At 63.9% G+C, this 224,026-nt stretch carries 227 protein-coding genes, 3 tRNA genes, 1 pseudogene and 1 riboswitch (1 of these 232 running past the window's edge); of the genes and pseudogenes, 84 read left to right on the top strand and 147 right to left on the bottom strand.

Features of this window, described 5'->3' with window-relative positions; genetic code table 11:
- Positions 1–73 precede the first annotated feature (73 nt).
- The 3 genes from rpsF to rplI are packed head-to-tail and all read left to right on the top strand — an operon-like array spanning position 74 to position 1,323.
- Positions 74–427 carry a 30S ribosomal protein S6 gene (rpsF, locus tag AC04PH_RS07770; protein WP_483066171.1) on the top strand — a complete coding sequence of 118 codons (354 nt, stop codon included), beginning with the start codon at positions 74–76 and terminating at the stop codon, positions 425–427.
- A 26-nt stretch (positions 428–453) separates the two neighbouring features.
- Entirely contained in the window at positions 454–681 is a 228-nt protein-coding gene (rpsR, locus tag AC04PH_RS07765) for a 30S ribosomal protein S18 (protein ID WP_483065169.1), read from the top strand.
- 12 nt (positions 682–693) lie between these two features.
- Complete coding sequence (rplI, locus tag AC04PH_RS07760; RefSeq protein ID WP_483065168.1) at positions 694–1,323, top strand: 50S ribosomal protein L9; 630 nt, start codon at positions 694–696, stop codon at positions 1,321–1,323.
- 146 nt (positions 1,324–1,469) lie between these two features.
- Here the strand turns inward: rplI and AC04PH_RS07755 are convergent, their stop codons facing one another.
- From AC04PH_RS07755 to AC04PH_RS07745, 3 genes are all read right to left on the bottom strand, one after another.
- The gene (locus tag AC04PH_RS07755; RefSeq protein WP_483065167.1) at positions 1,470–1,946 is read right to left on the bottom strand and encodes a hypothetical protein; all 477 of its coding nucleotides are present in this window, start codon (positions 1,944–1,946) and stop codon (positions 1,470–1,472) included.
- Between the two features lie 169 nt (positions 1,947–2,115).
- Positions 2,116–3,447 carry a trigger factor gene (gene tig, locus AC04PH_RS07750; protein ID WP_483065166.1) on the bottom strand — a complete coding sequence of 444 codons (1,332 nt, stop codon included), beginning with the start codon at positions 3,445–3,447 and terminating at the stop codon, positions 2,116–2,118.
- 24 nt (positions 3,448–3,471) lie between these two features.
- Positions 3,472–3,556, bottom strand: a tRNA-Leu gene (locus AC04PH_RS07745).
- 176 nt (positions 3,557–3,732) lie between these two features.
- On the opposite strand from AC04PH_RS07745, the gene AC04PH_RS07740 reads away from it, so the two are divergent.
- The 6 genes from AC04PH_RS07740 (at position 3,733) to AC04PH_RS07715 (ending at position 9,728) form a co-directional block, all read left to right on the top strand.
- On the top strand, positions 3,733–4,200 hold the full coding sequence (locus tag AC04PH_RS07740; RefSeq protein ID WP_483065165.1) for a Hint domain-containing protein: 468 nt from the start codon (positions 3,733–3,735) through the stop codon (positions 4,198–4,200).
- 259 nt (positions 4,201–4,459) lie between these two features.
- Positions 4,460–4,798: a P-II family nitrogen regulator gene (locus AC04PH_RS07735; protein ID WP_339930145.1), complete on the top strand. Its 339-nt coding sequence runs from the start codon at positions 4,460–4,462 to the stop codon at positions 4,796–4,798.
- A 50-nt stretch (positions 4,799–4,848) separates the two neighbouring features.
- A complete protein-coding gene (gene glnA / locus AC04PH_RS07730; RefSeq protein WP_483065164.1) occupies positions 4,849–6,255 on the top strand; it encodes a type I glutamate--ammonia ligase in 1,407 nt (468 codons plus the stop codon).
- 126 nt (positions 6,256–6,381) lie between these two features.
- Positions 6,382–6,951, top strand: coding sequence for a hypothetical protein (locus tag AC04PH_RS07725; RefSeq protein WP_483065163.1), 570 nt, complete (start codon positions 6,382–6,384; stop codon positions 6,949–6,951).
- 123 nt (positions 6,952–7,074) lie between these two features.
- On the top strand, positions 7,075–8,418 hold the full coding sequence (dddP, locus tag AC04PH_RS07720) for a dimethylsulfonioproprionate lyase DddP (protein ID WP_483066170.1): 1,344 nt from the start codon (positions 7,075–7,077) through the stop codon (positions 8,416–8,418).
- Positions 8,419–8,519: 101 nt separating this feature from the next.
- Entirely contained in the window at positions 8,520–9,728 is a 1,209-nt protein-coding gene (locus tag AC04PH_RS07715) for a bifunctional alpha/beta hydrolase/OsmC family protein (protein WP_483065162.1), read from the top strand.
- A 55-nt stretch (positions 9,729–9,783) separates the two neighbouring features.
- Here AC04PH_RS07715 and AC04PH_RS07710 read toward each other — a convergent pair whose 3' ends face one another.
- The 3 genes from AC04PH_RS07710 to AC04PH_RS07700 form a co-directional block, all read right to left on the bottom strand.
- Positions 9,784–10,389, bottom strand: coding sequence for a biotin transporter BioY (locus tag AC04PH_RS07710; RefSeq protein WP_483065161.1), 606 nt, complete (start codon positions 10,387–10,389; stop codon positions 9,784–9,786).
- Between the two features lie 73 nt (positions 10,390–10,462).
- Positions 10,463–10,873, bottom strand: coding sequence for a DUF6314 family protein (locus AC04PH_RS07705; RefSeq protein WP_483065160.1), 411 nt, complete (start codon positions 10,871–10,873; stop codon positions 10,463–10,465).
- Positions 10,874–10,875: 2 nt separating this feature from the next.
- Positions 10,876–11,208 carry a hypothetical protein gene (locus tag AC04PH_RS07700; RefSeq protein WP_483065159.1) on the bottom strand — a complete coding sequence of 111 codons (333 nt, stop codon included), beginning with the start codon at positions 11,206–11,208 and terminating at the stop codon, positions 10,876–10,878.
- Between the two features lie 87 nt (positions 11,209–11,295).
- On the opposite strand from AC04PH_RS07700, the gene purB reads away from it, so the two are divergent.
- Entirely contained in the window at positions 11,296–12,615 is a 1,320-nt protein-coding gene (purB, locus tag AC04PH_RS07695) for an adenylosuccinate lyase (RefSeq protein ID WP_483065158.1), read from the top strand.
- Between the two features lie 109 nt (positions 12,616–12,724).
- Here the strand turns inward: purB and AC04PH_RS07690 are convergent, their stop codons facing one another.
- Positions 12,725–13,381, bottom strand: a complete 657-nt coding sequence (locus tag AC04PH_RS07690; protein ID WP_483065157.1) for an acyl-homoserine-lactone synthase — start codon at positions 13,379–13,381, stop codon at positions 12,725–12,727.
- A 124-nt stretch (positions 13,382–13,505) separates the two neighbouring features.
- Positions 13,506–14,114, bottom strand: a complete 609-nt coding sequence (locus AC04PH_RS07685) for a helix-turn-helix transcriptional regulator (protein ID WP_483065156.1) — start codon at positions 14,112–14,114, stop codon at positions 13,506–13,508.
- Between the two features lie 140 nt (positions 14,115–14,254).
- On the opposite strand from AC04PH_RS07685, the gene AC04PH_RS07680 reads away from it, so the two are divergent.
- The 6 genes from AC04PH_RS07680 to AC04PH_RS07655 all read left to right on the top strand — a co-directional run bounded on the left by AC04PH_RS07680 (position 14,255) and on the right by AC04PH_RS07655 (position 18,053).
- Complete coding sequence (locus AC04PH_RS07680; protein ID WP_483065155.1) at positions 14,255–14,746, top strand: autoinducer binding domain-containing protein; 492 nt, start codon at positions 14,255–14,257, stop codon at positions 14,744–14,746.
- A 74-nt stretch (positions 14,747–14,820) separates the two neighbouring features.
- On the top strand, positions 14,821–15,852 hold the full coding sequence (locus AC04PH_RS07675) for a FliG C-terminal domain-containing protein (protein WP_483065154.1): 1,032 nt from the start codon (positions 14,821–14,823) through the stop codon (positions 15,850–15,852).
- A 48-nt stretch (positions 15,853–15,900) separates the two neighbouring features.
- Complete coding sequence (locus tag AC04PH_RS07670) at positions 15,901–16,248, top strand: ScnB-like protein (protein ID WP_483065153.1); 348 nt, start codon at positions 15,901–15,903, stop codon at positions 16,246–16,248.
- 13 nt (positions 16,249–16,261) lie between these two features.
- A complete protein-coding gene (locus tag AC04PH_RS07665) occupies positions 16,262–16,525 on the top strand; it encodes an SH3-like domain-containing protein (protein WP_483066169.1) in 264 nt (87 codons plus the stop codon).
- A complete protein-coding gene (nthA, locus tag AC04PH_RS07660) occupies positions 16,525–17,175 on the top strand; it encodes a nitrile hydratase subunit alpha (RefSeq protein WP_483065152.1) in 651 nt (216 codons plus the stop codon). The genes AC04PH_RS07665 and nthA overlap by 1 nt, the downstream gene beginning before the upstream one ends.
- Before the next feature lie 2 nt (positions 17,176–17,177).
- Positions 17,178–18,053, top strand: a complete 876-nt coding sequence (locus AC04PH_RS07655) for a lysophospholipid acyltransferase family protein (RefSeq protein WP_483065151.1) — start codon at positions 17,178–17,180, stop codon at positions 18,051–18,053.
- 10 nt (positions 18,054–18,063) lie between these two features.
- Here AC04PH_RS07655 and AC04PH_RS07650 read toward each other — a convergent pair whose 3' ends face one another.
- Positions 18,064–18,774, bottom strand: coding sequence for a DUF1223 domain-containing protein (locus AC04PH_RS07650; RefSeq protein WP_483065150.1), 711 nt, complete (start codon positions 18,772–18,774; stop codon positions 18,064–18,066).
- Positions 18,775–18,998: 224 nt separating this feature from the next.
- Here AC04PH_RS07650 and acnA point away from each other — a divergent pair, with 224 nt between their 5' ends.
- Positions 18,999–21,776: an aconitate hydratase AcnA gene (acnA, locus tag AC04PH_RS07645; RefSeq protein WP_483065149.1), complete on the top strand. Its 2,778-nt coding sequence runs from the start codon at positions 18,999–19,001 to the stop codon at positions 21,774–21,776.
- Between the two features lie 144 nt (positions 21,777–21,920).
- Here the strand turns inward: acnA and AC04PH_RS07640 are convergent, their stop codons facing one another.
- The 8 genes from AC04PH_RS07640 to yajC form a co-directional block, all read right to left on the bottom strand.
- Positions 21,921–22,463, bottom strand: coding sequence for a DsbE family thiol:disulfide interchange protein (locus AC04PH_RS07640; RefSeq protein WP_483065148.1), 543 nt, complete (start codon positions 22,461–22,463; stop codon positions 21,921–21,923).
- Positions 22,456–22,605, bottom strand: coding sequence for a heme exporter protein CcmD (gene ccmD / locus AC04PH_RS07635; protein ID WP_483065147.1), 150 nt, complete (start codon positions 22,603–22,605; stop codon positions 22,456–22,458). Before ccmD ends, AC04PH_RS07640 begins: the two co-directional genes overlap by 8 nt.
- Positions 22,602–23,330, bottom strand: a complete 729-nt coding sequence (locus tag AC04PH_RS07630) for a heme ABC transporter permease (protein WP_483065146.1) — start codon at positions 23,328–23,330, stop codon at positions 22,602–22,604. The genes ccmD and AC04PH_RS07630 overlap by 4 nt, the downstream gene beginning before the upstream one ends.
- Positions 23,331–23,371: 41 nt before the next feature.
- Positions 23,372–24,028, bottom strand: a complete 657-nt coding sequence (gene ccmB / locus AC04PH_RS07625) for a heme exporter protein CcmB (RefSeq protein ID WP_483065145.1) — start codon at positions 24,026–24,028, stop codon at positions 23,372–23,374.
- Positions 24,025–24,636: a heme ABC exporter ATP-binding protein CcmA gene (gene ccmA / locus AC04PH_RS07620; protein WP_483066168.1), complete on the bottom strand. Its 612-nt coding sequence runs from the start codon at positions 24,634–24,636 to the stop codon at positions 24,025–24,027. Before ccmA ends, ccmB begins: the two co-directional genes overlap by 4 nt.
- A 5-nt stretch (positions 24,637–24,641) precedes the next feature.
- On the bottom strand, positions 24,642–24,995 hold the full coding sequence (locus AC04PH_RS07615) for an Mth938-like domain-containing protein (RefSeq protein WP_483065144.1): 354 nt from the start codon (positions 24,993–24,995) through the stop codon (positions 24,642–24,644).
- Between the two features lie 12 nt (positions 24,996–25,007).
- Positions 25,008–27,638, bottom strand: a complete 2,631-nt coding sequence (gene secD, locus AC04PH_RS07610; protein WP_483065143.1) for a protein translocase subunit SecD — start codon at positions 27,636–27,638, stop codon at positions 25,008–25,010.
- 64 nt (positions 27,639–27,702) lie between these two features.
- Entirely contained in the window at positions 27,703–27,984 is a 282-nt protein-coding gene (yajC, locus tag AC04PH_RS07605; RefSeq protein ID WP_483065142.1) for a preprotein translocase subunit YajC, read from the bottom strand.
- Positions 27,985–28,174: 190 nt separating this feature from the next.
- On the opposite strand from yajC, the gene serS reads away from it, so the two are divergent.
- Complete coding sequence (gene serS, locus AC04PH_RS07600) at positions 28,175–29,596, top strand: serine--tRNA ligase (protein WP_483065141.1); 1,422 nt, start codon at positions 28,175–28,177, stop codon at positions 29,594–29,596.
- A gap of 37 nt (positions 29,597–29,633) precedes the next feature.
- Positions 29,634–30,347 (top strand): TspO/MBR family protein, encoded by a 714-nt coding sequence (locus AC04PH_RS07595; protein ID WP_483065140.1) that lies wholly within the window; start codon positions 29,634–29,636, stop codon positions 30,345–30,347.
- Here the strand turns inward: AC04PH_RS07595 and AC04PH_RS07590 are convergent, their stop codons facing one another.
- From AC04PH_RS07590 to AC04PH_RS07575, 4 genes are read right to left on the bottom strand one after another with little or no spacing between them, the layout of a single operon-like run.
- Positions 30,348–30,701, bottom strand: coding sequence for a hypothetical protein (locus AC04PH_RS07590; RefSeq protein WP_483065139.1), 354 nt, complete (start codon positions 30,699–30,701; stop codon positions 30,348–30,350). It abuts the gene before it with no gap.
- Positions 30,701–32,170 carry a ribosome biogenesis GTPase Der gene (gene der, locus AC04PH_RS07585; RefSeq protein WP_483065138.1) on the bottom strand — a complete coding sequence of 490 codons (1,470 nt, stop codon included), beginning with the start codon at positions 32,168–32,170 and terminating at the stop codon, positions 30,701–30,703. Before der ends, AC04PH_RS07590 begins: the two co-directional genes overlap by 1 nt.
- A 48-nt stretch (positions 32,171–32,218) precedes the next feature.
- Positions 32,219–33,514, bottom strand: coding sequence for a PQQ-like beta-propeller repeat protein (locus AC04PH_RS07580; protein WP_483065137.1), 1,296 nt, complete (start codon positions 33,512–33,514; stop codon positions 32,219–32,221).
- A 21-nt stretch (positions 33,515–33,535) separates the two neighbouring features.
- Positions 33,536–34,225, bottom strand: a complete 690-nt coding sequence (locus AC04PH_RS07575) for a hypothetical protein (protein WP_483065136.1) — start codon at positions 34,223–34,225, stop codon at positions 33,536–33,538.
- A gap of 265 nt (positions 34,226–34,490) precedes the next feature.
- Here AC04PH_RS07575 and AC04PH_RS07570 point away from each other — a divergent pair, with 265 nt between their 5' ends.
- The 3 genes from AC04PH_RS07570 to AC04PH_RS07560 are packed head-to-tail and all read left to right on the top strand — an operon-like array spanning position 34,491 to position 39,921.
- Positions 34,491–35,774 (top strand): efflux RND transporter periplasmic adaptor subunit, encoded by a 1,284-nt coding sequence (locus tag AC04PH_RS07570; RefSeq protein WP_483065135.1) that lies wholly within the window; start codon positions 34,491–34,493, stop codon positions 35,772–35,774.
- Positions 35,771–39,553, top strand: a complete 3,783-nt coding sequence (locus tag AC04PH_RS07565) for an efflux RND transporter permease subunit (protein ID WP_483065134.1) — start codon at positions 35,771–35,773, stop codon at positions 39,551–39,553. The genes AC04PH_RS07570 and AC04PH_RS07565 overlap by 4 nt, the downstream gene beginning before the upstream one ends.
- Complete coding sequence (locus tag AC04PH_RS07560; RefSeq protein ID WP_483065133.1) at positions 39,550–39,921, top strand: hypothetical protein; 372 nt, start codon at positions 39,550–39,552, stop codon at positions 39,919–39,921. The genes AC04PH_RS07565 and AC04PH_RS07560 overlap by 4 nt, the downstream gene beginning before the upstream one ends.
- Here AC04PH_RS07560 and AC04PH_RS07555 read toward each other — a convergent pair whose 3' ends face one another.
- From AC04PH_RS07555 to AC04PH_RS07545, 3 genes are all read right to left on the bottom strand, one after another.
- On the bottom strand, positions 39,922–41,112 hold the full coding sequence (locus AC04PH_RS07555) for a multidrug effflux MFS transporter (protein ID WP_483066167.1): 1,191 nt from the start codon (positions 41,110–41,112) through the stop codon (positions 39,922–39,924).
- A gap of 52 nt (positions 41,113–41,164) precedes the next feature.
- Positions 41,165–42,988: an ABCB family ABC transporter ATP-binding protein/permease gene (locus AC04PH_RS07550; protein ID WP_483065132.1), complete on the bottom strand. Its 1,824-nt coding sequence runs from the start codon at positions 42,986–42,988 to the stop codon at positions 41,165–41,167.
- A 69-nt stretch (positions 42,989–43,057) separates the two neighbouring features.
- Positions 43,058–45,064 carry a LysM peptidoglycan-binding domain-containing protein gene (locus AC04PH_RS07545; protein ID WP_483065131.1) on the bottom strand — a complete coding sequence of 669 codons (2,007 nt, stop codon included), beginning with the start codon at positions 45,062–45,064 and terminating at the stop codon, positions 43,058–43,060.
- 85 nt (positions 45,065–45,149) lie between these two features.
- Between AC04PH_RS07545 and AC04PH_RS07540 the strand changes: the two genes are divergently transcribed.
- A complete protein-coding gene (locus AC04PH_RS07540; RefSeq protein ID WP_483065130.1) occupies positions 45,150–45,707 on the top strand; it encodes an LOG family protein in 558 nt (185 codons plus the stop codon).
- Positions 45,708–45,806: 99 nt separating this feature from the next.
- On the opposite strand, the gene AC04PH_RS07535 is transcribed toward AC04PH_RS07540, so the two are convergent.
- The 8 genes from AC04PH_RS07535 to AC04PH_RS07500 all read right to left on the bottom strand — a co-directional run bounded on the left by AC04PH_RS07535 (position 45,807) and on the right by AC04PH_RS07500 (position 52,803).
- The gene (locus AC04PH_RS07535) at positions 45,807–46,259 is read right to left on the bottom strand and encodes a host attachment family protein (RefSeq protein WP_483065129.1); all 453 of its coding nucleotides are present in this window, start codon (positions 46,257–46,259) and stop codon (positions 45,807–45,809) included.
- A complete protein-coding gene (locus AC04PH_RS07530) occupies positions 46,243–46,434 on the bottom strand; it encodes a hypothetical protein (RefSeq protein WP_483065128.1) in 192 nt (63 codons plus the stop codon). Before AC04PH_RS07530 ends, AC04PH_RS07535 begins: the two co-directional genes overlap by 17 nt.
- Before the next feature lie 117 nt (positions 46,435–46,551).
- A complete protein-coding gene (locus AC04PH_RS07525; RefSeq protein WP_483065127.1) occupies positions 46,552–47,151 on the bottom strand; it encodes a superoxide dismutase in 600 nt (199 codons plus the stop codon).
- Between the two features lie 101 nt (positions 47,152–47,252).
- Positions 47,253–47,816, bottom strand: a complete 564-nt coding sequence (locus AC04PH_RS07520) for a sarcosine oxidase subunit gamma (RefSeq protein ID WP_483065126.1) — start codon at positions 47,814–47,816, stop codon at positions 47,253–47,255.
- Positions 47,809–50,820, bottom strand: a complete 3,012-nt coding sequence (locus AC04PH_RS07515) for a sarcosine oxidase subunit alpha family protein (protein WP_483065125.1) — start codon at positions 50,818–50,820, stop codon at positions 47,809–47,811. Before AC04PH_RS07515 ends, AC04PH_RS07520 begins: the two co-directional genes overlap by 8 nt.
- Positions 50,817–51,146, bottom strand: a complete 330-nt coding sequence (locus AC04PH_RS07510; protein ID WP_483065124.1) for a sarcosine oxidase subunit delta — start codon at positions 51,144–51,146, stop codon at positions 50,817–50,819. The genes AC04PH_RS07515 and AC04PH_RS07510 overlap by 4 nt, the downstream gene beginning before the upstream one ends.
- A gap of 102 nt (positions 51,147–51,248) precedes the next feature.
- Positions 51,249–51,467 carry a hypothetical protein gene (locus AC04PH_RS07505; protein WP_483065123.1) on the bottom strand — a complete coding sequence of 73 codons (219 nt, stop codon included), beginning with the start codon at positions 51,465–51,467 and terminating at the stop codon, positions 51,249–51,251.
- Between the two features lie 85 nt (positions 51,468–51,552).
- Positions 51,553–52,803 carry a sarcosine oxidase subunit beta family protein gene (locus tag AC04PH_RS07500; RefSeq protein ID WP_483065122.1) on the bottom strand — a complete coding sequence of 417 codons (1,251 nt, stop codon included), beginning with the start codon at positions 52,801–52,803 and terminating at the stop codon, positions 51,553–51,555.
- Between the two features lie 182 nt (positions 52,804–52,985).
- Between AC04PH_RS07500 and ccmI the strand changes: the two genes are divergently transcribed.
- The 3 genes from ccmI to AC04PH_RS07485 are packed head-to-tail and all read left to right on the top strand — an operon-like array spanning position 52,986 to position 54,900.
- Entirely contained in the window at positions 52,986–54,182 is a 1,197-nt protein-coding gene (gene ccmI, locus AC04PH_RS07495; protein WP_483065121.1) for a c-type cytochrome biogenesis protein CcmI, read from the top strand.
- The gene (gene ruvX, locus AC04PH_RS07490) at positions 54,179–54,655 is read left to right on the top strand and encodes a Holliday junction resolvase RuvX (protein ID WP_483065120.1); all 477 of its coding nucleotides are present in this window, start codon (positions 54,179–54,181) and stop codon (positions 54,653–54,655) included. Before ccmI ends, ruvX begins: the two co-directional genes overlap by 4 nt.
- Positions 54,652–54,900, top strand: a complete 249-nt coding sequence (locus tag AC04PH_RS07485; protein ID WP_483065119.1) for a DUF1289 domain-containing protein — start codon at positions 54,652–54,654, stop codon at positions 54,898–54,900. Before ruvX ends, AC04PH_RS07485 begins: the two co-directional genes overlap by 4 nt.
- On the opposite strand, the gene AC04PH_RS07480 is transcribed toward AC04PH_RS07485, so the two are convergent.
- The 3 genes from AC04PH_RS07480 to AC04PH_RS07470 all read right to left on the bottom strand — a co-directional run bounded on the left by AC04PH_RS07480 (position 54,897) and on the right by AC04PH_RS07470 (position 57,963).
- Positions 54,897–55,979, bottom strand: coding sequence for an ABC transporter ATP-binding protein (locus AC04PH_RS07480; protein ID WP_483065118.1), 1,083 nt, complete (start codon positions 55,977–55,979; stop codon positions 54,897–54,899). The two genes, AC04PH_RS07485 and AC04PH_RS07480, sit on opposite strands and share 4 nt — an antisense overlap.
- 86 nt (positions 55,980–56,065) lie before the next feature.
- Positions 56,066–57,184, bottom strand: coding sequence for a DNA alkylation repair protein (locus AC04PH_RS07475; RefSeq protein WP_483065117.1), 1,119 nt, complete (start codon positions 57,182–57,184; stop codon positions 56,066–56,068).
- Positions 57,184–57,963 (bottom strand): SDR family oxidoreductase, encoded by a 780-nt coding sequence (locus tag AC04PH_RS07470; RefSeq protein ID WP_483065116.1) that lies wholly within the window; start codon positions 57,961–57,963, stop codon positions 57,184–57,186. The genes AC04PH_RS07475 and AC04PH_RS07470 overlap by 1 nt, the downstream gene beginning before the upstream one ends.
- A gap of 162 nt (positions 57,964–58,125) precedes the next feature.
- Between AC04PH_RS07470 and AC04PH_RS07465 the strand changes: the two genes are divergently transcribed.
- On the top strand, positions 58,126–59,133 hold the full coding sequence (locus AC04PH_RS07465) for a Hint domain-containing protein (protein ID WP_483065115.1): 1,008 nt from the start codon (positions 58,126–58,128) through the stop codon (positions 59,131–59,133).
- Here AC04PH_RS07465 and AC04PH_RS07460 read toward each other — a convergent pair.
- Both AC04PH_RS07460 and AC04PH_RS07455 read right to left on the bottom strand, forming a co-directional pair.
- A complete protein-coding gene (locus tag AC04PH_RS07460; RefSeq protein WP_483065114.1) occupies positions 59,130–59,702 on the bottom strand; it encodes a hypothetical protein in 573 nt (190 codons plus the stop codon). The genes AC04PH_RS07465 and AC04PH_RS07460 overlap by 4 nt on opposite strands.
- A 91-nt stretch (positions 59,703–59,793) precedes the next feature.
- The gene (locus AC04PH_RS07455) at positions 59,794–60,447 is read right to left on the bottom strand and encodes a hypothetical protein (RefSeq protein ID WP_483065113.1); all 654 of its coding nucleotides are present in this window, start codon (positions 60,445–60,447) and stop codon (positions 59,794–59,796) included.
- A gap of 156 nt (positions 60,448–60,603) precedes the next feature.
- On the opposite strand from AC04PH_RS07455, the gene AC04PH_RS07450 reads away from it, so the two are divergent.
- The 5 genes from AC04PH_RS07450 (at position 60,604) to AC04PH_RS07430 (ending at position 65,965) form a co-directional block, all read left to right on the top strand.
- Positions 60,604–62,199, top strand: coding sequence for a peptide chain release factor 3 (locus AC04PH_RS07450; RefSeq protein WP_483066166.1), 1,596 nt, complete (start codon positions 60,604–60,606; stop codon positions 62,197–62,199).
- A gap of 1 nt (position 62,200) precedes the next feature.
- Complete coding sequence (locus tag AC04PH_RS07445; protein ID WP_483065112.1) at positions 62,201–62,656, top strand: DUF6869 domain-containing protein; 456 nt, start codon at positions 62,201–62,203, stop codon at positions 62,654–62,656.
- A 377-nt stretch (positions 62,657–63,033) separates the two neighbouring features.
- Complete coding sequence (locus tag AC04PH_RS07440; protein WP_483065110.1) at positions 63,034–63,624, top strand: HupA family protein; 591 nt, start codon at positions 63,034–63,036, stop codon at positions 63,622–63,624.
- A 4-nt stretch (positions 63,625–63,628) separates the two neighbouring features.
- Positions 63,629–64,252: a hypothetical protein gene (locus AC04PH_RS07435; protein ID WP_483065109.1), complete on the top strand. Its 624-nt coding sequence runs from the start codon at positions 63,629–63,631 to the stop codon at positions 64,250–64,252.
- Positions 64,253–64,372: 120 nt separating this feature from the next.
- Positions 64,373–65,965, top strand: coding sequence for a DEAD/DEAH box helicase (locus tag AC04PH_RS07430; protein WP_483065108.1), 1,593 nt, complete (start codon positions 64,373–64,375; stop codon positions 65,963–65,965).
- Positions 65,966–66,265: 300 nt separating this feature from the next.
- On the opposite strand, the gene AC04PH_RS07425 is transcribed toward AC04PH_RS07430, so the two are convergent.
- From AC04PH_RS07425 to AC04PH_RS07265, 33 genes are all read right to left on the bottom strand, one after another.
- Positions 66,266–67,945 (bottom strand): ribonuclease J, encoded by a 1,680-nt coding sequence (locus AC04PH_RS07425; RefSeq protein ID WP_483065107.1) that lies wholly within the window; start codon positions 67,943–67,945, stop codon positions 66,266–66,268.
- Complete coding sequence (locus AC04PH_RS07420) at positions 67,942–68,715, bottom strand: type III pantothenate kinase (RefSeq protein WP_483065106.1); 774 nt, start codon at positions 68,713–68,715, stop codon at positions 67,942–67,944. Before AC04PH_RS07420 ends, AC04PH_RS07425 begins: the two co-directional genes overlap by 4 nt.
- A 20-nt stretch (positions 68,716–68,735) precedes the next feature.
- Positions 68,736–69,494 carry a biotin--[acetyl-CoA-carboxylase] ligase gene (locus AC04PH_RS07415; protein WP_483065105.1) on the bottom strand — a complete coding sequence of 253 codons (759 nt, stop codon included), beginning with the start codon at positions 69,492–69,494 and terminating at the stop codon, positions 68,736–68,738.
- Positions 69,484–70,926, bottom strand: a complete 1,443-nt coding sequence (nuoN, locus tag AC04PH_RS07410) for an NADH-quinone oxidoreductase subunit NuoN (RefSeq protein ID WP_483065104.1) — start codon at positions 70,924–70,926, stop codon at positions 69,484–69,486. Before nuoN ends, AC04PH_RS07415 begins: the two co-directional genes overlap by 11 nt.
- A gap of 12 nt (positions 70,927–70,938) precedes the next feature.
- A complete protein-coding gene (locus AC04PH_RS07405) occupies positions 70,939–72,480 on the bottom strand; it encodes an NADH-quinone oxidoreductase subunit M (protein WP_483065103.1) in 1,542 nt (513 codons plus the stop codon).
- A complete protein-coding gene (gene nuoL / locus AC04PH_RS07400) occupies positions 72,480–74,723 on the bottom strand; it encodes an NADH-quinone oxidoreductase subunit L (RefSeq protein WP_483065102.1) in 2,244 nt (747 codons plus the stop codon). The genes AC04PH_RS07405 and nuoL overlap by 1 nt, the downstream gene beginning before the upstream one ends.
- Before the next feature lie 4 nt (positions 74,724–74,727).
- Positions 74,728–75,126, bottom strand: coding sequence for a hypothetical protein (locus AC04PH_RS07395; protein ID WP_483065101.1), 399 nt, complete (start codon positions 75,124–75,126; stop codon positions 74,728–74,730).
- Between the two features lie 6 nt (positions 75,127–75,132).
- Positions 75,133–75,438 (bottom strand): NADH-quinone oxidoreductase subunit NuoK, encoded by a 306-nt coding sequence (nuoK, locus tag AC04PH_RS07390; protein ID WP_483065100.1) that lies wholly within the window; start codon positions 75,436–75,438, stop codon positions 75,133–75,135.
- 170 nt (positions 75,439–75,608) lie between these two features.
- Positions 75,609–76,007 (bottom strand): hypothetical protein, encoded by a 399-nt coding sequence (locus AC04PH_RS07385; RefSeq protein ID WP_483065098.1) that lies wholly within the window; start codon positions 76,005–76,007, stop codon positions 75,609–75,611.
- 32 nt (positions 76,008–76,039) lie between these two features.
- Positions 76,040–76,645, bottom strand: a complete 606-nt coding sequence (locus AC04PH_RS07380) for an NADH-quinone oxidoreductase subunit J (RefSeq protein ID WP_483065097.1) — start codon at positions 76,643–76,645, stop codon at positions 76,040–76,042.
- Entirely contained in the window at positions 76,642–76,854 is a 213-nt protein-coding gene (locus tag AC04PH_RS07375) for a hypothetical protein (protein WP_483065096.1), read from the bottom strand. The genes AC04PH_RS07380 and AC04PH_RS07375 overlap by 4 nt, the downstream gene beginning before the upstream one ends.
- Positions 76,851–77,252, bottom strand: a complete 402-nt coding sequence (locus AC04PH_RS07370) for a carboxymuconolactone decarboxylase family protein (protein ID WP_483065095.1) — start codon at positions 77,250–77,252, stop codon at positions 76,851–76,853. The genes AC04PH_RS07375 and AC04PH_RS07370 overlap by 4 nt, the downstream gene beginning before the upstream one ends.
- Entirely contained in the window at positions 77,249–77,743 is a 495-nt protein-coding gene (nuoI, locus tag AC04PH_RS07365; protein WP_483065094.1) for an NADH-quinone oxidoreductase subunit NuoI, read from the bottom strand. The genes AC04PH_RS07370 and nuoI overlap by 4 nt, the downstream gene beginning before the upstream one ends.
- Positions 77,740–78,183, bottom strand: a complete 444-nt coding sequence (locus AC04PH_RS07360) for a hypothetical protein (protein WP_483065093.1) — start codon at positions 78,181–78,183, stop codon at positions 77,740–77,742. Before AC04PH_RS07360 ends, nuoI begins: the two co-directional genes overlap by 4 nt.
- Positions 78,183–79,223 carry an NADH-quinone oxidoreductase subunit NuoH gene (gene nuoH, locus AC04PH_RS07355; protein ID WP_483065092.1) on the bottom strand — a complete coding sequence of 347 codons (1,041 nt, stop codon included), beginning with the start codon at positions 79,221–79,223 and terminating at the stop codon, positions 78,183–78,185. Before nuoH ends, AC04PH_RS07360 begins: the two co-directional genes overlap by 1 nt.
- A 9-nt stretch (positions 79,224–79,232) precedes the next feature.
- Positions 79,233–79,622: a hypothetical protein gene (locus AC04PH_RS07350; protein WP_483065091.1), complete on the bottom strand. Its 390-nt coding sequence runs from the start codon at positions 79,620–79,622 to the stop codon at positions 79,233–79,235.
- A complete protein-coding gene (gene nuoG / locus AC04PH_RS07345; protein ID WP_483065090.1) occupies positions 79,623–81,641 on the bottom strand; it encodes an NADH-quinone oxidoreductase subunit NuoG in 2,019 nt (672 codons plus the stop codon).
- A 160-nt stretch (positions 81,642–81,801) separates the two neighbouring features.
- A complete protein-coding gene (locus AC04PH_RS07340) occupies positions 81,802–82,206 on the bottom strand; it encodes a DUF5333 domain-containing protein (RefSeq protein WP_483065089.1) in 405 nt (134 codons plus the stop codon).
- Between the two features lie 121 nt (positions 82,207–82,327).
- The gene (locus tag AC04PH_RS07335) at positions 82,328–82,672 is read right to left on the bottom strand and encodes a hypothetical protein (protein ID WP_483065088.1); all 345 of its coding nucleotides are present in this window, start codon (positions 82,670–82,672) and stop codon (positions 82,328–82,330) included.
- 90 nt (positions 82,673–82,762) lie between these two features.
- Positions 82,763–82,993, bottom strand: coding sequence for a hypothetical protein (locus tag AC04PH_RS07330; protein ID WP_483065087.1), 231 nt, complete (start codon positions 82,991–82,993; stop codon positions 82,763–82,765).
- Positions 82,990–83,472: a DUF3291 domain-containing protein gene (locus AC04PH_RS07325; RefSeq protein ID WP_483065086.1), complete on the bottom strand. Its 483-nt coding sequence runs from the start codon at positions 83,470–83,472 to the stop codon at positions 82,990–82,992. Before AC04PH_RS07325 ends, AC04PH_RS07330 begins: the two co-directional genes overlap by 4 nt.
- Positions 83,473–83,484: 12 nt before the next feature.
- Positions 83,485–83,790 carry a hypothetical protein gene (locus AC04PH_RS07320; protein WP_483065085.1) on the bottom strand — a complete coding sequence of 102 codons (306 nt, stop codon included), beginning with the start codon at positions 83,788–83,790 and terminating at the stop codon, positions 83,485–83,487.
- 4 nt (positions 83,791–83,794) lie between these two features.
- A complete protein-coding gene (locus tag AC04PH_RS07315; protein ID WP_483065084.1) occupies positions 83,795–84,109 on the bottom strand; it encodes a hypothetical protein in 315 nt (104 codons plus the stop codon).
- Positions 84,110–84,114: 5 nt separating this feature from the next.
- Complete coding sequence (gene nuoF / locus AC04PH_RS07310; RefSeq protein WP_483065083.1) at positions 84,115–85,401, bottom strand: NADH-quinone oxidoreductase subunit NuoF; 1,287 nt, start codon at positions 85,399–85,401, stop codon at positions 84,115–84,117.
- Positions 85,402–85,404: 3 nt separating this feature from the next.
- Entirely contained in the window at positions 85,405–85,635 is a 231-nt protein-coding gene (locus tag AC04PH_RS07305) for a DUF5337 domain-containing protein (RefSeq protein WP_483065082.1), read from the bottom strand.
- Positions 85,636–85,648: 13 nt separating this feature from the next.
- Positions 85,649–86,521 carry an NADH:quinone oxidoreductase gene (locus AC04PH_RS07300; RefSeq protein ID WP_483065081.1) on the bottom strand — a complete coding sequence of 291 codons (873 nt, stop codon included), beginning with the start codon at positions 86,519–86,521 and terminating at the stop codon, positions 85,649–85,651.
- A 174-nt stretch (positions 86,522–86,695) separates the two neighbouring features.
- Positions 86,696–87,973 (bottom strand): NADH-quinone oxidoreductase subunit NuoE, encoded by a 1,278-nt coding sequence (nuoE, locus tag AC04PH_RS07295; protein ID WP_483065080.1) that lies wholly within the window; start codon positions 87,971–87,973, stop codon positions 86,696–86,698.
- A gap of 121 nt (positions 87,974–88,094) precedes the next feature.
- Positions 88,095–88,394, bottom strand: a complete 300-nt coding sequence (locus tag AC04PH_RS07290) for a hypothetical protein (RefSeq protein WP_483065079.1) — start codon at positions 88,392–88,394, stop codon at positions 88,095–88,097.
- 94 nt (positions 88,395–88,488) lie between these two features.
- Positions 88,489–89,727 carry an NADH-quinone oxidoreductase subunit D gene (locus tag AC04PH_RS07285; protein WP_483065078.1) on the bottom strand — a complete coding sequence of 413 codons (1,239 nt, stop codon included), beginning with the start codon at positions 89,725–89,727 and terminating at the stop codon, positions 88,489–88,491.
- Entirely contained in the window at positions 89,724–90,113 is a 390-nt protein-coding gene (locus AC04PH_RS07280) for a hypothetical protein (RefSeq protein WP_483065077.1), read from the bottom strand. Before AC04PH_RS07280 ends, AC04PH_RS07285 begins: the two co-directional genes overlap by 4 nt.
- On the bottom strand, positions 90,113–90,724 hold the full coding sequence (locus AC04PH_RS07275) for an NADH-quinone oxidoreductase subunit C (RefSeq protein WP_483065076.1): 612 nt from the start codon (positions 90,722–90,724) through the stop codon (positions 90,113–90,115). Before AC04PH_RS07275 ends, AC04PH_RS07280 begins: the two co-directional genes overlap by 1 nt.
- A gap of 11 nt (positions 90,725–90,735) precedes the next feature.
- On the bottom strand, positions 90,736–91,266 hold the full coding sequence (locus AC04PH_RS07270) for a NuoB/complex I 20 kDa subunit family protein (protein WP_483065075.1): 531 nt from the start codon (positions 91,264–91,266) through the stop codon (positions 90,736–90,738).
- Positions 91,257–91,622, bottom strand: a complete 366-nt coding sequence (locus tag AC04PH_RS07265) for an NADH-quinone oxidoreductase subunit A (protein WP_483065074.1) — start codon at positions 91,620–91,622, stop codon at positions 91,257–91,259. Before AC04PH_RS07265 ends, AC04PH_RS07270 begins: the two co-directional genes overlap by 10 nt.
- Positions 91,623–91,852: 230 nt before the next feature.
- Here AC04PH_RS07265 and AC04PH_RS07260 point away from each other — a divergent pair, with 230 nt between their 5' ends.
- Positions 91,853–92,479: a class I SAM-dependent methyltransferase gene (locus AC04PH_RS07260; protein ID WP_483065073.1), complete on the top strand. Its 627-nt coding sequence runs from the start codon at positions 91,853–91,855 to the stop codon at positions 92,477–92,479.
- 13 nt (positions 92,480–92,492) lie between these two features.
- Here the strand turns inward: AC04PH_RS07260 and AC04PH_RS07255 are convergent, their stop codons facing one another.
- The 12 genes from AC04PH_RS07255 to AC04PH_RS07200 form a co-directional block, all read right to left on the bottom strand.
- Complete coding sequence (locus tag AC04PH_RS07255) at positions 92,493–93,389, bottom strand: hypothetical protein (RefSeq protein ID WP_483065072.1); 897 nt, start codon at positions 93,387–93,389, stop codon at positions 92,493–92,495.
- Positions 93,390–93,472: 83 nt separating this feature from the next.
- Positions 93,473–94,261: a crotonase/enoyl-CoA hydratase family protein gene (locus AC04PH_RS07250; protein ID WP_483065071.1), complete on the bottom strand. Its 789-nt coding sequence runs from the start codon at positions 94,259–94,261 to the stop codon at positions 93,473–93,475.
- Positions 94,258–95,124 (bottom strand): hydroxymethylglutaryl-CoA lyase, encoded by an 867-nt coding sequence (locus AC04PH_RS07245; protein ID WP_483065070.1) that lies wholly within the window; start codon positions 95,122–95,124, stop codon positions 94,258–94,260. Before AC04PH_RS07245 ends, AC04PH_RS07250 begins: the two co-directional genes overlap by 4 nt.
- A gap of 102 nt (positions 95,125–95,226) precedes the next feature.
- A complete protein-coding gene (locus AC04PH_RS07240) occupies positions 95,227–95,883 on the bottom strand; it encodes a glutathione S-transferase family protein (protein ID WP_483065069.1) in 657 nt (218 codons plus the stop codon).
- Positions 95,880–97,814 (bottom strand): acetyl/propionyl/methylcrotonyl-CoA carboxylase subunit alpha, encoded by a 1,935-nt coding sequence (locus AC04PH_RS07235; protein WP_483065068.1) that lies wholly within the window; start codon positions 97,812–97,814, stop codon positions 95,880–95,882. Before AC04PH_RS07235 ends, AC04PH_RS07240 begins: the two co-directional genes overlap by 4 nt.
- A 201-nt stretch (positions 97,815–98,015) precedes the next feature.
- The gene (locus tag AC04PH_RS07230) at positions 98,016–99,587 is read right to left on the bottom strand and encodes a carboxyl transferase domain-containing protein (protein ID WP_483065067.1); all 1,572 of its coding nucleotides are present in this window, start codon (positions 99,585–99,587) and stop codon (positions 98,016–98,018) included.
- 14 nt (positions 99,588–99,601) lie between these two features.
- Positions 99,602–100,105: a lysozyme inhibitor LprI family protein gene (locus tag AC04PH_RS07225; RefSeq protein ID WP_483065066.1), complete on the bottom strand. Its 504-nt coding sequence runs from the start codon at positions 100,103–100,105 to the stop codon at positions 99,602–99,604.
- Positions 100,105–100,563 carry a hypothetical protein gene (locus AC04PH_RS07220; RefSeq protein WP_483065065.1) on the bottom strand — a complete coding sequence of 153 codons (459 nt, stop codon included), beginning with the start codon at positions 100,561–100,563 and terminating at the stop codon, positions 100,105–100,107. Before AC04PH_RS07220 ends, AC04PH_RS07225 begins: the two co-directional genes overlap by 1 nt.
- Before the next feature lie 14 nt (positions 100,564–100,577).
- The gene (locus AC04PH_RS07215; RefSeq protein ID WP_483065064.1) at positions 100,578–101,291 is read right to left on the bottom strand and encodes a flavodoxin family protein; all 714 of its coding nucleotides are present in this window, start codon (positions 101,289–101,291) and stop codon (positions 100,578–100,580) included.
- Complete coding sequence (locus tag AC04PH_RS07210) at positions 101,288–101,578, bottom strand: hypothetical protein (RefSeq protein WP_483065063.1); 291 nt, start codon at positions 101,576–101,578, stop codon at positions 101,288–101,290. The genes AC04PH_RS07215 and AC04PH_RS07210 overlap by 4 nt, the downstream gene beginning before the upstream one ends.
- A 5-nt stretch (positions 101,579–101,583) precedes the next feature.
- Positions 101,584–101,943 (bottom strand): hypothetical protein, encoded by a 360-nt coding sequence (locus AC04PH_RS07205; protein ID WP_483065062.1) that lies wholly within the window; start codon positions 101,941–101,943, stop codon positions 101,584–101,586.
- On the bottom strand, positions 101,940–103,103 hold the full coding sequence (locus tag AC04PH_RS07200; protein ID WP_483065061.1) for an isovaleryl-CoA dehydrogenase: 1,164 nt from the start codon (positions 103,101–103,103) through the stop codon (positions 101,940–101,942). Before AC04PH_RS07200 ends, AC04PH_RS07205 begins: the two co-directional genes overlap by 4 nt.
- Before the next feature lie 140 nt (positions 103,104–103,243).
- Here AC04PH_RS07200 and AC04PH_RS07195 point away from each other — a divergent pair, with 140 nt between their 5' ends.
- The gene (locus AC04PH_RS07195) at positions 103,244–103,702 is read left to right on the top strand and encodes a CreA family protein (RefSeq protein ID WP_483065060.1); all 459 of its coding nucleotides are present in this window, start codon (positions 103,244–103,246) and stop codon (positions 103,700–103,702) included.
- A 170-nt stretch (positions 103,703–103,872) separates the two neighbouring features.
- On the opposite strand, the gene AC04PH_RS07190 is transcribed toward AC04PH_RS07195, so the two are convergent.
- Together AC04PH_RS07190 and AC04PH_RS07185 are read right to left on the bottom strand one after the other, a co-directional pair.
- Positions 103,873–105,066: a DegT/DnrJ/EryC1/StrS family aminotransferase gene (locus tag AC04PH_RS07190; protein WP_483065059.1), complete on the bottom strand. Its 1,194-nt coding sequence runs from the start codon at positions 105,064–105,066 to the stop codon at positions 103,873–103,875.
- Positions 105,067–105,110: 44 nt separating this feature from the next.
- The gene (locus AC04PH_RS07185; RefSeq protein ID WP_483065058.1) at positions 105,111–105,770 is read right to left on the bottom strand and encodes an HAD-IA family hydrolase; all 660 of its coding nucleotides are present in this window, start codon (positions 105,768–105,770) and stop codon (positions 105,111–105,113) included.
- Positions 105,771–105,932: 162 nt separating this feature from the next.
- On the opposite strand from AC04PH_RS07185, the gene glmU reads away from it, so the two are divergent.
- From glmU to AC04PH_RS07170, 3 genes are read left to right on the top strand one after another with little or no spacing between them, the layout of a single operon-like run.
- Entirely contained in the window at positions 105,933–107,285 is a 1,353-nt protein-coding gene (gene glmU / locus AC04PH_RS07180) for a bifunctional UDP-N-acetylglucosamine diphosphorylase/glucosamine-1-phosphate N-acetyltransferase GlmU (protein WP_483065057.1), read from the top strand.
- Positions 107,286–107,288: 3 nt separating this feature from the next.
- Positions 107,289–109,112 carry a glutamine--fructose-6-phosphate transaminase (isomerizing) gene (gene glmS, locus AC04PH_RS07175; RefSeq protein WP_483065056.1) on the top strand — a complete coding sequence of 608 codons (1,824 nt, stop codon included), beginning with the start codon at positions 107,289–107,291 and terminating at the stop codon, positions 109,110–109,112.
- A gap of 10 nt (positions 109,113–109,122) precedes the next feature.
- The gene (locus AC04PH_RS07170; RefSeq protein ID WP_483066165.1) at positions 109,123–109,800 is read left to right on the top strand and encodes a DNA alkylation repair protein; all 678 of its coding nucleotides are present in this window, start codon (positions 109,123–109,125) and stop codon (positions 109,798–109,800) included.
- Position 109,801: 1 nt separating this feature from the next.
- On the opposite strand, the gene AC04PH_RS07165 is transcribed toward AC04PH_RS07170, so the two are convergent.
- Positions 109,802–110,314 (bottom strand): D-galactarate dehydratase, encoded by a 513-nt coding sequence (locus AC04PH_RS07165; RefSeq protein WP_483065055.1) that lies wholly within the window; start codon positions 110,312–110,314, stop codon positions 109,802–109,804.
- Positions 110,315–110,417: 103 nt separating this feature from the next.
- Here AC04PH_RS07165 and moaA point away from each other — a divergent pair, with 103 nt between their 5' ends.
- Both moaA and AC04PH_RS07155 read left to right on the top strand, forming a co-directional pair.
- Positions 110,418–111,419, top strand: a complete 1,002-nt coding sequence (moaA, locus tag AC04PH_RS07160; RefSeq protein WP_483065054.1) for a GTP 3',8-cyclase MoaA — start codon at positions 110,418–110,420, stop codon at positions 111,417–111,419.
- A complete protein-coding gene (locus AC04PH_RS07155; protein ID WP_483065053.1) occupies positions 111,416–111,856 on the top strand; it encodes a hypothetical protein in 441 nt (146 codons plus the stop codon). Before moaA ends, AC04PH_RS07155 begins: the two co-directional genes overlap by 4 nt.
- 63 nt (positions 111,857–111,919) lie before the next feature.
- Here AC04PH_RS07155 and AC04PH_RS07150 read toward each other — a convergent pair whose 3' ends face one another.
- Positions 111,920–113,083, bottom strand: coding sequence for a M20 aminoacylase family protein (locus AC04PH_RS07150; protein ID WP_483065052.1), 1,164 nt, complete (start codon positions 113,081–113,083; stop codon positions 111,920–111,922).
- A gap of 67 nt (positions 113,084–113,150) precedes the next feature.
- On the bottom strand, positions 113,151–114,311 hold the full coding sequence (gene argE, locus AC04PH_RS07145; RefSeq protein WP_483065051.1) for an acetylornithine deacetylase: 1,161 nt from the start codon (positions 114,309–114,311) through the stop codon (positions 113,151–113,153).
- Between the two features lie 194 nt (positions 114,312–114,505).
- Between argE and AC04PH_RS07140 the strand changes: the two genes are divergently transcribed.
- The 7 genes from AC04PH_RS07140 (at position 114,506) to AC04PH_RS07110 (ending at position 122,373) form a co-directional block, all read left to right on the top strand.
- Entirely contained in the window at positions 114,506–115,492 is a 987-nt protein-coding gene (locus tag AC04PH_RS07140) for an ABC transporter ATP-binding protein (protein WP_483065050.1), read from the top strand.
- Positions 115,493–116,479, top strand: a complete 987-nt coding sequence (locus AC04PH_RS07135; RefSeq protein ID WP_483065049.1) for an ABC transporter ATP-binding protein — start codon at positions 115,493–115,495, stop codon at positions 116,477–116,479.
- Between the two features lie 62 nt (positions 116,480–116,541).
- Positions 116,542–118,260 carry a peptide ABC transporter substrate-binding protein gene (locus AC04PH_RS07130; RefSeq protein WP_483065048.1) on the top strand — a complete coding sequence of 573 codons (1,719 nt, stop codon included), beginning with the start codon at positions 116,542–116,544 and terminating at the stop codon, positions 118,258–118,260.
- 73 nt (positions 118,261–118,333) lie between these two features.
- Positions 118,334–118,954, top strand: a complete 621-nt coding sequence (locus tag AC04PH_RS07125) for a LysE family translocator (RefSeq protein WP_483065047.1) — start codon at positions 118,334–118,336, stop codon at positions 118,952–118,954.
- A gap of 19 nt (positions 118,955–118,973) precedes the next feature.
- Entirely contained in the window at positions 118,974–119,981 is a 1,008-nt protein-coding gene (locus AC04PH_RS07120; protein WP_483065046.1) for an ABC transporter permease, read from the top strand.
- A gap of 40 nt (positions 119,982–120,021) precedes the next feature.
- Positions 120,022–120,957, top strand: a complete 936-nt coding sequence (locus AC04PH_RS07115) for an ABC transporter permease (protein WP_483066164.1) — start codon at positions 120,022–120,024, stop codon at positions 120,955–120,957.
- A gap of 51 nt (positions 120,958–121,008) precedes the next feature.
- Positions 121,009–122,373: an MATE family efflux transporter gene (locus AC04PH_RS07110; RefSeq protein ID WP_483065045.1), complete on the top strand. Its 1,365-nt coding sequence runs from the start codon at positions 121,009–121,011 to the stop codon at positions 122,371–122,373.
- Between the two features lie 19 nt (positions 122,374–122,392).
- Here the strand turns inward: AC04PH_RS07110 and AC04PH_RS07105 are convergent, their stop codons facing one another.
- Positions 122,393–123,565, bottom strand: a complete 1,173-nt coding sequence (locus AC04PH_RS07105) for a type III PLP-dependent enzyme (protein WP_483065044.1) — start codon at positions 123,563–123,565, stop codon at positions 122,393–122,395.
- A 253-nt stretch (positions 123,566–123,818) separates the two neighbouring features.
- Between AC04PH_RS07105 and AC04PH_RS07100 the strand changes: the two genes are divergently transcribed.
- Positions 123,819–124,361 carry a pseudouridine synthase gene (locus AC04PH_RS07100; RefSeq protein ID WP_483065043.1) on the top strand — a complete coding sequence of 181 codons (543 nt, stop codon included), beginning with the start codon at positions 123,819–123,821 and terminating at the stop codon, positions 124,359–124,361.
- A gap of 77 nt (positions 124,362–124,438) precedes the next feature.
- Here AC04PH_RS07100 and AC04PH_RS07095 read toward each other — a convergent pair whose 3' ends face one another.
- From AC04PH_RS07095 to AC04PH_RS07075, 5 genes are all read right to left on the bottom strand, one after another.
- Positions 124,439–125,272: a hypothetical protein gene (locus AC04PH_RS07095; protein ID WP_483065042.1), complete on the bottom strand. Its 834-nt coding sequence runs from the start codon at positions 125,270–125,272 to the stop codon at positions 124,439–124,441.
- Positions 125,273–125,504: 232 nt separating this feature from the next.
- Positions 125,505–126,203 (bottom strand): hypothetical protein, encoded by a 699-nt coding sequence (locus AC04PH_RS07090; protein WP_483065041.1) that lies wholly within the window; start codon positions 126,201–126,203, stop codon positions 125,505–125,507.
- Positions 126,204–126,562: 359 nt separating this feature from the next.
- Entirely contained in the window at positions 126,563–127,240 is a 678-nt protein-coding gene (locus tag AC04PH_RS07085; protein WP_483065040.1) for a hypothetical protein, read from the bottom strand.
- Between the two features lie 119 nt (positions 127,241–127,359).
- On the bottom strand, positions 127,360–128,793 hold the full coding sequence (locus AC04PH_RS07080) for an NAD(P)(+) transhydrogenase (Re/Si-specific) subunit beta (protein ID WP_483065039.1): 1,434 nt from the start codon (positions 128,791–128,793) through the stop codon (positions 127,360–127,362).
- Between the two features lie 12 nt (positions 128,794–128,805).
- Positions 128,806–130,380, bottom strand: a complete 1,575-nt coding sequence (locus tag AC04PH_RS07075; RefSeq protein WP_483065038.1) for a Re/Si-specific NAD(P)(+) transhydrogenase subunit alpha — start codon at positions 130,378–130,380, stop codon at positions 128,806–128,808.
- Positions 130,381–130,539: 159 nt separating this feature from the next.
- On the opposite strand from AC04PH_RS07075, the gene AC04PH_RS07070 reads away from it, so the two are divergent.
- Positions 130,540–131,298, top strand: a complete 759-nt coding sequence (locus tag AC04PH_RS07070; protein WP_483065037.1) for an SDR family NAD(P)-dependent oxidoreductase — start codon at positions 130,540–130,542, stop codon at positions 131,296–131,298.
- Between the two features lie 79 nt (positions 131,299–131,377).
- On the opposite strand, the gene AC04PH_RS07065 is transcribed toward AC04PH_RS07070, so the two are convergent.
- From AC04PH_RS07065 to AC04PH_RS07040, 6 genes are all read right to left on the bottom strand, one after another.
- Positions 131,378–132,220 (bottom strand): abortive infection family protein, encoded by an 843-nt coding sequence (locus AC04PH_RS07065; protein WP_483065036.1) that lies wholly within the window; start codon positions 132,218–132,220, stop codon positions 131,378–131,380.
- Between the two features lie 214 nt (positions 132,221–132,434).
- Positions 132,435–133,604, bottom strand: a complete 1,170-nt coding sequence (locus AC04PH_RS07060) for a beta-barrel domain-containing protein (RefSeq protein ID WP_483065035.1) — start codon at positions 133,602–133,604, stop codon at positions 132,435–132,437.
- Positions 133,604–135,910: an ATP-binding cassette domain-containing protein gene (locus tag AC04PH_RS07055; protein ID WP_483065034.1), complete on the bottom strand. Its 2,307-nt coding sequence runs from the start codon at positions 135,908–135,910 to the stop codon at positions 133,604–133,606. Before AC04PH_RS07055 ends, AC04PH_RS07060 begins: the two co-directional genes overlap by 1 nt.
- Positions 135,907–137,211 (bottom strand): TolC family protein, encoded by a 1,305-nt coding sequence (locus AC04PH_RS07050; RefSeq protein WP_483065033.1) that lies wholly within the window; start codon positions 137,209–137,211, stop codon positions 135,907–135,909. Before AC04PH_RS07050 ends, AC04PH_RS07055 begins: the two co-directional genes overlap by 4 nt.
- 106 nt (positions 137,212–137,317) lie before the next feature.
- Complete coding sequence (locus AC04PH_RS07045) at positions 137,318–140,296, bottom strand: Ig-like domain-containing protein (protein WP_483065032.1); 2,979 nt, start codon at positions 140,294–140,296, stop codon at positions 137,318–137,320.
- Positions 140,297–140,441: 145 nt separating this feature from the next.
- Entirely contained in the window at positions 140,442–141,320 is an 879-nt protein-coding gene (locus AC04PH_RS07040; RefSeq protein ID WP_483065031.1) for a YihY/virulence factor BrkB family protein, read from the bottom strand.
- Positions 141,321–141,592: 272 nt separating this feature from the next.
- Here AC04PH_RS07040 and AC04PH_RS07035 point away from each other — a divergent pair, with 272 nt between their 5' ends.
- From AC04PH_RS07035 to AC04PH_RS07015, 5 genes are all read left to right on the top strand, one after another.
- Positions 141,593–142,237 carry a nucleoside/nucleotide kinase family protein gene (locus AC04PH_RS07035; RefSeq protein WP_483065030.1) on the top strand — a complete coding sequence of 215 codons (645 nt, stop codon included), beginning with the start codon at positions 141,593–141,595 and terminating at the stop codon, positions 142,235–142,237.
- 87 nt (positions 142,238–142,324) lie between these two features.
- Positions 142,325–143,017, top strand: a complete 693-nt coding sequence (locus AC04PH_RS07030) for a paraquat-inducible protein A (protein ID WP_483065029.1) — start codon at positions 142,325–142,327, stop codon at positions 143,015–143,017.
- Positions 142,984–143,619: a paraquat-inducible protein A gene (locus tag AC04PH_RS07025; RefSeq protein ID WP_483065028.1), complete on the top strand. Its 636-nt coding sequence runs from the start codon at positions 142,984–142,986 to the stop codon at positions 143,617–143,619. The genes AC04PH_RS07030 and AC04PH_RS07025 overlap by 34 nt, the downstream gene beginning before the upstream one ends.
- The gene (locus AC04PH_RS07020) at positions 143,616–146,447 is read left to right on the top strand and encodes an MlaD family protein (RefSeq protein WP_483065027.1); all 2,832 of its coding nucleotides are present in this window, start codon (positions 143,616–143,618) and stop codon (positions 146,445–146,447) included. The genes AC04PH_RS07025 and AC04PH_RS07020 overlap by 4 nt, the downstream gene beginning before the upstream one ends.
- Before the next feature lie 3 nt (positions 146,448–146,450).
- The gene (locus AC04PH_RS07015; RefSeq protein ID WP_483065026.1) at positions 146,451–147,011 is read left to right on the top strand and encodes a PqiC family protein; all 561 of its coding nucleotides are present in this window, start codon (positions 146,451–146,453) and stop codon (positions 147,009–147,011) included.
- Positions 147,012–147,137: 126 nt separating this feature from the next.
- Here AC04PH_RS07015 and AC04PH_RS07010 read toward each other — a convergent pair.
- Together AC04PH_RS07010 and AC04PH_RS07005 are read right to left on the bottom strand one after the other, a co-directional pair.
- Positions 147,138–147,224: transfer RNA gene (locus AC04PH_RS07010), tRNA-Leu, on the bottom strand.
- A gap of 68 nt (positions 147,225–147,292) precedes the next feature.
- Complete coding sequence (locus AC04PH_RS07005) at positions 147,293–147,787, bottom strand: DUF2306 domain-containing protein (protein WP_483065025.1); 495 nt, start codon at positions 147,785–147,787, stop codon at positions 147,293–147,295.
- 102 nt (positions 147,788–147,889) lie between these two features.
- Here AC04PH_RS07005 and AC04PH_RS07000 point away from each other — a divergent pair, with 102 nt between their 5' ends.
- On the top strand, positions 147,890–148,651 hold the full coding sequence (locus AC04PH_RS07000) for a LytTR family DNA-binding domain-containing protein (RefSeq protein ID WP_483065024.1): 762 nt from the start codon (positions 147,890–147,892) through the stop codon (positions 148,649–148,651).
- Between the two features lie 2 nt (positions 148,652–148,653).
- The gene (gene lipB, locus AC04PH_RS06995; protein ID WP_483066163.1) at positions 148,654–149,301 is read left to right on the top strand and encodes a lipoyl(octanoyl) transferase LipB; all 648 of its coding nucleotides are present in this window, start codon (positions 148,654–148,656) and stop codon (positions 149,299–149,301) included.
- Between the two features lie 165 nt (positions 149,302–149,466).
- On the opposite strand, the gene AC04PH_RS06990 is transcribed toward lipB, so the two are convergent.
- A complete protein-coding gene (locus AC04PH_RS06990) occupies positions 149,467–150,678 on the bottom strand; it encodes an aminotransferase-like domain-containing protein (RefSeq protein WP_483065023.1) in 1,212 nt (403 codons plus the stop codon).
- 251 nt (positions 150,679–150,929) lie between these two features.
- On the opposite strand from AC04PH_RS06990, the gene ctaD reads away from it, so the two are divergent.
- The 4 genes from ctaD (at position 150,930) to AC04PH_RS06970 (ending at position 154,922) form a co-directional block, all read left to right on the top strand.
- Entirely contained in the window at positions 150,930–152,606 is a 1,677-nt protein-coding gene (gene ctaD / locus AC04PH_RS06985; RefSeq protein WP_483065022.1) for a cytochrome c oxidase subunit I, read from the top strand.
- 129 nt (positions 152,607–152,735) lie between these two features.
- A complete protein-coding gene (locus AC04PH_RS06980; protein ID WP_483065021.1) occupies positions 152,736–153,929 on the top strand; it encodes a class I SAM-dependent methyltransferase in 1,194 nt (397 codons plus the stop codon).
- 12 nt (positions 153,930–153,941) lie between these two features.
- Positions 153,942–154,379 (top strand): hypothetical protein, encoded by a 438-nt coding sequence (locus tag AC04PH_RS06975; RefSeq protein ID WP_483065020.1) that lies wholly within the window; start codon positions 153,942–153,944, stop codon positions 154,377–154,379.
- Positions 154,380–154,433: 54 nt separating this feature from the next.
- Entirely contained in the window at positions 154,434–154,922 is a 489-nt protein-coding gene (locus AC04PH_RS06970; RefSeq protein WP_483065019.1) for a DUF2244 domain-containing protein, read from the top strand.
- Here AC04PH_RS06970 and AC04PH_RS06965 read toward each other — a convergent pair.
- Positions 154,919–155,107 (bottom strand): DUF3008 family protein, encoded by a 189-nt coding sequence (locus AC04PH_RS06965; RefSeq protein ID WP_483065018.1) that lies wholly within the window; start codon positions 155,105–155,107, stop codon positions 154,919–154,921. The two genes, AC04PH_RS06970 and AC04PH_RS06965, sit on opposite strands and share 4 nt — an antisense overlap.
- Positions 155,108–155,272: 165 nt before the next feature.
- A complete protein-coding gene (locus AC04PH_RS06960; protein WP_483065017.1) occupies positions 155,273–155,734 on the bottom strand; it encodes a GatB/YqeY domain-containing protein in 462 nt (153 codons plus the stop codon).
- 202 nt (positions 155,735–155,936) lie between these two features.
- On the opposite strand from AC04PH_RS06960, the gene carA reads away from it, so the two are divergent.
- Both carA and AC04PH_RS06950 read left to right on the top strand, forming a co-directional pair.
- Positions 155,937–157,088 (top strand): glutamine-hydrolyzing carbamoyl-phosphate synthase small subunit, encoded by a 1,152-nt coding sequence (gene carA / locus AC04PH_RS06955; protein ID WP_483065016.1) that lies wholly within the window; start codon positions 155,937–155,939, stop codon positions 157,086–157,088.
- Positions 157,089–157,140: 52 nt separating this feature from the next.
- Positions 157,141–159,030 (top strand): glycosyltransferase family 2 protein, encoded by a 1,890-nt coding sequence (locus AC04PH_RS06950; protein ID WP_483065015.1) that lies wholly within the window; start codon positions 157,141–157,143, stop codon positions 159,028–159,030.
- Here the strand turns inward: AC04PH_RS06950 and AC04PH_RS06945 are convergent.
- Positions 158,984–159,637: a GntR family transcriptional regulator gene (locus tag AC04PH_RS06945; RefSeq protein ID WP_483065014.1), complete on the bottom strand. Its 654-nt coding sequence runs from the start codon at positions 159,635–159,637 to the stop codon at positions 158,984–158,986. The genes AC04PH_RS06950 and AC04PH_RS06945 overlap by 47 nt on opposite strands.
- A gap of 126 nt (positions 159,638–159,763) precedes the next feature.
- Here AC04PH_RS06945 and AC04PH_RS06940 point away from each other — a divergent pair, with 126 nt between their 5' ends.
- A complete protein-coding gene (locus tag AC04PH_RS06940) occupies positions 159,764–160,966 on the top strand; it encodes a UbiH/UbiF family hydroxylase (protein ID WP_483065013.1) in 1,203 nt (400 codons plus the stop codon).
- Here the strand turns inward: AC04PH_RS06940 and AC04PH_RS06935 are convergent, their stop codons facing one another.
- From AC04PH_RS06935 to AC04PH_RS06920, 4 genes are all read right to left on the bottom strand, one after another.
- On the bottom strand, positions 160,967–162,094 hold the full coding sequence (locus tag AC04PH_RS06935) for an aminotransferase class V-fold PLP-dependent enzyme (protein WP_483065012.1): 1,128 nt from the start codon (positions 162,092–162,094) through the stop codon (positions 160,967–160,969). It lies immediately after the preceding gene.
- A 73-nt stretch (positions 162,095–162,167) separates the two neighbouring features.
- Positions 162,168–162,509, bottom strand: a complete 342-nt coding sequence (locus AC04PH_RS06930; RefSeq protein ID WP_483065011.1) for a DUF3140 domain-containing protein — start codon at positions 162,507–162,509, stop codon at positions 162,168–162,170.
- 56 nt (positions 162,510–162,565) lie between these two features.
- Entirely contained in the window at positions 162,566–163,018 is a 453-nt protein-coding gene (locus AC04PH_RS06925; RefSeq protein ID WP_483065010.1) for an Lrp/AsnC family transcriptional regulator, read from the bottom strand.
- Entirely contained in the window at positions 163,015–163,470 is a 456-nt protein-coding gene (locus AC04PH_RS06920; protein ID WP_483065009.1) for an Lrp/AsnC family transcriptional regulator, read from the bottom strand. The genes AC04PH_RS06925 and AC04PH_RS06920 overlap by 4 nt, the downstream gene beginning before the upstream one ends.
- Before the next feature lie 126 nt (positions 163,471–163,596).
- On the opposite strand from AC04PH_RS06920, the pseudogene ilvC reads away from it, so the two are divergent.
- Both ilvC and AC04PH_RS06910 read left to right on the top strand, forming a co-directional pair.
- A pseudogene (gene ilvC / locus AC04PH_RS06915) lies at positions 163,597–164,622 on the top strand (ketol-acid reductoisomerase); the annotation flags it as partial.
- Positions 164,623–164,732: 110 nt separating this feature from the next.
- Positions 164,733–165,194, top strand: coding sequence for a GyrI-like domain-containing protein (locus AC04PH_RS06910; protein WP_483065008.1), 462 nt, complete (start codon positions 164,733–164,735; stop codon positions 165,192–165,194).
- On the opposite strand, the gene AC04PH_RS06905 is transcribed toward AC04PH_RS06910, so the two are convergent.
- Positions 165,176–165,877: an ArsR/SmtB family transcription factor gene (locus AC04PH_RS06905; RefSeq protein WP_483065007.1), complete on the bottom strand. Its 702-nt coding sequence runs from the start codon at positions 165,875–165,877 to the stop codon at positions 165,176–165,178. The two genes, AC04PH_RS06910 and AC04PH_RS06905, sit on opposite strands and share 19 nt — an antisense overlap.
- Positions 165,878–165,949: 72 nt before the next feature.
- Here AC04PH_RS06905 and AC04PH_RS06900 point away from each other — a divergent pair, with 72 nt between their 5' ends.
- The gene (locus AC04PH_RS06900; RefSeq protein WP_483065006.1) at positions 165,950–166,270 is read left to right on the top strand and encodes an NIPSNAP family protein; all 321 of its coding nucleotides are present in this window, start codon (positions 165,950–165,952) and stop codon (positions 166,268–166,270) included.
- 69 nt (positions 166,271–166,339) lie between these two features.
- Positions 166,340–167,242: a DMT family transporter gene (locus AC04PH_RS06895; protein ID WP_483065005.1), complete on the top strand. Its 903-nt coding sequence runs from the start codon at positions 166,340–166,342 to the stop codon at positions 167,240–167,242.
- Here AC04PH_RS06895 and glmM read toward each other — a convergent pair.
- The 8 genes from glmM to AC04PH_RS06855 all read right to left on the bottom strand — a co-directional run bounded on the left by glmM (position 167,239) and on the right by AC04PH_RS06855 (position 177,562).
- Positions 167,239–168,582 carry a phosphoglucosamine mutase gene (gene glmM / locus AC04PH_RS06890; protein ID WP_483065004.1) on the bottom strand — a complete coding sequence of 448 codons (1,344 nt, stop codon included), beginning with the start codon at positions 168,580–168,582 and terminating at the stop codon, positions 167,239–167,241. The genes AC04PH_RS06895 and glmM overlap by 4 nt on opposite strands.
- Complete coding sequence (gene folP / locus AC04PH_RS06885; protein WP_483065003.1) at positions 168,575–169,561, bottom strand: dihydropteroate synthase; 987 nt, start codon at positions 169,559–169,561, stop codon at positions 168,575–168,577. Before folP ends, glmM begins: the two co-directional genes overlap by 8 nt.
- Before the next feature lie 29 nt (positions 169,562–169,590).
- Positions 169,591–170,505: a dihydroneopterin aldolase gene (locus tag AC04PH_RS06880; RefSeq protein WP_483065002.1), complete on the bottom strand. Its 915-nt coding sequence runs from the start codon at positions 170,503–170,505 to the stop codon at positions 169,591–169,593.
- Positions 170,506–170,602: 97 nt separating this feature from the next.
- Positions 170,603–171,280: a cell wall hydrolase gene (locus tag AC04PH_RS06875; protein ID WP_483065001.1), complete on the bottom strand. Its 678-nt coding sequence runs from the start codon at positions 171,278–171,280 to the stop codon at positions 170,603–170,605.
- 148 nt (positions 171,281–171,428) lie between these two features.
- Positions 171,429–173,939, bottom strand: a complete 2,511-nt coding sequence (locus tag AC04PH_RS06870; RefSeq protein ID WP_483066162.1) for a putative PEP-binding protein — start codon at positions 173,937–173,939, stop codon at positions 171,429–171,431.
- A gap of 118 nt (positions 173,940–174,057) precedes the next feature.
- Complete coding sequence (gene glyS, locus AC04PH_RS06865; protein WP_483065000.1) at positions 174,058–176,115, bottom strand: glycine--tRNA ligase subunit beta; 2,058 nt, start codon at positions 176,113–176,115, stop codon at positions 174,058–174,060.
- Complete coding sequence (locus AC04PH_RS06860) at positions 176,115–176,609, bottom strand: DUF6446 family protein (protein WP_483064999.1); 495 nt, start codon at positions 176,607–176,609, stop codon at positions 176,115–176,117. Before AC04PH_RS06860 ends, glyS begins: the two co-directional genes overlap by 1 nt.
- Before the next feature lie 32 nt (positions 176,610–176,641).
- The gene (locus tag AC04PH_RS06855) at positions 176,642–177,562 is read right to left on the bottom strand and encodes a glycine--tRNA ligase subunit alpha (RefSeq protein WP_483064998.1); all 921 of its coding nucleotides are present in this window, start codon (positions 177,560–177,562) and stop codon (positions 176,642–176,644) included.
- A gap of 168 nt (positions 177,563–177,730) precedes the next feature.
- Between AC04PH_RS06855 and AC04PH_RS06850 the strand changes: the two genes are divergently transcribed.
- Positions 177,731–179,506 (top strand): trypsin-like peptidase domain-containing protein, encoded by a 1,776-nt coding sequence (locus AC04PH_RS06850; RefSeq protein WP_483064997.1) that lies wholly within the window; start codon positions 177,731–177,733, stop codon positions 179,504–179,506.
- A 62-nt stretch (positions 179,507–179,568) separates the two neighbouring features.
- On the opposite strand, the gene AC04PH_RS06845 is transcribed toward AC04PH_RS06850, so the two are convergent.
- The 3 genes from AC04PH_RS06845 to AC04PH_RS06835 all read right to left on the bottom strand — a co-directional run bounded on the left by AC04PH_RS06845 (position 179,569) and on the right by AC04PH_RS06835 (position 183,425).
- Entirely contained in the window at positions 179,569–181,161 is a 1,593-nt protein-coding gene (locus tag AC04PH_RS06845) for a thiamine pyrophosphate-binding protein (RefSeq protein WP_483064996.1), read from the bottom strand.
- Between the two features lie 2 nt (positions 181,162–181,163).
- Entirely contained in the window at positions 181,164–182,612 is a 1,449-nt protein-coding gene (locus tag AC04PH_RS06840; protein WP_483064995.1) for a TrkH family potassium uptake protein, read from the bottom strand.
- A 180-nt stretch (positions 182,613–182,792) separates the two neighbouring features.
- On the bottom strand, positions 182,793–183,425 hold the full coding sequence (locus AC04PH_RS06835) for a TetR/AcrR family transcriptional regulator (RefSeq protein ID WP_483064994.1): 633 nt from the start codon (positions 183,423–183,425) through the stop codon (positions 182,793–182,795).
- A 90-nt stretch (positions 183,426–183,515) separates the two neighbouring features.
- Here AC04PH_RS06835 and AC04PH_RS06830 point away from each other — a divergent pair, with 90 nt between their 5' ends.
- The gene (locus tag AC04PH_RS06830; protein WP_483064993.1) at positions 183,516–183,941 is read left to right on the top strand and encodes a VOC family protein; all 426 of its coding nucleotides are present in this window, start codon (positions 183,516–183,518) and stop codon (positions 183,939–183,941) included.
- 40 nt (positions 183,942–183,981) lie between these two features.
- Here AC04PH_RS06830 and folE2 read toward each other — a convergent pair whose 3' ends face one another.
- From folE2 to metZ, 3 genes are all read right to left on the bottom strand, one after another.
- On the bottom strand, positions 183,982–185,085 hold the full coding sequence (gene folE2, locus AC04PH_RS06825; protein WP_483064992.1) for a GTP cyclohydrolase FolE2: 1,104 nt from the start codon (positions 185,083–185,085) through the stop codon (positions 183,982–183,984).
- An 85-nt stretch (positions 185,086–185,170) separates the two neighbouring features.
- The gene (locus AC04PH_RS06820) at positions 185,171–185,677 is read right to left on the bottom strand and encodes a GNAT family N-acetyltransferase (RefSeq protein ID WP_483064991.1); all 507 of its coding nucleotides are present in this window, start codon (positions 185,675–185,677) and stop codon (positions 185,171–185,173) included.
- Between the two features lie 4 nt (positions 185,678–185,681).
- Complete coding sequence (gene metZ / locus AC04PH_RS06815) at positions 185,682–186,869, bottom strand: O-succinylhomoserine sulfhydrylase (RefSeq protein WP_483064990.1); 1,188 nt, start codon at positions 186,867–186,869, stop codon at positions 185,682–185,684.
- Between the two features lie 60 nt (positions 186,870–186,929).
- Positions 186,930–187,007: riboswitch (SAM riboswitch) on the bottom strand.
- 135 nt (positions 187,008–187,142) lie between these two features.
- Between metZ and AC04PH_RS06810 the strand changes: the two genes are divergently transcribed.
- A complete protein-coding gene (locus tag AC04PH_RS06810; RefSeq protein WP_483064989.1) occupies positions 187,143–187,475 on the top strand; it encodes a PilZ domain-containing protein in 333 nt (110 codons plus the stop codon).
- A 1-nt stretch (position 187,476) separates the two neighbouring features.
- On the opposite strand, the gene AC04PH_RS06805 is transcribed toward AC04PH_RS06810, so the two are convergent.
- The 6 genes from AC04PH_RS06805 to AC04PH_RS06780 form a co-directional block, all read right to left on the bottom strand.
- Positions 187,477–188,079, bottom strand: coding sequence for an inner membrane-spanning protein YciB (locus AC04PH_RS06805; protein WP_483064988.1), 603 nt, complete (start codon positions 188,077–188,079; stop codon positions 187,477–187,479).
- Positions 188,080–188,166: 87 nt separating this feature from the next.
- Complete coding sequence (locus AC04PH_RS06800) at positions 188,167–189,078, bottom strand: DMT family transporter (RefSeq protein WP_483064987.1); 912 nt, start codon at positions 189,076–189,078, stop codon at positions 188,167–188,169.
- Positions 189,078–189,941 carry a hypothetical protein gene (locus tag AC04PH_RS06795; protein WP_483064986.1) on the bottom strand — a complete coding sequence of 288 codons (864 nt, stop codon included), beginning with the start codon at positions 189,939–189,941 and terminating at the stop codon, positions 189,078–189,080. The genes AC04PH_RS06800 and AC04PH_RS06795 overlap by 1 nt, the downstream gene beginning before the upstream one ends.
- Entirely contained in the window at positions 189,938–191,395 is a 1,458-nt protein-coding gene (ftsY, locus tag AC04PH_RS06790; protein ID WP_483064985.1) for a signal recognition particle-docking protein FtsY, read from the bottom strand. The genes AC04PH_RS06795 and ftsY overlap by 4 nt, the downstream gene beginning before the upstream one ends.
- Positions 191,396–191,456: 61 nt before the next feature.
- The gene (locus tag AC04PH_RS06785) at positions 191,457–192,056 is read right to left on the bottom strand and encodes a lysoplasmalogenase family protein (RefSeq protein ID WP_483064984.1); all 600 of its coding nucleotides are present in this window, start codon (positions 192,054–192,056) and stop codon (positions 191,457–191,459) included.
- Positions 192,057–192,095: 39 nt separating this feature from the next.
- Complete coding sequence (locus tag AC04PH_RS06780) at positions 192,096–193,781, bottom strand: NAD(P)H-dependent oxidoreductase subunit E (RefSeq protein ID WP_483064983.1); 1,686 nt, start codon at positions 193,779–193,781, stop codon at positions 192,096–192,098.
- 163 nt (positions 193,782–193,944) lie between these two features.
- On the opposite strand from AC04PH_RS06780, the gene AC04PH_RS06775 reads away from it, so the two are divergent.
- Both AC04PH_RS06775 and AC04PH_RS06770 read left to right on the top strand, forming a co-directional pair.
- Positions 193,945–194,988, top strand: a complete 1,044-nt coding sequence (locus AC04PH_RS06775; RefSeq protein WP_483064982.1) for an alkane 1-monooxygenase — start codon at positions 193,945–193,947, stop codon at positions 194,986–194,988.
- A 37-nt stretch (positions 194,989–195,025) separates the two neighbouring features.
- Positions 195,026–195,415: a hypothetical protein gene (locus AC04PH_RS06770; protein WP_483064981.1), complete on the top strand. Its 390-nt coding sequence runs from the start codon at positions 195,026–195,028 to the stop codon at positions 195,413–195,415.
- An 82-nt stretch (positions 195,416–195,497) separates the two neighbouring features.
- On the opposite strand, the gene xseA is transcribed toward AC04PH_RS06770, so the two are convergent.
- The gene (xseA, locus tag AC04PH_RS06765; RefSeq protein WP_483064980.1) at positions 195,498–197,063 is read right to left on the bottom strand and encodes an exodeoxyribonuclease VII large subunit; all 1,566 of its coding nucleotides are present in this window, start codon (positions 197,061–197,063) and stop codon (positions 195,498–195,500) included.
- Between the two features lie 69 nt (positions 197,064–197,132).
- Between xseA and purD the strand changes: the two genes are divergently transcribed.
- Complete coding sequence (gene purD / locus AC04PH_RS06760) at positions 197,133–198,389, top strand: phosphoribosylamine--glycine ligase (protein ID WP_483064979.1); 1,257 nt, start codon at positions 197,133–197,135, stop codon at positions 198,387–198,389.
- A 198-nt stretch (positions 198,390–198,587) separates the two neighbouring features.
- Here the strand turns inward: purD and AC04PH_RS06755 are convergent, their stop codons facing one another.
- From AC04PH_RS06755 to AC04PH_RS06735, 5 genes are all read right to left on the bottom strand, one after another.
- A complete protein-coding gene (locus tag AC04PH_RS06755) occupies positions 198,588–199,094 on the bottom strand; it encodes a CarD family transcriptional regulator (RefSeq protein WP_483064978.1) in 507 nt (168 codons plus the stop codon).
- Between the two features lie 217 nt (positions 199,095–199,311).
- Complete coding sequence (gene fdxA / locus AC04PH_RS06750; RefSeq protein WP_483064977.1) at positions 199,312–199,647, bottom strand: ferredoxin FdxA; 336 nt, start codon at positions 199,645–199,647, stop codon at positions 199,312–199,314.
- 51 nt (positions 199,648–199,698) lie between these two features.
- Positions 199,699–200,121, bottom strand: coding sequence for an RNA-binding S4 domain-containing protein (locus tag AC04PH_RS06745; protein WP_483064976.1), 423 nt, complete (start codon positions 200,119–200,121; stop codon positions 199,699–199,701).
- Positions 200,118–202,973, bottom strand: coding sequence for a helicase-related protein (locus AC04PH_RS06740; protein WP_483064975.1), 2,856 nt, complete (start codon positions 202,971–202,973; stop codon positions 200,118–200,120). The genes AC04PH_RS06745 and AC04PH_RS06740 overlap by 4 nt, the downstream gene beginning before the upstream one ends.
- A 32-nt stretch (positions 202,974–203,005) precedes the next feature.
- Positions 203,006–203,473: a tetratricopeptide repeat protein gene (locus AC04PH_RS06735; RefSeq protein WP_483064974.1), complete on the bottom strand. Its 468-nt coding sequence runs from the start codon at positions 203,471–203,473 to the stop codon at positions 203,006–203,008.
- Positions 203,474–203,643: 170 nt separating this feature from the next.
- Between AC04PH_RS06735 and AC04PH_RS06730 the strand changes: the two genes are divergently transcribed.
- The 7 genes from AC04PH_RS06730 (at position 203,644) to AC04PH_RS06700 (ending at position 210,933) form a co-directional block, all read left to right on the top strand.
- Positions 203,644–203,931, top strand: coding sequence for an SCP2 sterol-binding domain-containing protein (locus AC04PH_RS06730; RefSeq protein WP_483064973.1), 288 nt, complete (start codon positions 203,644–203,646; stop codon positions 203,929–203,931).
- 19 nt (positions 203,932–203,950) lie between these two features.
- Positions 203,951–204,898 carry an alpha/beta hydrolase gene (locus tag AC04PH_RS06725; protein WP_483064972.1) on the top strand — a complete coding sequence of 316 codons (948 nt, stop codon included), beginning with the start codon at positions 203,951–203,953 and terminating at the stop codon, positions 204,896–204,898.
- A 39-nt stretch (positions 204,899–204,937) separates the two neighbouring features.
- A complete protein-coding gene (locus AC04PH_RS06720) occupies positions 204,938–205,945 on the top strand; it encodes a ligase-associated DNA damage response exonuclease (protein ID WP_483064971.1) in 1,008 nt (335 codons plus the stop codon).
- The gene (gene lepB, locus AC04PH_RS06715; RefSeq protein ID WP_483064970.1) at positions 205,942–206,574 is read left to right on the top strand and encodes a signal peptidase I; all 633 of its coding nucleotides are present in this window, start codon (positions 205,942–205,944) and stop codon (positions 206,572–206,574) included. Before AC04PH_RS06720 ends, lepB begins: the two co-directional genes overlap by 4 nt.
- Positions 206,571–208,160 carry an ATP-dependent DNA ligase gene (locus tag AC04PH_RS06710; RefSeq protein ID WP_483064969.1) on the top strand — a complete coding sequence of 530 codons (1,590 nt, stop codon included), beginning with the start codon at positions 206,571–206,573 and terminating at the stop codon, positions 208,158–208,160. The genes lepB and AC04PH_RS06710 overlap by 4 nt, the downstream gene beginning before the upstream one ends.
- Positions 208,153–209,022, top strand: coding sequence for an amidohydrolase family protein (locus tag AC04PH_RS06705; protein ID WP_483064968.1), 870 nt, complete (start codon positions 208,153–208,155; stop codon positions 209,020–209,022). The genes AC04PH_RS06710 and AC04PH_RS06705 overlap by 8 nt, the downstream gene beginning before the upstream one ends.
- Before the next feature lie 93 nt (positions 209,023–209,115).
- The gene (locus AC04PH_RS06700) at positions 209,116–210,933 is read left to right on the top strand and encodes a M3 family oligoendopeptidase (RefSeq protein WP_483064967.1); all 1,818 of its coding nucleotides are present in this window, start codon (positions 209,116–209,118) and stop codon (positions 210,931–210,933) included.
- 4 nt (positions 210,934–210,937) lie between these two features.
- On the opposite strand, the gene AC04PH_RS06695 is transcribed toward AC04PH_RS06700, so the two are convergent.
- From AC04PH_RS06695 to AC04PH_RS06660, 8 genes are all read right to left on the bottom strand, one after another.
- Positions 210,938–211,207 (bottom strand): DksA/TraR family C4-type zinc finger protein, encoded by a 270-nt coding sequence (locus AC04PH_RS06695; RefSeq protein ID WP_483064966.1) that lies wholly within the window; start codon positions 211,205–211,207, stop codon positions 210,938–210,940.
- On the bottom strand, positions 211,207–211,473 hold the full coding sequence (locus AC04PH_RS06690; RefSeq protein ID WP_483064965.1) for a DUF4389 domain-containing protein: 267 nt from the start codon (positions 211,471–211,473) through the stop codon (positions 211,207–211,209). The genes AC04PH_RS06695 and AC04PH_RS06690 overlap by 1 nt, the downstream gene beginning before the upstream one ends.
- The gene (locus AC04PH_RS06685) at positions 211,473–212,441 is read right to left on the bottom strand and encodes a Gfo/Idh/MocA family protein (protein WP_483064964.1); all 969 of its coding nucleotides are present in this window, start codon (positions 212,439–212,441) and stop codon (positions 211,473–211,475) included. Before AC04PH_RS06685 ends, AC04PH_RS06690 begins: the two co-directional genes overlap by 1 nt.
- 135 nt (positions 212,442–212,576) lie before the next feature.
- On the bottom strand, positions 212,577–213,473 hold the full coding sequence (rpoH, locus tag AC04PH_RS06680) for an RNA polymerase sigma factor RpoH (RefSeq protein ID WP_483064963.1): 897 nt from the start codon (positions 213,471–213,473) through the stop codon (positions 212,577–212,579).
- A 178-nt stretch (positions 213,474–213,651) separates the two neighbouring features.
- Entirely contained in the window at positions 213,652–214,680 is a 1,029-nt protein-coding gene (locus AC04PH_RS06675) for an RluA family pseudouridine synthase (protein WP_483064962.1), read from the bottom strand.
- 52 nt (positions 214,681–214,732) lie between these two features.
- Positions 214,733–215,770: an ABC transporter substrate-binding protein gene (locus AC04PH_RS06670; RefSeq protein WP_483064961.1), complete on the bottom strand. Its 1,038-nt coding sequence runs from the start codon at positions 215,768–215,770 to the stop codon at positions 214,733–214,735.
- A complete protein-coding gene (locus AC04PH_RS06665; RefSeq protein ID WP_483064960.1) occupies positions 215,740–217,125 on the bottom strand; it encodes a sensor histidine kinase in 1,386 nt (461 codons plus the stop codon). Before AC04PH_RS06665 ends, AC04PH_RS06670 begins: the two co-directional genes overlap by 31 nt.
- Positions 217,122–217,787, bottom strand: a complete 666-nt coding sequence (locus AC04PH_RS06660) for a response regulator transcription factor (RefSeq protein WP_483064959.1) — start codon at positions 217,785–217,787, stop codon at positions 217,122–217,124. The genes AC04PH_RS06665 and AC04PH_RS06660 overlap by 4 nt, the downstream gene beginning before the upstream one ends.
- Before the next feature lie 136 nt (positions 217,788–217,923).
- Between AC04PH_RS06660 and AC04PH_RS06655 the strand changes: the two genes are divergently transcribed.
- The 5 genes from AC04PH_RS06655 to AC04PH_RS06635 are packed head-to-tail and all read left to right on the top strand — an operon-like array spanning position 217,924 to position 222,480.
- On the top strand, positions 217,924–218,889 hold the full coding sequence (locus AC04PH_RS06655) for a Bug family tripartite tricarboxylate transporter substrate binding protein (RefSeq protein WP_483064958.1): 966 nt from the start codon (positions 217,924–217,926) through the stop codon (positions 218,887–218,889).
- 1 nt (position 218,890) lies between these two features.
- Positions 218,891–219,340 carry a tripartite tricarboxylate transporter TctB family protein gene (locus tag AC04PH_RS06650; protein ID WP_483064957.1) on the top strand — a complete coding sequence of 150 codons (450 nt, stop codon included), beginning with the start codon at positions 218,891–218,893 and terminating at the stop codon, positions 219,338–219,340.
- Positions 219,340–220,845 carry a tripartite tricarboxylate transporter permease gene (locus AC04PH_RS06645; protein WP_483064956.1) on the top strand — a complete coding sequence of 502 codons (1,506 nt, stop codon included), beginning with the start codon at positions 219,340–219,342 and terminating at the stop codon, positions 220,843–220,845. The genes AC04PH_RS06650 and AC04PH_RS06645 overlap by 1 nt, the downstream gene beginning before the upstream one ends.
- A 1-nt stretch (position 220,846) precedes the next feature.
- A complete protein-coding gene (locus AC04PH_RS06640; protein WP_483064955.1) occupies positions 220,847–222,181 on the top strand; it encodes an acyclic terpene utilization AtuA family protein in 1,335 nt (444 codons plus the stop codon).
- Positions 222,178–222,480 carry a DUF4387 family protein gene (locus AC04PH_RS06635; protein WP_483064954.1) on the top strand — a complete coding sequence of 101 codons (303 nt, stop codon included), beginning with the start codon at positions 222,178–222,180 and terminating at the stop codon, positions 222,478–222,480. Before AC04PH_RS06640 ends, AC04PH_RS06635 begins: the two co-directional genes overlap by 4 nt.
- A gap of 180 nt (positions 222,481–222,660) precedes the next feature.
- Here AC04PH_RS06635 and AC04PH_RS06630 read toward each other — a convergent pair.
- From AC04PH_RS06630 to AC04PH_RS06620, 3 genes are all read right to left on the bottom strand, one after another.
- Positions 222,661–222,737, bottom strand: a tRNA-His gene (locus AC04PH_RS06630).
- A 43-nt stretch (positions 222,738–222,780) separates the two neighbouring features.
- Positions 222,781–223,641: a DMT family transporter gene (locus AC04PH_RS06625; RefSeq protein WP_483064953.1), complete on the bottom strand. Its 861-nt coding sequence runs from the start codon at positions 223,639–223,641 to the stop codon at positions 222,781–222,783.
- On the bottom strand, positions 223,638–224,026 hold the 3' portion of the coding sequence (locus AC04PH_RS06620; protein WP_483064952.1) for a GNAT family N-acetyltransferase. 94 nt of this gene lie beyond the right edge of the window; only the last 389 of its 483 coding nucleotides appear in the window; its start codon lies off the right edge, out of view; the stop codon is at positions 223,638–223,640. Before AC04PH_RS06620 ends, AC04PH_RS06625 begins: the two co-directional genes overlap by 4 nt.

The raw sequence follows: 224,026 nt of genomic DNA, 5'->3' as shown, positions 1-224,026 counted from the left end.
GCCTCTCGTGACCGGGCCGCAGAAGACCAAACGCCCGCTCTATGAAATGCGCCGAGAAATGAATGGAGACCGCATGCCTTTGTATGAGCATGTCATGATTGCGCGTCAGGATTTGTCCAACACGCAAGCAGAAAGCCTGATCGAACATTTTGGCACAGTCCTCGCGGATAACGGCGGCAAGCTGCTGGAAAACGAGTACTGGGGCGTCAAGACGATGGCCTACAAGATCAACAAGAACCGCAAGGGCCACTATGCCTTTCTGCGCACCGACGCGCCCGCGCCTGCCGTGCAGGAGATGGAGCGTCTGATGCGTCTGCATGACGATGTCATGCGCGTTCTGACGATCAAGGTGGACGCCCACGAAGAGGGCCCATCCGTCCAGATGCAGAAACGTGACGAGCGCGACGGCCGTCGCGAGCGCCGCTAACCCAGATCAGGAAAGGACCATAAACCATGGCCGCTAAACCATTTTTCCGCCGCCGCAAGTCCGATCCGTTCGAGGGCGAGAACGCCCCGAAGATCGACTACAAGGACACCCGCCTGCTGCAGCGCTATATTTCCGAGCGCGGCAAGATCGTGCCTGCGCGTATCACCGCCGTCGGCTCCAAGAACCAGCGCAAGCTCGCCCAGGCGATCAAGCGCGCACGGTTCCTGGCCCTGCTGCCCTACGCCGTCAAGTAAGGAGAATTCGACATGGAAGTTATCCTGCTGGAACGCGTGGCCAAACTGGGACAGATGGGTGAAGTCGTCACCGTCAAGCCCGGTTACGCCCGCAACTATCTTCTCGCCAAGGGCAAGGCCCTGCGCGTGAACGAGGCCAACATGGCCCGCTTCGAGGCTGAAAAAGCCCAACTGGAAGCGCGCAACCTGGAAACCCGCAAGGAAGCCGAAAAACTGGGCGACAAGCTCGACGGCCAGACCTTCATCGTGATTCGCTCGGCCTCCGACGCCGGGTCGCTTTACGGGTCGGTCACACCGCGCGACATCGCCGATGCCGCGACCGAAGAAGGTTTTTCGGTCGACAAGCGTCAGGTCGTTCTGGGCGCCGCGATCAAGGAACTGGGCCTGCATGACGCCACCGTCGTGCTGCACCCCGAGGTGTCCGTCACGATCACGCTGAACGTGGCGCGGTCCGTCGAAGAGGCAGAGCTTCAGGCCGCCGGCAAATCCATTCAGGATCTCGCCGCCGAGGAAGAAGCCGCAGCCGAGTTCGAAATCCAGGAATTGTTCGACGATATCGGTGCTGCCGGTATGGACGATTTCGGCGACGATGCAGCCCCTGCCCCCGCGGCGGACGATACAGCCGACGGCGACGACGACTGATCACGCCTGAACGACGATAGACAAAAGGCCGCGCGGTTTCGCGCGGCCTTTTGCGTTTCGGGATGGCTGAATTTGACAGAGTGCTGCGACACGCAAAACGGCCGCAGTTGAAACTGCGGCCGTTCTGATTTCAGATCTTATGCGGATCAGCGCGCGAAGGTTTCCATCTGCAGTTGCGCGTTGCAGAACTGGCCGTCGTAGGTGCCGACCCAGACGTCGATCCGGCCGTTTGCCGGACGGGTCAAAACGATACGTGGATCAAGATTGCCGTTATCATCGTCGTCATAATACCAGTTGGCGGATGCGGTGTTGATCAGCAGCGCGGAGTCGCAATCGCTGACCACGCTCACGACCAGACGCAAACCGCCCATCCCGCTCAGGTTGAAGGAAAAATCGGGTGCCGTCGGGAAATAACCCGCGCCGGTGTCGGTGCCGGGGCGGATATGCGAGCAATTCCAGATGTAGTTGTTGCCGCCCGCGACGACATTGAAGCCCCGGCGCTGCCGCAGCTGACTGCCGCTGGCCTGATAGGATTCGGCGGGTGCCGCGTTGAAATTGGGGCAGGCAAAGGCTGTCGTGCCGAAGCCCATTGCAGCGATCGCTGCAAGAATAAGCGTTTTCATGAATGGTCTCCTGTTGGAAAACGGTTGGGATGGCGGGAGCCTAAGCGGTAATCCGCCGCTTGAGAACAGGAATTTTTGACCAAAAGGGCAAGGATTTCCTGACTTTATGTGCAGGTCCAACGAAAAAGGGCGCCCGCAGGCGCCCTTCCACAACATCAGGTTGTATCTCTTATTCTTCGTCGAGCGCCTCGACCGCCTTTTGCAGGTCGTCCTTGCTGACCTCTTTATCGGTCACCTTGGCCTGTTCGAAGATGTGGTCGACGACCTTGTCCTCGAACAACGGGGCCTGAAGCTGCTGACGGAACTGGGCGTTCTGCTGCACGAACTCGAAGAACTCGCGCTCCTGACCGGGATACTGGCGCGCCTGGTTCATGACGGCTTGCGTCATTTCGGCGTCCGACACTTTTACGTCGGCCTTCTGGCCGATGTCGGCCAGCAGCAGGCCCAGCTTCACCCGGCGTTCCGCGAGCTTCTTGTGCTCGTCCGTCGCCTCGATCTCGGGGTGATCGTGGCCCTGCACGTCGGGGTTTTCCTCGTGCCACAGCTGGTGGGCGATCTGGTTCGCCTCTGCGGTAACAAGCGTTTCCGGGAGATCGAAGCTGACCTCCTTGTCGAGCGCATCGAGCAGCGCACGTTTGGTCACCGCGCGGGATGCGCCCTTGTATTCGGCCTCCAGACGCTCGGTGATCTGGGCCTTGAGCGCCTCCAGGTCTTCCGCGCCGAACTGCTTGGCCATCTCGTCGTCGATCTCTGCATCCTTGGGCGCCTTCACGGCCTTGATCGTGCAGGAGAACACGGCCTCTTTGCCGGCCAGATGCTTGGCGTTGTAATCCTCGGGGAATGTCACGGTGACATCGGTCTCGTCGCCGGCCTTCACACCGACCAGTCCTTCCTCGAAACCGGGGATGAACTGACCGGACCCAAGCACCAGTGCGTGATCCTCGGCAGAGCCGCCCTCGAATGCTTCGCCATCAACCTTGCCGACGAAATCGAAGACGACCTGATCGCCGTCCTTGGCTTTGGCACCCTTCTTGCGGTCCTCGAAGGACTGTGCGGACTTGGCGAGGTTCTCCAGCGCTTCCTTGACGGATGCGTCGTCGGCCTTCACCACCATTCGCTCCAGCTTGATCTTGGAGAAATCTGTGTCAGGCACGTCGGGCAGCTTTTCGTAGGACACGTCGACCTGCACGTCGTCGCCCTCTTTCCAGTCCTCGTTCGCCATCTTCATTTCGGGCTGGGTCGCAGGACGGTCGCCGCTGTCTTCCATATGCTTGTTCATGGCGCCGTCGATGCTTTCCTGCATCGCCTCGCCCATGACGCGCTGGCCGAACTGCTTGCGCAGCAGCGCCATCGGGACCTTGCCCTTGCGGAAACCCTTCATTTCGACGTCGGGCTGCGCCTCTGTCAGCTTTTCGGTGACTTTCGCGTCAAGCTCTGCCGCCGTGACGGTGATGGAATAACCGCGCTTGAGGCCTTCGTTCAGGGTCTCTGTGACCTGCATGGATCGTCCTTCTTCTTTGTCAAATGGTGCGGGTGAAGGGACTTGAACCCCCACGCCTTGCGGCGCCAGAACCTAAATCTGGTGCGTCTACCAATTCCGCCACACCCGCATGTAAATAAGGGGCAGGCACACCCCACCCCTTTCGTGTTGCGCGCCTTCTAGCAAAGCTGTGACGCGGATGCGAGAGTAAAATTTTTCGCAAAAAAGGCGGCCCGTGAACGCTTTCTTGCCACATTTGGCCTCCACTCATGATTGCAGAAAAAGCAAAAACGCGGGAATGACGACATGCAACTGAACACAAAAGACTTCGAACAGAACATCACAGCGGTGCCGGCGGTCGAATCCGGCATCTGCGCCGGGACGACGGTCATGACACTGGACGGCGAAATCCCCGTCGAACATCTGACCGCCGGTGACCGGATCATCACGCGCGACAGCGGGATGAGCGTGCTGCGCGCCGTGACCAAACAGACCGTAAAAATGTCCCCGATCCGCATCAAGGCAGGCTCGCTTGGTCATACCCGGCCCGACCGCGACATGATCGTGGCCCCCGGCACCCGGCTTCACCTGCGCGACTGGCGTGCAGAGGCTCTTTTCGGCGCCAAGGCTGCCAGCGTGACCGCCAGCCGCCTGGTCGACGGGGAGTTCCTGTCGGAAATGACCGCGCGCGAGGTGACGGTCTATACGCTGAGCTTCGATGCCGCCCACATCATCTATGCCGACGGCGTGGAAATGATCGCCGAAGCCGGCTGAACCCACTCATTCCATCCCGCGCTTTTTTGACCGCCCCTTCCGCAAGGAAGGCGGCGGTTTTTTCATGCCGCGTCGCATCGTTCTGACTGCGGGCGAACGGCTAGATTCAATTTCGCCCCTTTTCGATGCGATCTGCCTATTTTTTGTGCACATACCGTATTCCGGGGTTGCGCGAATTGTCACCTGCCCCGCCTTGAATTGTCGTTCCCGCACAGAGATGATCCAAGGCGAAACAGCGAAACGAAGGGGAGTCGCGGCCATGAAAAAGATTGAGGCCATCATCAAGCCGTTCAAGCTCGATGAAGTCAAAGAGGCGCTGCAGGACGTGGGCGTGCAGGGACTGAGCGTCGTCGAGGTCAAGGGCTTTGGCCGTCAGAAGGGCCATACCGAACTCTACCGCGGCGCCGAATATGTCGTCGACTTCCTGCCGAAGGTGAAGATCGAGGTCGTTCTGGCGGACGATCTGCTGGATGCCGCCATCGAGGCGATCATCGGTGCGGCCAAGACCGACAAGATCGGCGACGGCAAGATCTTCGTCTCGACCATCGAACAGGCCATCCGCGTGCGGACCGGCGAAACGGGTGAAGACGCGCTCTGACGCCACCCGCCTGACCACAAATACTTTTCCATTCCAAAGGACCAATCCCGATGAACAAAGCTGACGTTCTGAAAATGATCAAGGATGAGGACGTCGAATACGTCGACATCCGTTTCACCGACCCCCGCGGCAAACTCCAGCACGTCACCGTGGTGGCCGATCTGGTCGACGAGGATTTCCTCGACGAAGGTTTCATGTTCGACGGGTCGTCCATCGCCGGCTGGAAATCCATCGACCAGTCCGACATGAAGCTGATGCCACAGGCCGAAAGCGCCTATCTCGATCCGTTCTATGCCGAAAAGACGCTGTGCGTGCACTGCAACGTGGTCGAACCCGACACGATGGAAGCCTATGACCGCGATCCGCGCGGCACGGCCGTGAAGGCAGAGGAATACCTCAAGGCCTCCGGTATCGGCGACGCCGCCTATTTCGGACCGGAAGCGGAATTCTTCGTCTTCGACGACGTGCGCTTTCAGGTGTCCATGAACAAGGTGTCCTATCAGGTCGACGCGATCGACGGTGCCTGGAACAGCGACACCGAGTACGAGATGGGCAACACCGGACACCGCCCCGGCATCAAGGGCGGCTATTTCCCCGTGAACCCGATCGACGATGCGCAGGATATGCGCGGCGAGATGCTGTCCACGATGAAGCGGATGGGCATGAAAGTCGACAAGCACCACCACGAGGTTGCGTCGTGCCAGCACGAGTTGGGTCTGATCTTCGGCTCGCTCACCCATCAGGCGGACGAGATCCAGAAGTACAAGTATGTGATCCACAACGTCGCACAGGCCTATGGCAAGTCCGCGACATTCATGCCAAAGCCCATCGCGGGCGACAACGGCACCGGAATGCACGTGAACATGTCGGTCTGGAAAGACGGCAAGCCGCTGTTCGCAGGCGACAAATATGCCGACCTGAGCCAGGAGGCGCTGTATTTCATCGGCGGTATCCTCAAGCATGCCAAGGCGCTGAACGCGATCACGAACCCGTCGACCAACAGCTACAAGCGTCTGATCCCGGGCTTCGAGGCCCCCGTGCTGCGCGCCTATTCCGCCCGCAACCGGTCGGGCTGCGTGCGTATTCCGTGGGCCGAAAGCCCCAAGGCCAAGCGCGTGGAGGCCCGCTTCCCCGATCCGGCGGCGAACCCCTACCTTTGCTTTGCAGCCCTGCTGATGGCCGGCCTTGACGGCATCAAGAACAAGATCGACCCCGGCCCCTCCTCGGACAAGGATCTCTACGACCTGCCGCCCGAAGAACTGGCCGCGATCCCGACGGTCTGTGGCTCGCTCCGCGAGGCGCTGGAATCGCTGGAAGCCGATCACGAGTTCCTGCTGCAGGGCGACGTGTTCACCAAGGACCAGCTGGACGGCTACATGGAACTGAAGTGGGAAGAGGTCTTTGCCTACGAGCACACACCGCATCCCATGGAATACAAACTCTACTACAGCTGCTAAGACAGCGACGGTTCGACCGTAAACGGGCGTCCCCTTTGGGGGGCGCCCATTTCTTTTGCGGTTATGGCCCCACTCCCGTCGCAGTTGCCCGGTATCGCTGATCTGTCCCAACAGACGGAGCCTGTGATGAGTGTCCCCACCCTGCCCCTGATCGACCGCGACGGCACCCGCAGGGCGCGCCCGTCGCATGATCCTTCCATGGCGGAACGCTTCGTCGCGTGGTTCGGCCCGAAATCACTGGGCAGCGATGCGATGTCACTGCGGGTCGCAACCCATATGGCGGAAACCGAACAGGCGCCTGAGGTGCCGCTGTCCGAGCGGTTCTGGGGATTCGTCTGGGGCGCGCGGATGTTCGACGGCACGCCTCGCGATGCCAAGGCCCACAAGCGGCATCTATGGGGCAACAGCTTTGCCTTGCTGATCGCGTTTCCACCGCTGGGGATCATCGTGCTGCTCGCCAACATGCTTGGCGGCGTAAAGGTCAGGCTGACCCGGATCGCGCTCGGCGCGACGATCCTGATGTGGATGTTCATCCTGTCCGGGGCGGAACGCATGGTCATGCAACTGACGGCACAGGGCGAGACCTTCGCCAATCCTGTGTCTTCGGCAGCCGATTGGGAGCTGTTGCGCAACCCGTTCGAGCCGGTCGATCTGATGGCCCCACGCAGCGACGGGATGGCGACGCAGAGCGAATGATCTGCGCGTCGATAGCCCTCAGTCTCGCTGAAACGTCCCTTTCGGACCCACTTTCTGTCGATTCCTGACCGGACTCAGGCGTTGGGCGACCCCATTCTGGGTGCGACCAGCGCGAGGCCCGCCATGAACCAGCACTACCGCGACACCCGCAAGATCGACCCGACGAAGGGTGCGATGCTGCCCGACGGCAGCCCCAACGACAACGACCGTGTGGAGATTGGCCCGACGCAGCTGGCCTTCCGCGAATGGGAGGCGGCAGGGCTGATCCTGCCCGATCTGGCGGCGATGCGCGCCTACCGGTTGCAGCGGCTGGTCGATGCGGTGAACGCGCGCGGATACGCGGGCATCCTGATGTTCGATCCGCTCAACATACGCTACGCCACCGACACCACGAACATGCAGCTTTGGAACACACACAACCCGTTCCGCGCCTGTCTGGTCTGCGCGGATGGCTACATGGTGCTGTGGGATTACAAGAACGCGCCGTTTCTGGCCGATTACAACCCGCTGGTGCGCGAAAGCCGGTCGGGCGCGTCGATGTTCTATTTCTCCAATGGCGACAAGGGAACGGAGGCGGCGGCAGGGTTTACCACGCAGGTGCTGGATTTGCTGCGCGAACACGCGGGCGACAACCGCCGTCTGGGCGTCGACAAGATCATGGTTTCCGGCCTGCGCGCGCTGGAGGCGCGGGGGCTGCAGGTGATGGAAGGCGAAGAACTTACGGAGCATGCCCGTTCGGTGAAAGGACCGGATGAGATCCTTGCCATGCGCTGCGCGTCCCACGCCTGCGAAACCGCCTGCCGCGCGATGGAGGACGCAGCCCGCGCCGGAGTCCCGCAAGGCGATATGTCGGAGGATGATATCTGGGCGGTGCTGCACGCCGAGAACATCAAACGCGGCGGCGAGTGGATCGAAACGCGGCTGCTCGCCTCCGGCCCCCGCACGAACCCGTGGTTTCAGGAATGCGGGCCGCGCATCGTGCAGAATAACGAAATTGTGGCCTTCGACACCGATCTTGTCGGCTCCTACGGTATCTGCATCGACATCAGCCGGACCTGGTGGATCGGTGACGCCAAGCCCCGCGCCGATATGATCGAGGCTATGAAGATCGGCATAGAACATATTGAAACCAATATGCAAATGCTGAAACCGGGCGTCATGATCCCCGATCTGATCGCCAACTGTCACTGGCTGCCGGACCAGTATCAGAAACTGAAATACGGATGCTTCATGCACGGCGTCGGGTTGTGCGATGAATGGCCGCTGGTGGCCTATCCCGACCAAGCGGTCGGGGGAGCCTTCGACCATCCGATTCTGCCGGGCATGGTTTTGTGTGTGGAGGCGCTGATCAGTCCCGAAGGCGGCGATTTCTCGATCAAGCTGGAGGATCAGGTGCTGATCACCGAGGACAGCTTCGAGAACCTGACGAAATACCCGTTCGATCCGCGACTGACCGACGAGATGTAATCCGCAACAAACGTCACCATCGCGTGACGCGCGGCCGCTGCGCTTGCGCGGTTCGGCGCTGCCGTCCATCTGGATGGGCAAGCCAACTGCAGGAGACGCCGATGCCCACCGAAAAATTCACCTTCCCCGGACATGCGGGCCATGACCTTGCCGCCCGGCTCGATCTGCCGGCGGGGCCGGTGCTGGCGACCGCGCTTTTTGCGCACTGCTTCACCTGTTCCAAGGATATCGCCGCCGCCCGCCGCATCGCCGCGCGCCTGTCGGGCATGGGCATCGCTGTCCTGCGGTTCGACTTTACCGGGCTGGGCCATTCGGACGGCGAGTTCGAGAACACGAATTTCACCTCCAACGTCGATGACCTGCTGGCGGCATGCGCCGCACTTGACGCGCGCGACATGGCCCCGTCGCTGCTGATTGGTCATTCGCTGGGCGGGGCGGCGGTGATCAAGGCGGCACCGGAGATCCCGTCGGTGAAAGGTGTGGTCACGATCGGCGCGCCGTTCGACCCAGCGCATGTGACGCATAACTTCGGCGACGCCCTGCCCAAGATCATCGAGGAAGGCGTGGCCTCTGTCGACCTGGGCGGGCGGCCGTTTACCATCGGCAAGCAGTTTCTGGACGACGTCGCCAAGGGGGAATTGACCCCTGCCCTGACCGGTCTGAAGGCCGCGCTGCTGGTATTGCATGCGCCCCGCGACCAGACCGTGGGCATCGAGAACGCGAGCCAGATTTTCCTCGCCGCCAAACACCCCAAGAGTTTCGTCACGCTGGATGACGCCGATCACCTGATCACCAAATCCGCTGATGCGGAATACGCCGCTGAGGTCATCGCCGCTTGGGCGGGCCGTTATGTCGACCTGACGCCACCGGAGAAACCGGAATTGCCAGAGGGTATCCTGCGCGCGTCCGAAGTCGACGCCGAGGGGTTCCTGCAGGATATCTACTCCGGTGCGCATCACCACGCGCTTGCGGACGAACCGGCCAAGTATGGCGGCACCAACAAGGGCATGACGCCCTACGGGTTTTTGTCGGCGGGGCTGGGGGCCTGCACGTCGATGACGATACGGATGTATGCGCGGCGCAAGGGCTGGCCGCTGGCGCATGTCGCCGTCGATATCTGCCACGACAAATGCCACAGCACCGACTGCAAGGAGGATGGGCGCATCGACCGGTTCGAGCGCGTGATCCACCTGGCGGGTGACCTGACCGACGATCAGCGCGCCCGCCTGCTGGAGATCGCCGACAAGTGCCCGGTGCACAAGACGCTGGAAGCCGGGGCGACGGTCAGCACGACCTTGGCCGAGGGGTGAAACGCAAAAGGCGCAGCCGATGGCTGCGCCTTTTGTTATCGAATGATCGCGTGGCTTACTTGCGCGCGTCGCCGATCAACTTCCAGATGGCGGGCAGGATCAGCGCGGCCAAGGCCAACTTTATCGCGTCACCCAGCAGGAATGGCGTAATGCCCCATGCCAGCGTCTGCCCCCAACCGGAGGCGAACTGATAGAGCCACGCCAGACCGGGGAGATAGATCAACGCCGTGCCGATCAACATCGCCAGCGCCATCATCAGCACCGACCGGTCCCAGCCCTTGCGTGCCGCAAATCCAAGCGCGCCTGCCGCCAGCACATAACCCACGAGATAGCCGCCCGTGCCGCCCATCATATAGGCCAGACCGTTGTTTTCGGCCGAAGAGCCGGCGAAGACATCATAGCCCAGCGCACCGACGGCCAGATAGCCCAGCACCGTCAGCACACCCAAGCGCGCGCCATAGCCTGCGCCGATGGTCAGCACCGCGAACGTTGTCAGCGTGATCGGCACCGGGTTGCCCGGCATGAACACCTTGACCTTGGCGGTCAGCGCCAGTGCGGCGATGCCCAGCAGCACCATCAACACCTGCTTGATGCGGCGTCGTGTCTGTTCGGATTCACCAAATGCCTCGATCAGGACCTTATCGTTCAGTGCAAGCGCCATAGCCTCGCCCCCTCGTTGTTGTGCGTTGCGGTATTTCTGCCCCACTCATGCTGCATGTGCAACACCGATCACGCTAACGGCTGTAGCGGCTTGTCGAGGTATAATCCTTGCGCGGGCCCCTGACCGTCCAGGTGGCGTGCCAGTTTGGCCAGTCGTTGAAATCATACGCGCAGATGTAGAGGTCGTCGCCGCACAAATGCGGGGAGCCATCGGATTGGCCGACAGGTGCGAAACTGTGAAAGGGAGCGCCGTCGGCGAAATAGACGGTGACCCTGTCTGCATCGAAGTGCCAGTGGTAGCGACGGGTCGCTTGCAAGGCGGTGCCATTGGCCAGTGTCAGCGTTCCGGTCTCGTCATATTGCAATCCGTTGGCTGCAGACGTGAACACGGCACTGCCAGTCAGCGTGCCGCCCATATTGCCATGCCGGTCGGTGATATCGCGCTGCAGGTGCCAGCGCCCGGCAAAATCTCCGGCGGTGCGCATCTTCAGTCGGCCAGCACACCGTCGGTGACTTGTCCGTGCGAGCCGATGAAGCGGATGATGTCGCCATCACGCGCCATATCGAAACAGGTCCACTGATCGTTCGGCGGCCACTGGCTGCAGTACTGGTCTCCTTCCACTCGCCAATAGCCCCATTCCGGGTGGCTGTCGGTTTCGTAGAGCGTCCGTCCGGAGGCATAGAAGGTCTGCGCCGCAATTTCGTAGGTTACATCGGCATCGGTCAGCGTCGTGCGGATATCGTCGCCAGACATCGGCGTGAAGTCCGCCCAGGCCGTGGCGGGCAACAGGGTCAATAGGATCGCGGTCTTGCGCATCATCGCTCCAGCAGGTCTTGAGACATCGGGCCGCCCCCCTTATGACCCAAGCCGCAGCCGCTGCCCATTCACAAAAAGGCCATGTGACCCATGATCGAACGCTATTCCCGCCCCGAGATGACCGCTATCTGGTCGCCTGCGGCCAAATTCCGCATCTGGTACGAGATCGAGGCACATGCATGCGACGCGCAGGCCGATCTGGGCGTGATCCCGCGCGAGAACGCGGATGCGGTCTGGAAGGCCAAGGACGTCGAATTCGACGTGGCCCGGATCGACGAGATCGAGGCAGTAACGAAACACGATGTCATCGCCTTTCTGACCCATCTGGCAGAACACATCGGATCGGAGGACGCGCGTTTTGTGCACCAGGGCATGACCAGTTCCGACGTGCTGGACACGACACTGAACGTGCAACTGGTGCGGGCGGCGGACCTGCTGCTGGCGGATATGGACCGCGTGCTGGCGGCGCTGAAGACGCGTGCATACGAGCATAAGGATACCGTGCGCATCGGGCGCAGCCACGGCATCCACGCCGAACCCACGACGATGGGGCTGACGTTCGCCCGGTTCTATGCGGAAATGGACCGGGGCCGCGCGCGGCTGGTCAGCGCCCGGGCCGAGATCGCGACGGGCGCGATTTCGGGTGCCGTCGGCACCTTCGCCAACATCGACCCGGCGGTGGAAGAGCACGTCTGCGAAAAGCTGGGCCTGACGCCGGAACCGATCAGCACGCAGGTGATCCCGCGCGATCGCCACGCCATGTTCTTCGCCACGCTGGGCGTCATCGCATCCAGCATCGAAAACATCGCCACCGAAATCCGCCACATGCAGCGCACCGAGGTGCTGGAAGCCGAGGAGTTCTTTTCCAAGGGTCAGAAGGGATCGAGCGCAATGCCGCACAAACGCAACCCGGTGCTGACGGAGAACCTGACCGGGCTGGCGCGGCTGGTGCGCATGTCGGTGGTGCCCGCGCTGGAGAACGTGACGCTCTGGCACGAGCGTGACATCAGCCATTCATCGGTCGAGCGCGCCATCGGGCCGGATACGACCGTGACGCTCGATTTCGCGCTGAACCGGTTGGCCGGTGTCATCGAAAAGCTGGTGATCTATCCCGACAACATGCTGGCCAACATGAACAAGTTTCGCGGTCTGGTCATGTCGCAGCGGGTGCTGCTGGCGCTGACCCAAGCCGGTGTCAGCCGTGAAGACGCCTACAAGCTGGTGCAGCGTAACGCGATGAAGGTCTGGGAAAAGGGCGCGGATTTTCAGACGGAACTGCTGGGCGACGCCGATGTGCTGGCGGCGCTTTCGGCCGATGATATCCGCGAAAAATTCGATTTGGGGTATCACACGAAACACGTCGATACGATCTTCGCGCGAGTCTTCGGTACCCAAGACGCGACCGCATAGCTGACTGGGTCCGGCCAGTTTGGCCGGTCCGGGCTACACCACCCTGCCCTGACGTGTGACGCCACGTCGGAGAATTACCTACGCGCCAGCGCGAGGTGATGCAGTCCAATCAGGCGATGGCCGGGGCGTGCAGGGGCTGCAAGACCGGACGATGTGTGGCCCGTGGCACCGCATGGAGCGGCCGCACCTTGGCCGGCATCGTCAGCACGGCATAGCGCCGTCCGTCACCGACGTTGTGGTAAGGGTCACCGACCCTGTCGGCTGCATAGCCGAGCTGACGCAGGGTGCGCATCATCGCCAGCGGCGACAGCGACATGATCCGGTCACCGCCCTGAGAGGCGACGATGTCGATCATTCCGTCAAGGATCATGCACAGGCACTGGCTGCGCAGGGCCTGCGTGTCCATCCGGTCGGAAATGACCAGCCGCGTACATTCCCAAACCGTCGGGCTGGAAATCTCCTCGGCGAGGACGGATGCGGGGATGTCGATCAGCTTGCCTTCGAACGCATCGCGCAACATATAGCTGTGCGTGCCCCAGCGGGCGGTCGTCGCCATGACGCGCGCGCCGCCGACGATTTCCCCGTCGACATGAACGAGAGAATAACTCGCCTTAGGGTTGTCATACTGATCCATCTCGACAGATTCGTCATGCGGGATATCCCAGCCCAACTCATCCACGAAAAACCGCTTCCGCAGACGCAGGAAATCGACGAATGCTGATCCGTGCTCGTGCAGATGTGCAAAATCGAAAGTGATATTATCCATGTTTGCTCTCCTTTATGGCGAGAAACAAATAGCACTTCGACCCGTGATTGTCATAGCATACATGGTTAATGCCTGCGCGCATTTACCATCATTCATCCCGCGGATGCGCGGCCTTCCGCCTTGCTCAGATCAGCCCGTATTGCGCGGCCAGTGCTGCCGCCTGCGATCCGGTTTTCGCTTCGAGCTTCGTCTTGGCATTCTTCAGGCGCTGTTTGACCGCTCCTTCCGTCACCCCGAGATCATGGGCGATTTCCTTGAGCCGCTTGCCGTCGCGCACCATGCCAAGTGCCTCCAGCTCGGCCTTGGTCAAATTGGTGGGTGGCGCCATTTCGTCGTGGCGGCGGTTGACATAGGCGGTCAGTAATTTGATTTCCAAATCATTGAATTCTCTGTCCGATCTGGCGAAAGATCCGAACGATCTCTGCCCCTCTGCGTTGCCGTCGAAGCAGGCCACCGCAACGCCATAGCGCAAGCCGAATGTCTGCGCCTGCGCCATCACACGCCGGGGATCGTCAAGATCGATGTCGCTCCACCGGGTTGCGCCGACATTGCCATAGACCCAGCGGATGATCGGATCAAAGAGCATATACCGCTGCTTGGTATAGTGGTCGATCCATTCGGGCGGCAGCGCATTCACCTCTTCCACGGGAAAAGCGAATCCGATCCGTAGAGCGATGTAATGACCCGCTGGCGCAAATCGCGCGATATCCTCCCGGTCAAGTAGTGTCGACATTCACTTTCCTCTAAGCAGTGACACGCGCCAGAAAAGTCTGTCCCATCGCGGGAATTGGCATTAGTATTGTGTCCACTACCCCCTTTACAGAGTATTTCGGTTCGAGTTGGATTGGCAACCTGAAAGCGAGTAAACCAGCGATGCATGAAGAAACGATCATCAGCGAACACCTCGCTGTTCTCAAGAGCGTCGCGCCTTCGGGCTTCGCACTTGGGTTTCATGTCATCTACACGACGCCGACCTTCATGTTTCAGACCTACGCACGTGACTGGCTGGATCACTATGCCCAGAAGGGACTGCTGATGCAGGACCCGACCGTGCACTGGGGTTTCGAGAATACCGGTACCATTTCCTGGAGCGAACTGGCCGATGCGGACGCCGCCGGTGTTCTGCAGCAGGCGGCTGAATTCGGACTCAACCATGGTTTGACCTGTGCCGTCGAAAGCGATGGCGGACGCAGTTTCGGCAGCTTCTCGCGCAGCGATCGCGACTTCACCGCAAAGGAAAAGGCATCGCTGGTCGAATCGTTCGAGGCGATCCACAAGATCACCGCCGACCGGACCGCCCTGTCGGAACCCACGCGAGCCGCGATCAAGGCGATGTCCGTGCACTACACCCACCCCGGAAAATAGCGTAGCCTGCGCGCGGCTTAACCCTGCATTAGGGACCCGTCACTTAACGTCGCCCGACAGTGACCCGGGGCCCTATGACATCTGCCGCAACCCTTCCTTTGACACGCAAGCGCAAGGCCGCGATGATCGTTCACCTCATCCTTGGGGGCGGCGAAAAGATCGACCTGTCGCTCCTGCCGCTGTCGTTGCAGGAAACACTGGCCGACGAACTTGCCACCATCCGGCTTGTCGACAAGGCCACGATCACCGCGGTGGCGGAAGAATTCGTCGGTGCGCTGGATCAGGTCGGGCTGGTGGCCCCCGGCGGGGCAGAGGCGCTCTTGAAATCGCTGGGCGACCATATCAGCCCGGCGCTGGCGGCAAAGATGCGTGCCGATATCGCAAATGCCCGCCTGAACGACCCGTGGACCGTGCTCGTCGATCTGCCGGTCGCCGAACTGGCCCATGTGGTCGAGGTCCAGAGCCCCGAAATCGCGGCGGTCGTCCTGTCGAAGATGCCCGTCGGCAAGGCGGCAGAGGTGCTTGCACTTTTACCGGGACCGCGCGCGCGCCGGGTCACATACGCCGTTTCACGCACCGCCGATATCACGCCGGACACGGTGACACAGATCGGCGCGGCGCTGGTGCAGGAACATTGCGCGGCTGTCGCCACCGCCTTTGACAAGGCGCCGGTGAAACGGGTGGGTGCGATCCTGAATTCCAGCGCCGCCGTCATTCGCGATGCCGTCCTGCAGGGGTTGACGGATACCGACACCGTGTTCGCGGCGGACGTGCGCCGGGCCATCTTTACCTTTGCGGATATTCCGACGCGGATCACTCCGGTCGATATCGCGACCTGTATCCGTGGCGTCTCGCCGGAAACCCTGACCCAGGCTGTCGGCGGGGCGCAGGCCGCGGGTGGCGACATGCCGGCGGCGGCGGATTTCATCCTGGCCAATATCTCGCAACGGATGGCGGGCCAGATCCGCGATGACATCGCCGAACTGGGTGCCGTCACCCCTGCCGATGCGGATCGTGCGATGAATGCCGTCACAGCGGCGATCCGGGAACTGACGGATGCCGGCACGATCACGCTGATCCCGCCATCCGACGAAAGCGACGGTTGACGCAGTCGCGCATGGACAGTGCGGTGGCCGATCCGGTAACGTCGGCGCATGACAACACCGACAGATTTCAACGGACGCCGCTGGCACGACATGGGCGGCGATGCGGCAGGCCCCGTCCCCACCGACCAGCACGACTTCGCGCTTTGGGAAAAGCGGGTCGATGCGCTCATGGTGCTCTGTTCCACCAAGGGCCTGTTCACGGTCGACGGGCTGCGCCGTGTGCTGGAGGACATGCCGCCGTCGTCTTTCGATGAGATGACGTATTACGAACGCTGGGTCGCGTCCGTGAACCAGAATTTGATCGAGGCCGGGGTCTATACCACCGCCGAACTCGCCGCGAAAATGGATGACGTGATCGCGCGTGGCACAACCTACGGGGATGCGAGCCGTGGCTGACTGGCAGTCGGGCATGTCCGTGCGGGTCAAGACGTCGGTGCCGCCGGGGCACGTGCGCACGCCCTGGTATCTGCGCGGCAAGACCGGCACGGTCGAGCGTATCCTGGGCCCCTTTCCCAACCCCGAAGATCGCGCCTATGGCGTGACCGCGCCCCGCCTGCCGCTTTTGCGCGTACACTTTGCCATGGCCGATGTCTGGGGCGACCGCACAGAGGATGCAGACGACACGCTAGAAGCGGAAATCTATGCGCATTGGCTTGAAAAGGCCGACACCTGATGCCCCATGACCACCACGCCCACGGCAACGGACTTTCGCCATCGGGCCATCCCTATCGCGCGGACGACGACAAGCCGCTGACTTACTGGCAGACGATGGAGATCGCGATCCGCGAATTGCTGATCGCCAAGGGTGTCACCACCGCCGCCGAAATCACCGCCCAGATCGAGGCGATGGACGCCCGCAGCCCGGCGGACGGCGCGGCTGTCGTCGCGCGGGCCTGGACCGACCCCGCGTTCGCCGCGCGGCTGATACAGGACGCCGGAACCGCCGCGACCGAGATGGGCTTCGACATTGGTCCGATGCAACTGATTGCCCTGGAAAATACGCCGCAGGTCCACAACGTCGTCGTCTGCACGCTGTGTTCCTGCTATCCCCGCAACCTGCTGGGCCTGCCGCCGGACTGGTATAAATCGCGGGCCTACCGGTCGCGCACCGTGCGCGAGCCGCGCAAGGTGCTGGCGGAATTCGGCACGGTCCTGCCCGACGGGCAAGAGGTGCGGGTGCACGACAGCACTGCCGACATGCGCTATATCGTGATCCCGATGCGCCCCGATGGCACCGACCACCTGTCAGAGGCGGAGCTTACGGCGCTGGTCACACGCGACAGCATGATCGGCACCGGCCTGCCGCGCAGGCCTGCCTCCTGAGCATGGACGACACCGACGGACCATCAGGCACGCGCGGCGACTGGCTGGCCGACAAGATTTTGCGGGCGCTGATCGGCGGGGCGATGCGCATGCCCTACCCGCGCCGCGTCGCCCTGATGGGATCGGTCGTGCAACGCCTGATCGGTCCGCTGGCCGGATACCGCCGCCGCGCACACGACAATCTGGCGCTGATCTACCCCAAGATGGACGATGCCACGCGCCGCCGCATCGCCGATGAGGTCTGCAACAACTTTGGCCGCACGCTGATCGAGAACTACAGCTGGCGTGAACTTGGCGCGCGGGTCGCCGGAACGCCGGTTCAGGGTGCCGGGCTTGCGGCGGTCACGGCGGCCCGCGACGCAGGACGACCCGTCGTTTTCATTACGGGCCATTTCGGCAACCACGAGGTGCCGCGCCATGTGCTGACCGCGATGGGTTTCACGATCGGCGGGCTTTATCGCCCGATGGGCAACCCCTATTTCAACGAACACTACGCCCGCACGATGACATCTTGGGGGGGACCGGTCTTTCCGCAGGGGCGGCGCGGCACCGCCGGGTTCGCCCGGCATCTGAAATCCGGCGGCATGGCGACATTGCTGTTCGACGTCGCCAACAGCCGCGGGATGCCGATCTCGTTTCTGGGGCGACCGGCCCGCACGTCGCTTTCGGCGGCCGACCTCGCCCTGCGGAGCGACGCCCTGCTTGTCCCCTACTTTGCCGTCCGGCAGGCGAACGGGTTGGACTTCGATGTCTGGGTGGAAGAGCCGATACCGCACAGCACGCCGGAGAAAATGATGGTCGCGGCGACAGACAGGCTTGCCGCGCGGGTCAGCGCCCACCCCGGCCAGTGGTTCTGGGTCCACCGGCGCTGGAAATAGCGCCGCTCCGTCAGTCGATCTCGGCCGCGGCGAGGATCGGACCATCCGTGCCCGCCTGCACCAGGACCACGATGGGCTCGGCCCCCGCAACAGGCACCTGTGTCGCCAGTGCGTCTTCACCGGACCACGATGTCACGATCTGCCAGCTTGTCACGATGTTGGAATAGGTGATTTCGCGCCCGGCGTTTTCACCGCGCCCGATGGCCACCGTCTTTTCCGGTGTGTAGCGGACAAGCTGCACGACCATCGGCGCGGCGAGGCCGCTATACTGCGCCGCGATGTCGAGCGTGTCGCCTGACCGCGCGATTTCGAGCGCGACACCGTGATCTGACCCCTCGTGCGCGCGCAGGCGGTCCGCGACCTCCATCGGACGCGATCCGATCACATGGTCGACGCCCGCGATCACCATCTGCGGTGTATAGACGGTAGCAGACCCTGCGGCGCGGGCATAATCCTGCTGCCGCTGTGTGAAAATCGGCGCGGCAAAGCTGTCGGCCCAGCCGATGTAATCCCAGTAGTCCACATGCAGCGCCAGCGCGATCACATCGTCGCGGGCGGCCAGCTCCGTCAGCATCGCATCGGCCGGCGGGCAGGACGAGCAGCCCTGCGAGGTATAGAGTTCGACGACGGTGGGCGATGGCTCTGCCGCGACGGCCCCTGCCGTGAGTGACGCCAGAATACAGATCGGTTTGAGCAGGATGCGCATGTCGGTGGTGTCCATGGGTTTCTGAATTCGGTCTATGAAGATTCACCTGAAATGACCAATCAAGCATTTGCGAGCCTCCCGTCATCGCGCCGCCACCGTGTGGGGCTCGCAACAGAAAGGAGCCTGATTGTGGTTTGGTGTGCAATGGTATACAAAGCAGCCTAAGACATCTTGAACCTCCCCGGGCCTTAAGGCAAAACCTTTGCAAGCCCGTCTGCAAACCTCTGAAAGGCACAGCCATGACAGTTACCGTCGGCACCGATACCGCCAAAACCCGCAAAACCCTGAAAGTCGGCGACCAGTCCGTCGGATATTACTCCATCGCCGCCGCCGAAGAGGCGGGCCTGGGCGATTTTTCCAAGCTGCCCGCTGCGCTGAAGGTGGTGCTGGAAAACCTGTTGCGGTTCGAGGATGACGGGTTTTCAGTCTCAACCGACGACATCAAGGCGTTTTCCGAGTGGGCCGACAAGGGCGGCAAGAACCCACGCGAGATCGCCTATCGCCCGGCCCGCGTGCTGATGCAGGACTTCACCGGCGTGCCCGCCGTTGTCGACCTTGCCGCGATGCGCGACGGGATCGTGGCGCTGGGTGGCGACGCGCAGCAGATCAACCCGCTGAACCCGGTCGACCTCGTCATCGACCACTCGGTGATGATCGACGAATTCGGCAACCCGCGTGCCTTCCAGATGAACGTCGACCGCGAATACGAGCGGAACATGGAACGCTACCAGTTCCTCAAGTGGGGACAAAAAGCGTTCAAGAATTTCCGCGTCGTGCCACCGGGCACCGGTATCTGCCATCAGGTGAACCTTGAGTATCTCGCGCAGACCGTCTGGACCGACAAGGACCAGAACGGCGATGAAATCGCCTATCCAGACACGCTGGTCGGCACCGACAGCCACACCACTATGGTCAACGGCCTGGCCGTGCTGGGCTGGGGCGTCGGCGGGATCGAGGCGGAAGCCGCGATGCTGGGGCAGCCGATCTCCATGCTGATCCCCGAAGTCGTGGGCTTCGAGCTGACAGGCGAGATGGTCGAGGGCACCACCGGCACCGATCTGGTGCTGAAGGTCGTCGAAATGCTGCGCGAACATGGCGTCGTCGGCAAATTTGTCGAGTTCTACGGCTCCGGCCTCGACAAGTTGCCTTTGGCCGACCGCGCGACGATCGCCAATATGGCTCCGGAATACGGCGCCACCTGCGGGTTCTTCCCGATCGACAACGAAACCCTGCGCTACCTGCGCAACACGGGCCGTGACGAGGATCGCATTGCGCTGGTCGAAGCCTATGCCAAGGAAAACGGCTTTTGGCGCGGTGCGGACTACGCGCCGATCTACTCGTCCACGCTGTCGCTGGACATGGGCACCGTCGTGCCCGCGATCTCCGGCCCAAAGCGGCCCCAGGACCACATCAACCTCGACGTCGCCGGGACGGAATTCGGCAAATACGTCAAGGGTATCCGCGAGGGCAAGGATGCCTCCGCCAATGCCGAAGTGCGGTGGGAGGGCGAAGGCGGTCAACCGGAACCGCGCGACATTCCGGGTGACGAAGGCCATCACCAGCGTGGATATGTCGAGACCGAGGACGGCAATTACCAGCTGCATGACGGCTCCATCGTGATCGCCTCGATCACCTCCTGCACCAATACGTCGAACCCCTATGTGATGATCGGCGCGGGCCTCGTCGCGCGCAAGGCACGCGCGCTTGGCCTGACGCGCAAGCCTTGGGTCAAGACATCGCTGGCACCCGGCTCTCAGGTCGTCAGCGAGTATCTGGAGGCCGCGGGCCTGCAGGAAGACCTCGACGCGCTTGATTTCCACCTCGTCGGCTATGGCTGCACGACCTGCATCGGCAACTCCGGCCCGCTGGAGCCTGCGATCAGTAAGGCAATCAACGACTACGACCTGATCGGCGTTTCCGTGCTGTCGGGCAACCGTAACTTCGAGGGGCGGATTTCGCCCGATGTGCGCGCCAACTACCTCGCATCGCCACCGCTGGTCGTGGCTTATTCGCTGGTCGGCGACATGAACGTCGACATCGCGAATGACCCCATCGGTCAGGACAAGGACGGCAAGGACGTCTATTTGAAAGATATCTGGCCGACAGCGGCCGAGATCAACGAATTGGTCGAAAAGACGGTGACGCGCGAGGCGTTCAAGTCGAAATACGCCGACGTGTTCAAGGGCGACGAAAAGTGGCAGGCCGTGGAGGTCACGGATTCCGAGACCTACGACTGGCCCGCCGCATCGACCTACGTGCAGAACCCGCCCTATTTCCAGGGCATGTCCAAGGACGCGGGCACGATTTCCGACGTGAAGGACGCCAAGGTGCTGGCGATTCTCGGTGACATGGTCACGACCGACCACATCAGCCCCGCGGGGTCGTTCAAGGATACGACACCAGCCGGCAAGTATCTGATCGAACGTCAGGTGCCGGTGCGCGAATTCAATTCCTACGGCTCGCGCCGCGGCAACCACGAGGTCATGATGCGCGGCACATTCGCCAACATCCGCATCAAGAACGAGATGCTGGACGGGATCGAGGGTGGCTATACCAAAGGCCCCGATGGCAAGCAGGCTGCAATCTTCGATGCCGCGATGGCGCATCAGGAAAACGACACACCGCTGGTGATCTTCGCCGGTGAACAGTACGGCGCGGGTTCTTCGCGCGACTGGGCGGCGAAGGGCACCGCGCTGCTGGGCGTGAAGGCCGTGATCGCGGAAAACTTCGAGCGTATCCACCGCTCAAACCTTGTCGGCATGGGTGTCATCCCGTTCGAATTCACCGGCGGCGACACCCGCAAATCGCTTGGGTTGACGGGTGACGAAACCGTGACGATCACCGGTCTGGACGACGTGAAACCGCTACAGGAGATGACGGCGCAGATCACCTATGCCGATGGCACGACCAAGGACATCACGGTGAAATGCCGGATCGATACGGCGGTAGAGATCGAGTACATCGAAAACGGCGGCGTGCTGCACTACGTGCTGCGCAACCTCGCCAAAGCCGCCTGAATCGCGATATACATGACGCAAAAGCCCCGCCGTTTTGGCGGGGCTTTTGCTTTTTAGGGAATACAATTTCTGATCCAACTTTTGTGTGCAAATCCTCAACGAGGATTTGGCATCAGACTTTCATCGAAAGTCTGATGACCGCGCTCAATCTCCGGCCATGGCCTTCTGCAGCTCCGGCAGAAACCGCTGCTCGTAATCCGCTTCCACCAGTGGGCCGGTGAACCGATAAAGCACGGTGCCGTCGCCACCGATAATGAAGGTCTCCGGCGGGGCGGTCACGCCCCAGTCGATGGCCGTTCGTCCACGCGGGTCGAAGCCGGTGGCGAAAAACGGGTCGCCCTCGTCGATCAGATAGGACGCCGCCTGATCCTCGGTATCGCGGAAATTCAATCCGGCCACGCGGTATCCCCGATCGGCCAGCGCCAAGAGATTCGGATGCTCTGCCCGGCACGGCGGGCACCAGCTGGCCCAGAAGTTCAGGATCGTCACATCGCCCGCAGCCAGATCGCCCCCTTCCAGCAGATCGGTCCCGGGCACGGCGTCAGCGGGCAAGGCCGGTGCCGCCTGCCCCACGCGGGTCGACGGCAGTTCGTCCGCGCGGTCGCGCATCATGCCGCCGAAGAACAACCCGGCCAGCGCCGCAAAAACGACGGGCGGCACGAAGACCAGCTTGGAAACTCTAGCCATTCTTCCGCTCGATCCTTGCCAGCGCAGCCTTGGCGCGCCGAGATCGCACAACACAGAACACGATCAGCCCCGCCAGCAAAGCAAGGCTTGCCCCATAGGCGGCCAGCACCTCGGTCGCGTATTTCCCCAGATCGGGAATCATGTGCGACGCGCCCGCATCTCAAGCGCCCGGATCCGGCGCAACCGGATCTCCGTCCGGGTGCCAAGCAGCGTCAGTGCAACGAACAGCAGGACGAAACCCGCAATGGAAAACAGCAGCGGCTGATAGAACACGTCGGCCACGTTCTTTTCTGCATCCAGCGACAGCGATGCCCCCTGATGCAATCCCTGATTCCAGAAGTTCACGGCGTAGCGCGACAGAAACGCAAAGATCGACCCCACGATGCACAGCACGCTGGTCAGGTCAGCGGCGGTGTCCGGGTCCTCGATCGCGGCCCAGAGGGCGACGTAGCCAAGGTAGAACAGAAACAGGATCAGGAATGACGTGAGCCGCGGGTCCCAGGCCCAATAGGTTCCCCACATCGGCGACCCCCAGATGGCGCCGGTCACCAGCGCGATCAGCGTCATGGCGATACCGACGGGTGCCGCCGCCTTGGCCGCCAGCGCCGAGACATGATGGCGGCGCACCAGCCAGATCAGTGAGGCCACGAGCATCATGATCCAGGCGTTGATCGCCATCAGCGCGGAGGGCACGTGCAGATAGATGATCTTGACGGTCGATCCCTGCCGGAAGTCATCCGGCGTGAAGAAGAAGCCCCAGACCAGACCGATTGCAAGGCACGCTGCGGCCAGCACGAAACCGATGCGAACCACAGGTGCGGTCCACGTCATGAAGCGTTGCGGATTTGCGTATCGCCAGAGTGACATGGCTCTTCCTTATCCCCGCCCCGGCGCGGTCTCAACCCGGCTCACCTTAGATTGATCCGCAGCACCGCTGCCGTGGCAAAGGGTAGCAGGGCCACCGTGCCCAGCGTGATTCCCGACAACAGCATCAGTGGTGCTGTGGTATCGAGCCCGCCTGCCCCGCGCCGCACGACCTCTGCCCCGAAAATCAGCGTCGGGACGTAGAGCGGAAGAACCAACAGCGACATCAGCAGACCGCCACGACGCAGGCCGATCGTCAGCGCGGCACCGAAGCTGCCGATCATCGACAAGGCCGGTGTGCCGATGGCGAGCGATGCCAGCAAGTAGAGGTAGGCCGCGCTGTCCAGATGCAGCAGAAATCCCAGCACCGGCGCCATCAGCGTCAGCGGCAGCCCGGTCGTCACCCAATGCGCCAGCCCCTTGACCAGCCCCACGCCTTCCAGCGGCAATGGCGATGTCGCCAGCAAAGCCAGCGTGCCGTCTTCGAAATCGAGTGCAAAGATCCGGTCGAGTGAGAGCAAAGCCGCAAGCAGCGCCGCAACCCAGAGCATCCCGGGGGCGATCCGCGACAGCAAAACCGCATCCGGCCCGACGCCCAGCGGGATCAGCACGATCACGATCAGAAAGAACGCAAGGCCGAGTCCAAAACCGCCACCGGCCCGGACGGCGAGCCGCAGGTCGCGGAGGAAAAGCGCGATCACAAAAACGCCTCATCCACGCCGCCGCGGTCAGGCGCGGCGCGAAACCGCGTCAGATCCAGTTCGGGCGCGCTTAGCCCGAGGTCGATATGCGTGGCGATGACCGCGATGCCGCCTTGCGCCAGATGCCTGTCCCGCAGCCAGTCGGCAAAGAGGTTTACCGAGAACCGGTCGAGCGACACGGTCGGTTCGTCCAGAAACAGGACAGGCCGTTCGATCACGCCCAGCCGCGCCAGTCCCAGCCTGCGTTTCTGCCCCGCCGACAGCGTACCCGTAGGCCGATGACGCAGGTCCACCAGATCGAAGGCTTCATACACATCGTCGGTCACCGACTTTCCATAGACATCCGCCCAGAACTGAAGATTTTCGGCCACGGTCAGCGCCGCCTTGATCCCGTCCGCATGGCTGGCGTAGGCGCCGGAGTCTTCGGGATAGTCGGCCTGACCGGCGACGGCGGGCTGCAATCCCGCCAGGCTGCGCAACAGCGTTGTCTTTCCGATGCCGTTCGGCCCGCGCAGGATCAGCACCTGCCCCGCCGCCACGTCGAACGACACGCCCTCCAGCACCGTCACACCGCCCCGCGCACATGCGTAATCGCGGACCGACAGCATTGAGTTCACACCGGGATCAGGGCGACCGCGACGCGGCGACCTTCGGACAGCAGTACATTGTAGGTGCGGCAGGCGGCGGGAGAGGCCATCGGTTCGACGCCGATCCCCTCCGCTTCGAGCGGTCGCTGGAAAGCGTCGGGCAGATGGGCGATCTCGGCCCCTGTGCCGACGAAAAGCACGTCGATATCCGAGCCATGCGCCAAAACGGTCGCCGCATCCGCGAACCCGCCCCATGCGACGACACCCGACGGCAACGCCAGCACCGGCCCCTGATGGACCTTGCCGCCTATGCGGAAAAAGCCCGGACCATACCCGTCGATCGGCTGGCTGTCGTTATACTGGACCTCGTTCAGGCGCATCTCGTCCCCGCCTCAGGCGTCGATATTGGAATACTGGTTGCCGACCGTCGGCGCCTTTTTCGTCCAGTCGCGCTTGACGCCCAGAACCAGCAAGACGGCCGTGGCCACGAAAATCGACGAATAGGTCCCGATGAACACGCCCCACATCATCGCGAACACGAACCCGCGTATCACGTCGCCACCCAGCACGAAGAGCGCCAGTAGCGCCAGCATCGTCGTGCCGGAGGTCATCAAGGTCCGCGACAGCGTTTCGTTGATCGAGATGTTGAGCACCTCTTTCAGCGGACGTTGCTTGTATTTGCGCAGGTTCTCGCGCACCCGGTCGAAGACGATCACCGTGTCGTTGATCGAATAGCCCACGATGGTCAGCAATGCGGCGATGATCGCCAGATCGAATTTGATCTGCAACTCCGAAAAGATGCCGATGGTCAGCAGTACGTCATGCACCAGCGCGAGCACCGCGCCCACGGCGAACTGCCATTCGAACCGGAGCCAGATATAGGCCATGATCCCCGCAACGGCGAGTGCGACAGCGATGATCGCGGTCTGGATCAACTCTCCCGAGACCTTCGGCCCGACCGATTCCACGGATGGGGTCGTGATCGACGGATCGACCTCCAGCAGTGCAGCCTTGACCGCCTCGATCGTCGCGTTGCTGACGCTTTCCTCGCCGTCCTGCGCCTGAATACGAACCATGGCGACATTCTGGTTCTCGTCGAAGGTCGGGTCGAACACCTCTGAAATCGACACATCCCCCAGTTCCAGCGGTTCCAGGGCAGCGCGATATGCGCCGACGTCGACCGACTGTTCGGATTGTGTGCGGATACTCGTGCCGCCCTGAAAATCGATGCCGAAATTCAGGCCCTGCAGTGCAAAAGACCCGAAAGCGACGATCATCGCGATCCCGGAAATACCAAGCCACATCCGGGCGCGGTTGAAGAAATCAAAGCCGGTCTCGTCCTTGACCAGTTTCAGGCGCGGGCCGTTCATGATTTCGCGCGGGCGCTTGCGGGCGTACCACAACACGATCAGCGCCCGCGTGACGAACAGCGCGGTAAAGACCGACGTCAGAATACCCAACCCCAGCGTGATGGCAAAACCACGCACCGGCCCTGACCCCATGACGAAGAGAATCGTCGCGGTCATGAAGGTCGTGATGTTGGCGTCCAGAATGGACGACATCGCCTTTTCGTAACCCAATTCGATGGCGCGTGCCGGTCCCTTGGCCGTCTTCAGTTCTTCGCGGATACGCTCGAACACGATCACGTTGGCATCGACCGCCATACCGATGGTCAACACGATCCCCGCGATACCCGGCAGAGTCAGCGTGGCCCCGATCAACGACAGCAGTCCGAAGATCAGACCGACGTTGATCACAAGTGCGATATTGGCGAAGACACCGAACAGCCCGTAGGACAGGAACATATAAAGCAGAACCGCGATGCCCGCGACGATGCAGGCGATCTGGCCTGCGTCGATGCTGTCCTGCCCCAGTTCCGGCCCGATGGTGCGTTCTTCGAGGAACGTCAGTTCCGCTGGCAGGGCACCGGCCCGCAAAAGCACCGCCAGATTGGTCGATTCTTCGACCGAGAAGTTGCCGGTGATGATACCGGACCCGCCGGGGATATGGCTCTGGATCGTGGGGGCGCTGATGACCTCGTCATCCAGCACGATTGCGAAAGGCGATCCCACGTTTTCTGCGGTATAGTCACCAAACTTCCGCGCGCCGGTCACGTTGAAGCGGAAGTTCACCGCAGGCCGCCCGTTCTGGTCGAATGCGGGCTGCGCATCGACAAGCTGCTCGCCCGTCACGACAGGGCTGCGCTCAAGAATATAGAAGATGCCCGGCTCGTCCACCGACGGCAGCAGCACGTTACCCGACCCCGGCGATGCATTGGCGTCGTCCGTGCGACCGACCACAGGCCGGAACGACAGCTGCGCCGTGGTACCGATGATGTCCTTGACCTCTTCAGCCGATCCGACGCCGGGCACCTGCACCAGAATCCGGTTCGTGCCCTGCCGCTGGATCGTCGGCTCGCGTGTGCCGACCTCGTCGATCCGGTTGCGGATGATCTCCAGCGATTGCTGCATGGTGCGTTCGTCCACCGCCTGCTTTTCGGCCTCCGACAGCTGGATCGTCAGGACCGGGCCGTTGGCGCTGACCACGATGTCGGTCGTGCCGACGCCGGTCAGCGATTGCACCGGCCGCGCCAGACCGCGCACGATTTCCAGCGCACGTTCTGCGCCACCTGCCTCGGATATCCGCACGCGCAGCAGGTCTTCGGGGCTGTCCTCGCGGGTGACGAAACCCACGGTATCGCGCTCGGCGGCCAGCGCATCGCGCACTTCCGGCCAGGAGGCCTCCATCAATGTCGCGTAAACGTCCGCGGTCTGCACCTCGGCCAGCAGATGCGCCCCGCCGCGCAGATCGAGACCCAGATTGACGAGGCCCGACGGCAGGAACGACGGCCACTGCGCGATATCCGCTTCGATTTCAGGTGAAGACTGACCCTGTTCGACCAGGGCGAGCGCGTCGTTATGCGTCTCGACCCGTCCATAAAAGCCGTTGGGCATCGCCAGCACCAGCCCGATCAGGACCGTGGCCCAGATCATGAACTGCTTGAAACCCGAAATCTGCAACATGCCGTCTTGCCCCTGTCTTATGCGTCAGTGGGCCGGTCGCGACCCCGTGCTGCCCGTTTTGGGCTTACTTGGCCGGTTCGGTCTTGTTGACGACCGTGGCGATGGTGGAGCGCACGACGCGTACGGTGACGCCGCTTGCAATCTCGACCTCGATCTCGTTCTGCTCGTCCTTGACCTTGGATACCTTGCCCATGATCCCGCCTTGCGTGATCACCTGATCGCCCCGGCGCAGGGCCGCGACCATCGCCTGATGCTCTTTCAGCTTTTTCTGCTGCGGACGGATCAGCAGGAAATACATGATCCCGAAAATAAGCAGCAGTGGGATAAGAGATTCGATGCCCTGCATGAGGATGTCCTTAGGTCTGTTTTCATTGCGGGCCTACGCTGTCGCCCAATCGGCGGCACATTAGGTCCGGGGGGCCTGATTGGCAACGCGATATTCGCGCGCCCAAGGCCCCACAAACCGGTTCACAGCCCCTGTCCTTTGGGGCATATGGGGGCACGTTCTGAAAACGCCAGAGTGAAGGACCAGACAAATGCACGATATCCGCATGATCCGTGACAATCCCGCCGCATTCGATGCCGCGCTGTCCCGCCGTGGATTGCATGCGATGTCGTCCGAAATACTGGCGCTCGACGCAGATCGCCGCGCGAAAATCCAGGCGGCCGAGGAGGCGCAGGCCGAGGCCAACAAGGCGGCGAAAGAGGTAGGTGCGTGGAAAAGCAAGGCAAAGCAGGCTGAATTAAAGTTTCTTGAAGCAACGAGTATGCAAGCAGAATATCAAGAGAAATCTGGCGACAGCGGGTCTATCGAATGGTGGGATAAGCAGGAAGCGATTGCGAAAGCCGATCTCGAAGATGCAACTACCGAGTTTGACCGCCTGCGCACGTTGATGGCCGACAAAAAGGCCGAGATCGCCGCACTGAACGAAGAGGCCAAGGCGCAGGACACGGCCCTGACCGACCTGCTGATGACCCTGCCCAACCTGCCCTACGACGATGTGCCGGACGGCGCCGACGAGGATGACAACGTCGAGATCAAGCGCGCGGGCAATCCCCGCAATTTCGACTTTGATCCAGTGGAACATTTTGACATCAAGGGCGTGCAGGACGGCATGGATTTCGAAACAGCGGCCAAACTCTCCGGCAGCCGCTTCGTACTCTTGTCCGGGGCCGTCGCCCGCCTGCACCGCGCGCTGGCACAGTTCATGCTCGACACCCATACCGAGGAGAACGGCTTGCAGGAAACCATCACCCCGGTGCTGGTGCGCGAGGAGATGATGTACGGCACCGGTCAGCTGCCCAAATTCGGCGAGGACAGCTATCAGACGACGAACGGCTGGTGGCTGATCCCCACGGCAGAGGTGACGCTGACCAATATCGTCAACGGTTTGACCGTCGACGAAGGATACCTGCCGCGCCGCTATGTCGCGCATACGCAGTGTTTCCGGTCGGAAGCCGGTAGCGCAGGACGCGACACCTCCGGCATGCTGCGCCAGCACCAGTTCGAAAAGGTCGAAATGGTGACGGTCTGCCACCCCGAACATTCGGATGCCGAACACCTGCGCATGACCGCCTGCGCCGAGGGCATCCTCGAAAAACTCGGCCTGCCCTATCGCACAGTGGTGTTGTGCACCGGTGACATGGGGGCCGGTGCCCGCCGCACCAACGATATCGAGGTCTGGCTGCCCGGGCAGAACACCTACCGCGAGATTTCCAGCGTCTCGACCTGCGGGGCCTATCAGGCGCGCCGGATGAACGCGCGGTTCAAACCTGCGGGCGGCGGCAAGCCGGAATTTCTGCACACGCTCAACGGGTCCGGCCTTGCGGTCGGTCGCACGCTGATCGCGGTGCTCGAGAATGGCCAGCAGGCGGACGGGTCCGTTACCCTGCCAGAGGTCTTGCACCCTTATCTGCGCGGCAAGACGATGATCGCGGCAGACGGCTCGCTGGCCTGAAAGTGAACCAAACGGTCATGTCCCACGTTCAAGGGGCATGACCAAAGCGCTCCTGACCGCCCTCTTCACGCTGACTTTCGTGATCTCGCCCGCCTTCACCTCGTTCGACGGGTTCGAGGCGCAGCAACTGCCGATCCCGCAAGTCGATCCGCCGATTCAGCCTGCGGGCTATGCTTTCAGTATCTGGGGGCTGATCTATGCGTGGCTGATCGTATCGGCTGGTTACGGTCTTTGGAAACGGGCGGGCGATCCGGCGTGGAGCCGCGCGCGACCCTGGCTGATCGCCAGCCTCGCCATCGGCACGCCTTGGCTCTACTTCGCGACGGTCAGTCCGATAATGGCGACGATTATGATCGTCGCCATGGCCATCTGCGCCATCGCGGCGACGCTCCTCGCCCCGAAGTTCGACCGCTGGTGGTTCCAAGCCCCTGTCGCGATTTACGCGGGCTGGCTGACGGCGGCCTCTTTCGTCAGCATCGGCAGCACGATGGCGGGCCACGGTATCGCCTTCGGCAGCCTTGGCTGGGCGTTCACCGGGATCATCGGCGCGCTGATCGTCGGGTTGCTCGCCTTCCGCCAACGCCCCGATGCGCCCGAATACCTTCTGACGATAATCTGGGCGCTGGTCGGGATCGTCGTGGCAAACGGATTGGAGGTCTGGACCGTCACCACGCTCGCGGCGACGGGCATCGTCCTTCTGCTGGCGGTGATCGTCACAGGGGGCCGTGCATCGAAGCTCGCCGCGTCCTGATCAGACCCGACGCAGCAGGATCGCATAGGTCCCGATCGTCAGGATAGAGGCCGCCAGCAGTGCCTCGACCGGCAGCATCAACCCCAAGTAGATGATCGCCAAGGCAGCGAAGACAGGCATCACGCCGCCAAGTGCTGCATAGATCGCCAGGGTCAGCCGTTGAGTCGCACCGCACAAAACCGACAGGATCGCGATGTCAGCGCCCCAGATCAGCAAAAGGGCGGGTACGAAAAGCGCCGTAAGTGGCATCTGTCCGCCGCTGGAAAACAGTGTACCCACGACGACTGCCGTCAGTTGTAAAATCAGCAGATGCAGCGGGACCACCAACGCCAGGAACACATATTTCCGCCACATCAATCCGTCGGCCTTTTCTTCAGATGTTTGGACAGACGTGACGGCTGTGACGATTTCTTGTCCTTGTACGGGTTCTTGTCACCCTGATCGCGCAGATACAGCCGCACCGGCGTGCCCGGCATGTCAAAGTCGGCTCGCAAGCCATTGATCAGATAGCGTTTATAGCTTTCGGGCACGGCATCGGGGTGCGACGTCATCACGACGAACGCCGGTGGCCGAGTCTTGACCTGCGTGGCATAGCGCATCTTGATCCGCTTGCCGCCAGGTGCGGGCGGCGGGTGCTGTTCGAGCATGCCGGTCAGCCAGCGGTTCAGCTGCGCCGTGGTCGCCCGCCGGTTCCAGACATCATGCGCGCGCATGATCGCCTGCTGCAAGCGGTCCAGCCCCTTGCCGGTCTTGGCAGAAACGGTAACGAGCGGCGCACCGCGCAGCTGAGGCAAAAGCCGCTCGAAACTCTCGCGCAGTTCTTTCAGCTTGCCCTGTTTTTCATCCTCCGTGTCCCATTTGTTCACCGCGATGACGACGGCGCGGCCCTCGCGCTCCGCCAGATCGGCGATGCGCAGGTCCTGCTGTTCGAACGGGATACTGACGTCGAGCAGCACCACCACGACCTCGGCGAACTTCACCGCGCGCAACCCGTCGGAGACCGACAGCTTTTCCAGCTTTTCCTGCACCTTGGCCTTCTTGCGCATTCCCGCGGTGTCGAAGATGCGCATGGGGACCAGTTCACCATCCGGCCCCGCCCATTCCGTCTGCACCGATATCGCATCCCGGGTGATCCCGGCCTCCGGCCCGGTCAGAAGGCGTTCCTCGCCGATGATCTTGTTGACCAGCGTGGACTTGCCCGCATTCGGGCGGCCCACAACAGCGATCTGCAGCGGCTTTTCGCGGGTCGGCACGCGGGGTGCATCCTCGTCGTCCTCGCCCACGTCGACATCGGTGTCCGGCGTATCGGCAAGGCTGCGCTCTTCCAGTTCCTCGGCAATGGGGCGCAGCACGTCCAGCAATTCGCCCATCCCCTCGCCATGTTCGGCGGACATGCGGATCGGTTCCCCAAGCCCTAAGGCAAAGGCTTCGAGGATCGACGCATCCGCCGCCTTCCCCTCGCCCTTGTTGGCGGCGAGGATTACATGCGCGTTCTTCTTGCGCAGGATATCGGCGAACACCTCGTCCGCGGGCAGGACACCGGCGCGCGCGTCGATCATGAACAGGCAGACATCGGCCATTTCGACCGCACGTTCGGTCAACCGCCGCATCCGGCCCTGCAGGCTGTCGTCGGTCGCCTCTTCCAGGCCCGCGCTGTCGATCACGGTGAATTTCAGGTCCGCGAGCCGCCCCTGCCCCTCGCGCAGGTCGCGCGTCACACCGGGCTGGTCGTCGACCAGCGCCAGCTTCTTGCCGACCAGACGATTGAACAGCGTGGATTTGCCCACATTCGGGCGACCCACTATGGCGAGGGTGAAAGACATAATCGCGGCTCCGACTAAACAGATGCAGGCCGATATACCAAGATCACGTCAACGGAAAGCGTGTAAATTGCCATCCTTGCTGACGACGTAGAGCGTCTGCCCCGCCACAACCGGGTTTGACGCGGCCCCGCCCGCGATCTCGACAGCACCCAGTGCGGCACCCGATGTCGGGTCGAACTGGCGGATCAGCCCGTCGGAGGACGCGACGATCAGCCGCCCGCCCGCCAGAACGGGGCCATAGTGGGCGTGCTTGCCGACGATCCTGCCGAAACTGCCGGTCACCGTATCGGGCAGTGCCACGCGCCAGATCACGGAGCCATCCGCCGCATCCAGCCGCACAAGCTGGTTCAGATCGTTGAGCAGGAACACGAAACCGCCCGCCGGCCAGACCGGCCCGGTCGTGCCTTCGCGCGCGGTCCAAAGCCGGTCGCCGTTGCTGGTATCCATCGCGGACAGACGGCCCGAAAAGTTGCCGACGTAAACGACGGTCCCGTCGATCACCGGATCGCCCGAGATATCGGAGATATTCGCCGCGGCAGAGCCGCGACGTTCGCCCGCCACGAAGGTCGCCCACCGGCGCAGCCCGCCCTGCGGGAACGCTGCGATCACTTCGCCCGACTGGAACGGAAAGATCGCGATCTCGCTGTTGACGGCCACACCCGACCCACCGCCGAACCCGGACACCGAAGGCGTGCCCGACAGCTGCCAGCGGATGCGCCCGGTATCGACCTCCAGCGCCCAGCCGGTGCTGTCGCGCCCCGCCAGATAGACCAGATCGCCGAAGATCGTCGGCGACGACCCGGCGGGCGCATCGAGGTCCTGAGTCCAGATTTCAGCACCCGTCGCCGCATCCAGCGCCGTCAGCTCGCCAAATCCGGAGGCCACGAAGATCCGGCCGTTGCTGTAGGACAGGCCACCGCCGGACGCGTCACGCAAATTGTCGGTGCGCGGCTGCACGCTGCGCGTCCAGGCGGTTTGCCCGGCTGCGGTCGTGGCCGTCACCTGCGCGCGCGCGTCGAGCGTATAGACCACACCGCCCGCCACCACAGGGTCGGCGGTGATCCGGGCACGCAGGCTGTTGCCCTCGCCGATCGGCACGGCGAATATCTGCGTCAGTGACGGGCCGAGGGCGGGGTGCGTGATCATATGATCGGGACCGCCGTTACGGTGGGTCCAGTCGGCATTGGCCCGCGCGGCGGCAAGGCGCAACGGTCGGGCCTCGTTGATCGTGGCGGTTTCATCGGGGCGGATATCGAGCCGCTCTCCGGGCAGGATGATGTCCTGTTCGCCACAGGCCGCAGCCAAAGCCAGCACCGCCGCTCCAAGTATCGGTTTCACTGTCACGGTCACATGCCCCTTGTTGGCTTATTGATCAGCGTCCGCAGCCGGCGCGGCGTCCGGGCTTTCGGGATCGATCTCGGCACCCAGCGCCACAATCAGGCTTTGCGCCCGTTCGCGCAAGCCCCGCGTCACGCCCGCATCCTCGACGATCACGCGCAGCGTCGCGACGGCGGCCTCCGTATCGCCCGCGGCGACATCCATCTGTGCAAGCTGTTCCAGCGCCAGCAGGTGAAACGGCCCACCGGGTTGCGCAAATCCTTCGAGCGTCTGGCGTCGTGCGGCGGCGTCGGTTTCGGGCGTCACGATCAGCGCCGACTTGAATCCCGCCACGTCGCGATAGACCTGCGGAACGTCGGGGTTCACGGCCAGCGCATCAAGCGTCGCCTGCGATGCGGCAAGATCGCCCGCTTCCTGCTGCGTCGCGGCGGTCAGCAATGCGGTCACGGCCACCGCCGCACCATCGGCGGAGACCGTCTCCAAAGCCGCCGCCCGTGCTGCGGCATCGTTCTCGGACAGCGCGTCGAGCATCGCATCGCCGGTGGATTGCGCAACAGATGTCAGTTGCGCCTTGCGGTATTCGTTATAGGCCGCACCACCGACGATCAGCAGAACGGCGACGACAGCGATCCAGCCGTATTTGCGCAGATAGCCGAACAGCCGGTCGCGCCGGACCTCTTCGGTGACTTCGTTGATAAAGCTGTCTGTCTCGCTCACCCGGACCCCCTCGCGCCACCTGCATGGCTCGTGTCGTTTCGACGTTCATACAGTGAAGTTTTGGCAAATGCCAAGACCCGCGCGCTGGCCATATGCCCCTGCGACGCGGCACCGCAGAAAACGAGGCTTGCGGCCTGCGCATCTGGGGCCTAAACTGAACTAAGCAGTTTAGTATGGAAAAAGACATCCGACCGCGCCCATCGCGCGTAGATACTAGGATATGTTTCGGGTAAGCCGCACCTGGAACTGGTGCAAAGGCCGCGAGATGAAGATCATACCCATCGTTACCGCCCTGCTGGTGTCTGCCGCGCTCTACCTCGTCGTATTCGAGCGGGAGCGCCTGGTCGAATTTGCCCAAACGTCTTCACCGGTGCCCGCCCCGCCTGCGGAAGAGCCTACTGACGATACCGGCGACGAGACGGATGTCGCCGACGTCGCGGCCCCCGAGGCGGATGACACCCGCGACGATGACGACCATGTCGTGCGGGTCGTGGCGCTGCGATCGACGGCGCAGACCGTCGACAGCGCCGTCGTCCTGCGCGGCAAGACGGAGGCGGCACGGCAGGTCTCGGTCGCGGCGGAGACATCCGGTCAGGTGACGTCGGAGCCGCTGCGCAAGGGCGCCTACGTGACTGCGGGAGAGCCGTTGTGCGAACTTGATCCCGGCACGCGCGAGGCAAGCCTTGCAGAGGCGCGCGCCCGTCTGGCCGAGGCACAAGGCCGTGTGCCCGAAGCCCGCGCCGCCATCGCCGAAGCCAACGCCCGCATTCGCGAGGCTGAAATCAACGTCAACGCCGCCCGTCAGCTGAACGAGGGCGGGTTCGGGTCGGAAACCCGGCTGGTCAGCGCGGAGGCCGTGGCGGAAGCCGCCGCCGCCGGGCTGCAGCGCGCGCAATCCGGCGTGGCAGCGGCAGAGGCGGGGATCGAGGCCGCGCAGGCCGGTGTCGCCGTCGCCGAACGGGAGATCGAAAAGCTGGTGATCAAAGCCCCCTTTGCGGGCCTGCTGGAAACCGATACCGCCGAACTCGGGACGCTGATGCAGCCCGGATCGCCCTGTGCCACCATCATCCAGCTCGACCCGATCAAGCTGGTTGGCTTCGTGCCCGAGACCGATGTGCACAAGGTCTCTGTCGGGGCGATGACCGCCGGACGGCTGACCGACGGAGCGAACGTCACCGGGCGGGTGACCTTCCTGTCACGCTCCGCCGACGAAACGACCCGGACGTTTCGGGTCGAGGTCACGGTACCGAACCCGGATCTGGCGATCCGCGACGGCCAGACCGTCGAAATCGTCGTGGCCTCGGACGGGCGGTCGGCCCATCTGCTGCCGCAATCCTCACTGACGCTTGACGATGACGGCGCACTTGGCGTGCGCACGGTCGACGGCGACAATACCGCAAGGTTCATGCCCGTCACCCTGCTGCGCGACACCGTCGACGGCGTCTGGGTCACCGACCTGCCCGAGCAGACCGACGTGATCATCGTCGGACAGGAATTCGTCACCGACGGCGTGCCGATCGCGCCGACCTATCAGGAGGCGGAAGGATGACCGGACTGGTCGACTGGGCCGCAAGCCGTGCGCGCATGGTGCTCGCTTTCATCGCCCTGTCGCTTTTGGCGGGCGGCATGGCCTATGTGGGCCTGCCCAAGGAAGGCGAACCGGATATCGAAATTCCCGCGATCTTCGTGTCCGTCCCCTTCCCCGGCATCTCCGCCGCCGATAGCGAAACCTTGCTGGTCAAGCCGATGGAGACGGAGCTGTCCGATCTGGACGGGCTGAAAACCATGACCGCGACCGCATCGGAAAACTACGCCGGGGTCGCGCTGGAATTCGAATTCGGCTGGGACAAGACCAAGGTACTGGCCGATATTCGCGACGCGATGAACGCGGCGGAAGCGAAATTCCCGGCGGGTGCGGACCAGTATTCGATCAACGAGATCAACTTTTCCGAATTTCCCATCATCATCGTGAACCTCACCGGGGCCGTGCCCGAACGCACCCTGCGCCGGGTGGCAGAGGGTCTGCAGGAACGCATCGAGGGTCTCGACGCCGTGCTGGAAGCCGGGCTTGCCGGGCAGCGCGACGAGATGCTGGAGGTCGTGATCGACCCGCTGAAGCTGGAGGCCTACAACGTCACCGCGGGCGAGCTGATCGGCGTCGTCACCAACAACAACCTGCTGATCGCGGCAGGTGAGGTGGAGACGGCACAGGGCACATTCGCCGTGAAAATCCCGTCGTCCTTCGACGAGCCGCAGGATGTCTATTCGCTGCCGGTGAAGACGAACGGTGACCGTGTGATCACGCTCGGCGATCTGGCGACGATCCGCCTGACCTTCGAGGACCGCGTCGGGACCGCCCGCTTCAACAACGTCAACACCGTCGCGCTCCAGATCGTGAAGCGCAAAGGGTTCAACCTGATCGACACCACCGCGCTGGTCCGCGAAGTGGTCGAGGAAGAACGCGCAAGCTGGTCACCCGACCTGCAGGCCGCCATCGACGTCGGCACGTCCAACGACCAGTCCAAGGGCGTGGCCTCCATGGTCAGCCAGTTGGAAGGGTCGGTACTGACCGCCGTGGCGCTGGTGATGATCGTGGTGCTGGCCGCCCTTGGCACCCGGCCTGCCCTGCTGGTGGGCTTCGCGATCCCCACATCGTTCCTGTTGTGTTTCGCCTTGCTGGCGATCATGGATATCACGATCTCCAATATCGTCATGTTCGGCCTGATCCTCGCTGTGGGGATGCTGGTGGACGGCGCGATCGTCGTGGTGGAATACGCCGACAGGCGTATCCAGGAAGGCTCCGGTCCGATGTCGGCCTATACCGAGGCCGCGAAACGCATGTTTTGGCCGATCATCTCCTCCACCGCGACGACCCTTTGCGCGTTCCTGCCGATGCTGTTCTGGCCCGGCGTGCCGGGGCAGTTCATGGGCATGCTGCCGGTCACGCTGATTTTCGTGCTGTCGGCCTCGCTCATCGTGGCGCTGATCTATCTGCCGGTCATGGGCGGTGTAACAGGGCGGCTCAGCCGCGCGTTCGAGGGTGTGTCGGACGCCCTACGCCGCAAGCTGCCATGGATCATCCGCGCGCTTCTTGTGCCCGTGGCGATCATGACGGTTTTCGCCGGCGCGATGCTTACCCTGAACCCCGGTTACTTGACCGGCGAAGCGGTGCAGACCACAGGACTCGGTGACAGCCTGCCGGGGATCGCGCTGTTCCTGTTCGGTGCGGCTTTCGCGTCGATTAGCATCGGGGCCGCCAAGATCACCCGCCGCCGCAAGCGGATCAAGGCAGGCTATCGCCGGACGCCGTTTGGCTATTTCATGTACTTCATCGTCGGCAACCCGATCATGCCGCTGGTGACGATCGGCGCCGTGATTTTTACCGTCATATCGATCTTCGGCTACTTCGGGGCCAACAACAACGGCGTCGAGTTCTTCGTGGAATCCGAACCGGAGCAAGGCACCGTCTACGTGCAGGCGCGCGGCAACCTGTCGCTGGCCGAAAAGGATGCGCTTGTACAGCAGGCCGAGGCGGTCGTGCTGGCGAACCCCGGTGTGCTGAACGCCTTCGCCTTTGCCGGTGACGGCGGGCTGAACACCGATGCCAGCGGGGCCAGCACCCCGCGCGACACAATCGGTCAGGTGCAGTTCGAAACCATCGCCTGGGACGACCGGCCCACCGTGCGGCAGGACTGGTTCACCATCCCCGTCATCGACTACACCGTGCAGCGCAGCGTGAAAGACGACACGTTCGACGGTGACCTGATCCTTGAGCAGATTCAGGCAGAGCTTGATCAAATTCCCGGCATCCGCTCCGAGATTCTCGCGCTCGCGCGTGGCCCCGCATCCGCCAAACCGGTGCATCTGCGTCTGCGCGGCGAAAACTGGGATGACCTGCGCGCCGCGACCAACATGGCGCGGGCGCGATTCGAGGCTACACCCGGCCTGACCCTGATCGAGGATACGCTCCCCCTGCCCGGGATCGACTGGCAGATCGATGTCGACGTCGAAAAGGCCGGTCGCTTCGGCGCGGACGTCGCATCCGTCGGGGCCATGGTGCAGATGGTGACGCGCGGTATTCTGCTCGACACCATGCGCGTCGACAGTTCCGACGAGGAAATCGAGATCCGCGTACGCCTGCCCGAGAAAGACCGCGTGCTGTCGACGCTGGACACTCTGCGCGTGCGCACCAATCAGGGGCTGATCCCGCTGTCCAACTTCATCACCCGCACGCCGGTCGAAAAGCTCGCCCAGATCGACCGTATCGACCAAACGCGGTATTTCGACATCAAGGCAGGCGTCGAAACCGGTCTGGTCGCGCTGACACGCACACCCGAGACCGAAGGCGCGCAAGGCGAGACCGTCGCCGTCGCCCGGATCGCGGATGAAGAGGCGACCGGGGTCGCGAAATACGATGTGCAATCCTATGCGGCGGGCTACGGCCAGTCCGATCTGCGCGAACTGCTTGCCGTTGAGGATGCGCTGACAGAGGTCATCATCAACCCCAACGAACGCATCGCGCAGTTGACCGCATGGCTCGACACCCAGCCGTTCGAAGGGTCCGTCGATTGGGAATGGACCGGCGATCAGGAAGATCAGGCGGAATCCCAGGCCTTCCTGCAAACCGCCTTCGCCGGCGCGCTGGGGCTGATGTTCATCATTCTGCTGGCGCAGTTCAATTCCATCTACAACTCCGTCCTCGTGCTGCTGGCGGTGGTCATGTCGACCGCAGGCACGCTGGTGGGCATGCTGGTGATGGATCAGGCGTTCTCGATCATCATGACCGGCACGGGGATCGTGGCATTGGCCGGGATCGTGGTGAACAACAACATCATCCTGATCGACACCTATCAGGAATACAGCCAGTACATGCCGCGGTCAGAGGCGATCACCCGCACCGCCGAGGACCGCATCCGCCCCGTGCTGCTGACCACCATCACGACGATGGCGGGACTGGCGCCGATGATGTTCGGCCTCAGTCTCGATTTCTTCGGCGGCGGCTACAGCTTCAACAGTCCGACATCGCTGTGGTGGAAACAGCTTGCCACCGCCGTGGTCTTCGGCCTCGGAATCGCCACGATGCTGACGCTGGTGTTCACGCCCGCGATGCTCGCCACCCGCGTCTGGGTGACGACCTACGTTCTTTGGTTCGCGCGCCTGCTGGCCAAGCTGTCGTTCGGCCGTTCGTCCCGCGCGGCACAGGACTGGGCACTGCAACGGCAGGCCCGCCGGATAAAATCGCCCGAGTTCATCTGGACAGAGGACGACGATGCAACACGCGCGCCGCGTCCGATGGTCCCGCTGACCACCATTCAGGCGGCAGAATGATGCAGTGGCCGTTATGGATCGCCGCAGGTGTCGGGGCGCTGGTCTGCACCGTACACGCCATCGCAGGCGGCAAGGATACCGCCGCCCCGGTCGCGGCCTCGCGCGACCTCGACACGACGGCCAAACACACCGCCCTGTTGGTCTGGCACCTGATGACGTTGGCCCTTGTGCAACTGGCCGCCCTGTTCGCGGCAGCCGCGTATTTCGACAGCCGCAGCCTGGCACTTGCCGCGACCCTGACGGCACTGGCCTACGCCATTGGCGCGCTGGTCTATCCGCTCACCGCGAAGGTGTCGTTCCGCATCCTGCCGCAGTCCACGATGTTCGCGGGTATGACGTTTCTTGGCACGTTGGCGCTGACGGCCTGATCACTCCGCCGTCGCCGGGGCCTGATCCATCAGCGCCAGCGTGCGCCATGCCAGCCCCAGCGTCAGCACCGCGCAAAGCGCGATTCCCGCGACCATCGGCACCGCCGTCCCGTCGAAAAACAGCCCCGCCACAACGACCATCACACCGCCCGTCACCATCTGCAACGTGCCACCCAGCGAGGACGCAAGCCCCGCGATCTCGCCATGCGGGTCCAGCGCCATGACCATCGTCGTGGGGATGATCAGGCCCAGACATGCGTTGCCCAGAAACAGCCCGGCCACGACCACGGCCAAGCTGACGAAGCCCACCAGCAGAACCAGCAGAAGTCCGATTGCGAAGACGGCGAACCCGATCACCGCCCAGCGCATCACCGGCACGATGCCGAACCTTTCGCCCAGCGGCCCCGCCGCCTGCGACGCGGCGAAGAATCCGATCGCGTTGATCGCGAAGGCGATACTGAACCCGGTCGGCGTCAGCCCGAACTGTTCTGTATAGACGAAGGCCGCACTGGCCAGAAACACCATGAAGCTGGCGAACCCGAAGCCGCCGATCAACGTCAGCCCCATGAAGACCGGATCGCGGAACAGCACCTTGGCCCCGCGCATCAGGCTGCGCAGGTTGACCGGCACCCGGCCTGCGGGCGGCAGCGTCTCCGGCAGCAGCGTCGCGGTCACCAAAAGGCTTGCCCCCGCCGCCAGCGCCAGCACCCAAAAGATCAGCCGCCAGTCGCCCAGCGCGATCAACCCGCTGCCCGCCAACGGGGCCAGCATTGGCGAAACGGAAATCACCAGCATCACCATCGCCATCAGCTTGGTCGCCTGCGGGCCGGTGTGCATGTCGCGGATCACCGCGCGCGGCACCACCATCAGCACGGCACCGCCCGCCCCCTGTACGGCGCGGAAAAAGATCAGCCAGCCGATGGACGGGGCCAGCGCGCAACCGACCGTCGCCGCAGCAAACAGCCCGACACCCACGTAAAGCGGCAGCTTGCGCCCCACCTGATCGGCCCATGGTCCGTAGAACAGCTGCGCTATCCCGAAGACCACGAAATAGACCGTGAGCGTCAGTTGTACAGCCGCCGCATCGGTCCCCAGACCCTCGGCAATCGCGGGCATCGCGGGCAGATACATATCAATCGCGAACGGTCCAACCGCCGCCAAAAGCCCCAGGACAAGGGCCGCGCGCAACATCGACATCGGGTATTCCTTTATTCTGCGCAGCGCGTGGGCGCTGCGGTCAGGCTCAGACTGTCACGTCTTCCTCGGATTGGCGATTCCACAGATGCGCATACCTGCCGTCTTTTGTCAGCAGCGCGTCATGCGTCCCCTCCTCCACGATCCGGCCCGCCTCCAGCACGACGATACGGTCGGCATCGGCAATAGTGGACAGGCGGTGCGCGATGGTGATCACCGTGCGGCCCTCGCCCATGGCCTTCAGTTCCGCCTGAATTTCCATCTCGGTTTCCGTGTCCAGCGCGCTCGTCGCCTCGTCGAGCAGCAGGATCGGCGGGTTCTTCAGGAGCGTCCGGGCGATCCCTACCCGCTGTTTTTCCCCGCCCGAGAGTTTCAGGCCGCGTTCACCGACAGTCGTTTCGTATCCATCCGGTAAGCTGACAATAAAGTCGTGTATCTTCGCGGCCTTCGCGGCGGCCACTATCTCTGCCTCGCTCGCCGTGGGGCGCCCATAGGCGATGTTGTAGTGCACGGTATCGTTGAAGAGCACCGTATCCTGCGGCACCACGCCGATCTGGCCGTGCAGGCTTTCCTGTGTCACGTCCCGCACATCCTGCCCGTCGATCAGCACGGCCCCGTCGGTCACATCGTAAAACCGGAACAGCAGCCGTCCGATGGTGGATTTGCCCGACCCTGACGAGCCGACGATCGCAACCGTCTGCCCCGGTGCCACCCGCAGGCTGACCCCCTGCAGGATCGGACGCTCGGGATCATAGCCAAAGGACACGTCGCGCAACTCCACCGCGCCGCCATCCACGACCAGCATCGCCGCATCGGGTTTGTCCGTCACCTCTGCCGGTTGCTCCAGCAGGTCGAACATATCGCCCATGTCGATCAACGCCTGCCGGATTTCGCGGTACACCGTGCCAAGGAAGTTCAAGGGCATCGTGATCTGGATCATATAGGCGTTCACCAGAACGAAATCGCCCACCGTCAGGCTGCCGTCCTGCACGCCCAGCGCCGCCATGACCATCACGGCGACCAGCCCGCCGGTGATCAGCAGCGCCTGCCCGAAGTTCAGGAATGCCAGCGTATAGTTCGTCTTGATCGCCGCCGCCTGATACCGTTCCATCGCGGCGTCATAGCGGTCGGCTTCCCACCGCTCTGCACCGAAATACTTGACCGTCTCGAAGTTCAAAAGACTGTCGATGGCCTTCTGGTTGGCGTCGGTGTCCTGATCGTTCATTTCCTTGCGGATTTTTACGCGCCATTCTGTCACCGCGAAGGTGAACCAGACATAAAGCGCGATGGTCACGACCACGACGACCAGATACCAGACGTCGAACGTGAAAAAGAGCACGCCCGCGATCATCAGCAGTTGCAGCACCAGCGGCCCGACCGAAAACAGCAGGAACCGCAGCAGGAACTCGACCCCCTTCACCCCGCGTTCGATCACGCGGGACAGACCACCGGTCTTGCGGGTGATGTGGTAGCGCATCGACAGGCGGTGAATATGGGTGAAGGTCTGCAACGCCAGCGCCCGCAACGCGCCCTGCCCCACGACGGTAAAGATCACGTCGCGCAGCTGCTGGAAACCCACGGTCATCAGCCGGGCCAACCCGTAAGCCAGCGTAAGCCCCACCGCCCCCAGCCCCAGATAGGTCGCCATGTCGCCGTTCTCGGGTGCCATGACGTCGACCGCCTGGCTGAAGAACTGCGGCGTGATCACGGCGATGACCTGGCTGAGCAGCAGCGCGATCATCGAGGTCACGACGCGGACCTTGACCCCCGTCTCCCCCCTCGGCCAGAGATAGGGCATGACGCGCCGGATGACGTTCCAGCCCTGGATCCGCGTATTGTCGAGATTGGCTTGGGTCTTGGTCAGGCGACGCATCTGTATTCCAGTACTGGCAAGACGCCAAAACTATGCGCTGCCGTCACCGGTGACCAGCCCTCTGCCAAACTATTCGGTGATTTCGGGAATACGGAACACCTGCCCCGGGTAGATCAGATCGGGGTCGCGAATCTTGTCCCTGTTGGCCTCGAACACGGCGACGTACAGGATACCCTCGCCATACCGCTCGCGCGCGATCGCCCAGAGCGTCGCGCCCGGCTGCACCGTCCGCACGGCGACGTCGAAATCGGCGTCGGCTGTCTCGGATGCAAAGACGGCAGCGACATCCTCGGCCTCCTCGCGCTTGAACGGCGTTTCGATCCGCGAGACCACGTCGCCTTCTGCCGTCACCTGATCCACGCGCAGGGTGTAAACACCGGTATCCACGTCCGGCAGGTCGGTGGACCAGCCCCCGTCAGCTGTGATCCGGGACGTCGTGACCGGCTGGTTGTCCAGATAGATACGGATGAAACCGTCACCCGCCCCGCGCCCCGTCAGCTGAACCTCGCCCGCGTCGTCATAGCTGATGGTGTCGAGCGCCACCTGCGACATCACCTCCGGTGCCTGCCCGCCATCTGCGGGTTGCAGCACCCGCACGCCCTCGGCATCCGCGACCAGCACCGCCGGTGCACCGGGCCGGGCCTGCGGCGTGACGGGTGCCGGCGCTGCAATCTGCGGCGCAGGGCTGACATCAGGTTCAGGAACCGTGATCGCTGGCGTCGCCGCCACGACCGCAGGTGCCACCGCATCCGGTTCCGCGGTTTCGGCCACCGCCTCGGGTGCGGCATCTGTTTCTGCAGTGGCCAGCTGGGTTTGCGCGGCAACCTCTGACCCGTCACCGTCAGCCACGGCGTCAGGCTGCGCGGTTGCAACGACATCTGTTCCGGCCGCGTCCGGCGTGACATCGACGGTTGCCGTGCCTACGACTGAATCCGATGTGGCCGGAGCTTCGGCAGCCACGGAAACGCCGCTTTCGGCAGGTTCCGGCGTCGCCTCAGTTTCCGTCGTATCGGAAAGTCCGGGCGCGTCGGTCGGTGCCGGGTCTGCCTGTGCCACCCCGATTTCGGCCTCCGGTGCGGCATCGCCCGTGGTTTCCGTCGCCTGCGCTACCGTCACATCGGCGGTGTCTTCGTCCGCATCCTGGCCACTCGCAACGGACAGCGGCTCCGCCACATCCGCAACTGCAGTTTCGGTCACGGTGTCTGCATCTGCCAAGTCGATCTCCGGACTGTCGTCCACAGCAGGCTGATCTTCGGTCGGGGCGACCCCGGCGATCATCACCTCATCCTCCGCCGGGTCAGCGGCGATGACCGGTTGCACGAAATAGGTCTCGGTCGACAGCACGGCCTGCCCGTCCGGGTCGGCCACCAGTTGCATCCGGCGCGGTTGGTCGGACGGGGTGATCAGCAGCGTCGTGCCGAACCGCCCGGCCGCATCCGCCGTGACGGTTTCGATCACATCCCCGCCGAGCACGATGTCGATGACGGCATCGGGGCTGGCGCGCCCGGCAATCGTGGCAAAACCGTCGGGAAACATGAGAAAGGTTTCGCGCGACGGGGGCAGCATCTGCGGCGCGACGACAGCGGCGGCGTCAGCAACGACAGGGTCCTGCAAAGGGTCGCTGTCAATGACGGCGGTATCGACAGTATCGTCCGGGGTAGGCGCGTTCTCCGCAATGGCTGTGTCATCGGCAATAGGGACGTCATCGACGTTAGGCGTGTCATCGACGTCAGGTACGTCGTCCACAACCGCGGTGTCCTCCGCGCCGGGCACGTCATCAGCAATCGGTGTTTCATCGGCGACAGCCACGTCACCGGCGGCCGGCACGTCATCCAAAATCGCCGTTTCCTCGACCGTCGGCGCGTCTGCCGTCACAACCGTTTCATCGACGCCCGGCGCGTCAGCGACCGTCGACACCTCCTCGACAGCATCCATGGTCGCCGCGGCATCCCCTGCCTGCGGTGGCGGCGCAGTTCCGTCAGGGCGAAAGACCGCCAGCCCGACGACGCCGATCACCACCGCCGCAACGACGCCCAGCCCGATAGAGGCCACGCCTGAACCCGCGCCTTTTGCCACTCGCACATCCCCCAACTTCCCCGGTTGAGCGACCATAGCAACAGGGGTATGCACGGTCAAAGACATTGCAAATCAGGACCTTCACATGACCACTTCACCGGCATCCGTCTGCGTTTATTGCGGCTCGCGCGACGGGGTCGACCTAGCCTACGCGCAGGCCGCCGAAGACACCGGCCGCATGATCGCCGACAACGGCTGGCGGCTGGTCTATGGCGCGGGCGATGTCGGCCTGATGGGCCGGGTTGCGCGCGCCACGCAGGCGGCAGGGGGCAAGACCTTCGGCGTGATCCCCACGCATCTGATGGACTGGGAAGTCGGCAAACGCGATCTGGACAGTTTCATCATCACCGAAACCATGCACGAGCGCAAAAAGGTCATGCTGATGAACGCCGAGGCCGTTGTCCTGCTCCCGGGCGGGGCCGGCTCCATGGACGAGGTGTTCGAGGCGCTCACATGGCGGCAGCTTGGCCTGCATGCGAAACCGATCTTCATCGTGAACATCAATGACTATTGGCAACCATTTTTGGCACTCACCGATCATATCGTCGCGCAGGGCTTCGCCGACCGCAGCCTGCTGGATTACATGACGGTCGTGCGGGATGTACCGACGCTGGCCGCCAGTCTGCGCGACGTTCTGGCCTGACGCATCATGCGGATGGTATGACGCCAGACTAAAGTACGGTCACGCAGCAAAAAAGCCCGAACCATCGATCCGGGCTTTCAGTTTCAAGTAACCGCAGTCTTAGGCGGCCAGATCGTCTTTGACGATCTTCTCGATCTCCGTCAGCGGGTGGTTCGTCAGCGTCTTCGGCACCTCGCCGACGACCTTGTCGGACACTTCCATATGTAGATTGCTGCGCAACTCTCCCAGAATTTGCGGAGAGGCGACAAGCACGATGCGTTCGAATTCTCCCTTGTGGGCGCGCTCGTATAGCATGTCGCTGATTTCTGCGGCGAACCGTTCCTTTGCCAATTCGTGCCAGTCGGTGTCATCGACCGCAGACTTATGACCCGGCCCGCCGTCGTGCATACGGCCGGGCCGGTTGGCGGATTGTTCGATGTCCGACGGATTTTCCTGCGTATCCTTCGATACGACCGTAAAGTGCGGGTCCTCTCCGTCCGTCTGGTTTTCCAGCAGTAACGCTTTCTCGCTGTCGGTCACCAGAATCCAGGTGCCTTTACTTATCCTCGTCATCGCCGATCCCCTTTTCCGGATGAATTTCATCGGACGTCTTGCGGGTATGGGACACGCCCAGCGCACCGCTTCGATCGTCGTCGCGCTTCTTGCCGTGCGCGCCTTCCGCACGTTCGTCGCTGTCGTCCTTGGGGACGTCGCCACGGGTGATCGGTGATTTTTCGCGCTCTGTCATGGGGTGCTCCTTTAGCTGGATTGCTCATTGAACCAACCTGCGGGCATGACGAAAGTTCCAACGAAAACGGCCCGCCGCAGGTGCGACGGGCCGTTTGGTACACGCTGAGTTGTCAGGTCACATGCGCGATGCGACATTCTCCCAGTTCACCAGATTGTCGAGGAAGTTGCCTAGGTAATCCGGCCGCTTGTTGCGGAAGTCGATGTAGTAGGAATGCTCCCAGACATCGCAGCCGAGCAGTGCCGTCTGGCCAAAGCAGACCGGGTTCACGCCGTTCTCGGTGCTGGTGACCTTCAGGCCGCCATCGGTATCCTTGACCAGCCAGGCCCAGCCGGAACCGAACTGCCCGCCACCGGCGGACTTGAACTCGTCCTTGAACTTGTCGACCGAGCCGAAACTGTCGCTGATCGCCTTTTCCAGCTCACCGGGCATGCCGGTGCCGCCGGGCGCCATCATCTCCCAGAACTGGTTGTGGTTCCACAACTGGCTGATGTTGTTGAAGATACCGGACTGTGCCACCGCACCCTTGTCATAGGTGCCCTTGATGATCTCTTCGAGGGACTTGCCCTCCCACTCGGTGCCTTCGATCGCCTTGTTGCCGTTGGTGACATAGGCGTTGTGGTGTTTGTCGTGGTGATACTCCAACGTCTCCTTGGACATGCCGTGGGGGGCAAGGGCGTCGTGTGCATAGGGAAGATCGGGAAGTTCAAAAGCCATATTTCGCTCTCTTTCTGTTGGTGTTCCGCGTCGCATGACATAAGAGCGCCGGGCGCTGAAACGTCAAGTCTGGCTGACCAACGCGCGGCCCGCGGTTTCGTTCAGAAATGCCCGACCGGTCCGGCCTCGGCCGATGCGACCAGCAGACGGAAGGCGTAATCGGCGACCGAGCGAAAGCAGATCACATGCGCGGTCTGCGTGTCTTCCAGCCAGAACGCCGCCGCCACCTGCCCCAGCCGCGACCGCCGGAAATCGCCTGGGGCAAAGCTGTCGGGGTGCAGGTCCGCCGGTGCCAGCTTCGCCAGCACCTCGCGCACATATGGCCCCTTTAGTGCGATCAGTGCGCGGGTGTCAGACACGTTCACCGCAAGGTGATGCTTGCCTTTCAGCGCCTCCTCGATCCGCGCCACGGCATCCGCAGCCTCGCCATGCGGGACCATCACCAGAACCTCGTCCGGCGACATCCAGCCCAGACCCTTGTCGCCGTCCGTGGCGATCTTGCCGCGCGCAGGCATATCCACACCGGTCAGGGTCTTGCAGACCTTCTTCAACGCGGCGTCGGACAGATCGCCCCGCAGGGTGACCATCCCGCGCAGACCCATTTCGCGGACGGTCACGTCGCCTTCGGACACGCGGCCATTCAAGGCGCTGACGGCATCAGACATTTTGCTTGGCCCCTTCACTGTCATAGACGACCGGATCGACGATCTTCGCCTTGATCGGCGCGCCACCGATATTGGTGAACTCCAGCACCTCGCCCATGCGGTCCGGTCCGTTATGCACCAGCCCCATCGCGATCCCGCGCTTCAGGTTCGCGGAATAATAGGTCGAGGTGACGCGTCCTAGCGTGTTGCGCTGGCCGTTGGCGTTGTCACCCTCGGCAATCGCATAGGCCCCGTCGGGCAGCACCGACCCGTCGACGGTCTCCAGTCCCACCAGTTTCCAGCGGTCGTCGCTCGCCATATGGCTGCGCTCGTGCGCGCGCTTGCCCATGTAATCGGTCTTTTTCTTCGACAGCGCCCATTGCAAGTTCAGGTCCTGCGGGATGATGGTGCCGTCGGTTTCGTCACCGATCATGATAAAGCCCTTCTCGGCCCGCAGGATGTGCAGCGTCTCGGTGCCATAGGGCATGATCCCGAATTCCGCGCCAGCCCGCATCAGTTCATCCCAGAACGCCCGGCCCTGGCTCGCCGGCACCGCGATCTCGTACGACAACTCGCCAGAGAAACTGATCCGGAACACCCGCGCATCGAACCCGCCGATGGTGCCGTCCGCCCACTGCATGAACGGCAGCGTTTCCTTCGACACATCCATCCCGCCCAGCTTTTCCAGCACCTTGCGCGCCTTGGGGCCGACAACGGCGATCTGCGCGAACTGTTCCGTCACGTTGGCGGTATAGACTTTCCAGTCCCACCATTCGCACTGCAGCCAGTCCTCCATCCAGGCGTGGATGCGATCCGCACCGCCCGTGGTCGTATGGCAAAGCCAGCGGTCCTCGGAAATCCGCGCGACCACGCCATCGTCCGACAGGAACCCGTTTTCCGTGCACATCAGACCATAGCGGCATTTGCCCACCGGCAGCGTCGACATCATGTTGGTGTAAAGCATGTCGAGGAACTTGCCCGCGTCCGGCCCCTGAACGATGATCTTGCCCAGGGTCGAGGCATCCAGCAGGCCGACATTCTCGCGCGTGTTCACCACCTCGCGGTTCACCGCGTCATGCACGCTTTCGCCCGCGCGGACATAGGCGAACGGGCGGCGCCAGTGGCCGACCGGTTCATTGTCCGCGCCATTGTCATTCGACCACTCCGAAATCGGGGTCATCTGCACCGGCTGGAACAGGTCGTTCTGCGCCACACCGGCGATGGAAGACATCGAGATCGGCGTGTATGGCGGCCGGAACGTCGTCGTGCCGACATCCGGGATCGCGTTGTTCAGCGATTTCGACAGGATCGCCAGACCGTTGATATTGCTCAACTTGCCCTGATCGGTCGCCATGCCCAGCGTGGTGTAACGTTTGGCGTGTTCGACGCTCTCGAACCCTTCCTGCGCGGCCAGTTGCACATCGGACACCTTCACGTCGTTCTGGAAATCCAGCCAGGCCTTCGACCGCAGCTTGTAATCCGCACCCTGCGGCATCAGCCAGACCGGTGAAACCGGCTCTTCGACCTCGTCCTGTGCCTCCGGGGCATCACCGGTCTTGCCCTTGTGACCGGTCGCCTGTGCGGCAACCTCACCCGCCGTATGCCCGTCGGCCACCGCCTCTGCCGTGAACAGATGCCCGTTGGCGACACCCGCGACGGTGACGAAGCCTTGCCCTTGGTCACCCGTCGGCGGACGGTCGGCATCGGGGCGGAACATGACCTGATCGGCGTCCCAGACCAGCTTGCCGCCGCAATGCGACCACAGGTGCACGACCGGCGACCAGCCGCCGGACATCGCCACGCAATCGCAGGAAATTTCTTCCAGAACAGCGCCTTCTCCGGCCTGTGCACAGATCGCCACGCCGGTCACGCGCTTGCCGCCCTTGACCTTGGCGATCCCCTTGCCCGCCTCGACACGGATACCAAGCGCACGCGCCTGCTGCGGCAGATCGCCGTCGGCAGAGGCACGGGCGTCCAGGATCACCGGCACGTCGAGCCCCGCCTCTTTCAGATGGATCGCGGTGCGGTATGCATCGTCGTTGTTGGTCACCACGACCGTGCGATCGCCAATGGAGACACCGTAGTTCACCGCGTAATCACGCACGGCAGAGGCCAGCAGCACGCCGGGAATATCGTTGCCCGCAAAGGACAAGGGCCGCTCGATGGCCCCGGTCGCCGTGACGACCTGCCCCGCACGCACCCGCCACAGCCGCTGGCGCGGGCCGTCGGTGACGCCCATATGCTCGGTCAGTTTTTCGTAACCCAACACATAGCCGTGGTCGTAAACCCCCGCCCCAATCATGCGCAGGCGCATGTCGACGTTGGGCATCTCCGCCAGCGAGGCGACGGTGGCGTCGATCCAGTCCCGGGCGTCCTGCCCGTCGATCTGCGGGTTGTCCACGGCAGCGCGCCCGCCCCAGTGATGCGTTTGTTCCATCAGCAGCACCCGCGCGCCCGCACGGCCCGCGGCCAATGCCGCCGACAGCCCCGCGATGCCGCCACCGACGATCAGGACATCGACGGTTGCGTGGAAGTGCTCGTATGTATCCGCATCCCGGTCCTTGGGCGCTTTGCCCAGACCGGCGGATTTGCGGATGATCGGTTCATACACGTATTTCCAGAACGGGCGCGGATGGATGAACATCTTGTAATAGAAACCCGCGGGCAGGAACCGCGACAGATGCGTGTTGATCGCGCCAACGTCGAATTCCAGCGACGGAAAGTGGTTCTGCGACGTGGCAGACAGCCCGTCGAAAAGCTCTGTCGTGGTGACTCGCTGGTTGGGTTCGAAATGCCCGTCCGTGCCCATGTTCACAAGGCCATTGGGCTCTTCCGCGCCAGAGCCGACGATGCCACGCGGGCGGTGATACTTGAACGACCGCCCGACCAAAAGCTGGTCGTTAGCCAGCAGTGCGGAGGCGAGCGTATCGCCTTCAAATCCCCGCAGCGTCTTGCCGTTGAAGGTGAACGAAACCGCCTTGCCCTTGTCGAGCAGGCGACCGCCGGTTGCCAGACGTGTGCTCATGTGTGGGCCTCCCATGTCCAGCCGTCGACTTTTGCAGCGATGGCATCCTTGATGTCCTGCGGCGGCTCCAGCGTCTGCGCGGGATAGGTGCCATAGACCTCCAGCGTGGCGGTGTTGCGCGCGGCAAGAAACCATTTGCCGCAACCGTAGACATGCCGCCAGCGTTCGAAGTGCACGCCCTTGGTGTTGGCGCGCCGGAACAGGTAATCCTCGAATTCCTCGTCGGTCGAACCGGGGCCAAAGCGTTTCAGATGCGCCTCACCGCCGCCGTGCAGATCGGTTTCATCGGCATCGACGCCGCAACAGGGGCAATGCAGGATCAGCATGGCGACACCTTTGAACATGGGGAAAATGGTCGATGCACCAAGCGTACACCGGGCGTGCACGATGCGTGCACCGGGCTATCTCTTCGAAAATCGTCGGCCGTTCTATTCGCCGACCGTGCCGTTGACCGTGTCCTCGACCGCATCGAGCAGGCTTTCGACGCCGTCCATGGAGACACCGACGCCGCCGTCGGACGGCTGGTAGTCACCTTCGGCGGTGAGGAGGAACGTGACGAAACCGGCGACGATACAAACCATCCCGCCGATAAGAACGTAGCCATGCAACCGCGAATATTTCGGTCGACGACGGAACGATACAGCCATGACGGCGCTCCTTTGCAGACCTCTCGTGCAAAGCCAACGTGCCCGGACACCGTTGGGTTCCCCGTCATGCGTTGAAGGGCGCGCATCAATGCGCCACCCCGGCGGCGACGCTTTCGTCGATGAACTTGCCTTCGCGGAAACGGAACATGCTGAATTCGTCGGTCAGCGGCGACTGGCCTTTCGCCATCAGCTCGGCCATCGCCCATCCCGATCCCGGGATCGCCTTGAATCCGCCGGTGCCCCAACCGCAGTTGACGAAAATCCCGCCCACCGGCGTTTTCGACAGGATCGGCGAGCGGTCGCCGGTCACGTCCACGATCCCGCCCCATTGCCGCAGCATCTTGAGCCGCGCGATCATCGGGAAGGTTTCGACCAGCGCGCGCACGGTCTCCTCGATATGGTGGAACGACCCGCGCTGGGTGTAGTTGTTGAACCCGTCGGTGCCGCCGCCGATCACCATTTCGCCCTTGTCGGACTGCGACAGATAGCCGTGCACGGTGTTGGCCATGACGACGATGTCCATGCAGGGTTTGATCGGTTCCGACACCAGTGCCTGCAGCGCCACCGATTCCATCGGCAGGCGGAACCCGGCCTTTTCGGCGAGCACGGACGAATGCCCCGCGACGACCATACCCAGCTTGTCGCAGTCGATCGACCCTTTGTTGGTGTCCACGCCCACGACCCTGCCGTTCTGCGTGCGCACGGCCTGTACCTCGCACTGCTGGATCACGTCCATGCCCATGTCCGAACAGGCGCGGGCATAACCCCAGGCCACGGCGTCGTGCCGCGCCGTGCCGCCGCGCGCCTGCCACAGCCCGCCCAGCACCGGATACCGCGGCCCGTCGATGTTCATGATCGGGCAAAGCTCCTTCACGCGCGCCGGTTCGATCCACTCGGTCTTGACCCCCTGCAGGGAGTTGGCGTGCGCCGTGCGCTTGTAGCCGCGGATTTCGTGCTGCGTCTGCGCCAGCATGATGACGCCGCGCGGAGAGAACATGACGTTGTAGTTCAGGTCCTGGCTCATCGTCTCGTAAAGCGAGCGGGATTTTTCGTAGATCGCCGCCGAGGGGTCCTGCAGGTAATTCGACCGGATGATCGTCGTGTTGCGCCCGGTGTTGCCGCCGCCCAGCCAGCCTTTTTCGAGGATCGCGACGTTTGTGATGCCGAAATTCTTGCCCAGGAAATAGGCCGTGGCCAGCCCGTGACCGCCCGCGCCCACGATGATCACGTCGTATTTCTTTTTCGGCGCAGGATTGCCCCAGGCCCGCGTCCAGCCGGTATGCTGGCGCATCGCTTCGCGCGCGATCGCGAATGCGGAATAGCGTTTGGTGGCCATGACGAATCCATCCCGGGCTGATGACGATTTCGGGTCTGTAGTGGACCCTGCGTCATTTGAAAAGGATACTGCCTGCGGCGGAAAGTATCAGTTTTGCGACATGCGCGGTCACGCCACCGTGGGGGACCCTTTCGTTTGCCGTGCGCGCGGCATAACTAGGGTGCGGACCCTGGGGAAACGCGATGCTGTTCTGGACAATCTGCATTCTGCTGACGCTCTGCGTGGCCGCGACGGTGTTGCGCCCGATGCTGCAGCGTCAACCCGCATCCGCAGGTCAGGCGCCCGACGTGGCCTTCTACCGCGCGCAGCTGGCCGAGGTGGATCGCGACGTCGCCCGTGACCTGCTCGCCCCGGCAGAGGCGGAAACCGCGCGCACCGAAATCGCCCGCCGCCTGCTGACAGCCCAGCGCGATACCGGTGAGACGGTGGAACAGAGACGCGGGCCGGTCCCGGCGCTGGTTGCCGGTACCGGTCTTTTGCTTCTGGCGCTGGGACTCTACTGGCAGCTGGGCGCGCCCTCCTACCCCGATCTGCCGTTGCAGGAGCGGCTCGCCAACAGCGCCGCCGCGCGCGAAAGCCGTCCCTCGCAGGCACAGGCCGTCGCCGCGGCCCCAGAACCGCCAGCAATCGAACGCTCCGCCGAATTCCGCGACCTGCTGCAACAGTTGCGCGACATCGTGCCCACCCGCCCCGACGATCTGCAGGGCTGGACCCTGCTGGCGCGGCAGGAAGCCGGGATCGGTGACTTCCCTGCCGCCGCCGACGCCCAGGCGCGGGTCGTGGACCTACAGGGCGACGCGGCGACGCTGGGCGACCGGATGCTGCTGCTCGACTTCATGGTCGCCGCCGCCGACGGCTATGTCTCGCCCGAGGCGGAGGTCGTGATCCGCGACATCCTTGAGGAGGACGAGGCGAACATCCCTGCCCGCTACTACCTCGGCTCGCTCTACTACCAGACCGACCGGCCCGATATCGCCTTTCGCCTTTGGCGCGACATCGTGGAAAACGGCCCTGCCGACATGATCCACGTGCGCTTCGCCCGCGAAACCATCGCCGACGCCGCCTTCCGCGCTGGCACGACTTATACCGTGCCTGACGTGCGCGGACCGAGCGCCGCCGACGTCGCCGCGATGCAGGACATGGCCCCGGAAGACCGGCAACAGATGATTGCGGGCATGGTCGACGGGCTGGCCCAGCGTCTGGCCAGCGAAGGCGGCCCCGCCGCCGACTGGGCGCGCCTGATCACCGCTTATGCCGTGCTGGGAGAGGTCGACACCGCCCGCGCGATCCTGACGGAGGCGCGGCAGGTCTTCGGCGCCTCGCCCACCGCGCTGGCGACGCTCGATGCCGCAGCGGCCCGCGCTGGATTGGGCGAATGATCTGCCCGGATGCCGTATCTTTCGCGAGCGCGATCCCGCCACTTGGGGCGCTGGCTGGACTCGACTTGGGCACCGTCACCATCGGTGTCGCGGTCAGCGACGGTCTGCGCACCGCCGCCAGCCCGGTCGAGACGATCAAGCGCAAGAAATTCGGATTGGACGCCGCCCGCCTGCTGGAAATCTTCGCGGCCCGCGAAGTCGGCGGCATCGTGCTGGGTCTGCCGATGAATATGGACGGGTCCGAAGGGCCGCGCTGCCAGTCAACCCGCGCCTTCGCCCGCAATCTGGAACGGCTCTGCGATCTGCCCATCGTCTTCTGGGACGAACGCCTGTCCACCGTGGCCGCCGAACGCGCCCTGCTGGAGGCGGATACGTCACGCAAACGTCGCGCCGAGGTGATCGACCAGGTCGCCGCCAGCTATATCCTGCAAGGGCTGCTCGACCGGCTGGCCCATATGAAAGCGCAATCGTGACGACACCTGACAAAACCGACAAGATCTGGGCGCGGGCGGAAATCGAAAGCCCTTGCATCAAGATCTGCGTGATCGAACCGAAAAGCCGGCTCTGCACCGGCTGCCTGCGCAGCATCGACGAAATCGGCGCGTGGTCGCTGATGAGCGCCGAGGCACGGCGCGCGGTGATGGAAGACCTGCCCGGGCGCAAAGGTCTGCTGACAAAGCGGCGCGGCGGGCGCGCGGGGCGTCTGGCGCGGGACTAGGACATCTTGCGTGGAAACACGAAGCACCGGTCGCGGCGGATCATCAGCCAGAGCGGCGTGCCCGGCTGCGGCAGGAAAACCGACGGAACTACCGCCCGTAGGATCGAACCGTCGAAATCCATCGCGAATTCCACCAGGCTTTCGGACCCCATGAACCGCGCCCGGCGCACCACGCCGCGCGCGGGCGTGCCCTCGCCGGGTGTCGGATTCGGGCCGCGGCCCTGCCTGTCGAAGTCGATTTTCAGGTGCTGTGGCCGGATCACGATATCGACCTTCGTGCCGTCGGGCTGACCGGGGGCGAGGAATTGGCCGAATGGCGTTTCGGTCAGCGCCCCTTGAACTTCGCCTTCGATCACGTTGATATCGCTGAAAAATGCCGCCGCCGCGCGGTCGACCGGCGCGTTGTAGATATTGTAGGGTGCCCCTTGCTGCACGATCCGACCGTCGCGCATCAATGCGATCTCGTCGGCCATGCGCATCGCCTCGCCCGGCTCGTGCGTCACCAGCAAAACGGCGGTGCCTGTATCCTTCAGCACCTCCAGGGTTTCATCGCGGATATCGTCGCGCAACCGGTCGTCGAGGCCGGAAAACGGCTCGTCCATCAGCATCACACGCGGCTGCGGCGCAATGGCACGGGCAAGTGCCACACGCTGCTGTTCGCCGCCGGACAACTCATGCGGATAGGCGTCGATATGGCGCCCCATGCCGACCCGGTCGAGCAGCGCCGCAACGCGCGCGGCCTTGTCCGCCTTGGTTCCCTGCAAACCGAACCCCACGTTCTGCGCGACCGACAGATGTGGAAACAGCGCGAAATCCTGAAACATCAACCCGATCGAGCGATCCTCCGGCGGGACGCTGTGGCGATCGTCGCAAAGGGTCTGCCCGTCCAGCAAGATGCTGCCCTGATCGGGCGTATCCACCCCGGCGACCATACGCAGGGTCGTGGATTTGCCGCAGCCGGACGGCCCCAGCAGACAGGTCACCTGCCCCGGCATCACCGTCAGGCTCACACTGTCCACGACACACCGCCCGGCAAAACTGCGCGTCAGGTTGCGGATTTCAAGACGGGGTGCGGTCATCGGGGCGCGGTCAATCCCTGAGCGATTTGATAAGGTTTCCGCCGTCCCTAGCAATCCGCGACCCGATGGGCAAGCGAGGGGTCGTGTCAGCGCAGCGTAAATTCCTGTGACGCGACGGTTTTTCCGTTCACCTGCAGGTGGATGCGATGCGCGCCGGGATGCAGGCGGAACGTCGTCGCGTCGTCCTTGAAATGATGCGTCTTGCCCAGATCGAGCGGCACTCCGGGCGCAGTGCGCGTCGTCTTGAGCTTGAAAACACGCGGCGTCTGCTTGCCGTTGGCCTTCATGTAGTCGACGACGTAATCGACGATGACAGGCGATGCGGCGGCGGTCGCGATCACCGCCCGCAAGTCCACCCTGTCGCCCCGGCGCGGCGCGGTATCGGCCAGACCGAAGGCCTGTACGGTCACAGCGATGTCGGGATCGTAGCCAAGGTGCGCGAGGGCGGGCGGATATCCGGCCTTGATCAGGGTGCGCAGCGCATGGCGTGCCATCCAGTCCAGCTCGCCAGCGTCCTGCAGACCTGCCGCCCGCCAGTTTGCCAGTCGCGCGATCACCGCATCGGGCGCTGTGCGCGTCAGATCGTTGAGATGGTTCGCGACCGAGCGGGTGACATAGCGCGTCGGGTCGGCGTGGAGTTGGTCCAGCAGCGGTAACGTCTGATCGGGCGCAAGCCCGACGTTCTGACCCCATGGCAGCCGCGGTCGCGTGCCTTCGCTGACGAAACGGCGGACGTGATAGTTGGGATGCTGCGCCCAGACCTGCATCCGCGCCATGACCTGCGCGGGATCGGCGATCAGGAAAGCGCGGATCGAAAACTCCATCGAGAAGCGTTGGGTGAGGGCTTCCAGCAGGTCGAGAGAACGTGAGAAGTGGCCTTCAAGCCCATGTTTTTCAACATAAACACCAAGCGGGGCATAGATGAAATGGCCGAAATCGTCATCGGTCGCCGTGGGGTCGAGCGGTGGCGGCAGGGCTGCACGGATGGCGGTGTCGGCCGCCGGAAAATCGGCCGGCAGGTGATCACCCAGCACATCGGCGATCATGTTGATCCGGGCTTTCAGTTCCAGAGGCGGCAATCGGGCCATCACCTGCTGCACGAAGGGTGCGGCCTCGAACACACCGGCTGCCTCGAACTGCCCGGCGAGGTGCCCGACAGTGTCGCTGTTGAAAAGATCGTCCTTGAGGCTGTAGCCCGCAGCCATCAGAGCGTCGCGTTGATTGCGCCGCCGTCGAGCACGATGTTCTGCCCGACCATGAAACCCGCGTGCTGCGAGCACATGAACGCGCAGGTGGCGCCGAATTCTTCCGCCGTGCCGTACCGCCGCGCGGGGATCGTCGCCTCGCGGTTGGCCTTGGCCTGATCGAGGTCGATCCCCTGCGCCTTGGCCACGCCGGTATCAAGGCTGACCGCGCGATCAGTTGCATGAATTCCGGGCAGCAGGTTGTTGATATTGACACCTTTTTCGGCGACCTGCCGGGCCGTACCGGCGACAAAGCCCGTCAGTCCCGCGCGCGCGGTGTTGGACAGGCCAAGCTGCGGAATGGGCGCCTTGACCGACCCGGACGTGATGTTGACCACGCGGCCCCAGCCACGGTCGATCATGCCGGGCAGTGCCGCCTGCATCAGCGCAATCGGGGTCAGCATGTTGGCGTCCATCGCGGCGATGAAATCATCGCGGTTCCAGTCGGACCACAGTCCCGGTGGCGGCCCGCCCGCGTTGGTCACGAGGATGTCGAGATCGCCCGCCGCCTCCAGCACCTTTGCGCGGCCTTCGGGCGTCGTGATATCGGCGGCGACGGCCGTGACCTCGACCCCGTAGGTGTCGCGCAGTTCGGCGGCGGTGGCCTCCAGCGCCTCGGCGCCGCGCGCGTTCAGCACCAGATTGACGCCCGCCTCTGCCAGTGCCGCAGCACAGCCCCGGCCCAATCCCTTCGATGACGCGCAGACCAGCGCCCGTTTGCCTTTGATCCCGAGATCCATGTTCCTATCCTTTCAGTCGTGTTGCGCAGACAGTGGCACGGTGCCGCGGCGGGGGCAACGGCGCACGACGCGCCTGTCGGTCGCTTGCACGTTGACCGGCCCGGTCCGAAACTTTAGACAAGGCCAACCCGGCAAATTCTGCCCGTCGTTCCGAGTATCCTGATGTCAGACAGCCGCCCCGCCCCCACCACGCAAACCGTCGCGGTCTTTCCGGCCAGCGCCTTTCGCGTGACCGACGGCGTGGCCGAGGGCGAAGCCCTGTCGTTCGCGGACGAACTGGTAATGGACGATGTCTATCAACTCGACACCGGTGCCGACCGCACGCCGCTGTCGCTGGAAATCCAGGATACGGCGAACACGTTTCTGGTCGGCGCGGACAGCAAGACCGGCACGCCGGGCAACACGGTCGTGCTGGATTGCTGCATCACCGTCATGGCCCCCGACAGCACCACATACGAGGCGCTGGTGCTGGTCGAGGTCGAAAGCGACGGCGTCGAGGACATCTATCTGCTGCCGCTGGCGACGCTGCTGCCCAAGACCGACTACAGGCTCGTCGGGCTGGACCGGCACACCGCCACCACCCGTTTCGCCGAGGTCGCCTGCGTGTCGTTCACGCGCGGCACGCATATCACCATGGCTTCCGGTCAGCAGGTCCCGATCGAGAATTTGCAGGTCGGCGACAAGGTGCTGACCCGCGACGACGGCCCGCAGGTCGTGCGCTGGATCGGGCAGACGACCCTACGCGCCGTGGGCGAATTCGCGCCCGTAGTGATCAGCAAGGGCGCGCTGCACAACGAGAACGATCTTGTCGTCAGCCCCGACCACCGGCTGTTCGTCTATCAGCGGCAGGACCGGCTGGGGGCCGGGCGGTCGGAGGTGCTGGTCAAAGTGCGGCATCTGATCAACGGCGACACGGTCTGGCAACAAGACGGCGGGTTCGTCGACTATTTCCAGCTTTTGTTCGATGAACATCACATCATCTATGCCGAGGGGATCGCCGCGGAATCGCTGTTGATCGACCCGCGCACCCGCGCGGCCCTGCCCGACGAGGTGTCGGGCGGCAGCGGTGCCGGTCACGCGCATCGCCCGCATCTGGACTACGAGGTGCAGGAGGCGTTGCTGTCGACACCGGATGCGGTGGACTTGCTGCGCAAGGCCTCGTCCAACTAGGGGACCTGCCCGGCCTGATACTGCCCGGTGAAGATATCACGCCCGTTACCGCGCAGCACCGTGCCCGACAGAAGGCCCGCGACCGCATCCTGCGCGCTGCCGCGAAAATCGCCGTCAAAACCGCCGGTCAGCAGATAGCTGTTGCTGCCTGCCTTCAACGTGCCCGAGACGGTGCCGTTGATCGCCGGGGTTGTGCCCGCTGCGGCGCGGTCGATCACCCCAAGCGTCAGGAACAGACCGCCGTCGTAGCCCGGAAAACCCTCCGCCTGGCCGATGACCTGAGCGGCGGACCCGCCGAAATCGACGGTCATCCGCAATGGCGACGACAACGTGCTGACCGCGCCCGCCGGATCGCCCGCCAGCACCATATCGACACTCAGCTGGCCCGCGAACCCCAGGCGCCCTGTCAGCGGCAGATCGGAGGGATCGACCGGGTCCATATCCGGGACGGGGCGCACCGGGTCGCCCGGGCCACCCGGATCAGGCGTCATCGTCGTCGCGGGGCTGCCGCCCCCGCCACTGCAGGCGGACAGGGTCAGACAGAACAGGCAGGCCAACATCAAACGCATCGCAGGATTGTGCGGCGGACAAGGTTAACAACTGGTTACGATCGACCCTGCAACGAGCGAGACAGATAGCAACTGGCCGGTGTGCGCAGCGTCACTGCTCGCCCACGAAGGCAAACACCGCCCCGTCCGTGGCGACCCCACTGTCGAGCGCAACTTCCGTGTTGCCAAGCCCGACGATCGTCGCGCCATCGCTGACGACATCGCCTTCGATCATACCGGCGGAATAAGTGCCGGCCAGCGCCCCGGTGCCTGTCAGACTGCCCGAGAGCGTGCCGCCGAAAGAAATCTCCCCCTCGGGTATGCCGACGCTTGGTGCTATCCGTTCCAGCGTGCCCGCCGAAACAAACGCGCCGCCGTATTCCGCGCCGTCCTGACCGATGAAGTCGCGCGCCGTCGCGGTAAAGTCGCCGCCGGTGGCCGACAGGGTGGCCGACAATTGAAACGTGCCGAGCGCATCGACATCGGCGGGTGTTTCAAGCTGTGGGATCACGCCGGCATCCGGCACGACGACCATGCCTGCAAAGCCGGTGAACGTCACGGTGCCGGCGGCGGGCAGATCGTTTGCGCCGGCCGCCATGTCGAGCGCACCGGGTATGGACGTGATCCCGTTGGACAGGAACGCCGCACGGGCACCGTTGGCATAGCCTTGAAAACTGGGGCCAGAGGACGTTGCCGCCCCGCCGCAGGCCGCAAGCGACAGTACTGCCAGCGGCGTACACACATACTTTCCCTTGAATGGTCTCATTTCTCATCTCCAAATCAATTCACGCAATGATCCTCAGATGCTGCCCTGCGGAGCGTCGTCGTGTCAAATATGACGGTGCAAGGTCGGGTCAGTCCCTTGTTGCGGACGGCCACCGTTGTCATTGTGGAGGGCGGCAAGGCAGGCTACATGGCGCACATGACAAATCGCCCCGCTCTCCCCGCCGAAATCGCCCGCAGGCGCACCTTCGCGATCATCTCGCACCCGGACGCGGGCAAGACGACGCTGACCGAGAAATTCCTGCTTTATGGCGGTGCGATCCAGATGGCGGGGCAGGTCCGCGCAAAGGGCGAGGCGCGGCGCACGCGGTCGGATTTCATGCAGATGGAAAAGGACCGGGGGATTTCGGTGTCCGCGTCGGCCATGTCGTTCGATTTCGAAAACTACCGCTTCAACCTTGTGGACACCCCCGGCCACTCGGACTTTTCCGAGGATACCTATCGCACGCTGACGGCAGTGGATGCGGCCGTCATGGTCATCGACGGCGCGAAGGGTGTGGAAAGCCAGACGCAAAAACTGTTCGAGGTCTGCCGGTTGCGCGATCTGCCGATCCTGACCTTCTGCAACAAGATGGACCGCGAAAGCCGCGACACGTTCGAGATCATCGACGAGATTCAGGAAAACCTCGCCATCGACGTGACCCCGGCGTCCTGGCCCATCGGGGTCGGGCGCGAATTCATCGGCTGCTACGATATCCTGCGCGACAAGCTGGAACTGATGGACCGGGCCGACCGCAACAAGGTCGCCGCCAGCATTTCGATCAAAGGGTTGGACGACCCGAAACTGGCCGAGCATGTGCCCGCACATCTGCTGGAAAAATTCCGCGAAGAGATCGAGATGGCGATGGAACTGCTGCCGAAGCTGGACCCTGAGGCGCTGCTGAACGGGTCCATGACGCCGATCTGGTTCGGGTCGGCGATGAATTCTTTTGGCGTCAAGGAGTTGATGGACGGCATCGGCACCTATGGCCCCGAACCGCAGGTGCAAACGGCCAGCCCGCGCAACATCGCACCGGAGGAAAAAACCGTCGCCGGTTTCGTGTTCAAGGTGCAGGCCAACATGGACCCCAAACACCGCGACCGCGTCGCCTTTGTGCGGCTGGCGTCGGGACATTTCGAACGGGGCATGAAGCTGACCCATGTGCGCAGCAAGAAGCAGATGGCGATCGCCAACCCGGTGCTGTTTCTGGCGGCCGACCGCGAGTTGGCGGAAGAGGCCTGGGCGGGCGACATCATCGGCATCCCCAACCACGGTCAGCTGCGTATCGGCGACACGCTGACCGAGGGCGAGACGATCCGCGTGTCCGGCATCCCGTCCTTCGCGCCGGAACTGCTGCAAACCTGCCGCGCAGGCGACCCGATGAAGGCCAAGCATCTGGAAAAGGCGCTGATGCAGTTCGCCGAAGAAGGTGCGGCCAAGGTCTTCAAACCCACCTTCGGGTCCGGCTTCATCGTCGGCGTAGTGGGGGCCCTGCAATTCGAGGTGCTGGCCAGCCGGATTGAGATGGAATACGGCCTGCCGGTCCGGTTCGAAGGCTCGCAGTTCACCTCCGCCCGCTGGGTGCAGGGTGACAAGGCTGCCGTGGACAAGTTCATCGCCGCCAACAAGCAGCATATCGCAGAGGACAACGACGGCGATGTCGTCTATCTGACCCGCCTGCAATGGGACATCGACCGCGTGACGCGGGATTACCCGGATGTGACGCTGTCAGCGACGAAAGAAATGATGGTCTAGATTGGCCGCGCCGCTTTGTTCAACCTGCAAATTTGAGGGGATCGCGCCACCGTGCCGACACGCCCCCAACGGGCTCGCGCGGGCCTATGTCGACAGCGATGCAGGTAGAAACGGCGAGAATGGCGATCTGCACTGGTCGTGGGTCTGCCTGGACAATGCCGCTTCCTCGAACCCTGAATTCGCGTTCGAGACGATCAAAATGGTGATCCCCCGCCTGACCTCCGCCCGGATGGCATCGGTGTTTGCGGCAGGTCCCGTCGAAGACCTGTTGCGACACCACGGGCCGAAATACATTGAAAGATTTGCCGACTTGGCCGCCGGGTCTGCGCAGGTGCGGTATGTGCTTGCGGACGTGTGGGCCGGTTTCGGCTTTACGCCCGCAATAAAGGCGCGGCTTGCGCAAATTGCCATTGTCTCTCCGGACGATGATTTCGATACCCTATTTGCGGCACGCTGACGGTCGCGGCGGCGGGGCAAACTTCTTCCAGCGAACGCCGTCATGCACCTGACCCCCTTCTTCTGGTGGCAAATACCTAGGGAGTGTGAGGGCAGCGCCCTCACCCGCTTTGCACAAGTGGCACGGAACCGTGCCGTTCCCGCGAGCCAGCCTGCCGCCAATGACGTTGTCCGGCCGCAGCGCGCGTCAAACAAGCATCGGCGCGTTGGCTACTTGTACTTCCTGAAAACCTGGACACCACGCTGAAGTCCGGCCACATTAAATTGGGCTTTCTCGGATTTCGGTTTTTGACGTAGAGTGGTGTGATCACGCCAAAGTCCTGGTCGCTCCCCTCAGCGATTATCGGAGCGTCACTCTATTTGAAATGGATTGAAAAAATGAAAATGACATACCGCGACACCGCCATCGCTGTCGTATCGACTGCACTCCTTGCCGCCTGCGGTGGCGCAGAGACATCCATGCCTCTTGCCAGCTACAGCGAACAGCGGTCCAGCTTCAACGCGCTGGCTTCGGCTGCAGGTGATCGCCGGGGCACCGCGCCGAGCCGGGTGCCGACCCAGGGCAGTGCGACCTATCGCGGCGCGATATACGTCGATCCGGGTCTGGCAGGGTTCGACAACGAATATGTCGGCGCAGCCCGGGTCGATGTGAATTTCGCCAGCGGCAACGTCAGCGGCGCGATCAGCAATCTGGTCGACGAAAACAGCCTGCAGGTCTCCAACACGCTGACATTCGGCGGCACGCTCGGCTCCGGGCAGGCCAGGGCAGCGATCACCGGCACGATGAGCGGCGAAATCAACGACAATGACGGCAATCGCATAGCGATCGATGCGCCCCTGACCGGTGCAACACGCGGCCTTGGATATGAGTATGTGCAGCTTGTCGATGATAACGGCGTCGTCACCGATCTGAACTCGCGCAACGGGCGTACCGGCAGCGTGGAACTGGAGATCGTGGGCCAGCGCTAGGCCGATGCCCCTGCAAAACCGCGTCCTGCCGACGGGCGAAATCATAGCCGATCCTGCCCGCGGGACGCTGACCGGCAACCGCGGGATCATCCACCGCGCCGACAGGACGCTTGGGGTTGCGCGGTGGTCGCATCACGCTTGGATTTGCTGCACCCTGGACTGGCAGGGGCGCAAGCGGCAGGTCATGACCGGGCGCAACTGGACGGAGCTGTTCTTTCTCGACGAGGCGGTGGCGCTGGCCGCCGGGCACCGGCCCTGCGGCTATTGCAGGCGCGCGGCCTACGCCGCCTTTCGCGATGCCTGGTCGGCGGCCACCGGCACGCGGCGTAAGGCACCGCAGATGGATCGCGCGCTGCACGCCGCACGGATCACCCGCCGGCGCGAACAGGTGACCTATCAAAGCGCGCTGTCCGACCTGCCGGACGGCGTGTTCGTGTGGCACCAGCGCCAGCCGCAACTCCTCTACAGCGGCGGCCTCTGGCCGTATCGCCCGGCGGGCTATGGCACGGCAATTGTCGCGAAACCGGAAACGCTCGTTTCCGTTCTGACACCAAAGCCCACGGTCGCGGTGCTGCGTCACGGCTACGCCCCGCAGGTGCATCGCAGCCTTGACCGCCCAGAATCCTGATTTCCTTGACCTTTGCCGCGTGCGGCGCTAAACGCCCCTTGTCCAACGCCACGACAATCCGGTCGGGTGGGCCGCGCAGTTTTGCGGCCAGAGAGTGCCGCAAATTCGCGAAAGGGCCCTATGACAAAATTTACCGATCTGAACCTCGACAAGAAGGTTCTCAAAGCCATCGCCGAAACCGGCTATGACACCCCCACCCCGATCCAGGCCGGTGCCATCGGCCCCGCGCTCGAAGGCAAGGACGTGCTGGGCATCGCCCAGACCGGCACCGGCAAGACGGCGGCATTTACCCTGCCGATGATCACCCTGCTTGGGCGTGGCCGCGCAAGGGCGCGGATGCCACGCTCGCTGGTCCTGGCCCCGACACGGGAACTGGCTGCACAGGTCGCCGAAAACTTCGACACCTACGCCAAATACACCAAGCTGACCAAGGCCCTGCTGATCGGCGGCGTGTCGTTCAAGGAACAGGACCTGTTGATCGACAAGGGTGTCGACGTGCTGATCGCGACACCGGGCCGCCTGCTCGACCATTTCGAACGCGGCAAGCTGATCCTGTCAGACGTCAAGATCATGGTCGTGGACGAGGCTGACCGGATGCTCGACATGGGGTTCATCCCCGATATCGAGGAAATCTTCAAGAAAACGCCGTTTACCCGGCAGACGCTGTTTTTCTCGGCCACCATGGCGCCCGAGATCGAGCGGATCACCAACACTTTCCTGTCTGCCCCCGTCAAGATCGAGGTGGCCCGCGCCGCGACCACGTCCGAGAACATCAAGCAGGGCGTGGTGATGTTCAAGGCGTCCCGCAAGGACCGCGAAGGCACGGAAAAGCGCAACCTGCTGCGCGCGCTGATCGAGAACGAAGGCGAAGGCCTGAAGAACGCGATCATCTTCTGCAACCGCAAGTCGGATGTGGATATCGTCGCCAAGTCCTTGAAAAAGCACGGACTGGATGCGGCCCCGATCCATGGCGATCTGGATCAGTCGCACCGCACCAAGACGCTGGATCAGTTCCGCGACGGGTCGCTGAAATTCCTCGTGGCCTCCGACGTGGCCGCGCGCGGGCTCGACATTCCGGCGGTGAGCCATGTGTTCAACTTCGACGTGCCCAGCCATGCCGAGGATTACGTGCACCGGATCGGCCGCACGGGCCGTGCGGGCCGCAAAGGTACCACGATCATGATCTGCAATCCGCGCGACGAAAAGAACCTCGCAGACGTGGAGCGGCTGATCAAGTCGGAGGTGCCGCGACTGGACGATCCGCAGGGCAACCGCCCTGCCCCGACCGGCCAGCAGGATGACGACGGCAGCGCCGAGGGCGACAAGCCCAAGCGCAGCCGGACCCGCAGCCGCAAACCGCGCGAGGACAAAGCCGCAGCCGGCGACGACGCCAAGACGGCTGCCGCGCCGGAGCCCAAGGGCGACGCGGATGCACCCAAGTCGCGCGGTCGCGGGCGTGGCAAGGCCGAAGAGACAGCCGCCCCGCAGGCCTCGGAAACGCAGGATGCGCGCGGTAGCGACGACAAGCGCCGCGGCGGTCGTGGCGGACGCGACGGCCAGCAGCAGAACGACCGGAGCGGCAGCCAATCCGACAAACGGCAGGGCGGCCAGCATAACAACCGTGGGCGCGGCAATGACAACCGCACCGTCGGCATGGGCGACGACACGCCCAGCTTCATCGCCAAGAGCTTTTCGGAGCGGGCGAAGACCTGACGGCGCGGCGGGGCTCGCCCCGCCAATGCTGTGTCAATCGTTCCATCAATAGGGCCTGTCATGCATATGCGTGCAGGCCGAACACAAACCACAAGAGCAACGGTTTCACTCTGCCGGTGAGCAGCAGGCAACGGCCGAATGATTAACTTTTGCTGGTGATCGCGCGCGCCCACTCTATCTTGATGCGCCACGTTCCGGCATCACCTTGCCAGAAATACTCAAAAAGCGCACAGCGCCCGCGCCGCCGCAGGCGGCGCGCCGGGCGACCGCGTCAGCGGGCGCAAATTCTCTGACCTGACATCAGGCCAGCCGCGACACGATCACCATCACCTCGGGCTTCTTGCCGATCTCGGATTGCGCGGTGCGGCGGGCGATCTGCTTGAGCTCTTTTTCCAGCGCCACATCGTCACGCAGGGTCTTGGGTTTGGCGCGGTTGACGAACTGGCTTAGGTCTTCCTCGATCGCCTCGATCAGGGATGCGCCGCTGCCGCCCGCCTCCGGCAGGCCGGACAGTTCCACCCAGGGGTCGCCCAAGGGCGCGTCGTCCTCGTCGATGATCAGGGTGATCACGATCTGGCCGTTCACCGCCATGCGGATCCGGTCGCGCACGATGCCGTCGAACTGGCCGACCTGCACCGATCCATCGAGATAGGTGCGCCCGGTCTCGATATATTCGGCCACCGTGGGCTGGTTGCCGCTGAGGTCGATCATCATGCCGTTCACGGCGACCACGCCGGTCAGGCCGCGCTCGTTACCCAGTTTCACATGCTCGCGCAGGTGGCGATGTTCGCCATGCATCGGGATCAGGATCTGCGGTTTTGTGATCTCGTGCAGGGTGATCAGGTCGGGGCGGTTGGCGTGGCCGGACACGTGATATTTGCCGCCCGCATCGTCCACGACATCGACGCCCAGTTCGGACAGCTGGTTCATGATGCGGATGACACCGCGCTCGTTGCCGGGGATCGTCTTGGAGGAAAACAGGAAAGTGTCGCCTTCCTTCAGCGACAGCCCGAGATACTTGCCCTGCGCCAGTTGCGCGGAGGCCGCGCGGCGCTCGCCTTGGCTTCCCGTCACCAGCAACATGACCTCGTTCCGGGGCATGTTCTGCGCATCCTCAGGGCTGATGGTGGCGGGGAAATCGGTCAGTAGGCCGACGTCCTGCGCGGCCTGCGTCATCCGTTGCATCGACCGGCCCAGCAGGCAGACGGAGCGCCCCGCCTCTGTCGCGGCATGGGCCAGCGTGCGCAGCCGCGCGATGTTGGACGCGAAGGTGGTGGCGACGACCATGCCGTCCGCCGTTTTCATCAGTTCGGTGATCGCCGGGCCGATGGTGGACTCGGAGCGTCCAGGTTCGGGCGAAAACACGTTCGTGCTGTCGCAGACAAGCGCCTTCACGCCATCCTTCGACACCTCTTCCCACAGCGGCTGATTGAACGGATCGCCGACGCCCGGCGTCAGGTCGATCTTGAAATCACCCGAATGCAGGATGCGGCCCTCGGGGCTGTCGATCAACAGACCCGCGCTTTCGGGAATCGAGTGCGAAATCGGCAGATAGGCGATCTGGAACGGTCCGCAGGTCAGCATTTGCGGATAGGGATCGACCACTTTCACCACATTGTCCGGGTGCCCGTGTTCGGCCAGCTTGCGCCGCGCGATATTGGCGGTGAAGGGGCGCGCATAGACGGGCGCGCCCAGGTCCTCCCAGAAGTGCCCGATGGCACCGACGTGATCCTCATGCGCGTGGGTGATGAAGATACCGTCGATATCGGCCTTGCGGTCGCGCAGCCAGGCGATGTCGGGCAGGATCAGGTCCACCCCCGGCGTGGTGTCCATATCCGGAAAGGTCACACCCAGATCGACGACGATCAGGCGCTCCTTGCCGGGTTTGCCATAGCCATAGACATAGGCGTTCATCCCGATCTCGCCTGCCCCGCCGAGGGGCAGATAGATCAGGCGGTCGTTTTGTTTCTTGCGGCTCATACGAGCTCCTTGTTGTAGCGGTGGATGACGGTCAGGCCGTGCATCGTCAAATCGTCTTCGTAGACGTCGAAAAGTGTTTCGGCTTGCTGAAACAGCGGGGCCAGGCCGCCGGTGGAAATCACCCGCATCGGCACGCCGCGTTCCGCCTTGATCCGCGCGCATATCTCACGCACCAGACCGATGTAACCCCAAAAGATGCCCGATTGCATACAGGCCACGGTATTGGTGCCCACGACGCTTTGCGGTTTGGTGATATCGACATGCGGCAGTGCGGCGGCGGCATTGTGCAGCGCCTCCAGCGACAGGTTTACACCGGGCGCGATCACGCCACCGACGTAAGCACCGTCATGCGCCACAACGTCGAACGTCGTGGCGGTCCCGAAATCCACGACGATCAGGTCGCCGCCGTGCCGGTCAAAGGCGCCGGCGGTGTTGACCAGCCGGTCCGGCCCCACCTGCGTGCCGATATCGACGCGCGGATCGACGGGCAGCGCGCAATCGGGCTTGCCCACCACGATGGGGCGGCAGTTGAAATAACGGTCGGAAAAGACGCGCAGGTTGAAGACCACGCGCGGCACGGTGGAGGACACGATCACCTCGTCAATCTGCACGTCGAGGTTCTGGAACCGCATCAGCGAGGACAGCCATACGTAGTATTGATCCGCCGTGCGTTGCCATTCGGTGGCGGTGCGCCAGCTTGCGACCCAGTCGTCGCCGTCCCAGATGGCAAAGACGGTGTTGGTATTGCCGCAGTCGATGGCCAGGAGCATGTTCCGCCCTCCCCTTACTTTCAGAAAAACACATCCGCCGCGGAAATTGCCCGCGGTCCTTTGCCGGTGATCAGCACCAGATTGCCCTCGGCGTCGATGGTGTCGAAGGTGCCGGTGATCTCTTCGGTGCCGGTGCGGGCGGTGATGACCTCGCCCAGACGGGCTGCGTTTTTCAGCCAGTCCTCGCGGATCCGGGCGAACCCCAGCTTGGCCAGTTTCGCCTCCTGCGTAGCGTAGCAGTCGGCCAGCGTAGTCAGGAAATCCTCGGGCGCGATTTCGTCACCACCCTCGGCCATAAGACTGGTCGGCGCAAACGCGGCATCTTCCACGCCGTCCGGCACGTGGCGCAGGTTTACACCGACCCCGACCGCGAGCCAGTCGACGAAATGGCCGGTGCCGCTGCTTTCCAGAAGGATACCGGCGACCTTCTTGCCACCCAAAAGCACGTCGTTCGGCCATTTCAGGCCCAGCTTGTCCGGGCTGACGTGCATCGCCAGCGCCGCGAACAGCGCGTTGGCAGCCAGAAAGGAATGGCGTGCGGCCTCTTGCGCGGTGACGCCGGGCCTGCCGATCAGCGTGGCGGACAGGTTGCCCGGCGGGACGACCCACGGTTTGCCGCGTCTACCCCGTGCGTTGGTCTGGTGATGCGCCATGATCCATGTCGGGCGATCCAGCAACGGCAGGCGGCGCTGCGCCTCTGCCATGGTGCTGTCGACCTCGTCCAGGATCAGCCGGTCATAGCCTTCGGGCCACGGGGCGGCTGTCTCGTCAGTCGACAAGCGTTGCCGCCGCGGTTTCGGCCCAGGCCTCGACCCCGAAAAGGTTGATGCCCGGCAGCCAGCCGATGGCGATGATCGCCGCCGTCACGACCGCCGCGACCCAGAGCACCGGGTTCGATCTGCCGTCGAGGCCGTCGCGGTCTTCCCCGAAATAAACGTAGTAGACGATCCGCAGGTAATAGAACGCGCCGATCACCGAAGCGATCACACCGGCCACTGCAAGCCAGCCCAGCCCCGCATCATAGGCCGCGCGCAGCACGTAGAACTTGCCGAAGAAACCCAGCAGCGGCGGCACACCCGCCAGGCTGAACATCATAATCAGCACGACCAGCGCCATCAGCGGATTCTGCTTGGAATAGGATTGCAGTGCGGCGATGTCGGTCACAGGGCGGCCGTCTTTCTCCATCATCAGGATAAAGGCGAAGGTGCCGATGTTCATCGTCACGTAAATCGCCATGTAGATCAGCATCGCCTGCACGCCAAAGGCCGTACCTGCCGCAAGCCCCATCAGCGCGAACCCCATATGTGCGATGGAGGAATAGGCCATCAGACGCTTGATGTTGGTCTGGCCGATGGCGGCGATAGCCCCCAGGAACATCGACACGACCGACAGGAAAGCGACGATCTGCTGCCACTGGTCAGTGATCCCGCCGAAGGCATCATGCACGACGCGCGCGAACAGGGCCATTGCGGCGACCTTCGGCGCGGTCGCGAAGAAGGCCGTCACCGGCGTGGGAGAGCCCTCGTACACGTCGGGCGTCCACATATGGAACGGTGCCGCCGATACCTTGAATGCGAAACCCGCCAGCAGGAAGACCAGACCGAAGAGAAGACCCAGCGTCACTTCCGTCTGCACGGCGGCGATGACACCGGTGAAGAGCGTAGTGCCCGCGAACCCGTAGACCAGCGACGCGCCGTACAGCAACAGACCGGAGGACAGCGCGCCAAGCACGAAATACTTCAACCCGGCTTCGGTCGACTTCACGCTGTCGCGGCGCAGGGCGGCCACGACGTAAAGCGAAAGCGACTGCAGTTCCAGCCCCATATAAAGCACCATGAGGTCGCCCGCGCTGACCATCACCATCATGCCGACCACGGCGAGTGCCACGAGCAACGGGTATTCGAACCGCAAGAGGCCGCGCCGCTGCATGTAGTCCTGGCTCATCACCAGAATGGCGGCGGCGGAGACGAGGATCATGACCTTGGAGAACCGTGAAAAGCCGTCGCTGACGAACATCCCGTCAAAGGCGGTCTGGGTGCCGCCCTCGCCGAACCCGATGGTGACGGCAAGGAAGATGAAGAAACCCGCGGTCACCCATGTCAGGCGCGCGGCCATCAGATCCTTGGTGGTATAGACGGCCAGCATCAGCCCTAGCATCGCAAAGACCGACAGCTGGATTTCAGGCAGGATGATTTGGAGGTCAGCAGTCATCTGCACCGGTCCTTATTGCGAGGCGAGTTGGTTGGCCGCCTCATAGGCGGCGGTAGCGGTGTCGTACTGGCCGACGAGCGCGGCGACGCTTGGCCCGATGATGTCGAGTACCAGCGCCGGATAGACGCCCAGCAGCAGCGTCATCGCCACCAGCGGCGCGAAAATCAGCTTTTCGCGGCGCGTCATGTCGGTGATCGACTTCAGGCTTTCCTTGATCAGATCGCCCAGCACCACGCGGCGGTAAAGCCACAGCGCATAGGCCGCCGACAGGATCACGCCCGAGGTGGCGATGATCGCGACCCAGACGTTGACCTGGAAAATGCCCATCAGCGTCAGGAATTCACCGATGAACCCCGACGTGCCCGGCAAGCCGACGTTGGCCATGGTGAAGAACAGGAAGATCAGCGCATAGGCCGGCATCCGGTTCACGAGGCCGCCATAGGCGTCGATCTCGCGGGTGTGCATCCGGTCGTAGATCACGCCGACGCAAAGAAAGAGCGCGCCGGAGATGAAGCCGTGGGAGATCATCTGGAAGATCGCGCCGTCGATCCCTTGCTGGTTCACCGCAAAGATACCCATGGTGACGTAGCCCATGTGTGCCACCGACGAATAGGCGATCAGCTTTTTCATGTCCGCCTGCACCAGCGCCACCAGCGAGGTATAGACGATGGCGATGGCCGACAGCCACAGCACCAGCGGCCCCATCACCTCTGACCCGACGGGGAACATCGGCAGGGAGAACCGCAGGAAGCCGTAGCCGCCCATCTTCAGCAAGATCGCGGCCAGCACGACCGACCCGGCGGTCGGCGCCTGCACGTGCGCGTCAGGCAGCCAGGTGTGGACCGGCCACATCGGCATTTTCACCGCAAAGGAGGCGAAGAAGGCGATCCACATCAGGGTCTGCGCGCCGCCAATGATCTGCACGCCCAGCAGCGAAAAACTTTCCGATCCGAATTCATGAGCCATCAGGGTCGGGATGTCGGTGGTGCCCGCGTCGTTGAACATCGCCACCATCGCGACGAGCATCAGGACCGAGCCGAGGAAGGTGTAGAGGAAGAACTTGAACGACGCATAGATGCGGTTCGCCCCGCCCCAGATGCCGATGATCAGGAACATCGGGATCAGGCCGGCCTCGAAGAAGAGGTAGAAGAGCACGAGGTCTAGCGCCATGAAGACGCCCAGCATGAGCGTCTCGAGGATCAGGAACGCGATCATGTATTCCTTCACGCGGTTTTCCACGCTCCAGCAGGACGCGATCACCAGCGGCATCAGGAACGTCGTCAGCATCACGAAAAGGATCGAGATTCCGTCGACACCCATCTTGTATTGCAGGCCAAGCAGCCAGGGCCGTTCCTCGACCATCTGAAAGCCTGTGTCCGCAGGGTTGAATTGCGCCAGGATGAACAGCGACACCACGAAGGTCGCCGCAGTCGTCGCGAGCGCCACCCATTTGGCGTTGCGCTGGGCCGCCGCGTCATCGCCGCGCAGGAACAGCGCGAGGATCAGCGCGCCGATCAGCGGCATGAAGGTGGTGAGCGACAGAAGGTTGTCCATCAGTTCGCCCCCCCGGCCAGCGTGACCCATGTCAGAAGCACTGTTATCCCCAGAACCATCGCGAATGCGTAAGTGAACATATAACCCGACTGCGCCCGACCGGCGAGGCGGGTGAAGAACGGAATGATCCCCATCGCGACACCGTTGATCGTGCCGTCAATGGTCCTGGTGTCACCCTGCCGCCAGAAGATCCGGCCGATGGCAATCGCGGGGCGCACGAAGACAAAATCATACAGCTCGTCGAAGTACCATTTGTTGAGCAGAAAGTTGTAGAGCGGGCGCTGGTTCGCGGCCAGTTTGGCCGGCAGGTCGGGCCGCCGGATATACATCTGGTAGGCCAGCGCGAAACCGGCCAGCATCGCGATGAACGGCGACAGTTTGACCCAGACGGGAACGTTGTGCGCCTCGTGCAGGACATGGTTGTCGGGTGCCTTGAAGATCGCGCCCTGCCCCGGTTCGGCGGGCCAGGCCGTGCCGTGATCGTCGCCATGCGCGTCGCCGTGATCGCCTTCCGCCGCGTGGTCATCGGTGGCGTCGCCGTGATCGGCTTCGGTGTCGGTGGTGATTTCCTCGATCTCGGCAGCGTCGGCCGTACCGTCAACACCACCCTCGACCAGATCCTCGACCGCGCCGGTCGCGTCCTGCGCATGGGCGGGCGCGATCAGGGTAAAGCCTGCGGCATGATCGTCGTCGCCGGCCTTCGCCTCGATCACACCGAAGTATTCGCCGACATATTTGTCGCTGCCGAAAAACGGCTTGTAGAACACCATGCCCGAGAAGATCGCGCCGACGGCCAGCACCGCCAGCGGGATCAGCATGACATTGGGGCTTTCATGTGCGTGCTCGTGCGTGTGCTGGTCGCCACGCGGTGTGCCATAGAACGTCAGGAACATCAAACGCCAGCTGTAGAAACTGGTCATGCAGGCGGCGATGACGAGCATCCAGAAGGCATAGCCCGCATCGGCGGCGAAGGCGCTTTCGATGATGGCGTCCTTGGACACGAATCCGGCAAAACCAACAGGGAAGCCGATGTAGAGCAATGGAATGCCGACGCCGGTGATCGCAAGCGTGCCGATCATCATGGCCCAGAAGGTTTTGGGCAGCTTATGGCGCAGCCCGCCGTAGTTTCGCATGTCCTGTTCGTGGTGCATCCCGTGAATGACGGAGCCCGCCCCAAGGAACAGCATCGCCTTGAAGAACGCGTGCGTCAGCAGGTGGAACATCGCGACGGAATAGACACCGACACCGGCGGCCACGAACATATAGCCCAGCTGCGAACAGGTCGAATAGGCGATCACGCGCTTGATGTCGTTCTGCACGAGACCGACAGTGGCGGCGAAGAAAGCTGTGGACGCACCAAGGAACACGATGAACTGCTTGGCCTCGGGCGCGTATTCGAACACCGGCGACATCCGGCAGACGAGGAACACACCCGCCGTCACCATCGTCGCCGCGTGGATCAGGGCGGACACGGGTGTCGGGCCCTCCATCGCGTCGGGCAGCCAGGTGTGCAGGACAAGCTGCGCCGATTTACCCATCGCGCCGATGAACAGCAGGATGCCGATCAGGTTGGCGGCGTTGAACTCCAGCCCGATGAAACCCATCGTCTGCGTGGCAAGATCGGGGGCCGCGGCGAAGATGTCGTCGAACTTGATACTGTCGGTCATCATGAAGAGCGCGAAAATACCCAGCGCGAAACCGAAGTCGCCGACGCGGTTGACCACAAAGGCTTTGATCGCGGCGGCATTGGCGCTGGGTTTGCGGTAGTAGAAACCGATCAGCAGGTAGGAGGCGACGCCCACGCCTTCCCAGCCAAAGAACATCTGCACGAGGTTGTCCGCCGTCACCAGCATCAGCATGGCGAAGGTGAAGAACGAGAGGTATGCGAAGAAGCGGGCCTTGTAATGCTCGCCTTCCTTGAAGTTCTCGTCATGCGCCATGTAACCGAAGGAATAGAGGTGCACGAGCGCCGAAACGGTCGTGATCACGATCAGCATCGTGGCGGTCAGCCGGTCCATGCGGATCGCCCAGTCGGTCGACAGGCTGCCACTTTCGATCCAGCGCAGGATCTGGATGTTCTCGGTCACGCCGTCGAATGTCAGGAACACGACCCATGACAGGAAGGCGGCGAGGAACAGCAGCCCGGTGGTGACCCACTGCGCTGCCGTCTCGCCGATCAGTTTCCAGCCGAAACCGGCGATGATGGCACCGACAAGGGGGGCGAAAAGGATAATGGTTTCCATGGTCTTAAAGGCCCCCGCTCAAGCAGCTGCAAAGCTCTGCCGGAATTGTCGTGATTGTCGCCTGCTGCCAATCGCCAAGATTATAGCGTGCCGCAAGGTCTTCGAAGGTATAGGTTTCCGCGCTGGCCACGGCGGCGATCAGGCTCTGGTAGATCTCGCCGACCGGGCTCGACGAATTGTCAGTCGCGATCCGCAGCACTGTCCCGGACGAACAGCTTGCCAGCAGAACAAGGTCCTGTGTGGCATTGCCGCCGCGCGCGACGACGAAACCGCCGGTCAACGCCTCGGACTGCCAGTAGCCCGCGCCGTCCGCGCCCGTGCAGGTCGGTGCAACGACGATGGCCGACGCACCCGTCGCAAGGACGGACAGGCCGATGCCAAGCAGTGAGGAAAGCCCGCGCATCACGCCCTACCCCTTCATCACGTTGACGTCTTCGACGTCGATCGTGCCACGGTTGCGGAAGAAACAGACGAGGATCGCAAGGCCGATCGCGGCCTCGGCGGCGGCGACCGTCAGCACGAACAGCGTGAACACCTGCCCCACCAGATCGTTGAGAAAGCTGGAGAAGGCCACGAAGTTGATATTCACCGCCAGCAGCATCAATTCGATGCTCATCAGCAGGATGATCACGTTCTTGCGGTTCAGGAACAGCCCGAAGATGCCGATCACGAAAAGTGCCGCCGCAACCGCGAGATAGTGTTCTAGTCCGATCATATCCGTCCCTCCGGCAGGTCTGTGCCGCCGTTGTTATTTCTTTGCGTCTAGCGCAGCGCGAACCCGCCGCCGAAGACGACGACAGCGACCACGAGGATCACGACAAGTGTTGTTCTCGACATCTCAGATATCTCCTGCTTGGCGGTGTGTGTCATTTCGCGTGCTCATGCTCAATATCCCGCGTGATCGCAAGCGCAACGGCCAAGATCGTCCTGCCCGATGCGCGCACCGGCACCCAGCGGGGCGACGGCCTCGCCGAATTGGCGCAGGGTGTAGGTGGTTTCGCTGTAGAGCATGGTTTCGAACAGCCCGGCGGCCTCCTGTGCGGCGGCGTCGTTGTCCGGCAGAGCAATGATCAGGTAATTGTCACTGGCACAGTGCTGCAGCACCATTTGTGCGCCCCTGATCCCCCGGTGCGACGGGAAGGCCGTGAACGTCACCCAGCCATTGCTGACCGCATAGGGATATACCTCCAGCATGCCGACAAGGCCGGGCGCGGTCAGGCGCTGTCCTGCCGGGTCCCAATCGCAAAATGCAAGCGGTGGCTCTGCCGCAACGGGCGCGGCCATCAGGCCAAAGCATATGATCGCCGCAAGGCGCATCAGAGTCCCTGCCCCGGTTTCACGTCCCGCAGTTCCATCGCCTTAACCGGATCGCGGTGCATCTGGGCGATCACGTTCTGGCGCTTGATATCCACGCGGTGGCGCAGTGTCAGCACGATGGCTCCGATCATCGCCACCAGCAGGATCAGCCCGGCAAGCTGGAACAGGATGATGTATTTGTCGTAGATCAGCAGTCCCAGCGCACCGGTATTGTTGAATTCACTGACGGGTGCCGCAAGGTTTTCTGCCACGTTGTCGGCAAAGCCCCAGACCCCGAAAGCCAGCATCAGCTGCATCACGATGATGACACCGATCAGAAGTGCCAGCGGCAGGTATTTCGTCATCTCCGCCTTTAGTTCCGCGAAATCGACATCGAGCATCATGACGACAAACAAAAACAGCACCGCGACCGCGCCGACATAGACGATGATCAGCAGCATCGCGACAAATTCCGCACCCAGCAGCACGAACAGACCCGCCGAGGACAGGAACGCAAGGATCAGCCAGAGCACTGAATGCACCGGGTTGCGGCTGATCACGGTGAACAGCCCGCCGATCACGGTGGACATGGCAAATAGATAGAATGTGAACGCGGCTACGGTCATTTTGGTGCCCCTTCCAAGGTCTCGACGCGCGCTTCCACATGATGGACATGCCCGGCAAGCATCGTCAGCATGATCGCCAGACCATCGACTTTCTGGTCCACATCGCTGAGATCGGTCTTGATCGACGTAATGTCGGTTTTCATTTCGCCGATGTCCGCCCGTATCTCGCGCAATTGCTGCAGGATCAGGTTATCCACGTTCTCGCTCATGTCTCGGCATCCTTGTCCAGGACTTCCGTCGCCAGTTCCATCGCCTTGGTCATCGCGGGCACGCCGCCGAACAGGGCGGCCTGGGCGATGGTTTCGGCGACCTCCTGTTTGGTCGCCCCTGCCTCGACCGCATGGCGCACCGTCAGCCGCACCTGCGCCTCGGCCTGCGCGCCCATGATGGTCAGGCCCTGCAGGGTCAAGAGCAGCTTTGTCTTCGCATCGAGCCCTTCGGGATTCAGCCCCTTGCCCATGAAAGTTTCCATCATGTCCTTGGGCATGGTCGGGAACATATCCTCGAAGCCCTTGGGCGTGAAGGATTCCAGCGCGGGGTTCAACTGTTTGGCCATGTCCTGACCAAACTTCATCATCGCGGCGAAAGGGTTGTTGGCTTCGGTCATCTGTAGGGCGCATCCATTTCCAGGTTGCGGGCGATCTCCGCTTCCCAGCGGTCGCCGTTGTCGAGCAGCTTTTCCTTGTTGTAGTAGAGTTCCTCGCGCGTTTCCGTCGAAAACTCGAAATTCGGCCCTTCGACGATGGCATCAACCGGGCAGGCTTCCTGGCAGAAGCCGCAGTAAATACACTTCGTCATGTCGATGTCGTAGCGCGTGGTCCGCCTGCTGCCGTCGTCGCGCGGTTCGGCGTCGATGGTGATGGCCTGCGCGGGGCAGACCGCTTCGCACAGCTTGCATGCGATGCAGCGTTCCTCGCCGTTGGGATAGCGGCGCAGGGCGTGCTCGCCACGGAAACGCGGGGACAGCGGCCCCTTCTCGTGCGGGTAGTTCACGGTGGCCTTGGGGCTGAAAAAATACTTCATGCCAAGGCCAAAGCCTTTCCAGAAATCCATCAGCAGGAAATATTTGCCGGCGCGGGTATAGTCGAAAGTGCTCATTGGCAGTCTCCCCCTCGGATACAGTTCAGCACGGGTGCCGCGGCGTTGCGGGCATAGGCAGCGTCAAGCAGAGCCAGCCGCATCGGTTCGGCGAAGCGTTCGGTGAACGGCAGCGATACGCCGCCGACGATCACCGCACGCTCCTGATCGCCGATGAAGCAGTCGATCACACCGGTCAGGTTGTCCAGCACCGCGATGTCCTCATCCGCAAGCGCACGGTCCCTGTGCAGCGATTTCGCCACGTCGCGCGCGGTATCGGTGTAAAGCTGCAGGATGAAATCGGCGTCGAGGTCGCTCAATCGTTCTGCCGCCTGCGTGGCTTCCGGCGTGCCAAGGCTGCGGTAATGGCGGTCCAGTTCGGACGCCACCATCGTGCAGCCGCTTTGCGCCGCCGCCTGCTGCGTCAGGGTCATCGCACAAAGGATGGTGAGAAAACGCATCAGCCCCCCACAGCCCAGCGGGCCCAGAAGCCGCCGAACACCTCGAACTTGGCCAGGAACGCCACCAGCACGACCCAGGCCAGCGACAACGGCAGAAACACCTTCCAGCCGATGCGCATCAACTGGTCGTAGCGGTAGCGCGGGGTGATCGCCTTCACCATCGAGAACATGAAGAACACGGCGGCCATTTTCAGGACCATCCAGAACACACCGTCCGGCAGGAACGGCACCGGCGACAGCCAGCCGCCGAAGAACAGCAGGGCGACGAGGGCGCACATCAGCACCACGGCCATCAATTCGCCGATCATGAACAGCAGGAAGGGCGTGGACGAGTATTCCACCTGATAGCCGGCGACCAGTTCCGATTCCGCCTCCGGCAGGTCGAACGGCGGGCGGTTGGTTTCGGCCAGGGCACTGATAAAGAACAGGAACAGCATCGGGAAATGCGGGATGAAATACCAGTTCAGCAGGCCCCAATCACCATCCTGCGCGGCCACGATCGCACCGAAGTTCATCGACCCGGTCGAAATGATCACACCGATGATGATCAGACCCAGCGACACTTCGTAGGAGATCATCTGCGCGGCGGAGCGGAGTGAGCCAAGAAACGGATATTTGGAGTTCGACGCCCAGCCGCCCATGATCACGCCGTAGACTTCCAGCGAGGAGACGGCGAAGACGTAAAGGATCGCCACGTTGATGTCCGACACCACCCAGCCGTCGTTGAACGGGATCACCGCCCAGGCGATCACGGCCAGCACGAAAGAAATCATCGGAGCCAGGAAAAAGACCGATTTGTCGGCCCCCGCAGGGACGACGATTTCCTTGACGATGTATTTCAGGAAATCCGCGAACGACTGCAAAAGCCCGAAGGGCCCCACGATATTCGGCCCCTTGCGCATCTGCACGGCGGCCCAGATCTTGCGGTCGGCATACATCAGGAACGCGAGTGCGACGAGCAGCGGGATCAGCACCAGCAGACACTGACCGAGGATCAAAAGCACCATGCCGAGGTTCGTTTGGGTGAAAAACTCTATCATATCGGTCCCTTACACCGTCGGTATGCCGGCACGGCCACATTCGGCCACCGTCACTTCGGCGTCTATCGTTGCGTTCCCGCGCGGCAAGGCAGGCGAGATGGTGTAAACAGCATCTGCGGTCCAAAGACCAGAGTCCTCGGCGGCGGTAGTGCGCACCTGCCGCAGGAACCCATAACCCCGGATCAGCGTATATTGCGCCGCGGCGCATTTGGCATAGTCGATCACATCGGCCTGCCCGCGCGCGCCCGTCATCTGTACCCGGAAATTCACCAGATCGCCGTCGAGCAATCGGGTTTCCACACCGCGATACGACGGCACAAAGGGCGCGTCCTCGGGCGGCGGTGTCGTCCCGACGCAGCCCGCAAGGGCCGCCGCGCTTATGAGGACGGCGTTGCGCACCTATTCAGCGGCCATCGGCGGGTTCGCCCGCGCCTTGGCGTTGGCAGAAAGTTCCGCCATCAACTCGCTCGCGCGGGCGATCGGGTTGGTGAGCCAGAAGTCGGAAATCGCGTAGCGGAAATCGGCCTTGCCCATCGGCTTGGCCTCCAGCGGTTGCCAGTCGTTCTCAGGCACGGCGTCCATCACGCCCAGATGCGGATGCGCGGCGATCATGTCGCGCCGCAACTGCGCGAGGCTGTCGAAAGGCAGCGTGGCACCCAGTTCAGCCGACAGCGCGCGCAGGATCGCCCAGTTTTCCTTGGCCTCTCCCGGCGGGTGGCTGGCACGCAGGGCCAGTTGCGGGCGGCCTTCGGTATTCACGAAAACGCCGTTTTCCTCGGTATAGGCGGCGGCGGGCAGGATGATATCGGCGCGGTGCGCGCCCCGGTCACCGTGGCTGCCCTGATAGATCACGAACGGCCCTGCGGCGATGTCGATCTCGTCCGCGCCCAGGTTGTAGATCACCTCTGCCCCGTCGAGCGTGGCTTCCATGCCGCCCTCGGTCGTGGCACCCACGTCCATCGCGCCGACACGGCCAGCGGCGGTGTGCAGGACCATGAAATTCGACGTCCCGGCTTCGGCCATCTGCATCGCGGTGCCCAGCACGGCGGCACCGTCGGCCTCTGTCAGCGCGCCCTGCCCGATGATCATCACGCCCGGCACGCCATTCTTGTCGGAATGGTCCATATCCGCCAGTTTCTGCAGCGCCGCGCGGTCGGTGCCCATCTCGATCACGTCATAGGTCAGATCGACAGGCGCGCCGACCCGTGCGATCTTCGCGCCCTTGGTCCAGGCCTTGCGGATACGCGCGTTCAGCACCGGCGATTCCAGGCGCGGGTTGGTCCCAATCAGCATGATCATCTGCGCGTTTTCGATATCTTCCACGGTCGCCGTCCCGACATAGCCGGAGCGGTTGCCCGCGGGCAGCTTCGCACCATCGGTGCGGCATTCGACGTTCCCGCCTTGCTCCTCGATCATCGCTTTCAGCGCAAAAGCCGCCTCTGTCGGGGCCAGATCGCCGACAAGCCCCGCAACCTTCTTGCCCTTCATCGCGGCCGCAGCAGCACCCAAGGCCTCGCCCCAGCCCGCTTTGCGCAGCTTGCCATTCTCGCGGATATAGGGCGTATCCAGACGCTGACGGCGCAGCCCGTCCCAGACGAACCGCGTCTTGTCGGAAATCCATTCCTCGTTCACGCCGTCGTGGTTGCGCGGCAGGAAGCGCATGACTTCGCGGCCCTTTGTGTCCACGCGGATATTGGAGCCAAGCGCATCCATCACGTCGATGGATTCCGTCTTGGACAACTCCCACGGCCGCGCGGTAAACGCATAGGGTTTGGACACCAGCGCGCCCACCGGGCACAGGTCGATGATGTTGCCCTGCATGTTCGAATCGAGCGTCTCGCCCAGATAAGACGTGATTTCCGCATCCTCGCCACGGCCCGTCTGCCCCATCTGGTGAATGCCCGCGACCTCGGTGGTGAAGCGCACGCAGCGGGTGCAGGAAATGCAGCGGGTCATATGAGTTTCGACCAGCGGGCCGAGATCCAAGTCTTCGGTGGCACGCTTGGGTTCGCGGAAACGGGAAAAATCCACCCCGTAAGCCATCGCCTGATCCTGCAGGTCACACTCGCCGCCCTGATCGCAGATCGGGCAATCCAGCGGGTGATTGATCAGCAGGAATTCCATCACGCCCTCGCGGGCCTTCTTGACCATGGGGCTGTTGGTCTTGACCTGCGGCGCCTGACCCTCCGGACCCGGGCGCAGGTCCTTGACCTGCATGGCACAGGACGCGGCAGGCTTGGGCGGGCCGCCCACGACCTCTACCAGGCACATGCGGCAGTTGCCCGCGATGGTCAGCCGTTCGTGATAGCAGAAGCGCGGGATCTCGATGCCCGCGACCTCGCAGGCCTGGATCAGGGTCATCGCCCCGGGCACCTCGACCTCTTTTCCATCGATGACGACTTTTTTCAGATCGGACATGGCACGCCTTTTCGTTCCCGCAGTCGCACGGCCCCTGCGAAGGGGCGCGCGGCCTTTGTCACGGGTTTAACGGATGGGCGCAGGCGATGCCAGCCGGTAGCGCGATTTTTGAGTGCGTTTTTGACGCAGGCGCGCGGTGGCGGACCGGTCGACCGACGTGTCAGTAAAGCAATTGCCCGATGGCGCTTCCGGCGGCGATTTCTGCTTGTCCGACGGCGCAGTAGCTTGCCTCCTGCCCCGGCACGACGCCCTTCTCGGCCAGCCGGGCACGCGCGATGCCCTCCAGACGGTCCTGTTCGGCCTTGTCGTCGGTATAGGCGTCGATCTGCGCGGACGTAAAACCAAGTTCGAGCGCGCGGTTGCGCAGGCTGTTGAGATACCCCAGCCCACGGAATGTCCGGGCCGAGATGGAGCCGCATTTCTCGCTGATCTCATAGGCGCTGCCGACGGCGATCAGCCCTTCGCGGATTTCCGCGACATCGCGCAGGGCCGATTGCGCAGACGACGCGCCGGCCAGCATGGCGATGCCCATCGCGGCGGCGGTGATCAGGGTCGGGGTTTTCATGTGCTCTGCTCCTCGGTGCCGGGCGGTCACGCCGCCCTTCTGTCGTCTGACATCGGTCAGGCACGGCTGTTATTCAATATCCCCGCGGAAAATCGGGCAAAAGCCCGCCGGGCGGACCGCCTTATTGATCAGGCGTGATGCAACGATAGGAGAATGTGATCGCGTCAGGCGTGACGGTCGACACTTTGTCGATCATGTCGAAGCCATCGCAGACGTAAGCGGACGTGGCCAACGCTGCGGCGTCAAGATCGGTCAACGGGTCGCCGCCGACGCGGCGATAGACCACCGTGACCGGTGTGGCCGAGGTCGAAAGCGACAGGAACGAACCGTCGTCCAGCACGGCCGTCGTACTTTCGTAGAATTCGGGCGCGCCAAGACTGCGCGTCTCGGTCACCTGCGCCTCTTCGGCTATCACGCCTGCAGGCAAGGCAACTATGGCGATCAGGCCGGTCATCAGCAAACGCATGGCACATATCCTTTAGCTTAAGAATTTCCCGCGCAGTCTACGTGACGCCGCGCATGCGGGCCAAGTCGTGAAAACCAGACCCAAGCGGCGTCAGGCGCGGCGGCGCGTGCGCGACGGGCTGATCCCGCGCAATGCCTTGCGCAGAAAGGCCATCGTCATCAGCACACCGACCGCCACCAGACCCGCGACCGCGGCATAGGCCCAGACGGGTGCCGCGCCGGACTGGATCGCCTGGAAGGTGAACCAGGCCGGCACACCGCACAGGAAGACCGTCAGCACCGCGGCGACAAGGCTGACCGCTCCGTCGACGATCGGTTTCATGACGCGGCAGGCGCGCAGGCGTGTGTCTCGTGCATCCGCGCCTCCTTGACCCAGCCCCAGCCGAAGGCCTCGTCGCTGTCGCCATGCGCCTGACGATGGGCCAGTTTCGCGCGCGCCTCGTCCAGCGTGGGCCTATGCCCCTCCGGCACCCACCACATCACGAAATGCATGTCGCGCATATGCTCGAACCACTCCGCGCGGCGTTCGTAGAACTGCTTGTGGATCGTACCCCAGACGAATTTTTCAAGGTTCTCGACGCTGTCCCAGACTGTCAGGTTCGAAACGAATTGCGGATCGCCGTCCAGCTTGGCCTCTGTATTGCCGGTGCCCGGCTCGCCAGACCCTTCGGCCATCCACACGAATCCGGGCATCCGCTTTCCCAGCCCGTTGATCCGGTCGAGGTTCGCCATGAAGTCCGCGACCTGCGGGTCGTCGGTGGGCGTCAGCAGACGTCCAATATTGAGTTGTGCCAAATGCATGCGATCCGCTCCCTACGACATCAGTGCATCGTAACCAGCCCAAAGCGCATAGACAATCGCCGCGAGCATGAGCAACAGCGCCAGCACCGCGCGATACCGCCCATGGCCCAGCACGTAGACCAGCGCACCCTGCGCCAGCGCTGACAGGCCCAGCCCCATCAGGGCAAGCCCGCCGAAGAACGCCCACGCGCTTTCCCAATCGGTGAAGGTCGCGGCGTAGAACAATGCGCCGCCGATGATCACCGCGACGACGGCGATCCCGGCCAGCACGGGGTCGATTGCGCCGGGATCAGCCTCCTGTCGGTCATCGTCCCGCATTGGATCAGCCTCCGGACAGATATTGATAGCCGCTCATCACACCGCCCAGCAGGATCACCGCGCCAAAGATCAGCAGGAACCATTTGAACCCGATGGTCAGCGCGATGGCGGCCTCGAACAGGCTTTGGATGAACAGGTATCCGCCGATGATCACCAGCGCCAGCCCGACCCCGTTCAGCACCAGCACCGACCCAAAATAGGTCTCGCTGGCATAGATCAGCGCCAGTCCCGCGACAAAAGCCACGCCGAAGATCACGATCATCAGAACCGACTGCCGCACGTCGTCGCCGCGCTCCTGCGGCGACCGTTTGCGGGGCAATCGCATTACTCCGCGGCGACCGGCGTGCGTTTGTGCTTGATCCGGTCTTCGATCTCGTCGCGGAAATTGCGGATCAGGCCCTGGATCGGCCATGCGGCCGCATCACCCAACGCGCAGATCGTGTGGCCCTCGACCTGCTTGGTCACATCGAACAGCATGTCGATTTCAGCCGGGTCCGCATCGCCGCGCACCAACCGCTCCATCACCCGCATCATCCAGCCGGTGCCTTCGCGGCATGGCGTGCACTGCCCACAGCTTTCGTGCTTGTAGAATTTCGACAGCCGCCAGATCGCCTTGATGATGTCGGTGCTCTGATCCATCACGATCACCGCCGCCGTGCCAAGGCCGGACCCCAGTTCGCCGCGCAGGTAGTCGAAATCCATGATCGCGTCGCGCATCTTCTCGCCGCGCACGACCGGCACGGACGATCCGCCGGGGATCACGGCCTTGAGGTTGTCCCAGCCGCCGCGAATCCCGCCGCAATGTTTGTCGATCAGCTCCTCGAACGTGATCGACATCTCTTCCTCGACCACGCAGGGGTTGTTCACATGACCCGAGATCGCGAACAGCTTGGTGCCGACGTTGTTCGGACGGCCCATGCCCGCAAACCATGATCCGCCACGACGCAGGATCGTCGGCACCACGGCGATGGATTCCACGTTGTTCACGGTCGTGGGGCAGCCATATAGGCCTGCACCCGCAGGGAACGGCGGCTTCATCCGCGGCATCCCCTTCTTGCCTTCGAGGCTTTCCAGCAGCGCCGTTTCCTCGCCGCAGATATAGGCGCCCGCCCCGTGATGCAGATAGAGATCGAAATCCCAGCCAGAGCCTGCGGCATCGCGGCCCAGCAGACCGGCCTCGTAAGCCTCGTCGATGGCCGCCTGCAGCGCCTCTTTCTCGCGGATATACTCACCGCGGATGTAGATATAGCAGGCATGGGCGTTCATCGCGAAGCTGGCGATCAGGCACCCCTCGATCAGGGTGTGCGGATCGTGGCGCATGATCTCGCGGTCCTTGCAGGTGCCCGGCTCGGATTCGTCGGCGTTGACCACCAGATAGGCGGGCCGCCCGTCGCTTTCCTTGGGCATGAACGACCACTTCAGCCCGGTCGGGAAACCGGCACCGCCGCGCCCGCGCAATCCGCTGGCCTTCATCTCGTCCACGATCCAGTCACGGCCCTTGCCGATGATCCCGGCCGTGCCGTCCCAGTGACCGCGCTTTTTCGCGCCGTCCAGGGTGCGGTCGTGCATCCCGTAAAGGTTGGTGAAAATCCGGTCCTGATCTTTCAGCATCTGCTACCTTTCTGGGTCGTCGCTCCGGCGCGCGCGCCAGAGAAGATATGTCTGCCACAGCGCAAAGCCGAAACCGGCCAGCGCTGCAAGGTCAAATAACGCGCGCGTACGGTTGGACCAGCCCAACTGCCCGCCGGCATAGGTCGCCACGATCCAGAAGACACCCACACCAGCCATGAGCAGCGCCGTGCGCTGTCCGGCCTTGGCTGCGGATGTCTTGCCGGTCTGTGTCATGGGTCTGCCGGCGTCAGTAGACGCCGCCTTTCTTCACTTTGCTGGAAAATTCGGTCGCGCCGCCGGCGGCAAGAACCTTGGCCTGCGCGACCCAGTCGTCGCGGCTGACCCGGCCCTTGAACCCTTCGAGGTTCCGGTCGACCCAGGCCACTTCGGACGGTCCCCAGCTGGCGACCTGGTCGAAATGGAACACGCCCATCCGGTGCAGCATCCCTTCGAGCTTTGGCCCCACACCCTTGATCTGCTTGAGGTTGTCCGGCCCTCCGTCGCGCGCGGCACTCAGCAGTTCGGGCTTGTCCGCATCTGTCGCATCACTGCTTGCGGCAGCAGGTGCCGGCGCGGCTTTCGGTTCCGGCGCGGATGCTGCCTCCGGTTCAGGTGTCTCGGCCGCTTCCGGCGCGGGCGGTGCTTTCGGCGCGGGCGCATCGGTCGCTTTGGGTGCAGCGGGCGCCTTCGCCACGGGTGCGGCCTTAGGCTCCGGTGTGGATGCCGTCTCCGGCGCGTCGGACGCTGGTGTTGTCGCGGAGGCCGGCATGGTGGCCGCCGCCGGTGCGACTGACGCGTCGGCCTTGATCTCATCGGTCGCGGCAGCCTCTCCACCCGCCGAAAGACCGCCCGTCACGGGGCGCGGGCTGACGGGGGTCTGCGTCGCCCCACCGGCATGCGCCGAAGCGGAAGGTGATGACGGCATACCGCTTGCGCCTGCCGACGCATCGTAGGGTGCGCGCCAACCCAGCATCAGGATGATCGCCACGATCACCGCGACGATGATGCCGATCAGGAGGGCCGCGAAAAACCCGAAATCGAAACCCAGCCACGAGACCAGCAGGGCCGCCAGTCCGCAGATCGCCGCGACGGCGATCACGCCGGGGCTTGGTTGTGTCATATTGCTCATCTGTCGTCTCTCCCCCTTCCGGGACCGACACGGGGGGCGTGTCTGCACCGGCATGTTTCACAGACGGCTGCGGGGCACTGCGCCCGGTCAAGCCGCGATCGCACCATAACCACCTTTGTCCCCGCTTGATAAGGGATTTTCAGGTGCCGGTCCGCGACCGCGCCGTCATGCCTTCATCAACGCCTTGGCCTGGCCGATCCAGTCGTCGCGCTCGATCCGGCCCTTGAACTTCAAACGGCTGTCGACCCAGGCGACCTCTGCCGCGGTCCAGGCCGCGATCTGGTCGAAGTGCCAGAACCCCAGATCGTTCAAAACCCCTTCCAGCTTTGGCCCCACGCCGCTGATCCGCTTGAGGTCGTCGGCCCCACCCGCGCGCGGCGCGTCCAGCGTCGTCGGTGCCTCTTCGGCAACGCCGTCGGGCGATCCGGTCGCCGCCGTGGCGGTCTTCGTCGCCTTCTTCGCCTTCGCGGACGTCTTGGCTGCCGGTTTCGCCTTCGCGTCAGCCCCGGACGTCTGCGCGGCATCGGCATCCGCCGCCGTACTGCCGTCCTTGGCGGGATCGCGCTTCGACTGCGGCTTGGCGCGGGATTGGTCCTGGGCCTGCTGTTCGGTCACACCGGTGTCGTCCGCAGGCGCACCCTTGGCCGGGCGCGGCTCTTTCGCGTCGGCCTTCTTTTCCATAGTGGTGCGCGGCGCACCCTTCTTGGGCTTCGGCGGCGATTTGGTCTTCACGTCGCTGTCCTGCCATGGGGTCAGCAGCGGCACCTCCGTGCCGTCGATCCGTTTGACGGTATCGCCGATGTCGGTGGCAAGCTGAACGCTCGCATTATACTGCGTCTTGCCGCTGTCGTAGTCCTTGAGGCTGGTCAGCCCTTTCAGCGGCTCGGCGGCATAGCGCCCGTTCTGCGGACCGGGCACCGGCACCTTGCCCGCGGCCAGTTCGTCGATGATCTCGCCCATCCGCGCGGCGGTCAGGTCTTCATAGTAATCCTTGCCGATCTGGGCCATCGGCGCGTTCGCGCAGGACCCCAGGCATTCGACCTCCTCCCACGAGAATTTGCCGTCGGCGGAGAGTTCATGCGGCTTGTCCGCGATCTTCTCGCGGCAGACGGCGACCAGATCCTCGGCCCCGCAGATCATGCAAGACAGCGTGCCGCAAACCTGGATATGTGCAACGGACCCAACCGGTTGCAGCTGGAACATAAAGTAGAACGACGCCACTTCCAGCGCCCGGATATAGGCCAGATCGAGCATCTCGGCGACCTTTTCGATCGCGGGGCGGGTCAGCCAGCCTTCCTGCTCCTGCGCGCGCCACAACAACGGAATGATCGCCGAGGCCTGACGCCCCTCGGGGTATTTCGTCATCTGGGCCTCGGCCCATTTCAGGTTGTCCGGCGTGAAGGCAAAATCTTCCGGCTGGTTGTGGTAAAGTCTGCGCAGCATCAGCTCATTCCGGTCATCAGGGTGCCCGCCGACAGCGTGGCGAAAACGGCAAGGGGAGGAAGGTGCAGCGCCAGCCCGGACACGAAGAAGCCCGGAACGACGCCGATGATGGACATCGCGATCATATGCAGTTGGCCGACAGCACGCGGATTTCGCCGTCGCTGGCGACCTCCGCCTGACCCGCCGCTTCCAGTTCGGGCACGATCCGGCGCATGTCGTCCGCCGTGATCGAGGCACTGGTGAGAACCGCACCGACGTTGGCGGCGCTCAGCACACAGCCCTGCCCTTCGACAGCGCGCACGAAACGCTCTTTCGCGCTCAATTGCGGGGTGGCCGGGCGCGGCACGAGATCGGACACCGGCGCGATGTCGGCACAGGCGGCTGCACCGGCCAGGGCGCAAAAGGCGATAATTTTTCTCATGGTGCGATCTCCATCAAGATTGCGGCGATCTGGAAATTCAACTGACCGACCGGCATGACATATTCCAATATTCCCCAGGTGAACGCCAGCAGGGTCACCTGTCGATTTCACCGAACACCACGTCCATGGTGCCGATAATCGCGGCCACATCGGCCAGTTGATGCCCCGTCGCCAGATAGTCCATCGCCTGCAGGTGCAGGTAGCCCGGCGCGCGCAGCTTGGCGCGGTATGGCTTGTTGGTCCCGTCCGCCACCAGATAGACGCCGAATTCGCCCTTCGGGGCCTCGACGGCGGCATAGACTTCTCCGGCGGGCACGTGAAAGCCTTCGGTATAAAGTTTGAAGTGGTGGATCAGACTTTCCATATCCGTCTTCATCGCGTGGCGTGTCGGCGGGGTCATCTTGCCACGCGCCATCACGTCGCCGCGCTCAACGCGCAGCTTGTCGCAGCACTGCCGGATGATCGACGTGGATTGCCGCATTTCCTCCATCCGCACGAGATAGCGATCATAGCAGTCGCCGTTCTTGCCCACAGGGATCTGGAAGTCGAATTCATCATAGCATTCATAGGGCTGCGCGCGACGCAGGTCCCAGGCAAGACCGGACCCACGCACCATCACTCCGGAAAAGCCCCAGTCCTGAATGTCTTGTTCGCTTACCACACCGATATCGGCGTTACGCTGCTTGAAAATCCGGTTTTCCGTCAGCAGCCCGTCGATATCGTCGATGACCTTGGGGAATTCCTGCGCCCAGGTGTCGATATCCTCGACCAGTTGATCGGGCAGGTCCTGATGCACACCGCCGGGGCGGAAATAGGCCGCGTGCAGCCGCGCGCCGCAGGCCCGTTCATAGAACACCATCAGCTTCTCGCGTTCCTCGAACCCCCAGAGCGGCGGCGTCAGCGCGCCCACGTCCATCGCCTGCGTGGTGACGTTCAGCAGGTGCGACAGGATGCGGCCGATTTCGGAATATAGCACGCGGATCAACTGCGCGCGGCGCGGCACCTCGGTCCCGGTCAGCTTTTCGATGGCCAGACACCAGGCGTGTTCCTGATTCATCGGGGCCACGTAATCGAGCCGGTCCAGATAGGGCAGGTTCTGCAGATACGTCCGGCTTTCCATCAGCTTTTCAGTGCCGCGGTGCAGCAGCCCGATATGCGGATCGCACCGCTCGACGATTTCGCCGTCAAGCTCCAGCACGAGACGCAAAACACCATGCGCGGCAGGGTGTTGCGGGCCGAAGTTGATGTTGAAGTTGCGGATCTTCTGCTCGCCAGTCACCGCATCGGTGGACCCGTCGTCATATGTATTCGTGCGGATATCACCGTCCATCATTGTTTCAACTCTCCATGGCGTTTCAGGCGTTCAAACATGGTCACGGCAAATTGCGAGAACTTAGAGCCGACAAAAACTGCAAGTGTGCATCCAAGAACCATGCCGAACAGGCCGACTGCCGCCCCCAAGACGTCGGACAATTTGCCCAGTGATACCAACTGGGAAAACACATTTTGGGAAAAATCAACAGATAAGAAGACTAGCACAACTGCGATGACCAGCGATACTGCAGTCATAGTGACAGCAGCTCGAATTGCCCATCCGATTGTCGCAAATTCTTTGATTGGAATTACGAAACTAGCGAGCGCAATCCAAAAAACTGAAATCGGAGTAAAGAACTCAAGAAACATCACGAGGAAACTGCCGGTGAAACTCGAGTTCTCCATCACTTCGCCCCCTCCTCGGCCTTCTCGTCACCCGGAATGACGTATTGCGCGCCTTCCCAAGGGGACATGAAATCGAACTGGCGGTATTCCTGCACGAGGCTCACAGGCTCATAGACCACCCGCTTTTGCACCTCGTCATAACGGACCTCGGTATAGCCCGTCGTCGGAAAATCCTTGCGCAGCGGATAGCCGCGAAAGCCGTAGTCGGTGAGGATGCGGCGCAGGTCGGGATGGCCGGAAAAGAGGATGCCGAACATATCGAACACCTCGCGCTCGAACCAGTTGGCGGAGGGGTGCACGTCGATGATCGAGGGCACCATATCCTTTTCGCGTACTTCCGTGCGGATGCGGATGCGCTGGTTCTGGTACATCGACAGGAAGTGATAGACCACATCGAACCGCTTGGCCCGGCTGGGGTAATCGACCGCCGTGATGTCGACGAGAGAGTTGAACTGGCAGGTGCCGTCGGTCTTGAGAAACTCGACGAAGCCCACGAGGTTCGAGAGCGCCACCGTCACCGTCAATTCATGATGGGCCACGTCCCACGACAGCACGCAGTCGTTGCGCTTCATCTCGATATGGGTGCCGAGTTCTTGCAAGGCGTCAGTCATCGTCACACCCCCTAGCGGACAATCGTGCCGGTCCGGCGGATTTTGCGTTGCAGTTGCAGGATACCGTAAAGCAGCGCTTCAGCCGTCGGCGGGCAGCCGGGCACGTAGACATCCACGGGCACGATCCGGTCGCAGCCGCGCACCACCGAGTAGCTGTAGTGGTAATAGCCGCCGCCGTTGGCGCAGGACCCCATGGAGATCACGTAGCGCGGCTCCGGCATTTGGTCGTACACCTTGCGCAGCGCGGGGGCCATCTTGTTGGTCAGCGTGCCGGCCACGATCATCAGGTCGGACTGGCGCGGGGATGCGCGCGGTGCGGTGCCGAAACGCTCCAGATCGTAGCGCGGCATGGACGTGTGCATCATCTCTACCGCACAGCAGGCCAGCCCGAAAGTCATCCAGTGCAGCGACCCGGTGCGCGCCCAGTTGATCGCATCGGCGGTGGAGGTCACGAGGAACCCCTTGTCCTGCAACTCCTTGTTGAGAAGCTGGGTGCCGTGTTCCTTGTCCGCGCCCACCTGATTGCCGGTCATCACTCCCATTCGAGCGCCCCCTTTTTCCATTCATAGGCAAAGCCGATCGTCAGCACGCCAAGGAATACCATCATCGACCAGAACGCCGTCATGGAGATGTCCGCGAACGCCACCGCCCAGGGGAACAGGAACGCCACCTCAAGATCGAAGATGATGAACAGGATCGACACGAGGTAGAAGCGCACGTCGAATTTCATCCGCGCGTCGTCGAAGGCGTTGAACCCGCATTCATAGGCCGAGACCTTTTCGGGGTCCGGCGCGCGCACCGCGACAACGGCGGCCGCGAGGATCAGGATCAGGCCAAGCGCGATGGCGAGGCCCAGAAAGATCAGGATCGGCAGATATTCGGTGACGTTGAATTCCAAGGGCGGGTCCTTTCCCGAGTTTCGCACGCCGTTCGAACGCGGGCCACGCCGCACGTTGCAGGCTTTTCAGACACCTACCCCCGTGGCTTGGAGGGGTCAACGGGGGGCGGCGATTTGTGGCAGGCGAATTTGGCCGGTTCCGGCCGCAAGGTCAGCCAAACCCGACTTGTGGCAAACCGGTCGGCGCGGCATTTTGCCAGCGATCAGACCTTCGACCGAACAGGTGCCCCATGCCCGACACAGCCGCGTTCTGGAACCGCATCGCCGAAAAATACGCCCGCGACCCGGTCAGCGACCCCGCCAGCTATCGACACAAGCTGGACTATACCCGCGATCTGCTGACACCGGACGCGCGCGTGCTGGAAATCGCCTGCGGCACCGGCACCACCGCGCTGCATCACGCGCCGCACGCCGGGCACATCCTGGCGACCGACATATCAGAGGCGATGATCGCCATCGCCGAGGAAAAGCGCGTGGCGGCGGGTGCGGACAACGTGACCTTCCGCGTCGCCACGCTGGACGACATCGACTGCGGCGACGGCCCCTTCGACATGATCATGGCGCACAGCATCCTGCATCTGCTGGATGACGCGGGCAGCGCCCTGCGCCGTATGGCGGCGTTGCTGAAACCGGGTGGTCATGTCGTCAGTTCCACGCCCTCGATACCGTTCTACCTGCGCCCGCTGGCCGCCCTCAGCCCGCTGATCGCGAAAACCGGTGCGATGCCGCCGTTCCGCGCCCTGTCGCGGAGCAGGTTGATCCAACTGCACCGGGATGCGGGGCTGACCGTCACCTACGACTGGAAACCGGACAAGGGCATGGCGGTCTTTGTGGTGGCGCAAAAGCCCGAAGTCTGAGCGGACGACCCTATCAGTCGGCGATCACCGTCACGCTGTAGGCGGCATCTGTGCCCTGACCGACGACGATCAGCCCCACCTCGTCAGGGGCCGTGGCCGCCTGATCATAGCCGTAAAGGTTACCCTGCGCGCTGTCCGTCAGGCTGCTCACGTCCTGCGCCACGCCGTTGCGCGTCAGAGCGGCGGTGCCGCCACCGAACGTGGCACCGGTGATCGTCATTCCGGTCCGCGACACGACGCTGGTATCCGCGCCGACCGTCGTCGTCGCGGTCATGGAGACCGTCCCGCTTTGATAGTCGGCCGTCACGGTTGCGGGGAACGTCGAAACCTGGTTGAAGGTGCCACCTGTGTAGTTCACGCGCCCGACCGCCTCTCCGGAATAGATTACCGTTCCGGTCGACGGCACGTCGACAGGGTCGGTCGCGACACCCAGAAATCCAGAGTCCGACCGGTATCCGCCGGCCACAAGCTGACTTCCAAACTGGCTGGCAACGATATATTGCTGGCTGGCCGGGCGCACGTAGTCATAGATCCCGCTGAACCCCTGCCCGCCGATCATGGCCTCGTTCCGACTGAGCGGGTTTGCGTTCGGTGGCGTATCCTGCAGCGTACCGGCGTTGTCGGGGCCATCCGGATCGTTCAATGTCGCGCCGACGAACGGTCCGCCGCCCACCGTCATGGCGCGGGTGTCGTGGGTGATGGACCCGGTCATCGGCGAAATGCTGGCCGGCCGGATCGCATCCGACACAAGCGCACCCAACTGCTGTCCGACAAGCGGCGTCGTCACCGGCTCGATATTGGTGAAGGTGCGGTAGGTGATGTTGGAATTGGCAGAAGTGGTGCCGCCGCACCCCGCCAGAACGAAACAGACAGCCACGGGACAACTCATCGCGAAGCGGATGGTGTGCATGGGAATACTCCTTAAATATTCATATCGGGTAAATCTATGACACCCTGCACGGTCGATGATCTGCTGGCAACCCTCGGCGTTGCTCAGTCTTCGACGCGCATCCAATCCGGCTTGCGCTTGTCGAAGAACGCGCCGATGCCTTCCTGCGCCTCCGGGTCGGCCCAGCGGTCCATCAGCCGGGCGATGGACCGGTCGATCAGCGCGTCGTCGATGACTGGGCCAAGGCTGCGGGCGTAGGCCTTGGCGTCGGCCACCGCCCCCGGCGCGCAGGCCAGATAGGGCGTCACTTCGGCCTCCACCGCCGCGTCCAAAGCATCGGCGTCCACGACCTGCGCCACTATCCCCAGACGTTGCGCCTCGCCCGCGTCGAACACGCGGCCCGACATGAAAACGCGGCGTGCGTTCCCCTCGCCCATCCGCGCCAGGACATATGGCCCGATGGTCGCCGGGATCAGGCCCAGCTTCGTCTCGGTCAGCGCAAATTTCACCCCCGCCACCGCCACGACCGTATCGCAGACGCAGGCCATGCCGACGCCACCGCCAAAGGCGTTGCCGTGAATGCGCCCGATCAGCGGTTTCGGCAGCGTGTTCAGCGCCTGCAGCATCTCGGCCAGCTTGCGTGCCTCTACGGCACGTACCTCCGGCGTCGCCGCCATCTGGTCGCGCATCCAGCCCAGATCGCCTCCGGCGCAAAATGTCTTGCCGTCTGCTGCCAGTACCACCACCCGCACTGCGTCATCAATGCCAAGCCGTTGCGCCGCTTGTGTGACTTCGGCGATCATCTGCGCCGACAACGCGTTGTGCTTGTCGGCCCGCGCGAACGTCAGTGTCGCCACGCCCCGCGAGTCCGTCTCGATCCGTATCAGGCTCATGTCCCGCTCCCCCGCATTTGCTGCGCCATATCAGCCGCTTGCGCGATCACATCCCGGTCGACACCGTGGTCGAAACCCGCCGCATCCAGCATCGCCAGCACCGCTTCCGTCGCCACGTTCCCCGGTGCACCGGGTGCATAGGGACAGCCGCCAAGGCCGCCGACCGCACTGTCGAAATGCCGCAGCCCCAGATCGAGCGATGCGCGGATATTGTCGAGCGCCTGCCCTCCGGTATCGTGGAAGTGTCCGGCCAACTGATCCGCCGGGGCAACATCCAGCACCGCACGCAGCATTGCCGTGACCCGTTCCGGCGTGCCTTTGCCGATGGTATCACCCAGCGACACCTGCATCGGGGCCAGCGCGCGCAGCCGCCCGACCGCCCCTGCCACCGCCGCGGGCGCCACTGGCCCGTCATAGGGGCAATCGGTGACGCAGGACACATAGCCGCGTACCCGCACGCCCGCCGCCCATGCAGCCGCAACCACGGGTGCCGCACGCTCTACGCTTTCGGCGATGGTGCAATTCAGATTGGCGCGGCTGAACCCTTCAGAGGCGGAGATGAATACCGCCACCTCGAAGGGGCCGTCGGCGAAGGGCACAAACCCCTCCCACCCGCGCATGTTCGGCACGAGCACGCCATAGGTCACCCCTTCCGCCAGCTGCATCGCGCGCAGCACATCCGGCGTATCGGCCATCTGCGGCACCCACTTGGGGCTGACGAACGACCCCACCTCGATATCGCGCAGCCCGCTTTGTGACAGAAGGTCGATCAGCGCGACCTTGGCACCGGTCCCGATCACGCCGGGTTCGTTCTGCAGGCCGTCGCGGGGTCCGACCTCATGGATATGCACCACATCAGCCATGGGGTTTTCCTTCTTTTGGTCTGAAATACCTCGGGGTGTGGGGCTGGCCCCACTGGCCCGCGTAGCGGGCCACACTCGAAAAATGATGTGCGGCGCAGCCGCTCATTCAGGTTGCGTCCAGGCCGGATAGAAATCACGCGCGTAAAGCCCGGTGCCGGGCGCGGGCAGCGATTTCACGAAGGCGGGCCGTGCGGTGATGCGCGCGTACCATCTCGCCAATGCATCAAAACCCTCCAACGTCGCGAAATGCCGCCCCATATAGACCGCCTGACCGAGCCCGATATCAGCAGCGGAAAATCCGTCCAGCAGATGGTCGCGCCCCGCCAGCGCCCGGTCGAGCGCTGCGTAACACTTGCGCAGACGGGCAGCCTCCAGCTTCATCACCGTGGGGCTGCGCATACGGTCTTCGAACAGCATGATATGCTGCTGTGTCAACGCCGCCACATGCTGGCTGACCGTTTCGGCAAAGTGCAGCCAGTTCAGCAACGCCGCCCGCTCGGCATGGCCCGCCGCACGTCCCAGACGGGCCTCCGGGAACCGCTCGCAAAGGTATTCCGCGATGGCACCGCTTTCGAACAGCACCGCGCCGTCGATCTCCAGCGACGGCACGCGGCCCGTCGGGTTCAGCGCCAGATAATCCTCCGACTTGATGCTGGCGTCGAAAGCATAAGTTTTCAGATCGAACAGCACGCCCATTTCATACAGCAGCCACAAGCTGCGCATCGACCGGGTCTGTGGGCTGTGGTGCAGGCGGATCATGCCTCGGCTTCCAGCGCGACCAGCAGCGCCCCCGCCACCACCTGATCGCCCGTCGTCACCGCGACCTGTGCAACGATGCCGTCACGGTGCGCACGCAGGACGTGTTCCATCTTCATCGCTTCCAGCACTGCCAGCCGGTCGCCCGCCTGAACGGTCTGCCCGGCCTTCACGGCCACATCCCGCACAAGCCCCGGCATCGGTGCCACCACCTGATCGCTGCCGCCCGCCGCCCCGGCGCGGTCGAGCGGGTCGACAATCGCGAACGTCAGCGTTTCGGCGGCAAAGAGCGTGACCTGTCCGGCGTGCAGATGCGCGGGCGGCATACGTTCCTGCCCGGTCCACCAGGCCGCACCGCGCCGGGTGAGTGCCACCTCGTCCTCCCCGACGCGGGCATGGACATGATCCGCATCCCGAACCGTCAGCCGCACGAGATGGGTCTCCTCGCCCAGCGCCAGCGTCACGTCATGCACCAGCGGCTGCCAGAGCGCGAAGCCCGTCTGCGCATCGCCCGGCCTGTCGCACCCCGCCGCCAGCAGGGCCGCCGCGGCGAGCCGTTCGGGTGTCACCGCCGGGGCCGCCGAAAGATCGTCGATCTTGCGCGCGATCAATCCGGTATCCACGCGACCGGCGGCAAAATCCGCATCGACCGCTAGACGCCGCAGAAAGGCAAGGTTCGTCACCGTGCCCGCCACCTGCGTGTCGCCCAGCGCGCGGGCCAGCCCGGTGAGCGCCTGCGCCCGGTCGGCCCCATGCACCGTCACCTTGGCGATCATCGGGTCGTACCAGGGCGAGATTTCCGATCCGGTCTCGACCCCGCTGTCGATGCGGGCGGCGTCGGGAAACGCCAGATGCGCCAGCCTGCCGGTCGCGGGCAGGAAGCCTGCGGGGACATCCTCGGCATAGAGCCGCGCCTCGAAGGCGTGGCCGGCGATGGTGAGGTCCTCCTGCCGCGCGGGTAGCGGCTCACCGGAGGCCACGCGCAACTGCCATTCCACCAGATCGACGCCGGTGATCGCTTCGGTCACCGGGTGTTCGACCTGCAGGCGCGTGTTCATCTCCATGAACCAGAACCCGTCGGTACGCAGCCCGTCCGACCCGTCCACGATGAACTCGATGGTCCCGGCACCCGCGTAGCCGATGGCCTCGGCCGCCGTCACCGCCGCATCGCCCATCGCGTGACGCACCTCCTCCGTCATGCCCGGCGCGGGCGCTTCCTCGATCACCTTCTGGTGGCGGCGCTGAAGCGAGCAATCCCGCTCGAACAGATGCACGGCTTGCACGCCGTCGCCAAAGACCTGCACCTCGATATGGCGCGGGCTGGTGATGTATTTTTCGATCAGCACGTCCGGATTGCCGAAGGCAGTCTTCGCCTCCGCCTGCGCGCTGTCCAGATTTTCGCGGAAATCTGCCGCCCGCTCGACCAGCCGCATCCCCTTGCCGCCGCCACCCGCGACAGCCTTGATCAGCACTGGATAGCCGATCTTCTCGGCCTCCCGCGCCAGATGCTCCGGGTCTTGGTTCTCGCCCAGATACCCTGGCACGACCGGCACGCCCGCCTTTTCCATCAGTGCCTTGGCCGCGTCCTTCAGCCCCATCGCGCGGATCGCCTTGGCCGAGGGGCCGATGAAGGTCAGCCCCGCCTTCTCCACCTGCTCCACGAAATCAGGGTTTTCTGACAGGAAGCCATAGCCCGGGTGGATCCCCTGCGCGCCGGTCTCCAGTGCGGCCTGAATGATCAGATCGCCCCGCAGGTAGCTATCGGCCACGGGTGCAGGCCCCAACCGCACAACCTCGTCCGCCTGCCGCACATGGAGCGCGTCCGCATCGGCATCGGAGTAAACGGCAACCGTGGCCACACCCAGCCGCTGGGCTGTCTGGATCACGCGGCAGGCGATCTCGCCCCGGTTGGCGATGAGGATTTTATCGAACATCTCGTTGTCCCGTCAGTTTGATCCTTGCCACCGTCCCGCCCGGCGGCACGCCAGGCATCGCCCGACCTCCCCCCGGAGGGCGATATTGCACCGGCGCGGCCTCAAATACCGCTGCGATCCTGGAAATGTTCAATGCAACAGCAAACGTGTCATCGCCCACCAGGTCGGGCGATGCCCTTAGCGCCATATCAACCACCGCCATCACATCCGGAACACGCCAAAGCGTGTCTCCCCGATCTCGCGGTTCATGCAGGCGGCCAGCGACAGCGCCAGCACTTCGCGGCTTTTGCGCGGGTCGATGATGCCGTCGTCCCACAGCCGCGCTGACGCATAAAGCGGATGCGACTGTTCGGCGAACATGTCGATGGTGGGCTGCTTGAAGGCGGTTTCCTCTTCCTCGGTCCACGTCTCGCCCGACCGCTCGATCGCGTCGCGCTTGACCGTCGCCAGCACGCCCGCCGCCTGTTCGCCACCCATCACGGAGATGCGGCTGGTTGGCCAGGTCCACATGAAATCGGGCGAATAGGCCCGGCCCGCCATGCCGTAGTTGCCAGCACCATAGGACCCGCCCACGACCATCGTGATCTTGGGCACCGATGTGGTGGCCACCGCCGTCACCATCTTGGCCCCGTGGCGCGCGATGCCTTCGTTTTCGTACTTACGGCCCACCATGAAGCCGGTGATGTTTTGCAGGAAAATCAGCGGGATCTTGCGCTGGCTGCACAGTTCCACGAAGTGCGCGCCTTTCTGCGCGGCCTCGGAAAACAGCACGCCGTTGTTGGCGACGATACCGCAGGGCCAGCCGTCGATATGGGCGAACCCCGTGACCAGCGTGTCGCCGAAGCGCGCCTTGAACTCATCGAACCGGCTGCCGTCCACGATCCGCCGGATCACCTCACGGATATCGTAGGGCGTGCGCAGGTCGGCGGGGACCACATCGAAGAGCGTTTCGGGGTCGAAAGCGGGCGGCTCCGGCACCGCGCGGACCTGATCGACCTTTTTCAGCGCGCAATTCGCTACCGCCTGCCGGGCCAGCGCCAGTGCATGTGCGTCATCCTCTGCCAGATAATCGGCGACACCTGACAGCCGCGTGTGCACATCGCCGCCGCCGAGGTCTTCCGCCGTCACGACCTCGCCCGTCGCGGCTTTGACCAGTGGCGGGCCAGCCAGAAAGATCGTGCCCTGCTCCTTCACGATGATCGACACGTCGGCCATGGCGGGCACATAGGCCCCGCCCGCCGTGCAGGACCCCATGACCACGGCGATCTGCGGGATGCCTTTCGCGGACATCTGCGCCTGATTGTAGAAGATACGCCCGAAATGGTCGCGATCGGGAAACACCTCGTCCTGGTTGGGCAGGTTCGCACCGCCGCTGTCGACCAGATAGACGCAGGGCAGATGGCAGCTTTCCGCGATCTCCTGCGCGCGCAGATGCTTTTTCACCGTCATCGGGTAATAGGTGCCGCCCTTCACCGTGGCGTCGTTGCACACCACCATCACGTCGCGCCCGTGCACCCGGCCCACGCCCGCGACGACACCGGCACAGGGGGCCGCGTCGTCGTACACGCCATGCGCCGCCGTGGCCCCGATTTCCAGAAACGGCGATCCGGGGTCCAGCAGCCCGGCCACCCGGTCGCGCGGCAGCATCTTGCCGCGCGACACGTGCCGCGCGCGGGATTTCTCGCCGCCGCCGTGGGCTGCTGCCTGTGCCGCTGCGGCGACATCGGCGAGTGCGGCCTCATGCGCGGTGCGGGGGGATGGCGTATCTGTCACGGGCTGCCCTTTCTCTAGAATATCAGTTCGGTGTGGCGCAGCCGCAGCGCCTGCCGCGCGGTTTCATCCAGCTTGCACCCCAGCCAGACCGTGCTGCCCATGGTGCCGGTGCCGAAGACCGAGGCCTCGAAATCACACGACGCATCGCGATAGCCGATCCAGGCCCGTTGCATGTCGCGCAGGCTGTCGGCGACGGATGGCGCGTTCTTCACCTCACCGGCGACCTCACCATCGAAACCGGCCGCATCCGCGCGCAGGCGCTGATATTCTGCGTTGAGCATCTCGTCCCAGAAGTCGATTTCGCGCGCGGTGCAGGTGTTCATGCCGTAGGTCGTGAAACCGTCGGGCGTGGCGTCGATGCAGGCCTCCGTCGCAAGCCCGATGCAGGGGCCGCCCTCCGGGCTGGCCGCAAGGCAGGCGCGGATTACGGCATCATCGAAAACCACCTCCTGTGCCGCCAGCGGCGTTCCGCCCAGCGCGATGGCGACCGCCATGCCGTGCTTCAATCCCAAGGGCATTATCCGTCCTCCTCCTCATCCACCGACTCCGCCGGGCCGAAAGCCGCGCGCCTGACATCGCTGGACCAGAAACCCATGACCTCGCGCCAGTGCAGTTCAGTCTGGCAGACCTGCACATTCTCCGTCTGTGCGGGGTCGGCGCAGCGCGTCTGCCCATGGCGGAACAGATCGCTTTCAGCCACACCACCTTCTTCGGCGACCCGCGCTTTCCACAGATCGTTCTGCGTCGACCAATAGACGAAATCCTGTGCCTCGCAGTCGGGGCGGGTGTGCGGCAGCATGTATTGGAGTCCGACGCAGGAGGTGCGCGGCGGCGCGTATCGTTCACCGCAGATCATCATGGCGCCGAAGTCGACGAAGGGATTGTCCCGATTGTCCTCGATCATCGTATCGACGCACTTGAGAAATGACGCGGGCGGGGCGTCCTGCGCCGCGGCCGGTGTGGCCAAAAGGGTCATGGCGGCAACGACCCTCATCCGCGATATTCCGGGTTCTCGAAATCAAACCGGGTGCCGGCTTTCCACGCCTCGCGGTCGTTGCCATCGTTCGGGATGCCGTCGCGCAGCAGATGCGCCAGGTGCATCAGGTTCCACGTCATGATCGTGGTGTTGCGCTGGGTGAAATCGTTGTTAAAGCCCACGCGCCCGCCCTGCCCGTCATCGTCGCCATAGGACGGCCCCGGCCCGGCTTCGCCGATCCAGCCGCAATCGGCCTGCGGCGGGATGGTATAGCCCAGATGCGACAGGGCATAGCCGATGGTCATCGCCGCATGCTTGATCCCGTCCTCGTTGCCGGTCACGACGCAGCCGCCGACCTTGCCGTAGAAGACCGACTGTCCGCGGTCGTTGAGCAGCCCCGACATGCCGTAAAGCCGCTCGATCAGCACCCGGCAGACGCTGCTTTCCTCACCCAGCCACAGCGGCGTGCCGATGACGAGGATATTGGCGGCCTTCACCTTGTCCCAGATCGCGGGCCAATCGTCGGCGTCCCAGCCATGCTCGGTCATGTCCGGGTACACCCCGGGCGGCACGTCGTGCGACAGCATGTGCACATGCTCCACCGCCACGCCGTTCTTTTCCATGATCGCGGCGGAGGCGTTCATCAAGAGCTTGGTATGGCTCTCCTCGGGCTGCTTTTTCAGCGAGGTGTTGATGAACAGGGCGCGCAGGCCGGAAAAATCTGTCATGCGTCGGGTGCTTTCATTTCAATGGTGCCCACCGCCTGCCCACGCGGGCCGACAAGATAGTTCCTGCCGGTAAAGTCGGGGCCGATGCAGACCACCTCGATCCAAACGCCGTCACGGGTCGAGGGAATGGCCGAGCAGTCCGACTGCGGACGGCCGGTTTCCAAACCGTATTGCGTGGCGAAAAAGGTGATCGCCTCTGTCTCGCTGAGCGGTTGGCCAAGGCGCAGACCGAGGTAGGCTGCGAGGGCGACAAGTGCGACGAAGGGGAGGAGGATTAACTTCTTCATTGCTGTCACGACTTTCGCAAAGCACGCAGCTTATTGGCGAATTTGCGCGCAAGCTCTTTTTCGGCCGCTTCCCAACGATCATTGGACCAATCCGGTGGATTGTTGCGCCACTCCAGAAGCTCTCCAAGTTGCCGGTCAGGAGATTTCTTCCAGTCAGGCTTGGCTCTGTCGGGCAATAGTCCGTCCGACAGCGGATCGCTTTGAATTGCCAGCTTGTCAGCACGGCGCACAGCGCGATGCGATCTCGCCTTGCTTAGCGGAATGTTCTTCCGAGAAGATTTATCGTTTTCGCCGTAGTCATTGCGCCGGTCTTTCTCATACGACAGCGCCTTTTTTTCCTGTGGTGATCTGCGACGCTTTTTCACCCCATCGCCCCCATCATCTCGCGCCCCACAAGCATCCGGCGGATTTCCGACGTTCCCGCGCCGATCTCCATCAGCTTGGCGTCGCGGAAGATGCGTGCGACGGGGGCGTCGTTCAGGAAGCCCGCGCCACCCATCGCCTGCACCGCCTGATGCGCCTGTTTCATCGCTTCCTCGGAGGCATAGAGGCAGCAGGCGGCGGCATCCTGCCGGGTTACGGTGCCCCTGTCGCAGGCGCGCGCGACCTCGTAGACATAGGCGCGGGCGGAATTCATCGCGGTATACATATCCGCGATCTTGCCCTGCATCAGTTGGAAGCTGCCGATCGGCTGGCCGAATTGCTTGCGCGACGCCAGATAGGGCATGATCTCGTCCAGACAGGCGGCCATGATGCCCAGCCCGATGCCCGCCAGAACGACCCGTTCGTAATCCAGCCCCGACATCAGCACGCGCACACCGCGCCCCTCTTCGCCCAAAACGTTCTCGAACGGCACCTGCACGTCGTCGAAGATCAGTTCCGCCGTGTTCGACCCGCGCATCCCCAGCTTGTCGAAATGCGGACTTGTGCTGAAGCCGGTCATGTCCTTTTCGATCAGGAAAGCCGTGATGCCCTTCGCGCCAGCTTCCGGGTCGGTCTTGGCGTAGACAACCAGCGTGTCGGCGTCTGGGCCGTTGGTGATCCAGTATTTGTTGCCGTTCAGGCGGTAGTGATCGTTCCGCTTTTCCGCCTTCAGCGTCATCGACACCACGTCAGATCCCGCCCCGGCCTCTGACATGGCCAATGCGCCAACGTGTTCGCCGGAAATCAGCTTCGGCAGATATTTCTGTTTCTGTTCTTCCGACCCGTTCAGCTTGATCTGGTTCACGCAAAGGTTGGAATGCGCACCGTAGGACAAGGAGACAGAGGCACTGGCCCGCGCGATCTCCTCCACCGCGACGGTATGTGCAAGATAGGACATACCCGCGCCGCCATAAGCCTCATCGACCGTGACGCCCAGCAGGCCCAACTCTCCCATTTCAGTCCAGAGTTCGGGGGGAAAGGTGTTGTCCGCGTCGATCCGGGCGGCCATCGGCTTCACCCGCTCCTGCGCCCAGGCATGAACCATATCGCGCAGGGCGTTCACATCTTCCCCAAGATCGAACGTCATGGATGCCAGAAACATCGGAGCCTCCGTTAATTGAACACTTGTTCATTTATAGGCGCGCGCGGCGACACCTGTCGAGTCATTTGTGCACCACGATACCGCGCCCGTGCCACATCACAAGCACCGGAACCAAAACACCGATGCGGGGTTGGCTGCTCATGAAACACTGCATCGCGGCCGCCCTGACCCTCATCGCCACCGCCCTGCCCGCCGACGAGGTCGGGCGCGTCGGCGTCGACTGGGTCGGCAACGACATCATCATCGAGGCGATCCCCGATCCCGAGGTCGCGGGCGTCACCTGTCACATCGCGTATTTCGAACGCTCTCTCTTCGACCGGATTTCCAACGGCAACTGGTTCGAGGATCCGTCGAACGCCTCGATCGACTGCCGCCAGACCGGGCCGATCACCATCGGCGACATCGACCGCGGCTGGGACGGCGAGAACGTGTTTCGCGAACGGCAGTCGATCATCCTGAAGTCGCTGGTCGTCAAGCGCATCTATGACGCGGAGAACGAGGTGCTGATCTATCTGGCCCATGCGTCCGAGTTGAGCGAAGGCTCCGCGAAGATGTCGATCTCGACGATCCCGCTCTACGAGGCGCGGTTGCGCGACTGAGACCCTGTTCCTGAGTGGGTTTGCGCCGTGCGTTGCACGTCGCCCGGGGGCGGTGGCTGCGCCGCCGCCAATTTCTGAGTATTTTTGGCAAGATAATACGGGATACCGGGCCGCGAATTGGCAGCCATGCGCTTTGCGGGCGGCGGCGCGCGCTCTTGGGCAAGGCCGGTCTACCGTGTCGCCTGCCAGACCGCAGACACCTCTGCCCGGATGATCCGGGCGATAAGGGTGCAGTCGTCCGCGCTGAACGTCAGTGGCAGGCGTAAATCGACGATTCCGGCCAATATCCTGTCGGTCGCGGGCATTGGCGCGCTTTCGGCATAGCGCCAGCTATCGTAGCGACTGGTAAAGCCCTGCGGCTCTGCCCCGCCGAACCACTTCAGCGCCACACCGCGCGCGGCACAGCGGTCAATGACAGCCCGCACATCATCAGCCCCCCAGTCCAAAAGCAAAAACTGGAATGACGACGCAACGAAAGCCTCCTCCTCCGGGCGCTGCGGCAAATGGATTCCGGGCGTGTCGCTTAGACCGTCCTCAAGCACGCGGTAGCGCGTGTTCCACCGCGCCGCCTGCCGCGGCAGATCGGCCAGTTGCGGGCGCAGGATGGCGGCGCGCAGGTTGTCCATGCGGCCGGAGATGTTGGGCGTCTCGTAGCGGATCTGCGCGAAGGTCTCCGGTGGCGGCCCGGCGCGATGTGTCTCGTAAAGCATGTAGCTGCCTGACAGCATGATCGCCCGGGCCATATCTTCTGCCCCGTCGCCGATCAGCAGACCGCCCTCGCCGGAGTTGATATGCTTGTAGGTCTGGGTCGAAAAGCACCCGAACCGGCCCCAGCGCCCGGACGGCAGACCATCCCAGGCCGCGCCCATCGTATGGGCGCAATCCTCGATCACCGTGACACCGGCGGCATCGCACAACGCCATGAGCCGCCGCATGTCGCAGATACGGCCGCGCATGTGCGACAGGAGCAGCACATTGGCCTGATCCAGCTTGCCCGCCAGATCGTCGAGGTCGATCACGAGGTTCGGCGTGACCCCGACGAAGACCGGCTGCGCGCCGACCGCGGCGATCGCCCCCGGCACCGGGGCCAGCGTGAAGGCGTTGGTGAGCACCCGGTCGCCGTGGCCCACGCCGCAGGCGCGCAGGGCCGTCGTCATTGCATAGCCGCCGGAGGCCACGGCGAGACAGTAGCGCGCCCCGGTCAGCGCCGCGAACTCCTGTTCCAGCAATACGGTTTCCGCGACCTCGCCGTCGGCGGTGTTGTAGCGGTGCAGCCGCCCGTGGCGCATCACCGCATTGGCGGCGACGATGCCCGCCTCCGGTATCGGTCCCTGCTGGGTGAAACTGCCGGTGAATTTTTCCATGTCGCGGACTGTTTCGCCCCCCGCGCGCCCTGTCAATGACATGCTCAGCCGATCAGGCGGCGGACCTCCGTCAAGAGCGCGTCGTAGTGGTCGATCAATCCTTCAGGCTCCAGCGCGGCCATATCCTCGCCCGAGGGGCCAAAGGTCACCAGGATCGACGGCACCCCGGCGGCGCGCGATGTGTCGCGGTCGGTCGCCGTATCGCCCACCAGCAGGCAGCGCGCGGGGTCGCCTCCGGCACGGCGCACGGCCTCGAACAGGTGTTCCGGGTCCGGCTTGCGCACCGGCAGCGTGTCGGCACCCACGAGCGAGCCGAAGGCCTCGCGCACGCCGAGGCTGCGCATCAGTGTCTCTGCCAGCCTCTCGGGCTTGTTGGTGGCGATGCCCACGGCATAGCCCGCATCGCGCAAGGCCTGCACCGCGTCCATCGCGCCGGGATACAGCACCGTGTGGTGGTCGATGGCACCGGCATAGGCTTCCAGCAGCGGTTGATACTGCGCGTCCACATGGGTTTCGTCAAATCCCGCCACGCGGGAAAACCCCAGCCGCAGCATCGCCCGCCCGCCTTTCAGCGCCGTGCCCGCGTCGCGTGCGTCCAGCAGATCGCCCAGCCCCAGATCGCGAAAACAGGCGTTGGCGGCGGCCAGCAGATCGCCGCTGGTATCGGCCAGCGTGCCGTCGAGATCGAAAATCACCGTGCGCATCGCCCTGCCCCCGTCACAACCGCCCCATACCTCTGTAACGATGCGTAAGGTGAAGTGAACCCCCCGCCCTTGTGAAAGCCAGCGCTTTGGGTAGAAGGACGGCAGTTTCCCCGACCGGCCACAGGCCATGGGTGCGGGACCGGTGATTGACGAAGGACACTTATGGCGACTGCATTGATTATCCTGGGCGCGGGCATGGGCACGCGCATGAATTCCGATCTGCCCAAGGTGCTGCACCCCATCGCCGGTGCGCCGATGCTGGTCCACGCGATGAAATCCGGTGCTGCGCTGACGCCGGACCGCACCGTCGTCGTGGCAGGCCACGGCGCAGAACAGGTCGAGGCCGCGGCGCGCATCTGGGACGACACAGTGCAGGTCGTGCTGCAGACCGAGCAGCTGGGCACGGGCCATGCGGTTGCACAGGCCCGCGCCGCGCTGGCGGATTTTCAGGGTGATGCCATCGTGCTCTACGGCGACACCCCTTTCATTCGCCCCGAAACGCTGGAAGCGATGATCGCGGCCCGGGCCGAAAACGATGTCGTCGTTCTGGGGTTCGAGGCCGCCGATCCCGGGCGCTATGGCAGGCTCGTCACCACTCGCGACACGCTGGAAAAGATCGTCGAGTTCAAGGACGCGACGGATGAGGAACGCCGTATAACCCTTTGCAACAGCGGCGTGATCGCCGCCGACAGCAAGACGCTTTTCGACCTGATCGGCCAGATCGGAAACGACAACGCATCCGGTGAATACTACCTCACCGACATCATCGGTCTGGCGCGCGATGCGGGATTGTCCGCCACGGTCGTGCGCTGTGACGAGGCGGAAACACTGGGCGTGAACTCCCGCGAGGAACTGGCGGGGGCAGAGGCGCTGTTCCAGGCCCGCGCACGCGCCGAGGTTCTGGAAAGCGGCGTGACCATGGCCGCCCCCGATACCGTCTATTTCGCCCATGACACCGTGGTCGGCCGCGACACGGTCATCGCCCCGCATGTCGTCTTCGGCCCCGGGGTCACCGTCGAATCGGGCGCGCATATCCTCGCCTTCAGCCATCTGGAAGGCTGCCATGTCTCGCGCGGCGCGACGGTCGGCCCCTACGCCCGCCTGCGTCCCGGCGCGGAACTGGCGGAGGACAGCAAGGTCGGCAACTTCGTCGAGATCAAGAACGCGGTGATCGCCGAAGGGGCAAAGGTGAACCACCTGACCTATATCGGCGATGCCCATGTGGGCGAGAGGGCCAACATCGGCGCGGGCACCGTCACCTGCAATTACGACGGGTTCTTCAAGCACAAGACTCATATCGGCGCAGGCGCTTTCATCGGGTCGAGCACGATGCTGGTCGCCCCGGTGAACGTCGGCGACGGTGCCATGACAGGCAGCGGATCGGTGATCACCGAGGACGTGCCGGACGGCGCGCTGGCCCTCGGACGCACCCGGCAAACCAACAAGCCGGGTTTTGCGACGAAGCTATTTGACATGCTGCGCGCCAAAAAGGCCCGCCAGCGGAAAGGACACTAGAAGATGTGCGGAATTGTCGGCGTATTGAGCAACAACGAAGCGGCCCCCCTGCTGGTCGACAGCCTGCGGCGGCTGGAATACCGTGGCTATGACAGTGCGGGGATCGCCACGATCCACGACCAACGGCTCGACCGCCGCCGCGCCATCGGCAAGCTGGTGAACCTGTCGGACGAACTGGTGCACAACCCGCTGCTGGGCAAGTCGGGCATCGGCCATACCCGCTGGGCCACACATGGCGTGCCCAACGTGGGCAACGCGCACCCGCACCGCGCGGGCGGCGTGGCGGTCGTGCACAACGGTATCATCGAGAATTTCCGCGAGTTGCGCGCCTTTCTGGCCGAACACGACATTGCCTATTCCACCGATACCGACACCGAAACCGTGGCGCTCTTGTGCCAGCATTTCCGCGATCAGGGGCTGTCGCCGCGCGATGCCGCCGAACAGACCATCGCCCGGCTCGAAGGGGCCTATGCGCTGTGCTTCCTGTTCGACGGCGAAGACGATTTGCTCATCGCGGCGCGGCAAGGCTCTCCGCTGGCCATCGGACACGGGGACGGTGAAAACTACGTGGGTTCGGACGCCATCGCGCTGGCCCCCATGACCGACCAGATCACCTATCTGGACGAGGGCGACTGGGCCATCGTCACCCGCACAAGTGTCGAAATCCGCAATGCCCGCGGCAAGCTCGCCAACCGCAAGCGGCAGACCATTCAGGTCAGCGCCACCAGCGTCGACAAGGGTGAGTTCAAGCACTTCATGGCCAAGGAAATCGCCGAACAGCCGACCGTGCTGCAGGGTGCGCTGAGCCATTACATCAGCCCCGACGCCGACGCGATCACCCTGCCCGCGCCGCAGATCGACTTCACGCAGGTCGAACGGATCACCATGGTCGCCTGCGGTACCGCCTACTACGCCTGCATGGTGGCAAAATACTGGTTCGAACAACTCGCGGGCATGCCCGTCGAAATCGACGTGGCCTCCGAGTTCCGCTACCGCGAACCGCCGGTCACGAAAGGCACGGTCGGCCTGTTCGTCAGCCAGTCGGGCGAAACCGCCGATACGCTGGCCGCCCTGCGCTACATGAAGGACAAGGCCGACAAGATCGTGTCCATCGTCAACGTCGAGACCAGCACCATCGCTCGCGAAAGCGATCTGGCGCTGCCGATTCTGGCGGGTGCCGAAATCGGCGTGGCCTCGACCAAGGCGTTCACCTGCCAACTGACCACACTTGCGATCCTCGCCATTCAGGCGGCCCACGCACGCGGGCGGATCGACGATGCGGAACTGGCGGAAAAACTCGCCGGGCTGCGGTCGCTGCCCGGCGTCATCAACCTGGCCCTCGGGATAGAAGGCACCTGCCGCGACATCGCCCGCAAGCTGGCAGAGGCGCGCGACATCCTGTTCCTGGGGCGCGGCGCGATGTATCCGCTGGCGCATGAAGGCGCGTTGAAACTCAAGGAAATCAGCTATATACACGCCGAAGCTTATGCATCGGGCGAACTCAAGCACGGACCCATCGCACTGGTCGACGAACATGTGCCCGTCATCGTCATGGCGCCGCGCGACGCGCTCTTCGACAAGACGATCTCGAACATGCAGGAGGTCATGGCGCGCGGCGGCCGCGTGCTGCTGATCAGCGACAAGAAGGGGCTGAAGGAGGCGGGCGACGGCGTCTGGGACACGATCCAGATGCCCAAGATCGACGCATTCCTTGCCCCCATCCTCTATGCCGTACCCGCGCAACTGCTGGCCTATCATACCGCCGTGGCCAAAGGCACGGATGTGGACCAGCCCCGCAACCTCGCGAAATCCGTGACGGTGGAGTGACGCCGTGGCGCTGACGGCGGCAGAGGCGCTGGCACAGCTTGGCGGAGATGTGCAGAAGGCGGCGGAGATGCGCGCCTATCACAAAGTCGACCGCCCCTATCTGGGCGTTGCCAACCCGGTGATCGACGCGGCCACGAAGGGCTGGCGGGCCGATCTTACGCTGGAGGCACGGCTGCAACTGGCCAGCGATCTGTGGGACAGCAACGTGCACGAGGGCCGCATCGCCGCCGGGAAACTGCTGACGCAGGCACGGATCAAACCCGACGACGGCGGCGCATGGGACCTGATCCAAAGCTGGGTGCCGACGTTCGATGCCTGGGCCGTGGCCGATCATGCCAGCATCGCAGGGCAAAAGAGGCTGGTGGCGGACCCGTCGCGGCTCGATCAGGTGGAAGCCTGGACCGTATCGGACCATATCTGGACCCGGCGCGCCGCACTTGTGATCACCCTGCCATGGTGCAAGCAGAACCATCCCAAGCCAGCGGAGGAAGCCGCCCGTGACCGGATCCTCGGCTGGGCGGCAACCTACGTCGACGATCCCGAATGGTTCATCCAGAAGGCAGTGGCCTGGTGGCTGCGCGACCTTTCGAAACACGACGCGCCGCGGGTGCGGATGTTTCTGGACGCGCATGGCGACAGGATGAAACCCTTTGCGCGCAAGGAAGCCGCGCGCAAGCTGCCAGTCTGACCTAGCTGTTGCCGTCGCTTCCGCCCGGCCGGCGGAACACAACCACATCGGCCAGTGCCGTCAGCGGAATCTCCAGCAGGCGCATGGCGGCAAGGCTCATCTGGCTGGCGGCACTCGGTTCGTTCCCCGACGGGCGCAGCTCAAGGTTCACGGTATTGCCGTTGGCAGGGTATTCCACGCGCCCCGGCGTCAGGCTGTCGACCAGCCCGGTCTTGAGCCATATTCCCGGATCGGCGGCGGACCCGAGCGACACGTTCGTCGTGCCCAGCCGGGTTTCGCCGGCAGGTTCCGGCGCGACGGCGACGGCGGCGGCGCGGTCCTCTTCGGTCGTGGTGTCGAATTCATCCACCGTGCGCGCGGTCGGCGGCGGTGGCAGTGGCGGCGTGGGGTCCAGCGTCTCGATCGCCGTCGGATCGGGGTCGGCGATCACCGGGCCATCCGGTACATCCGGCTGCTGGATCGCGAACAGCGGGTCGTCACAGGCTGCCAGAAGCGACAGGGCGAAGGCGGGCATGAGTAGGCGCTTGATCATCACAAAAGCGTAAATCGCCGGGGCGCATCTGGCAACGGGTGATCTGCGCCTTGCGCCATCCTTTGCGCAGGCATAGGTTTCGCCCATGACAGCCCCCCTGATCGACCCCTTCGCCCGCGCCATCAGCTATCTGCGCCTGTCGGTCACCGACCGCTGCGATTTCCGCTGTGTCTATTGCATGTCGGAAAACATGACCTTCCTGCCCAAGAAGGACCTGCTGACGCTGGAGGAACTGGACCGGCTGTGTTCCGCCTTCATCCGCCTTGGCGTGCGCAAGCTGCGCATTACCGGCGGGGAACCGCTGGTGCGGCGCGGTATCATGACGTTTTTCCAAGGCATGACGCGGCATCTGGACACCGGCGCGCTGGACGAGCTGACGCTGACGACGAACGGCAGCCAGCTGGAAAAATACGCCGATGCCCTGTTTGCCGCCGGTGTGCGCCGGATCAACGTATCACTCGATACGCTGGACGAGGCGAAATTCGCCGAAATCACCCGCTGGGGCCGCCTGCCCCAGGTGCTGCGCGGCATCGACGCGGCGCAAAGGGCCGGTCTGCGGGTGAAGATCAACACCGTGGCGCTCAGGGGCTTCAACGAGGACGAGCTGTTCACGCTGACCGACTGGTGCGCCGCCCGCGACATCGACCTGACATTCATCGAGGTCATGCCGATGGGCGACATCGGCAACGAGGACCGGTTCGGGCAATACTGGTCTCTGAAAGACCTGCGCGCGCGGCTGGAAGAGCGTCATACCGTCACGGATATCCCCGAACGGACCGGCGGCCCGGCGCGTTATGTCCGCCTTGAGACTGGCCAGAAGATCGGCTTCATCACGCCGCTCAGCCATAATTTCTGCGAAAGCTGCAACCGCGTGCGGATCACCTGCACCGGAGAAATCTATACCTGTCTGGGGCAAGAGGGCCACTCGGACCTGCGCGCGCCCTTGCGCCGCGCGGAAGGCGACGGCCCGCTGGAGGACGCGATCCGCGCCGCGATCGCCCTGAAACCAAAAGGCCATGATTTCGACTATTCCCGCCAGACCGTCGACGGTCAAGTGAGCCGGCACATGAGCCATACCGGCGGATGAGGGCACTGCGCCGCGCGCTGGTTGCGCTCTGCCTTGGCGCGGCGATGATGTTCTTGTTCCTGTGGATCAGTGCCTGCGTGACCATCGGCATTGTGCACGGTTATTTCGACGGTGGCGCCTTCCCGCTGTCGCCGGGCATGGCCGTCACCCCCGCCACCCTGGCCCTGACCTGCGGCATTATGGCTGTCCCTTTCGGCGTGCTTGCCGGTGTGCTTGCGCTGCTTCCCGTCCGGCAGGCCCTTCCGATGGTGGCACTTTGGTTGAGCGCGACGCTCTATCTGGGTTGGTGCATCGCCTATGAATTCCAGATCGACTTCGGCGCGACATGGCTGCCGCATGAGGCCTATTTCGCCTTTTTCTTCCACCCGATCCTGACACCTGCACTGACGCTGGGCGGGATCGCCGGATGGCTCTGGTTTGCCAGACGCTACGCCTGATGTGCGCGGTCGGCGTCCATGTTATCTCGCCAAAAATACGCGCGCCAAAGGCGTCCCGCACTCTCAGGCGGCGGGCAACCGCTGCTCGACAATCTCCGCCCACCAGGAGCATCCCGCCGGGATCGCCTCGTCGTTGAAATTGTATTCGGGGTGGTGGACGGAGGCGCTGTCGCCGTTGCCAACGAGGATGTAGGCACCCGGGCGCTCCTCGAGCATAAAGGCGAAATCCTCGCCGCCCATCACGAGCGGCGCGTCCTCGCAGGCACCGGAAACGGAGGCCGCAACTTTGGCGGCGAATTCGGTCTGTTCGTCGTGGTTGACCATGCAGGGGTAGCCGCGGTGGTAGGTCACGTCGGCCTTGGCCCCGAAGGCCTGCGCGGTGGTTTCCGAGATCGCTTTCAGCCGGGTTTCGGCCAGATCGCGCATCCCCTTGGACATGGTGCGCACGGTGCCCTTGAGATGCACCCGCTGGGCGATGACGTTGAATGCCTTGGACGAGCTTTCGATGGAGGTGACGGAGACCACGATCTGATCTACGGGGTCCGCGTTGCGCGACACGATGGATTGCAGGGCAAGGACCACATGGGACGCGACCAGCGTGCTGTCGACGGTTTCCTGCGGCTTGGCGGCGTGGCCACCCTTGCCCTCGATCGTGATGTCGAATTGGTCGGTCGCGGCAAAGAACGCACCGGGGCGGATCGCGAAAGAGCCCACCGGTTTGCCGGGCCAGTTGTGCATCCCGTAGACCTCGTCGATGTGCCAGCGGTCCATCATGCCGTCCTCGCACATCTCGCGCCCGCCGCCGCCGCCTTCCTCGGCGGGCTGGAAGATCACCACGACCGTGCCGTCGAAATTGCGGGTCTCGGCGAGATATTGCGCGGCCCCCAGAAGCATCGCGGTATGCCCGTCGTGGCCGCAGGCGTGCATCGCGCCGTTTGTCTTGGACGCATAGGGCAGACCCGTCGCCTCGTGAATGGGAAGCGCATCCATGTCGGCGCGCAAGCCGATGGTTTTACCCGAATTATTCGTCTTGCCCTTGATCACGGCGACGACACCGGTGCGGCCGATGCCCGTGACGACCTCGTCACAGCCAAAGCCCTTCAGCTTTTCGGCGACTATGGCGGAAGTGCGATGCGTCTCGAACAGAATCTCGGGGTTCTCGTGCAGGTCGCGCCGCCAGGCAGTGATTTCGGGCAGCAGTTCGGCAAAGCGGTTCTTGACGGGCATGGTGTCACTCCAGAATGATCGGGATTTGCCGCGATCCTGTCGCACCGTGGCGCGGCCCGCAAGGGGGTCAGGCAGAGAGGTGATCTACCAGCCGCCGAATGAACGCCTCGCCCTGCCGGAATTGATCGACCGTGATGAATTCGTTGGGCTGGTGCGCCTGCGCGATGTCGCCCGGTCCGCAGACCACCGCCGAATAGCCACGTTCCTGAAACTGGCCCGCTTCGGTGCCGTAGCTGACGACATGGGTGCCGTTGTCGCCGGTCAGGCGGCGGGCGAGTTCTTCCGCCTTACCTCCGTCTTCGGGGACGAGGCCGGGCATGGCGAAGAATTCTTCGTAGGAGATACCGGTGTCGGGGTGAATCTTGCGCATTTCCGTTTCGATTTCAGCGGCTTTCGCAATGAACTTCGCGCGCCAGTCGTCGGTATTCTCGCCCGGAACCGTACGCACGTTCATGCCGAAGGTGCAGTCTTTCGCCATGATATTGTGGGCCGTGCCGCCGCTGATCGTGCCGACGTGCAGCGAGGTCCAGGGCGGCACGAAGGGGGCGGCCAGATCGGTGGGCGTGGCGGCTGCGTTTTCCGCATTCACCCGGTTGGCCCAGTCGATCAGTTTCGCGCCCCACATGATCGCGCTGACGCCTTCGTGGGCGAGCGAACTGTGCGTCTCGAACCCGTGCACATGCACGTCCCAGCCGACGCCGCCCTTGTGGCCGGTCACGACCTGCATCATCGACGGCTCGCCCACCAGCACGGTATCGCCGCGCGGCATGCCGTTTGCGATCATGTGGTCGATCATCGGCGGGGCACCCAGCAGGCCGACCTCCTCGTCATAGGACAGGGCGATCTGCAGCGGGCGCTTGAGGTCCCGTTGCGACGCCAACGCCATGGCGAAAAGCGCCAGCGCGTCGAAGCCCTTCATGTCGCAGGTGCCGCGCCCGTAGAGCTTGCCGTCCTTTTCCACCACGGTGAAAGGGTCGGTGTCCCAGGCCTGCCCGTCCACAGGCACCACATCGGTATGCCCCGACAGGACGACCGCGCCGTCCACTTGCGGGCCGACATGGGCATAAAGCGCGGCCTTGGTTCCGTTTTCATTCGGCACCCGCACAGACGCGATGCCGTGGTCGTCCAGATACCCCTCGGCAAAGGCGATCAGGTCGAGGTTGCTGTCGCGGCTGACGGTGGGAAAACCGATCAGGCGATCGAGCAGGTCGCGGGGGGTCGGGGCCATGTTGAAACTTCCGGTATCATTCGCGGACGCGGCAGCGCCTTTTCGCCTGCAGCTTCGCGGCTCGGGCGACGCAACGCAAACAGGAATCGGGTTGCGACACCGGATTTTGATGATACCGTCTGGCCAAACGGCGCTGCGTCACTGCGCGGGCGACCTAGAAAAACAATAAGATTGAACCACCTGGGAGGTTCTACATGCCCGACGGGCAAGCGCCGGTGCTGGAGGTCCAGGACCTCAAGACGGTATTCAAGACCCGCGCGGGCGAGGTTCACGCGGTCAACGACGTGAGCTTCGATCTGCGCCCTGGCGAATTGCTGGGTGTGGTCGGCGAAAGCGGGTCGGGCAAGTCGGTCACGATGATGTCGCTTCTGGGGCTGCTGCCCTCGCCGCCAGCGGATGTGCGCGGCGGCACGGTGCATTTCGGCGGCACTGACCTGCTCAAGTTGAAGGGTGAGGCGCTGCGTAGCGTGCGTGGCGGCGAGATCGGCTTCATCTTTCAGGACCCGATGACATCGCTCAACCCGGTCTATACCGTCGGTTTCCAGATTTGCGAGCCACTGCGCAAGCATATGAAAATGTCGAAACGCGCGGCACGGGTGCGCGCACAGGAACTGCTGGAACTGGTGGGTATTCCGGGCGCGAAACAGCGGCTGGACGATTACCCGCACCAGTTTTCCGGCGGGATGCGGCAGCGGGTGATGATCGCCATCGCCCTTGCCTGCGACCCCAAGCTGCTGATCGCGGACGAGCCGACGACAGCGCTGGACGTGACCATTCAGGCGCAAATCCTTGAGTTGATGAAGGAATTGCGCAGCAAGCTGAACATGGCGATGATCTGGATCACGCATGATCTGGGCGTGATCGCGGGCATCGCGGACCGGGTGATGGTGATGTACGGCGGGCAGGTCGTGGAACATGCGCCTGTGCAGGAATTGTTCCGCAACCCCGGCCACCCCTATACCCGGGCGCTGCTGAAAACGATCCCGTCGATTGCCGGGGAACGCGCCGAGCGGCTGACCATCATCGAAGGACAGCCACCGATCATGACCGGCGCGCCAACCGCCTGCCCGTTCCGCGACCGCTGCGACGTGGCGTTCGAGCGTTGCGCCAAGGAAAACCCCCGCCGCTATGACGTGGGCGCGCAGCATGACGTGGCCTGTTTCCATGCGGAGGGGCTGTAGATGAAGGATATGGCCCCGCAGCCACTTGTGCAGGTGCGCGATCTGAAAATGCACTTTCCGATCTACGCCGGGCTGTTCCGCCGCCGCGTGGGCGAGGTGAAGGCCGTGGACGGCGTCAGCTTCGACGTGATGGAAGGCGAGACGCTGGGCCTTGTGGGTGAAAGCGGCTGCGGCAAATCCACCTGCGGACGCGCGGTGCTGCGGCTTTACGACATCACCAGCGGCAGCATCGTGATCGACGGCACCGAGATCGGCCCGACGCCGCAGGCGCAACTGCGCGACAAGCGCCCGACGATGCAGATGGTGTTTCAGGACCCGCAGGCATCGCTGAACCCGCGCATGACCGTGGAGGCGATCATCCGCGAGCCGCTGGACGAACACACGACGCTCAGCACCGAAGAGAAAAAGGAAAAGGTCGGCGAGCTGATGGATGCCGTGGGCCTGAACCGCAAGTTCGCCCGGCGTTACCCGCACGCATTTTCCGGCGGGCAGCGGCAGCGCATCGGGATTGCCCGCGCGCTGGCGCTGAACCCCAAGTTCATCGTCTGCGACGAACCGATCGCGGCACTCGACGTGTCGATTCAGGCGCAGGTGGTCAATCTGCTGGAAGACCTGCAGGAACAGTTCGGCCTGACCTATCTGTTCATCAGTCACGACCTGTCGATGGTGCGTCACATCGCGACCCGCGTGGCGGTGATGTATCTGGGCAAGGTGGTGGAACTGGCGGACCGCGAGACGCTGTTCGCCGACCCGCTGCACCCTTATACCAAGGCGCTGCTGTCCGCCGTGCCGGAACCCGATCCCGCACTGGCGACGGAACGTCAGCGCGTCGTCCTGCAGGGCGACGTGCCCTCGCCCGCGAACCCGCCCGAGGGCTGCAATTTCTGCACCCGTTGCCCGGCGGTCATGGACATCTGCAAAACAGTCGACCCGCCTTACCGCGAGGTCAGACCGGGCCACTATGCGGCCTGCCACCTACACGAATGACACTGCGGACCAACCGCAGGAAACCGAGGATAACAATGAGCACTCAACAAGGAGAGAAACACATGAAACTGAAGACAGCCCTATTGGGCGCTGCCGCCAGCTTCGCTCTTGCACCGATGGCCTACGCCGACGGTCACGAGGGCGAGCGTGGCCGCGATGGTGAAGTCAAGATCATCTACTGGCAGGCGCCGTCGATCCTCAATCCGTTCCTGTCGGGCGGCACGAAGGACGTCGAGTCCGCATCGCTGATCCTGGAGCCGCTGGCCCGCTACAACAGCTCGGGCGAGCTGGTGCCATGGCTGGTCGACGAAATCCCGACCGTCGCCAACGGCGGCGTGTCCGAAGACCTGATGTCGATCACATGGAAGATCACCGAAGGTATCCTGTGGTCGGACGGCACGCCTTTCACCTCTGCCGACGTGAAATTTACCGCCGACTACTGCATGGACCCCGAAGGCGGCTGTGCGCAGGTGACCAAGTTCGAAGGCGTGACCTCGGTCGAAACACCCGACGATCTGACCGTCGTGGTCACTTTCGACAAACCGACACCCTTCCCCTATGGCCCGTTCGTGGGTGGTGAAAGCCCGATCATCCAGGCGGCACAGTTCGCCGATTGCACCGGGGCGCGTGCGCCCGAATGCACCGATCAGAACTTCGGCCCCATCGGTACCGGTCCGTTCGTCGTGGATGATTTCCGCACCAACGACGTGATCCAGCTGTCGGCCAACGAAAACTTCCGCGTCGAGGGCCAGCCGGCATTTGCCAGCGTGACCTTCAAGGGCGGCGGTGACGCCACGGCCGCAGGTCGTGCGGTCATGGAAACAGGCGAATTCGACTATGCCTGGAACCTGCAGCTGGCCCCCGATGTCATCGCACAGATGGAAGAGGGCGGCATGGGCACGCCGGTCGCGGGCTTTGGTCCGCTGGTCGAGCGTATCATGCTCAACAACACCAACCCCGATCCGTCGCTGTCCGACGAAGAGCGGTCGGTGATCCGTCCACACCCCTTCCTGGGCGATCCTGCGGTCTATAACGCCATGTCGCTGGCTATCGACCGTCCGCTTCTGGTCGAGGTCGGTTATGGTCAGGCCGGCAAGGTCACCTGTAACTGGGTCCCTGCCCCGGCTGCCGTGAACTCCGACACCTTCACCTGCGACGTGCAGGATATCGAGGCGGCCAAGGCCATGCTGGAAGAGGCAGGCTATGTCGACAGCGACGGTGACGGTGTGCGCGAGACGCCCGACGGCGTGAAGATGTCGATCCTGTACCAGACCTCCACCAACGCCGTGCGCCAGGACTTCCAGGCGCTGATCAAGCAGTGGTGGAACGAGATCGGCATCGAGGTCGAGTTGCGCAACATCGACGCATCGGTGTTCTTCGGTGGTGACCCGGGTTCGCCCGACACCTTCCAGAAGTTCTATGCCGACGTGGAGATGTACGCCAACACCTTCAACGGCACCGATCCGCAGTCCTATCTGGGCAACGGTCTGTGCGACAAGGCACCCTCGCCAGCGACACAGTGGCAGGGCGAGAACATCAGCCGCTTCTGCAACGAAGAGTACGATGCCCTGCACGCACAGCTGACCGAGACCGCCGACGCCGACGAGCGCGCGGCGATCGCGCGTCAGCTGAACGACCTGATCGTGTCCAACGGCGGGATGATCCCGCTGGTGCACCGCGGTCGTCTGTCGGCCCACGCCAACTCGCTTGGCGGGATCGACCTGAACGTCTGGGACAGCGAGCTGTGGAACGCAGCCTCGTGGTACCGCATCGGCGAATAAGCCAAACCGGTCGGGCGGGGATCACCCCTGCCCGGCCACATCCGTCTATCCGAAACGCCGCGCCGGAGCCGCAATGACAGAGCTTTATCTTGCCTATCTCGCCACCATCGCGGTGTTCTTCGCGACACCGCCGGGGCCGAGCCAGATCCTGATGATCTCCAACTCCCTGCGCCATGGTGTCACCCGCAGCAGCGCCACCGTCGCGGGCGATCTGTCCGCCAATGCGTTGCAGATGCTGGCCGCCGGGTTCGGGCTGGCCGCGCTCATCGCTGCGTCCGATGTGGCGCTCAATGTGATCAAATGGCTGGGCGTCGCCTACCTCGTCTGGATGGCGATCCGGACCTTCCGCGCACCGCCCGCCGATATGGCCACCGCCACCACCGGCGGCCCAAGCCGCCGGCAACTCTTTTTTCAGGGCTTCTTCACCTCCGCGTCGAACCCCAAGGCGGTGTTTTTCTTCGCCGCCCTCTTTCCGCAGTTCATCGATCCCGCCGCCGCGATCTGGCCGCAGCTTCTGTTGCTGGGGGCGACCTACATCGTCGTCGATGGCGTGATCCTGTTCATCTATGGCGCAAGTGCCGTCAAACTCCTCGCACGGCTGCGCACATCCGGTGCCTGGCTGAACCGCGTGTCCGGCACGATGATGCTGGCGGCGGCGACACTGCTGGCGTTCAAGGACGCGCGGGCACGATGACAGACGCGGGAACCCGACCATGCTGACCTACACGATCCGCCGCCTTTTGCTGTCGATCCCGACGCTTTTGTTCATCGCGCTGGTGATCTTCCTGTTGCTGGAACTGGCACCGGGCGATCCGATGGCCTCTATGCCGCTGACGATTCCCGACGACGTCAAGCAGCGGATGCGCGAGGCGCTGGGATTGGGAGAACCGTGGTATATCCGCTTCGGCCTCTGGCTCTACCAGTTCTTCATCGTGGAGCCGCAATACTGGATCGACGGGGCGTTCGGCACGAATTTCGCCGACGGCAAGCAGCGCATCATCAGCTTCCAGTCGCGCAGCCCCGTGTTCGGCACTATCGCGGAACGCATTCCACAGACGCTTTGGGTCGTGGGGATGTCCTATGTCGTGGGCGTGCTGATCGCGCTGCCCATCGGGATTATCAGTGCCTACCGGCAGTATTCGGTCTTCGATCAGGTCGGCACTTTCGTGTCCATGGTGGGCTTTTCGGTGCCGCCGTTCTTTTCCGGCGTGCTGGTGATCGTGATCTTCTCGGTGCAGCTGGGCTGGCTGCCGTCGATCTATGACACCACCCATGTGGTCAATTCGTGGGAGACCTTCAAATTCCAACTGCAGCAGATGATCATGCCGGTGATGGTGCTGGCGCTGCAGACCACGGCACAGGTCAGCCGCTACATGCGGGCTTCGATGCTCGACAACCTCGGGCAGGACTATGTGCGCACCGCGCGGGCCAAGGGCATGACCGAAAGCACGGTGGTGATGCGCCACGTTCTGCGCAATTCGATGATTCCGGTGATCACGGTGATCGCACTCGGCATTCCGTCGATCTTTGGCGGCGCGATCATCACCGAACAGGTGTTCAAGGTGAACGGCATCGGCCAGTTGCTGATCATCGCGTTGCAGGGCAGCGACATTCCCATGGTCATGACGCTGACCTTCCTGATCGCGGTGATGATCGTGATGATGAACCTGATCGCGGATGTCCTTTACGGCCTGCTCGACCCGAGGATCCGCTATGACTGAACCTGTCGCACAGCACGATACCCTCGCCCCCGGTCAGGAGATGCTGGCCATGGGCGATACGCCCGACCGCAGCCAGTGGCGCGATGTCTGGGACCAGTTCCGCAGCCACAAGGGCGCCTACTACGGGCTGTGGTTCCTGGCCTTCATCACGCTGTTCTGCACGATCGGCCCCTGGCTCTGGGGGGTGGACCCGGGGCGGCTCGATATCCGCAACAAGGACGTGCGGCCGATCTACATGGCGCTGTTCTCCGACACCGCCAAGACCAACTGGGCCAACCCGATGGGCACCGACAACCTGGGGCGCGACATTATGGCCAATATCATGCAGGGTGGGCAAATCTCGCTCGCCGTGGGCTGGATGGCGATGGCGCTGGCGCTGACCATCGGGACGACCGTGGGCGTACTGGCGGGATATTTCCGCAGGCTCGACGGCATTCTGATGCGCTTTACCGATCTGATGCTGTCGCTGCCGATCCTGCCGCTGCTACTGGTGATGATGCTGCTGTTCCGCGACACGCTGCGCGCGGCCTTCGGGCCGGAGAACGGAATTTTCCTGCTCATCGTCGCGGGCATCGGCATCACAAGCTGGATGCAGACCGCGCGGATCGTGCGGGGCGACGTGCTGGCACTGAAGGAACGTGAATTCGTCCTCGCCGCCCGGTCCATCGGCACACCCGCGCGGCGCATGATCACCCGGCACCTGCTGCCCAACGTGCTGTCGCCGATCATGGTGTCCGCCGCCCTTGGCCTCGCCACGGCGATCATTACCGAAAGCGCGCTGTCGTTCCTCGGCCTCGGCTTTCCGTCCGATTTTCCGACCTGGGGCAAAATCCTGTTCGACAGCGTCGACCGCATGACCGCTTTCCCGGAACGGGTGATCTGGCCGGGCATGTGCATTTCCCTGACGGTCCTTGCCGTGAACTATATCGGTGACGGTCTGCGCGACGCGCTGGACCCGCGTATCCGCGGCCTTTGACCACCGCACCGCGCGGCCTAGATGGACAATCCTGACTGCACAGGATTCTCCATGACCGACAATACCCGCGACCTGACCACTGGCCCCGTCTGGTGGGCGCTGGTCCTGATGTCCGCCCCGATGAGCCTCGGGATTCTCGCCGTGCTCAGCGTCGGGCTGGCCGACGCCTATTTCCTGTCCAAGATCGGCGGCGCGGCACTGGCCGCTGTCGGGTTCATCTATCCGGTCACCGCCGCCGTCACATCGCTGTCCATCGGCCTGTCGGCCGGGGCCAACGCGATGATCAGCCAGGCCCTGGGCGCCGGGGAAGAGGATGATGCGGCCGCGCGTCACGCCATTCAGGCGCTGGCCTTTGGCGTGCTGCTGGCCACGCTGGCAAGCCTGCTGCTGTTCCTGTTGCACCAGCCGCTGTTCCGGCTTTTGGGCGCATCCGACGCCGTCATGACCGAAATCGCGAAATTCATGCCGTGGTGGTGCCTGTCCTTTCCCTTTGCAGTGACGACGATGCTGATCAACGCGCTGTTTCGCGCGCACGGGTCGGCGGCGGTATCGGCGGTTTTCATGGTCAGCGAGGCTGTCATCAACATCGGCCTGACGCCGCTGCTGATTTTCGGTTGGGGGGTCGTGCCGGGGTTCGAGACAGCGGGGGCAGCCATGGCGACATTCGCCGCCCGTGCGCTGATCGCCGGGCTGTCGCTCGCATATGCCCTGCGGCAAGGCGTGATCGCGACCTGCGGCGCGCCGTTCAAGGACGCATCGGCGACCGTGAAGGGTTTGCTGGACGTCGGCGGCCCTGCCGCGTTCTCGAACGCGATCAACCCCGCCGGCATGGCCGCCGTGACCGCAGCGGTCGCCACCGTGGGTGAGGCCGCGGTCGGCGGTTTCGGTGCCGCCACGCGCATCCAGTCGCTTGCGATGGTGCCGATGCTGGCGCTGTCGGCGGGTATCGGGCCGGTCGTCGGACAGAACTGGGGGGCGGAGGAAAAGGACCGCGCCGCACAGGCCATGCAGGCGGCCTTTGCCTTTTGCGCAGGCTACGGATTGCTGGTCGGTGCGGTGCTCTGGACCTTTGCGGAACCGCTGGCGCAGATGCTCGCGTCAGGTGGCGACGCGACGCAATACGCCGCCACATACCTGCGGATCGTGGGCTGGTCGCTGTTCGGCTATGGCTTCGTCGTCACCGCCAATGCCGCGATGAACGCGCGGTCCAGGGCGCTCTGGTCCACCGGCCTCAGCCTTGGGCGCATCCTGCTGCTTTATCTGCCCGGCGCATGGCTGGGCGTGATGATGCTGGATTACCTCGGCGTTACCCTAGCGGCGGTGCTGGCCAACACCGTGGCCGCAATCGCCGCCGTGGTGGCGGTGCGGATCAACGGGTTGTTCCGGATGGATCGCCTGCGCGCGACGTTCACCTGACGCCACGCGCGCGGCCTGTTCAGATCACGACCACATCAAGCGGCGGGAAGCCGTTGAAGCAGACCGACGAATAGGTCGAAGTATAGGCGCCCGTGTTGCGGATCAGCACCCGATCGCCCGATTTCAGCGTGAGCGGCAGCTGCATGGGCCGTTTTTCGTAAAGCACGTCCGCACTGTCGCAGCTTGGCCCGGCCATGATGCACGGCCCGGTCGGGTCGCCGTCGCGCGGGGTCTCGAATTGATAACGGATCGCCTCGCCCTCGGTCTCTGCCAGCCCGGAAAAACGACCGATATCGAGATAGACCCAGCGGTGCACGTCGCGGTCGGATTTGCGACTGACCAGCATCACCTCCGATACGATCACGCCCGCCTCGGCCACCAGCCCGCGGCCCGGTTCAGCCATGATGGTCTCGGCCCCTGCGAAATGTTCTTCGATCAGCGCCATGACGCGGGCGGCGTAGGCCGTCGGTGCCTCGATCGCCTCGCCGTAGAACGCGGGGAACCCGCCGCCGATGTTGAGCAGCGTCAGCTTGTGGCCCGCATCCTGTGCGGCATGCCAGATGCCCGACAGCGCCTCCAGCGTGGGCGCCCACATATCGGCCTTGCGGGTTTGCGAACCGACGTGGAAAGAGAACCCGACCGGGTTCAGCCCAACTTCCTTGGCGTAGTCCAGCAGCCGCAGGGCGGTGTCCCTGTCGCAGCCGAACTTGCGCGACAGCGGCCAGTCAGCCTGCGACACTTCCACGATCAGGCGGATATAGACAGACGCGCCCGGCGCGTGTTCCGCGATCTTGTCCAGTTCCTCATCCGCATCGGCGGAAAACATCGTGATCCCGGCCTGATGGGCGAATGCGATGTCGGTCGCCCGCTTCACCGTGTTGCCGAAAGAAATATGCGCGGGGTTGGCACCCTTGGACAGGCACAACTCGATCTCGCCACGCGAGGCGGCGTCGAAATGCGAACCGAGGCCGACCAGCCGCTCGATGATCTCGTCCGCCGGATTGGCCTTGACCGCATAGTGAATGTCGGCCCGGCCCAGCCCGGCCTTCAGCGCGTGATACTGCGCCTCGACCAGATCCACGTCGAGCACGAGCGTGGGGCGGTCGAACGACCGGCCCGCCACATAGGCGTCGAGGTTGGCGGTTTTGGGGGCTGCATCGTCGGCGCGTGCCGTCGCAAGTTCAATCGTCATTTCTTCATCTCCAAAAGACCCGGCCATGAAGGGAACAAACCCGCCGCAGACCGCTCAGTTCCACCGGAGACGTTACCGTCGCTACGTAAATCGGATGCGTGCTGCATCCGCCCCAGAGGTGCGTGCGTTGGCGTCTGTATCGCGCCGCATGATGGATCGGCGGATTCGACGCAAGGGGGAATTTTGCGCAGGCTGCATATTGTTGCGGGGCCGCCTGTCTGGACGCCCCGCGCACCAGCGACTAGCAAGGCGCATGGCCCGCACCATCCTGTTCAACAAACCTTTCGACGTGCTGTCGCAGTTCACCGACACGCGCAGCCCGACGCCGCGGCGCACGCTGTCGGACTTCGTCGACGTACCCGGCGTCTATCCCGCCGGGCGGCTGGACCGCGACAGCGAGGGGCTGCTGGTGCTGACCGACGACGGCAAGCTGCAGGCGCAGATCAGCAACCCGCGCCACAAGATGCGTAAGGTCTATTACGCGCAGGTCGAAGGCGCGCCGACCGACGCCGACCTCGACCCGTTGCGCCATGGCGTGCGGTTGAAGGATGGGCCCACCCGTCCCGCGCAGGTCACGCTGGACACACCCCCTGCCCTGTGGGACCGCGACCCGCCGGTGCGGTTTCGCAAATCGGTGCCGGACACATGGATCAGGCTCACGATCAGTGAAGGCCGCAACCGGCAGGTGCGCCGGATGACGGCGCATATTGGTTTCCCCACCCTGCGGCTGATCCGCTGGCAGGTCGGGCACTGGACGCTGGATGACCTGGCACCGGGGCGCTGGCGCGACGCCTGAGCCGAGCCGGATCGCAGGAACGGAAAAAAGCCCCGCAGATGCATGCGGGGCTTTCAGCCCGTGCGGACGCACGGCCATCAGTTGGCCGAAAAGATACCGATCTCTGTCAGGTCGGTGCCGGCATCGTCGTGGGTGATCACAAGTGCGCCGATGGCCTCGTTCGCGGTCTCCGGTCCGGCGATCAGCCCGTTGTAGCTTCCGTTCGATACGGTCCAGCCCGGAGCCGTGATTCCCCCACCGGTCGATGTCCCGCTGAAGGCAAGATCGCCGTCCAGAATCGCGGGTTGCAGTATGACATCGGACACCGGCTTGCCGGCATCCACGCTATTGTTAAAGCGACTGCGCATTTCGCGGTTGACGATTGACCCGTTCACCAGATTGGTCGCAAAGCCAACCGTCAGGCTGACGTCGCCATTCACCAATTCGTCCACGTTGTCGTTGCCGACACCGTCGTCATCGACGCGCAGGAAGCCTGCGTAATCGCCGGTCAGCGTCGCCGATCCTGTCAGTGGCACCGTCGCCCCTGTCAGCCTGCGGTAGGTCAGACCGCCATAGACACCGCCGATGTCGCCGGCGTTGCCGTCGGTGGCCAGCGCCGCACCGATCACGTTCGCGGACTGATAGACAAAGGCATATTGATCGTCGTCACCGCCGTCTTGGAACGCCAGCATCGTATCGTTGTCGAGCGTCGGATCGCGGACAAGCTCCGTCAGGTCGGTGCCGTTGGCGGTAAAGCTGTAGGTATCGGTGCCCGCGTCGTAATCCGCTGTCACGGTATTGATGACGGTCGGCGCGGTGACGTTGACAGGGGCTGTGGCAGGCGAGCTGCGGGTCGTCACTTCGGGTGTGGTGGTCCCGCCGCAGGCGGCCAACAGGGGGGCGGCGGCAAGAACTGCAAATACGCTACGCATAGGATACTCCTTCAGAAATTGGTGTTCGGAAAAATCAATCGTGCCACCTTATATCACGGTTTCGTCATTTGCAGGGGTCTGGAATGCCATACTGCGCGGAACCCGGCACGTAATGACGCGCGGCGAAAAGCGCAGCATCACCGGAGAGAACGGTCGAATTTACATGCGACAAAAGTAAAAAGGCCGCGCCCTTGCAGCGCGGTCTTTCGAAATAGATACGCAGATTCAGTCGCTATTGCGTCTCGCCATAGATCCCGATGGCGCCGCCATAGACGGTGACCGCGTCACCTTCCGTCGAGGTTGCAAAGGTGTCGCTGCTGTCTGAGATCGCGACCGCGCGCACCGGGAACCCGTTCGCGGGGTTGGCACGCGTGCCGTTGAACTGCCCCGTCGTGCGCCCGTCGACGGTATAGTCGGTGCCGCCCACCGTCAGGGTGCCGCCATAGGACACGCCAAACCGGTTGCGCCGCAACTCGTAGATGTCGCCCCGGCTCAGCGCGATGGCACCTGTGACATCGACCAGCGCATCCGGGTTCGACGGGTTGGCGACCTCTGCCTGTGTGCCGACGACGCCCATCAGGTTGCTGATGCCGCCGGTGATCGCCTGCGTGCCGAAGTTCACGTTCACGACGGAATCGCCGATGGCGCGAAAGTTGCTGTCCTCGGTCTCGGACAGGGTCATGGCCACCTCGCCCGTGCCGGTAAAGCTGGCCGACCCGGTCGTCGGCACCGCGACGAAGGCGGTGCCGGGCAGGCCCGTCACCCGCGCCTGCACCGACTGGTCCGCCGCGCCAAGCGTCTGGAACTGCTGGATCGGCGTCATGACGACGGGTGGCGTCACACTACTGCCGCCACTGTCGCTGCACGCTGAAAGACCGGCAATCGCCGCTGCGGCAACGCCTGCCGCCCGGAAAGAAAAACGATGTGTCATGGTGAAATCTGAACCCCCAAACGCGCGAAATTGCGCTGCACAATCTGGTTTACGCCGGGTTAATGACCGCGTCAAAGCATTCAGCCTATTGATCGCGCGATCACAACAATACCCTGACTATGCAGGGAATTTATGCAGATCCGTTATCAATGATGGCCTTGTTCGATCTGCCGGTCGCGCTGGCGAATTCCCGGCGACCGTGAGTCGCGCGCTCGTGCCACAACCACCGCGCCATGGAACGCATCAGACGAAAACGGCCGCATGTCCCCATGCGGCCGCGGTTTATCTGTGCGCTGTGCCTGGTCGATCTTGGCAGCAGGCCCCGGCGTCCACCGTAGTGTCACGCCGCGCGCGTTGGCTCAGTCGCTTTCGGCGACGATTGCGATATCGAGGAACAGGTTGTCGATGTCGCTGTCAACGGCGGTATCGCTGCTGACAGCGTCGATGGCAAAGCCGTCACCGTCAACGCGCAGAAGACCGTTCAGCCGCGCATTCCCTTCCGAAAAGCTCCGCTCGAAGGCACTCAGGTCATAAGTCGTCTGCAGGACCACCGCACTCGGGCTACTGTCCGTGCCGACCTGACCGGATGTGATGGTCCACGTGCCTTGCGCACGTTCCACTTCACTGTCGCCGTTCCCGGCCAAGATGTTCGTGACCGATCCGGTGATCGTCGCGTCGGAGGCAGCGGCACCGAATGCGACGTTGACGGTCGCATCACCGATAAAGGCATAGACCGTTTCGTCCACGATGGTTTGCGCGCCGTTCACGGTGCTTTCGTTGCGGGTGTAGTAGTCGGCCAATCCGTTGCCGGTGAACGTCACGTTGGCATTCACGGGAACCTGCGCCGCCGATGCGGGCGTCAGCCCGGGCCGGCCCGCGTCGATATCGCCGCTGACCCGCTCGATCTGCTCTTCCGCGGCAATCACGCGCTGCGTGACTTCTCGAAAACTAAGCTCATCGGAGGTTTCCGCGCCACCGCAGGCAGCCAGCGATACGAGCGCCAGTCCGGTCACCGAAAATTTGTTTGAAAATGCCATTCGTCTTCCCCTCTTTCAGCCTGTCGTGCCCGGGCGAATACCGCACGGTGCTGGACAGCTCGGGAAGATATGCCACCTGCCGCAGGGCTTGACCATACGGCAGGTGGATTTTTCCACGATCAGTCGATCTTGGGCAGCAGGCTGTCGAGCGAGGCTTTCGCATCGCCATAGAACATCCGCGTGTTCTCCTTGAAGAACAGCGGGTTCTCGATCCCCGAATACCCGGTGCCCTGGCCGCGCTTGGATACGAACACCTGTTTCGCCTTCCAGCACTCCAGCACCGGCATGCCGGCGATGGGGCTGTTGGGGTCGTCCTGGGCCGCGGGGTTCACGATGTCGTTGGACCCGATCACGATGGCCACGTCGGTGTCGGGGAAATCGTCGTTGATCTCGTCCATTTCCATGACGATGTCATAGGGCACCTTGGCCTCGGCCAGCAGCACGTTCATGTGGCCGGGCAAGCGCCCCGCGACAGGGTGGATTGCAAAGCGTACATTTTTGCCCTTGGCGCGCAGCTTGCGGGTCAGTTCCGCCACCGCCGATTGCGCCTGCGCCACCGCCATGCCGTAGCCGGGGATGATGATGATGCTGTCCGCCTCGTTCAGCGCGGTCGCCACGCCGTCGGCGTCAATCGCAACCTGCTCGCCTTCCACGGCCATCTGCTCACCCGCCGGGCCGCCGAAGCCGCCCAGGATCACGCTGATGAACGACCGGTTCATCGCCTTGCACATGATGTAGGACAGGATCGCACCCGACGATCCGACCAGCGCACCTACCACGATCAGCAGGTCATTGCCCAGGCTGAACCCGATCGCCGCCGCCGCCCAGCCCGAATAGCTGTTCAGCATCGACACCACGACAGGCATGTCCGCCCCGCCGATCCCCATGATCAGGTGGTATCCGATAAAGAGGGCCGCCAGCGTCATCAGGAACAGCGGGAAGAACCCGCCGGAATTGAAGTACCAGATCAACGTCAGCAGCGACACGACAGCCGCCGCGATGTTCAGCATATGCCCGCCCGGCAGTTTCTTCGCCGCCGAATCCACGCGCCCCGCCAGCTTGCCATAGGCAATGACCGACCCGGTGAACGTGATCGCGCCGATGAACACACCAAGGAACAGTTCGACCCGCAGGATATTCACCTCGACCGGCGTTTTTTTGGCCAGAAGTGCGGCGAAGGTGCCCAGATCCTTGACCTCAGGCATCGCCATGGCCAGCACGCGGTTCAACTCGAAATGCGCGATGAAACCGACGAAAACCGCCGCGAGACCCACAAGGCTGTGCATCGCCGCGACCAGTTCCGGCATCTGCGTCATCTGCACACGCGTCGCCAGTTGGTACCCGATGGCCCCGCCGCCCGCGATCAGCAGCACCGACAAGAGCCAGTATCCCGACCCCGGCCCCACCAGCGTCGCGGCCACGGCCAGTGCCATGCCGACAATTCCGTACCAGACCGCGCGTTTCGCGCTTTCCTGCCCCGACAGCCCCCCGAGCGAGAGGATGAAAAGGACCGCCGCGACGACGTAGGCCGCTGTTGTAAATCCGAATTCCATGATCCTGACCCCTTAAGACTTCTGGAACATGGCAAGCATGCGCCGCGTGACGAGGAACCCGCCGAAAATGTTGATACCGGCCATGAAGACTGCAAGCGCCGCAAGTAACACCACCAGCCAGTTGCCAGAGCCAATCTGCATCAGCGCGCCCAGAATGATGATCGACGAAATCGCGTTCGTCACCGCCATCAGCGGCGTGTGCAGGCTGTGCGCCACGCCCCAGATGACCTGAAACCCGACAAAGACCGCCAGCACGAAGACGATGAAATGCTGCATGAAACTGGCGGGCGCGAACAGCCCCACACCCAGCAACAGTGCGGCCCCGACGGCTAGCAAAGTCACCTGACTGCGGGTCTGCGCCTTGAAAGCGGTAACCTCCTGCGCGCGCTTTTCCTCCGCCGTCAATTCACGCGGCTTTTCCTTTTTCGGAGCCGCAGCAATCGCCGCGACCTTGGGTTTCGGCGGCGGAAAGGTGACCTCGGACTTGTGGGTGACCGTGGCCCCCCGGATCACGTCATCCTCCATGTTGTGCTGCGGCACACCGTCCTTGTCCGGCGTCAGGTCCGTCATCATGTGGCGGATGTTGGTGGCGTAAAGCGTCGATGCCTGCGCGGCCATCCGGCTGGGGAAATCGGTGTAGCCGATGATCGTCACACCGTTGTCGGTCACGATCTTTTCGTCCTTCACCGTGCCTTCGGCGTTGCCGCCCCGCTCCGCCGCGAGGTCGACGATCACCGAACCGGGCTTCATCGACGCGATCATGTCCTGCGTCCACAGCTTCGGCGCGTCACGGCCGGGGATCAGGGCGGTGGTGATGACGATATCCATCTCGGGCGCGATCTCGCGGAATTTCGCAAGCTGGGCGGCGGCAAATTCGGGGGATGACACGGCGGCATAGCCACCGGTGGCGGATCCGTCCTGCTGCTCACCCTCGAAATCGAGGAACACGAACTCCGCCCCCATGCTCTCGACCTGCTCGGCCACTTCGGGACGCACGTCAAAGGCATAGGTGATCGCACCCAGCGATGTCGCCGTGCCGATGGCGGCGAGGCCCGCCACACCGGCCCCCACGACGAGCACCTTGGCCGGCGGCACCTTGCCCGCGGCGGTGATCTGCCCGGTAAAGAAGCGGCCGAAATTGTTGCCCGCCTCGATCACCGCGCGATAGCCCGCGATATTGGCCATGCTTGAGAGCGCATCCATCTTCTGTGCGCGCGAAATCCGCGGCACCATGTCCATCGCGATGACAGTCGCGCCGGTCTTGGCGGCGGCTTTCAGGTCTTTCTCGTTCTGGCCGGGGTAGAAGAACGAAATCAGCGTCTGCCCCTCGCGCAGCCGCTTGGTTTCCGCAGGCGACGGCGGGCGCACCTTGGCGACGATATCGGCCGCCTTCCACAGCGCCGCGGCGGTCTTGACGACCTCCACACCGGCCTCGGCATAGGCGGCGTCCGAAAACCCGGCGGCCTGCCCGGCCCCGGTTTCGATCACGCAATCATATCCCAGCTTTTGCAGGTCCCGCGCCGAGGCGGGCGTCATCGCGACCCTGTCCTCGCCCGGGGCTGTTTCCTTTGGTGCACCGATTTTCACAAGCCGTCCCCCTGACAAATCCATTGCTGCATGTGCAGTATAACCCGCAAGAATATTTCGCAAGCAAGCATTGACCGAAGGTCAACCGCGCGGGAACGCCGCGTGACCTTGCCCCGCTGCCCGCAGGGGGTAGCATGGGCGCACCAGAGGGAGGCGCAGATGGACCACACAGGCAAACACGCACTCGTCACCGGCGGCGGCACAGGAATTGGCCGCGATATCGCGCTGGCGCTGTCCGACGCAGGCGCGCAGGTCACGATCACCGGACGCCGGGCGGATGTGCTGGAGGAGGTCGCGCGCGACCACGCCAACATCCACGCCCTGCAGATGGACGTGGCGGAGGAGGCGTCGGTCCGCGACGGCATCGCGCAGGCGGCATCAGAGCGCGGCCCGGTGCAGATCTGCGTCGCCAACGCAGGCATCGCCAAGGGCGGCCCCTTTGCCAGGACCACCCTGCCCCAATGGCGCGAGACCATGGCGATCAACCTCGACGGCGTGTTCCTGACGTTTCAGGCGGCGATGGAGACGCTTGCGCCCAACACACCCGCCCGCATGATCGTCATCAGTTCCATCGCCGGGGTGCGCGGCCTGAAGGGCGCGATCCCCTACACCGTGTCCAAACACGGCGTCATCGGCCTGATCCGGGGATTGAGCGAGGAATTCATACGCACCCCCGTCACCTTCAACGCCATCTGCCCGGGCTACGTCGACACCGACATCGTGGAGGGGCAGTTACCCGGCCTGATGAAACGCTTCGACTGCTCGCGGGACGAGGCCATCGCGATGATCGCCAAGGGCAATCGGCACCGGCGGCTGCTGGAGGTGGAGGAGATTACGGCCGCCGCGATGTGGCTGTGCTCGGACGCGTCACGGAGTGTGAACGGTCAGACGGTGGAGATATCGGGGGGACAGGTTTGAGGCGGCATCCGTAGGCCATGTGGACGGAGCAAGCATCTACCATAAAGTCGCGAACGTCGGCTACATTACCTATGGCAGTTTATGTGCTCTCCAAACACTCCAACACATACGCCGCTAGAGTATGCGCAGAGTGGATGACAAGCCGTGCGTGTCGTGGACGAATTGCGGACGCCATGTGCTCTGCCTCTGTTCGCCCGTGAGCGCCACTGCGCTTGTTTCTGAGATACATAGTTCCGTCCACAATACTCCCAAGCCCAGAGGCGATTTTCTTTAGGTCCTTTGCCTCTAAGTTCTTTGGGTTGATCCCAAGATCATCGCGGGTAAGACGCCACAAATCGCTGAGCGTGTCCCCGCTCTCGTTGTACGCGATTTTCTTTTTGTTCAGATAGGCCTTGAACGTGGCTTCAAGCACATTGCCCGCATACTGCGCCGCTGCGTTCGGATCATCTTCGACTTGTTTCAAGGCGCGTTTCATTTCGACTTCGACGGCAGATAGACCGCGATGCGAAACTATGTCGTCCAATGACGCAGTAGGCGTGGCGCTTGCGGTACCGACATGACCGCCATTGGAATAGTTAAGCCCGGAACGCGACAACGTTTTCCGTATCCGCTCTTGTCGTTGCTTTAGGTTGACGGACCATTCAGGCTCTTCAACGCGCATCCAGTTTTCGCTGCTCGAAGAGTCCCAACCTGGCCTCTCAAGAATATCCTCCAAGAGTGCGCCAAGCACCTCCAAAGGCGAAGGAGTTCGCTTGTTGATGAGGCGTAGCCAATCGACAGTCTTTTGCACTTTGTTCCCGCCGGGGTTTTCTTCGGGCGCATCGGCGTAGGCGAAAAGGCGGTCAATTTCCGCGTGCGTATATTGGTCACTGAAAATCTCGCCCAAAACGCCTATGACGGGCGACGGTATCTTTCTGTCCATAGCACTGCCCTCATTTGGTGGACGCGAGTTCTATCTATTTTTGGTAGATATCTTCAAGTCCCACAGAGGCACTCCGCAACCTTCGCAGTTTCTCGGTCGCCTGGGTCATATGCTCATGGAAGGTCTACTTAGCTGACATTAGTTGCGTCGCAAAATATGTGCAACATGGGCTAAAGCCCGCCTTTCGCCGCAAGAGCAGAGACGGTTCCCTACCCTAAGGCTCGTGCAACGCCTCCCGGCTCCGGTACAGCGGCTTCGTCAGGTAGTGCAGCACCGTCTTCTCGCCCGTGTGCAACTCCACCGTCGCCTGCAAGCCGGGGCGGATCGCGATCTGGCTCTGGCGTTCATCGAGGTTGTCGGTATCCACCCGCAGCGTCACCTTGTAATGCGCGTCGTCGTCCGCGCGGCGCTCGTCTTTGAACGTATCGGCAGAGATAAACCGCACCTCGGCATCCAGCGACCCGTAAATGGTATAGTCATAGGCGGTGAACTTGATCGTCGCGCGCTGGCCGGGAACGACGTTGGCGATGTCCTGCGGGCGGACCTGCGCCTCCACGAACAACTCGTCCCCCAACGGCGTGATCTGGGCGATTTCCTCGCCGGGGCGGACGACGCCGCCGATGGTGGTGATCGACAGGTTGTTCACGATCCCCCGCATCGGCGAGGTGATGACGGTGCGCGACAGCTGGTCGTTGGCCGCGCGCAGGTTCTGGTTCAGCTGCGCCAGTTCCTGCAAGGTCTCCGAATAGGCCGCGGCGCGTTCAAGTTCGGCGCCTGTGACAATCTCGTTATAGGTGATCTCGGCATCGGCATGGCGCTTGCGGGCCGCCGTCACCTCGATCAGCGCTACGATCTCGCGTTCCAGCATGTCCTCCATCAGGTCCAGCTCGCGGCGGGTTTCAGCCATCACGCTTTGCGCACCCTGCACCTTCGACGTGTAATCCGACTGCCTTGCGGCCAGCAGCGCTCGTTCGGAGGCCACGATGTGCGGCGAGCGAGCCAGCATCGTCTCCGGCACGTCGAAGTCATAGGCCCCGGCGATTTCCGCCTCCAGCCGCAACCGGCGGATGTCGGCGGCGAGGATCTGATCCTGCAAATCGGCGACGGAGGTTTCGAAGTTCGTCCCCCGCAGCCGCGCGATCACGTCGCCCTGCTGCACCACGTCACCCTCGGCCACGGCGAGTTCCGCGAGAATACCGCCCTCAAGGTTCTGGATGATCTGCGGGCGCGAGGCCGACACGACCTCACCCTGGCTCCGCACGATCTCGTCGATCCAGGCGAATTTCGCCCAGACCAGAAAGATCAGCACCGTCGCGCCCACCAGCCAGATGATCAGGGACGACCCCTGCATCTTGCCCGAGAATTCCGCATCGACTGTCGCCATCAGCTTGCCTTCCGGTTCTGCAGGTGCGCCAGCACCTCGTCACGCGGGCCGTCCACGATCAGGCGGCCGTTGTCCAAAATCATCGTGCGGTCGGCAAGTGCGAGGATCGGCACGCGGTGGGTCGCGATGATCGCGGTGCGCCCCTCCAGCCAACTTTCCAGGCGGCTGACCAGCGTGCTTTCGAGCGTCTGGTCGAGCGCCGCCGTCGGCTCGTCCAGCAGGCAGACGCGCGGGTTCTGCAACCACATCCGCGCCCAGCCGATGGATTGCCGCTGCCCGATGGACAGCCCCTCGCCACCGTCGCGGATTTCCAGGTCCAGTCCGCGCGGATGGTTGCGCACAAAGGGCCCCAGCCCCGCGAAATCGAGCGCCGCCAGCATCCGGTCGTCGTCGCGCTCCAGCAGAGTCAGGTTCAGGTTTTCGCGCAGGGTGCCGGCGAACAGCCGCACCTCCTGTGACAGATAGCCGATGCCACGGCGCAGATCGCGCGCCATCACCTGCCCCATGTCGACCCCGTCGATCAGCACGCGGCCAGACGTGGGCCGGTGCAGGCCCGACATCAGCTTGAGCAGCGTCGACTTGCCCGATCCGTTGGCCCCCAACACGGCGATCTTCTGACCCGGCTTGATCGACAGCGCGGGGATATTGATCGTGTCGCCCGCTTCCTCGTCATAGGTATAGACCACCTCGCGCAGCTCGAACCCGCCCTGCAGGCTTTCGCGGCGCAGGTAGCTGCGGCCTTCCTCGGCGTCCTGCGGGGCCTCGGCGATCTGGTCCAGCGCCTCCAGCGCCGCCTTCACGTTGGCCCAGCGTGCGAGTGTCGCGGCCAGCTGCGTGAGCGGCCCCAATGTGCGGGACGTCAGGATGCCGACAGCGATGATCGTGCCGACAGTGAACTGCCCCTGGAACACCATGAAGGTGCCGACGACGACAGCGGCCACATAGGTGGCCTGCTGCACGCCCTGTGACCAGAACGTGAGCGTCGTGGACAGCTTGCGCTGCTCGGAGGTGGCGATAGAGGACAGCGCCGAAAGCTCGCCCCAGATGCGGCGGAAACGCTCCTCGCCGCGCTGGGACTTGATCGTGTCGGCGTCATAGATCGCCTCGTGCAGCAACCGGCTGGATTTGATCGATGCACCCTGCGTGGACATCGTCAATTCCATCATCTTCTTCTGCATGAAGAAAGATGGCAGCACCATCAGGATACCGCCCGCGAACAACACCCAGACGACGTTGCCGCCGATGGACGCCACAAGCGCCAGGAACAGCACGATGAACGGCAGGTCGGTCAGCGTGCCGATGGTCGATGCGGTGAAAAACTCGCGAATCGCGGAAAACTCCCGCACCGCCGAAAACGTGCCGGACGGCGTCTGGCCGGGGCGGCCCGACTGCATGCCCAGCAGCTTGTCCATCAGCAGCGTCTGGATGCGCAACTCGATCTTGCGGCCTGCACTGTCCATCAGCCGCGCCCGCGCGATGCGCAAAAACGCCTCCAGCAGCATGGCGAGGCCCGCGCCCATCGCCAGCACCCAAAGGGTGGCGATGGATTGATGCGGGATCACGCGGTCATAAACCTGCAGCGAAAACAGCGCCACCGCGACGGCCAGCAGGTTGGCCACGAAGGACCCCAGCGCCACCTCGAACATGATCTTGCGGAACTTGGAAATCTCGCCCCAGAACCAGTGTTTCTTCTGGCCCTTGTCCGCGTGGCGGCGGTTGAGTTCCTGCACCGCGACATCGGCGCGGATGATCTTGCCCGCATAGACTGAAAGGAATTCACCCATCTCTACGTCGGTCTGGTTGTTGTCGCAGGTCTTGTCGTAAACCGTCAGCGTCTCGCCCTGCTGTTCCAGCACCAGCACCATCTGACCGGACGTCATTTCCGCCAGCGCGGGCCACATATCGGCAGTCGGCGGCGTGACGGTCGATACCTTGGCGACAAGACCGACACGCGACAGCGCACCGGCGATGGCTTCGGATGTGAAATCCTCACCGCTGTCGGCGGTCAGGCGTTCCATCAGGTCCGTGCGTTGCAAATCGACGCCAAGGAAGCTGGCATAGGTCGAGGCCAGTTCGGCCCGCGCCACGGCTTTTTCCGAAAACGGCGAGGGCGCATCGGGCACATTGGCCGTGTCGACGGCCGGTGCCTCCGCAACGGCGATCACAGGCTCGGCGGCCTGTGCTGCGGCGATCGGATCGACCGACGGGTCGTTGGCTACATCCGCAGGCACCTTCACCGGTTCGATCCGGGTCAGCGTGCCGCCGCGCGTGGCATTCATGTCAAAGGCCAGAACCGGTCCGCTCATATCTGTTCCCCGTTCACCAACGTGCCCATCTCGGCTGCGATCTGCAGCTCGATCCGTGCGATCTCATAGCGCAGGCTGACCGCCTCGCGCTCTGTCCGCACTTTCGTCTCGAAGATGCCGACGACATCGGGCACGGCCCGATGGCCCGCCCGCTGCTGCTCGGCGAAAATCTCGTAGTTCGCGGCGGCCTGTTCGGCCAACACCTGCGCCTGCGCTTCTTGCCGGCGCAGCGATCCCAGCTGCCCCTCCAGCGACCGCAGCACACGGTTGGCATCCTCGCGCACCTGTCCCACGCGGGCGGTAGCGGCGGCCTCCTGCTGTTCCAATGCGGCCAGCGATGCGCCGGTGCCGAACCCGAAGCCGTTGTCGGTGCTGACGTTCAGCCCGCCATCCGATCCGTTCGACCCGACAGAGCCTGCAGCCGTGACACCCGGCAGGAACCCCGCCCGCGCAACGATAGCCTCGGCCTGCGCGCGGGTGGCCTCGGCCTCCGCCTTCATCACGCTCAGCGGTTCCGCGCCGGGGTTGACCGAACTGACCGACGACAGCCCCGACACGCCAGCGACCGAGGTGGCCGACATCGCACCCAATTCGGCCAGGGCAGATGCCGCGGCTTCCTGATCGGACGCCATGTCGGACTGCATCTGGTTCAGTTTCTGCTGCACGATCTGCAGATCGACGCGGGCGGAGACACCGCCGCGCACCCGCTCCTGCATCACATATTCGAAATGGCGCATCCGCTCCATCGCGGCCTGATTCACGGCGGCGCGCGCCTTGGCCTGCTCTGCGGTCAGGTAAAGATCGAGCGCGCTCAGCACCCGGTCGTTGGTATCCTCGGCCAGTGCCACGGCGGCGACTTCCACATCGGCTGCGGCATAGTCACGCTCGGCCTGCTTTCGGCCGTTGTCGAACAAGACCTGCTCGACCACCAGCTGTGTCACGAAATCGCCCATAGACGTCAGCGAAAGCGACGGGCCCAGCGTGGGCAACCAGTTGTGCTGCCGCGCCTCCGCCCGCAGGGTCGCTGCCCGCAGATCGGCCTCTGCCGCGCGCGAATTGGCGGCCAGCACCGCATCCGCGACTTGGACGTACGCGCCCTGGCCCAAGACGGAACGGCGGTTCAGCAATCCTTCGATGATCGCGGACCGCTCTCCGGTGATCTGTTGGGAATCCAGCGCCGGCACAGCCGCGCCGCCATCCGTCGCGGCCCGCGACACACCACCAAAACCGTCCGCGCAGGCGGATGTCAGTGCGATGCCCGAAATGGCCGCTAATTTCGTGAAACTGCCCCGCCCATACACGCTGCCTTGCCCCGCTCGTTCTTATTTACCGCATCCCCCCGCTTTTTGATGCGGGGTGGATCACGGGCCGGTCGTTGCCGGCCCGCGTCGTTGCCTGTGTCGTGGCTTAGATCGTCGAGAACTGGATGTCGTCGTTGATCAGCAGGGTGCTGTCGTCGCCCAGATCGACCACCTTGTAGGTCTGGCTGTTGATCACCTGCTTGTTGCCGGTGTCGGTCGCCGTGCCCTGCAGCGTGACGGTATCGTCGACACCACCGTGGATGATCAGGTTGTCGTCGTTGTCCGACAGCGCCTTGATGTCGGCCACGCTGATCGTCAGATCGCTGTCCTCGGCCAGTTCCAGGTCGATCGCGCCGATGTTGAACCCGTCCAGGTTGGACATCGGGAAGCTGACATCGTTGGTCGCGGTATCGTCCAACACGAACAGGGTGGAGTTGGTGTTGCCCGACGTATCGGTGTCGGTCACGATCAGATGCGAGCCGTCCGGCACCTCGTCGCCCTTGTTGAAGCGGATCGAGGTCTCCCCGGCAAAGTCGCTCTGGTTGCCGATGGTCTTGTCGGTCGCGGCCGAACCGTCGAACGTCACCTGATCCACGTCGATCACACCATCCGGCGTCAGCATCGAGAACCCTTTCACACCGGACGAACTGTCGGTGTAGTCCTCGATGTCCGGTGCGGCGTTCGGATCGGTATCCACCGCGAAGGTGTCCTCGATCGCGGCCGTGTTGCCTGCGGCATCCGTGGCCTCGACACGCACGTTGGCGGTATAGGTGCCCTGCGGAATGTCACCGGGCGCGAAGGTCACGGTCCAGCTGCCATCGGCGGCCACGGTCGCGGCACGGCTGACGCCAACCGCATCGTCGCCCTCGGCGCTGTAGATCACGTTCACGGTCGATCCCATTTCGACGACACCGCCGATGGTCAGCCCGTCCGCGGCTTCTGCGTTGTTGACCACATCGTCGCCCTCGATCGCGCCGCCGCTGAAGGCGAGCCGGTTCACGAAGGTGTCGATCTCCACATCACCGGTCGTCGTGGCGACGTTGCCAGCGGCATCGGTGGCCTGCACGGTTACCGCGGCCAGGCGCTCGCCCGACGGGATAGCACTTGCGGGCCAGTCGGCGGACCAGTTGCCGTCGGCATCGGCCTGCGTCGTGCGCTGCACACCGTTGAAGGTGACGACGACATCGGCATTGGCCTCCGTCGCGCCGGTCAGGGTCAGGCCGCTGTCGCGCTCGACAAAGTTCACGACGCCGTCGGCGGTCACATGGGTATCGACCGTCACGTCAAGTTCCGTGTCGATCACGACCGTGCCCGACGCGGTGGCGACGTTGCCCGCCGCATCCGTGGCGGTGGCTGTCGCCGTGGCGTCGATCAACTGGCCCGTGGGCACCTGGCTGGCGGTGAAGTCGGCGGACCAGTTGCCGCTGCCGTCGGCCTGCACCGTGCGCACACCGCTGCCGAATTCCACGACGACCGTGGCGTTGGCCTCCGTCGTGCCGGTCAGCGTCACGCCATCGGCGCGTTCGACCGCATTGATGACACCCTCGCCCTCTACGTTCGCGGTGTCGATAGTCACGTCAAGCTCTGTATCGACATCGACGGTGCCGGTCGCCGTGGCGGTGTTGCCGGCCAGATCGGTCGACACTGCCGTGACGTCAAGCTGGTAGGTGCCGGTCGGCACCTCGTCGGCGGTGAATGTCGCGCTCCACACGCCGGTGGAGGACGCCGTCACGGTGTAGGAGCCGGTGCCGGCCGTCACGACGACGGTGGCCCCCGCCTCGGCCATGCCGGTCACGGTCGTGCCGCCCGCATGTTCGACCGCGTTCACGGTGCCGTCGCCGCCCGATGCGCTGGTGTCTACGGTGACGGAGGTCACGGTATCCACGCGCACGGTTCCGGTCGTCGTCGCCGTGTTGTTGAAGCTGTCGGTGGCCGTCACGGTGACGTCCAGATCATACTCACCGCCCGCGATCACGCCGCTGGACACATCCAGTGACCAGGTCGTGCCGGTCACGGTCGCGGTGTAGTCGGTGCCGTCGATCGTGACGACGACAGATGCGCCGTCCTCGTTGGTGCCGGTCAGCGTAAACCCGTCGGATTCCTCGACAAAGTTGATGGTGCCGTCGGTCTCGACGATGCTGCTCTCGAAGGTCACGGTCGTCACGGTGTCCAGGACGATCACGTCCGTCGTCGTGGCGCTGCCGCCCGTCGTGGTAATCGTGACCGTCACGTCGGTCTCGCGTTCGCCGCCGGGTACTTCGTCCGGGGTAAACGTCACCGTCCAGTTGCCGTCACCATCCACGGTCGTCGTATGTTCGCCGGTACCGCAGACCACGACAACCTGACCACCGGGCGTACCGGTGCCGCTGACTTCAACGCCGTTGGAGTGATCATCTTCGTTGACAACGTGACCGCTGCCCTTTGTGCCTTCCGTAATGGAAACGGTCGGCGGTGTCGGTGTGCCATCGCCGCCACCGTCATCCGTACCGCCGTCGCCGTCATCGCCGTCATCGGTCGGGCCGCCGCCGTCTCCGTCGTCCTCGACGTCGTCATCGTTGCCGCCGCCCAGCAGCAGCGCGCTGCCCAGACCGGCAGCCGCCGCACCGACCGGCAGGCCAAGGCCACCGATCCCGCCCAACAGCGCCGTTCCCAGCATGCCGGCCTCTGCGCCATCGGCATCCTCGACACCGGCCACGACCACGTTGGAGCCGCGCACGAAGTAAAGGTCGTCGTCCGGGCTCCACTTGCCGAAGCTGTCACCGTCGAGATACTGCGCGAACAGCAGATTGCCGTCGCCTGCCGTCAGATCGACCTGGCTCAGCGCGCCGTTGGCCGAGATGAACAGGTCGGCCGCGGCCACCCCTTCCGGCGAAAAGAACCCCTGGATCGTGAGCACCTGACCATCGACCAGCGTGATCTGCAGCGCCTGCCCCTGCCGCACGTAGGACAGGATGTTGCCCCGCTGCAGGTTGAGCGAGACATCCTGCCCCGGCACCACGATAAGAGAAGACCCATCGGCACCCGCCAATGAGCCACGTTGGACTGTGCCCGCGTCATCGCGAACAACGAAATCAATCGCTGACATAATACTGCTCCGCCTCGAAATGCGCGGCTCTTTGCGGCTCACGCTTGTTTTGATTGCCGTGACCCTAGACGGGGTATTTGACAAATTCTAGTGGAAAAATGTCACACTTTTCCCCCATCTTTCGCCACAATCCTGCCGTGTTTGGTCAGGACTGCTCTTCAGGGACCACCTGTTCAAGGTTTTTTCCCGGCACGGCATCCGGGCTCTTGCCATAGATCTGTGCGTTCAGAACCGCCCCCAGCAGGATCAGATAGGCCGAGATATAAAGCCACAACAACATGCCGATCACCGCGCCCAGCGATCCGTAGACTTCGTTATAGCTGGCGAAGTTGGACAGGTAATAAGACAGGCCCACGGAAGTGCCGATCCAGACCACGACCACGATGGCCGCGCCGACGGTGACCCATGGACGGCGATAGGGGCGCATGTTGGGCCCGAAACGGTAAAGCAGGCTCAAACCCGCAAAAAGCACGAAAAGGGCGATGGCCCAGCGGAGCCCTTCCAGCAGCCAGGCCGTTTTCGCAGCCAGCGGCACAAGCGCCAGGATGATCGGCATGATCACCACCATCGCCAGCGCCACGATCGCAAGCGACACCAGCGATACCGTCAGCAGCAGCGCCACCAGCGTCTGTTTGAACCCGTTGCGGTTCGGCATGCCTTCGATGGCGTTCAGTCCGCCGATCAGCCCGGCGACACCCAGCCGCGAGGCCCAGACCGCAAGACTGATCGAAATCACCGTCGCCAGACCCAGCGTCTCCGTGCCCGCGCGCAACAGCGTCGTGATCTGCGACTGGAACATATCGTAGGCATCGGGCGGAATGATCCCTTCCATCAGGGCCAACTGCTCCGCCACGATGGCCGGGTCCGCGACCAATCCGAAGATCGCGATGACCGCAGCGATGCCCGGAAAAATGGCGAACATGCCGAAAAACCCGACACCCGCGGCGATCAGGCTCAGGTGCTTGCGCCCCGCCGTGTCGAAGACCCGGTAAAGCAGCAACGCAAAGGTGATCAGCCGTTTCATCACGACCTGTGGCCGGTGTCGCCGTTCATCATGTGTAAAGGTCTAGCGCATCTGCCTTAATGTGCCAGCAGATTCGGGCGCAGCGCATCGGTTCACAATCGATTTTTCAGTTTATTGTATTTTTATCAGTATTTTACGCGATGATCCTAATGTCATCTGAATTAACGTCGGTGCGAAGCCGCCGGTTTCCCCACGCCCGCGTTTCCGGTCTTTTCGTTTCGGCGGACTGGGCGTAACGTCCTTTCAAAACACTCAGCAAAAGCAGGCCGCACGTGATCGACATCACTCATGAAATCAATACCGTGGCCGACCGGGTCCACGCGATGCGCGCCGAACAGGACCGGGTCATCGTCTGCGTCGCGGGCGCACCCGGCAGCGGGAAATCGACGCTCGCCGAGCAACTCGCGCGCCGCCTGACGCTGCAGAAATGCCCGGCGATGGTCGTGCCGATGGACGGGTTCCACCTCGACAACGCGATCCTGGATGCGCGCGGGTTGCGTAACCGAAAGGGCGCGCCAGAGACATTCGACGCGTCGGGTTTTATATATCTTGTCAGACGCTTGCGCACCGGAATTGAAGTGATCGCCCCGGCCTTCGACAGGTCCCGCGACCTGTCCGTCGCCGGTGCCATCGCGATCCCCGCCGATTGCCCCGTCGTCATCGTCGAGGGCAACTATGTCATGCTGGACGAGGCCCCCTGGACCGACCTTGCGCCGCTCTGGGATCTGACCGTCCGGCTGCATGTGCCGATGGCGGAGTTGCGCGCGCGTCTGATCCAACGCTGGCTCAGCCACAACCTGTCGCGCGCCGCCGCCACCCGCCGCGCGGAAAGCAACGACATCCCGAACGCGCAGCGGGTGCTCGACTATGCCCTGCCCTGCGACATCACCTTCGGCGGAGACGCGGACGCGCCGTAACCCGCCCCCGCGAAAGGTGTTGCAGATTGGCCGTGCCGGCGCCGGATGTCAAAGCAACGCTGGCATGATCCGGGCCGCCCACATAATATGCCGCGAGCCGACTCGCCCATCTGCCGGGCGCATGCCACGAGGATCAAGCCGCTGCCCGCGCCCCTGCCACTCGACAACCTCGACGATCTCGTCGCCTGTCCGCAGTGCGACACGCTTTATGCTGCGCAAAAGCTGCCGGAAAACGCGCGCGCGCATTGCAAACGCTGCGGTATCGTACTGGCGACGGAACGGCCCCGGGCGCTGGCGCAGGTGCTCAGCCTTGCGATCACCGCGTTCGTGCTGATGCTGGCCGCGATCAGCTTTCCGTTTCTCGACCTGTCCGCCGCCGGGCGCGGCAACTCCACATCCGTACTCAGCGCGATCATGGCCTTTTCCGACACGCTCGCCCTGCCGCTGGCGATGGCCGTCGCGGGCTTCATCATCATCATTCCGATGACACGCCTGATGGCGATCATCTATGCCATCGGCCCGCTGGTGCGCGACGCGCCACCCCGCCCCGGCGCGCATGCCGCATTCCGGCTGGCCGAACAGCTGCGCCCCTGGTCCATGGCCGAAATCTTCATCGTCGGGGTGTCCGTAGCCCTCGTCAAAGTCGCGGGCCTTGCCACCATCACCTTCGGCCCCGCCTTCTGGGCCTTCGCGATGCTGGTCATCATCACGGTCTTTCAGGACCAACTCATCTGCAGGTATTCGATTTGGGAAATGCTGGACAAACGCCGGAGGGCCTGATCACGGCCCGCGAGGCGGGTCTGGTGGCCTGTCAGGGCTGCGGTCAGGTGCATCACCGCGAGGATACCCGCTGCAAACGCTGCGGCGGGCGGCTGGTCAGCCGTGCGCCCGACAGCAACCAGAAAGTCTGGGCCTATCTGTTCGCCGGTATCGTCACCTTCATCCCCGCCAACGTCTATCCGATGCTCAAGACCAATACGCTGGTCGAACATTCGGAAAGCACGATCATCGGCGGCGTCGTCGACCTGATGCACTATGGTTCCTACGGGATCGCCGCCATCGTGTTCATCGCGTCGATCCTGATCCCGGTGGGCAAATTCATAGCCATCGCCTATCTGGCGATTTCGGTGCAGCGCAAATCGCTGCTGAACATGCACCAGCGACATCATCTTTATGAAGCGGTGGAATTCATCGGCCGCTGGTCGATGATCGACGTGTTCGTCGTCGCCATTCTTTCGGCACTGGTCCAGCTGGATACGGTCGCCAGCATCAACCCCGGCATCGCCGCCGTCAGCTTTGCGCTGTCGGTGGTGTTCACCATGTTGTCGGCCCAAAGTTTTGACGCGCGTCTGATATGGGACGCCGATAGGAAATCGACATGACCGATAGCGAAAACACAGAAGGCGCAGGCGTCGCCACCCCCGACGTGCGGCAGGTCCGTGCGCCGCTCTGGCGGCGGTTGTCGCTGGTGTGGCTGGTGCCGCTGCTGGCGCTGGCGGTCTCGCTCGGCGTGGCCTACCAGAACTATCTGGACCGCGGCACGCTCATCTCGATCGCCTTCGAGAACGCCAGCGGCATTTCGTCGGAAACCAAGATCAAGTTTCGCGATGTCAACGTGGGCGAGGTCGAGAAGGTCGAATTTTCCGAAGGTCTGGACTACATCATCGTCTATGCCCGGATCGAAAAGGACATCGCACCATACCTCGATCAGGACGCACAGTTCTGGGTCGTGCGCCCCGATGTGTCGGTGCGCGGGATCACCGGGCTCGATACCGTCCTGAGCGGCGTCTATATCGAGGGCAACTGGAACACCGAACCTGATCTGGCGCAGATCGAATTCACCGGATTGGAAGAACCGCCCCTGACCCGCGCCAGCCAGCGCGGCACGCAGGTGGTGTTGACCGCAGGCGACGGGGCCGGGCTCGCGCAAGGCGCGCCGATCCTGCACAAGGGCATTCAGGTCGGCTACCTCGAAGCGCCGCAACTGGCCCCCAACGGCACCGAAGTACGCGCCACGGCCTTTATCGAAGCCCCATATGATCGCCGCATCACCAGCGCAACACGGTTCTGGGACACCTCCGGCTTTTCGGTGTCCGTGGGCGCGGCCGGTCTGGCGCTCGACGTCAGTTCCATCGCGTCGCTGATCGAGGGCGGTATCGCCTTCGACACCTTCGCCTCTGGCGGTCAGGTCATCCGCGACGGCCAGAACTATGTCATTTTCGACAACGAGGAAGCGGCGCGCGAAAGCCTGTTCGTCGACCCAGACCGCGAAACCCTTGATGTCGCGGTGTATTTCGACGAGGCGGTCAGCGGTCTGACCACCGGTGCGGAGGTCCGCTATCGTGGTCTGCGTGTCGGTCAGGTCTCCGGCCTCAACGCCGTCGTCGTCACCGGCGAGAACGGCCGCGAGGTGCAGTTGCGCGCCAGTCTGGCGATCGAGCCGAACAGGCTCGGCATCGGCGGCGATGCCACGCCCGAGGATGCGCTCGACCTGCTCGACGATTTTGTGGCGCAGGGTCTGCGTGCCCGGCTGGTGTCAAGCGGCCTGCTGTCGCAAAGCCTGACCGTGCAGCTGATCCGTGTGGCCGACGCGCCGGAAGCCCGGATCACCCGCCCCGAGGGCGATCTGCCGACACTGCCGACGACGGAGTCCGAAATATCCGATGCCGCCGCCACCGCCGAAGGGCTGCTGCAGCGCGTCAACGATCTGCCTGTCGAAGAACTGATGAACGGCGCCATCGACCTGATGGAAAGCATCGAGGTGATCGCCACAAGCGAGGCGCTGCAAACCGCGCCGGATGAACTGGCCGGGATCCTGCGCGAGGTGCGTGGGCTGATCGCTTCGGACGCCATTCAGGCGGTGCCGGAGGACATGCGCGCGATCCTGACGCAGCTTGACGACGCCATCGCCAATTTCAACGCCATCGCCACCCGCGCGACCGAGGCCGATCTTGTCGGCGGGCTCAGCACTGCCATCGCCACGGCCAATACCGCTGTCGGCAATATCGACGCGGCCACCAGTAACCTGCCCGCGATCATGGCGCAGGTCGAGGCGCTGACGGTCAAGGCCAACGGGCTGGAGATCGAGGAACTGCTGACAGAGGTCAACGACCTGCTGTCCAGCGTCGACGACCTTGTCGGCAGCGACGCGCTGCAGGCCGCCCCGGGTGAACTGCTGGGCATCATGGAGGACGTGCGCGCGCTGATCGCGAGTGACGAAATCCAGGGCGTTCCGGGCGACGTGCAGGGCATTCTGGCAGAGCTTGACGCGGCCATCGCCAACGTCAACGCGATCACCGCAGAGGCCGCAGAGGCCGATCTGGTGGCGCAGCTGACCGCGGCGCTGGACAGCGCGGGCACTGCCATCGGCAATATCGACGACGCTACCGGCAACCTGCCCGCGATCATGGCGCAGGTCGAGGCGCTGGCGACCAAGGCCAACGCGCTGGAGATCGAATCGCTTCTGGATCAGACAGAGACCCTGCTGGGCAGCATCGACGATCTCGTCGCCGCCGAGCAGACCACCGCCATCCCCGCCAACGTCAACCTGGCGCTGTCAGAGGTCCGCGGCCTGCTCACGGATATACGCAACGGCGGCGCGCTCGACAACCTGAACACCGCGCTGGCATCGGCGAGCGATGCGGCGGGCAGCATCGACCGTGCGGTCGCCGACCTGCCCGCCCTGTCGCAGCAGGCCACGGCACTTCTGGCCGATGTCGATGCCGCACTCGAAAACCTGCCCGCCATCACCCGCCAGATCGAGGCGCTGACGGTGAAGGCCAACGGCATCGAGGTCGAGGCGCTGATCGCGCAGACGACCGAAACGCTCGACGCGATCGAGGCGCTGGTGGCCGATACCGACGCCGCCGAACTGCCCGCCTCTCTGGCCGCCACGCTGGACGAGATGCAGCTGGTGCTCAACGAGGTCCGCGAGGGCGGCGCGCTGGCCAACGTGAACGCGGCGCTGAACTCCGCCAATCAGGCGGCGCGCGCCATCGAACAGGCCGCGGCGTCGTTGCCGGCGCTGACCCAGCGGGCCAACGCGCTGGCGCTGCAGACCGGTGCGGTACTTGAAAACTTCGGTGAACGCGGCCGCTTCAACGCCGAAACACTCGCCACCCTGCGCGATATCCAGGCGGCCGCCGATGCGGTGTCGTCACTGGCCCGCGCGATCCAACGCAATCCCAATTCACTTCTGACAGGGCGCTGAACCATGCTGAACAAATCCTTGACCGCCGTGGCCCTGGTGCTGCTGACCGCCTGCTCCGGCCCGACCGTTCGGCAGGATATCCCGCCGCTTGCGTCCGACCTGCAGCTGCGCGCGCTTGTCGGCAGCGCCATGATCCGCACCGTGTCGCTGCCCTCCTACGCGGCCTCCGACGAGTTCTCGGTCGAAACCGCCGAGGGGCTGATCACCTCCGACAGCGCGATCCTCTGGGCCGACGAGCCGGAGCGTGCCGTCACGCTGGCTGTCACGCGCCATCTCAACCAGATCCTCAACGCCACCGTGGGACCTGATCCGTGGCCGTTTGCGGGCCTGCCCGATGTGTCCGTCGATGTGCGGGTCGAGGAAATGCTGGCGGGTGCCGACGGCCTGTTCCGGCTGCGCGGGCAGTTCTTCGTCGGCGGCGACGGAATCGACTTTCCCAACCGTGCGCGCAGCGTCGACATCACCCGCCCGATCGTCGGAGAGGGCACATCGGCAATCGCGCTGGCGCAATCCGCGGCCCTGCTGGAACTCTCCGAACAGATCGCCCGATCCATCGCGCGCTAGGGTCACGCGACCGTTCTATGTATGAGGAAACGCCCCGCCCCGTGCGGGGCTTTTTCATAGGCCGTGAGATGATGAACCCGCTCGGGGCCAGGTTGCCGCTGGCGCTTCATATTTGGGGGGACCAAGTGGTGCGGTCGGGGGGACTCGAACCCCCACTCCGGTTAAAGAACAGCGACCTCAACGCTGCGCGTCTACCAATTCCGCCACGACCGCACAGTCAGGGCTTGCTGCGGCGTCTCTACCCAATGGTCCGCACCTGCGCAAGAGGCCAAAACCACCCCTCATGCGGCCAATGCGGCGACAGCACGCCTTTGCCGCACGATCCGCCAGATCAGCAACGCCGCACCTGCCGCCATCACCACATAGCCCAGAATACTGTCGCCGCCGAAAAGCGTGCGATGGATGATGCGACCCGGCAGGAAATTCACCAGCCCCGCCACCAGCAGACCGTTCCAGTAAAGCCCGTGCAATTCCGCCCGATGCGCCGCGATATTGCGGCCGATGGCGTGGCGCAGCCCGTGATAGAGCGACCAATAGGTCAGCAGTGCGAACCCGTGGATCGGGCTGAACGGCCCGATGACCGGAAACGACGAGATGAACCATGACGACGTCGCCAGCACCAGCATCGCCACGATCCAGATATAGCCGACGGTCTTGTGCAGCCTGTCGCGCCGCCGCCGGTAGATCGCGACAGGACCAAGAGCGAGGCCGAAGAGCGCCGCGACGATGTGGATCTGGATGGCGATGTCCGCGTTCAGGATCGGGTCGAATGTCATTGCTGTCTCCCATTGCTTGAGGCCGGGGTGGCTCTTGGCTTATGGATGCGGGGCTGGCCCGCTTTGGCCAAGGCCACATACGCGAAATCAGGGGGATAGCCCGTGAACGACAGCCCGCCGCAACTGGCGCTGCGCGAAATGCGACGGCACTTCGCCAATCCGGCGACCCTTGTGGTGCTGGCGGGAATCGGCACCGTGCTGGCCATCGCCGCCCCTTTCGACACCGACGAAGCGCTGCGCTTCATCCCGCGGCTGGCCTATTGGATCGTCATCACCGCCCTGACCTATGCCGCCGGTTTCCTGATGTCGGAACTGACGGATCACGCCCTGCGCCACCGCACCCCCCTTCTGCGCACCTGCGCCAAGGCGCTGGCGACCGGCGTGGCCGTGGTCGCTGTGGTACTGCTGACCAACTTTGCGCTCTTCGGCTTTTTTCCCGGCGGCGCGGATGCGCTGATCGTGGCCGCCACGATCTTTGCCATTTCCACGATCATCACGCTGGTGCTCGAAGTGCTGAGTCAAACGCGGCGCGCGGATGCGTCGGACGTGCCGCCGCCGATCCTCGACCGGCTGCCGCTGGACAAGCGCGGTGCGCTCGTCTCGCTCACGGTCGAAGATCACTATGTCCATATCCGCACGATCAAGGGCACCGAGATGGTCTTGTTGCGGCTGGCCGATGCCATACGCGAGGTGGGCGCAACCCCCGGTCTGCAAACCCATCGGTCGCATTGGGTGGCACTGGATCAGATCACCGCGGCGCGACGCGAGGGTGACCGCGCGATCCTGTCCATGGCCCACGGGCCTGACATTCCCGTCAGCCGCGCCAATGTGCCCGCGATCAAAGCGGCAGGCCTGCTGCCGTGAGTGTGGAATGGCGCGTGACCTCTGGACTGACCGACTACGCCGATGCGCTCATGCAGATGGAGGCGCGCGCCGACGCCATCGCCGCTGGTGACGCACGGGAAATGGTTTGGCTGCTGGAACATCCGCCGCTCTATACCGCAGGCACCTCAGCCAGGCCCGCCGACCTGACCGACCCCGACCGCTTCCCGGTCTATGAGGCGCGGCGCGGCGGGCAATACACCTACCACGGGCCGGGGCAACGCGTGGTCTACGTCATGCTGAATGTCGGCAAGCGCGGGCGCGACGTGCGGCAATTCGTGGTGCAACTGGAAAACTGGGTGACCGCCACGCTCGTCGCCTTCAACGTCGACGGGGCGATCCGCGCGGGTCGCGTCGGTGTCTGGGTCCCCCGCCCCGACAAGCCGCTCATGCCCGATGGATCGGTGGCCGAGGACAAGATCGCCGCCATCGGCATCCGCCTGCGCAAATGGGTGTCGTTTCACGGGCTGTCGATCAACGTAGAGCCGGACCTGTCGCACTTCGACGGGATCGTGCCCTGCGGGATCGCCGACCATGGTGTCACGTCGCTGGTCGATCTGGGATTGCCGGTCACGATGGACGATCTGGATGTGGCGCTGCGGGCGACGTTCGGGGATGTGTTTTCAACCTAAGGCGTGAAGCGCCTTCCCGGGGGAAGTCAGGCGCTGCCCGGCGGATCGGTCTCGGAGGTATTCGATCAAAATTCAGGTAAGCATTTTTGACATATCCACCGGTGCACGGGCTGTGTACGGCCGGTGCACCCGTTGTGCATTGGCATTTTGACTGTGGAAGCGCTGTTAACCCTGTCGCCGCAACAAGGCCCCCAGCCGCCCGATGCCCTCGGCAATCGTCGCCGGATCGGCGCGCGAAAAACTCAGTCGGATGCTGTTGCGCCCCGACCCGTCGGCAAAGAATGCATGCCCCGGCACAAAGGCCACACGCTCGCTTTCCAGCGACCGCGCCAGCAGGTCGGCACCGTCCATCTGCTTGGGCAGCGTCAGCCAGACGAACATGCCGCCCTCGGGGCGCGTCCACTCCACGCCCGCGGGCATTTCACGCGCCAGCGCCGCCAGCATGGCGTCGCGGCGGGTACGATAAACCCCTTTGATCTTGGCCACTTGGGCAGCGAACCCGTCGCGCACGATCTTCTCCACCGCAATCTGGTTCAGCGACGGCGTGTGCAGGTCGGACGCCTGTTTCAGCAGCACCAGTTGCGCGATCACCGGTCTTGCGGCGACGACGTAGCCCACCCGCAGCCCGGGAGCGAGGGTCTTGGAAAAGCTGCCGCAATAGATCGTGCGGCAGGCGTCGATATCGCCTTTCCGCTCCATTTCCAGCGCCAGGATCGGCGGCACCGAATCGCCGTCGAACCGCAGTGCCTGATAGGCCGCATCCTCGATCACCGCGATGTCCATGTCCTCGGCGAGCGCCAGTATACGCTGCCGTGCCGTCCGGCTCAGAGTCTCTCCGGTCGGGTTCGCGAAATCGACCGACGCATAGGCCGCCTTGACCTTTCCACCTGCGTTATCAGCGGCTTGGGCATAGTCGGCTGCGGTCCGGTTTCCGAACGGGACAAGTTTGTCGTAGGCTGGCTCGTAGGCGTTGAAGGCCCCCAGCGCGCCGAGATACGTGGGCCAGCCCAGCAGCATCGTGTCCCCCGGCGACAGCAGCAGCTTGCCCAGATAATCCAGCGCCTGCTGGGAGCCTGAGGTGATCAGCACGTTGTCCGCATGGCAGGGCACGCCAAGCCCGGCCATGTGATCGGCAAGCCAGTTGCGTAACAGCAGGTACCCCTCGCTGACCGAATATTGCAGTGCCGCATCGCTTTGACCGGTCGCGAAAATATCGGAGAACGCCGCCTGAAACGCCTCTTTCGGGAACAGGTCCGGGTCGGGGATTCCGCCGGCGAAAGAGATGATGTCGGGCTGATCCAGTAGTTTGAGCAATTCGCGGATCTCGGACGCTTTCATCCGGCTGTTGCGTGTCGCAAAGACCTGTTGCCAGTCCATCCCGGCCCTCCCCTGATCGGCTTGCCGACAGCTTTGACCGGTTCGGATTTTAAGTCAACCATTATGACCTATGTCGATGCGGACAATATTTCGCACGGTCAATCGCCCCGGCCCGCCTGCGCCAATATAGCCCACCTTTGCGGCCCCTTCCTTTGTTGCGCGTCGCCCGACAACCCACTAGAACCGTTACAAACACCGCCCGCAGTGCGACTCGCGCGGGGTGACAGGCATTCAGAATGAGGGAGAGCCACATGGCAGACGCCGCCATCCACGGCCAAGACCATCACGACGAGCGGGGCTTTTTTACCCGCTGGTTCATGTCCACCAACCACAAGGATATCGGCATCCTCTACCTGTTTGTCGCCGGTGTGCTGGGCTTTATCTCGGTCGCGTTCACCGTTTACATGCGGATGGAGCTGATGCACCCCGGGGTGCAGTATATGTGCGCGGAAGGCTGGAAATTCTTCTCCGGCATGGGCGCTGAAAACTGCTCTCCCAACGGACATCTGTGGAACGTCATGATCACCTATCACGGTGTGCTGATGATGTTCTTCGTGGTGATCCCCGCGCTGTTCGGCGGTTTCGGCAACTATTTCATGCCCTTGCAGATCGGTGCGCCGGATATGGCGTTCCCGCGGATGAACAACCTGTCGTTCTGGATGTTCGTGGCCGGCGCGTCGCTTGGCGTGGCCTCGATGCTGGCCCCCGGCGGCAACGGCCAGCTCGGCTCTGGTGTGGGCTGGGTGCTCTATCCGCCGCTGTCGACGTCCGAGGGCGGCATGTCGATGGACCTCGCGATCTTTGCGGTGCACCTGTCGGGCGCGTCCTCGATCCTGGGTGCGATCAACATGATCACCACCTTCCTGAACATGCGCGCACCGGGCATGACGTTGCACAAGGTGCCGCTCTTTGCCTGGTCGATCTTCGTGACCGCCTGGCTGATCCTGCTGGCCCTGCCCGTTCTGGCCGGCGCCATCACGATGTTGCTCACCGACCGGAACTTCGACACGACGTTCTTCCAGCCCGAAGGCGGCGGCGACCCGATCCTCTATCAGCACATCCTGTGGTTCTTTGGCCACCCGGAGGTGTATATCATCATCGTGCCGGGCTTCGGCATCGTGTCCCACGTGATCGCGACCTTCTCCAAGAAGCCGATCTTCGGCTATCTGCCGATGGTCTATGCGATGGTCGCCATCGGCGCGCTGGGCTTCGTCGTCTGGGCGCACCATATGTACACGGTGGGCATGTCGCTGACGCAGCAGTCCTATTTCATGCTGGCCACCATGGTGATCGCCGTGCCGACCGGCGTGAAGATCTTCAGCTGGATCGCCACGATGTGGGGCGGCTCGGTCGAGTTCAAGACACCGATGCTCTGGGCGATGGGCTTCCTGTTCCTGTTCACCGTGGGCGGCGTGACCGGCATCGTGCTGAGCCAGGCCGGCGTGGACCGCGCCTACCACGACACATACTACGTTGTGGCGCACTTCCACTATGTGATGAGCCTGGGTGCCGTGTTCTGCATCTTTGCGGGTATCTATTTCTACCTGCCCAAGATGTCGGGCAAGATGTATCCCGAATGGGCCGGCAAGCTGCACTTCTGGACGATGTTCATCGGGGCCAACGTGACGTTCTTCCCGCAGCACTTCCTGGGTCGTCAGGGTATGCCGCGCCGTTACATCGACTACCCCGAGGCCTTCGCCTACTGGAACTACATTTCCAGCCTCGGTGCGTTCCTGTCGTTCGCGTCCTTCGTGTTCTTCATTGGCGTGTTGTTCTACACCCTGTTCGCCGGTCGTCGCGTGACCGAGGCGAACCCCTGGAACGAATATGCCGACACGCTGGAGTGGACCCTGCCGTCGCCGCCGCCTGAACACACGTTCGAGCAGCTGCCGAAGCAGTCCGACTGGGACAAGAGCCCGGCGCACTGATCGCGGCACATGAAACATCCGAAGGCCCCGCCGATCCGGCGGGGCCTTTTTCGTTTCGCCCCCCTGCCCCTTGTATGCTTGCATCGCACGGACATTCCCTGCACCCTGCCCACCTGTAAGAGGTCGGCGATGTCAGACGTACAGTCCCAATACGAAACCTTCCCCTACCCGGCGCGCGACCCGCGTGACGAGACCAGCCGCCTGATCACCGGCTCACCCTCTTTCCCGACGGAAATGGACCATCACCTCTGGGCCGGTCAGCGCGACTGGTCGGTTCCGCTCCGGGCGCTATTCGCAGGTGGCGGCACCGGCGATGGCATGATCCAGCTGGCCCAACGCCTGACCGACAGCGGCCGACCCTACGCGATCACCTATCTCGACCTGTCCGCGGCGTCGCGCCGGATCGCACAGGAGCGCGCCGCCCAGCGGGGCCTGAACGGCATCGCTTTCCACACCGGCTCGCTGCTGGATGCGGCGGACTACGGCGTATTCGACTACGTTGATTGTTGTGGTGTGCTGCACCATCTGCCCGACCCCGAAACGGGGCTGTGCGCCCTGCGGGCGGCGCTGGCCCCCGGCGGCGGGTTGGGGTTCATGGTTTACGCGCCCTACGGGCGGTCCGGCGTCTATCCGTTGCAGGCCGCCTTCAACCGGGTGTTCGGTCATCTTCCGCCGAAAGGGCGGTTGAAGCACGCGAAAGCAGCGCTTGCACAGGTTCCGGCCAGCCATCCGATGCGCTGCAATCCGCATCTTGTGGATCACAGGCAATCCGATGCGGGGTTCTTCGATCTGCTCCTGCACAGTCAGGACCGCCCCTACCGGATCGATCAGTGGCACGATGCGCTGACCCACACCGGCTGGGCGCTGGCAGGCATGGCGATGCCGGGACTCTATGATCCGGCCCCATTCGTACAGATCCCGACCGAGATGAGCCTGATCGACCGGATGCGCACGGCAGAGGAGTTACGCGGCACGATCAAGACCCATGTCGGCTATGCCCGCGCGATCGACGATCCGGCGCCGCCGGTCCCGCCACTGGCGGAACAGGTGCCGCATCTGATCAATGCCGATCGCGGTCAGATTGCCGCTGCCGTCCGCGCCCAATCGCTGCCGCCGCTGCGGATCGGCAATGAGACGGTCCATCTGCAACTGCCGGTGGCATGCGGTGACATGATCGCCGCGATCGACAACCGCCGCACGGTCTCCGAAATCACGGTGCGGGCGGGAATGTCACCGGACAAGGCGCAGCGGCTCTGGAAAAAGATCGCCGATACGCTGACGCCCTGGGGCATGCTGCACTACTCCCGCCTGCTGTGCGGATGATCGGAGGCCCTGATGATATCTGATAAGCCAAATCGCCAGTCCCTGCCGGGACAACCCGCCGCCCATGCGCCTTTGCTTGCCGTTCTCGCCGCGGTCCTGTTGTCGGGCTGTGACAACGTCGCGGGTTTCTCTGTCTCAGAGGTGCGCGCCGCGCGCGCGGCCAATGCCGCCCGCGACGATGCCGTCTGGGCCACGCGGCAAACCGTCACCGTCGGGGAAAAGGTCTTTGCGGTGGCCATGTTCCCGGACCGGCGCCATGCATTCGCCGCACCGGTCGCGCAGGGCGATTTCACCTATGCCGAACTGATCGACGTGACTCGCGCCGCAACCGGCTGTGCCGTACCGTTCGATCCCCGCATCTTTCTGCGGGGGAACACGGTCGATACGGTGCTGCCAATTTCCTATCTGCAAAACGTCTCGGGTCGGTTGAAACTGCCGCTGTCCTGCTAGGCAGCGACACCGCGGCGCATTGGCCCCCCGCCGCCGCAGTGCTATTGCCCGACCATGCCCTATGAATGGTCACCCGCCCCGCCCCATGACGGCTCCGACTGGACGCTGAGCCTCTGGCCCTACCGGTCGCTACTGCGCCGCGATTTCGTGATCTTCATCGGGGCCACGATCGCGTTGATCGCGCTGCCGTTGCTGGCGGTGATCGGATCGCCGGTGCTCTGGGGGCTGTTGCCGTTCTTCGCGCTGGCGCTGTGGGGGATCTGGTTTGCGCTGAACGTCAGCTACAGACGCGGCGAGGTGCTGGAGGAACTGGACGTCACAGCCGAGACCGCCTCACTCACCCGTCACAATCCCAAGGGCGACACTCAGACTTGGGAGGCGAACCGCTACTGGGTCACCGTGCACCTGCATCCCAAGGGCGGGCCGGTGGAAAACTACATCACCCTGCGCGGCGGTGACCGCGAGGTCGAGATCGGGCGCTTTCTGGATGCGACAGAGCGGCTGGCGCTTTACGACGAATTGAAACGCGCGTTCAGAACCTAGTCGTCGTCGACAGTTTCTGGCAGCCCGTCGTGCGAGGTGCCGGCGTAATCCTCAAGCTCCGCCTCGGTCATGCTGTCGTACATTTCCTTCGACGCGCCCTGCAGGTCGCTCACCTTGGTGTCGCCGCGCTTTGCGGACAGGGCAGCGCCTGCGGCTTTTTGCTGGGCCTTGGATTGTGCGGGCATGGGAAACCTCCGTCGTTGATCGTCGCCCAGCCAACGCAGCGGAATGACCACCGGTTCCCGGCAGCGCCGCACGCCGCGCATTGCCTTGCCAAAAAATACGCCCGCGCGGCGCGGCGCGGGACGGAGGGCGGGGCGTCGGCGCAGCCGCGCGTCGTACGGCCGTCTCTACCCCAGCCGGTCCTTGACCATGGGGCCGACCTTGCCGAAGTCCATCTGGCCGGTGTATTGCGCCTTGAGCGCGCCCATCACCTTGCCCATATCCCGGATACTCGTCGCGCCGACGTTGCTGATGGCCGTGTCCACGGCCTTGCCAGCCTCATCCTCGGTCAGCTGCTTGGGCAGGAATTCCTCGATGATCTTGATCTCGGCGCGTTCCTTTTCGGCCAGTTCCAGCCGTCCGCCCTCTTCATAGGCGCGCGCGCTTTCCTGCCGCTGCTTGACCATCCGTCCCAGGATCGCCAGCACGTCGTCATTGCCGCAGCCCACGGACTCGTCTTCCGTGCCGCGCAGCGCGATGTCGCGGTCCTTGATGGCGGCGTTGATCAGGCGCAGCGTCGACAGACGCTCTGCATCCTTGGCTTTCATCGCTTGCTTGAGGGCCGTGTTGACCCGTTCTCGCATGTCCATGATTTTCCCGTTCATGACCTCTCGACAGAGCGGCACCTTACTGCGGCCCCCGATGACTGACAACAGGCCATGACCCAACGTGACACGCCTTGTTTGCAAGGGGTGCGACGGCAGCGGTTCCGGTCTTGACCCGCCACCACAGCCCCCCTAAGAACGGCGCAATTTGCCGCCATACCGCAATCTGCCCCGGGGGACACGCACCATGTCGAACAGCGTCACACCAACCGCCTGCCTAGCCCTTGCGGATGGCACCGTCTTTTACGGGCGCGGTTTCGGCGCGACGGGGCGCACCACGGCAGAGCTGTGTTTCAACACCGCCATGACCGGCTATCAGGAAATCATGACCGATCCATCCTATGCGGGACAGGTCGTGACCTTCACCTTCCCCCATATCGGCAACACCGGCGTCACACCCGAGGATGACGAGACAACCGATCCCGTCGCCGCCGGTATGGTCGTGAAATGGGACCCGACCGCGCCGTCGAACTGGCGCGCCACAGAGGACCTCGACACCTGGCTGAAACGTCGGGGCCGGATCGGCATGGGCGGTGTCGACACCCGCCGCCTGACCCGGGCGATCCGCCAGCAGGGCGCGCCGCATGTGGCGCTCGCCCATGATCCCAACGGCAATTTCGACATCGCCGATCTTGTGGCACAGGCCCGTGCCTTTGCCGGGCTGGAAGGCTGCGATCTGGCGAAAGACGTGACCTGCGCGCAATCCTATCACTGGAACGAAATGCGCTGGGCCTGGCCCGAAGGCTACAAGCCGCAGACCGAAGCCCGCCACAAGGTCGTGGCCATCGACTATGGCGCGAAGCGTAACATCCTGCGGTGTCTGGCCTCTGCCGGTTGCGACGTCACGGTCCTGCCCGCCACGGCAACGGCAGAGGACGTGCTGTCGCTGAACCCCGACGGCGTGTTCCTGTCCAACGGCCCCGGCGATCCGGCGGCGACGGGTGCCTATGCCGTGCCCACGATCAAGGGCGTGCTCGATACCGGTCTGCCGGTCTTCGGGATCTGCCTGGGGCACCAGATGCTGGCGCTGGCGTTGGGGGCCAAGACGATCAAGATGAACCACGGCCACCACGGTGCGAACCACCCGGTCAAGGACCGCGAGACCGGGCGGGTCGAGATCACGTCGATGAACCACGGCTTTACCGTCGACGCGCAATCGCTGCCGGATCACGTCGCGGAAACCCATGTGTCGCTGTTTGACGGATCGAACTGCGGTATCCGCGTGAAAGACCGCCCGGTCTTTTCCGTGCAATACCACCCCGAGGCATCCCCCGGCCCGCAGGACAGCTATTACCTGTTCGAACGCTTCGCCGCGGCGATGGACGCGCGCGCGGGTTAAGACTTTCTTTACCGACGGCGCGCAGTGTGTTCCTGGTTAACAGGAGCCGAAGATGCCGCCACCGCCGCCGACCGCCATCGCCGCCGCACCTGCGGCCTGGGCGGCGTCACTCGTGCAGACCCGAACGCTGGCGCCGGCCGCCCTGCATCAGGCACAACAGGCGTCCGACACGGCAGGCGACGATCTGGCGGATGCGCTGACCGTCTATTGCGGGGTCTCGCGCTACAGCGTGACGCAGGCCATGGCGGCGCATGAACAGGCGCAGGTCGTCGACCCCCGCCGTCATCACCCGGACCCGGTACTCGTCACCCAATGGGGCGCTGCAGCCTGCCTGCGTGACGGGGTTCTGCCATGGCAGCGCACCGGGCCATGTACCGTGATCCTCGCGACCCGCCCGGAACGGTTTTTCCGGTGCCGGGACGCGCTGGAGGTCCGTTTCGGCCGGGTCCGCATGGCCATCACGACAGAGGACGCGCTGGCCGCTGCCATCGCGGCACAGCACGCCGGCGCGTTGACGGCGCAAGCGGAAACCCGTGTCCCCGCCGATCAAAGCTGCCGTGATCTGTGTACCCGTCGCGTGATGTTCGCCGGAATTCTGCTGCTTGCCGGGCTGGCTGCCGGTCTGATCCTCGCCCCTCGGTCGACGCTGATGGCCCTGACCTGCCTCGCCGTGGGGACGCTGTTCCTGCAAAGCCTGCTGAAAGCGGCGGCGATCGTCGCAACCACACGCCCCGACCCGCCCGATATCAACCCGGCGATACCGGTGCGATACCCGACGATCACCATGCTGGTCCCGCTGTTTCAGGAAAGCCGGATCGCAGGGCACCTGATCCGGCGGCTCGAAAAACTGGACTACCCGCGCGCACAGCTCGACATCTGCCTTGTGCTGGAAGCCGACGATCTGACCACGCGGACCACCATCGCGCATACCCGCCTGCCGCACTGGATCAGGCCCATCGTGGTGCCGCGCGGCACGCTCAAGACGAAACCGCGCGCCATGAACTATGCGCTGGATTTCGCGCGCGGCGATATCATCGGCATCTACGATGCAGAGGACGCGCCCGACCCGCAGCAACTGCGCGACGTGGTGCACCGGTTCGCCAATCGCGGACCCCGGGTCGCCTGCCTGCAGGGCGTTCTCGATTATTACAACCCGGCGGGCAACTGGCTGACCCGCTGTTTCACGCTTGAATATGCAAGCTGGTTTCGCGTCATGCTGCCGGGGATTGCGCGCATGGGGCTGGTCGTGCCGCTGGGCGGCACCACGGTCTTTTTCCGACGCGACGTGCTGGAAAAGCTGGGTGGCTGGGATGCCCACAACGTGACCGAGGACGCCGATCTGGGCGTGCGTCTGGCCCGCGCGGGCTATCATACAGAGCTGATCGCGACCACCACGCGGGAAGAGGCGAACGGCAGGCTCTGGCCCTGGGTGAAACAGCGCAGCCGTTGGATCAAGGGCTACGCCGTCACCTACGGCGTTCACATGCGCAATCCGCGCAGGCTTTGCGCCGATCTGGGGTTAAAACGGTTTGCCGGCTTCCAGTTGCAGTTTCTGGGCACACTGGTCAGCTTCCTGCTGGCGCCGGTCCTGCTGTCGTTCTGGATGGTGCCGCTGGGGCTGCCGCATCCCCTGCGACCGTTGTTGACGAGCCCTGCCGTCTGGACATTGGCGGCGGTCTTTCTTTTGTCCGAAGCGATCAATCTGGCAGCGGCGATACTGGCGGTCCGGCGGGCTGGCAAACCCTGGCTGATCCCATGGGCCCCGACCCTGCACTTCTACTTCCCGCTCGCAGCCCTCGCCGCCTACAAAGGCGTGGTCGAACTCGCGTGGAAGCCGTTCTTCTGGGACAAGACGGCGCATGGCGTGATGATGCCAACCACGACCACCCGGGCCGCTACGCCTGCGCCTCCACCGCCGCCGCATCGAGCTTCAGACGGGTGACATAGGCTTTGGAGATATGGTCACGCAGCGCGGTTTCCGCTGCCGCGCCATCCTGATCGGCAATCGCCTGGACGATCAGCGCGTGTTCGGCCAGCGTATCGGCACTGCGTCCTGCGGCTGCGATTGACGTCGTCGCCATCAGGGCCATCGACCGGTGCACGAGGTCAAGTTGCTGCACCAGAAACCGGTTGTGGCTGGCCAGATGGATCTGCTTGTGAAACCGCTTGTTCGCACGGCTGAGCGCGATCGGATCGCCGATCAGGGCCGTGTCGGCATCGAGCATGTCGCGCAATACGCGCACCTCTTCCGGCGTGGCATGGCGCGCGGCAAGGCGTGCCGCCAGTCCCTCCAGTTCCCCGCGCACCACATAGAGTTCGGCCATCTGCGTATGGTCGAGCGAAGCCACGATCAGGGACCTGCCGTCGCGAGTCAGCAGGCTTTGGGTTTCGAGCCGCTGCAAGGCCTCGCGGATCGGCGTGCGTGAGACGCCGAATCGTTCCGCCAGTTCGGATTCCACCAAACGGCTGCCCGGCGTGTAGATATGGCTGTCGATGGCCTCCAGGATCAGCGCATAGGCATCTTTCTGGGCGGGCTTGGTGTCATACATCACGGCGATCCCCTGTTCCGGCGCGATCCTAGCGCGGGGTGCCGACACAGGCAAACGACGGGCCGCAGTGTCGCAGGCGGGCCGGACACCCTTCCCCATGCCCGCAACCCGGCCTATGTCTGGCGTATGGAGCGTGAAACGACAGATATCCTGATTTCGGGCGGCGGTGTCGCCGGGCTGACGGCGGCGGCGGCCTTCGGCACCGCAGGCTTTGACGTCATGATCGTCGATCCGGCCCCGCCTGTGACCGATGCCGCCGACAGCGGCGCTGACCTGCGCACCACCGCGTTCCTGCAACCGGCCCGCGAATTTCTGGATCGGGCGGGAATCTGGGTGCGGCTGGCCGATACGGCGACGCCATTGCAGGTGATGCGCATCGCCGATGCAAGCGGACCGGACGGCGATATCCGCATCACCGCCGATTTCGACGCCGCCGATATTTCGGACCTGCCGTTCGGCTGGAACCTGCCGAACTGGCTCTTGCGCCGCGAGATGGTGGCGCGGCTGGCCGTGATGCCCAACGTCGACTTCCGCCCCGGGACCGGTTTCGGCAGAATGGTGACCCGCGCGCGCGAGGCACTCGTGACGCTCACGGACGGAACGGCGGTGCGGTGCAAGTTGGTCATCGGGGCGGACGGGCGCGCCTCGCCTGTGCGCGAAGCCGCGGGAATCGGCGTAAAGACGACGCGCTATGGACAGAAGGCGCTTACCTTTGCCGTGACCCACACCGACCCGCACGCCAACGTCTCGACCGAAATTCACCGTGCGGGCGGGCCGTTTACGCTGGTGCCCCTGCCCGACCATGACGGCAAGCCCTGCTCTGCCGTGGTCTGGATGGATCAAGGCACAGAGGTTGTGCGCCAGCACGATCTGCCGGAGGATGCGTTCGCGGCGGCCGCGACAGACCGGTCCGCCGGGCTCTACGGGCCGTTGACGCTTGCCAGCCGCCGCAGTGTCTGGCCGATCATCACGCAGATCGCCGACCGCATCAACGCAGAACGCACCGCGCTGGTGGCGGAGGCGGCGCACGTGTTGCCACCCATCGGCGCACAGGGGTTGAATATGTCGCTCACCGATCTGGATTGCCTGCTGGACCTCGCCACGAAGCATGACCTTGGCAGCACAGATATGCTGGACCGCTACGCCCGCGCGCGGCACATGGACATCAAGCTGCGTGTGGCGGGGATCGACGCACTCAATCGCGCGTCCATCGCCGGACTGCCGCTGATGCAGGACCTGCGCGCCGCCGGGATTCGTCTGATACGCGACGCGACGCCGCTGCGGCGATCCCTGATGCGTATGGGCCTCGGCGCGACCGTCGCCGACTGATCAAAGAACCCGGTCGATCACCGGCAGCAGCCGGTCCAGCGTGCCCTGCACGTCATAGAGCTTGTCCAGCCCGAACAGCCCCAGCCGGAAGGTGCGGAAATCCTCCGGCTCGTCGCATTTCAGTGGCACACCGGCGGCGATCTGCATGCCCTCGGCGGCGAACTTGCTGCCGTTCTGGATCGCGGGATCGTCGGTATAGCTGACGACCACACCCGGCGCGCCGAATCCGTCGGCGGCGACCGATTGCACGCCCGTCCCCGTAAGATGCGCGCGCACGGCATCTCCCAAGGCCCATTGCGCTTCTTTCAGCCGCCCGAACCCATACTCCCGGGTCTCCCGCATCGTGTCGCGGAACATCAGGAGCCCGTCGGTGGGCATGGTGGCATGATAGGCATGGCCGCCGCCTTCGTAGGCTTTCATGATGTCGTGCCATTTCTTCAGGTCGATGGCGAAGCTGTCGGATGTGGTCTCGGCCATGCGCGCCACTGCCGCCTCCGACATCATCACAAGCCCCGCACAGGGCGTCGCCGACCAGCCTTTCTGCGGCGCGGAGATCAACACATCGACACCGGAGGCCGCCATATCGACCCAGACACAGCCCGACGCGATGCAGTCGAGCACCAGCAACGCGCCGACCTCATGCGCCGCATCGGCCATCTGGCGGATATAGTCATCGGGTAAGATGATCCCGGCGGATGTTTCCACATGCGGGGCGAAAACCACATCCGGCCGGGCCTCGCGGATCGCGGCCACAACGTCCTCGATCGGCGCGGGCGCAAAGGGCGCGCGGCTGTCGTTGCCCGCCTGTCGCGCCTTCATCACCGTGGTCTGGGCGGTGAAATCGCCCGCGTCGAAAATCTGGCTCCACCGATAGGAGAACCAGCCGTTGCGCACGATCAGCGCATGGGCATCACGCCCGAACTGCCGCGCGACGGCCTCCATCCCATAGGTACCACCACCGGGCACCAATGCCACATGATCGGCGCAATAGACCTCTTTCAGCATCGCGGAGATATCGGTCATGACGCCCTGAAACGCCTTTGACATATGGTTCAACGACCGGTCGGTGAAGACGACCGAAAATTCCATCAGCCCATCGGGGTCGACTTGCGTATGATCCTTGGCCATCTGCGCCTCCTGCTTATGTGGTTCACGCCGGTTCTACAGGCATTGCGGCGACACGCAAACCGAAGCGGCGCGCTCAATCGTCCTTGAGCGGATCATGCCCCCAGTTCATCAGCGAATAGCGCCAGTCGGAATGTTCCACATCGTCGTCCGGCCCGCCCTGCGACCTGTGGCGCTTGATGTAACCCACGACCGTCGCCATGTGATCCCACTGATCGTCTGTCAGGTCGGCCTTGTCCGTCCGTTTGATCTTGACGATCCGGCGGCCCGACTTGTGGCCCTTGGATTCGCCGTCGCCGCTGTCGGCCCCGACGGATTTGCTTTCCTCGGTGTCCAGCCAATCGTCCAGTTCCTGCGGGGCCATATTGACCAGCTCACGCCATTCGTCCCAGATTTCGTCACGTGATTTCTCGCTCATCGCGGTGCTCCTGTGCTGCTTTGCACGTCAACACATGGGTATGGCGGTGCGTTCCGTCAGATCGGGCCGGGCAGGCGTTCCTCGCTCAGCAGCACGTTCGCCTCGACGTTGCCTGCCCCGGGCAGCGTCATGATCCGGCGGCGCAACACCCGCTCGAAATCTGCAAGATCGCGGGCGACGACGCGCAGGCGGTAGTCATAGAGACCCAGCACATGCTCGACCGATTGCACTTCGGGGATGGCGCCCACCGCACGCTCGAAATCCTCAAGACTGACGCGGCCCTTGGTGGCCAGTTTCACACCCAGAAACACCGTCACGCCAAACCCCAGCTTGGCCGCGTCCAGCACCAGCCGCCGCCCGGCCAGCACGCCGGCATCCTGCAAGCGCCTGATCCGTCGCCAGGTCGCCGGTTGCGACAGGCCGAGTTTCTGCCCCAGCCGTCCGGTCGGCTGCGTGGCGTCCGTCACCAGCAGGCGCAGCAACGCGCGATCCAGATCGTCCAGCGTCATAGCGGCAGCGCCTCGCCCTGCTTGACGGTCGCCACGGTCATCAGCGCCTCGATGTCCGCGAGATGCGGCAGCGTCAGGATACGGTCACGATAGAGCCTCTGGTAATGCGGCAGATCGCGCGCAATCAGCGCCAGCCGCACATCGACCTGGCCCAGAAACGTCTGGATCTCCAGCACCTCCGGTACCTGCCGCGCGGCGGCCAGAAAATCGTCGAAGGCCCGTGCCACCGTCTTGTCCAGCGTGATCCGCAGCGCGACATGCACGGCATAACCGAGTGCGACCCAGTCGATCCGCGCCTGCTGTCCCAATATCACACCATCCGCAACCAGCCGGTCCACACGCCTTGTCACCCGCGCCGTGGTCGTGCCGACGCGCACGGCGAGTTCCGGCATCGTCAATGTCGGTTCCGCCTGCATCTGGCGCAGGATCGCACGGCTTTCGTCATCAAGCATAGAAAAAGCGATATTCCCGGAAATGACGCATAGCAAGCATTACATTGCCAAAAATACTCAGAAATCCAAACTTCCCTTCACCCATAGCGCCCGCTATCCAGCACCCGGAATTCAACAAGGAGTGCGAAAATGCGCGTTTACTATGATCGCGATTGCGATGTGAACCTGATCAAGGACAAGAAGGTCGCCATTCTGGGCTATGGGTCCCAGGGCCACGCCCACGCGCTGAACCTGCGCGACAGTGGTGCGAAGAACCTCGTCGTCGCGCTGCGCGACGGTTCCCCCTCTGCCGCCAAAGCTGAGGGTGAGGGCCTCAAGGTCATGGGCATCGCAGAGGCCGCCGCCTGGTGCGATGTCATCATGTTCACAATGCCCGATGAACTGCAGGCGGAAACCTACAAGAAATATGTGCACGACAACCTCAAGGAAGGGGCCGCCATCGCGTTCGCCCACGGCCTGAACGTACATTTCGGCCTGATCGAGCCGAAAGCCGGTGTCGATGTCATCATGATGGCGCCCAAGGGCCCCGGTCACACCGTGCGCGGTGAATACACCAAAGGCGGCGGCGTGCCATGCCTTGTGGCCGTGCATCAGGATGCCTCCGGCAAGGCGCTGGAAATCGGCCTGTCCTACTGCTCCGCCATCGGCGGCGGACGCTCCGGCATCATCGAAACGAACTTCCGTCAGGAATGCGAAACCGACCTCTTCGGTGAACAGGCCGTGCTCTGCGGTGGCATCGTGGAACTGATCCGCATGGGATTCGAGACGCTGGTCGAGGCGGGTTACGAGCCCGAAATGGCCTATTTCGAGTGTCTGCACGAAACAAAGCTGATCGTCGACCTGATCTATGAAGGCGGTATCGCCAACATGAACTACTCGATCTCGAACACCGCCGAATACGGCGAATACGTCTCCGGTCCGCGCATCCTGCCCTATGACGAGACAAAGAAGCGCATGAAGGATGTGCTGACGGACATTCAGAACGGCAAGTTCGTGCGTGACTTCATGGCAGAGAACGCCGTGGGCCAGCCCTCGTTCAAGGCGACGCGCCGGATCAACGACGAGCACCAGATCGAAAAGGTCGGTGAAAAGCTGCGCGCCATGATGCCGTGGATTTCCGAGGGCAAGATGGTGGACAAGGCCAAGAACTGAGGCACGCCATCGCAAGACTTGGAAGGCGCGCCGCGAACAGGCGCGCCTTTTTCGTTGGGTGGATCGTGTTTTCGCGTTAGCCTGCGTGCAGTCAATCAGGAGGACACGCGATGGAGTTCAAGCGCGAGAAACTCACCGGGCAGCCCTATATCTACGTCGATTGCGCCTGTCCCTACGGCCCCGAAATCGCGGATGCGATGGGCGAAGGGTTCGGCAAGGTCTTCGGGTTTGCGCAGGAGCATGGGATCGAACCGAATTCGATGCCGATCACCGTCTATATGGCGATGGACCCCGACATGCTGCGTTTTCGGGCGGGCACCATGGTATCTTCAGAAGACGCGGCAAAGGTGCAGGGAGAGGTCAAATCCGACACGCTGCCCGACGGCGAGGCGATGAAAGGCACCCACATCGGCCCCTACACTGCGTTGAGCAACGCGCATCAGGCGATGTGGGCGCATATGGAGGAAATCGGTGTCGCGGGTACGATGCCGGTCTGGGAAGTCTATCAGAACGATCCGGGCGAGACGCCGGAAGCGGAGCTGCGCACCGACATCTACCGCACAATCGCCTGAGATGTGACCGGGAACGCCTCGGCAAAGCGTCTTTCACCGACCTCCGTGAACAGAACCGCGCGGCTTGTCGTGTCGCGCCGGACCCAGCGGTCCGCCTCCATCTTTGCGAGCACCGCGCGGCCCAGTGACCCTGCAAGATGCGACCGCCGTTCGGACCAGTCCAGACAGTCACGGCAAAGCGGCGCGCGCGCATTGCGCAACGGGGCCAGTTCGATCCCGAACGCGGCCATGAAGGCGGCACCCCGCGCAGTCAGGCCGATGCCCGCGCTGCCGATGTCGAAAAAATCCCGCGCGATCAGACTGTCGAAAATCTGCACGCCCCGCGCGCCTGCGAGATGGTTGTAGCACACCCGCGCGTGGCGCAGCGCCACATCCTTCGGGCCTGTGCGCACACGGCGCAGCGCCGCGCCACCGGCCAGCCCCATCAATGCCTCCAGCACGCCGGCAACCTCGGGGCCGGCCAGTGTGAAATACTTGTGCCGGCCCTGTTTGCGCGCCGCGACCAACCCGCCATCGGCCAGCTTTGACAGATGGCTGCTGGCGGTCGGCAAGCCGACCCCGGCTTCGGCGGCAAGCTCGCTCCCCGTCAGGGCCTTGCCAGCCATCAGCGCGGTCAGGATATTGGCGCGGGCCGGATCGCCGATCAGCGCGGCGATCCGCGAGATGTCTGGGCCTTCTCTCATACTTCGACGCTAATCGAAGCATCTGCGCCGCGCAAGCTGCTAGGTCTTGGACGACACAGCAAAGGAAATCCCATGCTCACCTGTATCATCCGCTACCACATCGACCCCGTGCAGCACGCAAACTTCGCCACCTACGCGCGCAACTGGGGCGAGGCGATCCCGCGCTGCGGCGCCGACCTTGTCGGATACTACGCCCCGCACGAAGGGTCGGCCACGCTGGCATACGGTATCTACAACATCCCCGACCTCGCATCCTATGCCGCCTACCGCGAAAGGCTCGCCGCCGATCCGCTGGGTCGGGAAAACTATGCCTTTGCCCAGCGCGAACGGTTCATCACGCGCGAGGATCGCACGTTCCTCAAATGTGTCTCGGCTCAATTGCCCGTTGGCTGATACCCCTTTGCGCTTGCCGTTCGGGGTGGCTGCCCCCACAAACGGGCCACGCGACATTTCAAGGCCGTCATGACCAATCCGCCCACCCTGTCCAACTGGCTGTCAATCGCCGCGCTCGGCCTGATCTGGGGCGGCACGTTCATGGTCGTGCGCATCGCGCTTGACGGCTACGGCCCGCTGACCGTCGCCGCCGCGCGCACGGCGCTGGGGGCGGTGGCGCTTCTGGCGATCATGCAGGTAATGCGGCGGCCATTGCCGGTCTTCGATCGGCGCATGGTGAAATACCTCACCGTGATCGGCCTGCTGAACACCGCCCTGCCCTTCGCGCTGCTCAGCTGGGGCCAGCAATACGTGCCTTCCGCCTTTGCCGGGATTTCGATGGCCGCACTGCCGCTTTTCGTCCTCCCGCTGGCACATCTGTTCACGGATGAAAAACTCAGCCTGCGCAGTGCCGCAGGCGTGGTGCTGGGCTTCATCGGTGCGCTGATCCTGATTGGCCCGTCCGTTCTGCGCATCGGCACCGGGTGGGAGCCGCTGGGCCAGCTCGCCTGTGTCGCCGCGTCGATCTCCTACGCGGTCTCCAGCATCATGACCCGCCGCTGCCCGCCGATCGACCCGATCACGATGGCGGCACTCCTTTTGGCAGTGGGAGCCGCCGCCCTCGTTCCCGCCATGTTGATCGTCGAGGGCATCCCGCAGGTGGCAGATGCACGCAGCACCTGGGCGATCCTGTTTCTGGGGTTCGTGCCCACCGCGCTGGCCGCGCTGATCCGGGTGGTGACGATCCGCAGCGCAGGCGCGGTTTTCATGACGCTGGTGAACTACCAGGTCCCGGTCTGGTCGATGATCTTCGGCGCGTGGATTTTGAGCGAAGCACTGCCGCTGCGGTTCTTCGCGGCCCTCGCGCTGATCCTGTCCGGCGTGGCGATCAGCCAGTGGCCGGGCCTGCGCAGACTGTTGGCGCGGCGCTAGGCGACCGACTGCACCTCGGCCACGATGGTATCGACCACCTGTTCGAGCAGCATTGCATCCTCGCATTCCGCCATGACGCGGACCAGCGGTTCGGTCCCCGATTTGCGGATCAGCAACCGGCCCTTGCCGGTCAGGCGGATCTCTGCATCCCTGATCGCGGCGACGACGGACTGCGACGACAACGGGTCCTGCCCGACGCTGTAGGTCACGTTCTTGAGCAGCTGCGGTACGGTTTCAAACGTCGCGCTCAGATCGCTGGCTTTCAACCCGGTGTCGACCATGGCGGCCAGGAACTGCACCCCGGCCAGCAGACCGTCGCCGGTGGTGGCGTAATCCGTCATCACGATGTGACCGGACTGTTCGCCGCCAAGGTTGTAGCCGTTCTGCCGCATCTTCTCGACGACATAACGGTCGCCGACCGCCGTGCGCTCCAGCCGCAAACCGCGCCCGTCAAGGTAACGTTCAAGCCCGAGGTTCGACATGACGGTAGCCACAAGGGTATCGCCTTGCAACCGCCCCTCGTCCGCCCAGCGCCCGGCAAGTAGCGCCATAATCTGGTCGCCGTCGGCCACTTGCCCGCGTTCGTCCAGGATCATCACGCGGTCGGCGTCGCCGTCCAGGCAAATCCCGACATCCGCGCCATGGGTGATGATGGTCTCGGCGGCCAGTTGCGTGTTGGTCGACCCGCAGCCTTCGTTGATGTTGAAGCCGTTGGGCGACACGCCGACGGGGATCACCATCGCGCCCATCTCCCAAAGCACCTCGGGCGCGACCTTGTGGCCCGCACCGTTGGCGCAATCCACGACGACCTTGAGACCGTCCAGCCGCATCCCGCTCGGGAAGGTGGACTTGATCCGCTCCGCATAGCGGAAACGCCCGTCGTCGATCCGTTTGGCCCGGCCGATGTTGTTGGCCTGCGCGGGCAAAATCTCGCCCGCGATCATGTCCTCGATCGTGGCCTGCGCCTCGTCCGACAGTTTGAACCCGTCTGGCCCGAAAAACTTGATCCCGTTGTCGTGATGCGGGTTGTGGCTGGCAGAGATCATGATGCCGACATCCGCCCGCATCGACGTGGTCAGCATGCCGACCGCCGGGGTCGGGATCGGCCCCAGCAACAGCACGTTCATGCCGGTCGAGGTCAGGCCTGCGGTCAGCGCGTTCTCGAACATATAGCCCGACAGCCGCGTGTCCTTGCCGATCACGACACGGTGCCCGTTGGACCCGTCGTTGCGGAAATAGCGGCCCGCCGCGGCACCGATCTTCAGCGCCATATCGGACGTCATCGGGTACACATTGGCCCGCCCGCGCACACCGTCAGTTCCGAACAGTTTCTCAGCCATAATCATCGACCCCACTCAATGCCCCGTGCAGGCGCAACGCCTGCCGTGTTTCCAAAGTATCGTGGACCCGCACGATCTGAACGCCGCGCACAAATCCATGTAATGCAACAGCCACCGACCCCGGCAACCGATCAGACGCCACATCGGCCCCGGAAATGGTGCCGATAAAACGCTTTCGTGACGCGCCCAGAAGAAGGGGCACGCCCAGATCATGATACACTGCGAGGTCGCGCAGTAATGTCACATTATGTATCATAGTTTTACCAAATCCGATACCCGGATCGACGATCAGCCGGGATCGCGCGATCCCGGCGGAGAGGGCAGCAGAAATCCGCTCAACAAGATGGGTCGCAACATCGGTCGTCACGTTGTCGTAGTGGGGATTGATCTGCATGTCCTTGGGCGCGCCCTGCGCATGCATCAGACAGATCGGCACCCCGGCGGCGGCGACGGTCGCGGCCATCTCCGGGTCAAAGCGCATGGCTGTCACGTCGTTGACCATATCGGCACCGGCGTCGAGCGCCGCCTGCGCCACGGCGGCCTTGCGCGTATCGATAGAGATCGGTGTCACGATCCCCGCATCGCGGATCGCGCGGATCACCGGTGCGGTGCGGCGGATTTCCTCGGCCACCGGCACGTCATCGGCACCGGGCCGCGTGCTTTCGCCGCCGATATCCAGAATGTCCGCATCGGCAGCCATCGCCCGCGCGCGCGCCACGGCGGCAGCCACGTCCTGCAGCGTGCCCCCGTCGGAAAAGCTGTCGGGCGTCACGTTCAGAATACCCATGATCCGGGGGCGGTCCATCGACAGCCCGCACAGATCGGGGCGCGGTCCACTCAACCGGTCCAATGTCGCCCGATCAAGATCGCGGGCATCGTGCCATGTGACCGTGCCATCATCCGCAAGGCCGCGCACCCGGTCAAAGCCTAGCGCCGCCTGCCCGGCCAGCGGCACCGCGTCCGGCGGCAGGTCGGCCAAGGGTGCAACTTGCGGACAGTGAAAGATCGTCACAGCGACACATCCACAGCATGACAGCGCACGGTCAGGTCGGTCACCGGGGCATCGGCACCGATCACAAGCAGTTCGGTTGCCTGCATTTGCCCTGCGAACCACGCCGCCAGTGCGGTGCCGTCGCGCGGACTGGCCGTCGCGCCATCCACGGCATCAAGCACGATCTTCGACGGGGCCCAGATACAGATCTGCCCGTTTTTCATCGCCCAGTCGAGTTCGGTGCGCGTCTCGACCACCTTGCAGCGGTGATCGCGCGCGGCGAGCATCCAGGCGTTCTGCTCGATGGCGAGCAGGTCGATCCGGCGCTGGGTCATCACGTGGCCGGTCACCGGCACCGGTGTCGCCCCCGCCCCGACTGCCAGGATCAGCGGTGCCGTCTGCGCGGCAAGATGGTCGATCCATCCGGTCAGGCAATCGCTGGCGATGGCGGCGTTGGACAGATAGACGACGCGCGGGTGCGGGGCTTCGATATGGGTCTGAACGGCGCTGGCGTGACCGTCCCGTGCGCGCACGATCTCGACACCCAGCGAAAACGGTCCGCGGTCCAGCTTCTCGATCCGCACGAAGACACGCTGCGCCTGAGGCTCCAGCAAAATCCGGTCCGCCACACGCGCGGCGAGCGTTTCCAGCAGGTTGATCCGCTCGGCGTCCAATTCAGCTGAAATCGCCTCGGTCACACGGTCGTAGGACAAAATCCGGTCCACGTCGTCGTCGATCGGACCGGTCAGCGGCAGCACCTCGACCACCACGTTAAAGCGCACCCGCTGCAGCGTGCCCCGCTCCTGCTGAAACGCACCGATCTCGACCTCGGCGACATAGTCGCGCAAAGAGATACGATCATAGGGCAGATCGGCACTGGCCGCCGCGCGCTCGCTGGGATGCGCGAAGGCAAGGCGAATTTCATCTGTCATGGCACGACCCGTTCCCACCTGGATTGCTGGCGGCATAGAGCCACGCCGCCGCAAGAGCAAGCGTCCTGCACGTCACTCCACCACCCTGCGGCGACACCTAGTTAGAGGCGGTGCGGGTCGGCTGACGGTAGAAATAATGCGATCCGATGGTCGCCGTGCGCGGGAAGCGACGCGCCCAAGACGGGCTGACGGCGCGGGTGTGGTAATGCGTGGCGCCATCGGTCAGTTCCCGCGGTGCGCCGTCGAGCAGCAGCCGCGCGACCTTGCCGACGCGCTCGTATGCGCCGCGCTCGTGGATCGTGTCCGCGCGCCCGTCGCAGGTATAGGTGAACTGGCAGGCAAACCGGCGACCGGTGCCCTGATTGATCACGGCGCAGGCGCTGTTGGGGTACGCCCCGCTGTCGACACGGTTCAGGATCACCTCACCCACCGCGAACAGTCCGCGCGCCGTCTCGCCCCGCGCCTCGTGGTAAAGCGCCTGGGACAGACATTCCCACTGCGCGCCGCCCGACGCGGCAGGCAAAGAGGCCAGATAGCTGTTATCATAGCTGACCGTGGAAGGTGCGGTCTGGATTTCGCGCTCGGATGCGGGTGGCAATACCGTCAGCGCGGACAGGCGGCTGTCGGGAACCATCGCCAATGCCTCGCGTTCCTGCCCCAGAAGCGCACCAAGCCGGCTGGCCAATACGCCCTCGTCGGCATGGGCCGCGGATGCGCTCCCCAGTGTCAACGCAAAGGCAAATGCCGACGTCAGATGTCCCAGTCCAAACCGCATGTTCTCAATTCCGTTGCGCGCGGGATCGCCCCACGCAGGCGCGGCGTCTCTAGGACAGTTTGACCTATAGGTCAAACCGGCGCACGACTGTGCGCAACCGCAAGGCGAGACGCGGCAAACAGTCCGTCAAGCTACTGAAATCTATGGGTTACTGAGCCGCATCGGCGACGGGTTTTGCCGCCAACCTGTCCGCCAGCGTCAGCTGGGCGGCGGAAAGCCGCGCAACCGGCACCCGGAACGGCGAACATGACACGTAATGAAACCCCTGCTGGCGGCAGAATGCGATGGCCGACCGCGTGCCGCCGTGCTCTCCGCAGATCGACAGCGTCACGTCGGGCCGCCCACGCCGCCCCCGCTCTGCACCGATGGCCAGCAATTCACCGACCCCGTCGATGTCGAGACTGTGGAACGGGTCTTCCTCGTACACGCCCTGCTGCACATAGGCCGACATGAACCGCCCCGCATCGTCGCGCGACAGCCCGTATGTCATTTGCGTCAGGTCATTCGTCCCGAATGACAGGAACGACGCATGCTGCGCGATGTCCTCGGCCCGCAGGGCAGCGCGGGGCGTTTCGACCATCACGCCCAGACGGTAGTCGAATTCGCATTTATGCGCGGCGGCGACGGTGGCGGCCTCGGCGTCGATGCGCGATTTGACCAGCTCGACCTCTTTCATGGCACTGACCAGGGGGATCATGATCTCCGGCACCACGCCCGCGTCCGATGCCACGACCGCCTCGAAGATCGCGCGGGCCTGCATTTCATAGATTTCGGGAATCGCGATACCCAGCCGGACACCCCGCATCCCCAGCATGGGGTTGTATTCGCTGAGCGCCGCCACGCGTTCGGTCACGTCATGCAGCGGCAGCGCCAGCTGTTCCGACAGATCGCGCAGCCCCGCACGGTCGCCGGGCAGGAACTCGTGCAGCGGCGGATCGAACAGGCGAATGCAGACCGGCCGCCCCGCCATGATCTTGAACATCTCGCCGAAATCCGTGCGCTGCATCGGGAGCAGCCGGTCCAGTACGGCACGCCGGTCATCCGCGGTTTCGGCAAAGATCATCTCGCGCATGACACCCAGCCGCTCGCCGCCGAAAAACATATGCTCGGTGCGGCACAGGCCGATCCCCTCTGCGGCGAAATTGCGCGCGGTCTGCGCGTCCGTCGGCGTGTCGGCATTGGCCCGCACGCCGATGTCGCGAATGGCGTCCGCCCAGTCGAGCAGGGTCTGGAACGCCCCGTCCAGCGCTGCCTCCAGCAGCGGCGGCTCGCCGGCCAGCACATCACCGGAGGTGCCATCGACGGTAATCACGTCGCCTTCGGCAAAGCTGCGGCCGTCCGGTGTCACGATGATCCGCTTCTTGAGGTCGATCATCAGGTCAGATGCGCCGACGACGCAGGGCAGACCCAGCCCGCGACCGATCACCGCGGCATGGCTGGTGATCCCGCCGCGCATGGTCAGCACGGCCTGTGCGGCGTGCATCCCGCGAATGTCCTCGGGAGAGGTTTCGCGGCGGACCAGCACGCAGGCTTCCTCGCGCGCGGCACTGGCCTGCGCGTCGCCCGCGGTCAGCACGATCCGGCCCGACGCGGCACCCGGGCTGGCGGCGATGCCGCGCACCAGCCGGTCGCGTTTGGCGGCCGGATCGACCTGCCGGTGCAGCATCTCGGACAATGCGGTCGGATGAACGCGCATCACCGCCTCTTCGCGCGGAATGATCTCGTCTTCGGCCAGCGCCACGGCGATCCGCACCGCCGCACGGCTGGAGCGAGGCACCCGCACCGCGTCCAGCACCCACAAGCGACCGGATTCGATGGTAAATTCCACCATCATCTCCTCGCGGAGCCGTCTGCGGCACAGGTCGCCATAGCCGACAAGCTGGGCGAAAACCTCCGGGCACAGCTCTTCCAGTGCAGGCCCACGGTCGTCGCGGGTCAGATAGATCGCCCCTTCGACATCGCCCAATGCCTCACGACGCTGGCTCTGGCCCAGATAGCGGCCGGTGATCTGCGACTGCCCGGTCGCGCTGTCCACGTATTGGATCATGCCGGTGCCACATTCGCCCGGACCGATGCCAAGCGCCATGGCCTGCACCACAAGCCCAAGCCCCGCATCGGCAGGCGCGCCTTTCGCCTGTCGCAGCAGCCGCGCCGTCGTGCCGTCCCACGCGCGCGCCATGGAACGCAGCACCTCGGTCAGCTGGACCGCCGGGTCCTGCGGAAACGGTGCGTCGGTTTCAAACTCATAGGCATCCAGCGCATGCTTGAGGCCCTCCGCCCCCGCCGTCGCGGGCAAGGCGAATTCCTCGGGGTCCAGCCGGGCCACGTGAATGGCATAGGACTGGACGAACCGCAGATAGAGCCGGGTCGCCATCGCCTCGCCGATCTCGTCCGACAGCGCCGCGTGACGCGCGTCACACATCCCGATATTCAGGATAGCCCCCGGCCCGCCCCAGTCCGGGTCCTGGCTGGACGGGCGCACGGACAACAGCGGCGTATCGCCGAACGGAAACAGGATATCCGCGATGGCGGGCATCTTGCCGATCGCGATCTGATGCACCGCGTCGAACGACAGGGCCACCGTCGTCGGCACCGGCATGTCGAGCCGCACCAGCCGTTGCAGGCATTTCGCACGGCCACCATGCACCTCCGCCGACATCGGCGCGGTCGCGGTGATCAACGTCACCGGTTCAAAGGTCCGTGGGTGCTGCACTGCGGCATCTTTCGTTGCTGTGCCTGCAACATAGGGGCCGCCGCCCCGGGATGTAAAGAAATGCTTAGCCTTCGATCCGCGTCAGATCCGCCACCGAAAGGCAGATCGTGCGGATACGGCTGAGCAGGTTGAGACGGTTCCTCCGGATGATTTCGCTGTCTGCGTTTACCTGCACATCGGTAAAGAAAGCGTCAATCGGGCCGCGCAAGTCTGCCATCGCGGTCATCGCCGCGCTGAAATCCTCTGCCGCCATCGCCGGGGCGATCTTTGCCTCGGCGGCGTCGAGCGCGGAAAACAGCGCCTTTTCAGCCGGTTCCTCGGCAAACTTCACGTCGGCACCATAGGAATATTCCACGCCGTCCTTCGCCTCGGCCTGCGTCAGAATATTGTTCGCCCGCTTGAACCCCTGCAACAGGTTTTCCCCGTCGTCGGTCTTGAGCGTCTCCGCCAACGCCCGCGCCCGTTTCACCAAGAGCGTCAGATCGTCGCTCCCCGGCATCGCGATGCAGGCGTCGATAATGTCGTGGCGGATGCCCTGATCCTTGAGGAACACCTTGAGCCGATCGTGGAAAAAGGCGAGGAGATCGGATGACCATGAATTTTCGCCGAAAATTCGGGCCAAGGGCAATGTCAGAGCATTATCCAAAATCAACCGGATCACCCCCAGCGCCGCGCGACGCAGAGCAAAGGGATCCTTCGAGCCGGTCGGCTTCTCGTCGATTGCCCAAAAGCCCGTCAGCGTGTCGATCTTGTCAGCCAGCGCCACAGCTACGGACACCGGCGCGGTCGGCACGTCCTCGGACGGGCCGAGCGGTTTCCAGTGCATTTCCACGGCCTCGGCCACGGCGGGATCGCGGCCAGCGGCTTTGGCGTAATAACGGCCCATAAGCCCCTGTAATTCCGGGAATTCCCCAACCATCTCGGACCGCAGATCGGCCTTGGCGATCCGCGCGGCCTCTGCAGCCTGATCGGCATCGGCACCGACCATGGGCGCGATTTCGCGGGCGAGTGAGGCGATACGTTCGACCCGGTCGATTTGCGAGCCGAGCTTGTTGTGGAAGGTCACGTCTTTCAAACCCTTCACCCAAGACTCCATCCCGTCCCTGGCGACACGCAAGTCATTGTCCCAAAAGAATTTCGCATCAGACAGCCGGGCGAAGAGCACCTTTTCGTTGCCCGCCAGGATCGTCGCGCCATCGTCCGGCGTCTCGATGTTGGCGACCGTCACGAAACGTTCGATCCGACCGGTCTTGGTGTTCTTCACTGAAAAGAACTTCTGATGTTCCTTCATCGAGGTTTGCAGCACCTCCGGCGGCAGGTCGAGGAAGTCGTCGGCGATCCTGCCCATCAGCACGACCGGCCATTCCACCAGCCCCGCAACTTCTGCCAGAAGCCCGCGATCCGCGACCACCTCCAGCCCCTGCGCGAAAGCGTGATTGGTCGCGTCGTGCCAGATTGTTTCGGCACGGGTGTCGGCGCGCAGGACGACCTTCGCGCGCTTGAGCTTCGCCTCGTAATCATCGAAAGATACGACAGAAAATGCGTCCGGTGCCATGAACCGATGGCCGCGCGTCACGTCGCTCGCGGTGATCCCGTCGACGGTCAGCTGCACCACCTCAGCGCCGCTCTCGTCGCTCAGGATGCAGAGAATGGAATGCAGCGGGCGGACCCAGCGCAGGGTGCCGGCGCCCCAGCGCATGGATTTCGGCCAGGGGAAATTACGGATCGTTTTTTCGAGCACCTCGGCCACGATGTCGGCGGCCATACGGCCCGGCTTTTCGATCACCGCGAAATAGGTCTGACCCTTCTTTTCGTCGCGGACCTCGAGCTGGTCGCGGGTCAGGCCGGTGGAACGCAGAAAGCCGTCGACCGCCTTGTCTGGAGCGGAGACGGACGGGCCCTTGCGTTCTTCACGCACGGGCTTGCTTTCGGCCATCAGCCCCTCGACCGACAGCGCCAGACGGCGCGGCGTGGCGAAGGCGGCGGCCCCGGCATAGGTCAGACCAGCCTCGACCAGACCGTCGGTCACCAGTTTCTGCAGGTCGGCAGCCGCCTTGCCCTGCATCCGCGCCGGGATTTCCTCGGAAAAAAGTTCAATCATAAGGTCACGGGTGGCGGGCATCAGTTCAGACTTTCAGGAGGTTCGGGGCAGTCTTCGGGGGCCGGTTCGCCGTCAAAGACGACCTCGCCGCAGGCGTTGATCTGGTGCCACGCAAAGGCGCGGCCATCGGGATAGACGGCGACGATCCGGTCGATGCCGTACTGGATGTTCTCCTGCCCCAGAAAGGCGATCGCCATACCGGATTCGAGGTCTTCGCCGATGGCGCGGGCATCGAAACAGTCGAACCAATTGGGTGCGACCAGCGGTTCGGCGGCGTCGTAGATTTCGTAGGTTTCGGTCAGGGTCGCCAGCGACATCGCAGTGTCAAAGCAGGCACGGTAGCGCACCGGGCTACTGTCGCTGTCGATGGCCCTGAAGTTTTCGAACAATATCTGCTCCGGCTCGCCGGTCACCAGCGAGGTCAATTGCACATCTGCAACCTCGGCACTGATTTCCTCGTAGAAACCATAGACCTGCAGGTAATACATCGCCGCCCCGGCAAGTAGCGCGGTCATGCCCAGCCCCACAATGAAAACGCGCCCCGCATTCATGCCGCCGCCCCGGCGGCACCGGTCTGCACGAAGGCATCGGCGCAGGCCTTGGCCAGCGCGCGCACGCGCCCGATATAGGCCTGCCGTTCGGTGACGGAGATCACGCCGCGTGCGTCGAGCAGGTTGAACAGGTGGCTGGCCTTGATGCACTGATCATAGGCCGGGTGCGCCATGATGATGCGCTTTCCGGTTTTCGGATCGTCATAGGGTTGCGCGAGGATGCGTTCGCATTCCGCCTCCGCGTCCCTGAAGTGCTGCAACAGCGTGTCGGTATCGGCCACGTCGAAGTTCCAGCGGGCGTATTCCTCTTCGGTCTGTTTGAACACGTCGCCGTAGGTCAGCGGGATTGGTGCGCCGGGGTCGTTGAACGGCATGTCCATGACGTGATCGACGTCGAGAATATACATCGCCAGACGTTCCAGACCGTATGTCAGCTCCCCGGACACAGGTTTGCAGTCGTGCCCGCCGACCTGCTGAAAATAGGTGAACTGCGAGACTTCCATGCCGTCGCACCAGACTTCCCAGCCCAGCCCCCAGGCACCCAGTGTCGGGCTTTCCCAGTCATCCTCGACAAAGCGGATGTCGTGCAACGCCGCATTCACGCCGATGGCGTCGAGCGAGCCGAGGTAAAGCGCCTGCAGATCGGGCGGCGACGGTTTGATCAGCACCTGATACTGATAGTAGTGCTGCAACCGGTTCGGGTTTTCACCATAGCGTCCGTCGGTCGGGCGACGCGAGGGCTGGACGTAGGCCGCGGCCCAGGGTTGCGCGCCAAGCGAGCGCAGGGTGGTCGCGGGGTGGAACGTGCCGGCACCGACTTCCATGTCGTAGGGCTGCATCACGGCGCAGCCCTGCCCCGACCAATAGGTCTGAAGCCGCAGGATGATCTCCTGAAAACTGCGCGGTTTGTCGGCCATGTGCCATCTCCATCGTCTGTGCGCGTTCAATAGGGTGCGCGACGGGGCGGGTCAATTAGGCCACGGGCGCTTAATTCTTTGCCGCACCGCACGAATCGGGGTGCGCGGCCCGTGTCATCTGCTAGGTTCTGCCGCAACCTGCGATCCGAGATTAGAGTGATAAGATTGATGTATATTTTCCGGCTCATCGCCGCCCTTGGCGTTACGCTGTTCCTGACCCTGTCCGCCGCCGCGCAAAGCACCGTCTGGATTCAGGTCGAGGCGCAACCGACCCTGACCCAGGCACAGGACCGCGTGCGCGCCTATGCCGCACAGCTGGACAATGTGGCGGGGTTCTATCTGGGCTCCGGCTGGTACGGGATCGTGCTGGGGCCCTACGCGCCGGACGACGCGGAAACGCTGCGCCGCCGTTTGCGGAACGAGGGGCGCATTCCGCGCGACGCCTTCATCGCGCGGGGCAACAATTTTCGGCAGCAGTTCTGGCCGATCGGGGTCGGGGCCGAGACCACGGCGCAACCGCTTCCGGGGACAAGCGTGACCGAAGGGACCGAAACCGGCGATGTGACCAGCCAGACCGAGACGACAGAGCCTGTGGTCGAAACGCCGGTCATCGCCACGCCGGACGAAACAGTGGCCGAGGCGCGCGCGTCGGAGGCCGCGTTGACACGGCCGGAAAAGGAACTTCTGCAGATCGCACTGCAATGGGGCGGGTTCTATACCGCCGCCATCGACGGGTCCTTCGGGCGCGGCACGCGGGCGTCCATGCGCGCCTGGCAGGAGGCGAACAATCACGAGGTCACGGGTATCCTGACCACCGCACAACGCGCCGAACTGATCGCCGACTACAACGCCGTGCTGGAGGGCATGGACCTGCAGATGGTGCGCGACAATGCGACGGGGATCGAAATGATGATCCCCACCGGTGTCGTGGAGTTCGCCGAATACGAGCCGCCTTTCGCCCGGTTCGAACCCAAGGGCGATCTGGACGCGCATGTTCTGCTGATCAGTCAGGAGGGCGACCAGACACGGCTGTTCGGTCTTTATGAAATCCTGCAGACGCTTGCGATCATCCCGGTCGACGGTCCGCGGACCCGCAACAACAGTTCGTTCGAAATCGAGGGGATCGGTGACGGCATCCACTCCTACACCACCGCCACGCTGCGCGATGGGCAGATCAAGGGCTTTTCGCTGATCTGGCCTGCTGGCGACGAGGAACGCCGCGCCCGCGTGCTGCAGAACATGCAGGCCAGTTTCGCCACCATTCCCGGCGTACTGGACCCGGCCATCGCGGTGCCGGACGAAAATCAGGCCATCGACCTTGTGGCCGGGCTGGAGGTGCGCAAGCCGTCGTTGTCGCGCAGCGGGTTCTATGTCGACAATCGCGGGTCGGTGCTGACCACGGCAGAGGTCGTGCAGGGCTGCGAGCGGATCACCATCGATCAGACGCATGACGCGACGGTGGCGCATCTGGACGAGACGCTGGGGCTGGCCGTGTTGCGCCCGGACACGGCGCTGGCCCCCATCGGGATCGCGGCATTCCAGACCGCCGTACCGCGCCTGCAGTCCGAGGTGGCCGTGGCAGGCTACCCCTACGGCGGCGTGCTGGTGCAGCCTGCGCTGACTTTCGGCAAGCTGGCGGATATTCGCGGGCTGAACGGCGAGGACGAGGTGAAACGGCTGGCGCTGAACGCGCAGGACGGCGACGCGGGCGGGCCTGTCTTCGACAACGGCGGTGCGGTGCTGGGCATGTTGCTGCCCGATACCGCAACCGGCGGTCAGGTGTTGCCGCCCGAGGTGAGCTTTGCCGTCGATGCCGAACAGATCGTGGCCTCATTGAACGGGGCCGGAATCGCGGTCGAGACGACCGACACCGTGGCTTTCATGCCGCCCGAAACGCTGACACTGCGCGCGGCGGATGTGACGGTGCTGGTGAGTTGCTGGTAAGTTGCCACTTCGGTTGAGTTGAGCAAACGCCCGGTTCCCGACCGGGCGTTTTTCTTTTGCCGCTACCCCAGCACGCTGGCCTGCAAATAGATGATCGTCGGCCCCTTGCGGGCCAGCGCATCCGTCACCGCACCACCAATCTCGTCCAGTGATTGCGGTGCGGCGCTGGCGGCGCCGTAGGCCTCTGCCAGTTTCACGAAATCCGGGTTCTTCTGGATCACCGCGTTGGGCGCGATCTGCGCGCGGACCATGCTGTCCTCGATCTCGCCCAGCTTGCCGTTGTCCCAGATGATGATGGGCAAGGTCAGCTCCAGCTCCACCGCGACCATCAGTTCCTGCAGCGTGTATTGAAATCCGTAGTCCCCGGCGATGGCTACGACCGGCTGATCCCCCACCCCGATCTTGCCGCCGATGGCCGCAGGCAGCGCATAGCCCAGCGTGCCGAAACCGTAAGGGTGATGCCAGTGGCCGGGGCGGGACATCGGCCAGATTTCCTTGGCGGCGTAGGCGAACTGGGTCATGTCGGAATAGATCATCGTATCGTCCGGCAGCGCCGCGCGCAGGGCGTCGGCGACGGGCAGGATGCCGGGGCGTTCGGCGTCGATCTCGGCGCGCCAGGCGCTGTCCTGCGCGGCGATCCTGTCGCGGCCCCAGACAAAAGGCTTGTCGTCGGGCCAGTCATCCACGAGGATGAACAGATCGTTGAAAAACGCATGTGCTGTCGCGTGGATCGCGATGTCCGCCTTGTGCCTGTCGCGCAGCACCTCGGGATCGATATCCACGCGGATCATATCGGCGGTGTGGCCCAGGTTCTGGCGCCACAGATCCACCTCCGACAGTTCAGACCCCACGACCACCACCAGATCGGCCTGCGCGATCACGTCGGCGCTGCCCGGCCGCGCCAGATAGGCGCCGAGGCAGCGTTCGTCATGGCCAGACAGTACACCGCGACCCGCATAGGTCGTCATGACCATCGCGCCTGTCCTGCGCGCAATCTGGAACAGGTTGTGGCCGTGCTTGACCCCGCCACCCACGATGATCAGGGGCTTCTCGGCGGTCCTGAGACGATGTTCGACAAGCGTTTTGTCGTCATAGGACAGGTGCAGCCCGCTCTTGATCTTCGCAGGCGATGCGGGTGGCGGCGGGGCCTGTCCTTCGAGCGCGGGAATTGTCACGCTGATATGCTTGGGGCGCGGTCGCAGGGTCGCAAATTCACCCAGCGCCCGGTCGATCAGGGCGTAGGCGGCATCCGGTGTGTGGGCGGTTTCCGACCAGTCGCAGACGGCCCCTGCCGCCGCTTCCTGATCCAGCATCTGGTGCAACTGTCCGCGCGTGGCGGCCGTCTCTGCCAGACAGGAGGAGAGCACCAGCAGCGGCACGGAATCCGAATACGCCTGCCCCATCGGGGTCATGATGTTGCACAATCCCGGCCCGGTGATGACATAGGCCACCCCCGGCCTGCCTGTCGCGCGGGCATAACCGTCGGCCATGAACCCGGCCCCCTGTTCGTGACGCGCCAGCACATGGGTGATCCCCGCCTCCTCGATCCCGCGATACATTTCCTGATTGTGCACGCCGGGAATGCCGAAGATCGTCGTCACCCCGCGATCCTTTAGCATATGCGAGATTTGCGCGCCGAGCGGTCGGGTCGTCATGGTCAGGACCTCCAGAATTTGAATGTCAGAATGGCCAGCACGACCATGATTTCCAGTCGCCCTACGAACATCGCGATGGCGAGGATCCACTTGGCCGCCGGGTTCAGCCCCGCGAAATTCCCCGCCGGGCCGATTTCGGGGCCAAGCCCGGGGCCGATGTTGCCGATCGCCGATGCCGCGCCGGACACGGATGTGATGAAATCCAGCCCCGTCATCCCCAGAAGCACCGTGAACAGCCCCAGCGCCAGCACGAAGGCCACGAAGAACGCCATGACAGAGTTCAGAACGTCCTCACCGACCTTGCGCCCCTCGAAGCGCGGGGGAAAGATGCCGTGCGGCGAGTGGATCAGCCGGATCTGGCTTTTGATCGAAGCGAAGAGCAGCTGGTAGCGGAAGATCTTGATCGAACAGGAGGTCGACCCGGCGCAGCCGCCGACCAGCCCGATAAAGAAGAACACGACGACCGGGAACGTCCCCCACTGCATGTAGTCGGCGCTGGCGTAACCTGTGCCTGACATGATCGACAGCACGTTGAACAGCGCCTCGCGGAAGGCAACCTCCGTCACCACCCCCTCGCGCCCCCAGAGCCAGCTGGTGATCAGCAGCACGCAGATCGCGAGCGTCAGGAAAAACGCCCTGATCTGGCTGTCACGAAACAAGGGCTGCGCGGAACCGGCCAGAAACTGCACGTAGCGCACGAAAGGCAGGGCCGCGAGAAACATGAAGATGACCGCGACATAATGCGCCCCCGCCCCGAACGCGCCGAACGAGGCGTCGCTGTTGGCCATACCCCCCGTCGAGACCGTGGTCATCGCGTGGCACAGCGCGTCGAACGGGGCCATGCCCGTCGCGGAATAGGACAGCGCACAGGCCAGCGTCAGCGCCACGTAGATGACAGAGATATTGCGGGCGATCTCACCCGCGCGGGGCAGGATCTTGCCCATCGTGTCGAACGCCTCGGAACGGAAAATCTGCATGCCGCCGACCCGCAGTTCCGGCAGGAACACCATCGCCACGACGATGATCCCGATTCCGCCGAGCCATTGCAGCGTCGCGCGCCAGAGTTTGAGGCCCGCAGGCAGCGCCTCCAGCCCGCTGAAGACGGTGGCCCCGGTGGTGGTCAGCCCCGACATCGCCTCGAAAAATGCGTTGGTGAAACTGGCGTTGGTCGCGCCGATGACGAACGGCAGCGCGCCGAAGACCGGCAGGGTCAGCCAGACCAGCGACGTCAGCAGGAAGGTCTGCCGCAGGTTCAGCCCTGCCGACACGCCGTTGGCGCAGGACAGCGCCATCAGCCCGCCGCAAAGGACCGTCAGCACCGCGGATTCGACGAAGACCGGCCAATGCCCGTTGCCGACCCACAGGTCGACGATCAGCGGCGGCACCATGGTCAGCCCCAGCGAGGCGATCAGCAATCCGATGACATAGCCCACGGGGCGCAAATCCAACATGGATGCAGGCTTGGCGCGGGGCGTGGGGGGTGTCAAGGTTGGGGGAGAGCCACGCACGCAAATTGCAGTGGGCAACATCTTGCCCGAGATGCGCACGGCAGACTGTCGTTCGATTGCAGCATTTTCCGGGCAACCTATGTCACGTCAACCCGCTCGAGCGACCGATGTACACCGTAGTCTTCAAGCTGAATCAGGGCGTGACACCATCGTCTGTGCAACAAGAAGCGACATTGCTTTTATGTAGGGCGCGCGTATCGCGCCATTGGCGATTTCCATAGCGGCGCGATCAAACGCGGCCGATACGACATTGGTGAGGGCCGCGAGATCATGGTCACTCAAGCCAGGCCGGAGCCGGTGCAAGGCTTCTTTCAGCCCCGCGCTGGTCACGGGTTCAGTCAATGCCAGCGCTTCGACATGTCCCAGAATTGCGGGCGCATCGGCCAGTAACAGGCGTGCGCGCCCCGGAACCGACATCGCATCGAAATAGGCGGCGATCCCGACCTCCATGGCCTGTTGCGGATCGTCGATGCCAAGCGTTGTATTGTCGATCTGATCACTGACAACCCCGGCTTCCTGAACAGCCAGCGCGCGGAACAGGTCTGTCTTGTCGGCGAAGTGGTGATAAAGAGCGCCACGTGTAACGCCGGCCCTGTCAACAATCTGCGGTGTGCCGGTTTCTGCGAACCCCTGTTCGGTAAATAGCTCCCGGGCCGCTGTCAAAAGAGCAGCCCTTGTCTCTGCCCGCCTTTCAGCTTGTGTGCGACGACGTTGCGCTGCCAATTCGATGCTCCTTCCAGTGGCTAGGATATCCATTCCTCGCATGCCTACCACATAAAAATACAACTTGCATGTAAATTGGAATCAAGTTACATACACATAGTATCTTAATGGAGAACCCGAAAGATGAAAATTTCGCAATTCTACCCTCTGATTCAAGTCAGCGATGTCATCACGACCGCCGCCTTTTACATGGACAATTTCGGCTTTCAGGCCATGTTTGAAAGCGATTGGTACTTTCACCTGCAAAGCAGAACGGACCCGTCTGTGAACATTACCGTTCTGGCAGCGGATCACGAGACTGTCCCGGCTGACCGGCGAGGTGTCACCCGAAATGTAATTCTCAGCTTCGAGGTGGCGGACGTGGATGCCGAGGATGCCCGTCTTCGGGCAGTTGGCCTCTCGCCTGTGCAAAGCCTGCGGGATGAGCCGCACGGCCAACGTCATGTAATCTACACCGACCCGAACGGTATATTGATCGACCTGATTACACCGATCGCGCCAAGCGAAGAATTTCTGACAAGTTACGCAACGGAAGCCGTGCCGGGCTGACCGGCGGACAGAATGTTACACCAATGTGGGGCGGGCTCCCTCACCCCACATGAAACAGCGTCGCGAACAGTTTGGGGTCGATGCTTTGGGCGGCGAAGGTGTCGCCTTCGGTCAGCACCGACACCGCATCATGACTGTGCAGGCTTTCCTGGTGGCTGGCCACCACGCGGAAATCGCCGATGCGGGGGTCACGCAGCAGTTGTTCGCAGAACAGGCGCGCCGCGTCCTCGACAAAGATCGGATTGGCGGCGTTCAACTCGGCAAAGGCCTGTTCGTCCTCGCGCTTGACCATGACCTGCGTTTCGGTCGGGACCGCCGCGCGGGCCATGTCGATCAGGTCTTCGAACCACAGGCAGTTGTGTGCGTCGTCCACCACCAGCGACATTCGCGCGACGGAACGTTGCGAATGCGGCGTGGCCAGTTGCCCGCGGAATTGCCGCGCGTGTTCGGACAGCTCCAATGAGCAGGGACAGGTCGACGAATAGACGTAATCGAGGTGCATGATCTTCTGGCGCACCCCGCCCCTTTCCACCAGTTCCAGCGCGATGTCGTAATACTGATACCCTTCCAGCCCCGAGCGCAGGCTCGCGACCTTCATCGGAAAGCTGAACCGCATTTGGATGCGGGCGTCGAAACTGTCCAGATCGGCCTTATAGGCATCAAGCGCGCGTTCGATCACGTCGAAGCTGAAAGTCTCCTCGGCGTGTTTATAGAAGGTGCGCATGATGCGCGACATATTGATACCCTTCTTCTCCGCCTCCAGCGACACGGTGCCGGTGACGGAGGTTTCCAGCGTCACGTCACCGCCCGCGCGGGTGCGGAACCGGATCGGCAGGCGGAAGTTCGAGATACCGACATGCTGGATCTGCTGTTTCGACCCCCTGATCAGCGATGCCGGCCCGTTCTGCAAATCGGGCATGGTCGCCTTGTAGTCCTCATCAGCGGCAAAGGCATCCGGGTAGGCGCGGGCCAGTGCGGGGTAGTTCGACACCTCCTGCCCCGGAATGAGCCGGCTGACCAACGGGTCGAGCGTCGCGACTTCCTCCGGCGTCACGTCCCCGGCCCAGCGGCGCAGCAGCGCAAGTGCGGCCTCGGCCTCGGCCCGTGTCGGCTCCCGGCTCATGTCGGTGCTGTGTACGTTCATGGCGGTCGCCCCCGCGTCCCTGTCTGATACACTGATATGGGGTGCTTGTGACAGTTTGCGAACCGCGGCCCGGATCACACGCGCGTCAGATGGGGAATGTTCGGTCATGGTATTTGGCCCCGGCCATGGTCAACGCCTTTACCATAAACCAGTTTTGCAAAGTGATTGCACCCTTTTCGACGGTATTGGCGCGGATCACGTCCCAGCCGTGGTGGGCAAAGAAAGGCCGTGCGACGTGGCTGGCATAGGTCGAAAGCTGCCGGATGGCCCGGGCGCGGGCGTGATCTTCGATGTGCGAGAGCAAGGCGGTGCCGACCCCCTGCCGCGCGGCGTCGGGTTGCACGAAAGCCAGATCGACATAGCCTGCCGCATCGACGTTCATGAAGCCGACCGGCCTGTCCGTCACCGCGACTAATGTCGTCAGCCCGGCAAATCGCGCCTCGGCCCAGTCGTCCGCCGGGCATGCGGGGCACCAGGCATCGCGCTGCGCCTGACTGTAGGCCATCGCCGCGCCGATCTGCACCGCATCGTGGAATATGCGGGCCAGCGCCGGGCCGTCTGTCGGAACGAACGCCCTGATCGTGACCGCCACGGCGCTAAATACGGTCCAGCGCCTGTTGCAAATCCGCCAGCAGGTCATCGGCATGTTCCAGCCCGCAGGACACCCGGACCAGCCCGTCGGTGATGCCCAGCGTCGCGCGGTGTTCGGGCGTCAGGCGCTGGTGGGTCGTCGTGGCCGGGTGGGTCACGATGGATTTGCTGTCGGCGAAGTTGTTGGAGATCGTGAAGATCTCCAGCGCGTTCAGGAAGCGGAACGCCGCGTCCTTGCCGCCCTTGATGTCGATGGCGAAGACCGTGCCGCCGCGCGGCGACTGGCGCTTGGCCAGATCGTGCTGCGGATGCGATGGATCGCCGGGGAACAGCAGCTTTTCCAGCTTGGGATGACGCGCCAGCGCCGCCGTCAATTTATCGGCGGTGTCACATTGCGCGTCGATGCGCAGATCCATCGTATCGAGCGATTTCAGCATCACCCATGCGTTGAACGGCGACATCGCCCCGCCGGAGTGTTTCAGATAGGCCTCCACGGGGCCGCGCACCATGTCGCGCTTGCCAAGCACGATCCCGCCCAGGCAGCGCCCCTGCCCGTCGATATGTTTCGTCGTGGAATAGACCACCAGATCGGCCCCGCTTTCAATCGCATAGGAATAGACCGGCGTGGCGAAGACGTTGTCGACCACCACCAGCGCACCGACGGCATGGGCCATGTCGCAGACGGCCTTCAGGTCGATCACCTCCAGCGTCGGGTTCGACACGCTTTCCAGAAACACCAGCGCGGTATCCTCGCGGATCGCGGCCTGCCATGCGTCCAGATCGCGCCCGTCGACCAGCGTGACCTCCACTCCGTAGCGACGCAGCACGTCTTCCAGCAGGTAAAGGCACGATCCGAAGAGCGCGCGCGACGATACTACATGATCGCCCGCCTTCAGCATCGCCATCAGCGCGCCGTTGACGGCGGCCATGCCCGATGCGGTGGCAAACCCTGCCTCTGCCCCTTCCAGTTCCGCGATGCGGTCCTCGAACATGGCGACGGTCGGATTGCCGTAGCGGGCATAGATGAACTCGTCGCCCTCGATCTTGATGAACCGTTCCTCTGCCGCCTCCGCCGTCTCATAGACAAAGCCCTGCGTAAGAAAGATCGCCTCGGACACCTCGCCATACTGGCTGCGGCGCACCCCGTGGTGCACAGCTTTGGTGCGGCGGTGCAGGCTGTTGCGTTGGGTCATGATCGTCGTCTTCCTATCCAATGGGGGCACGAAAAAGCCCCGACACCGGGAACAGGTATCGGGGCGAGGCCCTTTCCCATTTTAGCGGTATGTTTAACGTGGCCCGCAATCCGGTAACAAATCGCCACGACGTTTCGATTACGCTCCCCTCCCGCTGCCGTCAAGACGGGTTCGCGCGACCGGGTGTTTACCAACCTGTCGGAAAATCCGGCACCGCAACGGATTATCAACGTCTCCGGGTCAGGTTGGCTGCATCACAGTCAGGAGATCACGATGCAAAGCTACCGCGCCCTGCGCCACCCCGCAGATTACGACATCCGGTTTTCGTCCCCCGCCGGGCAGCGCAAGGGCAAGATCGTGGATGTGAACGCGGGCGGTGCCCGGATCACCGGTGCCGCGGGTCTGGCGCGCGGTGACAAGATCACCCTCCTGATCGCCCATGCGACGGCCCCGGCGACGGTGCTCTGGTCGCGAGGCGATGCGGCGGGTGTGACGTTTCGACCGCCGCTGCCGCAAATGATGGTCGACAGGATCAACCAGTGCGGCGGAATCCGGCACGGCTTTCAGGGCCGCCACGATTCGACCCATCTGCGCGAGATGTGCTAGCTCAGGTCTTGTCCGGCTCGATGAGATAGCGTTGCAGCGCCACGATCTGCGCCCAGAGGAACAGGAACAGCGCGATCGGAAAGGCGAAGGTTTCGATCTTGACCCAGGCATCGGTCGACATCGTGCGCCAGACGACCTCGTTCGCGACCGCCAGCGCAAAGAACATCGCCGTCACCCGGCGCGTCAGGATCATCCAGCCCTCGTGCTGCATGGGCAGGAACTCTCCCATCACCCATTCCAGATAACTGCGCCCGCGCAACAGCCCGATACCGAGGATCACGACGAAAACGCCATAGACGATGGTGGTCTTCATCTTGAAGAACCGCTCGTCATTGAACCAGGCCGTCAACCCGCCGAAGAAGATCACCATAAAGGCAGTGAAAATCTGCATCCGGCTGAGTTTCCGGGTCAACGCCCAGAGGATCGCCATCGCCGCCAGCAGGATCGGCACGAATATGAGCGTGGCGACGATGAAGCCGGTGTATTCCACCCCGCCGATCTCATAGACGTTGTCCCTGATCCGCAGGTAGATCAGGAAAAAGACGAGCGTGGGGCCAAGCTCCAGCACCTGTTTGAGGACGGGATTGATCGGTTTGTCTGTCATCGTGTCTATGTAGCGGCTTGCGCGCGGCATACCAGATGCAATCCCCGCCTGCCGGTCACGTCGACGCACGGCGTGGCACAGATGCCATCAGCCCCCCAATTCCACGATCACCGCGCCCAGCGCGATCATCGCCATCAGGACAAGCCTGCGCGGACCGACCTTTTCACCGAGGATAAACCAGCCGATCAGGGCGGCAAAGACGGTGGAGGTTTCGCGCAGCACCGCCGCCTCGCCCACCTTGTCCAGCCGCGTCGCCATCATCACGCCACCGAAACTGATCCATGCGATCCAGGCCCCCGCGAAACCGCGCCATAGCAACGGGCGCAGCGCGGGTGGGTCGATCATCCGGCGATAGCGCCAGGCGGCCAGCAGCGGGAAATCCAGCGCGGTAATGAAAAAGAACCATGCAAGAAAGGTAAACGGGTTGAGCGATTGGCGGATGCCATAGGCGTCATATGTCGTGTAGATCGCCACGAGGATTCCGCCCGCCAGCGCCCAGGCCAGCCCGATCCGCAGCGCGCGCGGATCCAGCGTTTCCTCTGTCAGGTTGCGCAGCGCCAGAAGCAGAATCCCGCCCGACAGGCAGGCGACGCCCAGCCATTGCATTAAGGTGAAATGTTCGTGAAAGATCAGGCTGGCCGCGAGAACGGTCACCAGCGGACCGGTGCCGCGCACGACAGGATAGACCACCGTATACGCGGCCTTTTCATAAGCCAGCGCCATCGTCAGCTTGTAGCCGAAGTGGATCACCAGCGCGCCCGCGAGGATGATCAGCGTCTGTATCGTGGGCCACGGCACGATGAAGAGCACCACCGGGGCGGAAATCACGGCAAGCCAGAAATCAATCGCCCCGCGCGTCAGCCAGGGGTCGTGCCGTCCCTTTTGCAGCGCGCCGAACACCGCATGCGCCACCGCCGACATCAACGCCAGCGCCGTGGCCAGCCGGGCACCCTCCGGCGTGCCCGAAATCGCGACGAGCCACGCGCCGAGGTCGTCCATTATTGTTCGATCACGTCATCGGCGTCCCAGTCGAAACGCAGGGTCATGCCGTCGAACAGGATTTCGAGGCGCTCCGCCATATCCACGGTATTGTCCGGGTCCGCGATCCAGCTGCCCATGACCGTCTGCAACAGGCCAAGGCCCCGCTCGCTGGCCAAAGCGAACGATAGCGTGCCTGCCTCGCCGAACAGAAAGGCATCGAGTGCCGCAATGTCGGACGCCGCGATCACCCCGTTCGGCACGTCGTACAGCGCATCGAGGAACAGGCGCCGCTCAGCTGCTGATCCGTCTCTGGCACCCAGCAGGTCGTCGGCTCCGGTGACCGTCATCACCCCCGCCATCTGCGAAAGGCTGATGCCGCCGAGGCTCATCATCATCGCACCGCGACTGCTCAGGTTCACATGGCTCAGCACCGCCGTCAGCTGCAACCGGTCGCCGTTGTCCTGTGCAATCTCAAGGGTTTGCACGATCAGGTTGTTGCTTGCCTGGTCATGCACGAGAACGACGTCGATGCGGTCCAGCGGGTCCGCCGATGGTGCGTCGGGCACCACATCGGCAAGGCGCAGCGCCAGCGCCCCCGGCGGCAGGCGGTCCACGATCACCCGGTTCACGTCGTCCACCCGGAAATCGGCCTGCGCGAACGCGGCGTCCTCCAGCCCCGGCGTGCCACCGGTCAAGCGGCACCAGCCATCCGATGTGTAGGTGACCTGCGCTGCACCGATTTCATCCTCGCGGGCATCGGTGAATGGAAATGTCTCCAGCACGACCTGCCACATCTGCTGGCATTCGGCCTGCGACGCCTGTTCGAACGCGACCGCGGGCGACCCGGCCAGTAGTGAAGCAAATACCAACCACCGCATCATCGTGCCTCCGTCCCGACAAGGGCCGCAGCGAAATCCTCCGGGTCGAAGGGGGCGAGATCGTCGATCTGTTCGCCGACGCCGATGGCATGGATCGGCAGGCCGAATTTATCCGCCAGAGCCACCAGCACGCCACCCTTGGCCGTACCGTCGAGTTTTGTCATCACAAGGCCCGACACATCCGCCAATTCCTGAAACACCTTCACCTGCTGGATCGCGTTCTGGCCCGTCGTGGCATCCAGCACCAACAACGTGTTGTGCGGCGCGTCGGGGTCTTTCTTGCGGATCACGCGCACGATCTTAGACAGTTCCTCCATCAGGTCGGCGCGGTTCTGCAAACGCCCGGCAGTGTCGATCATCAGCAGGTCGGCACCGTCCGCCTGCGCTTTGCCCATCGCATCGAAGGCCAGCGATGCGGGGTCGGACCCTTCGGGTGCGGTCAGCACCGGCACCCCGGCGCGGTCGCCCCAGACCTGCAACTGTTCCACTGCCGCCGCGCGGAACGTATCGCCCGCCGCGATCACCACCGATTTGCCCGCGGCCTTGAACTGGCTCGCCAATTTGCCGATGGTCGTGGTCTTGCCCGACCCGTTGACGCCCACGACCAGCACAACCTGCGGCTTGTGCGCATAAAGCGGCATTGGGCGCGCGACCGGTTCCATGATCCGCGTGACCTCGGCCGCCATCAGCGCCTTGATCTCGGCCACCGACAGTTTCCGGCCCAGCCGTCCTTCGGCCATGTTGGCGGTGACCCGCAACGCCGTGTCGACGCCCATGTCGGCGCTGATCAGCAATTCCTCAAGCTGTTCGAGCATGTCGTCGTCGAGCACCCGGCGCACCACGGTTTTCTGCTCCCTGCCGCCGAAGAACCGGCCTAGCAGGCCCTTTTTCGCAGGGGCGGCGGCGTCCTCGACAGTCTCTTCGAGCATCGGTGCCACCGGCGACAGCGTCGTCGGTAACACGACCGAGGGCGCAGATTCGGGTTCGGGTTCGGGTTCGGGTTCGGGTTCGGGTTCGGGTTCGGGTTCGGGTTCGGGTTCGGGGAAAACCTCCGGCTCACCCGCGCCGGTGTCAATCGCGGCCTCGATGGCATCGCTCATATCCTCGGAAACAGGCTCTTCCGTGATCTCGTCGATCACATCCGTTTGCGGCACCGCCGCCGCGCCGCCCGCATGTTCGACATCAGGCTCAGGCTCAGGCTCAGGCTCAGGCTCAGGCTCAGGCTCAGGCTCAGGCTCAGGCTCAGGCTCAGGCTCAGGCTCAGGCTCAGGCTCAGGCTCAGGCTCAGGCTCAGGCTCAGGCTCAGGAAGCGTCTCGGTCACCGGGGCGGTGACAAGCGTTTCCTCGGCCGGCTCTTCCGTCTCTTCGCCGCCATCCGCAACGATGGCATCCAGCCCCTCGTCGATCTTCGACGAGGATTTGAACATCCGGTCCTTGAGTTTCTTGAAAAACGACATCCCGCGCGCCCCGCATTATCCCTGTCAAATACCTATGCCGACCGCGGCGCGGATAAAAGGGTCAGGTGATCCAGAGCAGGCAAAACGCCCACAGAAAGCCCAATTGCGCCAGCCAATAGGGATACCAGATCAGCATGGCGACCAGTGGCGCATCGCGGCGGCTTCGGGGCAAGACGAATAGCTCCGTCGCCAGCACGGTATCCGACGCGATGAACAGCAGCGCCGCCGTCCGCGCCAAGGGCGGCATGCCAGCTTGCAATGCGACGATACCCATGGCTGCGATGATCCCGACATAGCCCAGTACCGGCCAGCGCAGCGCCCCGGCCCGGCGAAACAGCACCGCCGCCATGATACAGACGAATGCGGTCAGAACGACCACGGGACCATTCAGCACCGGCCAGCCGTCCGCCATCAGCCCGATCAACGCCAGATGCGCCGCAGCAAAGCAGACGAGCCCCGTCAGAAAGGCGCGCTCCCCTCGTCGCGACAGCCAGAAGTCGCCCGCACTGCCCAGCGCCAGCGCCGCGATCAGCAGGGGCGGCCCCTGTCCCAGAATGGCTACCATCGACAGCACCCCGACCGCCGCCGTCTTGACCACGCTGCGCAGCGTACCGACCGGTCGCAGCACGAAATAGCCGCCATAGGCCAGCGCCGCCGCCAAAGACGCCGCCAGCAGCAGGAGGATCAGCGGCAGCAGCGGTCAGATCTCGTCCGAAAAGTGCTTCATCACCAGTTTGATCGGGTTCGGGGCCGCCTGCCCCAGCCCGCAGATGCTCGCGTCGACCATCGCGGTGCTCAGATCGGTCAGCAGGTCCTGATCCCAGGTATCGGCCTGCATCAGCTTGACCGCCTTTTCACAGCCAACACGACAGGGCGTGCACTGGCCACAGCTTTCATCCTCGAAGAACCGCAGCATGTTCAGCGCCGCATCGCGGGCCTTGTCCTGATCGGACAGCACGACGACAGCGGCGGACCCGATAAACGACCCGTGTGGTTGCAGCGTGTCGAAATCGAGCGGCACATCGTCCATCGACGCGGGCAGCAGGCCAGAGGACGGCCCGCCGGGCTGATAGGCCTTGAACGCATGGCCCTTCGCCATGCCACCCGCAGCCGCGATGATGTCGGTGATGGTGGAGCCGGCGGGCAGCACGTAGACACCCGGTGCGGCGACACGGCCAGACACCGAATAGGACCGCAACCCCTTGCGCCCGTTCAGTTCCACCTCGTTCAGGATCCCCGGTCCCTCGCGGCAGACCCGCGCGACCCAGAGCAGGGTTTCTACGTTATGCACCAGCGTCGGTTTGTCAAAAACACCCACTTGCGCCACGAAGGGCGGGCGGTGGCGCGGGATGCCGCGCTTGCCCTCGATGCTCTCGATCATCGCGGATTCTTCGCCACAGATATAGGCACCGGCCCCCCGGCGCAGGTCGATGTATCCTTCCGCCACGACGCCAACCTCCTCCAGCGCCTTGATTTCGCGCCGCAAAATCTCCAGCACCGCCGGATATTCGTCGCGCATGTAGATAAAGCAGGTCTCGGCCTCGACCGCCCATGCGGCGATCAGCATCCCTTCAAGAAACAGATGCGGCGTGCGTTCCAGATACCAGCGGTCCTTGAACGTGCCCGGCTCGCCCTCGTCACCGTTCACCGCCAGATAGCGCGGGCCCGCATTGGCGCGCACGAAACCCCATTTCTTCCCCGACGGGAAACCGGCCCCGCCAAGGCCGCGCAGCCCCGAGGCCAGCACCTTCTCCTGCACCGCCTCCCAGTCGCCGCTGTCGCGCAGCACGGCCAGTTCGCCGTAACCGCCGTTGGCGACATAGGTGTCGTAGGTCTCGTAGTCGGGCAGATGGGCATGGGTGTCATCCGCCGCGATTGCCGCGTTCACCTTGTCCAGATCGGCGTGGTCCACGTGGTTGTGGCCCAGTTCAAGCACCGGTGCCGTGTCGCAGCGGCCCATGCAGGGCGCGCGCAGCACGCGGACCTCGCTTGCGTCAAGCCCGTCCTCCAGCGCCTGTTTCAGCGCCTGCGCACCCGCCAGTTCGCACGACAGCGAATCGCAGACCCGGATCGTCAGCGCGGGCGGCGGTGTCTCGCCCTCCTTCACCACGTCGAAATGGGCGTAGAAAGTGGCGACCTCGTAAACCTCTGCCTGCCCGATGCGCAACTCCTCGGCCAGTGCGCGCAGGTGTGGCGCCGACAGGCAGCGGTATTTGTCCTGGATCAGGTGCAGGTATTCGATCAGCAGATCGCGCCGGTGCGGCCCGGTGCCGATCAGCGCGCGGACCTCCTCCCACGCCTGATCGTCAAGCTGGCGGCCCTTGGGCGTGTGCCGCCCCTTCCCCTTGCCTGATTTCCAGACACCCTGCTTGTCATCCAGCGCCATACCGCGGTCCTTTCGTCAACTGTGCCGCCGTTGTAACAACCTTGCACGCGGCTGCGATAGGCAAATGCGACATTCGACCCGCCAGACACGTTGCACGCACATCTTGTCGCGCCGCTGCAATCCCCCTGCCGCGCCACGGAAAGCTGTGCTACAGCCCTTGGCCATGACACAGACGCACGACAATTCGGCAACCAAGGTCCTTTTCGCCGCCGCCACCCTCACCCCTGTCCTGCTGATCGCACTTGGCGCGCTCGCGGGGGGCTGGTGGGTGCTGCTGGCACTGCTGTTCCTGACGGCCCTGACCGCCAGTCTCGACGAATTGGTGCGCCGGGTCAGCCCGCCCGTGCCGACGTCCGAATTTCCCGCCGCCGACGCGCTCTGCGTCGTGCTGGCCATCGCCCATTTCGTCCTGCTCCTGGTCGTCGTCACCGCGCTGGCGGGCGACACCCTGCACCTGTGGGAGAAATTGCCGCTTGTCGCCGCCGCGGGCCTCTTCTTCGGCCAGGTCAGCAATTCGAACGCGCACGAGCTGATCCACCGCGGCAGCCGCGCCCTGCACCGGCTTGGCATGTGGATCTACATCTCGCTGCTGTTCGGGCATCACACTTCCGCGCATGTGCTGGTGCACCACCGCCATGTCGCCACCCGCAGCGATCCGAACTCCGCCCGGCTGGGCGAAAGTTTCTACCGCTACGCTGCCCGCGCCTGGAAGGGGTCATTCCGCGAAGGCTATCGCGCCGAGGCCACGCGCCTGGCGCGCATCGGCCGCCCGGTCTGGCACAACCCCTACCTGATCTACATTGCAGGTGCCGCCGGGTTCATCCTGCTGGCGGCCCTGCTGGGTGGCCTCAAGGCCGTGCTGATCTACCTCGCGCTGGCGGGTTTCGCGCAGACGCAACTGCTGATGTCCGATTACGTGCAGCACTACGGCCTCTCGCGGGGAACCGACGACACAGGCAAGCCGGAACCCGTCGGCGACCGGCACAGCTGGAACAGCCCGCATGTGTTTTCCTCGGCGCTGATGCTGAACGCGCCGCGCCATTCCGCGCACCACGCCCACCCAAGCCGCCCCTATGCCGCGCTGTCGCTCCCAGACGACGGCCCGATGCTGCCGCGCTCCCTGCCGGTGATGGCCTGCGTGGCCCTGCACCCCGCGCTCTGGCGCCGTGTGATGGATCCGCGCGCCCGCGCCTGGGCCGCCGCCTGACCTTTTACACCAGCCGCACCCGCGTTAGGATCGTCCCATGCGCACGCTCATCCTCGCCCTTTGCCTGACAGGCACCGCAGCCGTCGCCGAAACCCCAATGACGGCGGCGGAATTCGCGGCCTACGTCAAGGGACGCACATTGGCGTTCGGCACCCCCGGTAACCCGTCCTACGGGATAGAGATGTATTTGCCCGACCGCCGCGTGCTCTGGTCGGCGGCCCCCGGTGAATGCACGAATGGCGTCTGGTTCCCGCGCGGGAGCGACATCTGCTTTCTCTACGAGACCGATCCGGAGGAAAAATGCTGGGCGATCTATGACGAACCCGGCGGGTTGCGCGCCGTCTTCACGACCCGCCCCGGCACCACCGTGATTTTCGAGACGGTCGAGGACGCCCCGCCCCTGATTTGCGACAATCTGAGTTCCTGAGGACTGCCGCACACATTCTTCCGGTCAAAAACACCGACGCGGAGGCCGCAGGCCGAGGGCAGCGCCCCGGCAACGCCAGAGACTACAGCAAACGCCCCTGCGGATCGCTGTCCACCGTCACCCTGCCATCGGCAAACTCGATCTCGACCTCACGCGCGGCCTTCACCCCGGCCACGCCCGTCACCACCTTGCCGTCGCCGCGCACGACGGCATAGCCGCGCCGCAGCGTCTCGGTGTAACCCAGCGTTTCGTGCAGCCGGTCGAGTGCTGTCAGCCGTGCCACCCGCTCTGCCTGTTGCCGCGCGGCCCGCGCGGACAACCGCTGCAAGACACCCGCCAGACGCTCGCTCGCCCGCGCCACATCCGGTGCGCGCAAGACCTGCCGCACCAACCTGTCGCGCGCCTGCGCAATCTGGCGCTCCAACGCCGGAGCAATCCGCGCCGAAACAGTGGCCACCTGCCGCGCATCGTCCGCCACGCGCCGTTCCAGCGCCGGTGTCAGACGCGCCGCCAACACCGCCAGTCTGCGCCGCTCCTCCGTGATCATCCGCGACAGGACCGACGGACGTATACCGCCCGCCACATCCGACAGACGGACCCGCTTACGGGCCGCCGCCGCCTGCAATCCCGCAGGCAATCGCTCGCCCAGATAGTCCAGCCGCTGGCGAGGGCCTTCCACCAACGCCTCCGGCTGCGGCAGCGCGCGTGACAGATCGCGCAACCGCTGCTGGCGCTGCCCCACACCGGTGGTCAGCGCCCGCATCAGCCGTCCGCCCTGCTGGTCGACCCAGCCCAGCAGGTCCAGCCGTACCGGCACCGCCAGTTCCGCCGCCGCCGTGGGCGTGGGCGCGCGCCTGTCGGCGACGTAGTCGATCAGTGTCGTGTCCGTCTCGTGCCCCACCGCCGAAATCAGCGGAATTTCGGATGCCGCCGCCGCCCGCGCCACGATCTCCTCGTTGAAGCCCCACAAATCTTCCAGTGACCCGCCACCGCGCGCCACGATCAGAAGATCGGGCCGCGGCAAGGCCCCGCCCGGCGTCATGGCGTTGAAGCCCGCAATCGCCGCCGCCACCTCCGGTGCCGCCTTCTGCCCCTGCACCGCCACTGGCCAGACCAGCACCTTGCGCGGAAACCGCTCACGCAGCCGGTGCAGGATATCGCGGATCACGGCCCCCGAGGGCGAGGTCACGACCCCGATCACCTCCGGCAGATAGGGCAGCGGGCGCTTGCGCTCCGGCGCGAACAGCCCTTCGGCGGCCAGCGCCGCCTTGCGCTTTTCCAGCATCGCCATCAGCGCGCCCGCCCCCGCCGGCGCGATCTCCTCGATGATGATCTGGTATTTCGACTGGCCGGGGAAGGTTGTCAGCTTGCCGGTTGCGACCACCTCCATGCCTTCCTCCGGCTGCTGGGCCAGCGCCACCGCGCGCCCCTTCCAGATGATCCCCGACAATACGGCGCGGTCGTCCTTGAGGTCCAGATACACATGGCCCGACCGGGGCCGCGACACGCGGCCGACCTCGCCGCGCACGCGCACGTGGGAAAACCCCCCCTCGATCGCCTTTTTCACCGCGCCCGAAATCTCGGACACCGAAAATTCCGGCGCGTTGTCGCCCGCGCCCTGCGCCGGTCCGTCGTCGAAAAGGTCCATGACCACCCCTTGCCGCCCTGTTGCCCGCACCCTAGAACGCGAGGCGACAAAGGCCAACGGGGGGCAGCCATGAATATCCTGATACTGGGCAGCGGCGGACGCGAGCACAGCCTGGCCTGGGCGGTGAAACAGAACCCCAAATGCGACCGGTTGATCGTGGCCCCCGGCAACGCCGGCATCGACACACTCGCCGATTGCGCCGACCTTGATATCTGCGACGGCGACGCGGTGGCAGCCTTCGCCGCCGAAAACGCCATCGACTTCGTCATCATCGGGCCGGAGGCACCATTGGCCGCCGGCGTCGCCGACACCCTGCGCGCAAACGGTATCCTCACCTTCGGCCCATCGCAGGCCGCCGCCCGGCTCGAAGCATCAAAGGCCTTCACCAAGGACATCTGCGCCGCCGCCGGTGCCCCCACCGCCGCCTACGCGCATTTCACAGACCACGACAGCGCGCTGGCCTACACCCGCAAACAGGGCGCGCCTATCGTGATCAAGGCCGATGGTCTGGCCGCAGGCAAGGGCGTCACCGTCGCCATGACACTCGCCGAGGCCGAGGACGCTCTCGACACGCTTTTTGCCGGCCCATCTGCCGAAGTCGTGGTCGAGGAATTCATGGACGGTGAGGAAGCCTCCTTTTTCGTCCTCTCGGACGGTCAAACCCTGCTGCCCGTGGGCACGGCGCAGGACCACAAGCGCGCCCATGACGGCGACACCGGCCCCAACACCGGCGGCATGGGGGCCTATTCCCCCGCCCCGGTGATGTCCGATGCGGTCACGCAAAAGGCGATGGAAGAGATCATCGCCCCCACCATGGCCGAAATGGCCAAGCGCGGCACCCCGTTCGAGGGCGTGCTCTTCGCAGGCTTCATGATCTGGGACGGCCAGCCCCGGCTGGTCGAATACAACGTGCGTTTCGGCGATCCCGAATGCCAGTGCCTGATGATGCGGCTGGGCGCGCAGGTCCTCGATCTGCTGCAGGCCTGCGCCGAACACCGGCTGGCGGAAATGCAGGTGAACTGGGCCGACGACCACGCCATGACGGTGGTTTATGCAGCCAAAGGCTACCCCGGCGCCTACGACAAGGGCAGCGCGATCCACGGTCTCGATGCCCTGCCCGAGACCAGCACCGAAATGACCTTCCACGCCGGCACCGCCACCCGTGACGGGCAGATCGTCGCCACAGGGGGCCGCGTGCTGGCCATGACCGCCCGTGCCGCCACCCTGCAAGAGGCGCATGACCGCGCCTATGCGCTGGCGGACAAGATCGACTGGCCCGAAGGCTTCTACCGCACCGATATCGGCTGGCGCGCCCTGACCGACTGATCGCGCGCTTTCGCATCATTTTGCCGGAAATACTCCCGCCGGAGGCTCCGACGCCGCAGCAAGCCCCGCACCCGCCGCGAGGTGTCAGACCGGCCCGACCAAACGCCAAACCGATTTTCGGCCCCGAAAATCGAAACATCACGCAAAAAGACCGCGCCCGTCAGGGCACGGCCTTTTTTCATCGTTTACAGACGCGGTTCAGGCGGCGCGGCCCACCAGCACGCTGTCGATCTCCTGTGCGGCGGCGACCTCGTCATTGCCCGCAACGGCGGCGATCTCGCGCGTCAAGCGCTCCAGCGCCGCCTCGTAAAGCTGCCGCTCGGAATAGCTCTGTTCGCGCTGGTCGTCCTGGCGGTGCAGGTCGCGCACGACCTCGGCGATGGCGATCAGATCGCCTGAGTTGATCTTCTGCTCGTATTCCTGCGCCCGGCGCGACCACATGGCCTTTTTCACTTTGGCCTTGCCGCGCAGCGTCTTCATCGCATGGGCCACCACGTCGGGCGTCGCCAGCGCGCGCATACCGACCTCGGTCGCCTTATGGGTCGGCACCCGCAGGGTCATTTTATCCTTCTCGAAGGCGATCACGAAGAGTTCCAGTTCGAAACCGGCCACTTCCTGCTTTTCCACGGACACGATCTTGCCCACGCCGTGCGCGGGATAGACGACGAATTCATTCGGACTGAAGTCCAGCTTCTTCTTGCTCATGATCATCCTTTCATGGCGACAAAATCGACCTGACCCGCGCACAGGAACGCCCGCACGGGGACAGCGTGTCTCCGTCGGGCGGATGGCGGTTCAGAATGCGTCAGGTCGGCAACATTGATTTCAGTATATCACAAAAACAGGCCCCGCGGAAGCGCCGCAGCGCAGCACCGCGAAACAGCATGTTTTCAACAGGTTAAAAACGGGTCGCCACCCCGAATCAACCACCCTCGCCGGCCGCTTCCGAAAACAGCTCCATCTTGCCATCCTTGCCGTCCATCTCGTCGGCATTCGGCAGCGGGTCTTTCTTCGTGATGATCACCGGCCACATCTCGGAATACTTCCGGTTGAACTCCACCCATTTTTCCATGTCCGGTTCGGTATCCGGGCGGATCGCGTCGGCGGGACATTCCGGCTCGCAGACACCGCAGTCGATACACTCGTCGGGGTGGATCACCAGCATGTTCTCGCCTTCGTAGAAACAGTCTACAGGGCAGACCTCCACGCAGTCGGTGTATTTGCAGGCGATGCAGTTGTCGTTGACGATATAGGTCATGCGGGCGTTCCGTTGGATATGTCGCGCGTCTGACTAGGGCAGACGCCGCGGTCATTCAAGATCGAAAGACCCCACCCCGCCACGTCGGGACATCAAGTCTCTGCGATCCTTCTTGGTCGGTCTGCCCTTCCCGTCGAACCCCGGATTGGCGGAACTTCTGTCCCCCGGTTTCGGCGCAGGCGGCGGCGGTGACAGGTCGTCGTAAAGCGCCTGCGCTTCGGGTGCCGGGCCGCGCCGGGTGCCGCAGGCGACGATCCGCACGACTTTCGTCTCGTGTTCCTTTACAAAGGTCAGGGTGTCGCCCGGTCCCACGCTGCGGCTCGGTTTGCTGGCAGGCGTGCCATCGACCCGCACCTTGCCCGCTGACACGACCCCGGCCGCCAGACTGCGCGATTTGAAAAACCGCGCGTGCCACAGCCATTTATCCAGCCGGATCGTCTCGCGCCCGGCTGTCGAAGTCGGCGTGTCGCTCAATCCTTCTTCAGCCCCGCAAGAGCCGCGGCGAAAGGATTGTCAGGGTCGATCTGTTTCTCACGCTTGGGCTTGGCGGCATAGGTCTGCGGCTTGTTGCCGCCGCCCGGTGCACCCTTGCCGCGCTGGGGCTTGCCCTTGCCGCGCGGCTTGTTGCCCTGCGGACGCTCCCCGCCCCGGTTCTGACGCTGCCCGCGCCCGGCCCAGGTGAAGGTATAGAAAACCTCCGCTTCCGGTGCCTCATCAGCCATCTGCGGGATTTCCGTGGGTGGCACATCGGACGGGATGCCATCGGGCGGGTCCATCGGCGGCAAATCGGTCGGGCTGTCGCCCGGCACTTCCGTCGGCGGGTCGAGCGGCGGCAGGTCCTGCGGTGGCTGCGGCGGTTGCTCTGTCGGCTCCTCCACAGGCTTTTCGGGCGGCACATCCGCCGGCGGGTCCTTGGGATCCTCGCTCGCGGGTTTTTCCAGAACGGCGGCTTTCACTTTCTCACGCTCCCCTTTGTCGGCCTTGTATCCAAGAGCAACCATCAGGTCGGCGAACTGTTCCAGCGTCATGCCGGTGATCGACAGCATATCCGGATTCGCCTCGAACCCGGCCCGGCTGTCCTTGTCGCGCAGCATGTCGGCCAGACGCTCCAGCATGTCGATGCGGATCGCCCGCTCGCCCGCCGCGCGGTAGCCCGCCATGGCATAGTATCCCGGCGGCACGCCCTTGACGGCAGGAACGGTGACCAGACCGGGTGGCGGGCTTTCGGGGAAATCCTGCAGGCCCTTGGCCAGCGACCACAGCACCAGACGCAGCCGCGTCGGTGCCGGTTTCAGCAGCAGCGGCATGAAGATCGTGAATTGCCCGAACCGGATGCCGTGCTTGCGCAGCGCGCCGCGCGCGTTCTGATCCAGCGCCTTGACCTCGTCGGCCACCTCGCCGCGCGGCACGATGCCGAAGCCCTCGACCATGCGGAAGGCAACGCCCTTGGCGATGCCCGACAACGTCTCGTCACCCTGCAACTTCAATAGCGGCTCGAACCCGGCGGCGATCTTGCGGTCGATGAAATGCTGCAACCGGCGCTGCACCTTCTCGGCCACGTCCGCCCCGGCCTCGTCATCCACGAAGGGCTGCACGGCGGGTTTCAGCGGGTCGGCCCCGGATACCAGCTTGCCGACGGCATGATCGCCCCACATCAGCCCACCCTGTTCGGTAAAATCGATCTCCGGGTCGGGCGCGTTATAGAACCTGTCGGCCATCAGGTGCCAATGCGGGACAAGTGCGGCGACGCTCGCCTGCCGCAGCGTCTTCGCCTCGTCCGGGCTGCCGGTCTTGTCCATGCGGAACCGGAATCCTTCGAGTTTGCCCACGAATTCGCCCTCTACGGTCACTTCGCCTTGTTCGTTTACGTCAGCCAACAGCTTTTCCTTCTGGTTGAGCCGGCGAAGCAAAACGCTTGTCCGCCGGTCCACAAATCTTTGCGTGAGTGCGCCATGCAGCGCATCCGATAGGCGATCTTCTACCGCCCTTGTCTGGTCGCGCCAATGGTTTTCGTCCCGCAGCCAGCCCTTGCGCTGCGCCACATAGGTCCATGTGCGGATATATGCCAACCGTTTCGACAGCGTGTCGATGTCGCCGTCGTGCCTGTCGATCCGGGCGATTTGCAACGCGAACCAGTTTTCATCGACCACACCATCCTGATGCAGATCGGTGTAGATACGGGTCAGCAACCCGGCATGTTCGCCCCGGCTGATGCCGCGAAAATCCGGGATCCGGCAGACATCCCACAGAAGTCGCACCGACGGCCCGTTCGTGGCCCGCGCCGCGATCAGCGGGTCGGCAGCCAGTGCCTTCAACGCAGCCAGATCGTCGCTTTCCCGCACACGGGTCAGAAGCATGTCGTCGGTGCGCTGTTCCAGACACTGTATCAAGCGCTTGGCCGACCCGAACTGCAGGTCCGCGTTACGCCACATCAGCTTGCCCACCGGGCGGAACTGGTGGTTCTCGATGGCGTGGATGGTTTCGTCGTCGAGCGGCGGAGCCTCTCCCGTCACGCCGAACGACCCGTTGTTCATATGCCGTCCGGCGCGGCCCGCAATCTGGCCCAGCTCCTCGGCATGCAGCGGCCGCATCCGCTGCCCGTCGAACTTGCTCAACGCCGAAAAGGCGACGTGATTGATATCAAGGTTCAGACCCATCCCGATGGCGTCGGTGGCGACCAGATAATCCACCTCGCCGTTCTGGTACATCTCGACCTGCGCATTGCGGGTGCGGGGCGACAGCGCGCCCATCACGACAGCCGCACCGCCCTTCGTGCGGCGCAGCAGTTCCGCAATCGCATAGCAATTTTCAACCGAAAACCCGACAATCGCCGCACGTCCGGGCATCCGGCTCAGCTTTTTCGAACCTGCATAGGTTAGCGTCGACATCCGCTCGCGGTGGATGAACTGCGCTTTCGGCACCAGTGCCGCGATGGCGGAGCGCATCGTCTCCGCTCCCATGAACAGCGTCTCGTGCAGCCCGCGCGCGTGCAGCAAGCGGTCGGTGAACACGTGACCGCGCTCGGAATCGGCGCAAAGCTGGATTTCGTCGACGGCCAGAAAATCGCAGCCCATGCCCTCCGGCATCGCCTCGACCGTGCAGACCCAGTATTGCACCCGGTCCGGCACGATCCGTTCCTCGCCGGTGATCAGCGCCACCACGGACGGCCCGCGCACCGCGACGATCCGGTCATAGACCTCCCGCGCCAGCAGCCGCAGCGGCAGGCCGATCACACCCGTGCGATAGGCCAGCATCCGTTCGATGGCGTAATGGGTCTTGCCGGTATTGGTCGGCCCCAAAACGGCCGTGATCCGGGACTGTTGCATAGTGAACCCCGGTCAGGGGTCGGGCCCACCGTTCAGAGCGCCCGACCGTCCAGTTGCAGCGACACGCGCGCCATGCCCTCGATCGCCTCGGGGCTGCGCGGATAGATTTCCAGGATCGCCTGATAGACTTCCAGCGCATCCGCCGGCCGCTCCAGTTCCTCCAGCAGCACCCCGACACCGAACATCGCATCGAAATGGCGCGGCTCCAGCACCAGCACCTGCCGCAGATCGTCGATGGCCGGACCGATCAGCCCCAGCGCGTAATAGGCCGAGGCCCGCGCGTGATACCCTTCGGCAAAGGTCGGGTCATGGTCCAGCGCCGCGGTCAGATGCTCCACCGCGATCTCCGGCGCATCCTCTTCCAGCGCGTCGGTGCCACGGCGGAACAGCAGGTCGATGGCGGGCGATCCGCTCCGCTCCCACCGCGCGGTGATCCGGTCGGCGATGCGGGCGTGACTGTCCTCATCCGCCTCCAGAAGCTCTTGATAAAGCGTGTCCAATCCCGTTTCCTGCGCGGAAACCGGTGCGGTTGACGTTATCGTCAGCGCAAATGCCGCAACGACACATTTGAAGTGATCGGTCAGGATGCCCATACCATGAATGTAACGCGCTGATCGCCCGACACCAGAGCCTGCGCGGCCAAACCGACAAAAAAGAGGATCAAATCACCATGAGCGACGTCATCACCGAAGCAGTCACCCAGCTGAACGCCAAGATGGACGGCGGTTTCGACGGCACCGCCAAATTCGTGATCGAGGGCGAAGGCGCCATCATGATCGACGAGAACGGCGCCCGTGCCGGAGACGAAGAGTCCGACGTGACCCTCACAGCCACCACAGAGACCTTCAAGGCGATCCTCGAAGGCGAGGAAAATCCCACCGCCGCCTTCATGACCGGCAAGCTGACGGTCGACGGCGACATGGGTCAGGCGATGAAACTCTCCAGCGTGCTGGCCTGATCGCCCGATGAACGCCCCGATGTCCCGCCTGACACCCGCCCCCTTCTTTGACGACATCGCCTTCGGGCCGGATGGCGGCGCGGCGCATTGGGTGACGGCATCGGACGGTGTGCGCATCCGCGTGGCCCACTGGCCGCTGGACGGGGCCAAGGGCACGGTGCTGATGTTCCCCGGTCGCACCGAATACATCGAAAAATACGGCGATGCCGCGCGCGAATTCGCCAAGGGCGGCTATGCCACAGTCTGCGTCGACTGGCGCGGACAGGGCATCGCCGACCGGTTGCTCGACGACCGCGCTGTCGGCCACGTCGGGCGATTCACCGACTATCAGCTTGACGTTGCAGCCACCCTCGCCCACGCCCGCGCCCTGAACATGCCCGAACCCTTCTATATGGTCGGCCATTCCATGGGCGGCTGCATCGGGCTGCGCGCCCTGCACGAGGGTCTGCCGGTGCGCGCCGCTGCGTTCTCCGCGCCGATGTGGGGCATCACGATCTCCCCCGCCATCCTGCGCCCGCTCTCCTGGGGGATGGGCTGGGTGGCGGAAAAGATCGGTCAGGGCCATCGGATGGTGCCGGGCCAGTTCCGCGAAACTTATGTCCTGCGCGAGGACTTCGCGGTGAACACACTGACCCGCGACCGCGCGATGTGGGACAGGCTGATCATCCAAATGAAGGCACAGCCCGATCTTGCACTCGGTGGCCCGTCGCTGCACTGGCTCCTGTCGTCTTTGCGCGAAATGGGGCATCTGGCGCGGATGCAGCATCCGGACATGCCCGTCGTGACGTTTCTCGGCACGCGCGAGGCGATCGTCGATCCTGCCCAGATCAGGACCTATATGGCCGACTGGCCGGGCGGGCGGCTTGACATCCTCGACGATGCGGAACACGAGGTGATGCTGGAAATCCCCGCCACCCGCGCCCGCGTCTATGACGGCATCCGCGCGCATTTCGACGCGCACACCTGACCCCTCGCCAAATTCGCCCATCGGTCTAGATTGACCCGCATGGCGGACGTGCTGATATTCACCGACGAGGGCATCTATTGCCCGGCGGGCGATTTTTATATCGACCCGTGGCGCCCGGTCGACCGCGCGCTGATCACCCACGGCCACGCCGACCATTCCCGCTGGGGCATGAAACGCTATCTCGCGACCGAGGCCGCCAAACCCGTCATGCAGCACCGGCTCGGCGAAGACGCCCGGATCGAAACCGTCCGCTATGGCGAAGCGCGCCGCATCGGCGATGCGACAGTGTCCTACCACCCGGCGGGCCACGTCCCCGGCTCCGCTCAGATCAGGGTCGAGGTCGCGGGCGAGGTCTGGGTCGCCTCCGGCGACTACAAGACCGTGGCCGACGGCCTGTCCGAACCGTTCGAGCCAGTGAAGTGCCACGCCTTCATCACCGAATGCACCTTCGGGCTGCCTGTGTTCTCCTGGACCCCTCAGGATGTGCTTGCCGACCAGATCAACACCTGGTGGGCCGCCTGCGCCGCCGATGGCCGCCCCGCCGTGCTGGGTGCCTATGCGCTTGGCAAGGCGCAACGTCTGCTGACGACGGTGAACGCGGATATCGGCCCGATCCTGACCCATGGTGCCATCGAGAACACGAACGACGTGCTGCGCGCGCAAGGCATCGCCCTGCCCGACACGATCCGTGTCACCGCAGATACCACTTACAAGGACCACCCCGGAGCGCTGATCCTCGCCACGCCGGGGGCGATGGGCGGCCCGTGGATGCGGCGTTTTCCAAAAGCCTCGACCGCCTTCGCCTCCGGCTGGATGGCCCTGCGCGGCACCCGCCGCAGGCGCGCCGCAGACCGCGGCTTCGTGGTTTCCGACCATGCCGACTGGGATGGGCTGAACGCCGCGATAAAGGCGACCGGGGCGAAGAAGGTATTCGCTACGCACGGCTATACCGGCACGTTCCAGCGGTGGTTGGCCGACCAAGGATACGACGCGCATGTCGTCAGCACCGAATACACCGGCGACGTGGAAGAGGACGACGCGGCATGAGACGACTTATCTTTCTTTTGATGCTTCTGCCTGCACCGGCCGCAGCCCAATCCGTCTGCATCTGCCTGGAATGCATCACCGGCCCCTTCGACCGCTACGCAGCCGTCTCCGGCTCCATGAAGCCGACGCTGGAACCCGGTCAATGCGTGATCGTGCGCACCGATGTCGACACGGTCACACCCGGGATGGTCGTCGCGCACGTGCAGGACGATGGCGCGACCTACCTGCGCCGCGTCATCGCCACCGGCGGCCAGACCGTGCAGATGCGCGGCGGACAGGTCTTTATCGACGGACAACCCGTCCCGCAGGACCCGCAGCCGCCCTATGCACAGGTCATGCAGCGCGAAGGCGACAGCCTGCCACGCTGCCCCGCGTTGACGGAGATGGGCGACACCTGCCTGATCGACCGCTACCGCGAAACGCTGGGCGAGGTCAGCTATGACGTGCTCGACCTTAGACCCGGCCTGACGGACGATACACCCGTCTTCACCGTCCCGCCCGGCCATGTCTTCGTGATGGGCGATCACCGGGACAACAGCGCCGACAGCCGTATCGGGAGCGACTATGGCGGCCCCGGTTTCGTCCCTGTGGACAGGATCACCGGCGTGCTGGAAGAAATCAAGAAATGAGGGACTTCGCCGCCCTCTTCACCCGCATCGACGAGACGACAAAGACGAGCGTCAAGACCGCCGCGCTTGCCGACTATTTCCGCACCGCCCCCGACGACGACAAGCTCTGGACCGTCGCGCTGTTCTCCGGCCGTCGCCCGAAGCGCACGATCACCGCGACCCGCCTGCGTGAATGGGCCGCTGAACGCGCAAACCTGCCCGACTGGCTGTTCGAGGACAGCTACAGCGTCGTCGGCGATCTGGCGGAAACCATCGCGCTGGTCCTACCATCCGCGTCGAAAGATGAAGATCGTAGCCTGACGCACTGGATTCAAGAAGTAAAACGCCTTTCTGTACTCGACGAAGATGCCCGCAAATCCGGCATCCTTGCCGCCTGGGACAGCCTGCCGACGACCGAGCGGTTCCTGTTCACGAAACTGCTGACCGGCGGATTTCGTGTCGGTGTCAGCACGAAACTTATGACCCGCGCGCTGGCGCAGGCGACGGGGCAGGACGAACCGGCGCTGACGCACAAGTTGATGGGCGCCTGGACGCCGGAAACCGTGACCTGGGACAGCCTGATCGAGGCCGACGACCCGGGTGCGGACCTGTCGCGCCCCTATCCGTTCTATCTGGCCTACGGGCTTGATTCGCTTGACGATTTAGGCGACCCGGCGGATTGGAATGCGGAACGCAAATGGGACGGTATCCGCGGGCAGTTCATCCTGCGCGGCGGCGAACATCACATCTGGTCGCGCGGCGAGGACCTGATGACCGACCGTTTTCCGGAATTGGCGCAACTGAAAGACTACCTGCCCGACGGCACCGTGATCGACGGCGAGGTGCTGGCATTTGCAGACGAGATGCCACTGTCCTTTAACGCGCTGCAAAAGCGGATCGGGCGCAAGACCGTGCCGAAGAAACTGCTCGCCGAATCTCCGGTGATCCTGATGGCCTACGATCTGCTGGAAAAAGATGGGCAGGATATCCGAAATTCTACATTCATTGAACGTCGCAAGACATTGGAAAAAATTACAAAAGCCGTTCCACGTGGCGCCCCGATCCGGCTGTCCGCCTCGGTGCCGTTCAAGAACTGGGAAGACCTCGCCGCGGAGCGTGACAGATCGCGCGAACTCAATGCCGAAGGGCTGATGCTCAAAAACAAGCACAGCCCTTATCTGGCTGGCCGCAAGCGGGGGGACTGGTGGAAATGGAAGGTCGATCCGCTGACCATCGACGCGGTGATGATCTATGCGCAGGCAGGCTCCGGCAGGCGGGCGAACCTGTTCACCGACTACACTTTCGCGGTGCGGGACGGCGATGCGCTGGTGCCCTTCACCAAGGCCTACTCCGGTCTGACCGACGCGGAATTCCGCCAGATCACCAACTGGGTCCGCCGCAACACGTTGCAGAAATTTGGCCCCGTGCGGCAGGTGCCGCCGGAGCACGTCTTCGAAATTGCCTTCGAGGGGATACAGGCCAGCCCGCGCCACAAATCCGGCGTGGCGCTGCGGTTTCCACGCATGTTACGCTGGCGCACCGACAAACCCGTTTCCGAGGCCAATACCCTCGACGACCTGAAAGAGATGCTCGCGACCTATGGCTAAACCCGCAAGCCCCCTGCCGCCCGCGGCAACACCCGTGACCGAGAAGGCCCCCGAAAACGCCTGCGATACCCATGTGCACCTGCTGGGCGGACCGGAGGAGTTCCCGCTCTACGACAAGCGGACCGAAGACCCGACCCAGTCCTATGCCGCCTATCTGAGCGATTACCGTGCGCATCTGGCAGCCCTCGGCATTACACGCGGCGTCATCGTGCAGTCGATTTTCTACGGCCTCGACAACACCGTGACGGTCAGGGCCGTGCGCGACATGGGCGACGGGTTCAAGGGCATCGGTCTGCTGCCGGACGGGGCCGGTGCCGCCGACCTTGACCAATTCGTCGTCTGGAACCTCAAGGGCGTGCGCCTGAACTACGTACACGGCGGTGTGCTGACGTGGGACGGGGCCATGGCCATGGCCCCGATGCTGGCGGAGCGCGACATGCACATCCAGATGCTCATGCACGCCGACCAGCATATGGAGGGGCTGGCGGACGACATCGCAGCCCTGCCCGTGCCTGTCGTGTTCGATCATATCGGCTGGCCTGACCTGACACTCGGCCCCGATCATCCGGGGTTCCAGGCATTGTGCCGCGCGCTGGCGGAGGGTCATGCCTACGTCAAACTATCCGGCCTCTACCGCCTGTGCGATGCGCCCTACACGCTGGCCGACGCCCATGTCGCCGCCCTTGTCGCCGCCAATCCCGACCGCTGCCTTTGGGGATCGGACTGGCCGCACATCATGCTGAACGGCGCGCATATGCCAAAGAGCGACGCGCTGTGGCAGGCCTTCCTGCGCGCGGTGCCCGACCCGGCGATCCGGCACCGGATTCTGGTCGACAACCCGGCGCGGCTTTACGGATTTTAGGCCGTTTTGCACCGTTCGTGCGCGAACCCGCTTTCATCGCGACGGTGCGATCCTTATGTCAGGCGCAATTGAATTGAGAAAAGGTGCAGCGCCATGAAATCCATCCGTCCCGTGTTCGATGCCGAAACCTCTGGTGGGCAGTCCTTTGGTGACCTGCCCGAATGGGATCTGACGGACCTTTACCCGTCCGAGGACAGCGCCGAACTGAAACGTGACATGGATTGGCTGGAGGGCGCCTGCGCCGATTTCGCCGGTGATTACGAGGGCAAACTTGCATCCCTCGACGCCGCGGCCATGCTGGAGGCCATGACCCGCTACGAGAAGATCGAGCAGATCATCGGGCGCATCATGTCCTACGCGGGCCTGCGCTATTACCAGATCACCACCGACCCGAAACGCGCGAAATTCATGTCCGACTGCCAAGACAGGATCACCACGCTCAGCACGCCGCTGGTGTTCTGGGGACTGGAATTCAACCGGCTCGACGACGATCACGTCGCGGGGCTGCTGGACGCGAACGCCGATCTGGCGCGCTACAAGCCCGTGATCGACCGGATGCGCGCGATGCGCCCGCACCAGCTGTCGGACGAGCTGGAAAAATTCCTGCACGACCAATCCACCGTCGGGGCATCCGCCTGGAACAAGCTGTTCGACGAGACCATGGCCGGGCTGGAATTCGACGTGAACGGCGAGACCCTGAACCTTGAGGCGACACTGAACCTGCTGACCGATCAGGACCGCGCCAAGCGAGAGGCGGCAACGCACGCGCTTGGCCGCGTCTTTCAGGACAACATCAAGATCTTCGCCCGCGTCCACAACACACTGGCCAAGGAAAAGGAGATCGAGGACCGCTGGCGCAAGATGCCCACGCCGCAGACCGGCCGCCATCTGTCCAACCATGTCGAGGCCGAAGTGGTCGAGGCGCTGCGAGATGCCGTCGTCGCCGCCTACCCGCGCCTGTCGCATCGGTATTACAAGCTGAAAGCCAAGTGGCTGGGGCTGGACCGGATGCAGACATGGGACCGCAACGCGCCCCTGCCGATGGAATCCGACCGGCTGGTCGATTGGGACGAGGCCCGCAAGACGGTGATGGACGCCTACGCCGATTTCGACCCGCGCATGGCCGATCTGGCAGAGCCGTTCTTTACCAAGGGCTGGATCGACGCGCCGGTGAAGCCCGGCAAGGCCCCGGGCGCGTTCGCCCACCCCACGGTGACGAACGTGCATCCTTACGTGATGCTGAACTATCTGGGCAAACCGCGTGACGTGATGACGCTGGCGCACGAGTTGGGCCACGGCGTGCATCAGGTGCTGGCCGCCGAACAGGGTGAATTGCTGTCGTCCACCCCGCTGACGCTGGCCGAAACCGCATCGGTGTTCGGCGAGATGCTGACCTTCCGCAAGCTGCTGGAGGGGGCCAAGGACCAGGAAGAGCGTAAGGTCCTTCTGGCCGGCAAGGTCGAGGACATGATCAATACGGTCGTGCGCCAGATCGCGTTCTACGATTTCGAATGCAAGCTGCACGCCGCCCGCGCCGAGGGTGAACTAACGCCCGACGACATCAACGCGCTCTGGATGTCGGTGCAGGCGGAGTCATTGGGCGACGTGTTCGATTTCCACGACGGATACGAGACTTTCTGGGCCTATATCCCGCATTTCGTGCACTCACCGTTCTACGTCTATGCCTATGCTTTCGGCGACGGCCTCGTGAACGCGCTTTATGCGGTTTACGAGGAAGGCGACGCCAATTTCCGCGAAAAGTATTTCGACATGCTCAAGGCCGGCGGGTCCAAGCACCACACCGAGCTGCTCAAGCCCTTCGGCCTCGATGCGTCGGACCCGAAATTCTGGGACAAAGGGTTGTCGATGATCGAAGGCATGATCGACGAATTGGAAGCGATGGAGGGCTAAGGCCCTACTTCAGCTGACTGTCCTTGGATCCGCGGCGGTTGATGCCGCCGCGCGCCTTGTAGGCACCGTCGCGTTCGGTCTGGCAGTCGATGCACAGCTTCACGCCCGGCAGCGCCGCGCGGCGCTTCTCCGGGATCGGTTCCTCACATTCGGCGCAGAATGCAAGGCTCTCGCCCTGCGGTCCCTTGCGGGCCTTCAACCGCGCCAGTTCATCGGCGATCGACGCCTCGATCTGTTCGGAGACCGCGCCGTCCTTCGCCCAGCCGCCCGCCATCAGTCCAGTTCCGTCCAAGGCCAGGGTTTGACCTCGCTGCCCGCGGTGAGGTAGCGGACAGCCTTGGCCATCCAGACCCCCATGGTGGTGCCGAATTCCTGCAACTGTTCGTTGGGTTCACGCTTGTTGAACAGCATGATCACGAATTGCGCGATGGTGAGGACCCACAGCAGCGACTGGGCGAAGCTCAGCAGCACCGCCACGATGATCATCCAGATCAGGCGTTGCCACATGGGTTCGAAATCGGATGTGTCCGGGTCCTGCATCAGCCCTGTCCTCCTGCTGCGAATACCATGTCCATCATCTGCTGCGTGCCGCGAGAGAATTCAAGCGGGCAGGCGTAGTCTTCGCCATCCTGCGTGGCGCGGCAGAACGCCTCCACTTGGAGCACGTAGTGGTTCGCGGCGGGCCAGCGTTCGGTGACCACGCGCTGCCCGTCGTTTTCCAGCCGCAGCGATGCGACGTCGTGAAGGTTGGCGTTGTAGGGGCAGGTCAGGGTCAGCACGCCCGCATCGCCGTGGAACGTGATGTGCTGGCGCGGGTGCATCCGCATCGACACCAGCCCGCTAAAGGTCGCCTCTCCCAGAGCGGCGGTCACGAGCGCGGTCGCGTCGATGTCGTTTTCCCATGTCAGCCGGGCATCGTGAATGGCGGTTACGTCCTGCCCGGTCACATAACGTGCCGCGCCGAAATTATAGACGCCGATGTCGCGCAACGCTCCGCCGCCAGTTTCGGGCCGGTTGCGAATATTGGCACCGTCTGGGTTGTTGTAGCTGAACGCCGCATCGACGTGCATCACACGGCCGATGGCCCCCGACTGCACCAGATCGCGGGCGCGGGTGAACTGCGGGTGATGCACGATCATGAATGCCTCTGCCGCCAGCTTGCCCGCCTTGTCACGCGCGGCGATCAGGCGGTCGAAATCATCCGCCTTCATCGCGATGGGCTTTTCGCACAGGACGTGCTTGCCCGCCTCCAGCGCCTTGATCGTCCATTCCACATGCAGGTGATTGGGCAGCGGGATGTAGACCGCGTCGATGTCCGGATCGTTCAGCAGGGCGTCGTAGCTGTCGATCACGCGTAGATCGGCCGCGAAGGCGCGGAAGCCGTTTGCCTTATCCAAAGACGAGGTGGCCAGCGCCGTCAGCGCGGCACCTTTTGCCGCATGGATCGCCGGGGCCATATGGTCCCGCGCGAACTTTGCGGCACCCAGCACGCCCCATCTGACTGTCATCGTGTGCCTCCCATCCTGTAGGCAAAACGTTAGCGCCAAGCGGCGCGGAATGAAAACCCGCAGCGCGGTGTCGACCAAGAAAAATCCCCGTCGGCGGCACCGACGGGGATCATGCATTTCAGACTGCGGGGCGGATCATGCCGTCTCCAGCATGCCCTTTTCCTTGGCCAACGCATGCATCCGCTTTTGCAGCTTCTCGAACGCGCGCACCTCGATCTGGCGGATACGCTCGCGGGACACGTCGTATTGCCCGCTCAGGTCTTCCAGCGTGATGGTCTCGTCCGCCAGACGGCGCTGGACCAGAATATCCTTTTCGCGATCATTCAGCACATCCATCGCTTCGGCCAGCAGCGCGCGGCGGGTGTCCAACTCGTCATGCTCTTCGTAGTCAGCGGCGGTGTTGGCGCTTTCGTCCTCCAGCCAGTCCTGCCACTGCATCGTGCCTTCGCCTTCGGACCCGACGGTCGCGTTCAACGATGCATCGCCGCCCGACATCCGCCGGTTCATCGAGATCACCTCGTCCTCGGTCACGCCAAGGTCGTTGGCGATGCGCTGCACGTTTTCGGGCCGCAAATCGCCGTCTTCCAGTGCACCGATGCGGCTTTTCGCCTTGCGCAGGTTGAAGAACAGCTTTTTCTGAGCCGACGTGGTGCCCAGTTTCACAAGGCTCCACGACCGCAAGATATATTCCTGGATCGACGCGCGGATCCACCACATCGCATAGGTCGCAAGGCGGAAGCCCTTTTCAGGGTCGAAGCGTTTCACGGCCTGCATCAGACCCACGTTCGCCTCCGAAATTACCTCGGCCTGCGGCAGGCCATAGCCGCGGTAACCCATGGCGATTTTCGCGGCGAGGCGCAGGTGCGACGTCACCATTTTGTGCGCGGCCTCGGTATCCTCGTGGTCGACCCAACGCTTGGCCAGCATGTATTCCTCTTCCGGCTCCAACAGCGGAAACTTGCGGATTTCCTGCATGTAGCGGTTGAGTCCCTGTTCCGGCGACGGGGCCGGCAGATTTGCATAATTGCTCATGTTTTTCACGTCTCCCCGCCCGTGCATCAGCGTGATGTTTACGGGCTTAACATGCATATGGGCGCAACTTCGGCGGCTTTCAAGACCAATACGCCGGTTTCGTTGCCTTCATATGAACAAACAGCTTGCGGAAAAACAGGTTCCGAAACGCAATGTCACGCAGATGGGACGGGATGTTTCAGACGGCATGGCCCAGGTCGCGCACCAATATGGCCATATCCTCGGGCATTGTGGCATCGAAGGCCAATGCCGCCCCCGTGACCGGATGCTTGAACCCCAGTTGCGCGGCATGTAGCGCCTGTCGCGGGAATGCCGCTGCCGCCGCCACACCGGCATCGCCCACCGCCTTTGGCGACAGTTTGCGCCGCCCGCCATAGACCGGATCGCCGATCAGGCTGTGGCCGCAATGGGCCAGATGCACCCTGATCTGATGCGTGCGCCCGGTTTCCAGCCAGCATTCGATCAGTGCCGCTGCCGGGGGGTCGCCCAGCGGTGCGACGATCCGCGCCCGCGTCACCGCGTGCCGCCCCTGATCGAAGGACACCGCCTGCCGCTGCCTGTCGGTGCGGTGGCGGCCAAGAAAAGTCTGCACCTTCAGGATATTGCCCGGCTCGAAGGAGGTGCCGCGCACACCGCGCAGGCGCGGATCGTTTGAAGACGGCAAGCCATAACACACCGCAAGATAGCGCCGCGCAACACTGTGATCGGCGAATTGCGCCGCCAATCCGTGATGCGCGCGGTCGGATTTCGCGGCGACCAACAAGCCGCTGGTATCCTTGTCGATCCGGTGCACGATGCCGGGTCGCTTCATCCCTCCGACGCCCGACAGATCGTCGCCGCAGTGGTGGATCAGCGCGTTGACCAGCGTGCCGGAGGGTGTGCCGGGGGCCGGATGCACGACCATGCCCGCGGGCTTGTTCACGACGATCAGGTCGGCATCCTCGAACACGACATCAAGCGCGATATCCTCGCCTTCGATATGGCTGTCCTCGGCTTCGGCCACACTCACGTCGATCCGCGCGCCCGCATCGACACGGTGGCGCGGGTCGGTCACTACCTGCCCGTCGACCTGCACCGCCCCCTCCGCGATCAGCTTGCCCAAACGCGAGCGTGACAGCGCCGCATCCTCGGGCACGTCGCGCGCCAGCGCCTTATCCAGCCGGGGCGGCGGATTGTCCGCGATCTGAAATGTCACAGTCTGCATCATGCGCCCGCCCTAGCCGCAAATCGGCCCCGTCGCCAGCCCCCTTGCCGCCCGCTCAGGGTTGCACCACGGCCGCGCGCCATTCCTCAAGAAAACGCTGCCGCATCAGCGGATCGACGAACACCAGCAGACCGGGGTCGAGCCGGATCGGGCGCAGGTGCGGGCCTTCCGCCAGTGCCGCCTCGTTGATGCGCGGCAGGCCGGTTTCGTCCTCGATCAGGCGCTGGCCCTCGTCCGACAGCAGGAAATCCAGAAAGGCGGCACCGGCGTCCGGGTCAGGCGCGCTTACCGGGATCAGGGCGGTGCGCAGCAGCACGTGCGTGAAATCCTGCGGTGCCACGATGATCGCATCGCCGTCGGCGGGCAGACGCGCGGCGGCATAGCTGCCCAGCACGTTCAGCGCAACGAGAAGTTCGCCGGTCTGCACGCCCGCGATCATATCGCCGCTGGCCGCGTAAAGCTGCGGGTCCAGCCCACCCATGACCTCGGCCAGACGCCAGCTTGTGTCCGATTGCCGCGCGTCCTGGGTCGCAAACAGGTATCCCGCCCCGGACCGCTGCGGATCATAGGTGCCGATACGGCCCTCGAAGCGCGCGGGATCGCGGCGCAACAGGTCAATCAGATCGGCGCGGGTGTGCGGGATCGGCAAGCCGCGCAGCCCGTCCCGCGACACCACCATCACCACCGGCTCCTGCGCGAAGGCGAACAGCTGATCCCGCCACCGCGCCCAACCGGGCAGCAACGCCACCGCCGCACTCTGGTGGCTGCGGGCGAAACCGTCGTTGGCGAGTTTCAACTGCAGGTCCATGGCCGAAGAGATCGCGAGGTCGAAGGCCGCGCTCTCCTGCACCGCCGCGAAAACGTCGCGGCTGTTGGCGACGGCATAGCGGATGGTCACATCCGGGTTCGCGGCCTGAAAGGCGGCGATGACCGGGGCGAACGCTTCTGTATCGGTGGTCGAGATGATGGCGAGCGTGGCCGGTCCCGATCCCGGAAACAGCGATTCCTCCTCCAGATCGTAGGCTGTGGCGATGCCACCCCAGACCGCAACGGCCAAAGCCGTCAGCCAAGCGGCAAAATCAGTTCGGCGCATGTGCCGCCTCCTTCCCTGTCGGTGATGGTGAATTGCCCGCCCACCGCGCGGGCCACATCGCGCACGATTGTCAGGCCAAGGCCCGAGCCGATCACATCCGTCACGTTGGCCCCGCGCGCGAACCGGCCCGACAGTTGCTGTCCGCTGCCGCCATCCAGCCCCCGACCCCGGTCCTTGACCGTAATGACGGCGCGCGAACCGCTGCGCTGCAAGGCGATCTCGATCCGGCTGTCGGCAAAGGAGTATTTGATCGCATTGTCGATCAGGTTGCGCAGGGCGCTTTCCAGCAGCAGCCGGTCGAACCGCAGGGTGATCTGGTCCGCCGGCAGGACGATGTCGAGCATGATGTCGCGCATGTCGGCGGTCGGCTGAAACGTATCCGCCACATCGCCGATCAACGGCCCAAGCGCCAGCACTTCGTCGCTGCGCTGATCGGTGCGATACACCACCGTCGCGTGATCCAGAAGTTGCCCGGCAGACCGCGCGCTGTCGTCCACGGCCCGGATCACGTTGCGCAGCGTGGCGCGCGTTGCATCGTCATCGGTCTGGCGCAGGGCAATTTCGGCCTGCGCGCGCACGGTCGCCAGCGGCGTGCGCACGTGATGGGCGGCTTCTGTGATAAAGGTCTCTGTCCGGGTCAGCGCGCCGCGCAATCGCGCGATAAACCCGTTCAGCGCATCGGTCAGAGGCGTCAGCTCATGCGGCACCTTGCGCTCAAAGGGCCGCAGGTCCTGCGGGCCGCGTCGCCCCATGGCCGCGGCAAGCCCGGCCAACGGCCGCAGCACGGCCCGCGCGGTGAGCAGCGACAACACCGCGGCAAAGGCGAAAAACCCCAGCCCGAGGCCCGCGGCACGATTGGCCATCCGACTGCTGATTGCGTCCTGCGTCGTGCGGGTCTGCGCCACCAAGACCTGCACCGTGACCTGCCGTTCGTCGATCAGCACGCGCCGCGCCACGGCGCCGACGCGCACCACGGTGTCCTGATAGGCGGTCGTGTAGAATTCGGGCGTCAGCCCGCCGGGCGGGGTGTCCGGCACCGGCAGGTCGTCATAGCCCGTCACGGTCTCGTCCCCGATCAGGATGCGATAGAACACGCGGTCCTCGCCGGTCGATCCCAGCATCGAAAACGCGGCGTAGGGAATATCGACAGTCAGCCCGTCCGCCCCGCCGCGCAGCTCTTCCGCAATCGCGACGGTCGCGGCCCCCAGAATACTGTCCTGCGTGGTTTCCACAGCGGCCTCGGCCACCGTGCGGACCGAGAGATAGAGCAAGGCCGACAGCACCGCCGCCACGACCAGCAAGGAGAGAATCAGACGCTGGCGAATCGACCCCGACGGGCTGAAAATGCCGGTCATGTCGCGGTCAGGCGATAGCCGACGCCACGCACGGTTTCGATCCGGGTCGCCGAGCCCTGCAGCTTGCGGCGCAACCGGCCGACATAGACTTCGATCGCATTGTCGGTGACGGCCTCGGAGGCGGACAGCAGCCGGTCGCACAATTGTCCCTTGGAGAAAATCCGGTCAGGGGCCGCGACGAGGATCTCGAACAGGCGCAATTCGCGGTTGCGCAACTCGCGCGCCTCACCAGCGACGGTCAGCGTCGCGGCGAGCGGATCGAACGTCAGATCGGCGAAGGTCAGCGCGGTCTGTGCCGCCCCACCGCGCCGCCGCAGCACCGCACGAACACGCGCTTCCAACTCCATGAAATCAAAAGGTTTCGTCACATAATCATCGGCCCCGGTATCCAGCAGCGCCACCCGGTCCGAGACAGCAGAACGCGCCGTCATGACGATCACCGGGGTGTCTCGTTTGGCGCGCCTGTGGGCCGCCAGAAAATCGCGTCCGTCGCCGTCGGGCAGCATGATGTCGAGCAGGATCAGGTCATAGCGCGCGCTGGCCATGTGGTCCTCGGCCTCGGCCAGCGACCGGGCCCAGTCCACGGCGTGCCCGTCCAGTGTCAGCCGGGTTTGAACCGATCCTCCCAGATCATGATTATCCTCGACCAGCAGGAACCGCATGATCCTTACTCCAAAATATTTCGGCCCGTGACAGGTTGCTGTCAGGTTGCGGTCAAATGATGATGTCATGCAAGGGGGCCACGCGGCGGAGGAGCCGCGCCCGCCTTGATATGTGACTACTGGGAGGAACCATCACATGAAAAAGACGCTTCTTGGCGCAATCGCCGCCAGCGCACTCTTCGCCTTTTCGGGCACAGCCGCCTATGCGACCGAATGCATCGCACCCGCCAACCCCGGCGGCGGCTGGGATTTCACATGCCGCCAGATCGGCAAAATCCTTTATGACATCGGCGAAGTCGACGCCCCCGTGCAGATCACCAACATGGCCGGTGCCGGCGGTGGCCTCGCGTTTTCGACCGTGGTGAACGAACGCTCCGACGACAATGATCTGATCGTCGCGGCCTCCTCGGCCACCACGACACGTCTGGCCCAGAACGCCTATGGCGGTGCGACCGCCGATCAGGTGCGTTTCGTCGGTGCGATCGGTGCCGATCCCGGCGTGATCGTCGTCGCGGCGGACAGCCCCTACCAGTCGCTCGAGGATCTGGTCGAGGCGATCAAGACCGATCCGTCCTCCGTCGCCTTTGCCGGTGGGTCCGCCGTCGGCGGCTTCGATCACCTCAAGCCGCTGCAGGTTCTGAAGGCCGCCGGTTTCGACGACATCACGCAGGTGAAATACATTGGTGTCGATGGTGGTGCCGACGCGATCACCCAGACTGTCGGTGGCTTCACACAGGCGATGACCGGCGATATGTCGGAAATCGTGGGCTTCCTCGACGCCGGTGAAATCCGCGTTCTGGCCGTGCTGACCGAAGAGCGTGTGCCGGGCTTCGATGACATCCCCACCGCGATGGAGCAGGGCTATGACGTCGTCGCCGTGAACTGGCGTGGCCTCTATGTGCCCAAGGACATCTCGGACGAGGAATTCGAGGCTTGGGGCGCGAAACTGCAAGCCGTGGCCGACAGCGCCGAATGGCAGCAGGCCATGGAAGACAACGGTCTTGCACCGTTCACCAAGGTCGGTGGCGATTTCCAGAGCTGGATCGACGGTGTCGTCGCCCAGACCGAGGAACTGTCCCGCGAAATCGGTGTGATCCAGTAAGATGTCGCGCTTGTCAGACCGCATCTTCGGTCTGGCCATGATCCTTGTGGCGCTCGTGTATATCGCGAGCGCCATGCAGGTTCAGGTCAGTTTCCTTGCCGATCCCGTAGGCTCCAAGGCCTTCCCCATCGGCGTCGCCTCCATTGCGATCATCTGCTGCGTGGTGATGATCCTGCGCCCGGATGAAGAACCCGACTGGCCCGAACTCTGGACGGTTTTTTCCATCGGTATCTCTATCGTGCTGCTTGTGGGCTATTCCTACGCACTCAAACCGATGGGCTTTCTGATCCCCACGGCCATCGTCGCAGGCGCGCTATCCTACCAGATCACGCCCAGCGCAAAGGGTGCGGTACTGGCAGGGCTGGGCCTGTCTGCAGGGCTGTTCATCCTGTTCAAATTCATCCTCGATCTGGGCCTTCAGGGCTTTCCGAAAACATGGGGCCTCGTCTGATGGATATTCTTGCAAACCTGTCGATGGGCTTCGGCATCGCGCTGTCACCCTATACGCTGATGCTTGCCGTGCTGGGCTGTTTCATCGGCACCATCGTCGGCGCGCTGCCGGGCCTCGGCCCGTCGAACGGCGTGGCGATCATGATCCCGCTGACGTTTTCGATGGGGCTCGACGCGGTCTCCGCCCTCGTCCTGCTGACCGCGATCTACTACGGCGCGATGTACGGCGGACGGATTTCGTCGATCCTGCTGAACATCCCCGGCGATGAACCCGCCCTGATGACCACGCTCGACGGCTACCCGATGGCCAAGGCGGGTCGCGCGGGTGACGCGCTGGTCATCTCCGGCTTCGCGTCGTTCATCGGCGCGTTTCTGGCGACCATCGGCCTGATGCTGCTGGCTCCGCTTTTGTCCCGCGTCGCGTATCAATTCGGCCCCGCCGAATACTTCGCGCTTTACCTGCTGGCGTTCTCCACACTTGGCGGGATTTCGTCCAACAACCAGGCCAAGGCAGCACTTGCCTCCTGTATCGGCCTGATGATCGCGATGATCGGGCTTGACCCGAACTCCGGCCTGCCGCGCATGACGGGCGGCAACCTGCATCTTTATGACGGCATCGACTTCTTGGTCGCCATCGTGGGTCTCTTCGCCGTATCCGAAATCTTCTTCTTCATCGAAAGCCACGGAAAAGCCTCTGCCGTCGGCATCAAGATCGATAAGGTGCGCGTGCCGTGGAAGGAACTGTGGTCGACCCGATGGACGATGCTGCGCTCGTCGGGACTGGGGTTCTTTGCGGGCGTCCTGCCCGGGGCCGGTGCGTCGCTCGGCAGCTTCATGACCTACATGATGGAGAAATCCATCGCCGGTGAAAAAGGCGGGTTCGGCACAGGCGTGGCCAAGGGCGTGGCTGCCCCCGAGGCCGGCAACAACGCCGCCGCCGGTGGTGCGCTGGTGCCGATGCTGACGCTGGGCGTGCCCGGCTCCGGCACCACAGCCGTCCTGCTGGCCGTGCTGGTGACGCTCAACATCACGCCCGGCCCGACGCTCTTCACCGAACGGCCAGAGGTCGTCTGGGGCCTGATCGCGTCCCTGCTGATCGCCAACTTCGTGCTGCTGGCGATGAACGTGCCGATGGTCAAAATCTTCGTGAAGGTCCTCAGCGTGCCGCCCGCGCTTCTCTTGCCGGGTGTCACCATGGTCAGCTTCGTGGGGATCTACTCGCTCACCGGTAGCTATTTCGATCTGCTGCTGGTCGTGGCCTTCGGTGTGCTGGGGTATCTGCTGCGCAAGCTCGACATTCCGACGGTGCCGGTGATCCTGGGTATCCTTCTGGGTCACCAGATGGAGAAACAGTTGCGCGATGCAATGGTGCTGTCGGACGGCGACTGGACGTATCTCTTCTCCTCCGGAATCGCGACCGGGCTGATCATCGCCTCTGTCGTAGGCTTCGTCGCGCCGATCTTCCTTCGGCGCATCCTGCGCAAACCGCAGAGGATCACCGACTGACATGACCAAGGTTCTGGTTCCATCGGGCGCACTGGGTCTCGGCTATGATGCCGAGGCCCTGGCGCGCGGCGTCGCCCTGAAACCCGACCTGATCGCCATCGACGGCGGGTCCACCGACAGCGGGCCATCCTATCTGGGGCGCGGCGTGTCGAAATATGCCCGCGCCAGCACCAAGGCGGAATGGGCGGGGCTGATCCACGCCCGCGCGGCTGCCGGTTGCCCGCTTGTGATCGGCACCGCAGGCACCTGCGGCACCGACAGCACCGTGGACTGGCTCGTCGACATCACGCAGGAAATTCTGGACGAATCCGGCCTGACCGCAAAGATCGCCACGCTGAAATCCGAACAGGACCCGGCACAGATCACCCGCGCACCCATCACCCCCCTGCCCGGCGCTCCCGACACAACGCCGGCGCTGATCGCCGACTGCACCCATATCGTGGCGCTGGCCGGGGCCGAACAGATCACCGCCGCGCTGAAAACCGGGGCCGACATCATCATCGCGGGCCGCACGACGGATACCGCCATCATCGCCGCACTGCCGATCATGAACGGCGATCACGCAGGTGCTGCATGGCACGGGGCCAAGGTCGGCGAATGTGGCGCGCTGTGTGCCACCAACCCGCAGTCGGGCGTGATCATGGTGGATTTCGACTCCAAGGGTTTCACCGTCACGCCGCTTGCGGACGGATCGCAGGCCTCGCCGCACACCGTATCGGCCCACATGCTCTACGAAAACTCCGACCCCTTCATCCTGCACGAACCCGGCGGCCATCTGGACGTCACGGGTGCAACCTATACCGCCGTCGACGAAACGTCGGTGCGCGTGGAAGGATCACTTTGGGTGCCGTCGGACACATACACCGTTAAACTCGAAGGATCGCGCATCGCGGGCCATCAATGCATGGTTATGGCCACGATCCGCGACGCCCGCTACGTGGCCAACGTGCAGGCCTGGTGCGACGATATCGCCGTGAAGCACCGCGCCAAGGTCGCGGATCGGCTCGGTCCCGATGCCGATTTCAGCCTCGACCTGCGGATCATCGGCCAGAACGCCACGCTGGGGCCGCTGGAAAACCGCACGGCCGATCTGGTGGAGGTCGGTGTGATGGGCGTCGTCACCGCCGCCGATCCCGATACCGCGCATGATGTCGCGCGCCTGCTGAACCCCTACCTGCTGCACCACCCGCTGACCCGCGACGAGGAACAGCCGACCTTCGCGTTCCCCTTTTCCCCGGCAGAGGTCCCGCTCGGTCCGCTCTACAGCTTTGCGCTGCACCACGTCATGCCACTGTCCGACTCGATGGAGGCCTTCCGGCTGGAGGTGCTCCCATGACCACCATCGCTGACGTCGCGCAAAAGGTGCGCTCGAAAAACGCAGGGCCGTTCTGGCTGACCATCGACATTTTCTGCGGCGCGCCCGACCCTTATGCGCGGATCGTGCAAGGCGTGTCGACCGACCGGGTCGCGGCGCTGTTCGGCGCGGACCCCGCCCAGATCAAGCGCTTCGATATCGACAGCCTCAACGTCGTGAAATTCAGCCTGCCCCGCCCGCAGATCCAGGGCAGCCTGCACGACCGCGACATGCACGGCGCCGGCTGGGCCCCGTTGCTTGCGGAACTGACGCTGAACTGACGCGCACTGTCCCTGCATCACTTTGCCTGAAATACTCAAAAAAGGCGCACAGCGCCCGTGCCGCGCGCAGCGCGGCACCCCCTGCGACCGCGACAGCGGGCGCAAATCCTCCCCGCCATGCCGGTGCACGTGCTGTGCACGCCCGGTGCACGTAACTCATACACGCCAAAAATGGTGAAGTGGTACCACCTCCTGGTCTCGAACCAGGGACCTCTTGATCCACAATCAAGCGCTCTAACCAACTGAGCTAAGGCGGCACTGGGGCGGATTTAGCGGCTCGTCGCCATGATTGCAAGACCCTCAGCCGTGCGAAGTGACCGCCAGCGTGCCCCCCGCCAGCACCACCGCGATCCCCGCCGCCAGCGTCCCGGTCAACGGCTCGCCCAGTGCCAGAACGCCGAAGATTGCGGCCGTGACCGGCGACAGTACAAGCAACGTCGTGGCCAGCGTCGCGGGCGCGTGACGCAGGGCCGTCAACCACAGCAAGTACCCGACACCGCTCGACAATCCGATAAAGACGACGATGGCCCAGCCCTGCTCATCCAGGTTGGCGATCTGCCGGATCGGCGCCTCGATCCACATCGCCAGCCCCAGGCTGACGACCGCTGCCGCCATCGCGACGAAACCGATCTGCAATGTGGGGTAGCGCTGCAGGTAGGGCCGGTAGAACACGGCACAGACCGCACCGCAGGCGGCGGCGGCAAGCACCAGCGCGGCACCGGCGGCATTCACCGGGATCAGGCTGCCCGACAGCGTGACCGCGACCCCGGCCACCGACAGCGCGACCCCGCAGAACCGCTGAACACCAAAGACCTCCTGCCCCAAAACCGCCGCCAATCCCAGCGTCATCACCGGGAACGTCGCGAAGATCACCGCCGCCGGACCCGCACCTATCGACTGCAGGCCAAAGTTCAGAAGTGCGATCAACAGGCCGAACTGCACCACGCCCAAGGCCAGCACCGGCAGACGGTCCGCCCGGGCAAGTGGCGCGAACCCGGCCTGCCGGTACAGCGGCCAGAGGACTGCGACAGCCACGGCGTACCGCAGAAACGCCAGCGTCAACGGCCCGACATCGTCGGCCACGGCGCGGGTGGCGACCATGGCGGCACCGACCTGCACGCCGGTCAAACCCGCAGCCCACAACCCGCGGGAGAGGCTCACAAATCCCGCTCCCAAGTCTGTTCCACCACAGGAACACCGAATGACTGCGTCGCCCTACGGTTCGTCAGCACAAAGCCGTTGCGCGCATAAAGCCGGCCCGCCGCGCGATGGCTTTCATGGGTCCACAATTGCATCCGGGTGAAGCCCGCGCCCCGCGCAAAATCCATGCAGGTGTCGAGTAGCCGCTGCGCCAGCCCGGTGCCTCGGGCCTCTGGCGTGATCAGGAACAGGCGCAGCTTGGCCGTGGTCTCGTTCAAACGCACGCAAAATATGCTGCCGTACCGGGTGCCGCCCGCTTCAGCGATCCAGCCCGCCTCGCAGGCGGGGTCGTGATCAGCGTTGAACGCGTCCAATATCCCGGCCACCAGATCGCCGAAGCTGACGT

This window comes from Yoonia sp. KMU-150, assembly GCF_056858355.1.
The sequence above is the reverse complement of the archived record's forward strand: the minus strand, read 5'-3'. Positions and strand labels throughout refer to the sequence as shown.

What these genes read in the sequence shown, in the direction of transcription:
- rpoH (WP_483064963.1), bottom strand. Translation starts at nt 213,473, where the DNA reads ATGAGCAATTATGCAAATCTGCCGGCCCCGTCGCCGGAACAGGGACTC.
- glmM (WP_483065004.1), bottom strand. Translation starts at nt 168,582, where the DNA reads ATGGCTGAGAAACTGTTCGGAACTGACGGTGTGCGCGGGCGGGCCAAT.
- AC04PH_RS07595 (WP_483065140.1), top strand. Translation starts at nt 29,634, where the DNA reads ATGACCAAAGCGCTCCTGACCGCCCTCTTCACGCTGACTTTCGTGATC.
- AC04PH_RS06875 (WP_483065001.1), bottom strand. Translation starts at nt 171,280, where the DNA reads ATGCGGTTTGGACTGGGACATCTGACGTCGGCATTTGCCTTTGCGTTG.
- AC04PH_RS06850 (WP_483064997.1), top strand. Translation starts at nt 177,731, where the DNA reads ATGTATATTTTCCGGCTCATCGCCGCCCTTGGCGTTACGCTGTTCCTG.
- secD (WP_483065143.1), bottom strand. Translation starts at nt 27,638, where the DNA reads ATGTTGCAGATTTCGGGTTTCAAGCAGTTCATGATCTGGGCCACGGTC.
- AC04PH_RS07040 (WP_483065031.1), bottom strand. Translation starts at nt 141,320, where the DNA reads ATGAAACGGCTGATCACCTTTGCGTTGCTGCTTTACCGGGTCTTCGAC.
- AC04PH_RS07250 (WP_483065071.1), bottom strand. Translation starts at nt 94,261, where the DNA reads ATGAGCCTGATACGGATCGAGACGGACTCGCGGGGCGTGGCGACACTG.
- AC04PH_RS06950 (WP_483065015.1), top strand. Translation starts at nt 157,141, where the DNA reads ATGCCGCCACCGCCGCCGACCGCCATCGCCGCCGCACCTGCGGCCTGG.
- AC04PH_RS07455 (WP_483065113.1), bottom strand. Translation starts at nt 60,447, where the DNA reads ATGAGACCATTCAAGGGAAAGTATGTGTGTACGCCGCTGGCAGTACTG.
- AC04PH_RS07700 (WP_483065159.1), bottom strand. Translation starts at nt 11,208, where the DNA reads ATGATGCGCAAGACCGCGATCCTATTGACCCTGTTGCCCGCCACGGCC.
- AC04PH_RS07755 (WP_483065167.1), bottom strand. Translation starts at nt 1,946, where the DNA reads ATGAAAACGCTTATTCTTGCAGCGATCGCTGCAATGGGCTTCGGCACG.
- AC04PH_RS07215 (WP_483065064.1), bottom strand. Translation starts at nt 101,291, where the DNA reads ATGACAGATTTTTCCGGCCTGCGCGCCCTGTTCATCAACACCTCGCTG.
- AC04PH_RS07590 (WP_483065139.1), bottom strand. Translation starts at nt 30,701, where the DNA reads ATGTGGCGGAAATATGTGTTCCTGGCGTTGGTGGTCCCGCTGCATCTG.
- purD (WP_483064979.1), top strand. Translation starts at nt 197,133, where the DNA reads ATGAATATCCTGATACTGGGCAGCGGCGGACGCGAGCACAGCCTGGCC.
- AC04PH_RS06945 (WP_483065014.1), bottom strand. Translation starts at nt 159,637, where the DNA reads ATGTATGACACCAAGCCCGCCCAGAAAGATGCCTATGCGCTGATCCTG.
- AC04PH_RS07540 (WP_483065130.1), top strand. Translation starts at nt 45,150, where the DNA reads ATGACCACTTCACCGGCATCCGTCTGCGTTTATTGCGGCTCGCGCGAC.
- AC04PH_RS07705 (WP_483065160.1), bottom strand. Translation starts at nt 10,873, where the DNA reads ATGCGCACCGCCGGAGATTTTGCCGGGCGCTGGCACCTGCAGCGCGAT.
- AC04PH_RS06970 (WP_483065019.1), top strand. Translation starts at nt 154,434, where the DNA reads ATGCCCTATGAATGGTCACCCGCCCCGCCCCATGACGGCTCCGACTGG.
- AC04PH_RS06725 (WP_483064972.1), top strand. Translation starts at nt 203,951, where the DNA reads ATGTCCCGCCTGACACCCGCCCCCTTCTTTGACGACATCGCCTTCGGG.
- argE (WP_483065051.1), bottom strand. Translation starts at nt 114,311, where the DNA reads ATGGCCCCGACCCCCCGCGACCTGCTCGATCGCCTGATCGGTTTTCCC.
- AC04PH_RS07020 (WP_483065027.1), top strand. Translation starts at nt 143,616, where the DNA reads ATGACCGATAGCGAAAACACAGAAGGCGCAGGCGTCGCCACCCCCGAC.
- AC04PH_RS06905 (WP_483065007.1), bottom strand. Translation starts at nt 165,877, where the DNA reads ATGAGAGAAGGCCCAGACATCTCGCGGATCGCCGCGCTGATCGGCGAT.
- AC04PH_RS07065 (WP_483065036.1), bottom strand. Translation starts at nt 132,220, where the DNA reads ATGGACAGAAAGATACCGTCGCCCGTCATAGGCGTTTTGGGCGAGATT.
- AC04PH_RS07100 (WP_483065043.1), top strand. Translation starts at nt 123,819, where the DNA reads ATGGCCCGCACCATCCTGTTCAACAAACCTTTCGACGTGCTGTCGCAG.
- AC04PH_RS06835 (WP_483064994.1), bottom strand. Translation starts at nt 183,425, where the DNA reads ATGGATATCCTAGCCACTGGAAGGAGCATCGAATTGGCAGCGCAACGT.
- AC04PH_RS06710 (WP_483064969.1), top strand. Translation starts at nt 206,571, where the DNA reads ATGAGGGACTTCGCCGCCCTCTTCACCCGCATCGACGAGACGACAAAG.
- AC04PH_RS06675 (WP_483064962.1), bottom strand. Translation starts at nt 214,680, where the DNA reads ATGATGCAGACTGTGACATTTCAGATCGCGGACAATCCGCCGCCCCGG.
- AC04PH_RS06935 (WP_483065012.1), bottom strand. Translation starts at nt 162,094, where the DNA reads ATGGCCAAGGATCATACGCAAGTCGACCCCGATGGGCTGATGGAATTT.
- AC04PH_RS07080 (WP_483065039.1), bottom strand. Translation starts at nt 128,793, where the DNA reads ATGGAATTCGGATTTACAACAGCGGCCTACGTCGTCGCGGCGGTCCTT.
- AC04PH_RS06645 (WP_483064956.1), top strand. Translation starts at nt 219,340, where the DNA reads ATGGATATTCTTGCAAACCTGTCGATGGGCTTCGGCATCGCGCTGTCA.
- folE2 (WP_483064992.1), bottom strand. Translation starts at nt 185,085, where the DNA reads ATGAACGTACACAGCACCGACATGAGCCGGGAGCCGACACGGGCCGAG.
- nuoN (WP_483065104.1), bottom strand. Translation starts at nt 70,926, where the DNA reads ATGACTGCTGACCTCCAAATCATCCTGCCTGAAATCCAGCTGTCGGTC.
- nuoK (WP_483065100.1), bottom strand. Translation starts at nt 75,438, where the DNA reads ATGATCGGACTAGAACACTATCTCGCGGTTGCGGCGGCACTTTTCGTG.
- AC04PH_RS07710 (WP_483065161.1), bottom strand. Translation starts at nt 10,389, where the DNA reads ATGGCGCTTGCACTGAACGATAAGGTCCTGATCGAGGCATTTGGTGAA.
- glmS (WP_483065056.1), top strand. Translation starts at nt 107,289, where the DNA reads ATGTGCGGAATTGTCGGCGTATTGAGCAACAACGAAGCGGCCCCCCTG.
- AC04PH_RS06705 (WP_483064968.1), top strand. Translation starts at nt 208,153, where the DNA reads ATGGCTAAACCCGCAAGCCCCCTGCCGCCCGCGGCAACACCCGTGACC.
- AC04PH_RS06640 (WP_483064955.1), top strand. Translation starts at nt 220,847, where the DNA reads ATGACCAAGGTTCTGGTTCCATCGGGCGCACTGGGTCTCGGCTATGAT.
- AC04PH_RS07140 (WP_483065050.1), top strand. Translation starts at nt 114,506, where the DNA reads ATGCCCGACGGGCAAGCGCCGGTGCTGGAGGTCCAGGACCTCAAGACG.
- AC04PH_RS07275 (WP_483065076.1), bottom strand. Translation starts at nt 90,724, where the DNA reads ATGACTGACGCCTTGCAAGAACTCGGCACCCATATCGAGATGAAGCGC.
- AC04PH_RS06965 (WP_483065018.1), bottom strand. Translation starts at nt 155,107, where the DNA reads ATGCCCGCACAATCCAAGGCCCAGCAAAAAGCCGCAGGCGCTGCCCTG.
- AC04PH_RS07505 (WP_483065123.1), bottom strand. Translation starts at nt 51,467, where the DNA reads ATGGCTGTATCGTTCCGTCGTCGACCGAAATATTCGCGGTTGCATGGC.
- AC04PH_RS07450 (WP_483066166.1), top strand. Translation starts at nt 60,604, where the DNA reads ATGACAAATCGCCCCGCTCTCCCCGCCGAAATCGCCCGCAGGCGCACC.
- AC04PH_RS07735 (WP_339930145.1), top strand. Translation starts at nt 4,460, where the DNA reads ATGAAAAAGATTGAGGCCATCATCAAGCCGTTCAAGCTCGATGAAGTC.
- AC04PH_RS06940 (WP_483065013.1), top strand. Translation starts at nt 159,764, where the DNA reads ATGGAGCGTGAAACGACAGATATCCTGATTTCGGGCGGCGGTGTCGCC.
- AC04PH_RS07255 (WP_483065072.1), bottom strand. Translation starts at nt 93,389, where the DNA reads ATGCACACCATCCGCTTCGCGATGAGTTGTCCCGTGGCTGTCTGTTTC.
- glmU (WP_483065057.1), top strand. Translation starts at nt 105,933, where the DNA reads ATGGCGACTGCATTGATTATCCTGGGCGCGGGCATGGGCACGCGCATG.
- rpsR (WP_483065169.1), top strand. Translation starts at nt 454, where the DNA reads ATGGCCGCTAAACCATTTTTCCGCCGCCGCAAGTCCGATCCGTTCGAG.
- AC04PH_RS07165 (WP_483065055.1), bottom strand. Translation starts at nt 110,314, where the DNA reads ATGCCCGCCTTCGCCCTGTCGCTTCTGGCAGCCTGTGACGACCCGCTG.
- AC04PH_RS07155 (WP_483065053.1), top strand. Translation starts at nt 111,416, where the DNA reads ATGAGGGCACTGCGCCGCGCGCTGGTTGCGCTCTGCCTTGGCGCGGCG.
- ctaD (WP_483065022.1), top strand. Translation starts at nt 150,930, where the DNA reads ATGGCAGACGCCGCCATCCACGGCCAAGACCATCACGACGAGCGGGGC.
- AC04PH_RS07195 (WP_483065060.1), top strand. Translation starts at nt 103,244, where the DNA reads ATGAAACACTGCATCGCGGCCGCCCTGACCCTCATCGCCACCGCCCTG.
- AC04PH_RS06925 (WP_483065010.1), bottom strand. Translation starts at nt 163,018, where the DNA reads ATGACGCTGGACGATCTGGATCGCGCGTTGCTGCGCCTGCTGGTGACG.
- AC04PH_RS07190 (WP_483065059.1), bottom strand. Translation starts at nt 105,066, where the DNA reads ATGGAAAAATTCACCGGCAGTTTCACCCAGCAGGGACCGATACCGGAG.
- AC04PH_RS06845 (WP_483064996.1), bottom strand. Translation starts at nt 181,161, where the DNA reads ATGACGACCCGACCGCTCGGCGCGCAAATCTCGCATATGCTAAAGGAT.
- AC04PH_RS07560 (WP_483065133.1), top strand. Translation starts at nt 39,550, where the DNA reads ATGATGCAGTGGCCGTTATGGATCGCCGCAGGTGTCGGGGCGCTGGTC.
- AC04PH_RS07270 (WP_483065075.1), bottom strand. Translation starts at nt 91,266, where the DNA reads ATGGGAGTGATGACCGGCAATCAGGTGGGCGCGGACAAGGAACACGGC.
- AC04PH_RS07430 (WP_483065108.1), top strand. Translation starts at nt 64,373, where the DNA reads ATGACAAAATTTACCGATCTGAACCTCGACAAGAAGGTTCTCAAAGCC.
- AC04PH_RS07680 (WP_483065155.1), top strand. Translation starts at nt 14,255, where the DNA reads ATGCATGAAGAAACGATCATCAGCGAACACCTCGCTGTTCTCAAGAGC.
- nthA (WP_483065152.1), top strand. Translation starts at nt 16,525, where the DNA reads ATGCCCCATGACCACCACGCCCACGGCAACGGACTTTCGCCATCGGGC.
- AC04PH_RS07070 (WP_483065037.1), top strand. Translation starts at nt 130,540, where the DNA reads ATGGACCACACAGGCAAACACGCACTCGTCACCGGCGGCGGCACAGGA.
- tig (WP_483065166.1), bottom strand. Translation starts at nt 3,447, where the DNA reads ATGCAGGTCACAGAGACCCTGAACGAAGGCCTCAAGCGCGGTTATTCC.
- glyS (WP_483065000.1), bottom strand. Translation starts at nt 176,115, where the DNA reads ATGCCCGCCACCCGTGACCTTATGATTGAACTTTTTTCCGAGGAAATC.
- AC04PH_RS06700 (WP_483064967.1), top strand. Translation starts at nt 209,116, where the DNA reads ATGAAATCCATCCGTCCCGTGTTCGATGCCGAAACCTCTGGTGGGCAG.
- AC04PH_RS06780 (WP_483064983.1), bottom strand. Translation starts at nt 193,781, where the DNA reads ATGGCGCTGGATGACAAGCAGGGTGTCTGGAAATCAGGCAAGGGGAAG.
- AC04PH_RS07340 (WP_483065089.1), bottom strand. Translation starts at nt 82,206, where the DNA reads ATGAAAACCCCGACCCTGATCACCGCCGCCGCGATGGGCATCGCCATG.
- AC04PH_RS07055 (WP_483065034.1), bottom strand. Translation starts at nt 135,910, where the DNA reads ATGAGCGGACCGGTTCTGGCCTTTGACATGAATGCCACGCGCGGCGGC.
- metZ (WP_483064990.1), bottom strand. Translation starts at nt 186,869, where the DNA reads ATGACCCAACGCAACAGCCTGCACCGCCGCACCAAAGCTGTGCACCAC.
- AC04PH_RS07115 (WP_483066164.1), top strand. Translation starts at nt 120,022, where the DNA reads ATGCTGGCCATGGGCGATACGCCCGACCGCAGCCAGTGGCGCGATGTC.
- AC04PH_RS07465 (WP_483065115.1), top strand. Translation starts at nt 58,126, where the DNA reads ATGTCAGACAGCCGCCCCGCCCCCACCACGCAAACCGTCGCGGTCTTT.
- AC04PH_RS06990 (WP_483065023.1), bottom strand. Translation starts at nt 150,678, where the DNA reads ATGGACTGGCAACAGGTCTTTGCGACACGCAACAGCCGGATGAAAGCG.
- AC04PH_RS06855 (WP_483064998.1), bottom strand. Translation starts at nt 177,562, where the DNA reads ATGGCCGACAAACCGCGCAGTTTTCAGGAGATCATCCTGCGGCTTCAG.
- AC04PH_RS07405 (WP_483065103.1), bottom strand. Translation starts at nt 72,480, where the DNA reads ATGGACAACCTTCTGTCGCTCACCACCTTCATGCCGCTGATCGGCGCG.
- AC04PH_RS06740 (WP_483064975.1), bottom strand. Translation starts at nt 202,973, where the DNA reads ATGCAACAGTCCCGGATCACGGCCGTTTTGGGGCCGACCAATACCGGC.
- AC04PH_RS06690 (WP_483064965.1), bottom strand. Translation starts at nt 211,473, where the DNA reads ATGCAGGACCCGGACACATCCGATTTCGAACCCATGTGGCAACGCCTG.
- ccmA (WP_483066168.1), bottom strand. Translation starts at nt 24,636, where the DNA reads ATGCTGTCGGTCCGCGATTACGCATGTGCGCGGGGCGGTGTGACGGTG.
- AC04PH_RS07470 (WP_483065116.1), bottom strand. Translation starts at nt 57,963, where the DNA reads ATGGATCTCGGGATCAAAGGCAAACGGGCGCTGGTCTGCGCGTCATCG.
- AC04PH_RS07005 (WP_483065025.1), bottom strand. Translation starts at nt 147,787, where the DNA reads ATGACATTCGACCCGATCCTGAACGCGGACATCGCCATCCAGATCCAC.
- AC04PH_RS06660 (WP_483064959.1), bottom strand. Translation starts at nt 217,787, where the DNA reads ATGCGGTTCCTGCTGGTCGAGGATAATCATGATCTGGGAGGATCGGTT.
- AC04PH_RS07290 (WP_483065079.1), bottom strand. Translation starts at nt 88,394, where the DNA reads ATGAGAAAAATTATCGCCTTTTGCGCCCTGGCCGGTGCAGCCGCCTGT.
- ruvX (WP_483065120.1), top strand. Translation starts at nt 54,179, where the DNA reads ATGATCTGCCCGGATGCCGTATCTTTCGCGAGCGCGATCCCGCCACTT.
- AC04PH_RS06880 (WP_483065002.1), bottom strand. Translation starts at nt 170,505, where the DNA reads ATGACAGATGAAATTCGCCTTGCCTTCGCGCATCCCAGCGAGCGCGCG.
- AC04PH_RS07200 (WP_483065061.1), bottom strand. Translation starts at nt 103,103, where the DNA reads ATGTTTCTGGCATCCATGACGTTCGATCTTGGGGAAGATGTGAACGCC.
- glnA (WP_483065164.1), top strand. Translation starts at nt 4,849, where the DNA reads ATGAACAAAGCTGACGTTCTGAAAATGATCAAGGATGAGGACGTCGAA.
- AC04PH_RS07085 (WP_483065040.1), bottom strand. Translation starts at nt 127,240, where the DNA reads ATGGCATTTTCAAACAAATTTTCGGTGACCGGACTGGCGCTCGTATCG.
- AC04PH_RS07090 (WP_483065041.1), bottom strand. Translation starts at nt 126,203, where the DNA reads ATGACACATCGTTTTTCTTTCCGGGCGGCAGGCGTTGCCGCAGCGGCG.
- AC04PH_RS06635 (WP_483064954.1), top strand. Translation starts at nt 222,178, where the DNA reads ATGACCACCATCGCTGACGTCGCGCAAAAGGTGCGCTCGAAAAACGCA.
- AC04PH_RS07670 (WP_483065153.1), top strand. Translation starts at nt 15,901, where the DNA reads ATGACAACACCGACAGATTTCAACGGACGCCGCTGGCACGACATGGGC.
- AC04PH_RS06685 (WP_483064964.1), bottom strand. Translation starts at nt 212,441, where the DNA reads ATGACAGTCAGATGGGGCGTGCTGGGTGCCGCAAAGTTCGCGCGGGAC.
- AC04PH_RS07120 (WP_483065046.1), top strand. Translation starts at nt 118,974, where the DNA reads ATGCTGACCTACACGATCCGCCGCCTTTTGCTGTCGATCCCGACGCTT.
- AC04PH_RS07130 (WP_483065048.1), top strand. Translation starts at nt 116,542, where the DNA reads ATGAAACTGAAGACAGCCCTATTGGGCGCTGCCGCCAGCTTCGCTCTT.
- AC04PH_RS07330 (WP_483065087.1), bottom strand. Translation starts at nt 82,993, where the DNA reads ATGAAACCGATCGTCGACGGAGCGGTCAGCCTTGTCGCCGCGGTGCTG.
- AC04PH_RS06670 (WP_483064961.1), bottom strand. Translation starts at nt 215,770, where the DNA reads ATGCGCCGAACTGATTTTGCCGCTTGGCTGACGGCTTTGGCCGTTGCG.
- nuoE (WP_483065080.1), bottom strand. Translation starts at nt 87,973, where the DNA reads ATGCTGCGCAGACTTTACCACAACCAGCCGGAAGATTTTGCCTTCACG.
- AC04PH_RS06720 (WP_483064971.1), top strand. Translation starts at nt 204,938, where the DNA reads ATGGCGGACGTGCTGATATTCACCGACGAGGGCATCTATTGCCCGGCG.
- AC04PH_RS07320 (WP_483065085.1), bottom strand. Translation starts at nt 83,790, where the DNA reads ATGCGGGACGATGACCGACAGGAGGCTGATCCCGGCGCAATCGACCCC.
- AC04PH_RS06975 (WP_483065020.1), top strand. Translation starts at nt 153,942, where the DNA reads ATGATATCTGATAAGCCAAATCGCCAGTCCCTGCCGGGACAACCCGCC.
- ccmI (WP_483065121.1), top strand. Translation starts at nt 52,986, where the DNA reads ATGCTGTTCTGGACAATCTGCATTCTGCTGACGCTCTGCGTGGCCGCG.
- nuoL (WP_483065102.1), bottom strand. Translation starts at nt 74,723, where the DNA reads ATGGAAACCATTATCCTTTTCGCCCCCCTTGTCGGTGCCATCATCGCC.
- AC04PH_RS07210 (WP_483065063.1), bottom strand. Translation starts at nt 101,578, where the DNA reads ATGAAGAAGTTAATCCTCCTCCCCTTCGTCGCACTTGTCGCCCTCGCA.
- nuoH (WP_483065092.1), bottom strand. Translation starts at nt 79,223, where the DNA reads ATGATAGAGTTTTTCACCCAAACGAACCTCGGCATGGTGCTTTTGATC.
- AC04PH_RS07425 (WP_483065107.1), bottom strand. Translation starts at nt 67,945, where the DNA reads ATGAGCCGCAAGAAACAAAACGACCGCCTGATCTATCTGCCCCTCGGC.
- AC04PH_RS07385 (WP_483065098.1), bottom strand. Translation starts at nt 76,007, where the DNA reads ATGGCCGCGCCCGTTGCGGCAGAGCCACCGCTTGCATTTTGCGATTGG.
- AC04PH_RS07260 (WP_483065073.1), top strand. Translation starts at nt 91,853, where the DNA reads ATGCCCGACACAGCCGCGTTCTGGAACCGCATCGCCGAAAAATACGCC.
- AC04PH_RS07675 (WP_483065154.1), top strand. Translation starts at nt 14,821, where the DNA reads ATGACATCTGCCGCAACCCTTCCTTTGACACGCAAGCGCAAGGCCGCG.
- AC04PH_RS07360 (WP_483065093.1), bottom strand. Translation starts at nt 78,183, where the DNA reads ATGCGTTTTCTCACCATCCTTTGTGCGATGACCCTGACGCAGCAGGCG.
- AC04PH_RS06655 (WP_483064958.1), top strand. Translation starts at nt 217,924, where the DNA reads ATGAAAAAGACGCTTCTTGGCGCAATCGCCGCCAGCGCACTCTTCGCC.
- yajC (WP_483065142.1), bottom strand. Translation starts at nt 27,984, where the DNA reads ATGCAGGGCATCGAATCTCTTATCCCACTGCTGCTTATTTTCGGGATC.
- AC04PH_RS07715 (WP_483065162.1), top strand. Translation starts at nt 8,520, where the DNA reads ATGCCCACCGAAAAATTCACCTTCCCCGGACATGCGGGCCATGACCTT.
- AC04PH_RS07685 (WP_483065156.1), bottom strand. Translation starts at nt 14,114, where the DNA reads ATGTCGACACTACTTGACCGGGAGGATATCGCGCGATTTGCGCCAGCG.
- AC04PH_RS06755 (WP_483064978.1), bottom strand. Translation starts at nt 199,094, where the DNA reads ATGAGCAAGAAGAAGCTGGACTTCAGTCCGAATGAATTCGTCGTCTAT.
- AC04PH_RS07030 (WP_483065029.1), top strand. Translation starts at nt 142,325, where the DNA reads ATGCCGCGAGCCGACTCGCCCATCTGCCGGGCGCATGCCACGAGGATC.
- AC04PH_RS07435 (WP_483065109.1), top strand. Translation starts at nt 63,629, where the DNA reads ATGCCCCTGCAAAACCGCGTCCTGCCGACGGGCGAAATCATAGCCGAT.
- AC04PH_RS07015 (WP_483065026.1), top strand. Translation starts at nt 146,451, where the DNA reads ATGCTGAACAAATCCTTGACCGCCGTGGCCCTGGTGCTGCTGACCGCC.
- AC04PH_RS07615 (WP_483065144.1), bottom strand. Translation starts at nt 24,995, where the DNA reads ATGCGCCTGAACGAGGTCCAGTATAACGACAGCCAGCCGATCGACGGG.
- AC04PH_RS07335 (WP_483065088.1), bottom strand. Translation starts at nt 82,672, where the DNA reads ATGCGTTTGCTGATGACCGGCCTGATCGCCATAGTTGCCTTGCCTGCA.
- ftsY (WP_483064985.1), bottom strand. Translation starts at nt 191,395, where the DNA reads ATGTCGTTTTTCAAGAAACTCAAGGACCGGATGTTCAAATCCTCGTCG.
- AC04PH_RS07395 (WP_483065101.1), bottom strand. Translation starts at nt 75,126, where the DNA reads ATGCGCGGGCTTTCCTCACTGCTTGGCATCGGCCTGTCCGTCCTTGCG.
- nuoI (WP_483065094.1), bottom strand. Translation starts at nt 77,743, where the DNA reads ATGAGCACTTTCGACTATACCCGCGCCGGCAAATATTTCCTGCTGATG.
- AC04PH_RS07285 (WP_483065078.1), bottom strand. Translation starts at nt 89,727, where the DNA reads ATGATGGACGGTGATATCCGCACGAATACATATGACGACGGGTCCACC.
- AC04PH_RS07240 (WP_483065069.1), bottom strand. Translation starts at nt 95,883, where the DNA reads ATGATCCGCCTGCACCACAGCCCACAGACCCGGTCGATGCGCAGCTTG.
- AC04PH_RS07125 (WP_483065047.1), top strand. Translation starts at nt 118,334, where the DNA reads ATGACAGAGCTTTATCTTGCCTATCTCGCCACCATCGCGGTGTTCTTC.
- acnA (WP_483065149.1), top strand. Translation starts at nt 18,999, where the DNA reads ATGACAGTTACCGTCGGCACCGATACCGCCAAAACCCGCAAAACCCTG.
- ccmD (WP_483065147.1), bottom strand. Translation starts at nt 22,605, where the DNA reads ATGATTCCCGATCTGGGGAAATACGCGACCGAGGTGCTGGCCGCCTAT.
- AC04PH_RS07550 (WP_483065132.1), bottom strand. Translation starts at nt 42,988, where the DNA reads ATGCGTCGCCTGACCAAGACCCAAGCCAATCTCGACAATACGCGGATC.
- AC04PH_RS07375 (WP_483065096.1), bottom strand. Translation starts at nt 76,854, where the DNA reads ATGAGCGAGAACGTGGATAACCTGATCCTGCAGCAATTGCGCGAGATA.
- rplI (WP_483065168.1), top strand. Translation starts at nt 694, where the DNA reads ATGGAAGTTATCCTGCTGGAACGCGTGGCCAAACTGGGACAGATGGGT.
- AC04PH_RS06895 (WP_483065005.1), top strand. Translation starts at nt 166,340, where the DNA reads ATGACCAATCCGCCCACCCTGTCCAACTGGCTGTCAATCGCCGCGCTC.
- AC04PH_RS07325 (WP_483065086.1), bottom strand. Translation starts at nt 83,472, where the DNA reads ATGCATTTGGCACAACTCAATATTGGACGTCTGCTGACGCCCACCGAC.
- serS (WP_483065141.1), top strand. Translation starts at nt 28,175, where the DNA reads ATGCACGATATCCGCATGATCCGTGACAATCCCGCCGCATTCGATGCC.
- AC04PH_RS06650 (WP_483064957.1), top strand. Translation starts at nt 218,891, where the DNA reads ATGTCGCGCTTGTCAGACCGCATCTTCGGTCTGGCCATGATCCTTGTG.
- AC04PH_RS07525 (WP_483065127.1), bottom strand. Translation starts at nt 47,151, where the DNA reads ATGGCTTTTGAACTTCCCGATCTTCCCTATGCACACGACGCCCTTGCC.
- AC04PH_RS07370 (WP_483065095.1), bottom strand. Translation starts at nt 77,252, where the DNA reads ATGACCGAAGCCAACAACCCTTTCGCCGCGATGATGAAGTTTGGTCAG.
- AC04PH_RS07105 (WP_483065044.1), bottom strand. Translation starts at nt 123,565, where the DNA reads ATGACGATTGAACTTGCGACGGCACGCGCCGACGATGCAGCCCCCAAA.
- AC04PH_RS06830 (WP_483064993.1), top strand. Translation starts at nt 183,516, where the DNA reads ATGAAAATTTCGCAATTCTACCCTCTGATTCAAGTCAGCGATGTCATC.
- AC04PH_RS07245 (WP_483065070.1), bottom strand. Translation starts at nt 95,124, where the DNA reads ATGGCTGATGTGGTGCATATCCATGAGGTCGGACCCCGCGACGGCCTG.
- AC04PH_RS06665 (WP_483064960.1), bottom strand. Translation starts at nt 217,125, where the DNA reads ATGACCGGCATTTTCAGCCCGTCGGGGTCGATTCGCCAGCGTCTGATT.
- AC04PH_RS06910 (WP_483065008.1), top strand. Translation starts at nt 164,733, where the DNA reads ATGGAGTTCAAGCGCGAGAAACTCACCGGGCAGCCCTATATCTACGTC.
- AC04PH_RS07655 (WP_483065151.1), top strand. Translation starts at nt 17,178, where the DNA reads ATGGACGACACCGACGGACCATCAGGCACGCGCGGCGACTGGCTGGCC.
- AC04PH_RS07110 (WP_483065045.1), top strand. Translation starts at nt 121,009, where the DNA reads ATGACCGACAATACCCGCGACCTGACCACTGGCCCCGTCTGGTGGGCG.
- AC04PH_RS06870 (WP_483066162.1), bottom strand. Translation starts at nt 173,939, where the DNA reads ATGTCGGCGGAGGTGCATGGTGGCCGTGCGAAATGCCTGCAACGGCTG.
- AC04PH_RS07300 (WP_483065081.1), bottom strand. Translation starts at nt 86,521, where the DNA reads ATGACACAACCAAGCCCCGGCGTGATCGCCGTCGCGGCGATCTGCGGA.
- AC04PH_RS07225 (WP_483065066.1), bottom strand. Translation starts at nt 100,105, where the DNA reads ATGCCCTTGGGATTGAAGCACGGCATGGCGGTCGCCATCGCGCTGGGC.
- AC04PH_RS06900 (WP_483065006.1), top strand. Translation starts at nt 165,950, where the DNA reads ATGCTCACCTGTATCATCCGCTACCACATCGACCCCGTGCAGCACGCA.
- dddP (WP_483066170.1), top strand. Translation starts at nt 7,075, where the DNA reads ATGAACCAGCACTACCGCGACACCCGCAAGATCGACCCGACGAAGGGT.
- AC04PH_RS07665 (WP_483066169.1), top strand. Translation starts at nt 16,262, where the DNA reads ATGTCCGTGCGGGTCAAGACGTCGGTGCCGCCGGGGCACGTGCGCACG.
- xseA (WP_483064980.1), bottom strand. Translation starts at nt 197,063, where the DNA reads ATGGACCTTTTCGACGACGGACCGGCGCAGGGCGCGGGCGACAACGCG.
- AC04PH_RS07555 (WP_483066167.1), bottom strand. Translation starts at nt 41,112, where the DNA reads ATGTTGCGCGCGGCCCTTGTCCTGGGGCTTTTGGCGGCGGTTGGACCG.
- AC04PH_RS07690 (WP_483065157.1), bottom strand. Translation starts at nt 13,381, where the DNA reads ATGGATAATATCACTTTCGATTTTGCACATCTGCACGAGCACGGATCA.
- AC04PH_RS07535 (WP_483065129.1), bottom strand. Translation starts at nt 46,259, where the DNA reads ATGACGAGGATAAGTAAAGGCACCTGGATTCTGGTGACCGACAGCGAG.
- fdxA (WP_483064977.1), bottom strand. Translation starts at nt 199,647, where the DNA reads ATGACCTATATCGTCAACGACAACTGCATCGCCTGCAAATACACCGAC.
- AC04PH_RS07630 (WP_483065146.1), bottom strand. Translation starts at nt 23,330, where the DNA reads ATGTCACTCTGGCGATACGCAAATCCGCAACGCTTCATGACGTGGACC.
- AC04PH_RS07235 (WP_483065068.1), bottom strand. Translation starts at nt 97,814, where the DNA reads ATGTTCGATAAAATCCTCATCGCCAACCGGGGCGAGATCGCCTGCCGC.
- AC04PH_RS06695 (WP_483064966.1), bottom strand. Translation starts at nt 211,207, where the DNA reads ATGGCGGGCGGCTGGGCGAAGGACGGCGCGGTCTCCGAACAGATCGAG.
- lepB (WP_483064970.1), top strand. Translation starts at nt 205,942, where the DNA reads ATGAGACGACTTATCTTTCTTTTGATGCTTCTGCCTGCACCGGCCGCA.
- AC04PH_RS06920 (WP_483065009.1), bottom strand. Translation starts at nt 163,470, where the DNA reads ATGCTTGATGACGAAAGCCGTGCGATCCTGCGCCAGATGCAGGCGGAA.
- AC04PH_RS07380 (WP_483065097.1), bottom strand. Translation starts at nt 76,645, where the DNA reads ATGACCGTAGCCGCGTTCACATTCTATCTATTTGCCATGTCCACCGTG.
- AC04PH_RS06730 (WP_483064973.1), top strand. Translation starts at nt 203,644, where the DNA reads ATGAGCGACGTCATCACCGAAGCAGTCACCCAGCTGAACGCCAAGATG.
- AC04PH_RS06810 (WP_483064989.1), top strand. Translation starts at nt 187,143, where the DNA reads ATGCAAAGCTACCGCGCCCTGCGCCACCCCGCAGATTACGACATCCGG.
- nuoG (WP_483065090.1), bottom strand. Translation starts at nt 81,641, where the DNA reads ATGTCCGATCTGAAAAAAGTCGTCATCGATGGAAAAGAGGTCGAGGTG.
- AC04PH_RS06930 (WP_483065011.1), bottom strand. Translation starts at nt 162,509, where the DNA reads ATGAGCGAGAAATCACGTGACGAAATCTGGGACGAATGGCGTGAGCTG.
- AC04PH_RS07740 (WP_483065165.1), top strand. Translation starts at nt 3,733, where the DNA reads ATGCAACTGAACACAAAAGACTTCGAACAGAACATCACAGCGGTGCCG.
- AC04PH_RS07135 (WP_483065049.1), top strand. Translation starts at nt 115,493, where the DNA reads ATGAAGGATATGGCCCCGCAGCCACTTGTGCAGGTGCGCGATCTGAAA.
- AC04PH_RS06860 (WP_483064999.1), bottom strand. Translation starts at nt 176,609, where the DNA reads ATGACCGCGCTACTTGCCGGGGCGGCGATGTATTACCTGCAGGTCTAT.
- AC04PH_RS07565 (WP_483065134.1), top strand. Translation starts at nt 35,771, where the DNA reads ATGACCGGACTGGTCGACTGGGCCGCAAGCCGTGCGCGCATGGTGCTC.
- AC04PH_RS07650 (WP_483065150.1), bottom strand. Translation starts at nt 18,774, where the DNA reads ATGGACACCACCGACATGCGCATCCTGCTCAAACCGATCTGTATTCTG.
- AC04PH_RS07500 (WP_483065122.1), bottom strand. Translation starts at nt 52,803, where the DNA reads ATGGCCACCAAACGCTATTCCGCATTCGCGATCGCGCGCGAAGCGATG.
- moaA (WP_483065054.1), top strand. Translation starts at nt 110,418, where the DNA reads ATGACAGCCCCCCTGATCGACCCCTTCGCCCGCGCCATCAGCTATCTG.
- AC04PH_RS07515 (WP_483065125.1), bottom strand. Translation starts at nt 50,820, where the DNA reads ATGAGCACACGTCTGGCAACCGGCGGTCGCCTGCTCGACAAGGGCAAG.
- AC04PH_RS07280 (WP_483065077.1), bottom strand. Translation starts at nt 90,113, where the DNA reads ATGGAGAACTCGAGTTTCACCGGCAGTTTCCTCGTGATGTTTCTTGAG.
- AC04PH_RS07440 (WP_483065110.1), top strand. Translation starts at nt 63,034, where the DNA reads ATGAAAATGACATACCGCGACACCGCCATCGCTGTCGTATCGACTGCA.
- carA (WP_483065016.1), top strand. Translation starts at nt 155,937, where the DNA reads ATGTCGAACAGCGTCACACCAACCGCCTGCCTAGCCCTTGCGGATGGC.
- AC04PH_RS07480 (WP_483065118.1), bottom strand. Translation starts at nt 55,979, where the DNA reads ATGACCGCACCCCGTCTTGAAATCCGCAACCTGACGCGCAGTTTTGCC.
- nuoF (WP_483065083.1), bottom strand. Translation starts at nt 85,401, where the DNA reads ATGCTGAAAGATCAGGACCGGATTTTCACCAACCTTTACGGGATGCAC.
- AC04PH_RS07570 (WP_483065135.1), top strand. Translation starts at nt 34,491, where the DNA reads ATGAAGATCATACCCATCGTTACCGCCCTGCTGGTGTCTGCCGCGCTC.
- AC04PH_RS06840 (WP_483064995.1), bottom strand. Translation starts at nt 182,612, where the DNA reads ATGTTGGATTTGCGCCCCGTGGGCTATGTCATCGGATTGCTGATCGCC.
- AC04PH_RS07460 (WP_483065114.1), bottom strand. Translation starts at nt 59,702, where the DNA reads ATGCGTTTGATGTTGGCCTGCCTGTTCTGTCTGACCCTGTCCGCCTGC.
- AC04PH_RS06960 (WP_483065017.1), bottom strand. Translation starts at nt 155,734, where the DNA reads ATGGACATGCGAGAACGGGTCAACACGGCCCTCAAGCAAGCGATGAAA.
- AC04PH_RS06805 (WP_483064988.1), bottom strand. Translation starts at nt 188,079, where the DNA reads ATGACAGACAAACCGATCAATCCCGTCCTCAAACAGGTGCTGGAGCTT.
- AC04PH_RS07185 (WP_483065058.1), bottom strand. Translation starts at nt 105,770, where the DNA reads ATGCGCACGGTGATTTTCGATCTCGACGGCACGCTGGCCGATACCAGC.
- AC04PH_RS07725 (WP_483065163.1), top strand. Translation starts at nt 6,382, where the DNA reads ATGAGTGTCCCCACCCTGCCCCTGATCGACCGCGACGGCACCCGCAGG.
- AC04PH_RS07510 (WP_483065124.1), bottom strand. Translation starts at nt 51,146, where the DNA reads ATGCTGATCCTGCATTGCCCCTGTTGCGGCGTCGATGCCGATGAAACC.
- AC04PH_RS07520 (WP_483065126.1), bottom strand. Translation starts at nt 47,816, where the DNA reads ATGTCTGATGCCGTCAGCGCCTTGAATGGCCGCGTGTCCGAAGGCGAC.
- AC04PH_RS07220 (WP_483065065.1), bottom strand. Translation starts at nt 100,563, where the DNA reads ATGACCCTTTTGGCCACACCGGCCGCGGCGCAGGACGCCCCGCCCGCG.
- AC04PH_RS07060 (WP_483065035.1), bottom strand. Translation starts at nt 133,604, where the DNA reads ATGGCGACAGTCGATGCGGAATTCTCGGGCAAGATGCAGGGGTCGTCC.
- AC04PH_RS06800 (WP_483064987.1), bottom strand. Translation starts at nt 189,078, where the DNA reads ATGGACGACCTCGGCGCGTGGCTCGTCGCGATTTCGGGCACGCCGGAG.
- AC04PH_RS06770 (WP_483064981.1), top strand. Translation starts at nt 195,026, where the DNA reads ATGCGCACGCTCATCCTCGCCCTTTGCCTGACAGGCACCGCAGCCGTC.
- AC04PH_RS07475 (WP_483065117.1), bottom strand. Translation starts at nt 57,184, where the DNA reads ATGGCTGCGGGCTACAGCCTCAAGGACGATCTTTTCAACAGCGACACT.
- AC04PH_RS06980 (WP_483065021.1), top strand. Translation starts at nt 152,736, where the DNA reads ATGTCAGACGTACAGTCCCAATACGAAACCTTCCCCTACCCGGCGCGC.
- rpsF (WP_483066171.1), top strand. Translation starts at nt 74, where the DNA reads ATGCCTTTGTATGAGCATGTCATGATTGCGCGTCAGGATTTGTCCAAC.
- purB (WP_483065158.1), top strand. Translation starts at nt 11,296, where the DNA reads ATGATCGAACGCTATTCCCGCCCCGAGATGACCGCTATCTGGTCGCCT.
- AC04PH_RS07530 (WP_483065128.1), bottom strand. Translation starts at nt 46,434, where the DNA reads ATGACAGAGCGCGAAAAATCACCGATCACCCGTGGCGACGTCCCCAAG.
- AC04PH_RS07150 (WP_483065052.1), bottom strand. Translation starts at nt 113,083, where the DNA reads ATGCCCGTCAAGAACCGCTTTGCCGAACTGCTGCCCGAAATCACTGCC.
- AC04PH_RS06795 (WP_483064986.1), bottom strand. Translation starts at nt 189,941, where the DNA reads ATGATGCGGTGGTTGGTATTTGCTTCACTACTGGCCGGGTCGCCCGCG.
- AC04PH_RS07640 (WP_483065148.1), bottom strand. Translation starts at nt 22,463, where the DNA reads ATGGCTAGAGTTTCCAAGCTGGTCTTCGTGCCGCCCGTCGTTTTTGCG.
- AC04PH_RS07420 (WP_483065106.1), bottom strand. Translation starts at nt 68,715, where the DNA reads ATGCTCCTGGCCATCGACTGCGGCAATACCAACACCGTCTTTGCCATC.
- AC04PH_RS07045 (WP_483065032.1), bottom strand. Translation starts at nt 140,296, where the DNA reads ATGTCAGCGATTGATTTCGTTGTTCGCGATGACGCGGGCACAGTCCAA.
- AC04PH_RS07095 (WP_483065042.1), bottom strand. Translation starts at nt 125,272, where the DNA reads ATGCGTAGCGTATTTGCAGTTCTTGCCGCCGCCCCCCTGTTGGCCGCC.
- AC04PH_RS06775 (WP_483064982.1), top strand. Translation starts at nt 193,945, where the DNA reads ATGACACAGACGCACGACAATTCGGCAACCAAGGTCCTTTTCGCCGCC.
- der (WP_483065138.1), bottom strand. Translation starts at nt 32,170, where the DNA reads ATGTCTTTCACCCTCGCCATAGTGGGTCGCCCGAATGTGGGCAAATCC.
- AC04PH_RS07305 (WP_483065082.1), bottom strand. Translation starts at nt 85,635, where the DNA reads ATGACACAGACCGGCAAGACATCCGCAGCCAAGGCCGGACAGCGCACG.